Annotated in this window: 211 protein-coding genes, 3 tRNA genes, 1 pseudogene and 1 CRISPR repeat array (1 of these 216 only partly in view); of the genes and pseudogenes, 122 read left to right on the plus strand and 93 right to left on the minus strand. The window is 66.3% G+C overall.

Annotated elements, in window-relative coordinates:
* Positions 1-10 precede the first annotated feature (10 nt).
* A complete protein-coding gene (locus HARCEL1_RS01640; protein WP_108380875.1) occupies positions 11-571 on the minus strand; it encodes a TATA-box-binding protein in 561 nt (186 codons plus the stop codon).
* Between the two features lie 225 nt (positions 572-796).
* On the opposite strand from HARCEL1_RS01640, the gene HARCEL1_RS01645 reads away from it, so the two are divergent.
* Positions 797-1,756 (plus strand): THUMP domain-containing protein, encoded by a 960-nt coding sequence (locus HARCEL1_RS01645; protein ID WP_108380876.1) that lies wholly within the window; start codon positions 797-799, stop codon positions 1,754-1,756.
* A 30-nt stretch (positions 1,757-1,786) separates the two neighbouring features.
* Here HARCEL1_RS01645 and HARCEL1_RS01650 read toward each other — a convergent pair whose 3' ends face one another.
* Positions 1,787-2,137 carry an ArsR/SmtB family transcription factor gene (locus tag HARCEL1_RS01650; protein WP_108380877.1) on the minus strand — a complete coding sequence of 117 codons (351 nt, stop codon included), beginning with the start codon at positions 2,135-2,137 and terminating at the stop codon, positions 1,787-1,789.
* A 64-nt stretch (positions 2,138-2,201) separates the two neighbouring features.
* Positions 2,202-2,369 carry an HVO_0416 family zinc finger protein gene (locus HARCEL1_RS13585; protein ID WP_233357377.1) on the minus strand — a complete coding sequence of 56 codons (168 nt, stop codon included), beginning with the start codon at positions 2,367-2,369 and terminating at the stop codon, positions 2,202-2,204.
* 101 nt (positions 2,370-2,470) lie between these two features.
* Between HARCEL1_RS13585 and HARCEL1_RS01655 the strand changes: the two genes are divergently transcribed.
* Complete coding sequence (locus HARCEL1_RS01655) at positions 2,471-3,130, plus strand: metallophosphoesterase family protein (RefSeq protein WP_108384042.1); 660 nt, start codon at positions 2,471-2,473, stop codon at positions 3,128-3,130.
* A 123-nt stretch (positions 3,131-3,253) separates the two neighbouring features.
* Positions 3,254-4,933 carry a hypothetical protein gene (locus tag HARCEL1_RS01660; protein ID WP_108380878.1) on the plus strand — a complete coding sequence of 560 codons (1,680 nt, stop codon included), beginning with the start codon at positions 3,254-3,256 and terminating at the stop codon, positions 4,931-4,933.
* 46 nt (positions 4,934-4,979) lie between these two features.
* On the opposite strand, the gene HARCEL1_RS01665 is transcribed toward HARCEL1_RS01660, so the two are convergent.
* Positions 4,980-6,158 (minus strand): aspartate kinase, encoded by a 1,179-nt coding sequence (locus tag HARCEL1_RS01665; protein ID WP_108380879.1) that lies wholly within the window; start codon positions 6,156-6,158, stop codon positions 4,980-4,982.
* Positions 6,159-6,391: 233 nt separating this feature from the next.
* Here HARCEL1_RS01665 and HARCEL1_RS01670 point away from each other — a divergent pair, with 233 nt between their 5' ends.
* The 3 genes from HARCEL1_RS01670 (at position 6,392) to HARCEL1_RS13255 (ending at position 8,721) form a co-directional block, all read left to right on the plus strand.
* Positions 6,392-7,405: a mechanosensitive ion channel family protein gene (locus HARCEL1_RS01670; RefSeq protein WP_233357378.1), complete on the plus strand. Its 1,014-nt coding sequence runs from the start codon at positions 6,392-6,394 to the stop codon at positions 7,403-7,405.
* A gap of 236 nt (positions 7,406-7,641) precedes the next feature.
* Complete coding sequence (locus tag HARCEL1_RS01675; RefSeq protein ID WP_108380880.1) at positions 7,642-7,911, plus strand: hypothetical protein; 270 nt, start codon at positions 7,642-7,644, stop codon at positions 7,909-7,911.
* 243 nt (positions 7,912-8,154) lie between these two features.
* Positions 8,155-8,721, plus strand: a complete 567-nt coding sequence (locus HARCEL1_RS13255; RefSeq protein ID WP_159076971.1) for a hypothetical protein — start codon at positions 8,155-8,157, stop codon at positions 8,719-8,721.
* 15 nt (positions 8,722-8,736) lie between these two features.
* On the opposite strand, the gene HARCEL1_RS13260 is transcribed toward HARCEL1_RS13255, so the two are convergent.
* The 4 genes from HARCEL1_RS13260 to HARCEL1_RS01690 form a co-directional block, all read right to left on the minus strand.
* Positions 8,737-9,222 carry a hypothetical protein gene (locus HARCEL1_RS13260; RefSeq protein ID WP_159076972.1) on the minus strand — a complete coding sequence of 162 codons (486 nt, stop codon included), beginning with the start codon at positions 9,220-9,222 and terminating at the stop codon, positions 8,737-8,739.
* A 265-nt stretch (positions 9,223-9,487) separates the two neighbouring features.
* Positions 9,488-9,562, minus strand: a tRNA-Thr gene (locus tag HARCEL1_RS01680).
* Between the two features lie 160 nt (positions 9,563-9,722).
* Entirely contained in the window at positions 9,723-10,715 is a 993-nt protein-coding gene (locus HARCEL1_RS01685; RefSeq protein WP_108380881.1) for a class I SAM-dependent methyltransferase, read from the minus strand.
* A gap of 74 nt (positions 10,716-10,789) precedes the next feature.
* Positions 10,790-11,065 (minus strand): ribonuclease P protein component 4, encoded by a 276-nt coding sequence (locus tag HARCEL1_RS01690; RefSeq protein ID WP_108384044.1) that lies wholly within the window; start codon positions 11,063-11,065, stop codon positions 10,790-10,792.
* An 87-nt stretch (positions 11,066-11,152) separates the two neighbouring features.
* Here HARCEL1_RS01690 and HARCEL1_RS01695 point away from each other — a divergent pair, with 87 nt between their 5' ends.
* From HARCEL1_RS01695 to HARCEL1_RS01715, 5 genes are all read left to right on the plus strand, one after another.
* Positions 11,153-12,226, plus strand: a complete 1,074-nt coding sequence (locus HARCEL1_RS01695) for a glycosyltransferase family 4 protein (protein WP_108380882.1) — start codon at positions 11,153-11,155, stop codon at positions 12,224-12,226.
* Between the two features lie 49 nt (positions 12,227-12,275).
* Positions 12,276-13,391: a glycosyltransferase family 4 protein gene (locus HARCEL1_RS01700; protein ID WP_108380883.1), complete on the plus strand. Its 1,116-nt coding sequence runs from the start codon at positions 12,276-12,278 to the stop codon at positions 13,389-13,391.
* A 66-nt stretch (positions 13,392-13,457) separates the two neighbouring features.
* Complete coding sequence (locus HARCEL1_RS01705; protein WP_108380884.1) at positions 13,458-14,732, plus strand: dihydroorotase; 1,275 nt, start codon at positions 13,458-13,460, stop codon at positions 14,730-14,732.
* A gap of 292 nt (positions 14,733-15,024) precedes the next feature.
* Entirely contained in the window at positions 15,025-15,975 is a 951-nt protein-coding gene (locus HARCEL1_RS01710; protein ID WP_108380885.1) for a MarR family transcriptional regulator, read from the plus strand.
* Positions 15,972-16,811 carry a hypothetical protein gene (locus tag HARCEL1_RS01715; RefSeq protein ID WP_108380886.1) on the plus strand — a complete coding sequence of 280 codons (840 nt, stop codon included), beginning with the start codon at positions 15,972-15,974 and terminating at the stop codon, positions 16,809-16,811. Before HARCEL1_RS01710 ends, HARCEL1_RS01715 begins: the two co-directional genes overlap by 4 nt.
* Positions 16,812-17,030: 219 nt before the next feature.
* Here the strand turns inward: HARCEL1_RS01715 and HARCEL1_RS01720 are convergent, their stop codons facing one another.
* Positions 17,031-17,726 (minus strand): carbonic anhydrase, encoded by a 696-nt coding sequence (locus tag HARCEL1_RS01720; protein WP_108380887.1) that lies wholly within the window; start codon positions 17,724-17,726, stop codon positions 17,031-17,033.
* A gap of 120 nt (positions 17,727-17,846) precedes the next feature.
* On the opposite strand from HARCEL1_RS01720, the gene HARCEL1_RS01725 reads away from it, so the two are divergent.
* The 5 genes from HARCEL1_RS01725 (at position 17,847) to HARCEL1_RS01745 (ending at position 23,052) form a co-directional block, all read left to right on the plus strand.
* Positions 17,847-18,530 carry a TlpA family protein disulfide reductase gene (locus HARCEL1_RS01725; RefSeq protein WP_108380888.1) on the plus strand — a complete coding sequence of 228 codons (684 nt, stop codon included), beginning with the start codon at positions 17,847-17,849 and terminating at the stop codon, positions 18,528-18,530.
* A complete protein-coding gene (locus HARCEL1_RS01730) occupies positions 18,530-19,201 on the plus strand; it encodes a cytochrome c biogenesis protein CcdA (protein ID WP_108380889.1) in 672 nt (223 codons plus the stop codon). The genes HARCEL1_RS01725 and HARCEL1_RS01730 overlap by 1 nt, the downstream gene beginning before the upstream one ends.
* Before the next feature lie 84 nt (positions 19,202-19,285).
* Positions 19,286-19,999: a helix-turn-helix domain-containing protein gene (locus tag HARCEL1_RS01735; RefSeq protein WP_108380890.1), complete on the plus strand. Its 714-nt coding sequence runs from the start codon at positions 19,286-19,288 to the stop codon at positions 19,997-19,999.
* A gap of 52 nt (positions 20,000-20,051) precedes the next feature.
* Positions 20,052-22,433, plus strand: coding sequence for a heavy metal translocating P-type ATPase (locus tag HARCEL1_RS01740; RefSeq protein WP_108380891.1), 2,382 nt, complete (start codon positions 20,052-20,054; stop codon positions 22,431-22,433).
* On the plus strand, positions 22,414-23,052 hold the full coding sequence (locus HARCEL1_RS01745) for a class I SAM-dependent methyltransferase (protein ID WP_108380892.1): 639 nt from the start codon (positions 22,414-22,416) through the stop codon (positions 23,050-23,052). Before HARCEL1_RS01740 ends, HARCEL1_RS01745 begins: the two co-directional genes overlap by 20 nt.
* A 32-nt stretch (positions 23,053-23,084) precedes the next feature.
* Here HARCEL1_RS01745 and HARCEL1_RS01750 read toward each other — a convergent pair whose 3' ends face one another.
* Positions 23,085-24,335, minus strand: a complete 1,251-nt coding sequence (locus HARCEL1_RS01750; RefSeq protein WP_108380893.1) for a magnesium transporter — start codon at positions 24,333-24,335, stop codon at positions 23,085-23,087.
* Positions 24,336-24,417: 82 nt separating this feature from the next.
* Here HARCEL1_RS01750 and HARCEL1_RS01755 point away from each other — a divergent pair, with 82 nt between their 5' ends.
* Positions 24,418-24,645: a hypothetical protein gene (locus HARCEL1_RS01755; RefSeq protein ID WP_108380894.1), complete on the plus strand. Its 228-nt coding sequence runs from the start codon at positions 24,418-24,420 to the stop codon at positions 24,643-24,645.
* 52 nt (positions 24,646-24,697) lie between these two features.
* Here HARCEL1_RS01755 and HARCEL1_RS01760 read toward each other — a convergent pair whose 3' ends face one another.
* The 5 genes from HARCEL1_RS01760 to HARCEL1_RS01775 form a co-directional block, all read right to left on the minus strand.
* Entirely contained in the window at positions 24,698-26,887 is a 2,190-nt protein-coding gene (locus HARCEL1_RS01760) for a hypothetical protein (protein WP_159076973.1), read from the minus strand.
* Between the two features lie 95 nt (positions 26,888-26,982).
* Positions 26,983-27,201, minus strand: a complete 219-nt coding sequence (locus HARCEL1_RS01765; RefSeq protein ID WP_108380896.1) for a CDGSH iron-sulfur domain-containing protein — start codon at positions 27,199-27,201, stop codon at positions 26,983-26,985.
* A 69-nt stretch (positions 27,202-27,270) separates the two neighbouring features.
* Positions 27,271-27,444, minus strand: coding sequence for a hypothetical protein (locus HARCEL1_RS13265; protein WP_159076974.1), 174 nt, complete (start codon positions 27,442-27,444; stop codon positions 27,271-27,273).
* Positions 27,445-27,530: 86 nt separating this feature from the next.
* Positions 27,531-29,885, minus strand: a complete 2,355-nt coding sequence (locus HARCEL1_RS01770) for a GH36-type glycosyl hydrolase domain-containing protein (protein WP_108380897.1) — start codon at positions 29,883-29,885, stop codon at positions 27,531-27,533.
* Positions 29,886-29,945: 60 nt separating this feature from the next.
* Positions 29,946-31,631 (minus strand): hypothetical protein, encoded by a 1,686-nt coding sequence (locus HARCEL1_RS01775; RefSeq protein WP_108380898.1) that lies wholly within the window; start codon positions 31,629-31,631, stop codon positions 29,946-29,948.
* A gap of 586 nt (positions 31,632-32,217) precedes the next feature.
* Between HARCEL1_RS01775 and HARCEL1_RS01780 the strand changes: the two genes are divergently transcribed.
* Entirely contained in the window at positions 32,218-33,261 is a 1,044-nt protein-coding gene (locus HARCEL1_RS01780) for a hypothetical protein (RefSeq protein WP_159076975.1), read from the plus strand.
* Positions 33,262-33,349: 88 nt separating this feature from the next.
* Here the strand turns inward: HARCEL1_RS01780 and HARCEL1_RS01785 are convergent, their stop codons facing one another.
* A complete protein-coding gene (locus HARCEL1_RS01785; RefSeq protein ID WP_108380900.1) occupies positions 33,350-33,733 on the minus strand; it encodes a type II toxin-antitoxin system VapC family toxin in 384 nt (127 codons plus the stop codon).
* Positions 33,733-33,991 (minus strand): annotated as a pseudogene (locus HARCEL1_RS13925) (AbrB/MazE/SpoVT family DNA-binding domain-containing protein). Before HARCEL1_RS13925 ends, HARCEL1_RS01785 begins: the two are co-directional and overlap by 1 nt.
* Positions 33,992-34,551: 560 nt before the next feature.
* On the opposite strand from HARCEL1_RS13925, the gene HARCEL1_RS01795 reads away from it, so the two are divergent.
* From HARCEL1_RS01795 to HARCEL1_RS01815, 5 genes are all read left to right on the plus strand, one after another.
* Positions 34,552-36,054, plus strand: coding sequence for a type I restriction-modification system subunit M (locus HARCEL1_RS01795; RefSeq protein ID WP_108380901.1), 1,503 nt, complete (start codon positions 34,552-34,554; stop codon positions 36,052-36,054).
* Positions 36,047-37,357, plus strand: a complete 1,311-nt coding sequence (locus HARCEL1_RS01800; RefSeq protein ID WP_108380902.1) for a restriction endonuclease subunit S — start codon at positions 36,047-36,049, stop codon at positions 37,355-37,357. Before HARCEL1_RS01795 ends, HARCEL1_RS01800 begins: the two co-directional genes overlap by 8 nt.
* The gene (locus tag HARCEL1_RS01805) at positions 37,357-38,022 is read left to right on the plus strand and encodes a hypothetical protein (RefSeq protein WP_108380903.1); all 666 of its coding nucleotides are present in this window, start codon (positions 37,357-37,359) and stop codon (positions 38,020-38,022) included. The genes HARCEL1_RS01800 and HARCEL1_RS01805 overlap by 1 nt, the downstream gene beginning before the upstream one ends.
* 254 nt (positions 38,023-38,276) lie before the next feature.
* Positions 38,277-41,258 (plus strand): type I restriction endonuclease subunit R, encoded by a 2,982-nt coding sequence (locus tag HARCEL1_RS01810; protein WP_108380904.1) that lies wholly within the window; start codon positions 38,277-38,279, stop codon positions 41,256-41,258.
* Entirely contained in the window at positions 41,251-41,973 is a 723-nt protein-coding gene (locus HARCEL1_RS01815) for a M48 family metallopeptidase (protein WP_108380905.1), read from the plus strand. The genes HARCEL1_RS01810 and HARCEL1_RS01815 overlap by 8 nt, the downstream gene beginning before the upstream one ends.
* Before the next feature lie 95 nt (positions 41,974-42,068).
* Here HARCEL1_RS01815 and HARCEL1_RS01820 read toward each other — a convergent pair.
* From HARCEL1_RS01820 to HARCEL1_RS01830, 3 genes are all read right to left on the minus strand, one after another.
* A tRNA-Thr gene (locus HARCEL1_RS01820) sits at positions 42,069-42,140 on the minus strand.
* Between the two features lie 41 nt (positions 42,141-42,181).
* A complete protein-coding gene (locus tag HARCEL1_RS01825; protein WP_108380906.1) occupies positions 42,182-42,847 on the minus strand; it encodes a DUF7114 family protein in 666 nt (221 codons plus the stop codon).
* Positions 42,848-42,969: 122 nt separating this feature from the next.
* Positions 42,970-43,137: a DUF1931 family protein gene (locus tag HARCEL1_RS01830; RefSeq protein WP_108380907.1), complete on the minus strand. Its 168-nt coding sequence runs from the start codon at positions 43,135-43,137 to the stop codon at positions 42,970-42,972.
* A 181-nt stretch (positions 43,138-43,318) separates the two neighbouring features.
* On the opposite strand from HARCEL1_RS01830, the gene larB reads away from it, so the two are divergent.
* Entirely contained in the window at positions 43,319-44,086 is a 768-nt protein-coding gene (gene larB / locus HARCEL1_RS01835; RefSeq protein ID WP_108380908.1) for a nickel pincer cofactor biosynthesis protein LarB, read from the plus strand.
* 34 nt (positions 44,087-44,120) lie between these two features.
* Here larB and hypF read toward each other — a convergent pair whose 3' ends face one another.
* On the minus strand, positions 44,121-46,388 hold the full coding sequence (gene hypF / locus HARCEL1_RS01840) for a carbamoyltransferase HypF (protein ID WP_108380909.1): 2,268 nt from the start codon (positions 46,386-46,388) through the stop codon (positions 44,121-44,123).
* 127 nt (positions 46,389-46,515) lie between these two features.
* Here hypF and HARCEL1_RS01845 point away from each other — a divergent pair, with 127 nt between their 5' ends.
* Together HARCEL1_RS01845 and HARCEL1_RS01850 are read left to right on the plus strand one after the other, a co-directional pair.
* Positions 46,516-47,487 (plus strand): NOG1 family protein, encoded by a 972-nt coding sequence (locus HARCEL1_RS01845; RefSeq protein WP_108380910.1) that lies wholly within the window; start codon positions 46,516-46,518, stop codon positions 47,485-47,487.
* A 252-nt stretch (positions 47,488-47,739) separates the two neighbouring features.
* On the plus strand, positions 47,740-49,938 hold the full coding sequence (locus HARCEL1_RS01850) for a hypothetical protein (protein ID WP_108380911.1): 2,199 nt from the start codon (positions 47,740-47,742) through the stop codon (positions 49,936-49,938).
* A gap of 79 nt (positions 49,939-50,017) precedes the next feature.
* On the opposite strand, the gene HARCEL1_RS01855 is transcribed toward HARCEL1_RS01850, so the two are convergent.
* Positions 50,018-51,307 carry a TIGR00341 family protein gene (locus tag HARCEL1_RS01855; RefSeq protein WP_108384045.1) on the minus strand — a complete coding sequence of 430 codons (1,290 nt, stop codon included), beginning with the start codon at positions 51,305-51,307 and terminating at the stop codon, positions 50,018-50,020.
* Positions 51,308-51,438: 131 nt separating this feature from the next.
* On the opposite strand from HARCEL1_RS01855, the gene engB reads away from it, so the two are divergent.
* Positions 51,439-52,059, plus strand: coding sequence for a GTP-binding protein EngB (gene engB / locus HARCEL1_RS01860; RefSeq protein WP_108380912.1), 621 nt, complete (start codon positions 51,439-51,441; stop codon positions 52,057-52,059).
* 55 nt (positions 52,060-52,114) lie between these two features.
* Here the strand turns inward: engB and yciH are convergent, their stop codons facing one another.
* From yciH to HARCEL1_RS01880, 4 genes are read right to left on the minus strand one after another with little or no spacing between them, the layout of a single operon-like run.
* Positions 52,115-52,408 carry a stress response translation initiation inhibitor YciH gene (gene yciH, locus HARCEL1_RS01865; RefSeq protein ID WP_108380913.1) on the minus strand — a complete coding sequence of 98 codons (294 nt, stop codon included), beginning with the start codon at positions 52,406-52,408 and terminating at the stop codon, positions 52,115-52,117.
* A 27-nt stretch (positions 52,409-52,435) separates the two neighbouring features.
* Entirely contained in the window at positions 52,436-54,649 is a 2,214-nt protein-coding gene (locus tag HARCEL1_RS01870; RefSeq protein ID WP_108380914.1) for a transglutaminase family protein, read from the minus strand.
* Entirely contained in the window at positions 54,646-55,641 is a 996-nt protein-coding gene (locus HARCEL1_RS01875) for a DUF58 domain-containing protein (RefSeq protein WP_108380915.1), read from the minus strand. The genes HARCEL1_RS01870 and HARCEL1_RS01875 overlap by 4 nt, the downstream gene beginning before the upstream one ends.
* Complete coding sequence (locus tag HARCEL1_RS01880) at positions 55,638-56,582, minus strand: AAA family ATPase (RefSeq protein WP_108380916.1); 945 nt, start codon at positions 56,580-56,582, stop codon at positions 55,638-55,640. The genes HARCEL1_RS01875 and HARCEL1_RS01880 overlap by 4 nt, the downstream gene beginning before the upstream one ends.
* A gap of 244 nt (positions 56,583-56,826) precedes the next feature.
* Here HARCEL1_RS01880 and HARCEL1_RS01885 point away from each other — a divergent pair, with 244 nt between their 5' ends.
* The 7 genes from HARCEL1_RS01885 (at position 56,827) to nadC (ending at position 63,849) form a co-directional block, all read left to right on the plus strand.
* A complete protein-coding gene (locus HARCEL1_RS01885; protein ID WP_108380917.1) occupies positions 56,827-57,798 on the plus strand; it encodes a DUF7139 domain-containing protein in 972 nt (323 codons plus the stop codon).
* Positions 57,799-57,889: 91 nt separating this feature from the next.
* The gene (locus HARCEL1_RS01890) at positions 57,890-58,927 is read left to right on the plus strand and encodes a disk-shape morphogenesis protein volactin (protein ID WP_108380918.1); all 1,038 of its coding nucleotides are present in this window, start codon (positions 57,890-57,892) and stop codon (positions 58,925-58,927) included.
* Between the two features lie 43 nt (positions 58,928-58,970).
* Complete coding sequence (locus tag HARCEL1_RS01895; protein WP_108380919.1) at positions 58,971-59,606, plus strand: hypothetical protein; 636 nt, start codon at positions 58,971-58,973, stop codon at positions 59,604-59,606.
* Positions 59,607-59,633: 27 nt separating this feature from the next.
* On the plus strand, positions 59,634-60,230 hold the full coding sequence (locus HARCEL1_RS01900) for an IMPACT family protein (protein ID WP_108380920.1): 597 nt from the start codon (positions 59,634-59,636) through the stop codon (positions 60,228-60,230).
* A gap of 244 nt (positions 60,231-60,474) precedes the next feature.
* A complete protein-coding gene (gene nadA / locus HARCEL1_RS01905; protein ID WP_174182912.1) occupies positions 60,475-61,596 on the plus strand; it encodes a quinolinate synthase NadA in 1,122 nt (373 codons plus the stop codon).
* Positions 61,593-63,047 (plus strand): L-aspartate oxidase, encoded by a 1,455-nt coding sequence (locus tag HARCEL1_RS01910; RefSeq protein ID WP_108380922.1) that lies wholly within the window; start codon positions 61,593-61,595, stop codon positions 63,045-63,047. The genes nadA and HARCEL1_RS01910 overlap by 4 nt, the downstream gene beginning before the upstream one ends.
* A complete protein-coding gene (gene nadC, locus HARCEL1_RS01915; RefSeq protein WP_108380923.1) occupies positions 63,037-63,849 on the plus strand; it encodes a carboxylating nicotinate-nucleotide diphosphorylase in 813 nt (270 codons plus the stop codon). Before HARCEL1_RS01910 ends, nadC begins: the two co-directional genes overlap by 11 nt.
* A 27-nt stretch (positions 63,850-63,876) precedes the next feature.
* On the opposite strand, the gene HARCEL1_RS01920 is transcribed toward nadC, so the two are convergent.
* The gene (locus tag HARCEL1_RS01920; RefSeq protein WP_108380924.1) at positions 63,877-64,701 is read right to left on the minus strand and encodes a helix-turn-helix transcriptional regulator; all 825 of its coding nucleotides are present in this window, start codon (positions 64,699-64,701) and stop codon (positions 63,877-63,879) included.
* A 212-nt stretch (positions 64,702-64,913) separates the two neighbouring features.
* On the opposite strand from HARCEL1_RS01920, the gene HARCEL1_RS01925 reads away from it, so the two are divergent.
* The 4 genes from HARCEL1_RS01925 to gyrA all read left to right on the plus strand — a co-directional run bounded on the left by HARCEL1_RS01925 (position 64,914) and on the right by gyrA (position 71,462).
* Positions 64,914-65,990 (plus strand): pyridoxal phosphate-dependent aminotransferase, encoded by a 1,077-nt coding sequence (locus HARCEL1_RS01925; RefSeq protein ID WP_108380925.1) that lies wholly within the window; start codon positions 64,914-64,916, stop codon positions 65,988-65,990.
* A gap of 208 nt (positions 65,991-66,198) precedes the next feature.
* On the plus strand, positions 66,199-66,975 hold the full coding sequence (locus HARCEL1_RS01930) for a DUF5794 domain-containing protein (RefSeq protein ID WP_108380926.1): 777 nt from the start codon (positions 66,199-66,201) through the stop codon (positions 66,973-66,975).
* Positions 66,976-67,076: 101 nt separating this feature from the next.
* Positions 67,077-68,990: a DNA topoisomerase (ATP-hydrolyzing) subunit B gene (gene gyrB / locus HARCEL1_RS01935; protein WP_108380927.1), complete on the plus strand. Its 1,914-nt coding sequence runs from the start codon at positions 67,077-67,079 to the stop codon at positions 68,988-68,990.
* 18 nt (positions 68,991-69,008) lie between these two features.
* Positions 69,009-71,462, plus strand: coding sequence for a DNA gyrase subunit A (gene gyrA / locus HARCEL1_RS01940; protein ID WP_108380928.1), 2,454 nt, complete (start codon positions 69,009-69,011; stop codon positions 71,460-71,462).
* Between the two features lie 30 nt (positions 71,463-71,492).
* Here gyrA and HARCEL1_RS01945 read toward each other — a convergent pair whose 3' ends face one another.
* Positions 71,493-72,419 (minus strand): branched-chain amino acid transaminase, encoded by a 927-nt coding sequence (locus HARCEL1_RS01945; RefSeq protein WP_108380929.1) that lies wholly within the window; start codon positions 72,417-72,419, stop codon positions 71,493-71,495.
* A gap of 137 nt (positions 72,420-72,556) precedes the next feature.
* On the opposite strand from HARCEL1_RS01945, the gene HARCEL1_RS01950 reads away from it, so the two are divergent.
* From HARCEL1_RS01950 to HARCEL1_RS01965, 4 genes are all read left to right on the plus strand, one after another.
* A complete protein-coding gene (locus HARCEL1_RS01950) occupies positions 72,557-72,778 on the plus strand; it encodes a UPF0175 family protein (RefSeq protein WP_108380930.1) in 222 nt (73 codons plus the stop codon).
* On the plus strand, positions 72,779-73,063 hold the full coding sequence (locus HARCEL1_RS13590) for a hypothetical protein (RefSeq protein ID WP_108380931.1): 285 nt from the start codon (positions 72,779-72,781) through the stop codon (positions 73,061-73,063).
* A gap of 113 nt (positions 73,064-73,176) precedes the next feature.
* Positions 73,177-74,223, plus strand: a complete 1,047-nt coding sequence (locus HARCEL1_RS01960; protein WP_108380932.1) for an RNA-guided endonuclease TnpB family protein — start codon at positions 73,177-73,179, stop codon at positions 74,221-74,223.
* Positions 74,224-74,316: 93 nt separating this feature from the next.
* The gene (locus HARCEL1_RS01965) at positions 74,317-74,703 is read left to right on the plus strand and encodes a hypothetical protein (protein ID WP_108380933.1); all 387 of its coding nucleotides are present in this window, start codon (positions 74,317-74,319) and stop codon (positions 74,701-74,703) included.
* Between the two features lie 56 nt (positions 74,704-74,759).
* Here HARCEL1_RS01965 and HARCEL1_RS01970 read toward each other — a convergent pair whose 3' ends face one another.
* From HARCEL1_RS01970 to HARCEL1_RS02000, 7 genes are all read right to left on the minus strand, one after another.
* Positions 74,760-75,635, minus strand: coding sequence for an NAD-dependent epimerase/dehydratase family protein (locus HARCEL1_RS01970; protein ID WP_108380934.1), 876 nt, complete (start codon positions 75,633-75,635; stop codon positions 74,760-74,762).
* Positions 75,636-75,673: 38 nt separating this feature from the next.
* Complete coding sequence (ribB, locus tag HARCEL1_RS01975; protein ID WP_108380935.1) at positions 75,674-76,342, minus strand: 3,4-dihydroxy-2-butanone-4-phosphate synthase; 669 nt, start codon at positions 76,340-76,342, stop codon at positions 75,674-75,676.
* Entirely contained in the window at positions 76,326-77,027 is a 702-nt protein-coding gene (locus HARCEL1_RS01980) for a DUF120 domain-containing protein (RefSeq protein WP_108380936.1), read from the minus strand. The genes ribB and HARCEL1_RS01980 overlap by 17 nt, the downstream gene beginning before the upstream one ends.
* Before the next feature lie 64 nt (positions 77,028-77,091).
* Positions 77,092-77,625, minus strand: a complete 534-nt coding sequence (locus tag HARCEL1_RS01985; RefSeq protein WP_108384046.1) for a DJ-1/PfpI family protein — start codon at positions 77,623-77,625, stop codon at positions 77,092-77,094.
* 78 nt (positions 77,626-77,703) lie between these two features.
* Entirely contained in the window at positions 77,704-78,606 is a 903-nt protein-coding gene (locus tag HARCEL1_RS01990; protein WP_108380937.1) for an MBL fold metallo-hydrolase, read from the minus strand.
* Between the two features lie 86 nt (positions 78,607-78,692).
* On the minus strand, positions 78,693-79,517 hold the full coding sequence (locus HARCEL1_RS01995) for an ABC transporter permease subunit (RefSeq protein WP_108380938.1): 825 nt from the start codon (positions 79,515-79,517) through the stop codon (positions 78,693-78,695).
* Positions 79,514-80,503 carry an ABC transporter ATP-binding protein gene (locus HARCEL1_RS02000; RefSeq protein ID WP_108380939.1) on the minus strand — a complete coding sequence of 330 codons (990 nt, stop codon included), beginning with the start codon at positions 80,501-80,503 and terminating at the stop codon, positions 79,514-79,516. Before HARCEL1_RS02000 ends, HARCEL1_RS01995 begins: the two co-directional genes overlap by 4 nt.
* A gap of 193 nt (positions 80,504-80,696) precedes the next feature.
* On the opposite strand from HARCEL1_RS02000, the gene HARCEL1_RS02005 reads away from it, so the two are divergent.
* The 3 genes from HARCEL1_RS02005 (at position 80,697) to HARCEL1_RS02015 (ending at position 83,953) form a co-directional block, all read left to right on the plus strand.
* Positions 80,697-81,599, plus strand: coding sequence for a DUF3267 domain-containing protein (locus tag HARCEL1_RS02005; RefSeq protein ID WP_159076976.1), 903 nt, complete (start codon positions 80,697-80,699; stop codon positions 81,597-81,599).
* A 258-nt stretch (positions 81,600-81,857) separates the two neighbouring features.
* Positions 81,858-82,196, plus strand: a complete 339-nt coding sequence (locus HARCEL1_RS02010) for a hypothetical protein (protein WP_233357381.1) — start codon at positions 81,858-81,860, stop codon at positions 82,194-82,196.
* A gap of 236 nt (positions 82,197-82,432) precedes the next feature.
* The gene (locus tag HARCEL1_RS02015) at positions 82,433-83,953 is read left to right on the plus strand and encodes a glycoside hydrolase family 11 protein (protein ID WP_108380941.1); all 1,521 of its coding nucleotides are present in this window, start codon (positions 82,433-82,435) and stop codon (positions 83,951-83,953) included.
* 991 nt (positions 83,954-84,944) lie between these two features.
* Here the strand turns inward: HARCEL1_RS02015 and HARCEL1_RS02025 are convergent.
* From HARCEL1_RS02025 to HARCEL1_RS02035, 3 genes are all read right to left on the minus strand, one after another.
* A tRNA-Phe gene (locus HARCEL1_RS02025) sits at positions 84,945-85,018 on the minus strand.
* A gap of 42 nt (positions 85,019-85,060) precedes the next feature.
* Entirely contained in the window at positions 85,061-86,131 is a 1,071-nt protein-coding gene (locus HARCEL1_RS02030; protein WP_108380943.1) for a phosphotransacetylase family protein, read from the minus strand.
* 25 nt (positions 86,132-86,156) lie between these two features.
* Positions 86,157-88,256: an acetate--CoA ligase family protein gene (locus HARCEL1_RS02035; protein WP_108380944.1), complete on the minus strand. Its 2,100-nt coding sequence runs from the start codon at positions 88,254-88,256 to the stop codon at positions 86,157-86,159.
* 245 nt (positions 88,257-88,501) lie between these two features.
* Between HARCEL1_RS02035 and HARCEL1_RS02040 the strand changes: the two genes are divergently transcribed.
* Entirely contained in the window at positions 88,502-89,422 is a 921-nt protein-coding gene (locus tag HARCEL1_RS02040) for an alpha/beta fold hydrolase (protein WP_108380945.1), read from the plus strand.
* A gap of 27 nt (positions 89,423-89,449) precedes the next feature.
* The gene (gene trmB / locus HARCEL1_RS02045) at positions 89,450-90,493 is read left to right on the plus strand and encodes an HTH-type sugar sensing transcriptional regulator TrmB (RefSeq protein ID WP_108380946.1); all 1,044 of its coding nucleotides are present in this window, start codon (positions 89,450-89,452) and stop codon (positions 90,491-90,493) included.
* Here the strand turns inward: trmB and HARCEL1_RS02050 are convergent.
* On the minus strand, positions 90,490-91,578 hold the full coding sequence (locus HARCEL1_RS02050; protein ID WP_108380947.1) for an ABC transporter ATP-binding protein: 1,089 nt from the start codon (positions 91,576-91,578) through the stop codon (positions 90,490-90,492). The genes trmB and HARCEL1_RS02050 overlap by 4 nt on opposite strands.
* A gap of 109 nt (positions 91,579-91,687) precedes the next feature.
* Between HARCEL1_RS02050 and HARCEL1_RS13595 the strand changes: the two genes are divergently transcribed.
* On the plus strand, positions 91,688-91,846 hold the full coding sequence (locus HARCEL1_RS13595; RefSeq protein WP_174182913.1) for a hypothetical protein: 159 nt from the start codon (positions 91,688-91,690) through the stop codon (positions 91,844-91,846).
* Between the two features lie 20 nt (positions 91,847-91,866).
* Here HARCEL1_RS13595 and dpsA read toward each other — a convergent pair whose 3' ends face one another.
* The 5 genes from dpsA to HARCEL1_RS02075 all read right to left on the minus strand — a co-directional run bounded on the left by dpsA (position 91,867) and on the right by HARCEL1_RS02075 (position 96,592).
* A complete protein-coding gene (dpsA, locus tag HARCEL1_RS02055; protein WP_108380948.1) occupies positions 91,867-92,400 on the minus strand; it encodes a DNA starvation/stationary phase protection protein DpsA in 534 nt (177 codons plus the stop codon).
* A gap of 155 nt (positions 92,401-92,555) precedes the next feature.
* A complete protein-coding gene (locus tag HARCEL1_RS02060; protein WP_108380949.1) occupies positions 92,556-93,410 on the minus strand; it encodes a PhzF family phenazine biosynthesis protein in 855 nt (284 codons plus the stop codon).
* A gap of 185 nt (positions 93,411-93,595) precedes the next feature.
* Positions 93,596-93,853 carry a type II toxin-antitoxin system RelE family toxin gene (locus HARCEL1_RS02065; RefSeq protein ID WP_108380950.1) on the minus strand — a complete coding sequence of 86 codons (258 nt, stop codon included), beginning with the start codon at positions 93,851-93,853 and terminating at the stop codon, positions 93,596-93,598.
* On the minus strand, positions 93,854-94,072 hold the full coding sequence (locus tag HARCEL1_RS02070) for a ribbon-helix-helix domain-containing protein (RefSeq protein WP_108380951.1): 219 nt from the start codon (positions 94,070-94,072) through the stop codon (positions 93,854-93,856).
* Between the two features lie 72 nt (positions 94,073-94,144).
* On the minus strand, positions 94,145-96,592 hold the full coding sequence (locus HARCEL1_RS02075; RefSeq protein ID WP_108380952.1) for a GH36-type glycosyl hydrolase domain-containing protein: 2,448 nt from the start codon (positions 96,590-96,592) through the stop codon (positions 94,145-94,147).
* A 134-nt stretch (positions 96,593-96,726) separates the two neighbouring features.
* Here HARCEL1_RS02075 and HARCEL1_RS02080 point away from each other — a divergent pair, with 134 nt between their 5' ends.
* Complete coding sequence (locus tag HARCEL1_RS02080) at positions 96,727-97,908, plus strand: hypothetical protein (RefSeq protein WP_108380953.1); 1,182 nt, start codon at positions 96,727-96,729, stop codon at positions 97,906-97,908.
* A 26-nt stretch (positions 97,909-97,934) separates the two neighbouring features.
* Entirely contained in the window at positions 97,935-98,654 is a 720-nt protein-coding gene (locus HARCEL1_RS02085; protein WP_233357382.1) for a metallophosphoesterase family protein, read from the plus strand.
* 13 nt (positions 98,655-98,667) lie between these two features.
* Here the strand turns inward: HARCEL1_RS02085 and HARCEL1_RS02090 are convergent, their stop codons facing one another.
* Positions 98,668-100,005, minus strand: coding sequence for an outer membrane protein assembly factor BamB family protein (locus HARCEL1_RS02090; protein ID WP_159076977.1), 1,338 nt, complete (start codon positions 100,003-100,005; stop codon positions 98,668-98,670).
* 410 nt (positions 100,006-100,415) lie between these two features.
* On the opposite strand from HARCEL1_RS02090, the gene HARCEL1_RS02095 reads away from it, so the two are divergent.
* Positions 100,416-101,036, plus strand: a complete 621-nt coding sequence (locus HARCEL1_RS02095; RefSeq protein ID WP_108380955.1) for a reverse transcriptase-like protein — start codon at positions 100,416-100,418, stop codon at positions 101,034-101,036.
* Positions 101,037-101,069: 33 nt separating this feature from the next.
* On the opposite strand, the gene HARCEL1_RS02100 is transcribed toward HARCEL1_RS02095, so the two are convergent.
* Positions 101,070-101,792 (minus strand): diphthine--ammonia ligase, encoded by a 723-nt coding sequence (locus HARCEL1_RS02100; protein WP_108380956.1) that lies wholly within the window; start codon positions 101,790-101,792, stop codon positions 101,070-101,072.
* A gap of 212 nt (positions 101,793-102,004) precedes the next feature.
* On the opposite strand from HARCEL1_RS02100, the gene HARCEL1_RS02105 reads away from it, so the two are divergent.
* From HARCEL1_RS02105 to HARCEL1_RS02115, 3 genes are all read left to right on the plus strand, one after another.
* A complete protein-coding gene (locus HARCEL1_RS02105) occupies positions 102,005-103,855 on the plus strand; it encodes a glycoside hydrolase family 2 protein (RefSeq protein ID WP_159076978.1) in 1,851 nt (616 codons plus the stop codon).
* A 257-nt stretch (positions 103,856-104,112) separates the two neighbouring features.
* Entirely contained in the window at positions 104,113-105,003 is an 891-nt protein-coding gene (locus HARCEL1_RS02110; RefSeq protein WP_108384048.1) for a coiled-coil protein, read from the plus strand.
* Positions 105,004-105,103: 100 nt separating this feature from the next.
* On the plus strand, positions 105,104-106,240 hold the full coding sequence (locus HARCEL1_RS02115; RefSeq protein ID WP_108380958.1) for a DUF373 family protein: 1,137 nt from the start codon (positions 105,104-105,106) through the stop codon (positions 106,238-106,240).
* On the opposite strand, the gene HARCEL1_RS02120 is transcribed toward HARCEL1_RS02115, so the two are convergent.
* On the minus strand, positions 106,228-107,214 hold the full coding sequence (locus HARCEL1_RS02120; RefSeq protein ID WP_108380959.1) for a transcription initiation factor IIB: 987 nt from the start codon (positions 107,212-107,214) through the stop codon (positions 106,228-106,230). The genes HARCEL1_RS02115 and HARCEL1_RS02120 overlap by 13 nt on opposite strands.
* Before the next feature lie 276 nt (positions 107,215-107,490).
* The gene (locus tag HARCEL1_RS02125; protein ID WP_108380960.1) at positions 107,491-108,873 is read right to left on the minus strand and encodes a dihydrolipoyl dehydrogenase family protein; all 1,383 of its coding nucleotides are present in this window, start codon (positions 108,871-108,873) and stop codon (positions 107,491-107,493) included.
* A gap of 141 nt (positions 108,874-109,014) precedes the next feature.
* Between HARCEL1_RS02125 and HARCEL1_RS02130 the strand changes: the two genes are divergently transcribed.
* From HARCEL1_RS02130 to HARCEL1_RS02150, 5 genes are all read left to right on the plus strand, one after another.
* Entirely contained in the window at positions 109,015-109,656 is a 642-nt protein-coding gene (locus HARCEL1_RS02130; RefSeq protein ID WP_108380961.1) for an Era-like GTP-binding protein, read from the plus strand.
* On the plus strand, positions 109,653-110,039 hold the full coding sequence (locus tag HARCEL1_RS02135) for a DUF2073 domain-containing protein (RefSeq protein ID WP_108380962.1): 387 nt from the start codon (positions 109,653-109,655) through the stop codon (positions 110,037-110,039). The genes HARCEL1_RS02130 and HARCEL1_RS02135 overlap by 4 nt, the downstream gene beginning before the upstream one ends.
* Positions 110,039-110,611, plus strand: coding sequence for a Zn-ribbon domain-containing protein (locus HARCEL1_RS02140; RefSeq protein WP_108380963.1), 573 nt, complete (start codon positions 110,039-110,041; stop codon positions 110,609-110,611). The genes HARCEL1_RS02135 and HARCEL1_RS02140 overlap by 1 nt, the downstream gene beginning before the upstream one ends.
* 337 nt (positions 110,612-110,948) lie before the next feature.
* Positions 110,949-113,381, plus strand: coding sequence for a DUF7282 domain-containing protein (locus tag HARCEL1_RS02145; RefSeq protein WP_159076979.1), 2,433 nt, complete (start codon positions 110,949-110,951; stop codon positions 113,379-113,381).
* A 140-nt stretch (positions 113,382-113,521) separates the two neighbouring features.
* The gene (locus HARCEL1_RS02150) at positions 113,522-117,547 is read left to right on the plus strand and encodes a DNA-directed DNA polymerase II large subunit (protein ID WP_108380964.1); all 4,026 of its coding nucleotides are present in this window, start codon (positions 113,522-113,524) and stop codon (positions 117,545-117,547) included.
* A 41-nt stretch (positions 117,548-117,588) separates the two neighbouring features.
* On the opposite strand, the gene HARCEL1_RS02155 is transcribed toward HARCEL1_RS02150, so the two are convergent.
* The 4 genes from HARCEL1_RS02155 to infB form a co-directional block, all read right to left on the minus strand.
* Positions 117,589-117,984 (minus strand): DUF6276 family protein, encoded by a 396-nt coding sequence (locus tag HARCEL1_RS02155; RefSeq protein WP_108380965.1) that lies wholly within the window; start codon positions 117,982-117,984, stop codon positions 117,589-117,591.
* Positions 117,965-118,636, minus strand: coding sequence for a V-type ATP synthase subunit D (locus HARCEL1_RS02160; protein WP_108380966.1), 672 nt, complete (start codon positions 118,634-118,636; stop codon positions 117,965-117,967). Before HARCEL1_RS02160 ends, HARCEL1_RS02155 begins: the two co-directional genes overlap by 20 nt.
* Before the next feature lie 462 nt (positions 118,637-119,098).
* Positions 119,099-120,718, minus strand: a complete 1,620-nt coding sequence (locus HARCEL1_RS13270) for a hypothetical protein (protein WP_159076980.1) — start codon at positions 120,716-120,718, stop codon at positions 119,099-119,101.
* A gap of 200 nt (positions 120,719-120,918) precedes the next feature.
* Complete coding sequence (infB, locus tag HARCEL1_RS02170; RefSeq protein WP_108380968.1) at positions 120,919-122,718, minus strand: translation initiation factor IF-2; 1,800 nt, start codon at positions 122,716-122,718, stop codon at positions 120,919-120,921.
* 141 nt (positions 122,719-122,859) lie between these two features.
* On the opposite strand from infB, the gene HARCEL1_RS02175 reads away from it, so the two are divergent.
* Positions 122,860-123,099, plus strand: coding sequence for a PRC-barrel domain-containing protein (locus HARCEL1_RS02175; RefSeq protein ID WP_108380969.1), 240 nt, complete (start codon positions 122,860-122,862; stop codon positions 123,097-123,099).
* A complete protein-coding gene (locus tag HARCEL1_RS02180; protein WP_108380970.1) occupies positions 123,100-123,558 on the plus strand; it encodes an NOB1 family endonuclease in 459 nt (152 codons plus the stop codon).
* A 36-nt stretch (positions 123,559-123,594) separates the two neighbouring features.
* Here HARCEL1_RS02180 and HARCEL1_RS02185 read toward each other — a convergent pair whose 3' ends face one another.
* Together HARCEL1_RS02185 and HARCEL1_RS02190 are read right to left on the minus strand one after the other, a co-directional pair.
* Entirely contained in the window at positions 123,595-123,762 is a 168-nt protein-coding gene (locus HARCEL1_RS02185) for a CopG family transcriptional regulator (RefSeq protein ID WP_108380971.1), read from the minus strand.
* A 54-nt stretch (positions 123,763-123,816) separates the two neighbouring features.
* The gene (locus HARCEL1_RS02190) at positions 123,817-124,542 is read right to left on the minus strand and encodes a CPBP family intramembrane glutamic endopeptidase (protein ID WP_108380972.1); all 726 of its coding nucleotides are present in this window, start codon (positions 124,540-124,542) and stop codon (positions 123,817-123,819) included.
* Between the two features lie 132 nt (positions 124,543-124,674).
* On the opposite strand from HARCEL1_RS02190, the gene HARCEL1_RS02195 reads away from it, so the two are divergent.
* The 4 genes from HARCEL1_RS02195 to HARCEL1_RS13600 all read left to right on the plus strand — a co-directional run bounded on the left by HARCEL1_RS02195 (position 124,675) and on the right by HARCEL1_RS13600 (position 127,917).
* A complete protein-coding gene (locus HARCEL1_RS02195) occupies positions 124,675-125,136 on the plus strand; it encodes a DUF5812 family protein (protein ID WP_108380973.1) in 462 nt (153 codons plus the stop codon).
* 100 nt (positions 125,137-125,236) lie between these two features.
* The gene (gene secF, locus HARCEL1_RS02200; protein WP_108380974.1) at positions 125,237-126,106 is read left to right on the plus strand and encodes a protein translocase subunit SecF; all 870 of its coding nucleotides are present in this window, start codon (positions 125,237-125,239) and stop codon (positions 126,104-126,106) included.
* Positions 126,103-127,722, plus strand: a complete 1,620-nt coding sequence (locus HARCEL1_RS02205) for a preprotein translocase subunit SecD (protein ID WP_108380975.1) — start codon at positions 126,103-126,105, stop codon at positions 127,720-127,722. The genes secF and HARCEL1_RS02205 overlap by 4 nt, the downstream gene beginning before the upstream one ends.
* 42 nt (positions 127,723-127,764) lie before the next feature.
* Entirely contained in the window at positions 127,765-127,917 is a 153-nt protein-coding gene (locus HARCEL1_RS13600; RefSeq protein ID WP_174182914.1) for a hypothetical protein, read from the plus strand.
* 65 nt (positions 127,918-127,982) lie between these two features.
* On the opposite strand, the gene rnhB is transcribed toward HARCEL1_RS13600, so the two are convergent.
* The 3 genes from rnhB to HARCEL1_RS02220 form a co-directional block, all read right to left on the minus strand.
* Entirely contained in the window at positions 127,983-128,621 is a 639-nt protein-coding gene (rnhB, locus tag HARCEL1_RS02210) for a ribonuclease HII (protein ID WP_108380976.1), read from the minus strand.
* Between the two features lie 66 nt (positions 128,622-128,687).
* Positions 128,688-129,632, minus strand: coding sequence for a cation diffusion facilitator family transporter (locus HARCEL1_RS02215; protein ID WP_108380977.1), 945 nt, complete (start codon positions 129,630-129,632; stop codon positions 128,688-128,690).
* On the minus strand, positions 129,629-130,180 hold the full coding sequence (locus tag HARCEL1_RS02220; protein ID WP_108380978.1) for an HIT family protein: 552 nt from the start codon (positions 130,178-130,180) through the stop codon (positions 129,629-129,631). Before HARCEL1_RS02220 ends, HARCEL1_RS02215 begins: the two co-directional genes overlap by 4 nt.
* A 179-nt stretch (positions 130,181-130,359) precedes the next feature.
* On the opposite strand from HARCEL1_RS02220, the gene HARCEL1_RS13930 reads away from it, so the two are divergent.
* Positions 130,360-130,560, plus strand: coding sequence for a DUF7835 family putative zinc beta-ribbon protein (locus HARCEL1_RS13930; RefSeq protein ID WP_108380979.1), 201 nt, complete (start codon positions 130,360-130,362; stop codon positions 130,558-130,560).
* A 183-nt stretch (positions 130,561-130,743) separates the two neighbouring features.
* Here the strand turns inward: HARCEL1_RS13930 and map are convergent, their stop codons facing one another.
* From map to HARCEL1_RS02250, 6 genes are all read right to left on the minus strand, one after another.
* The gene (gene map / locus HARCEL1_RS02230; RefSeq protein ID WP_108380980.1) at positions 130,744-131,631 is read right to left on the minus strand and encodes a type II methionyl aminopeptidase; all 888 of its coding nucleotides are present in this window, start codon (positions 131,629-131,631) and stop codon (positions 130,744-130,746) included.
* A 72-nt stretch (positions 131,632-131,703) separates the two neighbouring features.
* Positions 131,704-132,474, minus strand: coding sequence for a helical backbone metal receptor (locus HARCEL1_RS13700; RefSeq protein WP_233357383.1), 771 nt, complete (start codon positions 132,472-132,474; stop codon positions 131,704-131,706).
* Positions 132,475-132,521: 47 nt separating this feature from the next.
* Positions 132,522-133,232, minus strand: a complete 711-nt coding sequence (locus HARCEL1_RS13705) for a bacteriorhodopsin (protein ID WP_233357384.1) — start codon at positions 133,230-133,232, stop codon at positions 132,522-132,524.
* Positions 133,232-135,475 (minus strand): methyl-accepting chemotaxis protein, encoded by a 2,244-nt coding sequence (locus HARCEL1_RS02240; RefSeq protein ID WP_108380981.1) that lies wholly within the window; start codon positions 135,473-135,475, stop codon positions 133,232-133,234. The genes HARCEL1_RS13705 and HARCEL1_RS02240 overlap by 1 nt, the downstream gene beginning before the upstream one ends.
* Positions 135,476-135,580: 105 nt before the next feature.
* A complete protein-coding gene (locus HARCEL1_RS02245) occupies positions 135,581-136,642 on the minus strand; it encodes an alpha/beta hydrolase (RefSeq protein ID WP_233357385.1) in 1,062 nt (353 codons plus the stop codon).
* A complete protein-coding gene (locus tag HARCEL1_RS02250) occupies positions 136,639-137,649 on the minus strand; it encodes an NAD-dependent epimerase/dehydratase family protein (RefSeq protein WP_108380982.1) in 1,011 nt (336 codons plus the stop codon). Before HARCEL1_RS02250 ends, HARCEL1_RS02245 begins: the two co-directional genes overlap by 4 nt.
* 84 nt (positions 137,650-137,733) lie before the next feature.
* On the opposite strand from HARCEL1_RS02250, the gene HARCEL1_RS02255 reads away from it, so the two are divergent.
* The 8 genes from HARCEL1_RS02255 to HARCEL1_RS02290 all read left to right on the plus strand — a co-directional run bounded on the left by HARCEL1_RS02255 (position 137,734) and on the right by HARCEL1_RS02290 (position 144,200).
* A complete protein-coding gene (locus HARCEL1_RS02255; RefSeq protein ID WP_108380983.1) occupies positions 137,734-138,282 on the plus strand; it encodes a CDP-2,3-bis-(O-geranylgeranyl)-sn-glycerol synthase in 549 nt (182 codons plus the stop codon).
* A gap of 64 nt (positions 138,283-138,346) precedes the next feature.
* Positions 138,347-139,429: a hydroxymethylbilane synthase gene (locus HARCEL1_RS02260; protein WP_108380984.1), complete on the plus strand. Its 1,083-nt coding sequence runs from the start codon at positions 138,347-138,349 to the stop codon at positions 139,427-139,429.
* A complete protein-coding gene (gene cobA, locus HARCEL1_RS02265) occupies positions 139,426-140,169 on the plus strand; it encodes a uroporphyrinogen-III C-methyltransferase (RefSeq protein WP_108380985.1) in 744 nt (247 codons plus the stop codon). The genes HARCEL1_RS02260 and cobA overlap by 4 nt, the downstream gene beginning before the upstream one ends.
* The gene (locus HARCEL1_RS02270; RefSeq protein WP_108380986.1) at positions 140,166-140,888 is read left to right on the plus strand and encodes a uroporphyrinogen-III synthase; all 723 of its coding nucleotides are present in this window, start codon (positions 140,166-140,168) and stop codon (positions 140,886-140,888) included. Before cobA ends, HARCEL1_RS02270 begins: the two co-directional genes overlap by 4 nt.
* Positions 140,889-140,945: 57 nt before the next feature.
* Positions 140,946-141,329 carry a winged helix-turn-helix transcriptional regulator gene (locus HARCEL1_RS02275; RefSeq protein ID WP_108380987.1) on the plus strand — a complete coding sequence of 128 codons (384 nt, stop codon included), beginning with the start codon at positions 140,946-140,948 and terminating at the stop codon, positions 141,327-141,329.
* A gap of 67 nt (positions 141,330-141,396) precedes the next feature.
* Positions 141,397-141,891 (plus strand): hypothetical protein, encoded by a 495-nt coding sequence (locus HARCEL1_RS02280; protein ID WP_108384052.1) that lies wholly within the window; start codon positions 141,397-141,399, stop codon positions 141,889-141,891.
* A gap of 135 nt (positions 141,892-142,026) precedes the next feature.
* Positions 142,027-142,770 (plus strand): prephenate dehydrogenase/arogenate dehydrogenase family protein, encoded by a 744-nt coding sequence (locus tag HARCEL1_RS02285; RefSeq protein WP_108380988.1) that lies wholly within the window; start codon positions 142,027-142,029, stop codon positions 142,768-142,770.
* Positions 142,767-144,200 carry a methyltransferase domain-containing protein gene (locus HARCEL1_RS02290; protein ID WP_108380989.1) on the plus strand — a complete coding sequence of 478 codons (1,434 nt, stop codon included), beginning with the start codon at positions 142,767-142,769 and terminating at the stop codon, positions 144,198-144,200. The genes HARCEL1_RS02285 and HARCEL1_RS02290 overlap by 4 nt, the downstream gene beginning before the upstream one ends.
* On the opposite strand, the gene HARCEL1_RS02295 is transcribed toward HARCEL1_RS02290, so the two are convergent.
* Positions 144,186-144,887 (minus strand): phosphatase PAP2 family protein, encoded by a 702-nt coding sequence (locus tag HARCEL1_RS02295; protein ID WP_108380990.1) that lies wholly within the window; start codon positions 144,885-144,887, stop codon positions 144,186-144,188. The two genes, HARCEL1_RS02290 and HARCEL1_RS02295, sit on opposite strands and share 15 nt — an antisense overlap.
* Before the next feature lie 73 nt (positions 144,888-144,960).
* Positions 144,961-145,665: an undecaprenyl diphosphate synthase family protein gene (locus tag HARCEL1_RS02300; RefSeq protein ID WP_108380991.1), complete on the minus strand. Its 705-nt coding sequence runs from the start codon at positions 145,663-145,665 to the stop codon at positions 144,961-144,963.
* A gap of 120 nt (positions 145,666-145,785) precedes the next feature.
* Between HARCEL1_RS02300 and HARCEL1_RS02305 the strand changes: the two genes are divergently transcribed.
* Positions 145,786-146,490 carry a DUF4013 domain-containing protein gene (locus tag HARCEL1_RS02305; RefSeq protein ID WP_108380992.1) on the plus strand — a complete coding sequence of 235 codons (705 nt, stop codon included), beginning with the start codon at positions 145,786-145,788 and terminating at the stop codon, positions 146,488-146,490.
* 108 nt (positions 146,491-146,598) lie between these two features.
* On the plus strand, positions 146,599-147,393 hold the full coding sequence (surE, locus tag HARCEL1_RS02310; RefSeq protein WP_108380993.1) for a 5'/3'-nucleotidase SurE: 795 nt from the start codon (positions 146,599-146,601) through the stop codon (positions 147,391-147,393).
* On the opposite strand, the gene HARCEL1_RS02315 is transcribed toward surE, so the two are convergent.
* Positions 147,375-147,992: a tRNA (cytidine(56)-2'-O)-methyltransferase gene (locus HARCEL1_RS02315; RefSeq protein WP_108380994.1), complete on the minus strand. Its 618-nt coding sequence runs from the start codon at positions 147,990-147,992 to the stop codon at positions 147,375-147,377. The two genes, surE and HARCEL1_RS02315, sit on opposite strands and share 19 nt — an antisense overlap.
* Position 147,993: 1 nt before the next feature.
* Positions 147,994-148,602: a DsbA family protein gene (locus tag HARCEL1_RS02320; RefSeq protein WP_108380995.1), complete on the minus strand. Its 609-nt coding sequence runs from the start codon at positions 148,600-148,602 to the stop codon at positions 147,994-147,996.
* A 78-nt stretch (positions 148,603-148,680) separates the two neighbouring features.
* Between HARCEL1_RS02320 and HARCEL1_RS02325 the strand changes: the two genes are divergently transcribed.
* The 4 genes from HARCEL1_RS02325 to HARCEL1_RS02340 all read left to right on the plus strand — a co-directional run bounded on the left by HARCEL1_RS02325 (position 148,681) and on the right by HARCEL1_RS02340 (position 152,544).
* A complete protein-coding gene (locus HARCEL1_RS02325) occupies positions 148,681-149,436 on the plus strand; it encodes a DUF2797 domain-containing protein (protein ID WP_108380996.1) in 756 nt (251 codons plus the stop codon).
* A 69-nt stretch (positions 149,437-149,505) separates the two neighbouring features.
* Positions 149,506-150,495 carry a DUF7490 domain-containing protein gene (locus HARCEL1_RS02330; RefSeq protein WP_108380997.1) on the plus strand — a complete coding sequence of 330 codons (990 nt, stop codon included), beginning with the start codon at positions 149,506-149,508 and terminating at the stop codon, positions 150,493-150,495.
* Positions 150,492-150,872, plus strand: a complete 381-nt coding sequence (locus HARCEL1_RS02335) for a hypothetical protein (protein WP_108380998.1) — start codon at positions 150,492-150,494, stop codon at positions 150,870-150,872. Before HARCEL1_RS02330 ends, HARCEL1_RS02335 begins: the two co-directional genes overlap by 4 nt.
* Before the next feature lie 94 nt (positions 150,873-150,966).
* Entirely contained in the window at positions 150,967-152,544 is a 1,578-nt protein-coding gene (locus tag HARCEL1_RS02340; RefSeq protein WP_159076981.1) for an NAD(P)-dependent oxidoreductase, read from the plus strand.
* A 131-nt stretch (positions 152,545-152,675) separates the two neighbouring features.
* Here the strand turns inward: HARCEL1_RS02340 and HARCEL1_RS02345 are convergent, their stop codons facing one another.
* Positions 152,676-153,020: a DUF5811 family protein gene (locus tag HARCEL1_RS02345; RefSeq protein WP_108381000.1), complete on the minus strand. Its 345-nt coding sequence runs from the start codon at positions 153,018-153,020 to the stop codon at positions 152,676-152,678.
* Positions 153,021-153,048: 28 nt separating this feature from the next.
* Entirely contained in the window at positions 153,049-153,558 is a 510-nt protein-coding gene (locus tag HARCEL1_RS02350; RefSeq protein WP_108381001.1) for a pyruvoyl-dependent arginine decarboxylase, read from the minus strand.
* A gap of 136 nt (positions 153,559-153,694) precedes the next feature.
* On the opposite strand from HARCEL1_RS02350, the gene glmS reads away from it, so the two are divergent.
* From glmS to HARCEL1_RS02365, 3 genes are all read left to right on the plus strand, one after another.
* Positions 153,695-155,500, plus strand: a complete 1,806-nt coding sequence (glmS, locus tag HARCEL1_RS02355; protein WP_108381002.1) for a glutamine--fructose-6-phosphate transaminase (isomerizing) — start codon at positions 153,695-153,697, stop codon at positions 155,498-155,500.
* Positions 155,501-155,576: 76 nt separating this feature from the next.
* Positions 155,577-156,794 carry a dihydropteroate synthase gene (gene folP, locus HARCEL1_RS02360; RefSeq protein WP_108381003.1) on the plus strand — a complete coding sequence of 406 codons (1,218 nt, stop codon included), beginning with the start codon at positions 155,577-155,579 and terminating at the stop codon, positions 156,792-156,794.
* Positions 156,794-157,489, plus strand: coding sequence for a 6-hydroxymethylpterin diphosphokinase MptE-like protein (locus HARCEL1_RS02365; protein WP_108381004.1), 696 nt, complete (start codon positions 156,794-156,796; stop codon positions 157,487-157,489). Before folP ends, HARCEL1_RS02365 begins: the two co-directional genes overlap by 1 nt.
* A 42-nt stretch (positions 157,490-157,531) precedes the next feature.
* On the opposite strand, the gene HARCEL1_RS02370 is transcribed toward HARCEL1_RS02365, so the two are convergent.
* Positions 157,532-158,158: a hypothetical protein gene (locus HARCEL1_RS02370; RefSeq protein ID WP_159076982.1), complete on the minus strand. Its 627-nt coding sequence runs from the start codon at positions 158,156-158,158 to the stop codon at positions 157,532-157,534.
* Between the two features lie 85 nt (positions 158,159-158,243).
* Here HARCEL1_RS02370 and HARCEL1_RS02375 point away from each other — a divergent pair, with 85 nt between their 5' ends.
* Both HARCEL1_RS02375 and HARCEL1_RS02380 read left to right on the plus strand, forming a co-directional pair.
* The gene (locus tag HARCEL1_RS02375; protein ID WP_108381006.1) at positions 158,244-159,239 is read left to right on the plus strand and encodes a class I SAM-dependent methyltransferase; all 996 of its coding nucleotides are present in this window, start codon (positions 158,244-158,246) and stop codon (positions 159,237-159,239) included.
* A gap of 208 nt (positions 159,240-159,447) precedes the next feature.
* Positions 159,448-161,322, plus strand: a complete 1,875-nt coding sequence (locus HARCEL1_RS02380; protein WP_159076983.1) for a fibronectin type III domain-containing protein — start codon at positions 159,448-159,450, stop codon at positions 161,320-161,322.
* Between the two features lie 100 nt (positions 161,323-161,422).
* Here HARCEL1_RS02380 and HARCEL1_RS02385 read toward each other — a convergent pair whose 3' ends face one another.
* Entirely contained in the window at positions 161,423-162,484 is a 1,062-nt protein-coding gene (locus HARCEL1_RS02385; RefSeq protein ID WP_108381008.1) for an NADH dehydrogenase subunit, read from the minus strand.
* A 108-nt stretch (positions 162,485-162,592) separates the two neighbouring features.
* On the opposite strand from HARCEL1_RS02385, the gene HARCEL1_RS02390 reads away from it, so the two are divergent.
* Positions 162,593-164,944, plus strand: coding sequence for an ATP-dependent DNA helicase (locus tag HARCEL1_RS02390; RefSeq protein ID WP_108381009.1), 2,352 nt, complete (start codon positions 162,593-162,595; stop codon positions 164,942-164,944).
* A 65-nt stretch (positions 164,945-165,009) separates the two neighbouring features.
* Here HARCEL1_RS02390 and HARCEL1_RS02395 read toward each other — a convergent pair whose 3' ends face one another.
* Positions 165,010-165,261, minus strand: coding sequence for an AbrB/MazE/SpoVT family DNA-binding domain-containing protein (locus tag HARCEL1_RS02395; RefSeq protein WP_108381010.1), 252 nt, complete (start codon positions 165,259-165,261; stop codon positions 165,010-165,012).
* 115 nt (positions 165,262-165,376) lie between these two features.
* Here HARCEL1_RS02395 and HARCEL1_RS02400 point away from each other — a divergent pair, with 115 nt between their 5' ends.
* A complete protein-coding gene (locus tag HARCEL1_RS02400) occupies positions 165,377-165,814 on the plus strand; it encodes an acyl-CoA thioesterase (RefSeq protein ID WP_108381011.1) in 438 nt (145 codons plus the stop codon).
* Between the two features lie 84 nt (positions 165,815-165,898).
* Positions 165,899-168,013, plus strand: coding sequence for a ribosome rescue protein RqcH (gene rqcH / locus HARCEL1_RS02405; protein ID WP_108381012.1), 2,115 nt, complete (start codon positions 165,899-165,901; stop codon positions 168,011-168,013).
* 27 nt (positions 168,014-168,040) lie between these two features.
* On the opposite strand, the gene HARCEL1_RS02410 is transcribed toward rqcH, so the two are convergent.
* Complete coding sequence (locus HARCEL1_RS02410) at positions 168,041-168,685, minus strand: hypothetical protein (protein WP_108381013.1); 645 nt, start codon at positions 168,683-168,685, stop codon at positions 168,041-168,043.
* A gap of 117 nt (positions 168,686-168,802) precedes the next feature.
* On the opposite strand from HARCEL1_RS02410, the gene HARCEL1_RS02415 reads away from it, so the two are divergent.
* Positions 168,803-169,876, plus strand: coding sequence for an mRNA surveillance protein pelota (locus tag HARCEL1_RS02415; RefSeq protein ID WP_108381014.1), 1,074 nt, complete (start codon positions 168,803-168,805; stop codon positions 169,874-169,876).
* Here the strand turns inward: HARCEL1_RS02415 and HARCEL1_RS02420 are convergent.
* The 3 genes from HARCEL1_RS02420 to HARCEL1_RS02430 are packed head-to-tail and all read right to left on the minus strand — an operon-like array spanning position 169,873 to position 172,079.
* Entirely contained in the window at positions 169,873-170,979 is a 1,107-nt protein-coding gene (locus HARCEL1_RS02420) for a pyridoxal phosphate-dependent aminotransferase (protein ID WP_108381015.1), read from the minus strand. The two genes, HARCEL1_RS02415 and HARCEL1_RS02420, sit on opposite strands and share 4 nt — an antisense overlap.
* A 1-nt stretch (position 170,980) precedes the next feature.
* On the minus strand, positions 170,981-171,526 hold the full coding sequence (locus HARCEL1_RS02425) for a hypothetical protein (protein WP_159076984.1): 546 nt from the start codon (positions 171,524-171,526) through the stop codon (positions 170,981-170,983).
* A 1-nt stretch (position 171,527) separates the two neighbouring features.
* Positions 171,528-172,079, minus strand: a complete 552-nt coding sequence (locus HARCEL1_RS02430; RefSeq protein ID WP_108381017.1) for a hypothetical protein — start codon at positions 172,077-172,079, stop codon at positions 171,528-171,530.
* A gap of 156 nt (positions 172,080-172,235) precedes the next feature.
* Between HARCEL1_RS02430 and fen the strand changes: the two genes are divergently transcribed.
* From fen to HARCEL1_RS02445, 3 genes are all read left to right on the plus strand, one after another.
* A complete protein-coding gene (gene fen, locus HARCEL1_RS02435; RefSeq protein ID WP_108381018.1) occupies positions 172,236-173,216 on the plus strand; it encodes a flap endonuclease-1 in 981 nt (326 codons plus the stop codon).
* A 147-nt stretch (positions 173,217-173,363) separates the two neighbouring features.
* Complete coding sequence (locus tag HARCEL1_RS02440; protein WP_108381019.1) at positions 173,364-173,606, plus strand: hypothetical protein; 243 nt, start codon at positions 173,364-173,366, stop codon at positions 173,604-173,606.
* On the plus strand, positions 173,599-173,949 hold the full coding sequence (locus HARCEL1_RS02445) for a type II toxin-antitoxin system PemK/MazF family toxin (RefSeq protein WP_108384053.1): 351 nt from the start codon (positions 173,599-173,601) through the stop codon (positions 173,947-173,949). Before HARCEL1_RS02440 ends, HARCEL1_RS02445 begins: the two co-directional genes overlap by 8 nt.
* Positions 173,950-173,965: 16 nt before the next feature.
* Here the strand turns inward: HARCEL1_RS02445 and HARCEL1_RS02450 are convergent, their stop codons facing one another.
* Together HARCEL1_RS02450 and HARCEL1_RS02455 are read right to left on the minus strand one after the other, a co-directional pair.
* Positions 173,966-174,259: a type II toxin-antitoxin system RelE family toxin gene (locus tag HARCEL1_RS02450; RefSeq protein WP_108381020.1), complete on the minus strand. Its 294-nt coding sequence runs from the start codon at positions 174,257-174,259 to the stop codon at positions 173,966-173,968.
* A complete protein-coding gene (locus HARCEL1_RS02455; RefSeq protein WP_108381021.1) occupies positions 174,252-174,530 on the minus strand; it encodes a ribbon-helix-helix domain-containing protein in 279 nt (92 codons plus the stop codon). The genes HARCEL1_RS02450 and HARCEL1_RS02455 overlap by 8 nt, the downstream gene beginning before the upstream one ends.
* A gap of 269 nt (positions 174,531-174,799) precedes the next feature.
* On the opposite strand from HARCEL1_RS02455, the gene HARCEL1_RS02460 reads away from it, so the two are divergent.
* Positions 174,800-175,072 (plus strand): ribbon-helix-helix domain-containing protein, encoded by a 273-nt coding sequence (locus HARCEL1_RS02460; RefSeq protein WP_108381022.1) that lies wholly within the window; start codon positions 174,800-174,802, stop codon positions 175,070-175,072.
* Between the two features lie 14 nt (positions 175,073-175,086).
* Here HARCEL1_RS02460 and HARCEL1_RS02465 read toward each other — a convergent pair whose 3' ends face one another.
* Genes HARCEL1_RS02465 through HARCEL1_RS02475 form a run of 3 tightly spaced genes read right to left on the minus strand, consistent with a single transcriptional unit; the run spans position 175,087 to position 178,006 of the window.
* Positions 175,087-175,353, minus strand: a complete 267-nt coding sequence (locus tag HARCEL1_RS02465; protein WP_108384054.1) for a chorismate mutase — start codon at positions 175,351-175,353, stop codon at positions 175,087-175,089.
* A gap of 20 nt (positions 175,354-175,373) precedes the next feature.
* A complete protein-coding gene (locus HARCEL1_RS02470; protein ID WP_108381023.1) occupies positions 175,374-176,222 on the minus strand; it encodes a shikimate kinase in 849 nt (282 codons plus the stop codon).
* Positions 176,223-176,260: 38 nt separating this feature from the next.
* A complete protein-coding gene (locus tag HARCEL1_RS02475; protein WP_108381024.1) occupies positions 176,261-178,006 on the minus strand; it encodes a PAS domain-containing protein in 1,746 nt (581 codons plus the stop codon).
* A 232-nt stretch (positions 178,007-178,238) separates the two neighbouring features.
* On the opposite strand from HARCEL1_RS02475, the gene HARCEL1_RS02480 reads away from it, so the two are divergent.
* From HARCEL1_RS02480 to HARCEL1_RS02495, 4 genes are all read left to right on the plus strand, one after another.
* Positions 178,239-179,465, plus strand: coding sequence for an HD domain-containing protein (locus HARCEL1_RS02480; RefSeq protein WP_108381025.1), 1,227 nt, complete (start codon positions 178,239-178,241; stop codon positions 179,463-179,465).
* Positions 179,466-179,532: 67 nt separating this feature from the next.
* Positions 179,533-180,552, plus strand: a complete 1,020-nt coding sequence (locus HARCEL1_RS02485; protein WP_108381026.1) for an amidohydrolase family protein — start codon at positions 179,533-179,535, stop codon at positions 180,550-180,552.
* 98 nt (positions 180,553-180,650) lie between these two features.
* Positions 180,651-181,106: a universal stress protein gene (locus HARCEL1_RS02490; protein WP_108381027.1), complete on the plus strand. Its 456-nt coding sequence runs from the start codon at positions 180,651-180,653 to the stop codon at positions 181,104-181,106.
* A 118-nt stretch (positions 181,107-181,224) separates the two neighbouring features.
* Positions 181,225-182,367 carry a DUF7504 family protein gene (locus HARCEL1_RS02495; protein WP_108381028.1) on the plus strand — a complete coding sequence of 381 codons (1,143 nt, stop codon included), beginning with the start codon at positions 181,225-181,227 and terminating at the stop codon, positions 182,365-182,367.
* Between the two features lies 1 nt (position 182,368).
* Here HARCEL1_RS02495 and HARCEL1_RS02500 read toward each other — a convergent pair whose 3' ends face one another.
* On the minus strand, positions 182,369-183,256 hold the full coding sequence (locus tag HARCEL1_RS02500) for a hypothetical protein (protein ID WP_108381029.1): 888 nt from the start codon (positions 183,254-183,256) through the stop codon (positions 182,369-182,371).
* Between the two features lie 121 nt (positions 183,257-183,377).
* Between HARCEL1_RS02500 and HARCEL1_RS02505 the strand changes: the two genes are divergently transcribed.
* Both HARCEL1_RS02505 and HARCEL1_RS02510 read left to right on the plus strand, forming a co-directional pair.
* Positions 183,378-184,352, plus strand: a complete 975-nt coding sequence (locus HARCEL1_RS02505) for a sugar phosphate nucleotidyltransferase (protein ID WP_108381030.1) — start codon at positions 183,378-183,380, stop codon at positions 184,350-184,352.
* A gap of 105 nt (positions 184,353-184,457) precedes the next feature.
* The gene (locus HARCEL1_RS02510; protein WP_108381031.1) at positions 184,458-184,859 is read left to right on the plus strand and encodes a hypothetical protein; all 402 of its coding nucleotides are present in this window, start codon (positions 184,458-184,460) and stop codon (positions 184,857-184,859) included.
* A 26-nt stretch (positions 184,860-184,885) separates the two neighbouring features.
* On the opposite strand, the gene HARCEL1_RS02515 is transcribed toward HARCEL1_RS02510, so the two are convergent.
* Positions 184,886-185,299, minus strand: a complete 414-nt coding sequence (locus HARCEL1_RS02515; protein WP_108381032.1) for a DUF371 domain-containing protein — start codon at positions 185,297-185,299, stop codon at positions 184,886-184,888.
* Positions 185,300-185,474: 175 nt separating this feature from the next.
* On the opposite strand from HARCEL1_RS02515, the gene HARCEL1_RS02520 reads away from it, so the two are divergent.
* The 11 genes from HARCEL1_RS02520 to HARCEL1_RS02570 all read left to right on the plus strand — a co-directional run bounded on the left by HARCEL1_RS02520 (position 185,475) and on the right by HARCEL1_RS02570 (position 203,701).
* On the plus strand, positions 185,475-187,055 hold the full coding sequence (locus HARCEL1_RS02520) for a glycoside hydrolase family 5 protein (protein ID WP_159076985.1): 1,581 nt from the start codon (positions 185,475-185,477) through the stop codon (positions 187,053-187,055).
* A gap of 175 nt (positions 187,056-187,230) precedes the next feature.
* Positions 187,231-189,447 (plus strand): cellulase family glycosylhydrolase, encoded by a 2,217-nt coding sequence (locus HARCEL1_RS02525; RefSeq protein ID WP_108381034.1) that lies wholly within the window; start codon positions 187,231-187,233, stop codon positions 189,445-189,447.
* A gap of 213 nt (positions 189,448-189,660) precedes the next feature.
* The gene (locus tag HARCEL1_RS02530) at positions 189,661-190,746 is read left to right on the plus strand and encodes a TrmB family transcriptional regulator (protein ID WP_108381035.1); all 1,086 of its coding nucleotides are present in this window, start codon (positions 189,661-189,663) and stop codon (positions 190,744-190,746) included.
* A gap of 161 nt (positions 190,747-190,907) precedes the next feature.
* Positions 190,908-191,252, plus strand: coding sequence for a hypothetical protein (locus HARCEL1_RS13275; RefSeq protein WP_159076986.1), 345 nt, complete (start codon positions 190,908-190,910; stop codon positions 191,250-191,252).
* A gap of 5 nt (positions 191,253-191,257) precedes the next feature.
* Positions 191,258-193,297, plus strand: a complete 2,040-nt coding sequence (locus HARCEL1_RS02540) for an RICIN domain-containing protein (protein WP_159076987.1) — start codon at positions 191,258-191,260, stop codon at positions 193,295-193,297.
* A 265-nt stretch (positions 193,298-193,562) separates the two neighbouring features.
* Positions 193,563-195,323, plus strand: coding sequence for a family 43 glycosylhydrolase (locus HARCEL1_RS02545; protein WP_108384055.1), 1,761 nt, complete (start codon positions 193,563-193,565; stop codon positions 195,321-195,323).
* Between the two features lie 201 nt (positions 195,324-195,524).
* Positions 195,525-197,183 (plus strand): endo-1,4-beta-xylanase, encoded by a 1,659-nt coding sequence (locus tag HARCEL1_RS02550; protein ID WP_108381038.1) that lies wholly within the window; start codon positions 195,525-195,527, stop codon positions 197,181-197,183.
* Between the two features lie 85 nt (positions 197,184-197,268).
* Complete coding sequence (locus HARCEL1_RS02555) at positions 197,269-198,993, plus strand: endo-1,4-beta-xylanase (protein WP_108381039.1); 1,725 nt, start codon at positions 197,269-197,271, stop codon at positions 198,991-198,993.
* Between the two features lie 158 nt (positions 198,994-199,151).
* Positions 199,152-200,912, plus strand: a complete 1,761-nt coding sequence (locus tag HARCEL1_RS02560; protein ID WP_108381040.1) for a cellulase family glycosylhydrolase — start codon at positions 199,152-199,154, stop codon at positions 200,910-200,912.
* 79 nt (positions 200,913-200,991) lie between these two features.
* Entirely contained in the window at positions 200,992-202,281 is a 1,290-nt protein-coding gene (locus tag HARCEL1_RS02565; protein WP_108381041.1) for an amidohydrolase, read from the plus strand.
* A 40-nt stretch (positions 202,282-202,321) separates the two neighbouring features.
* Entirely contained in the window at positions 202,322-203,701 is a 1,380-nt protein-coding gene (locus HARCEL1_RS02570) for an HPP family protein (RefSeq protein WP_108381042.1), read from the plus strand.
* On the opposite strand, the gene HARCEL1_RS02575 is transcribed toward HARCEL1_RS02570, so the two are convergent.
* From HARCEL1_RS02575 to HARCEL1_RS02600, 7 genes are all read right to left on the minus strand, one after another.
* Positions 203,689-204,123: an SRPBCC family protein gene (locus HARCEL1_RS02575; RefSeq protein WP_108381043.1), complete on the minus strand. Its 435-nt coding sequence runs from the start codon at positions 204,121-204,123 to the stop codon at positions 203,689-203,691. The genes HARCEL1_RS02570 and HARCEL1_RS02575 overlap by 13 nt on opposite strands.
* Positions 204,124-204,177: 54 nt before the next feature.
* Entirely contained in the window at positions 204,178-204,354 is a 177-nt protein-coding gene (locus HARCEL1_RS13605; protein ID WP_174182915.1) for a DUF7525 family protein, read from the minus strand.
* Between the two features lie 25 nt (positions 204,355-204,379).
* Positions 204,380-205,429 carry a phosphate signaling complex PhoU family protein gene (locus HARCEL1_RS02580; protein WP_108381044.1) on the minus strand — a complete coding sequence of 350 codons (1,050 nt, stop codon included), beginning with the start codon at positions 205,427-205,429 and terminating at the stop codon, positions 204,380-204,382.
* A 246-nt stretch (positions 205,430-205,675) separates the two neighbouring features.
* Complete coding sequence (locus HARCEL1_RS02585) at positions 205,676-206,203, minus strand: acyltransferase (protein ID WP_108381045.1); 528 nt, start codon at positions 206,201-206,203, stop codon at positions 205,676-205,678.
* Between the two features lie 57 nt (positions 206,204-206,260).
* On the minus strand, positions 206,261-207,547 hold the full coding sequence (gene purD / locus HARCEL1_RS02590) for a phosphoribosylamine--glycine ligase (RefSeq protein ID WP_108381046.1): 1,287 nt from the start codon (positions 207,545-207,547) through the stop codon (positions 206,261-206,263).
* Positions 207,548-207,637: 90 nt separating this feature from the next.
* Positions 207,638-208,744: a rod shape-determining protein gene (locus HARCEL1_RS02595; protein ID WP_108381047.1), complete on the minus strand. Its 1,107-nt coding sequence runs from the start codon at positions 208,742-208,744 to the stop codon at positions 207,638-207,640.
* 156 nt (positions 208,745-208,900) lie between these two features.
* Entirely contained in the window at positions 208,901-209,371 is a 471-nt protein-coding gene (locus HARCEL1_RS02600; protein WP_108381048.1) for a FlaD/FlaE family flagellar protein, read from the minus strand.
* A gap of 172 nt (positions 209,372-209,543) precedes the next feature.
* Here HARCEL1_RS02600 and HARCEL1_RS02605 point away from each other — a divergent pair, with 172 nt between their 5' ends.
* Positions 209,544-210,455 (plus strand): ParA family protein, encoded by a 912-nt coding sequence (locus tag HARCEL1_RS02605; protein WP_108381049.1) that lies wholly within the window; start codon positions 209,544-209,546, stop codon positions 210,453-210,455.
* Complete coding sequence (locus tag HARCEL1_RS02610) at positions 210,452-211,321, plus strand: chemotaxis protein CheW (RefSeq protein ID WP_108381050.1); 870 nt, start codon at positions 210,452-210,454, stop codon at positions 211,319-211,321. Before HARCEL1_RS02605 ends, HARCEL1_RS02610 begins: the two co-directional genes overlap by 4 nt.
* Positions 211,322-211,340: 19 nt before the next feature.
* Here the strand turns inward: HARCEL1_RS02610 and mvaD are convergent, their stop codons facing one another.
* A complete protein-coding gene (gene mvaD, locus HARCEL1_RS02615; protein WP_108381051.1) occupies positions 211,341-212,303 on the minus strand; it encodes a phosphomevalonate decarboxylase MvaD in 963 nt (320 codons plus the stop codon).
* Positions 212,304-212,841: 538 nt separating this feature from the next.
* On the opposite strand from mvaD, the gene HARCEL1_RS02620 reads away from it, so the two are divergent.
* The 8 genes from HARCEL1_RS02620 (at position 212,842) to HARCEL1_RS02655 (ending at position 224,856) form a co-directional block, all read left to right on the plus strand.
* Positions 212,842-217,020 carry a VWA domain-containing protein gene (locus HARCEL1_RS02620; protein ID WP_159076988.1) on the plus strand — a complete coding sequence of 1,393 codons (4,179 nt, stop codon included), beginning with the start codon at positions 212,842-212,844 and terminating at the stop codon, positions 217,018-217,020.
* A 515-nt stretch (positions 217,021-217,535) separates the two neighbouring features.
* Positions 217,536-217,982, plus strand: a complete 447-nt coding sequence (locus HARCEL1_RS02625; RefSeq protein WP_159076989.1) for a hypothetical protein — start codon at positions 217,536-217,538, stop codon at positions 217,980-217,982.
* A 1,247-nt stretch (positions 217,983-219,229) separates the two neighbouring features.
* The gene (locus tag HARCEL1_RS02630; RefSeq protein ID WP_108381054.1) at positions 219,230-220,537 is read left to right on the plus strand and encodes a UbiD family decarboxylase; all 1,308 of its coding nucleotides are present in this window, start codon (positions 219,230-219,232) and stop codon (positions 220,535-220,537) included.
* Positions 220,537-221,715: an aconitase X gene (locus HARCEL1_RS02635; protein ID WP_108381055.1), complete on the plus strand. Its 1,179-nt coding sequence runs from the start codon at positions 220,537-220,539 to the stop codon at positions 221,713-221,715. The genes HARCEL1_RS02630 and HARCEL1_RS02635 overlap by 1 nt, the downstream gene beginning before the upstream one ends.
* Positions 221,712-222,230, plus strand: coding sequence for an aconitase X swivel domain-containing protein (locus HARCEL1_RS02640; RefSeq protein WP_108381056.1), 519 nt, complete (start codon positions 221,712-221,714; stop codon positions 222,228-222,230). Before HARCEL1_RS02635 ends, HARCEL1_RS02640 begins: the two co-directional genes overlap by 4 nt.
* The gene (locus HARCEL1_RS02645; RefSeq protein WP_108381057.1) at positions 222,227-222,802 is read left to right on the plus strand and encodes a UbiX family flavin prenyltransferase; all 576 of its coding nucleotides are present in this window, start codon (positions 222,227-222,229) and stop codon (positions 222,800-222,802) included. The genes HARCEL1_RS02640 and HARCEL1_RS02645 overlap by 4 nt, the downstream gene beginning before the upstream one ends.
* A 103-nt stretch (positions 222,803-222,905) precedes the next feature.
* Positions 222,906-223,996: a CRISPR direct-repeat array (repeat unit 31 nt; unit sequence GTTTCAGACGGACCCCTTGTGGGGTTGAAGC).
* A gap of 57 nt (positions 223,997-224,053) precedes the next feature.
* Entirely contained in the window at positions 224,054-224,356 is a 303-nt protein-coding gene (locus HARCEL1_RS02650; protein WP_108381058.1) for a hypothetical protein, read from the plus strand.
* Complete coding sequence (locus HARCEL1_RS02655) at positions 224,353-224,856, plus strand: hypothetical protein (RefSeq protein WP_108381059.1); 504 nt, start codon at positions 224,353-224,355, stop codon at positions 224,854-224,856. Before HARCEL1_RS02650 ends, HARCEL1_RS02655 begins: the two co-directional genes overlap by 4 nt.
* Positions 224,857-224,909: 53 nt before the next feature.
* Here the strand turns inward: HARCEL1_RS02655 and HARCEL1_RS02660 are convergent, their stop codons facing one another.
* Positions 224,910-225,458, minus strand: a complete 549-nt coding sequence (locus HARCEL1_RS02660; protein ID WP_108381060.1) for a hypothetical protein — start codon at positions 225,456-225,458, stop codon at positions 224,910-224,912.
* Between the two features lie 3 nt (positions 225,459-225,461).
* The gene (locus tag HARCEL1_RS02665) at positions 225,462-225,821 is read right to left on the minus strand and encodes a hypothetical protein (RefSeq protein ID WP_108381061.1); all 360 of its coding nucleotides are present in this window, start codon (positions 225,819-225,821) and stop codon (positions 225,462-225,464) included.
* A gap of 458 nt (positions 225,822-226,279) precedes the next feature.
* On the opposite strand from HARCEL1_RS02665, the gene cas6 reads away from it, so the two are divergent.
* Entirely contained in the window at positions 226,280-227,044 is a 765-nt protein-coding gene (gene cas6, locus HARCEL1_RS02670) for a CRISPR-associated endoribonuclease Cas6 (RefSeq protein ID WP_108381062.1), read from the plus strand.
* Positions 227,044-228,247, plus strand: partial view of a TM1802 family CRISPR-associated protein gene (locus HARCEL1_RS02675; protein ID WP_159076990.1) — the 5' portion only. Its footprint extends 1,052 nt past the window's final position; 1,204 of the gene's 2,256 nt are visible here — the first part of the coding sequence; its start codon is at positions 227,044-227,046; its stop codon lies off the right edge, out of view. The genes cas6 and HARCEL1_RS02675 overlap by 1 nt, the downstream gene beginning before the upstream one ends.

A 228,247-nucleotide genomic window follows, 5' to 3' on the forward strand; every position in this document is an offset into this window, starting at 1 on the left:
GTCCGGCCGATCAGTCGAGCAGACCCAGCTCTTCGAGTCGGGAGACGATCTTGTCGACCGCCTTCTCGGCGTCGACTGGCTCTTTGCCGCCCGTGATCACGAGTTTCCCCGAGCCAAAGAGCAGCGCCACCACGTCGGGGTCCTCCAGTCGGTAGACCAGACCGGGGAACTGCTCGGGTTCGTACTCGATGTTTTCGAGCCCGAGGCCGATCGCGATCGCGTTCAGATTGAGATTCCGCCCCAGATCGGCGGAGGTCACGATGTTCTGGACCACGATTTCGGGGTCGTCCTCGACCTCGATTTCGAGTTCGCGGAGCTTCTCGAAGACGATGCGCAGACTCTGGTGGACGTCGTCGGTACTTTTCGCGCCGGTGCAGACGATCTTCCCCGATCGGAAGATCAGCGCCGCCGACTTGGGATCCTGTGTGCGGTAGACCAGCCCGGGGAACTGCTCGGGGTCGTAGTCCGCGCCGGTGAGGTCCATCGCCACGCTCTGCAGGTCGAGTTCCTGCCCGATACCCGTCGAGGCTACCACGTTTTCGATGTTGATCGTCTCTTTGGGGTCGGCCATGCCTTGTCCCGTGAATCGTATTTAAGGGATATAAAAGTTGGTATTTAAGGTTTAAATGGGGAGTGTCGGTGTGTACGACGCCCAACGCGGGCGTTTCGGGGTGAGTGGCTGTCCCAATCGACGGGTCCATCACCGGCGATCGGCCGATCGAGGACTGTCGGGGGCGATCGGGTCGGCCGGCCACGAATCGGCAAGCAAAACTCCCTCGCGGCGGTAGCCCCGGTCGTGTACCTGCTGGAACTGGTCGGGACCGACGACGCGCTCGCGGCCCAGGAGGCCGGGACGCGCGCGTCGGGCGTCGAGCGGATCGCGCCCGCGCTCGCGGTCGCCACCGGGATCGACGACCGGGTCGGTGATCTGGCCTTGACCCACCGCGTTGGCGACCTGCTCGCCCGGACCGACGCGTCGCTCGACGCCGTGCTCGCGGCCCTCACCGACGCCTCGATCGACCGCGAGGGGTCGGTCGCGGTGCGCGCTCGGACCGTTCGCGAGACCGCTATCGACACCCAGCGCGTCGAGCGCCGTCTGGGGGCGCTCCTCGTCGAGCGCGGCTTCACGGTCGATCTGGATTCACCCGATCACGAACTTCGGGCGGTCTTCTCGGGCGAGTGCGGCGCGCTCGCGTGGCTCACCCACGACCTCGATCGTTCGGTCGCGGATCGCGCTCCGACCGACCGGCCCTTCTTCCGCCCGGGCTGTATGGCCCCGACGCTCGCCCGCGCGCTCGTCAACCTCGCTGGCGCACGGCCCGGGCGGACGATTCTCGATCCGATGTGTGGCACCGGCGGCCACCTCGCCGAGGCACGACGGGTCGGTGCGCGAGCGATCGGTATCGACGTCGAGCGGGCGATGGCAGCGGGCGCAGCCCAGAATCTCGCGGCGGTCGACGACGACGGCTGGCTGGTCGCCCGCGGCGACGCGACCGCACTGCCGGTCGGGGCGGTCGAGGGTTGCGTCGTCGACGTGCCCTACGGTCGCCAGACGAAAGTGGCCTCTCGGGACGTCGAAACGCTCGTCGAGGCGGCCCTGGCGGAACTCCGTCGGGTCACCGGACGGGTCGTCCTGGTCGGTGATCGTCCGTACGTCGATCTGGCGCGAGCCACGGGCTGGACGGTCTCCGTTCACGTCGAGCGGCGCGTGCATCGATCGCTCGACCGGCACATTCACGTCCTCGATCGGGCCTGACCGACCGTCCTCGCGAGCGATCGACCGCTATTATTCGGCGTGGAGTTCGTCCCAGAGTTCGCTGAACCGATCCGAGAGGTTCCCCGTCCGGTAGATCCGGACGTGATACTCGTCGTCTTCGAGCGAGATGACGGTGCTCTCGAAGTTGGATTCGAACACCTTGTAGTGGTTCCCGTCGTCGGCAACGAGCGTCCGATCGGTCACGAGGTCGTGTTCTTCGAGGAGTTCCAGACGGCGATAGACCGTCGGCTTCGAGAGATCACACTCGTCGGCCAGTTCCTTGGCGGAGAGCGGTTCGCGACTGACCGCAGCGAGCACCTCGCGGGCGTGTTCGTCCCCGATGGTATCGAGGACGTCTTCGATCGGCCGATCGCCTGACACGCTCGTCGATACGGGGTGATCGGTAAAAAAGGCTGGTTCTTTTCGGGCGAACGGATCGAACGCGCTATTCGGCCGCCGGGGCCCACCCACACACCGAGCACCGACTCGCGGTGTCGCCGTGGAGGCCGCCACAGTCCGGACACTGCTTTTTGTTGTAGGAGGTCTCCCACGCCGTCGGATCTCGACTCGCCAGGAAATCGTCGATCGGATCACTCGCTTCGGGGGCCGACATACAGTGTGGCATAGACTCCCGTACCATATATGTTTATTGGTCACATGGGTCTCGGGCCTGGACGACACAGGTAAACCGATGAATCGACTATGATCGATCCGATGGAGATCGCCCTCGTCTCTGATATCCACGGCAACAGGGTGGCGCTCGACGCCGTCCGCGAGGACATGCCGGCGGTGGACGAGGTCGTCTGTGCGGGCGACGTGGTGGGGTACAATCCGTGGCCCGCCGCAGCGGTCGAGTGGGTCCGATCGGAATCGATTCCGACGGTGATGGGCAACCACGACCGGGCCGTGGCGACCGGCGACACACCCCGGTTCAACGACATGGCGCTCGCGGGCGTCGAGTACGCTCGCGAGGTGCTCGCTGACGACCAGATCGACTGGCTCGGATCGCTCCCGGCGGTCACGACCGCCGTCGACGGGCGCGTCCGGATCGTCCACGGCCACCCCGACGACCCCGACCGGTACGTCTACGCCGAGTCGGTGACCGCTTCGATACTCGACTCCGAGGACCTCCTCGTTCTGGGCCACACCCACGTCCCGTTCGTCCGGGAGTTCGAGGACGGCCTCGTCGTCAATCCAGGCAGCGTCGGCCAGCCACGCGACGGCGACCCGGGGGCAGCCTACGCCGTCGTCGACCTCGACGCCCGGACCGTCGAGCACCACCGCGTCTCGTACGACGTGGGCGCGGTGATCGACGCCGTCGAGGAGGCGGGCCTCCCGCGGCGCATCGCCACGCGACTGGCGTACGGCGAGTGAGTGGGCCTGGTCGTCCACGCCCGCGGCGGTCTCGACCCGACCGACCCCGCTGATGGCGAAATCTCGACGTCGACCTGGACGTATGCACGCCGTAACGAAGACCGATCGCGGTGACCGCCACGTATGGCACGGGAGCCAACAGATCGCGTGAGCGTTCGCCGTCGACGGCTGCTGTCGATCGGTGCCGGCGTCCTGACGGCCGGAATCGGCGGATTCGTTGGGACGGCGACGGCGTGGGATCGCTTCGACGTTCACTTCGAGAGCCCCACCGAGGTGTGGCTCCTCGTCGCAGACGACCTCGAGTACGACCCACCGGCGGTTGCCCACGTCGTCGTCGACACCGGCGATGGGGTGGCGTGTCGTCTCCTCGAAGTCACCCCGGCGGCCGCGACGACCACCACCGGTCGGATCGGCGACACTGCGGGCCGATACACGGTCGTCCCGTACAGCGACGACCAGGAGACTGTGCTCGGTGTCCTTCCGTACAACCGTCCGAACGGCGGCGGCCGCTTTCACCGCCCGCGGTGTGTCATCAGAAACGACCGCCTGGACTGGAACGGGACGACCGCCGCCATCGAGGAGGCCGCGTGCGTCCGGGCGGCGATGGCGGGCCACTGGGGTGGCGACCTGCGAGACTGCTGGTTCGATCCGGTCGATCGTCGTGACGACGGCGTCACGATCGCGTTCGTCAGTACCTATTCGGCCGGCGATCGCGCGAGCGCTCGGGCGCTCGTCGAGACCGAGGACGGCGGGTTCGCGATTGCCGGATGGACCGATCCGGGCCACGCTGGCACGGACGCGTTGCTGGTGAAAACCGATGCGTCGGGGACCGAACAGTTCAGACAGACCTACGGCGGGAGCGGGATCGATCAGGCGCTCGATCTCGTTCAGACTCCGGACGGCGGGTACGCACTCGCCGGTCTGACGAATTCCGCCGGCGCGGGCGGGTACGACGCCTGGCTGATCTCGACTGACGACCGGGGCATCGTGGACTCCGAGTGGACCTACGGCGGGACGTCGCGCGATCGCGCGAAATCGATCGCACAGACCGACACGGGGTTCGTCATCGCCGGCGATACGACGTCCGCCGGTGCCGGCGTCGCCGACTTCTGGCTGCTCGATGTCGACCGATCGGGGACCGTCCGCCGGGAGTGGACCTACGGCGGTCCCTTGAGCGAGACCTGCAACGCAGTCGCCCTGACTGACGATGGCGGGTACGCACTGGCCGGCACGATGCTCGCTGCGGGCAGCCTGGACAACGACTGCTGGCTGGTGAAAACCGATGCAGCCGGCACCCAGGAGTTCGACGCACAGTTCGGCGGAGACGGCCTCGAGGTCGCGACCGATCTCGTCGCGACCGGCGACGGCGGCCTCGCGCTGGCCGGGGTGACGACCTCGGCCGGACAGTCCGGAGACTGCTGGCTGGTCCGAACCGACGAGACGGGCCGCCAACTGTTCGCAACGACGTACGGCGGCACCGCCGGAGACGCCGCCGACGCGCTGGTCCGGGCCGCCGATGGTGGGTTCGCACTGGCGGGCTACTCCTCGTCGTTTGGTGACGACTCACGTGACGCTCTCCTCGTGAAAACACGTGCCGACGGCACCGAGGAGTACCTCCAGCCGATCGATCTCGGGGTCGGTACCGACGACCGGGCGCGGGCGATCGTGCGGACGAGCGACGGCGGCTACGCGCTCGCCGGCGAGACGGCCGGACGGGACAGTTCCGCTGCGGGCTCCGGCGGGCCAGGTGCCGATGGCCATCGCGGCGATCTCCTGCTGGTCAAAACCGGGCCCGAAAACTGACGGACGGGTCCAGACACCGGCGACGATGACGGTCCGCTCCGGCCGATCAGTGCGCGTCCTGAACGAGATTCAGCGCCTGTTCGCGGTCGTCCCAGGGGACCATAATCGAGATGGAGGTCGCGGAGGTGATCACGTCGATGAGGTTGATCCGTGCGTCCGCGATCGGATCGATCACGCGGTTGACTGCGCCCGGCTGGTCGGGCAACTCCCCGCCGGTGATCCGGATCACGGCGACCGAGTCCGTCACGGTGACCGAGGACAGCGTGTCGGTGTCGACCACACAGTCGTGCAACACCGTCTCGGCGGTCTCGACGTCCGCTTGTCGGACGTAGAACGTGATCGAGTCCATGCCGCTGGAGACCGCTTCGACGTTGATGCCCTCGTCGGACAGTGCCGTGGAGAGTTCCGAGAGAATCCCCGGCCGATTGCGCACCGCGCGCCCGGCGACGGTCAGACACGACAACCGATCTTCCTGAAGGTCGATCAGTCGCTGGAACTCGCCCTGGATGGTCGTCCCGCCAGTCAGCAGGTCGTCGTGCTGGTAGTGCAGGACGCGAACGCCCAGCCCCGAATCCTTGTAGGACAGCGCCGACGGCGCGACGACTTCCGCCCCGCGGAAGGAGAGGTTGCGCAACTCGTCGACGCTGATCTCACCGACGTTGCGCGCGCCCTCGACCACGGAGGGATCGCCGGTCATGACGCCCTCGACGTCGGTGACGATGACGACTTCGTCGGCGTCCATGTACTTGCCGAGCATGACCGCCGTGGTGTCCGACCCACCGCGACCCAGCGTCGTGACGTTGCCCGCGTGATCTTCCGCGAGAAAGCCCGTCACGATCGGGACTTCGTCGCGCATCGTGCCCGCGAGCGCGTGCGTGCGCCTGGTCGTCTCGTCGATGTCGACTTCACCGAACTCGTCGGTGATGATCGGCCAGTCCTCGTGGCCTGGTTCGTAGAACTCGGCGTCGACGTCGTGTGCCGACAGCGCGCCTTTGAACATCCGGACGGCGGTCCGCTCGCCCATGCTGACGATCTCCGCGCGATCCGATTCGTCGGCGTCGTAGACGATGTCGTCGAGCAGTTCGTCGGTCGTGTTGCCCATCGCGGAGGCGACGATGGCGACCTCGTGGCCCTGCTCGACCGCGCGGGCGACCGACGTCGCCGCTCGCTCGATGCGTTCGCCACTGCCGAGACTCGTCCCGCCGAACTTTACGACGATGCGCATGCGACCACCCTGTGAGTGTCTCGGATTGCCATGGAGGGCGTTTCTGCCGGGCGCGAATAACTGTGTTCATTCGTCCGGTTCTGGGCGCGGAGCCGTGTCGCCGTCTCTGACCGTGGGGGGTGATGGTTTCGGGTCGATTCGGCCACGGGTAGGCCCCCGATATCCACGACGTCGCTTCCCGACGTTGGCCTACTCCCTGCTTTGGCTCTGTCTAACAATGTGTGACTCTCTGCATGTCCTTCGTGACGATGATCACTCAGCAACTCGCGCCCGTCCCCCAGATCGGGCCAGCGATCGAACAGACGCTTTCGAACGTCATACAGTATCTCCCGACGCTGTTGTCCGCACTCCTCATCCTCCTCGTCGGGCTCGTCGTCGGCCGGATTCTCGGAGCGATCGTCCGGCGGATCGTCCGCCGACTCAGCATCGACCGGTACACCAAAGGCACGGCGATGGAAGATGCCGGCGGCGACGATGCCGTCGCGCACGCACTCGGCAAGATCGCGGCCTATTACGTCTACTTCATCGCGATCCTCGCGGCAGTGGACGTGCTCGGCATCCCACGACTGACCGACATCCTCTCCGAGGTGGCGTCGTTCCTGCCGGTCGTCCTCGGCGCGCTCGTCGTGCTCGTCGTCGGGTTCGTCGTCGCACGGATCATCGGCGACATCGTCGCGACGATCGTCGGCGACTTCGGCGTCGGCCAGTACCTCCGCGAGACGCCGTTCGAGAACCTCGGCGACAGAGACGGTGAGTTCGGCCGCCTCGTCGGCAAACTCGTCACCTACTACGTCTACCTGTTGACGCTGATCGCGGTCGCCGACATCCTCGAGATTACCGCGCTCTCCACGCTGTTGGACACCTTCGCGTCGTACCTGCCCGCGCTGGTTGCCGGCCTGCTCGTCCTGTTGGTCGGGGTCTGGGTCGCCGAACGCGTCGCCGACCTGGTCGCCAGTACCGACGACACGCGTCTGATCTACGGCGTCAGTCTCGGCGTGAAACTGTTGATCTACTATCTCACGATCACGGTCGCGCTGGCGACGGTCGGCATCGACGTGACGGCGATCACGACCCTGTTCACCGCCTTCGTCGCGGCCTTCTTCGGGGCGCTCGCGCTCGCGCTCGCGATCGGCATCGGCATCGCCGTCGGTTTCGGCGGGCAGGACTACGTCGCCGAGAACATCGACGACTGGGTCGATACCGCCGTCGGGGCCGCGACCGAGGAGGACACTCCGGAGTTCGACTGATCCCGTCGCGGTCCGAACGTCGGTCCCTCGTTTGTCGACACTCGCCGAACAAACACTGACAAGCGAGTCGCTTATTCTGGACTGACGCTGTTCCAGGCTGAGCACGTCTGTGAACAGTTCCTGCGGATTATTCTCTTACCATCAACTGGGTTACCTGTTCTGTAATTGTGCGGGTCGCATGAGGAAAGATAATCCAACCCCAACCTATTTTACAAATAATTGCCTATCTAATATTCATGACCAGTGGGATTGGGGATATTTTGGAGAGCTTTGAAGGTCCGCGCACCCTCTGGTATTTTTTAACACTGTTGGTATTTGTCGTCGGAGTGTTGGTTGTCGCCTCTATCTTGTCCAGCTTGTATGGGATTCACTTAGTCGAGGAGATCGGACTTTCTCTTGCGGAGAACCCGATGACGCTGTTGAGCTTGGCGGGTATCTTAGCACTCGTCGCGCTAGCACTTTCTATCATTTCATTATTGTTGAAGTATTCAGATCATCTATTTTGACGCCAATATCAGATAACTGCTCAAAATAGCGGCTCCGTTCAGAAAGCTATACCAGTTTCGGCCCTGCTACTCATTGCACGCTTTGAGCGCCATGCGCTTTATCGTGCTTCTTCGTCGGGGAGTCCGAAACTGGCTCGCCCTTTTGATCTGTATGGATTTGGCAAATTCGCGGGGTGATACTCGCATTTTGGATGGTGGCAATTCACCTGGTTATAAATATCGACACATGATATATTCTTGTAGATGCCACCGGAGTCACTCACATTGGCATTGGGTCTTTCCGCTGTTTTGGCGACGCTCTGCATAGGTATATGGCGACACCATTCAAAAATTGAAAAAAAGTATGGGGATGATTATTATGAATATGAGGACTATCAGTGGAGTGAGTTCAGTAGCGATCTAGGGGAACTGGTCGCAGAAATAAACCAACTTACCGATTTTAATCCTCAAAATGCTGAGGCGGATGTCCCACCACAAGGCGAAATAATAACAGTAATTCATAATAATATTGATCGAGAAGAGATGGAGAATATTGAATCCTCATTGAGAGAGTTTGATACCGCAATTGAATTAAAAAGCGAAGCAAAGGATTATTATATGTCTTCATATAGGTTTTTGGGTATTTCATGCATTATTGTCGTTCTTATCGCAATCGGTATTGTGGCGGTTGAATCCCAGAAGGATTGGGTTCCAATGTTGGTTTCGGCTGTATTTCCGGGATTTCTGGGGGTTTTGAAAGCTAGAAATGGCTACTCTTGCGAAATGGAACTCGATAATTTAATCGATGATTACCGCTCCCCAAGGAGGTGAATTCACCCCTCTCTTTTATACTCGGGAATATTCTGAGTTTTTAGCCATTTTCGGATATTGGTTGTAAACGAAGCTTAGGATTTGGGGAAGTGGTCGGTCAAGGTGCCTCTCCCGTACCCATGTGAGTAGACTCTGTTGGCTATCTTCAATTTCTTGAAAGTGGCTTTCTGCGACTTTTTCTCCTTCAGGGGTTAGTTTGTGGCAGTCTCCCTCAAATTCTGGCCTATTCTCTATAACAAGGAGTCCTTCTTTTTCTAACTCTTCTATTGTCTCGAAGACTCCTTGATCAAATGGGCCATATTTGTCGGGTTCAAAGTCGAAATCTGTGGCTATATCGAATTCTCCCTCTAACTTTTTCGCAATCAAAAACGCCCCCTTCATAAGCCGAGTTCGACCACAGATCTCCTTGGCAGTTTCATCGTGTTCTCGGGCATAGAACAGCCTCAGAAGCCACTCTCTTCGATCTCCAACTGCCGGGGTCATTTCTTCTCTCCAACTCATTTTGATACACCTGATTGTTGGGGCCCTTCGACCGGTGCGTTCGAATTAAAGAATGAGTTGCTTTCGTAAAAGAATACCCCTCTCTCAATCCAAAATTATCGTTTGGTCCATATCTTGGCCAAATCCTTCATTACAGTAGAAAATGGGATACTACTGAAGAATTTATGAAATTATTTGTGTACTTTTCAATCTTTGGTCAATCCTCAAGTGGGTTATCTTCTCTGAAGTTAGATCATAGACCGTTCAACTGCGAAACGAAAATCGAAGCCGGTGGGGGGATTTGAACCCCCGGCCTAATCCTTACGAAGGATTCGCTCTAGCCAGTCTGAGCTACACCGGCGCGCTTCGTTCCTCGCGCCCCGAGCCCTGCATCGCTGCGCTCTGCAGGACACCGGCAGACTCGCGGTGCTCGCCTGCCGAGCCTTGCCTCACTGCGTTCGGCAAGACACCGGCCTGTACTTCCAGTTAAATCGCAGTCCATGAATAAGCGTTGCGAATCCCTACGCCCGCAGGCGGACGTCGAGACAGACGTTGAGTTCGTGCGGGGCGTACGAGCGGACCTCTCGACGGTCCTCGACCGACACGTCGTAGCCCGCCGCCTCGGCCGCCTCGCGGATCGCGCGCTCGCCGGGGCCGAACGCATCGTCCTCGTGCTGAATGTCGTAGTAGTGGAGCACACACTCGTCGCCGGCCATTGTCATCGCCGCGTCCAGAAATTCGTCGGCGCTGTGTGGGAGGTTCATCACCAGCCGATCCGCCCGGTCGGCATACTCTGGTGCCACATCGCGCACGTCGCCCGCGATCGCCGTGATCCGATCGCTCACCCCGTTGCGCTCCGCATTCCCCTCCAGAAAGTCGATCGCGCGCTCGTTCAGATCGACCGCGATTACCTCGGCCCCGCGGGCGGCCATCGGGACGGCGTAGGGCCCGACGCCCGCGAACATGTCGATTACGCACTCGCCCGCTTCGACCTGCTCGACGACGCGGTGGCGCTCGGTCGCCAGCCGCGGCGTGAAAAACACCTCGTCGACGTCCAGCGCAAAGGAGTGTCCATGTTCGCGGTGGACCGTCGCGGTCGTCTCGCCGACGAGCACGTCCCACTCGCGGACCCGATCCGACCCCTGGATCTTCGAGGCGCGATTCAGCACGCTCTCGGCGGGCAGATCCGACCGATCGATGGCGTCGGCCAGTTCGCGCGCCCGTTCGGGGTCGTCCTCGTCGATGACGACCAGCTCGCCCAGGCGGCCATAGCTGGCGTCCTCGATCAGATCGGCGGGCATCGTCTGGGTCTCGCGCCCGTCGAGATCGGCGGTCGTCAACTCGAATGCGGGCAGCGCGTCCGCGGGCACCGCTTCCGTATCGGTGACGGGGATCGCGATCTGCCCGTCCTCGACGCTGATCTCGTGGTCGTGGTCCAGGCAGTCGTGCTCAGCCAGGACCTGACGCGTCCGCTCGCCGTCGGTTCGATCCACGCGGACGCAGGGGACGCCCATACGGCCGATCGACGGTCGAACGCGGTAAGCGTGACGGACCGCTCCGGGGGGAGCGTGCCAGCGGCTCGTCGTCGCTACTCGTACGGATACCGGGCCTGCCCGCCACAGTCACAGGTCACGACGACGTGGCCGTCCTGGGTGCGGACGCGCGCGTTCACCCCCGGGCGGAGGTAGACGTCACACCGATCGCAGGAGAACCGTTTCAACTGCCGGGGCAGGCCGATCCGGTTGCGCTCGGCGACCCGTCGCGCGAGGCGCACGCGCTCGCGAGCGCGGTCGTACTCGCCGGACTGGGCGGCCTCACGAGCCAGTACGGCGAGTCGTTCGATGCGCTCGCTGGCTATCGACATGTCTCGACCGAGCGGACCGACCCACATGGGCGTTCCGGGCGCGCCCGAACCGACAGCCGTTTTGATCCCGCTCGCCCAGTCGGGCGTGTGCGCGTCTGTCACTATCTGGAGTTCGCCGATCGCCTCGCGCGCAGCGGCATCGGCACGAGCGTCGATCACCAGCGCGCGGCACTCGCCGAGACGTCGATCGAGGTGACCCGCTCGCCCTGGCGCGGGGGTGGCCCCCGGGGCGGTCTCCGCGCGCCTGCCGGCGCCCGATCGCCGCTGGCCGACGCCGACGTCGTCCATCTCAATGTCATCGGCCCGGCCAGCCTCGCGGTCGCGCTCGCGGCCCGCGCCCGGTCGATCCCGCTGGTGCTGCACGCCCACGTCACCCGCGAGGACTTCCGGGACAGCTTTCGGGGTTCGAACGTCCTCGCCGGGCCGCTCGGGGCGTATCTCAAACGCTTCTACTCGCTGGCGGATCTCGTGCTCTGTCCCAGCGAATACACCCGCGAGACCCTCCGCTCGTACCCCATCGACGCGCCGATCCGACCGATCACCAACGGGATCGACATCGATTCCCTCGACGGCTATCGCGAGTTTCGTGCGTCGACGCGCGCGGAGTACGACCTCGACGGCCTGGTCGTGTTCGCGGTGGGCAACGTCTTCGAGCGCAAGGGCCTCTCGACGTTCGGTCGCCTCGCCCGCGAGACAGAGTACGAGTTCGCGTGGTTCGGCCCGTACGACTCGGGCCCCCAGGCGAGTGCGACCGTCCGAAAGTGGACGAGCGATCCACCCGCGAACCTCACGTTCACGGGGTGGGTCGACGACAAGCGCGCGGCCTTCGGCGCGGGCGACGTCTATCTATTCCCCACGAAGGTCGAAAACCAGGGCATCGCGGTGCTCGAAGCGATGGCGACCGGGAAACCCTGTGTCCTCCGCGATCTCCCGGTGTTTCGGGAGTACTTCGAGGACGGCGTGGACTGTCTGCTCTGTGAGACCCACGACGAGTTTCGAGACGCTCTCGATCGCCTCGCGGACGATCCCGACTTGCGCGAGCGACTGGGCGAGAACGCCCGCGAGACCGCCCGCGAGCACAGCCTCGACCGGGTTGCGGAGGGCCTCGACGCCGCCTATCGCGACGTGATCGCGGGTGATCCGAGCCCCGAACGGCACTGACGATCGGCGAACACAACGCATAATCGCGTGCTCGACGAAAGGGCCCACGATGGAGTTGCCCCACGTCGCGGCCTTTACCGACACCTACCTGCCGACGATCAACGGGGTGACCTACACCGTCCAGGCCTGGCGCGACGCCTATCGCGAGCGCGGTGGGCGCATGGACGTCGTCTATCCGAAGAGTCGCGAGTACGACCCCGAAGACGGCGAACACCCCGTCCGAAGCCTCCCCTTCCCGTTCTACGAGGGGTATCGCGTGGGGATGCCACGCGTCCCCGATGCGGTCTCCTCGGCGGACATCGTCCACGTGCACTCGCCGTTTGGCGTCGGGATGAGTGGGCTTCGGGTCGCCCGCAAGGCCGACCTACCGATCGTGGCGTCCTATCACACGCCGACCGGCGAGTACGCCGAGTACATCGCCTCGAACGGCCGCCTGGAGCGCACGCTCCGCTCGGCTGCGGACTCCTACGAGCGGTGGTTTTTCGACCGCGCGGACGTGGTGCTCACGCCGAGCGAGCGCACCCGCGACGACGTTCGCGAGGTCGGCGTCGAGACGCCCGTCGAGGTCGTCCCGAACGGCGTCGACACGACGACCTTCCGGCCCGTCGAGACCGATGCGTTCCGCGAGCGCCACGACCTGCCCGATGGCCCGCTCGTTGGCTACACCGGCCGCCACGGCTACGAGAAGTGTCTCGGTGACGCCATCGCCGCCGTCGAGGACCTCCCGGTGACGCTCGTGTTCGGTGGCGACGGCCCCGCACGCGACGATCTGGAGGCCCGCGCGGCGACCAGCGACGCCGACGTGCGCTTTCTGGGCTTTCTCGACCGCGAGGAGTTGCCCGCGTTCTACTCGATTCTCGATGCGTTCGTCTTCCCGAGTCCCGTCGAGACCCAGGGCCTGGTCGCCCTGGAGGCCAACGCCTGCGGGACGCCCGTCGTCGGCGTCGACTCGGGTGCCCTCCAGAACACGATCGACGACGGCGAGACGGGGTATACGTACCCCCCGGGCGATCTCGACGCGTTCGGCGGCACGATCGAACGCGTTCTCGACGAGCGCGATCGACTCGCCGAGAACTGTCTCGACCGACGCGAGGACATCAGCGTCGAGGCCTCGGTGGCGCGTCTCGCCGCGATCTATCGCGATCTCTGCCCGGCGATCGCCTGAGCGGGGCGGACTCTGCTGGCGGTCCCGACCGCGGACCTTAGGGGCGGGCCCGCCTCAGACGAGCGTATGCTCATCACCGACGCACGTCTCGCCGACGGTCGCCGGGTCGACGTTCGGGTTCGCGACGGATCGATCGCCGCTGTTGACGCCGACATCGCACCCGATGCCGACGAGCGTACGCTCGACGCCGCCGGGCGAACGCTGCTCCCGGGGGTGATCGACCCGCACGTCCACTTTCGGGAACCCGGGGCCGACCACAAAGAGACCTGGACGTCGGGGTCGCGCAGTGCGGCGGCGGGCGGCGTCACGACCGTGATCGACCAGCCCAACACCGACCCGCCGACGGTCGATGCGGACGCGTTCGACGCCAAAGCCGAGCGCGCGCAGGCCTCGCTGGTCGATTACGGCCTGGCGGGCGGCGTCACCGCCGAGTGGGAGCCCGACACGCTGTTCGACCGTCCGATCGCCGCGCTCGGGGAGGTCTTCCTCGCGGACTCGACCGGCGACATGGGGATCGACGAGGGTCTCTTCCGTGCGGCGCTCGACCGTGCGGCCCGCGAGGACGTGCTCGTGACCGTCCACGCCGAGGACGCGACGCTGTTCGACGAGCACGCTCGGGACCGCTCCGATGCCGACGCTTGGAGCGCATATCGGACGCCCGAGGCCGAGTCTCGGGCCGTCGAGCGCGCCGTGGAACTGGCCGCCGACGTGGGGGCCGATCTGCACGTCGCCCACACCTCCACGCCCGAGGCGATCGATATCGTCGCCGATTCGGCGGCGACCTGCGAAGTCTCGCCCCATCACTGCCTGCTCTCGCGGGCGGATCTGCCCGACCTGGGCACGCACGGCCGGATGAACCCGCCGCTACGCTCGGAATCTCGTCGCCAGGCCGTCTTCGAGCGGGTGCGGGACGGTCGGGTCGATTTGATCGCGACCGATCACGCGCCCCATACCCGCGCGGAGAAAGACGCCGGGATCTGGGCGGCGCCGTCGGGCGTCCCGGGCGTCGAGACCGCGTTGCCGCTCCTGCTTGGCCTCGTTGCGGAGGACGAGATCGCGCTGGAGCGCGTGGTGGACCTGACGGCGCGTCGCCCTGCCGACCGCTTCGGTCTCGCCGCGAAGGGTGCGATCGAGGTGGGTCGAGACGCCGATCTGACGCTGGTCGATCTGGACGCGACCGGCGAGATTCGGGCCGCGGACCTGCATACCGCCTGCGAGTGGACGCCGTTCGGGGGCTGGACCGGCGTCCGGCCCGAGTGGACGATGGTCCGGGGCGAAGTGGTGTACGAGCGCGAGGGCGATCGCTTCGGTGATCCGGTCGGCGAGAACGCCTGGGCGTGACGGGTCCACCTACGATCTCGGTCCTCCTCTACCCAGACGAGACTGCTGACCGACGCGTGCCGCCCTGGTCGATTTCTTGAGACCACCCACTCCCCTGGCCAAGCGGACTACTGGTTTATCGGGGGGCTGACCAATTACATTTCTTCAGGGGCATCGTCGAGACTGATCAGAACGACAGCGAATCATATGAAACGATGCATTGGGAAGTCACCGCTCATACTGGTTGTATATTGTATTGGTTGTCTCAAATTGCGAAAGGGACTTATGAATGCATTGCGTTGAGTGAGACAACATGATCGGTGAGAGCCAACTACGGCTCCTATCATATCTCGCAACTGAATCCAATTCGGAGGTACCGATTAGTACCCTCGCTGATCAACTTGGGTGGAGTACTGGGCACACATCGCGAATCGTCTCCGATCTAGAAGCACGAGGATGCATCCGAACCACTGAATCAGGACGTCACAAGTTGACTAAGCTCTCTGATATCGAACCGGTTGCACAGCTCCAGGCTCTCATGACCGAATACGGCCACGTAGACTTTCCTCAACTCGTGGCTGGTTCTGGACTGCGACTGCTCTACTATCTAGATCGTCGCCGGACCGCGACCGAACTCGCCGAAGTGAGCGACCTCAGCCGTGCGACGGTCTACCGTCGATTAAACGACTTACAGGCAGTCGGGATCATCGGTAAGTCAAAATCACACTACGAGCTTAACGACCCCTTCTCGAAGCTATCGTCGATCGCACGGGGATTGGCGCATCATGAGCACCGTCGAGAAGCTGAACGTCGTGCAGACAGGGTGAATATTCTCTGGGAGACCCACGAAGAATACCTCTTTGCGTCCGATAGTGAACTTGACCGTGACGGGTTCTTTCTAACCGGCCCCTCACTCTTCGCCGAGTTCGACATCCCCCTCCTCACACGAAATCGGCGACATTACTTCCATTCCGACCGGATTACCGGAGTTTCGTCGGCGGACTTGGTCTGTCATACGCTACTGATCGACGACGACTCTCGCTATCGAACCTACTGTCTTCTCCTCATCCAGCGAGAAACAATTGGATGGACGACGCTACGGGAGCGCGCGAAATATTACGAACAAGAAGCAGATATCGACTTACTGACGATCATTACCGACCTCGTTGCATATCTGGAGACTGGGGGGCGGATACCCTCTGACCGCCTTCCCTCATGGGAAGACTTCAAAAGTACCGCCGCAGACTACGAGATTAACGTATGACCTCCCGTGCTCGATTCGACCGTGACTATATTGAAATGGAACTACATCGAATCGCTGAACACCTCAAAATGGAGGTCGATGCATATCTCATTGGCGGGGGCGCAATGTCGTTTCGCGATCTCAAGGACACGACCAAAGACATCGACCTCGTTGTAGCAAACGAAGAGGCGTTTTGCCGTCTTATGGGGACGCTTCGAGATCTGGGCTACGAAGTGGTCTCCGATCTCGGTGAGGAGTACGAGAATCTGGGAGCCCGTCACTGCGTACGGAATGAGGAAGGCTGTCAACTCGATTTGTTTCACTGCCAGATCGCGAATAAACTGGTCTTCAGTGACGGAATGAAAGAACGGAGTGAAGAATTCTTATCGAGGCAGTCCCTCTCCATCGGACTCGTCTCTCTTGACGATATCTTTCTGTTCAAATCAGTCGCGGAGCGCCCGGATGATATCGGAGACATGGCGACACTCGTCCAGTCTGGTCTAGATTTTGATACAATCGAACGAGAGATCGCTACACAGGTCGATCTCATCGGCGGTGAGAGGTTCGTTACTGTCATTTCTGAATCGCTGGAAAAGCTAGACGAACAGGCAGGAATACAAACGCCTCTCGACGATACGATTCACGACTACTACGAACGGTACATGGAGGGGTACGAGCTTCGTATGAACCTAGATGTGGAGACACCAAAGACGGTTCCAGAGTTAGCGACCGAGTTGGGGGTCTCTGAGGAAGAAGTTAACCATCGATTTGAGTATCTTGAGAAATATGGCTTTGCAAAACGGACCAGCGATGGAATTCTCGACACAGGCGACCGAGACAAATTCAAACGCTCCTGAGTGGGGCTAGAACGACAACAAACGTAGGTACCCAGCATACTCATCTGCTGATGGCATTTTCACAATCGTCAAGTACCCATCCCTGACCAAAATCTGTCGAAAGTGGTTCTTGCGGAGACGAAATCAGCGGAAACATAGAACAGCACCGGGTGAACCTGCCAGACAATAGCGTTCCGTCAGATCTTGCCGTCTTGGATATATATTGTAGTGCTGGGGACCTTAAATCTCATCTAGCCGCCGGACGTGATCGCTGTGCTCCGCGCCGGTCTGGTCGCGAAGCGTCGCGGGGTCGGTCTCACCGTTCGCATTCACCAGATACAGCCGGCCGTTCGTGTCGCCGTACACCGACTGGAAGTCGTAGACCAGCCCGTAGACCGCGACTGCGTCGGGTACGTCCCCGCTCGCACGCAGGAACTCGACCTGGCGGTCGACGTTGTACTCGACGAGTTGGTCGACCAGCGATGCTTTCCGTTCGGAGTCGATTCGATCGTCGTTGAGGCCGTCCTCGACGATCGGGACGAGCGCCTCGACCCACTTCTCGATGCCCGCGGGCTGGTCGGATGCGCCCGACTGCACGGCCTCCAGCGCGGCGGTGACCGCGCCACACCCGGTGTGGCCGACCACGAGCGCGACCCGGGTCCCGGTGTGAGCGATCGGGTAGAGCACGCTGCCGTCGATCACCCACTCGCCGTCCACCAGATCGCGCACCTGATTGCCGATCGTACTCGGGGTGAACAGCCAGCCTGGGTCGACAGCGTCGACCATCCCGGTCTGTGAGACCCGCGAGTCCGAACAGCACATCGACACCGCCGCGGGGGCCTGGCCCGACTGGACGTCGTCGAACTGGTCGTCGGGCAGCGATTGGACGTGGCGGTCGTTGCGCGCGAGGATCTCGTCGAGTGTCGTCTCGACCATACCGGCGTTCGCCCCGGGCCGGCCTTCGGTGTTTGGGGTCCGGCGATCCCGACCGAAGTTTGGACGGACCCCGAACGGAGTTTGAAAAATATACTTTCGTTGATCGGTCGAACGACGGGTATGCACGACGAACGCGATCTGACGCGACGACGGACCCTGATCGGTGCCGGGGCGACGAGCGCGAGTCTCCTCGCTGGCTGTCTGGGGCGTGGTGAGGAGTCCACCGGCGAGGACCGGACGACCGACGGCACGGAGACGGCGACGACCGGGGACGGCACGAGTGCGACGACCGCCGCACCGACCACCGAGACGCCCCTGGAGTGTCGTGGGGATCCGACGCTGCCCGCCGACGCTGAGTCTGCCGAGAACGGCGCCGCCGATGGCTCCACGGACGCCGACTGGCAGGAGATGGAACTCACGAGCGTCCGGTGTGCGGACCCGTTCACGATCGGCAGTCTCGACCCGCCGGTCGTCGTCGAGACGTTCGCGGTCTGGTGTCCGACCTGTTCGGCCCAACAACAGAACATGCGTGACCTGGAGGGCGTCACGCGGGTGAGCCTCAACGTCGACCCGAACGAATCGCGCGATATCGTCCGCGAACACGCCGCCGGCAACGGGTTCGACTGGCGATACGCCATCGCGCCCGAACCGATGACCTCGGCGCTGATCGACGCTTTCGACGGGGCGATCGTCCACCCGCCGAGCACGCCGATCGTCGTGGTCTGTGCGGACGGATCGACGATCTACCGCTCGGGCAGTCTGAAGAGTGCCGACGAGATCGAATCGCTCGCGGCCGAGTGCTGATGGTCCTCGGATCGATCGTGACGGCGTTCGGGTTGGGGCTGGCGACGCCGCTGACGGCCGTGTGTGTTATCCCACTCTACCCGGGCTTTCTCGCCTTCCTGGCCGATCAGGGCGAAAATGCCCCCTCGGTCGCGACGCTCGGTGCGCTCGTCGCGACGGGCGTGATCGGCACCATGGCCGCCATCGGCGTCCTCTTCACGACCGTCCTGGAGACGTCACTGACCCGCGTCGTCGAGGTCCTCTCGCCGCCAGCGTTCGCCCTGCTGGGTCTGCTCGGAATCGCACTGATCGTGGGGTTCGACCCCCAGGCCCGCCTGCCGAGCGTCGAGCCACCCCAGTCCCGCCGGCCCGGCCTGTCGGCGCTGGCCTACGGCGCTTTCTTCGCGGCGATCGTGTTGCCCTGCAATCCGGCCTTTATCGCGGTGTTTTTCGCCCGTGCGACGCTGATCGCGGACCCCGTCCGGAGCCTCCTCAACTTCCTGTCCTTTGGCGTCGGCATGGCCGCGCCGCTGCTCGCGCTCGCGGTCGTCTCCGAGGCGGCCCGTGATCGCGTGCTCGGGACGCTCACGGCTCACCGGCGCGCGGTCGACGTGGGGTCGGGCCTGCTGCTCGTCGGCGTCGCGGCCTATTACCTGCTGGCGGTCTTCGAGGTCGCCGGCCCGCTGGGCTGATCGGGGGCCGATGCCCCCAAGCCCGTCGCGGTCGGCGATCGACACAAGCCAGAGGGTTTTGTCCGCGCCGGCCCAACGCCGATCGTGCGCGAACTCGCCTTCGCTCTGGAGTACGACCCCGGGTGTAACGCCGTCGCGGACGCGCTGGCGGCCCACCCCGACGCCCGGATCCGCTCGCTGTCGGTCCACGTCACCGACGACCGCCTCTGGCGGGTCGATCACGCCACCGGGGGGAGCGACGCCCTCGCCGCCATCGAATCGGCCTTTCGCGACGCCGACTACTACGCCGACTGTCTCGCGACCGACGACTGCGGAGCGACACAGACCACCGACGTGCTCGACCGCTCGGATGACACGCTCGTGCTCTTCTCGTACTGGGAGCGCTCGCCGGTCTGTGTCTCGGTGCCACACCTCGCACGCGATCACCTCGGGGACGGCCTCCTGTTCGATACGCGCCACGAGCAACGCCACTACACCTGGCGGATCATCCACTCGGGTGAGGGCGATGAGAGTGCCTTCTTCGGGGCGCTGGAGGACGCTCTGGGGGAGTGTGCCGCCATCGAGATGCTCCGCTCGGGCGCGACGGCGGCGACCGACGCCGAGATGCCGGCCGAACAACGGGCGGCGCTCCGGGCCGCCGTCGAACACGGCTACTACGAGACGCCCCGCGAGGTGGACGTGAGCGATCTGGCCGCCCATCTCGACGTGCCTCGATCGACGCTGAATTATCGATTGCGCCGCGCAGAGGCCCACCTCGCGACCCAGTTCGTCGACCGACAGCGGCCGACCCACGATTGAGTTGGAACGTTCCAACCAAGGCTTATCGATCTCTCGCTCCTGCGTTCTCGTAATGAGCGACGAGGACGCGGGAGCGAGGTCGAACGACGAGGACGCCCCAGGGACCTCGAGCGACGGGACCCCTTCCAGCGGGGCGGGCAGCGCCGAGTCGGCGCAGACGGTCACGGCCCGCCTCGTCGTCCCCGAGATGGACTGTCCGTCGTGTGCGAAGAAAGTCGACGGGAGTCTGGAACGGGTCACGGGAATCACGGCGGTCGAGCTCTCACCGACCCAGGGGACGGCGGCGGTCACGTACGACGCCGAGGCGACGACCCGGCGCGACGTGATCGCGGCCATCGAGAGTGCGGGCTACGAGGTGCTCGACGGTGGGGGTGGAGACGACGAGACGGACACCGGGGGGCCCGCGATCGCCCCGCCGACGGACGTCTGGACGAGTGCGCGCGCGATCAAGACCTGGATCGGGGCGGTCGTCCTGACGCTCGGACTGATCGTCGAGTTCGTCCTCACCGGCGGGAACGTCGGCGTGGCGACCGTTCTCGGCGCGTCGATCACCGTCGCGGACCTCCTCTTCCTCCTCGCGGTCGTCGTGAGCGGTGCACCGGTCGTCCGGAGTGGATTCCACTCGGCGCGCGCCCGGAGCCTGGACATCGACTTGCTGATGGGGACGGCGATCATCGCGGCGACGGCGATCGGCCTGTTCGTCGAGGCCGCGACGCTGGCCGTCCTGTTTTCGATCGCCGAACTGCTCGAAGACTACGCGATGGACCGGGCACGCGATTCGCTCCGGGAGTTGATGGAACTCTCGCCCGACGAGGCAACGGTCCGGCGCGACGGCGAGGCGGTGACCGTCCCCGCCGACGACGTCGCGATCGGCGACCGGGTGCTCGTCAAACCCGGCGAGAAGATCCCCCTCGACGGGACCGTCGTCGAGGGCGAGAGCGCGGTCGACGAGTCACCGATCACCGGCGAGAGCATGCCCGTCGAGAAGCGCGCGGGCGACGAGGTGTTCGCCGGATCGATCACCGCCGAGGGCTACCTGGAGATCGAGGTCACCTCTCGGGCGGGCGATTCGACGCTCGCGCGCATCATCGATCTCGTCCAGGGCGCTGAACGCAATCAGACCGACAGCGAGCAGTTCGTCGACCGCTTCGCGGGCTACTACACGCCGGTCGTGGTCGTTCTCGCCGTGCTGACGGCGACGATCCCGCCGCTCGTCATCGCGTCGGACGTGACGCTCGCCGTCGCGGGCGTCGACGTCGTCCTCCCGGCGGGGTGGCGCGCGTGGTTCGTCCGTGGGCTGACCTTGCTCGTGATCGCGTGTCCCTGCGCGTTCGTCATTTCGACGCCCGTCTCGGTCGTCTCGGGGATCACCAGCGCCGCCCGCTCGGGCGTGCTCATCAAGGGTGGGAACCACCTGGAGACGATGGGTACCGTCGAGGCGGTCGCCCTCGACAAGACCGGGACGCTCACGCGGGGCGACCTCTCGGTGACCGATATCGTCCCGTCGGGCGATCGCGACGCCGACGCGATTCTCCGGATCGCGGCGGCGCTCGAACGGCGCTCGGAACACCCGATCGCGGCGGCGATCCTCGACCGGGCCGACCGCGAGGGGATGGTGATCCCCGAACCGAGTGCCTTCGAGACCCGCCCCGGCGAGGGTGTGCACGCGACGATCGACGGCGAGACCTATTATGCAGGGACGCCCGCGCTGTTCGCGGACCTGGGGGCCGACGGCGCGGGGGCGGCAGTGGGGAGCGACGACGCCGACGACGCCGACGACGCCCGGGCGACCCTCGAAGCCGACGGGAAGACCGTCGTCGCGGTCGGGACGGCCGACGCGGTCCACGGCCTGATCGGCGTCGCCGACACCGTCCGTCCGGGCGCACGCGAGGCCGTCGAGCGCTTACTCGACCTCGGCGTCGCCCACGTCGTCATGCTCACCGGCGACAACGAGGGGACGGCGCGAGCGATCGCCGACCAGACCGGCGTCGACGCGTATCGCGCCGAACTCCTGCCCGAGGACAAAGTCGCTGCGGTCGAGGCCGTCCGCGAGGAGTACGGCACGGTCGCGATGGTCGGCGACGGCATCAACGACGCGCCCGCGCTGGCGACCGCCGACGTGGGGGTCGCGATGGGCGCGGCGGGCACCGACACTGCGATCGAGACTGCCGACATCGCGCTGTTGGGCGACGACGTCCGGAAGTTGCCCTACCTCTACGATCTCTCGCGGACCGCCAATCGCGTCATCCGCCAGAACATCTGGTCGAGTCTCGGCGTGAAGGCCTTGCTCGCGGTCGGCGTCCCGATCGGCCTGGTCAGCGTCGCCGTCGCGGTCGTCGTCGGTGACATGGGGATGAGTCTCGGCGTCACGGGCAACGCGATGCGTCTCGCGCGCGTTTCGCCCGAGACGACTGATGCCGACGGGAGCGAGTAGCGTGAGCCAGTCGAACCGCTGGAATCGGATGCGATACCGGGTCTACGCACCGATCTACGATCTCGCCGTCCGGCCGTTTCGGGCGGCCCGCGAGCGGGCGATCGACGGCCTCGAGTTCGAATCGGGCGATCGCGTCCTCGTCGTCGGCTGTGGCCCCGGCCCGGATCTCGACCATCTGCCCGCCGGCGTGGGCGTGATCGCGGTCGATTTGACGCCCGCGATGGTCCGTCGAGCGGCGACTCGATCGAGCACTCACGACGTGAGCGCGGCGATCGCGGACGCGGCCGCCCTGCCGATCGCCGACGACTCGGTCGACGCCGTCCTCGCCCATCTCGTGCTCTCGGTGGTGGCCGATCCGACGCGGGTCGTGGCCGAGATCGCCCGGGTCTGTCAGCCCGACGGGCAGATCTCGATTCTCGACAAGTTCGTCGCACCGGGCACCGACGGATCGCTGGTCAGGCGTGCGATCGATCCCGTCGCTCGACTCGCGTTTTCGACGCTCACGCTCGATCTCGATCGACTGATCGACGGGAGTGGGCTCAGAATCGACCACCGCGACCGCTCGATTGCCGGCCTGTACACGATCGCCCGTGCGCGACCGGAATCGACTGGCGGGTGATCGCGTGGCGGGGGATCGCGTCCGCGCCCGACTCACAGCAGGACGGTCTGGGCCAATCCGAGGAAGACCAGAAAGCCCAGGACGTCCGTCGCGGTCGTGATGAAGATCGTCGCCGACGTCGCGGGGTCCTGACCGACGCGATCGAGGACGAGCGGGATGAGCGCGCCGAAAAACCCCGCGATGAGGAGGTTCGCGACCATCGAGACGCCGACGACCGCACCGAGGAGGACGCCGAACTGCGCCGACGAGATCGCCGTCGCGATGACGGCGACGAGCGCCCCGATGATCGCGCCGTTGATCGCACCGGCGACCGCCTCGTTGCGGATCACGCGGGCGCCGGTCGCGAGCGAGACCTGGCCCAGACTGATCGCCCGGACCGTCACGGCCATCGCCTGCGTGCCGGCGTTGCCGCCCATCCCGGCCACGACGGGCATGTACGCCGCGAGCACGGCGATCTGGGCGATCGTCGTTTCGAACAGGCCGACGACCGCCGCGGCGAGGAAGGCGGTCCCGAGGTTGATAATTAGCCAGGTGTACCGACTCTTGACCTTCACGAGCGGGCCGTCCAGCGCATTTTCGGCCTCGGCGACGCCCGTGAACTCGAACAGCGTCTCGCCGGCGACGTCTTCGACGACGCCGAGGAGATCGCCGGCGTGGATCACACCGAGCACGGAGCCGTCGGCGTCGAGCACGGCGACCGCGCGGTCGCGATTCTCACGGAAGACTGCGAGGACGTCGCTGTCCTCGCGATCGTAGCGGACGCTCGGGACCGCTTCGACGTACGCGCGGGCCCGGTCGTCGGGGGCGGCCATCGCGAGCGTCCCGTTCGGAAGCGCGCCGAGAATGTCGCCGTCCTCGACCACGAAGATCGTCGGATACCGACCGGTGCGGGACTCGAATCGCCGGACGCGCTCGGTGATCGCGTCGATCGGCCGGTCGGCACTCACGGTCACGAAATCCAGATTCATCAGCCCGCCCGCGCTGTCGGCGTCGTAGCTGAGCAGGCGGTCGATCTTCTCGGCGCGCTCGGTGTCGAGGCGGTCGAGGACGGTCTCACGGGTGGTCTCGTCGGCGTCGGTGAGGACGCTCCGGGCCTCGTCGGGGTCCAGGTCGTGGACGAACGCCAGGAGGTCGTCTTCGCTCAGCGCGTCGAGGACGGTCTCGCGGATCGGCGGCGGGAGTCGCTCGAAGGCGGCCAGTCGGTCCTCCCGGGGGCACGCCATGAGCGCGGCCGCAGGGTCCGACGCGGCGCCGATCTCTTCGTGTGCGGTCGCGGCCTGCATGTCCGATCGGATCGGGGGCCGATTCCAAGAGTGTGGCGGGGTGGGACCCAACTGTTTTGCCTGCCCCGCCTGAGTGGCCTGCATGGGAGTGCTCGATTCGTTCGGTGCGCTCGCCGCGAGTCTGATCGCGGCGGTCGTCCTGCTCGTGTTTGCCGTGTTGAGTTTTTTCGTGACCGTGTTCATCGTCGACGTGGGGGCGAGTCTCGCCGGCCTCTCTCCGACGGCCGACTACGTCACGCTGTCGGCCGCACTCATCTCGACGGGCGCGATCGTCGCGGGCGCGTCGCCGCTGACGCGCGTCGGCGAGTAAGGCCCGTTCGGTCCTCACGTCCTGTCTTTCCGGGTCAGATCCGATCGAACGGTCAGACCAGCTCGAACAGCGCGAGGACGTCCTGGAGGTCGAGGTCACCCGTGCCGTCGAAGTCGTACGCCGCCGGGTGGTCGGTGACGCTCCGTTCGTCCATCGTTCGAAACAACGTGTTCACGTCCGCGAAGTCCAGTTTCCCGTTCGCGTTGAGGTCTTCGTAGAGTCCGTCCCCGTCTCGGTCCCGGGGAACGACCCCCCGAATCGGATCGAGGCGGTGCTCTGTGGTGGTCTGGGTCCCGTGTACTGGCCCGGTTTCGCGGACCGTCGCCGAACCGACCGACCGCGTCCCCGATGGGATGAGTCTGAGCTGGTATATCAGCGACTCACTCTCGGTGAAGCCTCTGAGGCGTGGGCGGTCGTAATGGGGCCACAGCTCTGGGCTGACCCCGGTCCGGACGCTCAGGTCCAGGTCGTACTGGCCGCCCGCGATACCGATCCGATCGAGGTCGACGAGTCGGGTGGTTCGCTCGACGGCGACGGCTCCATCGACGGTGATCTCCGAGGCTGCCGTCTGGATCGCCGGCCGTTCGTTGACCGCTTCGACGCGTCGGTCGACGAACGTCGTGTCGAGGTGGTAGTTCAGCACGCGCTCGCCGGTGGCCGTCGTGGTCGTCCCGTGGACATGCCAGAGTCCGGCCCGCCCCCACTCCGCGACCGTAATCTGATCGACGGTCGCCTCCGGATCGACCGTGGCCTCCAGGCGGTACCGCCTCGTGGCGACGTCCTCGGAGCAGACTCGCCCATAATTCGGTCGGCGCGCCCCCATCACTGCGAGTTTGAGGTGGCCATCGGCGTGTCTCGCTTCGGCCAGACGGATCTCGTTACACGAACTCGACCCGTACACCATCTGCCCCGTGACCGTGATCGTCTCCCCGTCGACGGAGACCGCGGGGTACTCCTCACTGCCCGTGGGATCTCCCTCCATCGTCACGTCGATGGCGTCGATGGCGTCCGGGCGGTCGACCGGCGGGTGCAGATATTCGACCGATCGACGGGGGTACTTTGCGTCGGACCACCCCTCCTTTCTGACGACGACCGTGTCGATCTGATCGGTTCCCACGACTTCGATCTCACAGCGGTGCCCGTCGCCGTCGCCCGGACAGGGGATCGCTGACGGGGGGTCGGGGATCGGTTCGATCGCGACCGAAAGGAGGCCCCGATCCTGGTGAATACTCGTCGGCGTGACCGCGAAACAGTCTGTGTCGGGGTCGACCGCCGGCACCACGATCTGGACGCGATCGCCATCGAACGACACGCGCGGTTCGGGTTCGGGTGGCTCCATCGGGGTGGTCCGCCAGTCCAGGCTGGCGTCTGCAATCCCACCCGTACTGATCGGCATCGGTGGGTTCGAGATCAACCGATGGGCGAGTGTCGTCCGGCGCGAGTCGGGCGTCCGCTCGACCACAGACAGCATCTCGGGAACGGAGTCGACGGTGAGCGTGACGGTGTAGCCCACGGCCTCGGTCTCGGGACAGTCTCGGTCGCCCGGTGGTCGGCGCGCGAGTTCGAGGACGAGGTGGTCCCCATAGTCGAGATGGAGGGCCGCGATCTGGGGCAATCCACAGGGTTCGGTGGCGGCCATCGCACCGCTCACCTGGATCTGGCCGGACCCGAGGGTGATCTCCGGGTCTCGTGGGCTGTCGGCAGGAGAGTGACTCACCTGGCGGTCGGTAATGCCGATCCGAAACGAGTTCCAGTCGTCGTAGGGGTAGTGACGCTCGCGCTCACCATCGCCCGGGGGGTCGACGACCACGACCGTGGGCGTCGTCTTCACGTGGATCTCGTACGCGTAGACGTAGGCGTCGTCCGCGGGGCAGTCCGGGGCCGGTTCGGTGGTGAGATCGACCGTCAACTGGCGTCGGTCGGTGTCGAACGTGGCTCCCGCTGGCGTGACGCGCCGACAGGACTCCTCGGGCGTGAATGCGCCACGGACGACGATCTGATCGTCGGACCCCTCGACCCGTGGTTCGGTGTCGATATCGTCACGCCCGAACCCCCCGCGAAACGACGTCAGGCGGATCTGATCGACGCGGAGATCCTGGGTCTCGGCGGTCACCGCCGTCGCCTGCGGCCCGAGGCCAGCGACCAGCCCGACACTCCCGAGTGCGGCGAGCACCTCCCGGCGTGTCGACTGCCTCTCCGCATTCGATTCCCCCCGGCCCGACGGTGGCGTCTCGACTGGCATGGGTGTACGTCCCCTCTCTTACAACGAATTTCGGGTTGAAATAACCACCCGATGTATCGAACGGTCGAGGAATTGACTTCACCGAAGAGACGGTGCTACTCGTCCGTGTAGACGATCTCGCTGATCTCGTGGCGCGGGTTCTCGTCGTCGTCACCCTCGTACTTGTAGACGGCGTCGCCCTCGTCGCCGGTCGCGGCGTGCGAGCCGTCACATAGCGGGACATCGTCGCTCAGCCCGCACATGCAGATCGCGGCCTGGCCGTCGGGGTCGATCATCTCGGGACCGGTCGCTTCGTGAGTCACTTCGCGTGCCATGGACTAGCGTGTGACGGGATGGCGCATAAAACTACGGTCGGGAAAGGGCGGTGGGGATCGGCGCCCGCGTCACTCCTCGTCGAGCGCCTCGCGATACCCCTCGCGGGCCTCGCCGAGGAGGGTCCGTGGGCCGAAATCGCCGTTGAACAGTCTGTACCAGAGCACTCCCTGGAGGACGAGAATGACGAGGCCCATGCCGATGACGGTGACCCGCATCACCCACTCGGCCAGTTCGAGTGTCACGTTCGTCGGTGAGACGCGGAGCTCGAAAACGGTGGCGGTGCCGTCGGCGTGTCGATATCACGTGCGGGCGCTCTGCTCGATCCCGCTCAGCCCATCACGACGCGCACGTCGTGGGTGTCGCCGTCCTCGAAGACCGGCACGACATCCCCGTCGATTTCCTCACCGTCGACCTCGATCTCGGCGACGCCCGATTCGACGCTATCGGGGTTCTCCACGGTAATCTCGTAGGTCGCGCCGCGGAACTCCCGGGTCACCTCGAATGCGTCCCAGTCGGCCGGAATCGTCGGGTCGACGACGAGGCCGTCGAAGGTGGGCCGGACGCCGATGAGGTACTGCGTCCCGGCGACGTACGCCCACGAAGCCGTCCCCGTCAGCCAGGAGTTCGACGCCTCACCGAAGTCGGGGTGGGTCGGGCCGAGGACGTTCTGACTGTAGACGTACGGCTCGGTCAGGCGCTGGTCCGCAATGTCCTCGTGTTCGAGCGGATTGAGTTGTCGGTAGTACTGGTGGGCGCGCTCGCCGTCACCGAGCATCGCGGCGGCGACGATCGACCAGGTGTGGGCGTGACAGAAGATTCCGCCGTTCTCTTTCGCACCCGGGGGATAGGTTGTCGTCCCACCGATCGAATCGAGCGTGCCCTCCACGTCGTAGGGTGGGTCGATCAGCGCGAAGCCGTACTCGGTGTTCAGCCGATCGTGAGCGGCCGAGAGCGCCTGTTCGCCGCGATCCTGGTCGGCGATGCCGCCGAGAATCGACCAGGTCTGGGCGTTGAGCGTGATCTGGTTGAACTCGCTCTCGCTCGCGCCGATCGGGGTCCCGTCGTCGTCGTACCCGCGCATGTAGTAGTCGCCGTCCCAGGCCACGTCGTCGATGAGTTCGGCCATCGCGTCGCGATCCGCGCGGTACTCGTTGGCGGTCGACTCCTTTCCCAGGTGCTCGAACAACCCAGCGGCCTCGTCGAGCGCCCGACAGTACAGCGCGCCGGTCATCATACTCGCGGCCTTGCCGCTGCCGTGGTCGGCGTTGAGCGTGTCGTTCCAGTCCGAATACCCGAGGCGTGGCAGGCCGTCTTTGCCGCGGTGCTCGTCGGTGAACGCGAGCGCGCGCTCGATGTGCTCGCGGACGGGCGCGGGATCGGTGTCCTCGAAGTCGATCTCCCGATCGAGAAAGTCCGTGTCGCCGGTCTCTTTGACGTACTGGACGGTCCCGAGGACGAGCCAGAGGTGGTCGTCGGAGAACCACTGCGGCTTTTCGGGCTCTTCGTTGGCGATGCCGACGTCGCCCTCGCCGCTGAGCGGGTAGACCTGGTGCCAGGTGTGGCCATCCTCGAACTGCAGGCCCCAGAGCATCTCCAGGGTCTCCCGAACCTGATCGGGGACGGCGTGGACGATCGAGAGGGTGTCCTGGCCCGAGTCACGCGTGCCCATGCCACGCCCGAGTCCGGCCTGGTACAGCGACGCCGACCGCGACCAGTAGAGCGTCGAGCGACACTGGATGGGGTTCCAGACGTTGAGCATTGCGTTCAGGTTCTCGTCGGGCGTGTCCACGGTCATCGTCGCGAGGTAGTCGTCCCAGTCGTCGCCGAGCGCCTCGAACGCCTCGTCGACCGCCGCGGGGTCGGTGTACTCCTCGATGACGTCGTCGTCGGCTTCGGGCGCGGTGAGATAGACGATTCGCTCGCTCTCGCCCGGTTCGAGGGTGATCTCGTGGGTGAACGATCCGATGACGTTGCCGTGGGTCGAAATCGAGTCGCGTGGCGTGCCCTTGGCGACGACCTCCGGCGATTCGAGTCCCTCGTAGATCCCGACGAATTCCTCGCGATCGGTGTCGAACCCGACGGGATGGCCCGACGTGGCGTGGACGTAGTCGATCTCCATCGCCGAGGAGACCATCGTGATCCGGTTCGGCGCGGCGTCGGCCTGCATGATCTGGCCCGTCCAGTCCAGATTCGTCTGGTCCATGTAGGCGTCGGGGAAGGAGAACTCGACGTAGCTGTAGGTCTCGATCGTTCGCTCACGATCGGAGTCGTTGGTCAGTTCGAGGTCCCAGACCTCGCAGGTCTCGCCCGGCGGGACGAAGTAGGTGATTGCGCCCGAAATGCCGTCGTTGGACCCTTCGATCGTGGTGTAGCCGGGCCCGTGGCGACACTCGTAGTCGTCCAGGTCCGCTTTGACGGGCTGATAGGTCGGTGACCAGAACTCTTCGGACTCGGCGTCACGAAAATAGACGTAGCGTCCGGGCTGATCCCGCGGGATCGCGTTGTATCGGTAGCGCGTGACGCGCTGGTTGCGCGGATCCTCGTGGAAACTGTAGCCGCCGCCGGTGTTGGTGACGATGCCGCCGTAGACACCTTCACCGAGGTAGTTCGTCCACGGTCTGGGGGTTTCGGGGTCGGTCACGACGTACTCGCGGGTCGACTCGTCGTAGTGGCCGTAGGACATACCGCCCGATTCGGGCCGAACGCGTCCTGAGTGTTTCGAAAGACGGTCGGGACCGACCGGTCACACCGTCTCGAACAGCGCGAGGACGTCCTGGAGGCCGGCCGCGCCGTCGCCGTCGATGTCGAAATACGTCACGAACGCGGTGATGACGCGGTCTTCGGTGTGCTGGAAGTAGGTGTTCACGTCGGGGAAGTTGATCGTGCCGTCCGCAGAGAGGTCCTCGAAGACGCCGTCGAAGTCGTCGTCCCGCGGGACCGTTCCGTCGATCGGTTCGACGGGGAGCGCGCGATCGGCAACGGCAGTCGGTGCGATCGGCGTGTCGGCGGGCGCGGCACTCTCGACCGGCCCGGAGACGTCCGCCGCGGTCGGGCCGCCGGCCTGCCCCCACCACGAGCCGGTGGTGTTGATCGCCGTCGTGCGCCCGCTCGCCTCGACGACCCGATCCGTCGTCGCGAACTCGCTGGCCTCGATGTCGATCGACGCCCCACTCGCGCTCCGGACCGTCGGCGCGCTCCCCGTCGAGAGCCACGAGCGACTGACCGAGACCGATCCACTCGCGGGCACGGCGAGCGCCGCCCGGGTGGCGGTCACGTCGCTGTGGTCGATCCCGACCTGGACGTGTCCCATCGCGTGGACGCCGCGCCAGGCCTCCAGGCTGAGGTCGCTGGCGTCGAGGGCCGCCCGGGAGGCGTTGACGGCTGTGCGATTCGCCCGGATGCCGGCTCTCGACGCCGAGAACACGCCGTTCGAGAGCGCCAGGCCGTCACGACCCGCCGTGACCGAGACCCGCTTCACGCTCGCGTTGGTCGACTCCGCGACGACGCCGTCGGTCCCGGCGTCGATCGCCGTGGCCTCGATCGATGCGTTGGCGCCGTTGAGGCCGACGCCGACGCTCTCGGCCGTCACGTCACTGCTCGTCAGACTCGCGCCGTTCGCCGTCCAGGCGGCGACGCCGTAGCCCCGGGTATCGACGGTCAGATCCGTCAGCGAGGCCGTTCCTGCGATCGTCGTGAGTCCGTCGGCGGGCGAGTAGACCCGAACGGTTTCGACGTTCAGCGAGTCGGCGCGGACGCCAACCGCCGACCCGTTCGCGACGACGGTACTGTTTCGGATGGAGACGGTCGCTGCCGTCGTGGCGGTGCTCGGTGCGCCCGCCGAGCGACCCGACGACATCGCCACGTCGATCCCCCGCCCCTCCGAGTCGATCGTCGTATTCTTGACGGCGAGGTGGCCAGCGGGATACGTCCGGGCGATCCCGTCATCGGTCGCCCGCAACTCGCTGTTCTCGACGACGACCGGGCCCGTGGCGTTCGTCCCCTCGACGGCGACGCGGGTGTCACCCGCCAGCAGGTCGTCGATTCTGACTGTGCCCGACGTGTCGACGACGACGGCGGCCTGGGTCGCGCCGATCGCCAGGCCCTCGATGGCGGTCGGGGCCTGTGCGACGACGCCAGCGCCGCCGTCGGTCGGCCCGCTGCCGGCGATGGTCGCGTTCGGTCCGACGATCCTGACTGGGTCCGTGACGGTGACGTTGCCGGCATAGAGTCCCGATTCGACGTAGACGGTCCCACCGCTCGGTGCCTGATTCACGCCCTCCTGAATCGTCGTGGCGTTCGCTGCCGAACTGTCTCCGACCACGATGTCGGCCTCTGACGGTGTCACGTCGGCGGCCGCCCCCGATCCCGCGACGAGTCCGACCCCCAGAACCGTCGCCACCCCGATGAAAAACAGTGTTCTCGCGTTCATCCTGGCTTCATTTTAGGGAGTCGTCGTCAATAAAAAGTTGCGACGATCCACACGAGTTTCGGACCGTTCAATACCCGCAGAGAAGACCGCTGTGTGGGTTTTCGACCGTCAGCTCGCTTCCGACGAGGTGTGCACTGGAACATAAATAGGGGGTGCCGACCCATCCGGACTCCGTCGGATCGAGGCCGCGTACCTCGACGGCGTGCCGTGCGCCGCAGAGCGACCGAGCGCACTGGCGGTGTGACACAGTCCCGGAGCACAGACCAGCCGCAGGGAGCGCATCGAGGCGAACTTCGGGGCGAGCGTCGAGTGGCCTGGCCTCGGGTGATATTCGAAACTCCGAATCAGAGACCGGTCGTTCCGCTCTCCGCCCGGTGTTCGGTCGGCATGCGATCGTCGGAACGCACCACGGCGGGCCCGACCGGACGAGGGTCGTCCGGGATGGCGTGCCGAGCCGTCACCGATCCCACGGTAAGCCGTGCTATCTCGTCGCTAAGCTGTCTATAGATAATGTCGTTCCCGAGCAGTCCCAGGTATGACGGATTCGAACTCGTCATCCGAAGGGATCGATGATACCGACCGTGGTGTGAACCGACGCACTGTGCTCACGGGAGTGGCCACCGGCGCGCTCGCCGGGCTCGGCCTCGTCGGCACTGCCAGTGGACACTGGGTCCGCGGCACGCCGGTCTTCTGTGGTTGTGACCAACTCTGTGTCTGTGTGGCGGGCAACGCAGACGTGTTGATGGCCCAGGAGACCGACGACGGCGGGTACGACGTCGGATTCGTCGTCGACGGGGGCCGTCTCGACCCCGCCCCGACGGGGACGCCACACTACAGCGGCGACTTCTGCGTCTCGACTGCCGACGACAACGTTCCCGATGGGAAAATCATCGGCCTCCAGGTGGCGGGCACACGATGGGTCAACCCCGACCAGTGTGCTCAGGACGCCCTCGACGCAGAACAGCGGCAGTTGGATTCGACCCATCTCCGACCGGCGGGGAACCTCGCCAGTGATTGCGAGACGCCGCCGTGTGTGGACAGCGAGATCGAGGCCACCTGGGAGGACTGCGAGACCGTCTCGCTGTCGGGGCCCGACGAAAACCTAGAGGAGATCGTGGTGTACCTGATGCGGTGTTTCGACGATCCCGGGTTGGGCTGTCCCGACGGCGCGCAGGCAACGATCGACGATCCCGAGTTGCCACTGACGCTCGGGCGAGATCGGTTGGCCGTCGGAGACGAACCGTACCACATCGATGCGGTCGAGTTCGTCGGCGGCGTGCACCCAGACCACATCACGCCACCGGACGACTTCGACTGTGGCTTCGACCAGGACGACACCGACGCGATCGAGGTTATCTGGACGGACTGTGAGACCGTCTCGCTGTCGGGTCCCGACGAAAACCTAGAGGAGATCGTGGTCTACCTGATGCGCTGTTTCGACGATCCCGGACTGGGCTGTCCCGACGTTGCGCAGGCAACGATCGACGATCCCGAACTCCCGCTGACGCTCGGGCGAGATCGGTTGGCCCTCGGTGACGAACCGTACCACATCGTCGCACTCGACTTTATCGGGACCGTCCAGCCGGACGACGCGACGCCACCGGACGACTTCGACTGTCACTTCGAGTAGACGCCGGGGACGGACCGTAGGCCTTCGGACGGCAGGGTGTCGGGCCCGGCAGTTTTCGCTTGCTGACTTCTCGACTCTCTTCTGGGCACTACTCGCGCTCGTTGCCTTCTTCGATCGGAATGCGGTCGTCGGTCACGTCGTCGAACGCCTGGTCCGAGGAGACGATGGGATCGTCACCCGCGAACGCGAGGTGATAGGCGTCGAACGCGGTGAGGCCGTACTCGTCCATGTAGTCCGCGGCCTGGAACAGGACTGACACGTCCGCGTCGACCGTCGCGATTTCGAGGGCGTAGCTCAGCGCTGCCATCCGATCGAACTCGAACCGATCCGAGACCATCAACAGTTCCAGCAGCGTCGCCCGAGAGGAATAGAGTTCTCCCTCATACTCGGCAGCGATCGCGGCGGCCCGCTCCCCCAGCCAGTCGTCGTCTTCCACCAGCGCGATGAAAAAGTCCGTGTCGGCGTCAATCATCACTCGTCGGACTCGGTGGCCTCGTCCAGGGCCTCTGATCTCGCCGCCTCACGGGCCTCGCCAGTGATTTCCGCGATCGATCTGTCGTCGAAGGCGTCACCGACGGCGTCGCGAAGCCCCCCGATCGGGTCGTCCGCGATGGGGATCAGTTCGACGCGATCGGCGAGTGTCGAGGACGTAGCGGTCGCCGTGGCGTTCTCGAATCCCGCTGGGGATGACGATCCGTCCCCGATCGTCGGTGGAGACGGTCTTGCTCATCATGTCCGAGCGTATGCGAGACGACACAAAATGATTCCCGTGATATGGTTGAGAGCCCCCTTTACTTCTCTCGGAGGATTTTATTTTGCGTAAGGGAGCGGTGGGCCAGTGAATGCCTGCATAGAATGGGCCTATGGGTCTTCACTGGAGGCCCTCGGAAATGTCTGCACCCTCTGATGATTGGGTTGGATTCTGGAGCAGCGTCGACAACAGGATACAGATATCTCTCGGAGATTTGGATGATAGAACCGTAATGGGGGACCGTGTTTGTTTTCGTAGGGTGGTCCCGGCCCCTTCTGCTCACTATTTCGAACTGACGTACACGAACGCAGCGATTGCGCCGAGGCCGAGCAGTAGTTCTCTGTCGGTAACCTTGCCATCTTTCACGATGGCGCTGATAGTTTGACCTATCATCATTCGATCGTACCACACCTATCGTTATAAATGTTACGTGATATTAATTTCGGGGACTTCGAGTTAGTATAATGGAGTGGGGGTCAGCATTTCAACCATCGCGCTCCATCGCAGAGCATAACCTCCCTCCATTGCACTCTCGTGGTATGCCCCTCTCTTTGCCCGACCTTGAAACGCACCTCTTCAAGTGCGCCGACATTATCCGCGATGCCGTCGATCCGACCGACTACAAGGAGTACATTCTCCCGCTCGTCTACTACAAATCGATCTCCGACGAGTTCGAGACTCAGTACGCGGCCAACGTCGAGGAGTACGGCGAGGAGTTCGCCCGGCGGAGCAACCTCTACGATATTCCCGTCATTCCCGAGGGCTATCTGTGGGACGACGTTCGCGCCGTCTCGGACAACGTCGATCAGGCGCTGAACGACGCGTTCGACGCGCTCACCGAGGAGAACCCCGAACTCACGGGGGTCTTCCGCGCAGACTACATCGACGCAGACGCGCTCGACGACGACCGGCTTGGAAAACTCGTCGAACACCTCACGACGTACGATCTCGACCGCGAGAGCGTGCCGCCGGACATGCTCGGGGAGGCGTACATGGATCTGGTGCGGCACTTCGCGGAGGAGGAAGGCAAATCGGGCGGGCAGTTCTTCACGCCGCCGCACATCGTCAACCTCTGCGTTCGCCTCGTGGACGAGTTCGAGGACGGCATGACGTTCCACGACCCGACCGTTGGCTCGGGCGGGATGCTCATCGAGGCCGCCCGCTACTACCGCGAACAGCAGGGCGGCGACCCGACGAAGCTGACGTTCACCGGGCAGGAAATCAACCCCGACATCGCCGCGATCGCGAAGATGAACCTCTCCATTCACGGCCTGGATGGCGAGATCGAGCGCGAGGACTCACTGTCGAGTCCGGCGTTCACCGACGAGGACACCAGCGACCTCACGCGCTTCGATCGCGTCCTCGCCAACTTCCCGTTCTCGGCGGACTGGGCGAAAAGCGACCTCCAGGACGACGCCTTTGGCCGGTTCGACTGGCACGAGAAACTCCCGCGTGCCGACCGGGGCGACTACGCCTTTATCATGCACATGGCGGAGCAACTCAAGCGGCCCGAGCGCGACGGGGTGGGCGGCAAGGCCGCGATCGTCATTCCCCACGGCGTCCTCTTCCGCAAACACGAGTCCCGGTATCGGGAGCCAATGCTCGAAAACGATCTGGTGGAGGCCATCGTCGGGTTGCCCGAGAACCTGTTCCAGAACAACTCGATTCCCTCCGCCGTCCTCGTGTTGAACGCGGACAAGCCCGCCGAGCGCGAGGGCGAGGTGCAGTTCATCCACGCCGCCGACGAGGACTTTTACGAGGAACTCTCGAACCAGAACGAACTCACCGACGACGGCCTCGACCACATCGTCGCAAATTTCCGCGAGTGGGCGACCGAGGAGCGCGTGAGTCGAACGGTGTCGATCGAGGAGATTCGGGAGAACGACTACAACCTCAACATCGCGCTGTACGTCGATACGACGGAGCCAGAGGAGGACATCGACGTGGTGGAAGAACTGGCGACGTTGCGCGAGTTGCAGGCCGAGCGGAGCGAGATCGAGGCGACGATGACCGAGCACATGGAGGCGTTGAACTATGAGTGAGGAGGCGACGCTGGGGGAGTTTGCTCAGGGGGATGAGAGCGATAACCAGGAACAGGAGTGGAGGAACGTCCAACTCCACGAGATAGCATATAAACGGTCTGATAACATTGACCCACAGGAGGTAGCGTTAGAGAAACACGTAGGGTTGGAGCATATTGACCCGAACAGGCCCGATCCTGATTGGGAGTCTCTTGATGACCTATCGAGTACTAAGCGCCGATTTGAGGCCGGAGATATTCTCTTTGCAAAACTCCGTCCAAATCTTGAGAAATCGGCACAACCTGATTTTGAGGGCGTCGCGTCTACCGATATTTTCCCTATTGTGGCGGAGTCCAATGTAAACTCAAAGTGGTTACTGTATCGCCTAAGTTCAAAGCCTGCGTATGACTACGCTCGGCGTACTTCAGCGGGGACGCGGATGCCGCGAACGTCGTGGAATCTGTTCTGTAACTTTGGTTTCGACCTTCCACCACTCCCCGAACAGCGCAAAATCGCCACCGTACTCTACACGGTTGACCGGGCGATTGAGAAGACTGAGGAAATCAAATCCCAGATAGAACGCATCCGCGATGGTGTCCGGCAAGACGCATTTTCTCGTGGTATTCAGGAGTCTGGGATAGAGCGATCAGATGACGGTTTGAAAGAAACATATCTCGGATCTGTGCCAAATGATTGGCAGTTGCGACGCGTTGACGAGGTCTGCTCTCACGTAGTCGATTGCCCCCATTCAACCCCGGACTATTCGGAGCACGGAACCCCGGTCGTTCGCACTTCCGAGATCGAAGATGGTCGTTATTATCCAGACGAATCTCCACGAGTGGATGAAGAAGGGTATCAGAAGCGAGTTTCTCGGCTGGAGCCGAAACCGGGGGATGTAGTTTTCACTCGTGAGGCACCTATTGGTGAAGCCTTCAAAATATCTGAAGGTATGAAACTATGTCTTGGTCAGCGGTTGATGCACCTCCGACCCGAAAATGGCGTTCTAGATGCTGATTTCCTCGTTGAACTGCTGTATTCTGATATGATGCAGAGTTGGTTTGAACGATCTGCACGAGGGAGTACAAGCACTCACGTCAATGTGGGAGATATTGAAAGTATGGAAATTCCAGTACCACCGATCGAGGAACAGCATCGTATCGTGGACATTCTCGGTGGTTTTCGTGAACAACTGGATTCAGAACGCAATCTCTTGAGTAGATACGAGCGCCTCAAACGCGGCCTTATGCAAGACCTGCTCTCCGGCGCGGTTAGAACCACGAACACCGACATCGAGGTGCCCGACGACATCGCCCAGCACGGCTAATGTACCGCCTTGCGATCAAAGAGTCGGCCCGCGAGGCGAACGACGCCGTCGCGGACCTCGTCGCTGACCGTGGCGATGTCCTCGACTGCGAGTCCGAAGGGGCGGCCCAGGCCCTCGCGGAGCGGGTCAGTGCCGCCGGGGAGCGCGTCCGTGTGCAGGCCGCCGCGCCGCAGGACTCGAGCGACGCGGACGGCTATCTCATCCGGCACCCGCGGCGGTACGTGTCCGACCCGAAGCCCTCGGACACGACCGGGCTGACCTTCGACGTGGGCGCGAACCAGTACGGCGCACTTGGGGAGGCGCTCGTCTGCGGTACGTCCGGGCTGGCTCGGGGCATCAAGCACGTCCTGCGCAACGAACTCGACGACGTGATCGACGAGCGCCACTACCTGTACGGGATTCCAGACCCCTACATCACGGACGACCTCGACGCGGACGTGTCCTGGTCGCCCGATCTGCTGGTGCTGGTCGGGTCAGAGTATCAGGATAATCCTGTAGCGATGTACTACTGCGAGATCAAGACCGGCGACGCGTCCTTTCAGCGCACTCAAGCGGACGATATGCAGGCCGTCGCTCGGGAGTACGGCGTGCTGAAGATCAGGGTCATCGTCGAGGCCCTGCCCGACGAGTACACGCTTGAAGTCTCCGAAGTTCAGGCCGATTGATCGAGACCGCACACGAGTTCTGCCATGCGGTCCTCTCCGACCGATTCGATCGCTGGGGTGACTGACTGCGCTTGAGTTACGCGCTCGAAATTCGCTCTAACTCAAACTGATCCTGGCTATATTTGAGTGAGAGGCGAAATCTCCGACACCGATTTATTGGAGCACATCACCGCCGCCAGCGCTAACTCAAATACGGCTGTCCGGTTCGGGCGATCCACCGATACAAACTTCCATCCCGCGAACAACTGTCAGCTATGGATGCCATCCCATCCGAGGGCGGCGTCGAACGTTCGCTTCTCTCGTGGCTCGACGGCGTCGGATGGGAGACACACGGACAGGACGGCGGACGCGGGGCGACCGTGCTCGACGAGGCCCACGAGCGCGACAGTCACGAGGTGATCTACTGGGATCTCCTTGCCGAGCAGGTCGTCGCGCTGAACGAGGGCGTGACCGAGGCCACCGTCGAGCAGTTCGTCTCCTCGCTCCGGCGTGATCTCGACGCCGAGAACCTGATGGACGGCAATCGCGCGTTCTACCAGGTGCTCACCAAGGGCAAGACGTTCAATGTCACGCGCGATGATGGCGCGACCGACACAATCTACGTTGACCTCCTCGACTACGAGAACCCCGAGAACAATCGCTTCCACGCGGTGAATCAGTTCTCCGTCTCTCGCGAGACGACCATCCGCCCGGACGTGACCCTGTTCGTCAACGGGATTCCGCTCGTGACGATGGAACTCAAGAGCCTCGCGCAGGACAACGACTGGCACGACGCCGTTCGCGATCTCAAGGCCTACGAGGAAAGCGTGCCCCGGTTGTTCGTCCCCGGACTGTTCAATATCGCCGCCGATACGATGGCACTGCGCTACGGCGCGGTCGGCGCGCCCACGGAGTTCTACGAGCCCTGGAACGACGCGCCGGCGGTGTACGAAGACGACAACGCAATGCGGCAGGCGGTGCGGGCGCTGTGCAATCCCGAGGCGATTCTCGACCTGCTCAAACACTTCGTGTTCTACGAGCGCCGAGCGGGTGGCGACGCGAAGATCGTCCCGCGATATATGCAGTACTACGCGGTGAATCGCATCCTCGATCGGGTTCGCGAGGGCGAGCACAGGCGCGGGCTGATCTGGCACACTCAGGGGTCGGGCAAGTCGTTCACGATGCTCTACGCCGCCGAGAATCTTCTCTCGCGCCCCGCCGTGGCGCGCAACCCGCAGGTGTTCGTCATCGTGGACACGGACAAACTCAACAGCCAGATGCGCGACCAACTGGCGAACCTCTCGCTGGAGCAGTGGACGGAGGCCGAGAGTATCGACCACCTCCAGCAACTCATCGAGGAGGGGCGCAGTCAACTCGTCCTCACGACGATTCAGAAGTTCGAAGATGTCGATCCCGACGTGCAGGGGAACGACGAGGTGATCGTGATGAGCGACGAGGCCCATCGCTTCATGGAGGGTGGCCTTGGCAGTCGTCTCGAAAACGCTCTCGATGGGGCCTACCACTTCGGATTTACTGGCACGCCGGTTCAGGAAGGGGAGCGGTATGCACCGGACGAAAGTGAGCAGGCCAAGCGCAATACGATGCGCGAGTTCTGCCCCGAGGGCGAAGACTATCTCCACCGCTACTCGGTCAAGCAGGGCATCGACGACGGGCTGATCTTGCCCGTCTACTTCACGCTCCGCCACGAGATGGCGTGGGAGATCGACGAGGCCGGACTCGACGAGGAGTTCGAGCAGACGTTCCGTGGGATGACGACCGACGAGAAACGCGATTTCATCCGAGAGACCGTGACGGCGACGACGCTTGCAGAGATCGAGCCCCGCGTCGAGACGGCCGTCGCAGAGATCGACGCCCACTACGACGACCACGTCGCTCCGAACGGGTGGAAAGGGATGGTCGTCACGCCGAGCCGACGCTCGGCGGCGATGTACGGTGAGCGACTCGTCGAACGGCGCGGTGACGAGGAGGTGGAGGTCCTCTACACGGCGACCAACGACGACCCCGATATTATCCAGCAGTTCCACACGGACGCCGAGGAGCGTGATAGCATCGTCAAAGCGTTCAAAGACGAGGCGAATCCGAAACTGCTGGTCGTCCACAATATGCTCCTGACGGGCTTCGACGCCCCGATTTTGAAGACGATGTATCTCGACCGGAATCTGAAAAACCACAACCTCATGCAGGCGATCGCCCGGACGAATCGACCCGCTGCGGGGAAGGAGAACGGCGAAATCGTGGACTTCCAGGGCGTCTTCGAGAACATCGACGAGGCTCTGGACTACGACGCAGAGACGAAACAATACGCCGCTCGCAACAAAGACGACCTCTTCGACGACCTCGTCGAACAGGTCGAGCGGGTGCTGGACATTTTCGACGGGATTTCTCAAGCGGACACGCAGGAGGCGACTTCCGAGGCCATCGAGCGCGTCAGCACACATCCGGAACGCCGCGAGTTCAAGCAGAACTTCCGGCGACTCCAGAACCTCTACGAGGCCGTCGCCCCGGATGGGCGACTTGTCAGTGAGGGCATCGAAGACGACTACAAGTGGCTGAGTCGGATTCACGTCGCGTTCAAGCGCACCACGGCGGGCGAGGACGACCCCGAGCGGGAGATGCGCGAGAAGACGCGCGAGATCATCGACGACCACGTCGATATTTCCGAAATCAAGCGTGACTTCCCGACGTACAAACTCGGTGAAGAGTATCTCGACGACGTCGAGGGCCTCGAAAATCCTGGTGTGAAGGCCAGCCAGATCGCCCACGCAACCCGTGAACACCTCCATCCACGAGAGAACCAGAATCCCCGATACAAGCGACTCAGTGAGCGAGTTACCGACATCGTCGAGCGATGGCAAGGGGGTGAGATGAGCGACCCCGAGGCCGTTGCCGCCCTGAAATCCGTCGAGGAAAAAGTGCTGAACGTCGATCGGGAGGCCGACGACGAGGAGATGGAGGCCGCCGAGTTCGCCATCTACACGCACTTGACCGAGGAGACGCCCGACGCGATCGAGTCCGACGAGCAGGCCGAACAGGTCGCGGCGGAGATCGTCTCACAGTTCCGCGATCGAGTCGATCGGCACTATCCCGGGTGGGAAACGAACCACCAGACCATTGCCGAAGTCGAGCGGATCCTGTTGGGCGTTCTCGTGAAAGAACGCGACCTCGGCCACCTCATACGTGACGAGGAGGGATTCGTCGACGACGTTCGAAACTACCTCATCCAGAACGATGGCTGAGACTCGATCGCACGAAGTGGAGTTGGTCGGCCACTCCGTCGAGTACGATCTCCGACGGAGTGCTGACGCGACCAAGCCTCGGATCGACGTGGACATTCACGGCGTCACGGTCGTGATTCCGGACGCGACCGACGTCGATCCCGAGGAGGTCCTTCAGGAGAATGCGGTATGGGTCGTCGAGAAGAAAGCGAAATACGACACGTATCGTGAGGAGATCCCAGAGCGATCGTACGAGGAGGGCGCGATGTTTCCGTATCTTGGCGACGAGCGAGAGGTCGTGGTAGAACGTCGGTCATCGTCAGTCGTGTCAGAGAACGCGCTCCGGCTGGCCCGTCATCACGTTGAGGAGACCTCGGTGAAGCGGGCTCTGGAAACGCTGTACCGACGCAAAGCGCGAGAGACATTCGAAGAGCGGGCGGAGCATTTCGCTGAGCAGATCGGCGTGACCCACGAGCAAATCGAAGTTCGGAATCAGCGAACGAAGTGGGGGTCCTGTTCGACCACCGGGACACTCGGACTGAACTGGCGACTGATGATGGCTCCGCCGGAGATCGTGGACTACATCGTGATTCACGAACTGGCTCACCTGCGAGAACCCAACCACACAGATGCGTTCTGGTCTCTCGTTGGCGAACATGACCCGGACTACGAAGCACACGCTCGGTGGCTTGAAGAGAACAGTACGCAGTTAGTCTTCTCGGACGACGATCTCTGAGGGCCGTTCTTCCAGCCCCGTCTCTGAGACTTGCCGATTGCAGTCCTCTTCAAGATCGCGTGAAACGTGGGTCGAAAACTCCTCAAAATCTGCCAAGCCTAGGCCGGGATTTGAACCCGGGCTCTCGTCCTTACCAAGGACGCGCTTTACCGCTAAGCTACCCAGGCGCGATTTCGCGTAACCGGGAATCGACTAAAGGCGTTTCGATTCAGTGGTCGGCCTGACTGCGCGCGCCCTCGCTGCCGGGCGGATCGCGCGCGGCCGCGACGAGGTCGTCGACGACCGTCTCGGGCACGCTCGGCGGGCCCTCGCCCACCAGATCGGCGGCGTAGTTCCGCAGGCGTGGCCCGGGTCGGCCGCCGACCGCCGAGACCCCGGCTTCGACGGCGAGTTCGAACGTGTCGCGTTCGAGGGCGTAATCCCCGCGGTCGACGTCGGTGGCGTGATCGTGCCCAAAGGATCGGATCGTCGCGACGGCGCGATCGGCGGCGGCGGTGCGTGCGAGACAGTGCATGCCACGGGCGACGAGCACGTCAGCGACGAGGACGGCCTCGTCGCCCTCGACCGTTCGCCCGTCGGTCCAGGGCGGGGCCTGGGCGAGCGATCTGGTGAGTTCGAGGCCACGATAGATGGCCTGCACGGCGACGGCACAGTCGAGCGGCGACCGATCACGGTCCCCGACGGTGACGGTCGGGTCGGGCGCGGGTTCACCCAGACGGCGGCGCTCGGCGGTGGCGGCGGCGAGTGTCACCTCGCCGGCCGCGACGGACCCGCCGGTCACGTGCTCGACGAGTCGGTCCCGGAACGCCGGCGGTTCGACGTCGTCGACGGCCTCGCGGGCGGCCCGGCGGACCCGGTCCCCAGGGGCGTCCATCGGGCCAGACTAGCCGAGCGACCGGCAAAGACCTTTGGACCCCGGACTCACTGACGAGACCGCTGTCTCGGGAATCGAGAGCCCGCCGGACCGCCCGGCGGTCGAAAAGGGGGACGTCCGGCTTAGAGGTCGCGCGGCTGGACCGTCTTTCGGTCGTTCTCCTCGGCACGTCGCGCGGCGGCTTCGAGCAGCTCCGCGACCTCGTCGTCGAGGGCATCGTAGAAGTCCGAGGCCACGTTCATGTCATCCAGCGCTTCCTTGACGGCGGCTTTGACGATCAGGTCTGCCATACAGGGATTTTGTTCCGGTGGATGGTTTATAAACGTTCCCCATTCTCCCGCGGTTCAGGCTCCCTCGGGCCCGGCTTGGCCCCCCGACTGGCCGATCGTGACGGTCGACAGACAGTATCGTGGCGGTCTGCCGACGCGTTCGTGGCGAAACGACCAATAGCGGGGCCCCGCTGGTGGGGCCATGCGCGAGTTGCTGGACGCGGTCGCCGCTGGTGAACTCTCGCCCGCGGACGCCGAAGCGCGCCTTCGAGGGTACGCGACGACGGGCGCGGGCCGGTTCGACGCCGCGCGTCGGGAGCGATCGGGGGTGCCCGAGGCGATCCTCGCGAGCGAGAAGACCGCCGCGGACGTGGCCGCCCTCGCGGCGACGGCGATCGAGACGACGGGGCGAGCGATCGTCACGCGCGCGGATCGAGACCAGGTCGCCGCCGTGCGTGACCGACTCGACGCGGTGGCCCCGGCGGCGACGCTCGCCCACCACCCGGCCGCTCGGACGCTCGTCGCCCACGCCCCCACCTTCGATCCACCGCGTCTCGACGCGACCGTCGCCATCGCGACCGGCGGGACGGCCGATCGGGGGCCCGCCACGGAGGCGAGCTTGATCGCCCGTGAGATGGGGGCACGCATCCGCCTGATCGAAGACGTCGGCGTCGCGAGCCTCGCACGCACCGTCGACGCCGCCGACCGCCTGCGGGACGCCGACGTGGTGATCGTCGCCGCCGGCCGCGAGGGCGCGCTCCCGACGGTGATCGCGGGCCTGATCGACTCGCCGGTGATCGGACTCCCGATCGCCGCGGGCTACGGTCGTGGGGGTGAGGGCGAGGCCGCGCTCGACGGCCTCCTCCAGTCCTGTACTGCCCTCTCGGTCGTCAACGTCGACGCGGGCTTCACCGCGGGCGTGCAGGCGGGGCTGATCGCCCGCTCGATCGACGCCGCACGGGGCGCGTAATCGGGGTCACTCCGCACGGGGCGCGTAATCGGGGTCACTCCGCACGGGCGGAGGCCACGACGGCCTGGCCGTACGCCAGTCCGGCGTCGCCGGGCGGCACCCGATCGTGAGCGAGAAAGGCGAGCCCCGCGTCCTCGATAACGTCGCGGACCCGGCGGTGGATCGCGGCGTTGACTGCGACGCCACCGGTCAGCCCGACGTGATCGTGTCCCCGCTCGCGGGCCGCATCGACGGCGATCCGGGCGAGTCCACGCGCGATCGCGTCCTGGACGGTCGCGGCGAGCGGGCCCGTGGCCGTCGCGTCCCGACGATCGGCCACCCACTGGAGCACGGCGTGCGCGTCGAGGACGGGCCGTCCGTCGCATCGCTCCAGTGGCGGGTCGTAATCCAGCGGCTCGTGACCCGCTGCGGCGGCTTCGAGCGTCATCGCGGGCTGGCCTTCGTAGCTACGCTCCTGGCAGACGTCGAGTAGCGCCGCGGCGGCGTCGAGTGTTCGACCGGCGCTCGTCGTCTGTGGCGCATTCACGCCCGAGGCGGCCTGCTGGCGGATCGCGGCGGCCGCCGACCGATCGAGGCCCGCCCTGGCGAGACATCGGTCGATCCGGTCCGGATCGTCGAGGAGGCTCGCGAGGATCCGTGCGGGCTGGCGGACGGCGGCTTCGCCACCCGGGAGGCGAAACGCGGTGATCGAGCCGACTCGTTCGTAGCGGTCCCGGTCGGCCGCGAGCACTTCGCCACCCCAGACCGTCCCGTCGGGGCCGTAGCCCGTGCCGTCGAGGGCGAGGATCGTCGCGCGATCGACGCCCGACTCACCGAGGAGGCCCGCGGCGTGGGCGTGGTGGTGCTGGACCGATTCGACGCGATCGATCGACCAGTCGGGGTCGTCCGCGTACGCGCGAGCGCGCTCGGACGTGAGAAACCTCGGGTGGGCGTCACGGGCGACCACGCGGGGCTCGACGTCGAACAGCGTACAGAGACGCTCGACGGCGTCGGCGTGGGCCGCGAGCGTTTCGGGGTCGTCCACGTCACCGACGTGCTGGGAGGGTCGCACCCAGTCGTCGGCTGCGACCGCGACCGTCGCGTCGAACTCCGCACCGACCGCGAGCACGGGTGGCCCCTCCGGCCGGGGCAACGCCTCGGGCACCCACCCACGGGAGCGGCGGACGAACTGGCGGTCGCCGTCGACGATCCGGACGACGCTGTCGTCACACCGGTTCGCGATCGTCCGGTCGTGGACCAGGCTCGCGTCGGTCAGTTCGAGCGCTCGAATCGCCGCCTGATCGATCGCCATCGGTGCGCCCGGCGGGTTCGCACTCGTCATCACCAGCGGTTCGTCGAGCGTCTCGAACAGTCGGTGATGGAGCGCGGCGTACGGCAGCATGACGCCGACGGTGTGCAAGCCGGGCGCGACCGGCGCGAGCCAGCCGTCGTCGCGCCGATCGAGCACGGCGATCGGACGGCGGATCGATTCGAGCGCCTCGCGCTCTCGCTCGGAGACGGTCGCGACCGCCCGGATGGCGTCGAGGTCGGGGGCCATGAGTGCGAACGGCTTCGCCGGCCGCCCCGAGCGCTCGCGCAGGCGGCGGACGACCGTGGGCCGACTCGCACAGACCAGATGCGTCCCGCCGACCCCTTTGATCGCGACGATGTCGCCCGCTGCAATCCGCTCGGCGGTCGCGTCGATCGCGGCCGGCCCGCGCTCGCGGACGGTCCAGTCGTCGTCCCGGAGGGTGAGCGTCGGCCCACACTCGGGACACGCGATCGTCTGGGCGTGGTATCGTCGATCCGTCGGCGTCTCGTACTCCGCGCGGCAGTCCGCACACATCGGAAACGCGGACATCGTCGTCCGCGGGCGATCGTAGGGCAGGGCTTCGATCACGGTATAGCGGGGCCCACAGTCGACACACGAGGTCGCCCAGTAGTCGGCGTACCGACTGTCCGGGTCGCGCACGTCGGCCAGACAGGCCTCACAGGTCGCGGTGTCGGGCGGGATCGCGCCCGAACCCCCGGACTCGCCGGTCGAGGCGACGATCTCGAACTCGGTCGCGCCCTCGGGGGCGACCCAGTCGACGGTCGCGTCGTCGATGCGTGCGAGTGGCGGCGGATCCGATCGGACGCGCTCGATCGCGCGCTCGACGGCCGACCGGGACCCTTCGAAGGCGATCGCGACGCGTCCGTCGCCGGTGTTGTGCACCCGGCCCGCCAGGTCGGCGTCGTCGGCGGTCCGGGCGACGAAGGGCCGAAAGCCGACGCCCTGGACGACGCCGGTGATCGAGAGAGTCGCGCGGGCGCGGTCGGTCATGGTGGCACCCGGGCGGCGATCGTGTTGAGACTGTCGGAGCCACGCAATAGGGTGGGTGTGTGAATGGGTCTCGACTCCTGCGGCACCGATCGAAGAGGGTATGGGGCGCCGTCGGATAGATCCGCCAATGGCGACCCCGTTCGAGGCGCTGCCGACCCAACCGCGCGCCCAGGAGTTGATCGACCAGGCGTTCTCGCGAGCGGGTCGAGCGGGCCACGCCAAAGACGGGATCGACGCACAGTTGAGCATGGTCCGGACGGCGGCGAACGCGATCGGTGACAACTGCGAACACGTCGTCACCACCTGGCCCGATTTCGACGCGATCGACCCCTTCTACCGCGATCTGGCCGACGCCGTCGCGGGCATCGACGAGTTGCGCCAGGCGCTCTCGACGGTCGACTGGGTGGCCGACAGGACGGGCGACATCCGATCGGAGTACGAGTCTCGGGTCGCCCGTGCGGGCGACACCGAGACCGCCCGGACCCACCGCAAACAGGCGTTCGCGCGGTTGGCCGACATCACCGAACAGGCCACCGACGCCCTCGAACGGCTCGCGGCGGCCCGCGAGGCACTGACCGACCTGCCCGAGATCGATCCGTCCGCGCCGACGATCGTCGTCGCCGGATCACCGAACGTCGGGAAGTCTTCGTTCGTGAACCACGTCACGCGCGCGGACAGCGAGGTCGCGACCTATCCGTTCACGACGACGCAGATCCACGTGGGACATCTCACTCGCGATCACGTCCGCTACCAGATCGTCGACACGCCGGGCCTGCTCGATCGCCCGGCCGCCGAGCGCAACGACGTCGAGCGCCAGGCCGCGAGCGCGCTGGGCCACGTCGCGGACTGCGTGCTGGTCGTCCTCGACGCCAGCGAGTCCTGTGGGTACACCCGCGAGACCCAACTCGCCTTGCTCGCGAGTCTGCGCGAGGAGTTCACGGACGCGCCCGTGCTCACGGTCTGTAACAAGTCCGACCTCTCGACGGACGTCGACGCCGAGTACGCGATGAGCGTCACCGAGGACGAGGGCGTCGCGGACGTCGTGGCGGCGGCGATAGAGGCGATCGATTACGAACCCGTGCTTCCGCACGAGGAGTGAGCGTCTGATTTCGAGTGTTCGGCCCTCACGGGAGAGCCGAGCCGAACCCCCGAGTGGGACGGTATTGGGCGTCTGAGGGATCGTTTCGGGTGCTCGCGGGAAATTACTTGTCGGCACTCCACGAAAGATTTAAACTGATACGGGCGCAATAACACAGTTGTACACACGACTCCCGGCAGCGGGTGGCGGTACTCGCCAGTCGGAGAGTGTGCAAGTCACACCCATGGGGGGAAGCGCGACGAGCGCAAACACATGACAGAGCATTCCGATTATCACACAGCAGACGAAGCGACCGAGGAATCGACTATTGACGACGCCTCTCGGCGGACCTTCCTGAAGGGGACCGTCGGGGCGGGACTGCTGGCGACGGGCGCCGGGGCGGGGCTTTTCGGCTCTGCGACGGCGGCCGAAACCCTCCTCGTCGACGACTTCGACGACTGGAGTCACGGCGGAAGCAACGCGATGGGGGGGTACACCGGTGCTGGTGGGTTCGCGACTGCCTCCGCCAGCGGTGGTGTCATGACACTCGAAACGGCCGCCGAAGAGACTGGCTGGTTCGCGACCACCATCAGTGGGGACGTGAGTTCCTACGATCGTCTCGAACTCGTTCTCGCGGGGTCGTCGGACAACGCCGGTGAGGCGTTCACGCTCGGTGGGACGCCCCTTGGCGACCTTGCCGATGGATCCGTCTCGGGGACGGTCCAGATTCCGACGAGTTCGCTCGACGTTTCCGACGGCGCTCAGATGCAGCTCAACGGTGCCTGGGCACCGGCCGGAACCCTCGAAATCGACGCGATCCGCTTCGCCAGCGGTGACTCCGAACCGACCGAACCGACCACCGAGGAAACGCCGACGCCGACCGACGGCGAGGAGACGACGGTCGATGAGATGTCGCTGTCGGCGGTGCCGTCGGTGAGCGGCGACTCGGGCACGGTGGACGTCGTGCTGAGCGAGGTGCCGTCGACGGGCCTGTCCGGCTTCGAGATCGATCTGTCGATCGCGGACACGGACGTGGCGGCGTTCGAGACGGGCCGCGGCGTGTCGGCGGAGTTCCCGGACGCGTTCTCGTCGATCAGTTCGTCGTCGCTGTCCGAGTCGACGGCGACGGTGAAAGCGAGCGACGGAGCGGACGAGTACACGGGCGGCGAGACGGACGTGCTGCTCGCGACGGTCCCGGTCGTGATCAACGGGGACGGCGCGACGACGGTGTCGCTGTCGATCACGAAGCTGCAGGACGACGACGGGACGGAACTCGACCCGACGCTGGTCTCGGGGTCGATCCCGCCGGGGACCGAGCCGACCACCGAGCCGGGCACCGACCCGACGGTGGAGGGAACGACGCTGTCGGCGGCACCGTCGGTGAGCGGCGACTCGGGCACGGTGGACGTCGTGCTGAGCGAGGTGCCGTCGACGGGGCTGTCCGGATTCGAGATCGACCTGTCGATCGCGGACACGAGCGTGGCGGCGTTCGAGACGGGCCGCGGCGTGTCGGCGGAGTTCCCGGAGGCGTTCTCGTCGATCAGTTCGTCGTCGCTGTCCGAGTCGACGGCGACGGTGAAAGCGAGCGACGGAGCGGACGCGATCACGGGCGGCGAGACGGACGTGCTGCTCGCGACGGTCCCGATCGTGATGAACGGGGACGGCGCGACGACGGTGTCGCTGTCGATCACGAAGCTGCAGGACGACGACGGGACGGAACTCGACCCGACGCTGGTCTCGGGGTCGATCCCGCCGGGGACCGAGCCGACGACGACCGACGGCGAGCAGACGCCGGGCGAGTTCAACCTGATCCCCCGCCTCGACGTGGAGAACATCAACCTCGACGGGACCGCCGACGTGAGCATCACGCTCGACGAGGTCCCCGAGGCGGGCCTGTCCGGGTTCGAACTCGACGTGACGATCGCGGACACGAGCGTGGCGGCGTTCGATACGGGCCGTGGCGCGTCGGCGGAGTTCCCGGAGGCGTTCTCGTCGATCAACTCGTCGTCGTTCACCGAGTCGACGGCGACGGTGAAAGCGAGCGACGGAGCGGACGCGATCACGGGTGGCGAGACGGACGTGCTGCTCGCGACGGTGCCGGTCGTGGCCGTGGGCGGCGGGTCGACCGACATCAGCGTCTCGATCACCAAGCTTCAGACCGACGGTGCCGGTGACCCCATCGACGCAGTGACGATGGTCACCACGCTGACGGTCGACGTTCCCACGACGACGACCACGACCCAGGACGGTCCCGGCACGGTCGAAGAGGGCCTGTCCCGTCCGTCGGACACCGACGGCGACGGGTTCTTCGGTGACCTCAACGGCAACGGCCGCATCGAGTACATGGACGTGATCCTGTTCATCGATCACCTCGATGACCAGGTCATCCAGGGCAACGTCGACGCCTTCGACGCGGACGGCGACGGCGACGTCGACCTCAACGACGTCGTCGCGCTGTTCGACATGATCTGATCGGCAGATCAGACGCGGTCGCATCGCACCCAATCTCGACGTGACGGCGCGATTCGTCGCGTTTCCCCCTTTTTGCCGCTTAGCGGTTCCGAACCGATCGCTGATACCGATAGCGGACGGTCACTTCGACGTCCGACAGCGACGGTGGGAGTTCCGCAGCGATCGCGTCGGCCAGCGGGGGTGGTGACTGCTCCCAGGGAATCGTGACGTCGACGACGATCGCTCGTGGCGGGCGGTCGAGGATGCCGTCAGCCCGCTCGATATCGACGCTCTCGATGGCGACGTCGGGATACCGATCGACGGTGTCGGTCGTGATCGCGCGCAGGTCGGCGTCCTGGCTGGCCTGGTGCTGTGCGGTGTAGGTGACGCCGACGAGGACGACCGAGAGGACGCCGATCGCGGCCGCCAGCGCGACGATGCGCTTGAGTGTCGCGACGCGGGCCTCTTCGAGGCGAAACCATCGCTGCGGGCGATAGCCGAGATACCGCAACACGACCAGCGCGGCGAGATTGATCGAGAGCAGATTGACGAGTGTCAGGACCCCTGCGGCGAGCGCCGCGGTCGGGTCACCCCACGCGAGCGCGATGCCGACGGTCGCGGCGGGCGGGATGAGCGCGACGGCGATCATGACGCCGACGATGGCGGTCGAGACGCCCGCTGCGAGGCTGATCACGCCCGCGACACCCGCTCCGACGGCGACGATCAGTGAGAGCACGCCCGGCGCGAGGCGCTCCTGGACGGCGGGGATCGCCGTCACGTCGGTGCCGGCGGGGACGACACCCGTGACCTTGATCAGCCAGGCGAACACCGCGGCACTCACGATCGAGAGACCGACACCGCCGATCTGGTAGACGACGCCGCGCTCGAACAACTCCTGATCGTCGACGACGGTCCCGACGCTCGCGGCCATCGCCGGCCCGATCAGCGGGGCGATCACCATCGATCCGACGATCACCGCCGGCGAATCGAGCAAGAGGCCGGCGGTCGCGATGATCGCGCTGATGAGTGACATGATCGCGAACGTCGACCGCGACGGGACGAGATCACGGGCCGCGGAGGTGAGTTCTTCGCGAGCGATGCGGTCTTCGTCGGTGTCCTCGGCGTACCGGTCTTCGAGGTCTTCGAATCGCCGCGAGATGACGGTGTTCGCTTCGAGGACGACCGTGTACGCGCGGTCGTCGATCCCCGCGGTTCGCAACCGTTCGAGAACCGGTTCGACCGCCGCCGTCGGCAGCGGGACGTGGACGACGGCCTCGTACTCGCGGCCGCTGGTCTCGTCTGCGACGACGTAATCGAGGTCCTCGTCGTCGAGCGCGTCGAGGACACCCTCGCGTTTGCCCGTCGGGATCGATACCTGCAGGAGACGCACGACCGACGCCTCGGCCGCCGCGCTCATCAATGGCCCGGCCGAGCGTGGCGCCCCCGTCGCCCGGTCGGGCGGGGACGAATCGGTCCGATCGAGCGGGACAGCCTTATCGCTCTGGACAGAAAATGCGCGGTATGTTCGAGTCCCGACCCGACCGTGAGTACGAAATCTTCCTGCTCGGCCGGTCGAACGTCGGGAAGTCGACGCTGATGGCCGAACTCACCGGCCACGCGGTCGAGACCGGCCAGCGACCCGGTGTGACCCAGGCGCCCAACCACTTCGACTGGACGCACCCGAGTATGGTCCTCACGGACCTGCCCGGGTTCGGGTTCATGGCGGGAGTCTCCGAGGCCGATCGCGAGCGCATCAAAACCGACGTGATCCAGTACGTCGAACGCTACGCCGATCACGGGCTCGTCGCCGTGCTCGTCGTCGACGGGAAGGCCGTCATCGACATCATCGATCGGCATACGGGCCCCGACGAGGTGGCCCACGTCGTCGAGTTGTTCGCCTTCCTCCAGGACGTCGGGATCCCGACGGTCGTCGCCGTCAACAAGATGGACAAGGTCGATGACCGTGACGAGCGTCTGAACGAACTCTGTGATCGTCTGGGCCTGCCGGGGCCCTGGCAGCAGTGGCAAGACACCATCGCACCGATCACCGCGAAACGCGGATCGATCGACGCGCTGGAGTCCGCCGTTCGAGAGCACCTCCACGAAGCGGGGCGTGACGACGTGATCGGCCTGCTGTTCTGAACGGCGTGACCGCTGATCGAGTCACTCTGAAGCGCCGACAGAACAGGCTGATCGGTCAGGCGACGTTGTATCCCTTCTCTCGAAGGAAGTCTTCGACGCGACCGGTGTGATTCCCCTGGAGTTCGATCTGGTCGTCCTCGACAGTCCCTCCACAGGCGAACTTGGACTTGAGGTCCGAGGAGAGGCTGTCCATGTCCACGTCGCTGGGGTCGAAGCCCGTGATGATCGTGACTTCTTTGCCGTAGCGACGCTCGTCGATGTGAATCGATATCTCCTGTGACTCCTTGGCGACATCCTCACAAACGCAGAGCTCTTCGGGCAACCCACACGTCGGGCAGACTTCCGCCATTACGCACCCTGTTTCGGAAGCGACCTATTAAACACTGTCGGGACTCCACGGCAGGAGGGCGATGACGGGCCACAACGCCGCCGTGACCAGCGTTCGGATCCCCACTGCACGTCGGACGCTCCCGGCCGCCGCGCGGGCCTCGTCGGCGCGGGCCCGCTCGACCTGGCCGCCGTAGTGGGAGCGTTCGCGAATCGCTGCGACGCGACGCGCGGCCTCGTCGGCCCCGACGCTGTCGAGGTAGTCCGCGACCGGTTCGGCGGGCCGTCGCGGGCGGTGGGCGGCGGCCAGCAGCGCCATCGTGCGCTCGAAGGCGCGTTCGACGTCGGCGGCGGGTTCGGATCGCGGTTGATGGACCAGCCAGACCAGGCGATAGCCCGCTCCCGCGAGGCCGGACTGGCGGACGCCGACGGCGAGACCGCCGAACCCGATCAGCCAGAGCCACCAGTCGCCGCCGTCGCCGTCGTTTCCGGCGGCGGGCGTCTCGGTCGTTGCCGTCAGCCCGCTTCCGGGCGTAATCGGTGCGTCGATGACGGCCTGGGGGGCTGGGGGAATCGTCGTCTGCGGAGCGTCGCTCGGGTCGGCGGTCGTCTCGGGCGCCGACGGCGTCCACTCGCCCTCGACAGAATCGTTCAGGTCGACGTTCGGGGCACCCTCCTCGCGGGCCGCTTCGAGTCGGTTTTCTGCCGTCGACGTTCGTGGCCCGGACGGCGTCGGATCGAATCGGACCCAGCCCACCCCCGAGAGGTAGACTTCGACCCAGGCGTGGGCGTTCTGTCCGCGCACCACCCACTCGTCGGGCCCGACGCGCTGGCCCGTTCCGTACCCGGTGACCATCCGCGCGGGGATGTCCTGGGTGCGGAGCATGACGGCCATCGTCGTCGCGAAGTACGTACAGTAGCCCGCGTCCATCTCGAACAGGAAGCTGTCCGCGACGTTCGTTCGGGGCCGAGAGACCGACAGCGAGTAGTCGTTCGACGATTCGAGATATCGCTCGATCGCGACCGCGGTCTCGTACGGCGTCTCGGCGTTGGCGGTCACTCGATCGGTCCGCTCTGCGACGCGGTCGGGCGTGCTGTCGGGCAACTGCTGATAGGTGCCGGCGATGTCCGCGGGCACCGGCCCGTCGGCGGCCTGGAGTTGTGCGTTGGTCGCCGCCGGGGCCGCACTCTGGAGCCTGTAGCTGTCACCCGCGTCGAGTGGTTCCCGGGGGACCAGGCCACCCTGGCCGTCGGTCAGGACGTACGTCTCGTTGTCGAGTGCGATGGGCCGCCAGACGGCGGGCATCGCGTTCATCCGGCGCTGAATCCGGTACTCCTGGATCACAGACTGGCTCGCCCCCTCTGGCGGGGTGAGATACCGTTCGGCGGCGTTCGATCGCCTGATCCACCCGCCGCCGGTGTAGGTGTCGTACGATCCCGTCCGCCAGTAACTCGCCCGGTCGCTCCGGACGCTGAACAGCACCTCCGGCGAGAGCGAGACCGACCCCTGGACGGCCAGGCGGTCGCCCCCCGGGTGGAGGCCGCCGTCGAGGCTGCCCGGATCGCTGTCCGTGCTCTCTTGAACGCCCGTCGTCGGGCTGACGACGTAGGCGCCGCTCGCGGGGACGATCGAGACCGACAGCGTCGCGATCACGACGATTCCGGCGATGGTCGCCACACTCGCGCCGTCACTCAACGACCCGTCGTGGTGGTCGATCGCCGCCGCGGCGAGGAGTGCGAGGCCACCGATCGTCGCGAGCAGTGTGATCGCGTGACCGGCGTCGCCGGTGAGCACGACCGTGCCGACCGCGATCGTGCCCACGACGGCACTCTCGACGTACCGGCCTCTGACGGTGAGATACCACCCCAGGAAGACAGGTGCGGGCGTCACGCCGAGGATCCAGGTCTCCAGACTCTGGATGTCGAGGACGGACTGGCCGGCGGCCATCGCGGCGACGTACCCGATCTGTTCGCCGGTGTCGATCGCACCCGCGTCGATCGTCTGGAGATACCACCACAGCCCGCCGGCGAACAGTGCCAGTCCGAGCGGGACGGCGATCCGGATCGAGACGACTCGCGCGAGGACGGTCCCGGCGACGATCGCTGCGGCGACGATCAGATAAAACCGGGTCGACCCACTGGTCAGTTCACCCGGGACGGCCACCACGTCGACGAAGTGCCCGAGCACGGCGACGAACGCCCCGAGCATGAGCGCCGCGCCGAGGTATCCGAGCCAGTCGACCCGCGTTGGGCGTTCGATCACGCCGATCCCTCCGCGGTGGGGGTGCGCTCGACGCTCCGATCTGCCCGGAGGCGGTCGAACGGAATCGTCGCGTCACCGACGGTCACGCGTGGCCCGTCGGTCCCGTCGGTGACCTGGACCGTCGCGTTCGCCCAGGCGTCGGGTGGTGTCCGCTCGCCGTCGTAGGCAGCGAGTGCGGTCAGGAGTTCGTACCGATGGTCGCGACCCCGGCCCGGTTCGATCACCTCGTCGCCGGCGACGAGGCCGACCGATCGGCCGGCGGTCAGCGCGGCGATGGCGACCGACGCGGTCGCCTCCGCGATGGCGTCGGCCTCGCGTCGTGGCCCACTCGCGGCGACGAGGACGTCCTCGTCCGGTCGTCGATCCGCGAATTCGACGACGTAGAGTTCGTCGGGCCGCTTGGCCGTACTCGCCCAGTGGACGTCGCTCAGTGGGTCCCCCGGGACGTACTCCCGAACGCGATCGAACTCCTGGCGTTCGATGCCCCCCGTCGGGTCGATCAGCGGCGCGAGCGGGCCCTCGGGGACGAGATCGAGCACGCGCGGAAACACCGTCGTCGTCACGCGCTCGTCGAGCGAGCGCGAGCGCCGCCAGAGCCCCATTCGATCGCGGACGACGGCTCGCCCCGGCCCGAGCGTGGCCGTCCCGCGATCGGTGAGCGTTACGCGACACGTCCGTCCGGTGGGGACGACACCCGCGATCGGCCCGTCGATTGTCACCCCGTCGGTATCCACCTGGGCGGTGGCGAGCAGGCCGCGGTGGCCGGTCAGCGTACAGTCTGCCGTCACCGTCGTGCCCTCGTGGTCGTCGCGCAGCCGTGGCAGGTCGAGGCGCAGGTCCGCAATCGCGATCTGGACGAACCCGACTGCGAGCGCGACGACAGCGGGCACCGCCACGGCGTTCAGTGTCCGCGGACCGAACGCCCACGCCTGGGCGATGGCGGCGATCGCCACGATCGCGACGGCCAGGCCCCGCCAGGTCGGTCGGATCATTCGATCGGGACGGTCTCGATGGCCTCCGTGACGAGCGCTTCGGCGGACCGATCGGTCGATCCGGTCCGGATCCGGTGGGGGAGGACGACCGGGGCCTCGCTGGTGACGTCGTCGGGAACGACGTACTCTCGGCCGTCGAGCAGTGCCCGTCCCTGGGCGGCCCGCACGAGCAAGATCGCCGCCCGCGGACTCGCACCCAGGACGGCGTGTTCGCGGGTGTAGGCCGTCAGCCGGGTGACGTACTCCCGGAGGGGCTGTTCGGTGCGGACGCCCGCGGCGGTCGCGCGCATCGCCTGGAACGCCGACAGATCGACGGCGGGATCGAGGTCGTCGATCGGATGGTCCGCGACGACTCGCTCCAGGATCTCGGCCTCCTCGCTTTGATCGGGATAGCCCAGCGAGACGCGTTTCATGAATCGGTCGAGTTCGGCCATCGGCAGATCGAACGTCCGATCGCGCTCGATGTCGTTCTGGGTCGCGATCACGGTGAAGGGGTCGGGCAACGAGTGGGTCTCGCCGTCGACGGTGACCTGACTCTCTTCCATCGCTTCGAGCAGCGCGCTCTGGGTCTTCGGCGGCGCACGATTGATCTCGTCGCCCAGCACGACGTTCGCGAACACCGGCCCCTCGCGGAACGCGAACGTCCCCGTGGCCTGATCGAACACGTTGACGCCCGTCACGTCCGAGGGCAGCAGGTCGGGTGTGAACTGGACCCGCGAGAACGAGCCGCCGATCGAGCGCGCGAACGCCCGCGAGAGCATCGTCTTGCCCGTGCCCGGCACGTCGTCGATCAGGACGTGCCCGCGACCGAGCAGGGCCGTCAGCACGTGCTCGATCGTCTCGCGGTGACCGACGATCACTCGTTCGACGTTCTCGACGACGCGCTGGGCGTCGGCCGCTGCCGTTTCGACATCGGTCGTCTGGGCCGATGACTCCGTCATGCGTGGTCCACTCTCGTGTTCGGTGCTGCTGTGACCGGCCGACGTGTCGTGTGCTGGGTCATCATGGTCGTTTGGTCCGTGGGTGATGTCGGCAGTCGTGCCAACGCCGATCGTGAGGGGCCATAACAGCGGGAGACTCCTAACTGTACTGCCTGCGGACATAGGACCGATCGGACCCGCCGGGTGGGCCCGTCGATCGTGCGAGTGGGGAACAATAATTACAGAGGAGGCCGTCATGACCAGTATGGCCACCGACGCCGAGGACCTCCCGGAGAACGCGTTGATCGAGTACTACCGACGGTTCTTCGGGGAACCGGACGAATACGTCGACGTGTACGCCGGGTTCGGCCTGTTTTTCGCCGGGATCGCCTTCGGCGCGATCGCACTGGTCGCCTTCCTGGTGAGCACGACGGCCCAACCCTACGAGGGCCTGTACTATCCGGCCCGGAGAGCCGGGTTTTCCGTGGGGCTCGTGGGCGTCCCCATGATTTTGCTCGGGGTGATCGTCTTGCTCCCGGTCGAGCGCAAGGCGATCGTCGGGGGCGCGGTCGGGACGGTGTTCACGCTGATCGCGACGGCCTGGTTCTACACGGCGTATCCGTACAACTTCAACGTCGCGGGGACCGGTCAGGCCGACTACAGCGGACAGATCGTCCTGATCTACGCCGTCGGGCTCGCGGTCTTGCTCGCGGCGACCGCGACGGCGCTGATCGCCTACCTCATCGCCCGCCAGAAACCCGGCCCGGCCGACATCCAGGCGCCCGACGAAGACGACGAGCAGGACGAAGAGTCCTACTCCGACGAACAGATCCGCGACGATATCGACACGGCGATGGAAGGCGTCGAGTTGACCTGGGGCGGCGTCGAGAAACACGAGGGCACCGCGCTGAAGTTGAACACCGACTTTGGCGACGCGGACCTCTCGGGGATGCAAGTCGAGGCGACCAAGACCACGAGCGATCGGGGCGTCGACGACCAGGTCGCCGGACTGAGTTCGATGAAAGCCGGCGAGGCCAAGACCGCCACGTCCGAATCGACCGTCGACGACCAGACCGCGGCGCTGAACGACCTTCGCGACCGCAAACGAGCGGGTGAGGCGGGCGAACCGAGTCAGACCGTCGGCCGACTCAGTGACGTGACCGATCGCGCCGAACGCATCGGTCCGATCGGGGCGATCGCTGACCGCGTACGCTCGCTGTTCGGCCGCGGGTCCTGACCGGCCACGAGTCGCGAACCGGGCCGTACGTTCGCTCGGAGGCGAAAATGCCGTAGTTTTATTACTCGCAGACCCAACTGTGGAAACGACCATGGCGAAAGGCCTCGACGTCGGCACGATGAACATTCTCTCGGCACAGCAAGAAGGAAACGAGACGGTTTTCGTCCAACAGCGAAATTCCTTCGTGGAGATCGAATACTCCGACATGGCCGAGGAGATGCTCAGCCGCTCGGACGTTCTCCACATCCGAAAAGACGACAAAGTGTACGTCGTCGGTGACGACGCACTCAACTTCGCGAACATCTTCAACAAGGAGACCCGTCGCCCGATGAAACACGGGATCCTCTCGGCCGACGAGAAATCGGCCATCCCGATGATGAAGCTCATCATCGAACAGGTCGTCGGTTCGCCGGAGTTCCCCAACGAGAAGTGCTATTTCTCGACACCGGCAGACCCGATCGACTCGGATCTCTCGACGCTGTATCACCAGAAGACGATCCAGTCGTTCCTCGACGAGATGGGCTACGACGCCGAGCCGATCAACGAGGGCATGTCCGTGATCTATAGCGATCTCGCGGACAACGACTTCACTGGGCTGGGGATTTCGTTCGGCGCGGGCATGACGAACGTCTGTCTGGCGTACTACGCCGTGCCGGTCATGAAGTTCTCGGTCGCCCGTGGTGGCGACTGGATCGACGAGCAGGCCGCGACAGCGACGGGCACGCCCGTCGACAAGGTCACCTCGATCAAAGAGGACGACTTCGAACTCGACTTCGAGACCGACGTCGGTGGCGTCGAGGGCGCGCTCTCGATTTACTACGAGAACCTGCTCGACTACGTCATCGAGAACATCGCGAAGGAAGTCGACGAGGAAGACGTCGAGGAAGGCCTCGACGTGCCCGTCGTCGTCACCGGCGGCACCTCGATGCCCGACGGCTTCACGAAACTGTTCGAGCGCCACCTCGAAGAGGCGGATATTCCGTTCTCGATCAGTGGCGTCCACGAGGTCGACGAAGCGATGTATTCGGTCGCCCGTGGTGGCCTCGTCGCCGCCCGATCGGACGAAGAAGACCGTGGCGGCAACGACACCGTCGACGAGGAAGAGGAAGCCGAAGCGGCGGCCGAGTAACGGCGGCCACCAGGCGTTTCTTGAGCGGGTGCGTTCGGCCGGTATGGACGATGTCTCCGGCCAGATGGCGACGGCCGTTCTCGACCGCGAGGCGACGGTGCGGGCGTTGCTGGCCGAGTTGGACCGTCGGCGGCTGACGGGTGACGCCGCGGCGGTCCGGGCCGACGTCCGTGGGCTCGCACGCACGGATCGCGAACTCTTTCTCGCGCTCACGCTCACGCTCTCGGGCTCACAGCAGTTTTTCGGTGACGTCGAGGCCACCCTGGACGTGAGTGCGGCCGACCGCCTCCGCGACCTCGAAGCGTCGTTCGGAGCCCTCTCCGACTCCTTCGCCGTCGTCAGGAGTGAAGTCCTCGACGGGCGGCACAACCCCGTGACGGCGATCGACACGACGATCACCTACGACGCCGACGCCGAGCGCCCGATCGTCGAGTACGGCCTGACGAGCGGGTCGGTCGAGCGGTTTCGCGCCCGTGAGTCGCCCGCCGAACTCCTCACCGTCGTCGAGGGCTTGCTCGGCGCGACGACCGACGCCCTGGAGGCCACCGGCGATCGCACGCTGTCGACCGAGGAACTCGGCGGACTGATCGACCGGCGTGAGGCCATCGAGTCCGAACTCGACCGCCTGCGCGATCGGATCGACGCGCTCCGCCAGCAACCGCCGGGCGATCAGAACTGACTCGGCGCTCGCCGCACAACTCGGGCCGTGAGCGAAACGTATCGGACGATCGAGGGTCGTGGCGAGGCCGCGTTTTCCGTGGCCGGCTCGGAGTTTTTCGGGATTGCCGAGCCAGTCGAGACGGTCGCTGACGCCGAGGCGCTGCACGCGTCGGTTCGCGAGGCCGACCCCGACGCGACCCACCACGTTCTCGCCTATCGCGTGCGGGCCGATCCCGTGCGGAGATACGCCGACGGCGACGGCGAACCCAGCGGGTCGGCCGGCAAGCCCGCGCTGGGCGTGCTGGACGGCGAGGACCTCCTCGACGTCGCGGTGGCGATCGTCCGGCATTTCGGTGGGACCGAACTCGGCGTCGGCGGCCTCGTCAAGGCTTACTCCCGGGCGACACGGGAGGCCATCGCGGACGCCGGCGTCGTCACCCGCCGGCCACACGACTGCCTTTCGATCACCTGTACCTACGACGACTCGGGTTCGGTTCGCGCCATCCTCGACAGCGAGGGCGTCGAATTCGACGCCGAGTACGCCGAACGCGTCACCTTCGACGTCCGGGTGCCCTCGGCGGACCGCGAGGCCCTCGAAGACCGCATCGCGAGCGCCACGAGCGGGCGGGCCAGCGTCGAGTGAGCCGAGGGACCGGTCGCCCGCTCGTCGCGACCATCCGGTAACAACTGCCGCTTTGTCAGACGATCGGTATTTGATCGTCTACATTGGGACCGATCGGTACTGGCGAGACCGGTCCGTTCGTTCGAACATCTTCGAACGTCGTTCGAGGGGCGGAGAAAACACCGATCGGGTGTATTGAAGAGAAATATTTTTCAAAGTCGGGCTGATAGCGACTGCTACTCACAGGAGTCCCAGAATGCCTGCCATGGACACCGCATCGTTCGACAGCGAACTGAGTCTGTTCAAATACGACGATCTGGATCCCGTCCCCGAGGCGTATCGGGATCTGGATCCAGCGCGTCGCCAGGAGCGCATCGCGGCGGTGCGGGCCGAACTGGGCGACGACGTCCTCGTCCTGGGCCACAACTACCAGCGCGAGGAGATCGTCGAACTGGCGGATTTCGTCGGTGATTCGTACGCACTCAGCACGCGCGCGGCGGAGGCCGACGCCGAGACGGTCGTGTTCGCCGGCGTCACCTTCATGGCCGAGTCCGCGGACATCATCACCGACGCCGATCAGTCGGTCGTCCTCCCGAGCGTCGAGGCCTCCTGTCCGATGGCGGGGATGGCCGAGGCGCTGCAGGTCGACGCGGCCTGGGCCGACCTGACCGAGGTGGCGAGTGCCGACTCGATCGTGCCGATCTGCTATATGAACTCGTACGCGGACCTGAAGGCGTTCTGTGGCGAACACGGCGGCCTGGTCTGTACGTCCTCGAACGCCGCCCGGGCGTTCGAGTGGGCGCTCGACCGGGGCGAGACGGTCCTCTTTCTCCCGGACAAACACCTCGGCGTCAACACGGCCCGCGATCTGGGGATCGACGACGCCACGGTGATCTACGACCCCTGGGACCCCGACGGCCTCGACCCCGCGACGGCACTCGACAACGACCTCGTCGTCTGGGACGGCTACTGTCAGGTCCACGATCGGTTCACGACCGACCACGTCGAGGCGGTCCGGGCCGAGGACCCCGAGGTCAGCGTCGTCGTCCACCCCGAGTGTCGCCCGTCGGTCGTCGAGAGTGCCGACGCGGTGGGCTCGACCGCCCAGATCCGCACGTTGATCGAAGACGCCGATCCGGGCGAGACCTGGGCGGTCGGGACCGAGATCCACATGGTGAACCACCTCGATCGGTGGGCCGACGCCGACGTCCGCGCGCTGTGCGGGGACGCCTGCTCGGACTGCAACGCGATGCGCCAGATCGACCCCGCGGCGGTGCTCTGGGTGCTCGAATCGATCGCTGACGGGTCGACGCCGAACGTCGTCTCGGTCGACCCCGAGACCGCCGAGTACGCGCGAACCGCGCTCGATCGCATGCTCGATCTATGAGCCGGGTGCTCGTCATCGGCAGCGGAATCGCGGGCTGTGCGGCGGCGCTCGGCGCGGCCCGCGCGGGAAGCGACGTCGACCTCGTGACGACCGCGACCGAGCCACGCGACACCGCGACCTGGTGGGCCCAGGGCGGCATCGCGGTGCCCCGGGAGGACGAACGGGCGTTCGTCGAGGACATCGTCACCGCCAGCGATGGGACGGCCGACCGCGCGACGGTCGAATCGCTCGTCGGCGACGCCCGCGCGGCCGTCGAAGACGTGCTCGTCGAGACGGCCGGCGTCGACTTCGACCGCGACGGCGAGGAGTACGACTTCAGCCACGAGGCCGGCCACGCTCGGCCGCGCGTGCTCCACGTCGACGCGGCCACCGGCCAGTCGATCGAACAGCGCCTCTTCGAGACCGTCGCCCGGCGCTCGGCGGTGACCGTCCGGACCGATACCGCCGCGCTCGACCTCCTCGTCGGGGCATCGGGCGTCGGCGGCGCGGTCCTGGAGGGCCGCGAGCCGATCCGGGCCGGCGGGACGGTCCTCGCGACCGGCGGGATCGGCGGCCTGTACCCCGAGACGACGAACCCACCGGGTGCGACCGGCGACGGCATCGCGATGGCTGCCCAGGCCGGGGCGGATCTGGCGGATCTCCCCTTCGTCCAGTTTCACCCGACGGTGTATCTGGACGGCGAAACCCTGCTCGTGAGCGAGGCGGTCCGTGGCGCCGGCGCGGTCTTGTGGAACGCCGACGGCGAGCGGTTCATGCCGTCGGTCCACCCCGACGCCGAACTCGCGCCACGGGACGTCGTCGCCCGTGCGGTGGCCCGCGAGCGCGACCGGACCGGCCGGGTCACGCTGGACGTCTCCGCGATACCGTTCCGCGCGGAGTTTCCCGGCCTGGCCGATCGGCTGGCGGATCGCGGCGTCGATCCCGATGCGGGCATTCCGGTCGGGCCGGCCCAGCACTTCCTCTGTGGCGGTATCGCGGTCGACGAGCGCGGGCGCACGTCGGTCCCCGGCCTGTTCGCCGCCGGCGAGTGCGCCCGGACGGGCGTCCACGGCGCGAACCGCCTGGCGAGTACGAGCCTCCTCGAAGGGCTGGTCTGGGGGCTGCGCGCCGGGCGGGCCGCGGCGGGGTCCGAGGCCCGACCGGCGCCCGACCCGTCGCTACCCACTCGCGATCCGGACCTGCCCGCGGCGTTCGCTGCCGAGAAGCGCCGTCGCCTCCAGCAGATCGTCGGTGAGCACCTCGGCATCGAGCGCTCGCCCGCGGGGCTGAAGCGAGCGGTGTCGGCACTCGGCCGCCTCCGCGGCGAACTCGACGCCTACACCCGGACGCGATCCAGTCGGTCGCTCAACCAGCTCTATTCCGCGACGATCACCGCCGAATCGATCGCCCGGGCCGCCCGAGCGACCGACAGCGTCGGCACCCACCGCCTGGAGGCCACGCGTGCTGACTGACGCTCAGATCGACCGCTGGCTCGACGAGGATCTGGGCCACCACGACGTGACCAACGACCTCCCCGGGACGGCGACCGGGCGGCTGGTCGCGACCGAGGCGGGCACGGTCGCCGGCGTCGACGCCGCGCGACGCGTGTTCGAGCGCCTGGACTGTGCGGTCGACACCCACGTCGATGCGGGCGATCGGGTCGACGCCGGGGCGACGCTGTGCGAGGCATCGGGGCCAACGAGAGCGGTCCTCCGGGCCGAACGCGTCGCGGTCAACCTCGCGGGCCACGCCTCGGGGATCGCGACGGCCACCGCCGCGATCTGCCGTGCGGTCGAGGCCGTCGACCCGTCGGTCACCGTCGCGGGCACGCGCAAGACTACGCCCGGCCTGCGCGGGATCGAAAAGCGGGCGATCGCCGCCGGCGGTGGCGACACCCACCGGCTCGGGAGTTCACACGCCGTGATGATCAAAGACAACCACGTCGCGGCGTTCGGCCTCGAAGACGCCATCGAGCGGTTTCGCGAGCGGGCGTCGTTTACGACGCCGATCGAAGTCGAGGTCGAGACCGTCGCGGACGCCGAACGAGCGGCCGCACTGGGCGTCGACATCGTGCTCCTCGACAACATGGATCCCGCGACCGTCGAGCGGGCGGTCGAGCGGATCGGGGGTGACGGCGCGCCGATCGTCGAAGCCAGCGGCGCGATTACCCGCGAGACCGCGCCCGACTACGCCGCAACGGGCGTCGACGTCTGCTCGGTCGGCGCGCTGACTCACTCCGCGCCCGCGCTGGATCTGTCCTTTCGGCTGGCGTAGGTCGGCGGTCGCCCGGGACCGGCCTGCTCACTCGCACGCCGCGAGCACGTCGTCGTTGCGATTCACTGCGCGCTCGCGATACGTTTCGTAGCGCCGCTCGCCCCAGGCGACCGCTTCCGGCCGATCGCTGACGAGGGTCCCGTTCGCGCTGTAGTAGTTCTCGTCGTAGGAGATGAGCGCGAGTTCCGACCCGCCATCGTAGTAGCCCGTCCCGAACCCGTACGGAAAGTCGTGCTCCTCGACGGTCATCGCGTCGAGGCCGTGCTCAGCGACCAGCATGGGCAGTCGGTCACCGAACCGCTCCATGAGCGTGTCGAGATACGCATCGGTGAGGATCATCTCCATGTCGAGGTCCTTCTCGACGATGCGGTCGGAGAGGTACGTCCAGTTGGCGTCGCGGGTCAGATTCGGCGCGACGACGCGAAACGTCTCGATCCGGTCGAAAAAGGCGAGGATCTGATCGAAGACGCTGTGTTTCGCGACGGTCGCGTCCGCGAGTTCGACCGATCCGCTCTGCACGACCCACCAGGGGAGCGACGCCGACGGTGGGATCGCCTCGTAGAGTGGCCGGTTGGCCAACCGGCCCAGCCCCTCGTCGTACCACTCCAGGAGTTGTGCGCCCAGATGGGTCAATACGTACGTGTGCTGGTTGCTCTCGACTCGACAGTCGACGAGTCCGGCGTCTTCGAACCGCCTGACTGTCCGGTTGACCGTCGATTTCGCGTGGTCGGTCGTGGCCGCGAGATCCGCGAGCGATCTGGGCTGGTCGGTATCGAGCGCCGCGAGGACGTACTGCTTGTCGATGACCGACTCCAACACCTCGCTGTCGAGGTGATCGCCCGATTCGTCCATCTACAGTGCGCATATCGCGTTTCAAATATAACTCTAATGGGTGACGGGCCGACCCGTCTCGCCGGGGCGTCTCGCCCGGAATACGTTGCACCCGTTGCAGTGCGTTGTGAGTTCTGAGATGGTATTGATTCTCGACATGGGAATCATTATGCCCCCTCCACCACAATCGGAGAGCGTATCTCTGGACCGTTCAGGGGTCAGAGTAAAATATCATGGAACCTGATGCTCTCGACGATCTGTGCTCGGCGGCCGAGGGTCGAGACGCCACGATGGAGTGGGACTGGCGCGATCGGACGCGCGTCGGCCACGGTGGGGAACGAGACTGCCACTGGGAGCGTGATTTCTCCCGGACGGCCAACCCGATGACCCCGGACGGCGTGAGTCGCGTCTTCGAGAGCAGTTATCCCACCAGTCGACAGCGGCCGGCCGACGATTACTGCTCGTTTCGTGCCGCTGCGGCCCAGTATCTCGGTGTCGAACCCAGTCAGGTCGTCCCGACGACGGGAGCCACGGGGGCGATCAGACTGGCCATCGACGCGACCGTCGAGGCCGGGGACAGCGTGGTCCTCGCCCGACCGTCGTTCGCGGAATACGAACGCGAGGTTCGCCTCCAGGGCGCGAAACCGTCGTTCGTGGCCGAGGACGCACTGTTGGAGGTCGACCCCGATCCGTACGCGCTCGTGATCGTCGCCGCACCCAACAATCCGACCGGGTGGCTGCCCGAGGACCGCCGACTGGCCCGTCTCGTCGAGCGCTGTCGTGACGCCGAGACGCCGATCGTGATCGACGAGACCCATCTGGCGTTCGCGGATCGCGTCTCGATGGCGGGCCACGCGGGAACGATCGTGGTGCGCTCGCCGTCGACGACGTTCGGCCTGCCCGGGCTTCGGGCCGGGTTCGCCGTCGCCACTGGTCGCCTGCGCGACCGTCTCGACGCCGGCCGCCTCCCCTGGGCGATCGGGCGGCCCGCCGAGGCGGCCATCGTGCACTGTATGGACCACCCCGAGTTCGTCAGCACCTCGCGGCGTGTCGTCGCCAGCGAACGCGATCGCATCCGCGAGTCGTTGCCCGACGGCGTCGACGCCCCGCCCTCTTCGGCCCCATTTGTCCTGCTCGACCTCGGTGATTCCGCCGCCGTCGACCGACTCCTCGACGTGGGTCGCGAACGCGGCGTCGCGGTCCGGGACGCCCGGAACTTCCGCGGCCTCGACACCCACGTTCGGGTCGCGATCCGCTCTCCGGCCGACAACGACGCACTCGTCGAGACGATCGCAGCGGCCCTCGAGTGAGTCGTCGGCGCGTGTGAACGGATCTCCCAGTATCCTTTTGCCTCCATGGACGAATATTATAGATATGGAGATAGCCACCGCGACCACGGCGCCGAACCGCGCCCGAGGACTCCCCACCGACTGCCGGGAGTCGTTCGGGACATCGGGCGTGGCCGATCGGTGGCACCGCATTTTCCGGACGATCCGACGCCCGAGGGGTCGCCCGTAGATGGGCATCGTCGATCGTCCGGCACTCCGGGGCCTCCAGGCGCGCCTCCAGGGGCCCACCGGAGTGCTCGCGACCGTGATGGGACTGCCGCTCGTCGACGGGGTGTTCCCGGCGCTCGTACTCTCGGGCGCGCTCGCGACCGTCGGTGGCGTCCTCGAAGTCGGACTGCTCGTCTTCGGCGGGAGTGCGACGGTCGTCGTCGTCCTCCTCGAACTGGAGGGGTCACCGACGCGCCGGGCCCGCACCGTCGCGCTCGTGGGCAGTGTCGTGATCGCGCTCGCCGCCGTCGAGGCTGCGTTCGCCCCGACGGTCGCGACCCTGCTCGACCAGGCGGTCGTCGAGCGGGTCGCCGCGGCGGCGATCGCGCTGATCGGCGCACGCACCGCGAGCGATCGGCTGGCCGCGTGGCTGCCCCACCCGGGGCTGGTCGTCGTGCTCGGATTGCTGGTGAGTCTCGACCCCTCGGGCTTTACCGTCGGGACCGTCGCGAGCGGCCCGTTCCTCGCGGGCGTCGCGGCGGCGACCATCGGTGTCGGGTTCGCGCTGGTCGTCGCGCTCGCGGGCCCCTGGATTCGCCGGCACGTCGATCTCGTGAAGTTCCGACTGGGGAGTGCCGTCGCGCTGGGCCTGCTCGCGCTGTCGGTCGCGGGCCTCGTCCAGCCGGGCCTCTCGCTGATCGCGTTCGGCGCGACGATCGCCTTTTCGATCGCGCCGGGCGATCGCGACCGGCCGACCGAGACGGCCGTCGCGCGCACGGAGCGCCTCCCCGGTGACTGAGCGGGTAGGCATCTACTGCTGTCGGTCGGTCTCCGCCACGCGCACGCCCGCGCGCACGGAAGGTTGAAGGGTCCGGCCACGGTAGGCTACTTCACGTTTTCATGAACGAGGACAGCGACTACGGAGCCGGCCAGATCCAGGTCCTGGAGGGCCTGGAGGCCGTCCGAAAGCGACCGGCCATGTACGTCGGGTCGGTCGACGATCGGGGGCTCCACCATCTCGTCTACGAAGTCGTCGACAACTCCATCGACGAGGCGCTCGCGGGGCACTGTGAGACCATCGGCGTCACCATCCACGACGATGGGTCGGTCTCGGTCTCCGACGACGGCCGGGGGATCCCGGTCGACACCCACGAAGAGTACGACAAACCCGCCGTCGAGGTCATCATGACCGTACTCCACGCCGGCGGGAAGTTCGACAACAAGTCCTATCAGGTCTCGGGGGGCCTCCACGGCGTCGGCGTCTCGGTCGTCAACGCGCTCTCCGAACGGCTGACGGTCACCGTCAAACGCGACGGTGCGGTCTGGACCCAGACGTTCGAGGCGGGCGAACCCGCCGGGCCACTCGATCGCGTGCGCGAGACCGACGACGAGGAGTCGACCGGCACCGAGATCCGCTTCTGGCCCGACAGGTCGATCTTCGAGGCGACCGAGATCGAGTTCTCGACGCTGGAGAGTCGTCTGCGCGAGTTGGCCTTTCTCAATTCGGGAGTCGAGATCCGACTCGTCGACGAGCGCGACGACAGCGAGGAGACCTTCCGGTACGACGGCGGGATCCGCGAGTTCGTCGCGTACCTCAACGAGACCAAAGACCCGCTGCACAGCGAGGTCATCTCCTTTACCGACGAGAGCGAGGGCGTCCAGGTCGAGATCGCGATGCAGGCGACCGACGACTTCCAGGGCTCGATTCACGCCTTCGCGAACAACATCAACACCCGTGAGGGCGGGACGCATCTCACGGGGTTCAAGACCGCGTTGACACGTGTCGTCAACGACTACGCCACCGGTCACGGACTGCTCGGCGACATCGAGGGCACGCTCACCGGCGAGGACATCCGCGAGGGGCTGACGGCCGTGCTCTCGGTCAAACACCCCGACCCGCAGTTCGAGGGCCAGACCAAGACCAAACTCGGCAACAGCGAGGTCCGCGGTGTCGTCGAGTCCGCGATGCACGCCCGTCTCGACACCCACTTCGAGGAACACCCCGACACCGCCGAGGCGATCGTCGCGAAGGCCGTCGAAGCCGCGAAAGCCCGCCAGGCCGCCAAGAAAGCGAAGGAACTCACGCGCCGGAAGAGCGCGCTCGAATCGACCGCACTCCCCGGAAAACTCTCGGACTGTCAGACCCGCGACCCGAGCGAGGCCGAATTATTTGTCGTCGAAGGTGACAGTGCGGGCGGAAGTGCAAAGCAAGCGAGAAATCCCGAGTTCCAGGCGGTGATGCCGATCAAAGGCAAGATCCTCAACGTGGAGAAACACCGCCTCGATCGCATCCTCGAAAACGACGAGATCCGCAATCTCATCACCGCGCTCGGGACGGGCATCGGCGACGAGTTCGACATCGACGACCTGCGGTACGACCACATCAACGTCCTCACCGACGCCGACGTCGACGGCGCGCACATCCGGACGCTCCTGCTTACTTTCTTCTATCGGCACATGCGCCCCCTGCTCGAACAGGGCCACGTGTTCGCCTCCCGGCCGCCGCTGTATCGCGTGCGCTGTGGTGGGGAGACTCACGATGCGATGACCGAGGCCGACCGCGAGCGGATCGTCGACGAGCACTGCGGCGGGTCGCCCGACCAGATCCAGCGGTTCAAGGGCCTCGGCGAGATGAACCCCCAGCAGTTGTGGGACACGACGATGGACCCCGACCAGCGGTATCTCAAGCAGATCACCATCGAGGACGCCGCGACCGCCGACAAGATGTTCTCGGTGCTGATGGGTGACGCCGTCGAACCGCGCCGCGAGTTCATCAAAGACCACGCGCCCGAGGCCGACTGGGTGGACATCTAACATGCGACGTGCACACCAATGAGTTCAGATCTCCCCGATACACCGGCGAACGTCGACGCGGACCGCCTCGAACGCGTCCGCGTCGAAGACGAGATGGAGCAAAGCTACATCGACTACGCGATGAGCGTCATCGCGGGCCGGGCCCTGCCCGACGTCCGCGACGGCCTCAAACCCGTCCACCGGCGCATCCTCTACGCGATGGACGAGATGGGCGTCACCAGCGCGTCGGGTCACCGCAAGTCCTCGTCGATCGTCGGCGAGACGATGGGGAACTACCACCCCCACGGCGACAGCGCGATCTACGACACGCTCGTCCGGATGGCCCAGGACTTCTCGATGCGGTACCCCCTGGTCGACGGCCAGGGCAACTTCGGGTCGATGGACGGCGATCCGCCCGCCGCGATGCGGTACACCGAGGCGCGGATGGCCCCGATCGCCGAGGAACTCTTAGAGGACATCGACAAGGACACCGTCGACTTCTCGGCGAACTACGACGACCGTCTCGAAGAGCCAGACGTCCTCCCCGCGGCGATCCCGAACCTGCTCGTCAACGGTTCCTCGGGCATCGCGGTCGGGATGAGCACGAACATCCCGCCGCACAACCTCGGCGAGGTGATCGATGCGACCGTCCACCTGATCGAGAACCCCGAGGCGAGCGTCGTCGATCTGATGGAGTTCGTCGAGGGCCCAGACTTCCCGACCGGGGGGCAGATCGTCGGTCGCGATCCGATCTACGAGGCCTATCAGACCGGGCGTGGCCGCCTCACCGTTCGCTCGACGTTCGACGTCGAGGAGTCAGATCGCGGTGGCGACCGGATCGTCGTCACCGAACTCCCCTACCAGGAGAACAAGGCTCGCGTGGTCGAGCGCATCGCCGAGGACGTCCAGGAGGGCACCATCGAGGGCGTCTCGGATTTGCGCGACGAGTCGGATCGCACGGGGGTTCGGATCGTCGTCGAGTGCAAGCGCGGCGCGAACACCGACGTCGTCAAAAATCAGCTCTTAGAGCACCACCTCGAGTCCACCTTCGGCGTCATCAACCTCGCTTTGGTCGACGGCCAGCCACGCGTCTTGAGCCTGAAAGAGACCCTCCAGCACTACGTCGATCACCGCCGCGAGGTCGTCCGCCGGCGTTCCGAACACGACCTCGAGGCCGCCGAAGACCGCGCACACGTCCTCGACGGCCGCCTCGTCGCCGTCGAGAACGCCGACGACGTCGTCGAACTCATCCGGAACTCCGAGAACCGTACCGCAGCCAAAGAGGCGCTCCGCGAGGCCTACGAGTTTAGCGAGCGCCAGGCCGACCACGTCGTCCGGATGCAACTTGGATCGTTGACCTCCGAGGAGGTCGGCGACATCGAAGACGAGTACGAGGACGTGCAACGCGAAATCGAGCGCCTGGAGGCCATCCTCGACTCTGACGAGCGCCTGGATGGGGTCGTCGTCGACGAACTCGAAGCGATGAAAGCCGAGTACGACGACGAGCGCCGCACCGCGATCATCGAGGACGTCGGGACGGTCACCCGCGAGGATCTCATTCCCGAAGAGGACGTCCTCGTCGTGATGACCGCCGACGACTACATCAAGCGCATGCCCGTCGAGACGTTCGATCCCCAGCGCCGCGGCGGCAAGGGGATCATCGGCGCCGACCCCAAAGAGGGCGATCGCGTCACGACGATCTTCCGGGCGAACAGCCACGACTACCTGCTCTGTTTCACCACCCAGGGCCAGGTCTACCGGCTGAAAACCTACGAGGTGCCCGAGATGGGCCGCACCGCCCGGGGCAAGTCCGCGATCAACCTGCTGGATCTCGACGACGGCGAGGAGATCACCGCGGTCGTCGCGGCGGATGCCTTCGACGACGAGAACTGTTTCACGATGGTCACTCGCCAGGGCTACGTCAAGCGCACCTGTGCGGCCGCCTTCGAGAACATCAACTCATCGGGTATCATCGCCGCGACACTCGGGGACGGTGACGCACTCGTCGATGTCGCGGTCACCGACGGGTCGCGTGACATCGTCATCGCGACCGAGGGCGGGATGACGATCCGGTTCGCGGAGAGCGAGGTCCGCGAGATGGGTCGAACGGCCCGGGGCGTCCGCGGGATCGATCTCGAAGGGGACGATCACGTCGCGGGCCTCGTCGCGACGGCGGACGGCGAGCGCGACCTGCTGACGATCACGCAGAACGGCTACGGCAAGCGCACGCCGCTCGCGGAGTATCGCCGTCAGTCCCGCTACGGCAAGGGCCTGATCGATATCGACACCGGCGAGCGCAACGGGCCCGTCGCGAGCGTCCACGCGGTCGACACCGACGATCACTTCGTCGTCGTGAGCGAGTCCGGGCAGATCGTCCGGACGCCAGCGCGCGAGGTGAGCGAGGTCGGCCGGAACACGATGGGCGTGATCGTGATGGACCTCGCTGCGGGCGATCGGGTGGCCTGTGCGGACCTGATTCCCGGCGCAGAGTGACCGGCGTCGGTAGCACGAAGCGCCTGCTTCTCACTCCAGATACGTGAACCACTCGGCGGGTTCGCCGGTCTCGACGATCTCGAAGAAGCGCTGTTGGATCTCGTCGGTGATGGGGCCTTTCGAGCCAGACCCGATCGGCGTGTCGTCGACGGTCGCGATCGGCGTGACCTCGGCGGCGGTCCCCGAGAAGAACAGTTCGTCGGCGGTGTAGAGCTCCCCACGCGAGACCGTCGCGTCGTCGTGAACGGTATAGCCCAGATTCTCGGCGACCTCGATGACGCTCCGGCGGGTGATGCCGTCGAGGTTCGACTCCGCGAGACCGGGCGTGTGGATCTCGCCGTCGCGGACGAGAAACAGGTTCTCGCCGGGGCCTTCGGCGACCTGGCCGTCGGCGTTCAGCAGCAGGGCCTCGTCGTAGCCGTCCCGGGTCGCCTCCAGGTTCGCGAGCACGCTGTTGACGTACGGGCCCGTCGTTTTCGCGTTCGTGGGAATCTGGTCGGATTTGTACTTCCGCCACGAGGAGATCGAGACGTCGACACCGACTTCCAGGGCCTCCTCACCGAGATACGCACCCCAGGGCCAGGCCGCGATCGCGGTCGTCACGGGGCAATCGCCGGGGTTCAAGCCGAGCATGTCGTACCCGTAGAAGGCGATCGGGCGGATGTACGCCGAGTCGAGGTCCTCGCGATCGAGCAGTTCGAGCGTCGCGTCGGTCAGTTCCTCGCGCTCGTAGGGAATCTCGATCTCGTAGGGCGCCCCCGAGGCGTAGAGTCGATCGAGATGATCTCCCCACCGGAAGATCGCGGGCCCCCGATCGGTGTCGTAACACCGGACGCCCTCGAAGACGCCCGTGCCGTAGTGCAGGCCATGCGAGAGCACGTGCACCTGGGCGTCGGCCCAGTCGACGAACTCGCCGTCCAGCCAGATCGTCCCCACGTCCATGTCATCGAAGCTCATGATCGATCGCTTAGGCCCGGGGATTAAGAGTGTTCACGGTTCGAGGGCGCGGTCGCCCGTCGCTCGGAGGTCGAGTCGACACGACAGATCGGCGGCAACACTAGATTCATGGGTCTCCGTGCCCGACGTATACGACGATGGCGTCGACCAGTCGCGGACCGACCGACGAGTTGGCGACCGCAGTCGGCCGGTACGTTCTGGGCGATCTCTCGCTCGGGCGAGCCGCCGAAGAGGCGGGGCTCTCCCGATGGGAATTCGAGGAACTACTCAGCGACGCTGGTTTCAGTGCGCTCTATGGCCCACGAACGGACGAACAGTTAGACGGGGAGATCGATGTCGCACGAGACCTCGACCAGTAAATGACGGGTCAAGCGCGACCGATTTATCTCGACGCGACCGTTCTCAGCAACTTCGCTAGCACGGACGCGATCGAGTTCCTCGGTTCCGTTCTGGACGATCCAGTCGTCGTGCCTGCTGTACGGGACGAGATCGAACGCGGTCACAGTCTCGGCCACGACTATCTTGCCAATGCGATCACGGCGTTCGATGACGACCTTCCGATTGGTACCACTCCGATAGACTCTGAGACGCCACGGGTACGCGAGCGCCTCGACGCGGGTGAGGCCGAAGCGTTACAGCGGTAGCGAGGCGAAAGCCCACGGCTTTAGCCGTGGGATGAAGCCGACAACCACGTGTATCGCCCCGACCGATATTCCCACGTTTTAATAACCTCCAGACACACGTTACATTTGTAACCGTGGTCACGACGACCGTCACCACGACGTTCCACAACCCATCCCGCGACCGGCGCAGGGAGTGGCAACGCGCCACTCACCTGTACCGCGACACCAAGCAGTTCTGCATCGACGGGTGGGAAACCGACGAGTTCGGGATGGGCGTGACCACGGCCAGCATCGACAACCCACTCTACTCGGCCATCCAGAACCAGGCCATCCGCGAAGCCAAATCCGACTACAAGAAAGACGGCATCGTGGAGTACCACGCCAGCCAGCCGTTCGCGGTCAACAACCAGAACTGGGAGATCAACCGCACCGAGAACGGGTCGGTCGTCGTCGGCTTCCCCTGTATCTCGGGGTGGTGGTACACGCCCATCGACGTGTACGAGGACATAGCCGACGACGTTGCCCGGCTCGTGGATGGCGAGGCTGACAAGTCCCGGTTGCAGATGTACCGCCGTGGCGAGGACTGGTTCTGTACGTTCACCGTCGAGTACGACGCCGAGACAGGCGAGGAGACTGCAATCGGCGTGGACATCGGCCACAACCACCTGCTCGCCGCCGACGCCGAAACGGGCGAGTCGATGCTGGTGTCCGGTCGTGAGGCGAAATACGTCCGCCGCAAATATCGTTCCCTACGCGAGTCGCTTCAACAGGCGGGTGCGCTTCGCGCACGAAACCGCGTGGGTAACAAAGAGGAGCGTCGGATTCGTGACCTGAACCACAAAGCCTCCCGTCGCCTCATCGACTGGGCACAGCAGTTCGAGAATCCCGTGCTGAAAATCGAGGACTTGGAAGGCATTAGAGATGGAAGCGACTGGCGTGGTGTCCACTCGTGGCATTTCCACCAGTTGCAGGAGTTCATTGTCTACAAGGCCGAGCAGGCTGGGATTCGCGTCGAGGAAGTTGACCCGTTTGAAACGAGTCAACGCTGTTCGGCCTGCGGTACCGAAGGCTCGCGTGACGGCGACTACTTCTCGTGTTCCGAGTGTGGCCGTGGCCGCCACGCCGACCTGAACGCCGCCGAAAACATCCGACAACGGGAGGGCGAACCATGCACGGCCTAACAGTTCGGCTGAGGCGAACCGTGCGGCCTCGTGGACTGAACACTCCACCGTCTGCTTCGCAGACGCTCGGCGTGACCGGGGAGGAAGGCCGCTTTGACCCGGCTGTACGCGCTGGAAAGCACATCCGGGGTCGTAACCGGATGGCGACCGCTGACGCGGGACGCGAAAGCGTACCTCACCGCCGAGGAAACGCGCAACCTGAATATCCCCTTCGGGGAATCCCACCCCTTTAGGGGTGGGAGGAGGTCAATCGCTGCACTCGAAGACGACGGGACACTCGCGACCGATGACCTCGCTGCCCGCCGGTTCGCGGACGATCTGTCCGTTCCAGTCACCGGATCGATCGGAATTCTTCTGGTGGGTATCGAGTCCGGTGCGATCGATCGTGAACAGGCCGACGATTGGCTCGAAACGTGGCGCGAGACACGTGGGTACTACGCCCCTGTGAACAGTGTGAGCGAAATTCTAGACGAAACTTGATCGACGCTGACCGATTGGCAGTTTGAGTGCAGATCTTTCGGCTCGTCGGCCGCCGATCACACCCGATCGCGCCAGGAGACACGGGGCTCCCACCCCAGGAGCGCCGCCGCCCGCGAGATGTCGAACAGCGTTTCGGTGCCGTCGAAGGATTTCGTCCGCTCGGCGTCGGGGTAGACCTCACGAGCGACGCGATCGGTCGGGGTCTCCAGTGACGTATCGGCGGCGACCGTCCAGACCGCCGCGTGCCCGTCGATCGCGGCGTCGAGGGCCGCCCGGATCACGCTCACAGCGTCCTCGATGTGGAGATACGCGAACAGCGTGTTGCGGTCGTCGTGGAAGCGATCGCTCTCGCGAACCGCCGACAATGTCCGATCGCCCCCGAAATGGTCGCGAACGTCCGCGTCGGAGACGACCATGGGGAAGCGCAGCGAGACGGCGTCGGGCGCGCCAGCGTGCCGACCGATGCCGGCGGCGACGACCTCGGCGGCCTGCTTGCCCAGGCCGTAGGGGTTCGTCGGGGTCAGGCGATGCGACTCGTCGACGGGGAGGGTGTCGACCCGGACGGGATCGGGTTCGAACGCGCCACCGATCGCGCTGACGCTGGAGGCGAGGACGACCCGGTCGATATCGAGCGCCGCCGCGGCCTCCAGGACGTGATACGCGCCGACGGCGTTGCTCTCGAAGACGCGATGAGGGGGGTCTTCCAGCGGATGGGCGAGTGTGCCCAGATGGACGATCGCGTCGGGATCGATCGCCGCCAGCGCGCCGAAACAGTCGCCCGCGTCGGTGCAGTCCGCCCGGTAGCAGGCCGCAGCGGCGTCCATCTCGCCCCCCGAGCGCGTGATCGAGACGACGCGGTGGTCGTCGGCCAGCGTTTCGACGGTCGGGCGGCCGATCGATCCGGTCCCGCCGGTGACGGCGACGGTGTCCATACGTCGGGGTCGGCGGGCGGGCCCAAAGCGGTTCGGGCCTACAGGTGATCGACGATCGTCCCGCCCTCGACGTAGACCAGGCCCTCCCGATCGGCGTACGCCTGCGCGTCGGCGGGCGTTCTCGCCAGCCCCGTCGCGGCGTCGAGCATCTCACAGACGACGACTGCGGGCGGCAAGTCGGCGGCGTCGGCGAGTGCGAGCGCGAGTTCGGTGTGGCCCGTCCGTTCGGTGACGCCGTCGGCGGCCCCGCGCAGGAGGTGGACGTGGCCCGGCGAGCGGAAGGTACCGGCGAAGTCCGTCCCCGCGGGATCGGCGGCAGCGTCGCTGAGCGCGGTGATCGTCCGGGCGCGATCCCGATCGGTGATGCCCGTCTCGGTCTCGCGGTGGTTGACCGTGAGCGAGAACGACGATCGGTCGTCATAGCTCAACACGTGGTTCTCGGTGGCGGGGTGCTCGACGGCGTCCGCGAGGAAGGGCAGATCGAACGCCCTGGCGACGCGATCGGAGAGCGCGACACAGATCAGTCCGCCCGCATCGGTCCGCAACCGGGCGACGTCGCTGGGAGCGACCGTCCCCGCGGGGTAGACCAGATCGACCTCGCCCTCGCGGTCGGCGGCGTCGTGGATCAGGACCGGGTCGCCGTTCGCGAACGCCTCGATCGCGGCGTCGAGACGGTCGGCGTCGGTGCGGTCACTCGGTCGTGACATGGATCTGGAGTCGATCGCCGTCTTCGAGATCGAGGCTGTCTCGAAGCCGCGTCGGCGCGAGCAGTTCGAGTTCGGTCTCGTCGTGGTGCGTGCGTTCGGGACTGATGACGTGGACCGGCGATGCGCGCTCACCCGAGGGCGCTTCGATCGTCGCGGGGTAACAGTACGCCGGGCCGTAGGTGCGCTCGTCGCCGTCCCAGCCCTCGATGACGATGGGGTCGAGAGCGTTCATCCGCGTCCGCGCCCGGACGCTCTCCTCGTCGAGCCGGCAGTTCAGCGTCCCGGGAAACGGATCGTAGCCCAGGCGCCGTTCGAACTGCTCGGCGTACCCCGGCAGGGAGACGTAGTGACTCCCCTCGCCCATCCCGCGTGTCAACTGCCCACTGAGCGTCACGCCGACGCTGTTCTCGAAGATGCGCTGGTACTCGGCGTAGGTCTCCTGGAGGTGTTGCTCGCCGGATGCGGTGATCTCGACCCACTGCCCGTCGCTGACCTTCTCGCGGGTGATCGCGCCCGACTCTTCGAGGCGCTGGAGGCGTCGAGACGCGGTCTGGTCCGAGACGTCGAGCCGTCGGGCCAGACTCGCACACGACACTTTCGCGGCCCCGTCGAGGGCGCCCGCGAGCGCGAGATGCTTGAGGGTGGCCCGCTCGGCGTGGCCGACCGCCCCCGTCGTGGCTGCCATTGGATAGGAATAGCCGTCGAGACGAATAAGAATAGCGTTCGCGTTACGCGTCTCACTCCTGGAATCAGTCAAGCAGGTCGAGGAACGCCGCGATCCACTCTGGGTGGTCGGGCCAGGCCTGGGCGGTCACGAGATTCCCGTCCCGCACGGTCTCCTCGACCCACGAACAGCCGGCGGCCTCGACTTCCGGGCGCACGGCGGGGTAGGCGGTCATCTCGTAGCCCTCCAGGACGCCCGCGGCGGCGAGGATCTGCGGGCCGTGACAGATCGAGGCGACGGGCTTGTCGGCCGCGAAGAAGTGCTGGACGGTCTCGATGACCGACTCGTACCCACGAAGGTACTCTGGCGCTCGGCCGCCGGGGACGACGAGCGCGTCGTACTCGCTGGGATCGATCTCACTCATCGTCGCCGTCAGTTCGAAGTCGTGACCGCGCTCTTCGAGGTAGGTCTGATCCCCACGGAAGTCGTGAATCGCCGTCTTGATCGTCTCGCCCGCCGATTTCTCGGGACAGACCGCGTCGACCTCGTGGCCGACCGCTTGCAGCGCCTGGAACGGCACCATGATCTCGTAGTCCTCGCCGAAGTCGCCGACGATCATCAGGATCGTTGCCATACAGGCGGGCGTTCTCCCGGTCGCGACAAAACGATTGGTGTTCGGCCGGCGATACGACCGCGGTCACGCCCGCTGGTCGAGGAAGTGGAGGACACCCCGAGCGTTCATCGCGACCTCACCGCGGGCCTTGTGTGCCGGCCAGACATCGGGCCGGTCGCGCGTCTCGATGGCCCGCTCGACGACCTGCTCGTCGCCCATCTCCGCGCGCCACGTGGTGATCTGGTCGACCCACCGATCGACTGCCTCGCGGTACGTTGCCAGCCGATCGGCCCGCTTCGCGGGCCCGAAGTGGGCGTAACAGATCCACTCCCGGCCCAGATCCTCGATCGTGTGCGTGTCCGCGAGCACCTGCTCGTGATCGAAATCCGGCGGCGGACTCGTCGGGTAGACCGCGTCCGTCGAGGGTGCGTACACCCCGGCGGCGTCGCCGGTGAACACGGCGTCCATCGTCGGGGCCTCGTAGACGACCTGGTGGGGCGCGTGCCCGGGCGCGTGGTGGGCGACGAGGCGGTGTGCACCGAGATCGATCGTCTCGCCGTCGGTGATCTCGACGATCCGATCGGGGTCGACCGCCTGCGGCGTTCGATAGAATGCGATCTGGTCGCCCACCGCGCGTTTGGTCCCCTCCCAGAGCCGCTCGGGGTCCTCGACGTGGGGTGCACCGATCTCGTGGACGTACACCTTCGCGTCGGGACAGCGCTCGATCAGGTGGCCGGCCCCGCCCGCGTGATCGAGGTGGACGTGCGTGAGTGCGATCACCGCGAGGTCTGCGGGCGCGATGCCGACCGTCTCGCAGGCGTCGAGGATGCGATCCACGCCCGTGCCGATGCCCGTGTCGACGATCGCCGGGCGGTCGTCGTCGATCAGGTAGATCGACCCGTACTCCGGACAGTCGAACATGCCCGAATCGACGAACGCGAGGTCGGGATCGACGCGGTCGGCGTGCGTGAGCTCTCCGATGGCCATGCTCGATGGCGGGCCTGCACTGGCCTAAGTGTTGATGTGTCCGGGTGCGGTCTGACCGTCCGGTGCGGCGATCGGTCCCGATCCACTCAGCTCAGATCCGCTCGCTCGAACTGGTGAGCGCCGATCGCCAGCGGAAGGACCGTCCAGCAGACGAGGATCGCGACGAACACGCCCGGGTGGAGATACGCCGGCACGGCCACGTCGATCCGGGCCTCCACGGCGACTTCACTGCCCAGGAGGAGCGTCTGGGTCAGTGCGTTGTACGCGCCCGTCGGACTCAGTCCCTCGATCAACAGGAGCCAGGGGGGAACGACCTGGCCGGGCATCGTGCCTCTCACGGCCAGATGGATCAGGACCGGGACGAGATCCCAGAGCAGCGTCAGTCCCAGGTAGGCGGCCACGGCGAGGGTCATCGCTCGCGAGCGCGTGGTCGCGATCGCCGAGACGCCGATCGCGATGCCGACGAAGGCAATGCCGAGCACGACGGTCAGCGCGACGGTCCCGAGGAAGGCTCCGATCGGCAGGCCACCGTGGAGTGCGGCGGTGACGACCCCCGAGACCGCGAAGCCCAGGGCGATTCCGATCGCGACGACGCCGCTTCGCCCGAGAAACGTGCCGAGCAGGACCTGGCCCCGCGACGGCGGGAGGCCGAGCAGGACTTTCAGACTGCCCGCCTCGCGCTGCCCTGCGATCGCGAGCGCGGCCCCGATCAGCGCCATGATCGGGACCAGCAGGCCCGCGAACTGCGAGGCCCCGCCCAGTGCCATCGCGGGGTCGCTCTCGACGTCTGGCACGAGCACGGAGACGCCCGCCGCGAGCGATGTCATCACCGCGATGATCGCGACGATCGCCCAGAGCATCCGCGAGCGCACGGCGTCCGCGAACTCCTTGCGAGCGATGGTCCCGATCATCGTCGCTCCTCGCGTTCTGTGGCACCCGTCGGCGGCGCGGAGCCCGTGTACGCACTGAACAGATCTTCCAGCGAGGACTGCTCGACCGAGAGGTCGACGATTGCGCCCGCCCCGTCCTCGCGGACCCGGTCGAGGACAGCGACTTTCGCCTCCGGACGATCGACGGTTGCGCGGATCGTTCGCCCGTCGACGGTCACCGACTGGACGCCCGGAACCTGATCGATCGTGAGATTCGCGGGCACGCTATCGACGGTCATCGTCACGGTCGCGCCGGTGCCGAGCGCGTCGCGAAGCCCGTCGACGCTGTCGACGGCGACCAGCCGACCGCGATTCAAGATCGCCACCCGGTCACAGACCGCCTCGACCTGGGGGAGGATGTGCGAGGAGAAAAACACGGTCTTGTCGCGCTCGGCCCGTTCGAGAACGATCTCACGCACCAGACGGACGCCGTTGGGATCGAGCCCCGAGGACGGCTCGTCGAGGATCAACAGGTCGGGATCGCCGACGAGCGCGATCGCCAGCGCGAGCCGCTGAGTCATGCCTTTCGAGTAGCCCCCGACGGGTCGGTCGGCCGCCGCCCGATCGAGGCCGACGCGATCGAGCAACGCGTCGATTGCGTCGTTCGCTCCCTTCAGGTCGATCGCGTATTCGAGGTGGGTCCGCCCGGTGAGTCGATCCCACAGGCCGTAGCCGTCGGGCAAGATGCCCACCCGCTCGTGGACCGCGCGGGTCTCGCGCTGGGCGTCGAATCCCAGCACCGTCGCCTCTCCCGCGGTCGGGCGGACGTAGTCCATGAGCACGTCGATCGTCGTCGACTTGCCCGCGCCGTTCGGGCCGAGAAAGCCGAAGATCTCACCGCGCTCGACCGACAGCGAGAGGTCATCGACTGCGAGCACGTCCGCTCCGTACCGTTTCGTCAGCCCGTCGATCCGGATCGCGTGGTCGCCGGTCGCCCGCTGGCGATCCCCAGGAGCAGCGCCGTTCATGGACGGGTATCGACAGGAGGGGTCATAATCTCTGGGTGGAGTTTCTCGGGCGGTGGGGTCCTGGGCCGTTCGATCGCCACCTGGCGATCCTCACGCCCGTAGCACTCCCGGCGATGACGCACTCATCGGCGGCGTCGTGGACGGTGAGGCCACGGACCGTAGCATTATGAGCCTGCCCGCCGGCCGTTTTCACATGGGTGAACGGGGAATGGACGATCGGGCCGTCGACGATCACGAACCCCTGATCGCGGCGTACGGCGTCTCGCGGCCACTCGTCGTTCAGTGGACGGTCGTCAGCGTCCTCGGCGTGGTCGTCTCGCTGTTCGGATTTGGGCTCCTCTATCACGCGGTGAACGGGTCGGCCGGGCCGATCGCGTTCGTGGCGACGCCCGAGACCGGGTGGTGGAATGTTGGCCTCACCGTTCTCGCCCTCGCGACGGTCGTGGTCGCCGTCGTCGTCCCGCACGAACTCTGTCACGGCCTCGCGATCCGGGCGTTCGGCGGTCGTCCGCGATACGGTCTCGGCGTCGCGTACGCCGTCGTCCCGTACGCGTTCGCGACGACCGAGACACGCTTTTCGCGGAATCAGTTCGTCGTGATCGCGCTCGCGCCGCTGGTCGTGCTCTCGGCGCTCGGTGTCCCGGCCATGCTGGCGTTCGAGTGGCCGTGGCTCGCCGTGCCGCTGGCGATGAACGCTGGCGGCGCGGTCGGTGATGTCTGGATGGCGCTGACGATTCTGGGCTATCCCGACACGGTGACCGTCCGCGATACCACGACGGGGCTGGAGGTGTACGGTCCGGGCGACTGCGAGCGGATCGAGACGGCCCCCACGGCGGTGCTCTGGGATCTCCTCGTCGGGATCGCCGGCGCGACGGTGACGCTGGCGCTCGCTGGTGGGGTCGTCGTCCCCATCGTGTTGACGGCGATCGGTGTCGAGGCGTTCGCGCTGGGCGTCCCTGAGACACCACTCCTGATCGTGGAGTTCGTCCGCACACCCGACGGCGGTGTCGAGTTCGCGATGGGGTCGGGCGTCTTCGCCCTCGGAATCGTCGTCGGCCTGTGCTATGCGTACGTTCGGTCGCGACTTCGATCGTGAGGATCGCCGTGATCTCCGTCGGCCCGCTCCGCTCGACGATCACGGCCCCCGGCGGCGCGATCCGTTCGCGTCCGAAGAGCCAGTGATCCGGTTGCTCCGACTCCTCGGTCGCGGGGCCTGGACGAGCCAGGCGATGTCCTCTATCGGTGTGTTCCGATCGGAGCGAGTTCGCGTCCCGGCGAGACGCGCGTCGTCGAGGCGTGCTCACCGCCGCATTTCGTCGGTACGCTTACCGTCTCAGACTGAGAACAGCGGCCCATGAGCGCCCCACCGTTCGTCGACCCGGAGTCACAGGAACTGGATCTCGGCCAGATCGCTCGCGAGGCCGTCCCGCTCGCGGCGCTCGTCGTGCTGTTCGGTGGGGCCGCGCTTCTTTTCGCACTCTTCGGGATGGCCGTCTTTTCCGCGTCGATTCTTCGGGTGGTCTTGTTCGTCGCCGCGCAGTTCGTCCTCGTCGTCGGAACGGGGATCGTTTTGATCTACGTTGTCGCCCGTGGAATCCAGCTTGCCGACCCATCGAGTCGGCCTGTGTCCGGCGATTCCGAGAATCGGGATACCGGTAATTGGGACGCCGAGAGTCCCGATCCCCGGAGCTGAACCGGCCGATCGGGCCGCCAGGATCTCCACAGATTTGGCCGCGTCCGACATCACATGTCGTAATATATGTCCGATAAATTATTCAGTATGGGTCGCCATTAATTTTACAGACGACGGTCGCAGGTGTCGTCCGAGGTCGGGGCGTGTCAGCGCACACGGCGGCGGTCGGGCCCACGGTGGCCGCTGTGACGCCCACGAGGGGGACGTCTCGGACGACCGCGGCCACAGTCGAAATCATGACTCACGACTCGTCCGAACCCACGGCAGAGGCGCACCGACAGCCAGCAATCGACGACGCGGCGATGGACCGTCGTACCTATCTGAAAGCCGTCACGGGCGCGGCGGCGGCTGGGGTCGGCCTCGGCGCGCTGGCTTCGCCTGCGGCGGCGATCACCGAAAACCAGACCGGGACCGACGACGGCTACTTCTATTCGTTCTGGACCAACGACCAGGGGTCGATCACGATGACCCTCGAAGACGGGGGGTCCTACAGTACCGAATGGTCGAACACGGGCAACTTCGTCTGTGGGAAAGGCTGGGAGACCGGCGGCCGGAAGGACGTCGAGTACACCGCGGAGTTCAACCCGCAGGGCAACTCGTATCTCTGCCTCTATGGCTGGACGACCGACCCGCTCGTCGAGTACTACATCATCGAGGACTACGGTAACTACAAACCGGGCGACGCCCGCCAGGGATCGTTCGAGACCGACGGGGGCACCTACGAAATCTACACCTCCGAGCGCGTCGAGAAGCCTTCGATCGTCGGGACGGCGACGTTCACGCAGTACTGGTCCGTCCGGCAGAACTCTCGGACGAACGGGACGATCACGACGGGGAATCACTTCGACGCCTGGGAGGACCACGGCATGCCGATCGGTGACCACGACTACATGATCATGGCCACCGAGGGCTACCAGTCCAGCGGCAGTTCGTCGGTGACCGTCGGCGCCACCGGTGGGACCGACCCGACCACGACGACGCCGGTCGACACCCAGACCCCCGGCGAGCAACGCCCCTTCGACGGGAGTCCGATCACGATTCCCGGGCGGATCCCCGCCGAGGCGTTCGACGAGGGTGGGCCAGGCGTTGCCTACAGCGACGCCACCACCGAGAACGAGGGTGGCGACTACCGCACCGACACGGCAGTCGACGTGCGCGGGAGTTCCGATGGGACGGGCTACGCGGTCGGCACCATCGAATCCGGCGAGTGGCTCGAATACACGGTCGACGTCCAGGAGGCCGGGACCTACGCGCTGGAGGCGCTCGTCGCCTCTGATTCGGGCGGTGGGGCCTTCCACCTCGACGTCGACGGTCAGGACGTCTCGGGCACCGTCGACGTGCCCGCGACCGGCGGGTGGTCGACCTGGGAGACCGTCTCCGGCGAGGTGACGCTCTCGGCCGGCGAGCAGGTCATCCGGATCGCCATGGACGAGTCGTGGTGGGACCTCGATTACGTCGATCTCACACTCGACAGCGCGACACCGACCACCACGGAGCCGACACCGACCACCACGGAGCCGACGCCCACGACCACGCCCGAGACCAGTCCCGACTGGCCGGCGGGCGCGACCGACCCCGACGGCGACGGCCTGTACGAAGACCTCTCGGGCGACGGGGAACTGAACTTCCCGGACGTGAACCGTCTGTTCCAGAACACCGACTCGACGGCGGCACGGAACAACGCCCAGTTCTACGACTTCGATGGCGACGGCAGCGTCGGCATGCAGGACGTCCTCGCGCTGTTCGAACTCGTCTGATCGCGACTCCTGGCCACCGACGAAGCTCTTACCTGACGGTCGGGTGAGTGGACGCCGCCGCACCCGGCGAGTCGCTTTGCGACACTCGATGTCGATTATGACTCCCTTTTTCGCCGCCGAATGCCGGTGAGAGTGGTCACTCACATACACTTCGAAAACTGTTCGACATCACATGTCGTATAATAAATCCGATAATTTTATGCGAGCGATGTACGTGATTCCGTCTTGTCGATGGTCGCAGCCGGCGGTCACGGCGACTGCCCGACGGCGAGGCACCACCACCGATCAAGGGGGCCACACGGGAGGGGGCTGGACACCGCCGGAGGGCTGTACGACGAGGGGGGGGGTGGTTCGACTGGTCACCACCCGACTCAACCGTCGAACGCGACCATCGGACCACATTCGTCTGATTGAGACACCATTCGAGACGACACGACGTGTCGCATCGACAGTCGATGCGGAGGCGATTGCCGCCGTACGGACCTGCAAACGGCCGCCGCTCGGCGCTGGCGGTCCGGACGAGTGCACTTTTCTGGAGTCGTCGCCCTCCGTCGACGACGGTCAGTTCGGCCGCATCACTCTCGAATTTCTATCCGATCAGGTCGCGCTCGTCCACGCGACGATCGCTCAGCGCTTTCGAATCGGGGCCGTCCCGGGACCGTCACTGGACCTCGGCGTCCAGTTGACGTTGCGCCCGACGGCGCCCGTCGAACTGCGGGTCAGGGAACGGTAGCGTCGACGGCCACATCGGTCGACGGACTTCGCGCAGTCCACAGCGAGCCTGGCTTGCGAGGAGTCCCGAGCAGGAAAACGGTGGTCTATCGCCTTCCGGATTTGAACCCTGGCAGGCGCGCGCAGCGAACGGAGTGAGCGAGCACGTCTGCCTCCGGTTCAAATCCGGTCGGCGTCGTTTCTTCGACGGACCGCTCGCTCTGTGAAGTCGTTCACCCCGTTCACGACTCGCATCGCTCGCGGTTGCGGTCTCAGAAAGTGCCGCCTCCCGGATTTGAACCGGGGACAGCTCGATCTTCAGTCGAGTGCTCTCCCAGTCTGAGCTAAGGCGGCGCAAACGAATCAACGGCAAGCGCCGGGTTAAGAATTACGAAGCTATTCCGGCGCGGCGTCGATCAGCGAGTCGACCTCGGCGTGATCGGTGATCAACTCGCGGACCCGATCCACGGTCTCGGCGCTGCGGGTCGGGCCCGTCCGGAGGATGTCCTCGGCGCGGTCGATCGTCATCCGGGTGTCGGACTGTAACAACAGGACGGGGACGCCGCGCTCCTCGGCCTTCCCGAGCACGGCACTCGTCGGGCGGAATCCGCCCGAGAGGATGATGCACTTGATGCCCGAGGCTTCCAGCCCGGCGGTGATGATCTCCGAGCGATCGCCACTGGTGATCATCGCCGCGTTCTGCGTGCGGCGGAACTGCTGGAGCGCGGATTCGGCGCTCATCGCGCCGACCGTAAAGCGCTCGATGAACAGGTCGGTCGCGACGTCACTGGTGAGCACCTGTGCGCCGAGCCGATCGGCCAGATCACCGACGGTCATGCCCGCGAGCTCCTGAATGCGCGGCAGGACGCCCAGAACGGGCACGTCGCGACTCTCCAGGAACGGGACGACGTCGGTGGTCAACTGGTCGAACTGGGCGTCGGGGACGGCGTTGAACAGGACGCCCGCGAGGTTGTCACCGATCTGGTCGACGGCGGCGAGGATCTCGTCGATGTCTTCGGGTTCGTCGTACCGGCTCAGGAGGACGACGTTCGCGTCGACGGCGTCGGCAATCTCGGGGTCGGTCAGGTCGACGATCCCACCCGTCTCCAGGCGGTCGGTGCCTTCGAGCACCATCAGATCGGACTCGGCGGCCTGGCTGTCGTAGTGTTCGAGCAGGCGCTCGCGGAGGTCGGCGGGGTTCTCCCGCCCGCGGATGGCCTCCTCGACGAACGTCGGCGTGTAGACGATCGGTTCGAGTTCGTGCATCTCGCGGTCGAGACCGAGGAGGTCACGCGCGAGCATCGGGTCTTCGTCGCGGGTCTTGCCCGTCGCGGACTGCAGGCGTGTGCCCTTGGGTTTCATGTAGCCGACGTCGTGGCCCTGGTCCTGGGCGATGGTGGCCAGTGCGAGCGCGACGGCAGTCTTTCCGGTCGCTTCTTCGGTCGAGGTGACGAGTATTGGGTCCATAGGTGTATTCTCCAGTGGGAGTCGCTTAAAGCTCCTCCTGATCGACTGTCAGGCGGATGTCGACGGCCGAGACGCCCTCGGGCGTCGCGACGAGCGGGTTGATGTCCAGTTCCATGATCGCGGGGAAGTCGGTGACGAGCTGTGAGATGCGCTGGATGGTCTCGATCACGTCGCCCTCGTCGACGGGATCGCGGCCACGCGCGCCACGCAACAAGGGTGCGGAGTCGATTTCGTCGAGCATCGACGTGGCCTCGCTCTCGCTGACGGGCGCGACCCGGAAGGTCGCGTCTTCGAGCACTTCCACGAAGATGCCGCCCAGCCCGAACATCACGAGCGGGCCGAACTGCGGGTCGCGGTTCATCCCGACGATGGTCTCGGTCCCGGCGTCCAGATCGGCCATCTCCTGGACCTGGACGCCGATGATGTGCGCGTCGGGGTGGTAGTTGCGCGCCCGACTGATGAGGTCGCCGTAGGTGTCTGCGACCTCGTCGTTCGGGACGCCGACTTCGACGCCACCGATGTCGGACTTGTGCAGGATGTCGGGACTGACGATCTTCATCACGACGTCGCCGTCGATCGATTCGGCGGCCTCGACGGCCTCGCCGGGCGAATCGACGATCGCGCCCTCGGGGATCGGGATGCCATACGCTTCCAGCAGATCCATCGCCTCGACGCCGAGACTGTTGTTCTCGCGCTCGCGCGTGCGTTCGAGGATCGACCGCGCGCGCTCGCGGTCCACGTCGAACTCCGTGGGGGGTTCGTAGCCACGCTCCTGGAGTTGGGCGAACTCGTAGAGGGCGTCCAGCCCGTTGATCCCTCGCGCGGGATCGAAATAGGAGGGAATGCCGACCTCTCCGAGGATTTTCTCGGCGGCGTCGGCGGAGTGCCCGCCCATCAGGCTCGCGGCGATCGGCACGTCCGTGGTCTCGCTGGCCGCGACGATCGCGTCGGCAAGCCGTTCGAAATCCAGCACGGCGGTCGGACAGGCGACGACGATGACCGACCCGACGTTGGGGTCGTCCAGCACGATCTCCAGGGCGTCCTCGAACCGGTCGGTCGGCGCGTCACCGAGCACGTCGACGGGGTTGTAGATGTTCGCCCCGTCCGGCATCGTGTCTTCGAGTCGCTCGACGGTGTCGTCGTTCAGATCGGCCATCTCCAACTGCGAATCACCGATCGCGTCGGTGGACATCACGCCCGGGCCACCGGCGTTCGTGACGATCGCGACCTCGTTGGTGTCGGGGGTCGGCTGGCCCTCCAGGATCGTCGCGTAGTCGAACAGTTCCTGGACGCCCGTCGCGCGGATCACGCCGGCCTGCTGGAGGCCCGCCTCGTAGGCGCGTTCGCTGCCCGCGATCGCACCGGTGTGGGAGGCTGCGGCCGACGCACCGGCCTCCGTCCGACCCGATTTCACGGCGACGATCGGTGTCCCCTCGCTGGTGACCTTCTGGGCGGTCTCGATGAACTCCTGGCCGCGTTCGATGTCTTCGAGATAGCCCAGGACGACGTCGGTGTCGGGGTCCTCGCCCCAGTACTCGACGAAGTCGCGCTCGTCCATGACGGCCTTGTTGCCCAGCGAGACCACGTCTTTGAACCCCAGGTCCTGGTCGCTGGCCCAGTCGAGGACGGCCGTGATAAACGCTCCCGACTGGGACATGAAGGATATCTGGCCCTCGATCGGGAACTTCGGGCTGAACGTGGCGTTCATGCCCGTCGGCGTGTTGATCACGCCGATACAGTTCGGCCCGACCAGGTTCAGATCGTACTCGGCGGCGATCGCTTTCATCTGGCTTTCGAGCTGGGCCCCCTCACTGCCGGCCTCACCGAACCCGGCCGTGATGACTGCGACGTCCTGGATGCCCGACTCGCCACACTCCTCGAGGACGGTGTTGACGATCGTGGGCGGGACGACGACGACCGCGAGTTCGACGCCCTCGGCATCGGTGACGCTGTCGACGGCGGGCACGTCGAAGACGGTGTCGGCGTTCGGATTCACCGGGACGACGATCCCGTCGTACCCGTCGAGGAGGTTCTCCATCACGGCTCGACCGACCGAGCCTTCCGATTCGGTCGCGCCGACGACCGCGACGCCGTCCGGCGCGAAGAGTGTATCGAGCGTTCCCATCGTATCTTCGAGAGGCTTACCGATGCCCGGAGAAATATTTACCTGTATCGGGACGCCGTGCCAACGCTCCACGTGAAATTTCGGCCGTCTGGATGGGTTCAGCGATACCAATCGGGCGATACCTTCGTGAGTAATAATAGTTAAGAGGAAATGTTAATAATTCGTATTGTTTCCCACGTGTATCGTAACACGCTCGAACAGCCGTCGCCCATAGTTATTAGGCGGTCTAGCGGGACGATTCGGGCATGTCTCTGAAACGCCTCCTCGCGACAGGCGCCGGTGCGATCGGCGTGGCGGCAGTCGGTAATCACCTTCTCACCCGTCGTGCGGGTCCGCTGGGGCCGCCGCTCGACGGGACGACCGACGAGACCGACTGGCGCGGGTTCTCGGTCGCGACGACGGAACTGGGCGACCCCGAAGATCCGGATCTCCTCGCGATTCATGGCATCAGTGCGGCGGCGAGCAGCCACGAGTTCGCAGACGTGGCCAGCGAACTCGCTGACGACTATCACGTGATCGCGCCCGATCTCCTCGGATTTGGCCGGTCGGACCGCCCGCGCATCGGGTACGACCCGGCGGTGTACACGGGCGTGATCGAGGCGGTCCTCGCTGAGTGTGACGAGCCGACGGTGCTCGCCTCGTCGCTGTCGGGGGCGTACACCGCGGCCGCGGTGGCCGATCACGACATCGCGGAACTGATCGCAGTCTGTCCGACCGACCGGACGATGGCCGTCGAGATGGGCGGCCCACTTCTCCGCGCGCCGATCGTCGGCCGATCGGTGTACAACGCGCTCGTCTCTCGGCCGTCGCTGCGGCACTTCTACGCCGATCACGGCGTGAGCGATCCCGACGCGATCGACGCGTTTCGACTCGATTACGACTGGCAGGCCGCCCACCAGCGGGGGGCCCGCTGGGCCCCCGCGGCGTTTCTGGAGGGCGCACTTCAGCCCGACCGCTCGCTCGAAGCCCTGTTCGATCCGATCGACGCGCCCGTGCGCCTGCTCTGGGGTGCAGACGCCGACCTCCCGCCGGTCGACCGCGGGCGCACCCTCGCGGACGCCATCGACGCCGAACTCGTGATATTCGAGGAGAGCGCCCTGCTCCCCCACGTCGAACGTCCCGAGCGGGTCGTCGAGGTCGTCACTGGGACCGAGCCACAGGACTGATTTACTCGCTGGAGAAACAATGAATCGATGACCGACGATCTCCTCGACAGCCTCGAAACACTCTCCGATCGGCTGGATTTCGGTGAGTACGAGGCGGCGGCGTACCTCACGATTCTCGAACACGGTGAACTCACCGCCTCTGAGATCGCTGACCAGACCGACATCCCCCAGCCCCGGGTGTACGACACCGTCCGGGATTTGAGCGACCGTGGGCTGGTGGAGGTCAACGAATCGCGGCCGATGAAGGTGCTCGCGATCGATCCCGCCGACGCCTTCGACGAGTATCGCGTCTCCTTTTCGACGGTCGTCGAGGGCCTGACCGAGCGATACACTCAACCCGCCCGCGAGTCCGAGGGGATCTCGCTGGTCCGGTCGCGACCGACGATCCTGCGGTATATCGAGGACATCCTCGACGCCGCGGAGTACGAACTCCTGCTCTCGCTCACGCCGGACCTGCTCGATCGGTACGAGGACCTGCTGGCCGCGAAGATCGACGACTCCGTCGGCGTCGAGATCATGATCTCGCCGTCGGTCGAGGTCCCCGACGCCGACGCCTACGACTACCGCGAAGTCGCGACCGCGGTCCGGGCGCGTCGGGGCGTCACCTCGCCAGTGATCGCGATCGCTGACGGGCAGTACGCCATCTACGCGACACGCGAGGGCGTTCGCGGCGCTGAGGATCGGTACGGAGTCATCTTCGATCGGTCCGAACTCGGATTTCTCCTGTCGAGTTTTCTCAACACGGTGCTCTGGTCGACCGCCGAGACGGTGCTCTCCTACGGTGAGATCCCCACCTTTCCCCGGCGGTACGCGACGATCCGTCGGTGTGTCTCGGAACTCCAGTCCGTCGAGGGCCCACTGTATGCCCGCATCGAGGGGCGCGACATCGTGACGGGGAATCCCCGCGTCCTCACGGGCAAAGTCAGCGAGACGGCGATCGACTCCAATCGGGTCACGGCCTCACTCCAGGTCGAGACGGCGACCGAGACGGTCGAGGTCGGTGGCCAACTCGCGGCGCTCGAAGACATCGAAGCCCACGAGATCACGATCGATCGCGACCCACTCGACTAGGCGGGAAACCAGGCGAGATCGTGATCGGCGGCGATCGTCACCGAGACGCGCGTCTCCGCGTCGATCACGTCGGCGTGGTTGTGTCGACACCGAACTGTCGGGCCGTCGTCGATCGCGACCCGGTGGATCGCCGCCGGGCCGACGTACCGGCACTCCTCGACGACGGCCGTGCCTGCCGGATCTGGCTGTGCGAGGAGGTCGTCCGGCCGGACGAGCAGGTCGATCCGATCGCCCGTCGGCGGGTCGCCAGCGAGTCGGTCGACCGGGACCGGGCCGACCGGCGTCTCGACGCATCCGTCGCGGATCCGTCCGGGGACAAAGGCCGTCCGGCCCAGAAAGCGCGCGACGAACCGGGTCGCGGGGTGTTGAAAGACTCGCTCGGGCCGGTCGATCTGGGCGATCTGGCCGTCGTCGAGCACGGCGACCCGGTCGCTCATCGCGAGCGCCTCGCGCTGGTCGTGCGTGACGGCGATCGTCGTCACGTCTGCGGCGTCCAGAATACCGAGCACGTCGTCGCGCACCTGTTCGCGCAGGCCGACGTCGAGATTCGAGAACGGTTCGTCCAGCAAGAGGACGTCTGGGTCGGGCGCGAGCGATCGCGCGAGTGCGACCCGCTGCCGTTGCCCGCCCGAAAGGGCCTCCGGGTCGCGATCACCGAGGCCGGCGAGATCCACGAGTTCGAGGGCGCGCTCGACCCGGTCGGGATCGTCGACGGCGTAGCCAACGTTCTCGGCAACCGTGAGGTGTGGGAACAGCGCGTACTCCTGGAAGACCAGGCCGACGTCGCGGGCTTCGGGCGGGACGTTCGCCGTCGGACTCGCGACGCAGTCCCCGTCGATTTCGATCCGGCCGGCCGTCGGGGATTCGAGACCGGCGATCATCCGCAAGAGCGTGGTCTTCCCACACCCCGAGGGCCCCAGGATCGTCACCACCTCGCCCGATCGGACCGACAGCGAACAGTCCTCGATGACGGGCTGGCCGCCGAAGGATTTCGTTACGCCGTCGAACGAAAGCACCGTCTCGTCGTCCGTCGCCTCGGACGCTGTCGACGACGTGATCCGGTCGTCGAGGGCGGACCGACTCATCGACTCTCCCTATTTAGGCAAGCCTAAAGAGCGTGCCGGTTTCGACACCCGCTCCTGGGGGGCGACAATCGGCACAACTCTTTTGTTTTTAGGCGCGCCTAAGACGACTATGGCCGACGACATCGCTGGCGAGCGCCGTGCGCCATCGAACGCCGACGACCCGACGATCGCCACGCACTGCTGTTCGGCGGATCGAACGGTGTTCGTCGAGAAAGGGCGAGACGACGCCTGGATCGCGACCGATCGAACCGTCTCGATCGACCCCTGAGTCAGCGCCGGTGTGCCGGTTCAGCGTTCGACGAGCGTGTCGTCTTCGAGGTAGTGTTCGATGTGGTGAGCGTCTTCTTCGACCTCGACGAGGATCTCCCGGAGGATCTGTGCGGTCGCGTGATCACCGAGGTTGGTCGCGAGGTCGACGTGGTCGCGCAGCGACTCGATGATGTCGCCGTAGATCGCGAGGTCGTTGCCGAGTGAGGTTCGGATGTCGTAGACATCTTCGCCTTCCATCGAGACGGGCGCACGGTCGGCCAGCGCGGTCGGGCCGGCGACCGGAGCGCCGCCGAGTGCCTGCGCGCGTTCGGCGAGTTCGTCCGCCGCGTCCTCGGCGCGGCCCGCCGCGTCGCCCAAAAAGAGGTGCAGGTCGCGGAACTCCGCGCCCTCGACGTTCCAGTGGTGTTTCTTGAGCTGGTGATAGAGCACGTACGTCGCGGCCAGATCGGTGTTGAGCGCCTCGACGATCTGCTCGGATTTCTCCGTACTCAGTCGGAGTTCGTTCGATTCGATCTCGTCGGCGTGCTTCCGGACGGCGTCGGTGTTGGCCATTACGATTGGATCGTTGGCCGCTTCCCACTTCAACGTTGGTGTACCAGGAAATATTCTTCGTACCTATGGGCCATCGACTCACGAATTACCTATGGGAAACTCTCTCTGAACGAATTTCCGCCCACCGAGGCCGGGGGAAACGTTCGAGACGTGGCTCAGAGTTCGATCAGATCGTCGGATTCGTCGCGTGGAACCCCGATCTCGCCGGTCACCGCCGTCACAGCGCGACCTCCGACGGCGACGTCGTCGGTTTTGACGACCACGCGCCCGGGTCGGTCGAGATAGTCGCCCTGTTCACAGCGGACGGTCGCGGCGTCGATCTCACCGAATCGACGGAGTCCCACCCCGACCGCGCCGGCGACCAGCCCCGAGGCGTGTTCCTCGCGAAACTCGCCCGCTCGGGGGTCGAACGACCGGCAGTGCACCGTCGAGTCGGGGTCGAGCGTGTCGAACGTATAGACCGCGAGCGCGTCCGCGCTGGCTTCCTCACAGAGCGCCCGGACGGCCGTCGGATCGGGCGCGAGTCCGCCGGCCTGTTCGAAGTAGTTCACCGGGACGGCGAGCGTGGGTCGGCCGATCGACGCGCGAGTGATCGGAAGGTCTCGCCCGACGCCCGCGAGCGCGGCGGTCTCGATCCCGAGCGCGCCGGCGACGCGGTCGTACTCGGCCTCGACCCGGTCGACCGACGCGTCGAACCCCTCGATCCAGGTTCGGTCGTCCTGACTGACGGTGAGCGAGCCGTCGGGCGTCTCGATCGGTCCGTCCGCGATCGGTTCGACGGCGAGCGCACCGATCGCCGTCCGGGCGCTCACACAGTCGCCGTCGGGCCCGACCGAGCGGAGCCGATCCCCGTCGATCCCCCCGACGACGCGAGTCCCGAGTTCGGTGCCGATCGCTCGCAACTGCGCGGTCGAGAAGTCGCTCGCGTCGTGGACGATCCCGGTCGGGGTGCCCGCGAAGGTATCGTTCGTGAACACGTCGACGACCGTTATCGTGCGGGTGTCGGTCATACCCCGATTCGCGGGGCCAGCGGGTTAAAAGGCGAGCACTGTGGGATCGAGAATGGACGGGGCTGGAATCACTCGAACCGCTCGCAGAAATCTGCCTTCCGGTCACCCGTCGAACGCCGGTCGTCGAGGCACTCGCTAGAATCTCCCTCTTGGGACGTCATACAGGTTTTGGATAGAGGGCTGGGTCACAGCTCTCGGTCGTAAAAATTCCGTCGGTGGCCCACTGATTTGACGTAGAGGACATCTCCGTCACGGTCCCATTCGATGAGTGCCCGGTAGTCCCCGATTCTGACGGAATAATCGTCTCGCCCGGAGAGCGGTTTCAGGTAGTGATCTGGCCAGTCGCTGATGTCGCGGAGTTTCTTCTTGATCCGTGATTGGACATCTGATTCGAGGTCTTCGAGAGCGTCTTTCGCTCGCTCGGTAACGTAAACCTCGGCCATCTATAGGTCTTCAAGAGACGTTACGTTGCCATTCTCGATCTGCTGGCGAGAAATACGGTCGTCTTCGAGCGTCCGCTCGGAGAGTTTCGGCTGTTCGATCAGATGTCGGACTGCGTCCCTCACGAGTTCACTCTTGTTGAGGTAGTGCGGTCGGTCGTCGAGAAATGCCTCGATGTCCTCGTCCATCTCGTCGGGAACCTTGACGTTGAGTGTGCTCATGACTGTACCAGAGTATTACTCTCGATGGACGAAAAGTATTGCGCCGACGATCGAAACCGCGATCGTCCCGCGTCAGCCCATCACGACGCGCACGTCGTGGGTCTCGCCGTCCTCGAACGCGGGGACCGTCTGGCCGTCGATTTCCTCACCGTCGACTTCGACGCTCGCCACGCCAGATTCCACGCCGTCGGGGTTCTCGACCGAAATCTCGTAGGTCGCGTCGCGGAACTCCCGTTCCATCTCGAAGCCGTCCCAGTCGGCCGGAATCGACGGATCGACCACGAGGCCGTCGTGGTCGGGCCGCACGCCGAGGATGTACTGCGTGATCGCGACGTAGTTCCAGGCCGCGGTGCCCGTCAGCCAGGAGTTTTTGGCCTCGCCGGTGGTCGGGGCGTCCGGCCCGGCGATGGTCTGGGCGTAGACGTACGGTTCGGTGGTGTGGGTCTCGCTGATCTCCTCGCGGGCCGCCGGACAGATCCGCTTGTAGTAATCGAAGGCGCGCTCGCCGTTGCCCAACTTGGCTTCCGTGATCATGATCCACGGGTTGGTGTGACAGAACACCGATCCGTTTTCCTTGTAGCCCGGCGGGTAGGAGGTGATCTCACCGTAGCGCTCGTCGTACTCGGTGTAGGCGGGCTGGTGGAGCACGATGCCGTGCTCGGTCGCGAGTCGCTCGCGCACCGAGTCCATGGCGTCCTGGGCCTTGCCGTCGTTGAACCCGATTTCGGCCATCCCGCACATGCCGTTGGACTCGACGAAGATCTGGCCCTCGTCGTTCTCGCTCGACCCGATCGGGTCGCTGAAGTGGTCGTACGCCCGTCGGAACCAGGATCCGTCCCAGCCCGCGTCCTGCACTGCGGCGGTCATCTCGTCGGCGTACTGCTGGTACTCGTCGCTGGACTCGGGGAGGACGTCGGTCTGCTCTGCGAGTGCGGCGAGTTCTTCGAGCGCGTAGACGAACTGCCCGGCGATAAAGACCGACTCCGCGCGCTCCTCGTCGATGTCGTGTTCGGCGGTCTGGAACGACTCGTCGGGATTGTCCGAGAAGCAGTTCAGGTTGAGGCAGTCGTTCCAGTCGGCGTGGCCGATCAGCGGCAGGTCGTGGGGCCCGCGGCGCTCCCAGACGTACTCGACGGCGCGCTGGAGGTGCTCGGCCAGCGGCGCTTCCGTGCCTTCCTCGTTCTCGAAGACGGCCTCTTCGTCGAGGATCGAGGTGTCGCCGGTCTCTTTGACGTACGCGGCGGTCGACATCACCAGCCACATCGGGTCGTCGTTGAACCCGCCACCGATCTCGGCGTTGCCCTCGCCCGTCAGCGGGGTGTACTGGTGGTAGGCCCCACCGTCTTTCAGCTGGATCTTCGCGAGGTTGAGGATGCGCTGGCGTGCGCGGTCGGGGAACTGATGGAGGACGGCGAGCTGGTCTTGCAGGGAGTCACGGAAGCCGATGCCCCGCGTGAGCCCGGTCTCGTACATCGAGGCCGACCGCGCGAGGTTCATCGTGACGGTGTTCTGGTAGGCGTTCCAGGTGTTGACCATCCGGTCGGTCTCGGGGTCGGGCGTCTCGACCTGCAGTGCCGACAGCTGATCCGTCCAGAACTCGTCGAGTTCGTCGAACGCCGCATCGAGCGATTCGGGGTCGCAGTACTCCTCGATCGTCGGCTCGACGTACTCTTTGTTGACGACGCCCGGTTCGGCCCACTTCTCGTCTTCGGGGTTCTCGTGGAAGCCCAGCAGGAAGACGATCTCTTCGCTTTCCCCGGGTTCGAGGTCGAGATCGATCTGGTGGGAACCGATCGGGGCCCAGCCGTGGGCGACCGAGTCGGTCGCCGCGCCGTCTTCGAGCACCTGGGGCTGGTCGAACCCCTCGTAGTTGCCGAGGAAGGCGTCGCGCTGGGTGTCGAACCCGTCGATGTCCGCCGAGCACGCGAAATAGGCGAAGTGCTCGCGGCGCTCGCGGTATTCGGTCTTCTGATAGATCGTCGAGCCCTCGATCTCGACTTCGCCCGTGTTGTAGTTGCGCTGGTAGTTCGAGATGTCGTCCATGGCGTCCCACAGACAGAACTCGACGAGCGAGAACAACTGGAGACTGCGCGCCTCGCTCCCCTCGTTGGTGACGGTCACGCGCCAGGCTTCGAGGTCTTCGCCGGGCGGGACGAAGTAGGTCACGTCGGTCGCGACGCTATTTTTCGTGCCGCTGATCGTCGTGTAGCCGAGTCCGTGGCGACACTCGTAGTCGTCCAGATCGACTCTGGCGGGTTGCCAGGTCGGCGACCAGTACTCGCCGGACTCGGCGTCGCGGACGTACAGGCCACGGCCCCCGACGTTGCGGGGCGCGTTGTTGTACCGATACCGGATGAGTCGTCGATACCGGGGGTCCTGATAGAACGAATAGCCGCCGCCGGTGTTCGAAATCATCCCGACGTAGTCCTTGCGGCCGATGTAGTTGATCCACGGCCGGGGGGTTTCCGGGTCCGTGATGACGTATTCGCGGGCGTCGTCGTCGAAGTGGCCGTAACTCATGAGTCACGTGAAAATCGCCGATTCGGGCCTTCAAGGTTACGATGGCGGGTCACGGATCGTGGCTCGGTGGCAGTCTGTCGGCGGCTGGTCACTCGAAACACATTTCAGTTTCGTCGGTACGATGTTCGGATACAATGGAGCGACGTCAGTTCGTCGCGGCGCTCGGAACGATGGCCACCGGCAGTCTCGTTGGCTGTTCGATGCCGTTTCAGTCCGCCGAACTCACCGATCCACGCCTCGTTACGAACGACACCAGCTACGGCTCGGAGCCCGCTGTCGATGTCGTCGTTCAGAACACGGGTGGGCAGGAGGGGACGTTCAACGGCACCGTCCGGGTGACCAACGACACTGTCGAGTTCTCCCAGGAGGTCTCGGTCACCGTCCCGCCGGGCGAGAACGCGACCGTTCGGACCGACCCGGTCGACGTTCCGGCGGCAGGGGCCTACGAGTTCGCTCTCGTCGGCCGCCCACCGTCCGCCACCCAACCGGAGGAGGGGACGGTCCGACCGCAGGTCCTCCATCGATCGAATCTGGTCGTCTCGCCCGACACGCTCCAGGCCGGTGAGAGCGTGACCGTCGCGGATCGCTTGCGGGTGGCCGTCGACTCCTGCAGCGTTCAGGACACCGTCTTCGTCGCGACCGGCGGGGAACCGTCCGGCGTCTTTCGGGCGCCGACGGGGGCCGCGCTCGGCCTGTATCGCATCACCATCGAGAACGTCTCGACCGAATCCCTCCAGTGGGATCCCCAGCAGGCACTCCAGGTCCCGGGGGGCGACATCTATTCGAACGGGGCCGTCGGGCAGGTGGCCGACGCCGGGCCGGCGCTCTCTCGTCCGCGCACGCTCGATCCGAGCGCCACGGTGTCCGGACACGTCGTCGCGAAGCTCCCGAAAGCCGTCGCGACCGACACGCCGGCGCTCGCGATCGATGCGAACCCACAGACCGAGACGCCGGAGTACCGCTGGCAGTTCCCGAACGCGTCCGCCGACGGCCTCGCCGAGGTCACACTCGACGACGTGAGCGCTCCCGACAGCGCCACGGCCGGGGAGGGCTATCCCATCACGCTGACGTTCAGTAACTCCGGCGACGGAACCGGGACCGGCCGAGCGGTCCTCCAGTACAAGACGGCCGGCGGATGGCAGACCGTCGGCGAGTGGACGCTGCTCGAATCGGCGGAGTCGCCGCTAGTCGAGACCGAGGTGCCGCCTGGCGAGACCGTGACGACGACCGTCACCAACACGCCGGCCGAGGGTGTCAGTCGAACCGTCTCCTATCGAGCGCTCCCGACCGGGACGACCTGGAAAACGTCGTTCTGACGGCCCTGCCCGATTCGCAACACACAATGGCCGGTAGCGGGTACGGTGGCGTGATCGCTGTGGCGACACGGTTCGTGGATCGTGGCCTCCTGCTCGACGAGACGCTCGTCGTCGCCGACCTCCATCTCGGGCGATCGGCGGCGTCGAACGTCCAGGCGTCACTGGGCGGTGATCGGGCGACGCTCGATCACGTCATCGCGCTGGTCGACCGTCACGACCCCGAGCGGGTGGTGATCGCGGGCGACGTCCTCGAATCCTTTTCGTCGGTGCCCGACGGGGTGACCGACCATCTCGAAGACTTCGAGCAGTCGATCGCGGATCGGGACATCGCGCTGGACGTGATCGCCGGCAACCACGACCCGATGCTCACGGAGGTCTGGGACTATCCCCTCGCTGATCGCGTTCGGATCGACGAGACGCTCGTCGTCCACGGCGACACCGACCCGGACCTGCCGAGCGGGGTCGATCGGATCGTCATGGGCCACGAACACCCGGCGATCGAAATCGAGGGTCACAAACGCTTCTGTTTTCTCGTCGGTGAGGCGCTGTACCGCGGCCGGGACGTGATCGTCGTCCCCGCGATCAATCGCCTCTTGCGCGGGACGACCGTCAACGAGATGCGCGGTCGGGATTTCCACAGCCCGATTCTCACCGCGGCGGACCCGCTCCGTCCGGTGGTGTACGATGTCGAGTCCGAGGAGACGCTGCGGTTTCCGACGCTCGGGCAGTTTCGCGAGATGCTGTAATCGAATGGTGCGGTCAGACCAGCTCGAACAGCACGAGCACGTCCTGGGGGTCGACCCGTCCGTCGCCGGTGAAGTCGTAGGCAGTAGCGTGATCCTGGACCACCGCTTCGTCAGTGTGCTGGAAGAATGCATTCACGTCGGGGAAATCGACCTGACCGTTGGCGTTGATGTCTTCGTGGAGGCCGTCACCGTCGAGATCCTGTGGAACCGCCCCGTCGATCGGTTCGATCGGATCTGACGACTGATTCGCTCGGTCGCCCACGTGCCCGAGTGTGCCGAGTCTGACGCGAGAGCCACTGGAATCGTTCGAGTGGCTGGTTTCGAACGCGTACAGATTGCCATCCTCAGACCCGACGTACACCACCCCGTTCGACACCGTCGGCGAGGAGTCCACATCATTCCCCGTCGATGCGGTCCAGCGTTCGCTCCCGTTCTCGGCGTCGAACGCGTACAGGTTGTAGTCGTCAGACCCGACGTACACCACCCCGTTCGACACCGTCGGCGAAGAGTCCACCCAATGCCCCGTCGATGCGGTCCAGCGTTCGCTCCCGTTTTCGGCGTCGAACGCGTACAGACTGCCGGCGCCAGACCCGACGTACACCACCCCGTTCGACACCGTCGGCGAGGAGTCCACAACAAACCCCGCCGATGCGGTCCAGCGTTCACTCCCGTTCTCGGCGTCGAACGCGTACAGGGTGTCGTCCTTCGACCCAACGTACACCACCCCGTTCGACACCGTCGGCGAGGAGCCCACCCAAAGCCCCGTCGACGCGGTCCAGCGTTCGCTCCCGTTCTCGGCGTCGAACGCGTACAGGGTGTCGTCGTTCGACCCGACGTACACCACCCCGTTCGACACCGTCGGCGAGGAGGACACCCGATCCCCCGTCGACGTGTTCCAGCGTTCGCTTCCGTTCTCGGCGTCGAAGGCGGTCAGATTGCCGGCCGAAGACCCGACGTACACCACCCCGTTCGACACCGTCGGCGAGGAGTACACCCGATCCCCCGTCGACGCGGTCCAGCGTTCGCTTCCGTTCTCGGCGTCGAAGGCGGTCAGATTGTGGTCCCAAGACCCGACGTACACCACCCCGTTCGACACCGTCGGCGAGGAGTACACCCGATCCCCCGTCGACGCGGTCCAGCGTTCGCTCCCGTTCTCGGCGTCGAAGGCGTACAGATTGTCGTCCCAGGACCCGACGTACACCACCCCGTTCGACACCGTCGGCGAGGAGTACACCCCATCCCCCGTCGACGCGTTCCAGATCTCCTCGCCGGGTTCCTCGGGCGCGTCACTCGCGGCCGCCGCGCCGACGGGGTCAAGCGCCCCGAGCGGGCCCACTGCCACCACCGGCACGCACAGCACTCCGATCAGCACCGCGAGCCACACGACGCGACGGCGACCGACGCGCGTCACGTGTGCACCCCTGCAATCGGTGATACTCGGCTTCCCTCGTCTCGATTCGAGTGACGACCGAGCGAACCACTTCGACCCCGTCCGCGTGCACGGCAAATCATCTGATGACTGTCAATCCACTCTCTCGTTCTTAGTGTTTGCTATGTCAGACTTGATTTAACGTGCCCTCGGTGCTGTTCGAGTGCAGGCCCGGTCGATGGACGTGCTCTTTTTGTCGCCCGTCACGCCACTCTGTCCGGTCACTTGGAGCGACAGCGAGAGCCGAGCGAGTGTCGCGGGTAATCGACTGCCGCCGATCACACCCCCACCCGCCGCAACACCTTTCATTAACGAAGGACCAATCAATAAATATGGCCGCCTACGGCCGGCCGTCGTTGCGGGACCTGTTCGACGAGGCACCGACTCCCTTCATCGCGCACCCACCATCGACCCACCACCGGGATTACTACATCGCCACCGACGGCTCCTTCCGGGAGTCCGGCGGCGGTCTCGGCGTGGTGATCGAGACCCGAGACGGCGAGCGCGTGACGCGGGTGTCGCTGCCGGACGACTGCCCCGACAACAACGTCGCGGAGTATCGCGCCCTCCATCTCGGCCTCGACGTGCTCGCCGAGCGCGCGCCACCCTCGGCGTCGGTGGGCCTGCTCGTCGATCACGACGACCTCGCGGGCAACGTCAACCTCGCCATCCTGGCCGCACGCGGGCCGACCGGCGAGCCACCCCGCCCAGTCAGTCGCCCCCGTGCGACCGATCACCACTGGCGAGGCATTCGCGCTCGCCTCCACGGGTTCGGGCGCGTCCGCGCGGCCCGCCTCGATAGCGATCGAAACCCCGCCCACCCACTGGCGAACAGTCCCGACGAGTACGCCCACGTCGACGGCCGGCCGCGTCAGTGTGTGATGCCGGCCGCCCCGACGTCGCGCGACCCGATCCCGCCGCCGTCGCGGGCCGACCGACCGAGCAGCGACTGATCGGTCGGCTGTGCGACGGCCGTTCTCCCCCGATCAGTCCGCGAGCCAGGCGTCGTCGATTCGCAGGTGACCCCGATCGCCCTCCCAGACCGGTTCGGCGTCGATCCGGATCGCCCGCTCCATGTGCGGGCCGTCGGTGACGAGCGTCTCGTAGCCACCGCCTTCGCCCATCGGGTGGATACCGTGGCTGTCAGCGATCGCGGTGAGGTCGTCGATCGCGTCGCTGTCGATCTCTCTGCCGAGCCAGTCGGGACCGAGTCCGTCGGCGGCGACCTGGACGATCCGGACGGCGAAGCCCGCCGCGACCATCGCTTCGAGCGCCGCGCGTGGGTCGACTCCCCACAGCGGGGCATAGAGATCACAGCCGAGTCGGTCACACAGCGCCTCGATCCGATCGCCCTGGTAGGTCGAGGCGACCGCGCCGACGGTGACGCCACCGAGGCCATCGGGCGCGTCGGCGTCGATCGCCCGGAGTTCGCGTTCGAGCGCGGCGAGTTCGGCGTCACCGCGCGCGCTCGGATCCGTCGTGTCGAGGCCCGCGGCGTCGCTGGCGTCGACCGAGCGCGCGTCGAGTCCGGCACTCTCGGCGGCGAGCGCGACGAGATCGGTCGCGGGGACGTGATACAGAAACGAGTCCTCGGGCGGGTGGACCGTCACGAGCGTCTCGACGGGCAGGCCCCGGTCGAGCGCGCGGTGACAGGCCCACGCCGAGTCCTTCCCGCCGGAGTACAGCGACACCCAGGGCCGATCGAGCATACCTGGGGTCGCGGGCGCGCGCCAAAACGGGTTTCGGACGCCGATACGTGGGCTGTCGAACGCCGCTGGCCCGGGGCGCACGGGCCCGGAATCGGTGCCTGCCCATCGGAACGCTCGTGAGCCGACCCGGAATCGGTCGCCCGTTCGAATCCGTCGAGCGCATTGCGAACGATCCACAATATCTAATGCCCTGGAACACCCCGAGTAGGGATATGGATCTCGAGTGGAGCGCGGGGGTCGTCGACAGGGGCGGCGATCCCTCGCCCGACGAGTGGACGCCGGTGACGGTGCCCGGTCGCCCCGCGCAGTTTGCCGACGCCGATGCGGTGGCCTATCGGTGTTCCTTTGGGGACCCCCGAGACGATCCCGCCGAACACGTGCTCGTGGAACTCGACGGTGCGTTCGCTGAGACGAGCGTCTGGCTCAACGGCGAGCACATCGTCGATCACGACGTCTACTTCGAACCACTCCGGATCGCACTCCACGACGAACTCGACCCCGAGAACGAACTCGTCGTTCGGTGTGCGCGCCCCTCTGATGCCTTCGGGGGTAATTATTCGTCGTCGCGGACGCCACCCTCCGCGGCCGTGCCAGCGATCCGGTGGGGGGCAACCGTCGAGCGGCGGCCGGCGACGTTCGTCGATCGGGTGGGGGTCGTGCCACACGTCGTGGGCGACCACGCGGAACTGACGGTCACGGCGGCGATCGTCTCCAGTGCGGACCGCTCCGATCGCGTCACGGTCTCGGTCCGCCCGGAGACCGCCAGCGGGCGGGCGACCATGGAGCGGGCTGCGGTGGACCTCTCCGAGACCCGCCGATCGGTCGTCAGCCACGAGGTCCGCATCGACGACCCCATTCGGTGGTGGCCGTGGGAACTCGGTGATCCACACCGGTATCGCGTCGGTGTTTCGATCGCCGACTCCGAGGCGTCGGTTCACACCGGGATCGCGACGGTCGGTCGCGACGACGGCCGACTCGTGGTCAACGACCGGACCGTCCGGGGGCGCGGCCTCGTGCTCGACGACGCCACGCCCGAGGCCGTCAGCACCGCTCGTGACCTGGGCGCGACGGTCGTCCGCCCGCGTGCTCACGTCCCGCCGCGATCGGTCCAGACGGCCTGCGACGAACGCGGGATGCTCTGCTGGCAGGACCTCCCGCTGACGGGCCCAGTCGACCCAGACGTCGACCGCGGGCGGACGATCGCGCGGCGCCTGTTCAAGGCCCGCCGGCGACACCCCTCGCTCGCGATCGCGACCGTCCACGACGAGCCCACCGATCTGACGCCCGATGGGCCGCTCTCCGGTGGACTTCTCGGGCGGCTTCGGACGCGCTGGCGGGTCTGGCGCGCAGATTTCGACGCCGAGACGGCGACGGCGATCGAACGGGCGTTTCCCGACGCGATCGCGTCCGCGCCGGTCGTGGGCGCGCTGGGCACCGATCCCGACGCGACGGCGGCGTTCCCGGGCTGGTCGATCGGGGACGCCGACGCGATCGATTGGCTGCTCGACCGGTATCCGGAGGCGTTCGAGACCGTCGGGGCCGTCGGCGTCGGATCGATCTCCGATCCTGGGGCCAGCTTTCCCGACCCGGTCGACGACGCCCACCACGCGGCCCACGCGGGCGACGACGTCGCGGCCTCACAGGCCTACCAGCGCCGGACGCTCAAACACGTCGTCGAACGACTCCGCCGGGAGGGCTGTCCGCTGTTTGCGGTCGCGAGCCTCACGGACGTCGACGGCGCGGGCATGGGCGTCTACGACGGTGAGGGTGAGCCCAAACCGGCACGTGACGCGCTCGCGAACGCGTTCCAGCCGGTCGTGCCGGTGCTGGCCGATCCCTCGCCGGGGGAGAGCGACGTGATCGTGCTCAACGACGCCGACCAGCCCTGGTCCGGCGATCTGCGGTGGACTGCCGGGTCGGCGTCCGGGTCGGCGGACGTCACGGTCGGGACCCACGGCCGGTCGGTCCCGGCCACGATCGAGGTCCCCGAGGACTGCTCGCGGGTCGAACTCGTCCTCGCGCTCCCCGACGGCACGATCACGAACGACTATCGGGTCGCCTGAGGCGGAGTGCTGACGTCTCCAGGCGGTGCCGATCGGGCCGGTGTGTGGGAGTCTCTGTGTCACGACGAGCGTAACATTCTTAAGCCGCCGTCCGATACCTTCATTCACCTGAACGCTCCTGGCGTTCGGCAGCATCGCACGACGACCAGCATGAACGGGCAATCTTATCGCGTAGCGTCAGTCCGTCGCCAGTGGCTGGACCGATCACGTTGGCCGTCGCACACCCGTCAGGGCGGAAAGGCATCGAGGAATCAATCATGGCAGAATCGATAGACGAATCCAAGAACGTAACGCTGACAGACGACGACCTGGAGAACAACTCGAAGGGCGAACTCATCAAACTCGCCGGCAAGCTTCGTGACCGGCGAAACGAACTCAATCAACTCGCCAGCGAGCGCGCCAGCGATCGCGACGACCTCAACGCGAAGACCCGCGAGAAGGTCGACGAAGCCCAGGAGCACCGCGAGAAACGCGACGAACTCAACGAGCAAGTCCAGGAGCACAAAGAGAAACGGAACACGCTCAACGCCGAGGCCAACGAGCTGTTCGACGAGGTCGATCAGAAAAAAGAGGATCTCGAACTTCAGGAGGGCAAGTCCGTCGACGAGCTCGAAGACGAGATCGAGGACCTCGAATTCAAACAGCAGACCGAAGTCCTGAGCACCGAGGACGAGCGCGAACTCATCGAGAAGATCGAAGGCAAGCGTGAGCAACTCGCCGAGCGCAAGGACAAACTCGACAACACCGAGGACGTCGAGTCGATCAAAGAGGAGGCCGAAGAGATTCGCTCGGAAGCGTCCCACCACCACCAGAAGGTGACCGAACTCGCGGACGAGGCCCAGAAACACCACAACGACATGATCGAGGCCTACCGCGAGGCCGACGACATCCGCGACGAGGCCGACGAGATGCACGAGAAGTTCGTGGAGGCCCAGGAAGCGGCCGACCAGCACCACGAGGACTTCGTGCGCGTTCAGAAGCGCCTCCGCGAACTCGACAAGAAAGAGGAAAAACAGGAGCAGTCCCAGCGCGAGGCCAAACAGGAGGCCGCTCGCGAGGAGGCCGAAGAGATCTACCAGCAGTTCAAAGACGGCGAAACCCTCGACACCGAGGACCTGATGAAACTGCAGAAGACCGGCCTGCTGTAAGGCCGACTGCGACACCGTTCGGGACTCCCCGGGAGTGCGACCGCACTCCGACGGACACGAGTGGAAGAGGATTTTTATCGTCGCCGCACTGACTGAACCTGTGAGCACGCTGGTCGTCTGTATCGATCGAACGGGGGCGCTGACGACCAGTCGCGACTCGCCGGTCATCGGTCGGTCGGCGGTCGAGTCACTGCTGCTCGAAGCGGGCCTTCTCGACCCCGAGGACAGCCGTGTCAACTGCCTGCTGGAAGCGTTGCGCGTGGCCGACGAGACCGCCGCCGACGGGGGCAACCCGCTGGTCGCCGTCCTCTCTGGCGCGGACGATCAGGTCGGCACCGACCGCGCGGTCGCCCGGCAGATGGACGCGCTCGTCGAGGCGTACGACCCCGAGTCGGCGATCGTCGTGGTCGACAGCGCCCAGGACGAACGACTGGTGCCCATCGTCGAGAGCCGCCTCCCGATCGACGCCGTCGACCGGGTGGTCGTTCGCCAGGCCCGAGACATCGAGTCGACCTATTACCTGCTCAAACAGTTTCTCGCAGACGAAGAGCTTCGACGGACCGTTCTCGTGCCGATCGGGGCTGCGATGGTCGTGTTCCCGGTGTTGATGGTGTTGTTCGAGGACATGACCACCGCGCTCGGGGCGATCGCAGGCGTGGTTGGGGCCTTCCTGCTGTACAAGGGCCTGAACCTCGAAGATCAGGTGACACGCGCGTCGACGGCGTTCCGCGAGGCGCTGTACGCCGGTCAGGTCGCGCTGGTCACGTACGTCGTCGCCGGCGGGTTGGCACTGATCGCGGTGTTCGTCGGCCTCCTGGAGGTCTCGGTCACGCCGACCGATCGCGCGGTCATCCTCGCGATGCAGTTCGTCTACCGGGCCGTCCCCTGGGCCGGGGCCGCCGTGCTCGTCGCGGCGGTGGGTCGACTCTCCGACGAGGCGATCCAGGGCGACGGCGTCGGCGCTGCGCTGGTCAATCTCCCTTTCGTCGCGGTCGCGGTGGGCGTCGTCCTCCGTGGGGTCGCGGCGTACTTCCTCGAACGCGCGGGAATTTTGGGCTCACTCGACGTGCCCTGGATCGTCGTCGGCGGCGTCGGTGCGGAGACGCTCACGCTGGTCCCGCGGATCCGGCTGGCACTGTTTCTCATCGCAGGAATCGTCGTGAGTCTGATCGGCGTGCGCGTCGGCAGTTACGTCACCGGAGAAATAGAGCCCGCCAGTTCGGATCAGACGAGCTGATTCAGATCGTCAGCTTCGAGCAGTTCCTTGTACCGATTCCGAATCGTGACCTCCGAGACGTTCGCGACCTCGGAGACCTCGGTCTGGGTGACCCGCTCGTTGGTGAGCAGGGCGGCGGCGTAGATCGCAGCGGCGGCCAACCCGACCGGGGACTTCCCGGAGTGGAGGCCGTCCTCGCGGGCGGCGTTCAGCAACTCACGGGCCTTCCGCTCGGAGGCCTCGGTGAGGTTCAACTCCGAGGTGAATCGAGGCACGTAGCTCTCGGGGTCGGCGGGCTGGACTTCGAGTTCGAGTTCCCGGACGATATACCGGTAGGTTCGGGTAAGCTCCATCTTCTCGACCCGGGAGACGTTCGAGATCTCGTCGAGACTGCGGGGGACGCCGGCCTGGCGCGCGGCGGCATAGAGCGCCGAGGTCGCGACGCCCTCGATCGAGCGTCCCGGGAGGAGGTCCTCTTCGAGACTCCGCCGGTAGATCACGCTCGCGGTCTCGCGGACGTTGTCGGGGAGGCCGAGTGCCGACGCCATCCGGTCGATCTCACCGAGGGCCTGTTTGAGATTGCGCTCCTTACTGTCGCGGGTGCGAAAGCGCTCGTTCCAGGTCCGCAACCGCTGCATCTTCTCGCGCTGATTCGAACTCAACTGCCGGCCGTAGGCGTCTTTGTCCTGCCAGCCGATATTCGTCGAGAGCCCCTTGTCGTGCATCATCTTCGTCGTGGGCGCGCCCACGCGGGACTTCTCGTCTTTCTCTTTGGCGTCGAACGCACGCCACTCCGGGCCGTGGTCGATCTCGTCGCTTTCGACGACCAGGCCACAGTCCTCACAGACGGTCTCGCCGCGCTCGGAGACGGAAGCGAGACGGCCGTCACACTCGGGGCACTGCTGTTCGGTCGTCTCCGAGTGTTCGGCCGTTTCTCGACGTTCGCTCGTCGTTTCGGTCTCGTTGTCGTTGACGCGTGTTCGTGTATCGGACATGGTGGAGGGAGGGGGTGGAGGCGGGGGGTCGGATCGCCGGGAAGACCACTGTTAAAGACGTTACGTGCGAAAGGTACTTGAGTGCTGGCACCTCATTTCGGAAATTGATTTTGAGAACACCGTGGCGAAAGTCGCGGTTACCAGTTGACTTCTTCGTGACGTTTCCGTTACGATCTCTCTAACGGGAGTTTAACCGCCGATTACGGCGTCCTCTCGCCAACCCGCCCGTGGTCGTCGGACACTCTGGAACTATGGCTATCGAAAACTAGAATTCGATCAGTCGATGCGGTCGACGGCGTCGCTGATCAGGCCGTCGAGCAGTTCCGGCGTCGTGGGATGGTACGCCCGATCGGGAATCTCACGGACGTCGAGGCCGGTCTCGACGACGATCTGCATGGTCTTGGCCATCACGTCGGCGTGGTAGTGTAGGCCCTGCCAGCCAAGGACGGTGCCGTCGGTCGCGGCGACGAGGCGGGCCCGACCGTCCGGGACGGCTTTGGCCTTGAACACACCGTCGTCGGAGGCCTCGCGGTCGACGACGACGAACTCGTGGCCCGCTTCGTTCGCGGAGGCCGCCGTGTGGCCGACCCGGGCGTACGGCATGACGCCGAGTCCGGAGAACATGACCTCGTGAGTGATCGAGTCGTGCTCGCGCAGCGGCCGCCCCGCAGTGTGGCGGCGAACGTTCTCGGCAACGACCGCGGCCTCTTCTTTGGCGACGTGGAGCAAGGGCCGCCGGCCGTCGGCGTCGCCAGCGACGAAGACGCGCTCGTCGGCGGCGGTCTGCATCGTCGATGCGACCCAGCCCTCGCCGGGATCGATCGCCGTCGCGTCGAGATTCAGTCGGTCGACCGCGGGGCGACGCCCGGTGAACAGGTAGAGGTCGTCGGCGTCCAGTGTCGATCCGTCCGCGAGATTGGCGATGACACCGTCGCCGTCGGGGGCGACCGACTCGACGGTCGCGTCCATGTGGATGTCGATGTCGTACGCCGACCGGTAGTAGTCGTGGAGGTCCGTCCCGAACGGGTCGTCGGCCCGCGGGAGGAGGTCGGGGAGCATCTCGACGGCCGTGACGTCGACGCCCGCCTCGTGGAGGTAGGGGACGAGTTCCAGGCCGATGTACCCCAGACCAAGTGCGAGCACCGAATCCGGGAGGTCGGTCGCGTCGAGGACGTCGGCGCTGGTCTTCGGGTCGATACGATCGATGCCGTCGATCGGTGGGACGTTGACCACCGATCCCGTCGCGATCACGACGTAGTCGGGGTCGATTTGCCGGTCGCCCACTTCGAGGATGCGATCGTCGACGAACCGGGCGGACTCGCGCAGGAGGGTCACGTTCTCCCGGTCGGCCAGCGCGTCGACCGCGTCGCGACGGTGGCCCGCCCACGAGAGGGTGTGCTCGTCTTTGCGCTCGACGACACGCTCCAGGTCGATCTCGGGGACTGGCCCGCCGAGACGGTCGTCGTGACGCGCCGCGAATCGGTGTTCGGCCGCCGAGATCACTTCTTTCGAGGGCATACACCCGCGGAGAATGCACAAGCCACCGCCGGGGTCGCCGTCGTCGATCAGTGTCAACTCGACGTCTTCGTCGGCCAGTTCGCTCGCGACATCGGAGCCAGCGCTGCCGTACGCGCCGATCACGGCGACGTGGTCGGTCATATTCGCTCACCGATGGCCACGGGCATAACGGTTGTGCGGATCCGGATCGTGACGTCACACGCGCGACGCGTGTCTGACGGGGAGTTAAGTGCCTTCGTGGTCGTTTTCCGAGGAGAGACCCGTACGCGCGGGCAGATACCCATGGGACTGCTCACAGAACTGCGCGACAGCATATCGAGGGCGGCCTCGACGCTGTTCGCGGCCGACGACCCCAAACGTATCGGCATCTATGGCCCGCCAAACGCCGGGAAGACGACGCTGGCCAACCGGATCGCCCGGGACTGGACGGGCGAAGCGGTCGGGCCGGAGAGTCACATTCCTCACGAGACCCGCCGGGCCCACCGCAAGGAGAACGTCGAGATCGAACGCGACGGCGGGACCGTCGAGATCGACATCGTCGACACGCCAGGCGTGACGACAAAGGTGGATTACACCGACTTCCTCGAACACGATATGGAAGAAGACGCCGCGGTCGAGCGCTCCCGGGAGGCCACCGAGGGCGTCGCCGAGGCGATGCACTGGCTGCGCGAGGACGTCGACGGCGTGATCTACGTGCTCGACGCCACGGAGGACCCCTTTACGCAGGTGAACACGATGCTCGTCGGCATCATCGAGAGCCAGGACCTGCCCGTGTTGATCTTCGCGAACAAGATCGACCTCGAACACGCCAACGTCGGGCGGATTCGCAACGCCTTCCCCCAGCACGAGACCGTCCCGTTGTCGGCGCTGGAGGGCGACAACATGGACGAAGTGTACGATCAGATCGCGGAGTACTTCGGATGACCCCGGAAGCCACCGAACGATCCGACGGCGTCCGTATCGACCTGGTGAGTGCCGACCGCATGGCCGGGCTGACCACGATGGAGAAGATCCGGACGATCCTCGACGGGGTCCGTGACGGCAAGATCGTCATCCTCGAATCGGGACTGAGCCCCGAGGAGGAGTCCCGTCTGATCGAGGTGACGATGACCGAGATCACCCCCGACGAGTTCACAGGTCTCGAAATCGAGACGTACCCGCGCTCGGAGACCCGCGATCGGAGCTTCCTCGATCGCCTGATGGGCCGGGAATCGACCTCGAAGCTCACCGTGATCGGGCCCGCCAACCAGATCGAGACGCTCCACAAAGACGAGACGCTCATCAGCGCCCTGGTCTCCCGGAAATAATGCCACACCTCTGTACCGCCTGTGGGCGCTCGTTTGCCGACGGGTCCAGCGAGATGCTCACCGGCTGTCCCGACTGTGGGGGCTCGACGTTTCAGTACGACCCCGAGGGCACGGACGGCCCGGTCGCGACCGCGGGCATCGAGTCGTCCGACGAGGCCCCAACGGGCGACGCGGGCGGGGACGGGACTGACGAGCAAGCGACTGCGTCGACAGGCGCGACTGCGTCACCCTCACAGCCAGCCTCGACATCTTCCGCGGGCGCGGGAGCCCGCGAGCCCGAGCCCACGCCCGAACACGAGGAGTCCGCGACCGAACGCGAGAACGCTGCCCAGGCCCAGGCGCGCGCCGAACTCGCAGATCCGCCCGCTTACGAGTCGAGCGACGAACCGACCGCGAGTCCGGACCGCGAGACCGTCCGCGAGGCGCTGACCGACCAGTTCGAGTCCATTCGCGTGATCGATCGCGGGCAGTACGAACTCAACCTCGTGGAGCTGTTCAACCGTGACGAGTACATCGTCAGACTCGGTGAGGAAGGCCGGTATCACATCCAGATGCCGGAATCCCGCCGGTGAGCCTGCGACGCGGACGTGCAGTCGGCACACGGGCTTTTTGTACTGAACGACACCCGCTCGATTCGGCCGTGGGTATATGTTTTCTGGTACCTGCAGCCTTCCAATAGCGTCAGACGTTTCCTCCGCTCTTGGAGAGCCCGAACACAGTGATTGAGTCATCGAGGAAAGCTCTCTGAAACTTGTGACAACCTGCGCCCAAACCCACAAAACATATACCACAGGGGGAAGGACATCAGGGTGTACCGCCGGTACCCCTCGGCCCGCAGTGGGCCGGGGCCAACGCCGGCGCGAATCACAAACCATGACATCAAAACGCGAAAAATTCAACGGTGTGTTCATGGCGGCACTGATGGTGCTTTCAGTGTTCGCGATGGGCATGGCTCTCACGGGCTCGGCCGCAGGGGCCTCTGTGGGAACGGCAACGCAAGACAAGATCGACGACGCTGACAAGAACGTCACGTCGAACGCACGGCACTGGGTCGGACAACAGCTCTATATCGACGCTAATGACACCACGTACGCGGATGCGTCGTGGGGTCTGTACGTATCTGAGGGAACAGACGGTCTCGGTACGTTCGTGACTGAGGTTCCGCTTGACGCGAACGGGACGGGACTGATTGACTCGACGACACTCGCCGACTACGACGGTGACAAGTTCGTCATCACGACGTCGACTGATGACGCTGTCACGTTCGGCAACGGTGCCGTCACGAACGTCGCTAGTGGGTCGGCTGACGTCACGGCCGAAGAGTTCCGCGTCGTCACCCAGACTTTCTCGGCGTCCGCGGACGACACGACCGTCGAGAAAGGCGACAGCACCACGATCAGCTACACGACCAACCGCGACGGCTTCGATGTCGAGATCTCCTCGGACAACGCAACGTCGGGGGAACTCGCTGACATCTTCGCGGGCAACGGTAACAACGTCGTCGAGAACGACGACACCGTGACCGTCGAAGGTCTGGGCCAGAGCGACGACATCAACGCTGACTTCACCGATATCGATGTCGGTGACTACACGTTCACGGTCGAAGTGACTGACACGTCCGCGTCCGGTGAGGCCTCGATCACCGTCGAGGAATCCTCTGACGTGAGTGTCGACCTGCCGGAAACGTCCGACGTCGACCGCGGTGACGTCGCGTCGATCCCGGTCGAACTCGAATCGACCGACACCGCGTACGTCGCGATCGGTACGATGGACGGCGCTGGCTTCCGCACGATCGTGGAAGTCAACGACGGGAGTGACGACGGTGAGGTCACCCTCGAAGCCAACACGTACAACATGCTCGACCACGACGCGAGCATGGACGACAAGTTCTGGACGGCTGACGACGACGACTCCGTCGAGAACGTCTGGTACAACAGCACGGACATCGACACCCCCGTTCGAGTCGGTGGCGGCGCGAAGAGCCACGACGTTCGTGCGGGCAGCAGCTTCGACACGAACAACTACGAGATCGGCGGTGACACGGCCCGAACCGTCATGCGTGTCTACGAGCGCAGCACGGGCAACATGTCCATGTGGACCGCTCCCGCTGACGCCGAAATCACTGAGCTCGAGGACGTCACGGACGCCGTCTCCGACGACAGCCTCACCCAGAGCCAGTACATCGCTGAGGGCGACTACGCGGTCGCCGAACTCGAAGCCACCGGTATCTTCGGTGCGCTCGAAGCTCAGCCCGGCAGCAACAACGTCGAGAAACTCGTTTCGCTCGACGAGAACGTTAGCAGCCTGAACTTCACCGTCGAAGTGCCTGGCGGTAACGCGTACGAGGAAGACTCCAGTGTCGACCTGTCGGCCAACGCTGGGGCGATGACTGTCATCACGAACCAGGAGGACGGACAGCTGTTCGTTCTGATGGACACCGACAACTTCGACGGTGTCGCAGACGGTGACCAGCGCCTCCCGACGTTCACCGTCAACGCTGGTGACACCGGCACGACCCTCGCGACGTCCGACGAGGACGACGCGACCGTCGACAAAGTCTTCGAAATGGAGTCCGTGGACGTCGAGTTCGACCAGAACGACGTCTCGCCGGAAACCAACCAGACCATCTCCGGTGAAACCAACCTCGCGCCCGGGACGGAACTGACGCTCTCGATCGAGTCCGACCTCGAATCCGACTCTGCGTCGGCGTTCCTGACCGAGTTCACCGCGACCGTCGCGGCCGACGGAACCTGGTCCGGTCAGGCCGACTTCTCCGAAGGTAACGACGGGCAGGGCTACACGGTCTCGGTCTCCGAGCCTGCTGGCATCGACGCCGACTACGACGCCACGATCGGCAAGCCGACCGCGTCGCTCTCGATCGGTGACGCGACCACGAGTACCGTCACCGTCGACAGCGTCTCGCTGTCGGAGGGTGGCTTCGTGGTCGTCCACTCTGGTAGCGCCACCGGCTCGTTCGCTGGCGTCTCCGAGTACCTCGAACCCGGTGAGAGCACCGACGTCGAGATCGGCGTCTCCGGTGTCAGTGACGGCGACGAAGTCTACGCCGTCGCGCACCTGGACGCTAACGGTAACGAACAGTACGACGGCGACGCCTCCTACAAGAACGCTGACGGCTCCGCCGTGAGCGCATCCGCTTCGGTCAGCGCCGCAGAGGAAGAGCCGACCGAGACGCAGACTGAAGAAGAGACGACCGAGATGGACGAGGAGACGACCGAGATGGCCGAGGAGACCACCACCGAGGAAGGACCTGGCTTCACCGCCGTCCTCGCACTCGTCGCGCTGGTCGCCTCCGCGCTCGTCGCTGTTCGTCGCTGGGACTAATCGCACCGCTCGCTAACTACTTTCTTTCCGTTTTTCACCCGGCCAGCCGTGGCTGGGTGGCAATCCTTATACTCGGTGTGGCCCTGGGATGGCCAATGAGTAATCGCCAGTCGAATCGCGCCGCCGTCCGACGCGCATAGATGGACGAGGCGTACTTCGAACGGCTCGAATCCGAACTCGACGACGCTAGAGCCGTCGCGGAACGCGCCCGCGAGCGCGGCGCGGACCCGAAACCCGAGGTGGAGATTCCGACCGCGCGCGACATGGCCGACCGCGTCGAGAGTATTCTCGGTATCGAGGGCGTCGCGGAACGCGTCCGCGACCTCGAAGACGACTACTCCCGCGAAGAGGCCGCACTGGAACTGGTGGGCGATTTCGTCGACGGCACGGTCGGATCGTTCGACTCGCGGACGGCGAAAATCGAGGGTGCGGTCCGCACCGCGGTCGCGCTGTTGACCGAGGGCGTCGTCGCCGCGCCGATCGAGGGGATCGATCGCGTCGAGATCCAGACGAACGACGACGGGACGGAGTTCGTCAGCGTCGCGTACGCCGGCCCGATCCGCTCGGCGGGCGGCACTGCCCAGGCTCTCTCCGTGCTGGTCGCGGACTACGCCCGGACGCTGCTCGATATCGACCGGTACAAGCCCCGTGACGACGAGGTGCAGCGCTACGTCGAGGAGGTGGGCCTGTACGACGACGAGACGGGCCTGCAGTACAGTCCGAAAGACGCCGAGAGCGAGTTCATTGCCGAGCACCTCCCGATCATGCTCACCGGCGAGGCCACCGGCGACGAGGAAGTCTCGGGGTATCGCGACCTCGAACGCGTGGACACCAACGCCTCTCGCGGGGGGATGTGTCTGGTCTTCGCGGAGGGGATCGCGCTGAAAGCGCCGAAGATCCAGCGGTACACCCGTGAGCTCGACGAGGTCGACTGGCCGTGGCTCCAGGATCTGATCGACGGGAGCTTTCACGACGGGAGCGACGACGGCGAGGAAAGCGACGGCGAATCGAACGCGGACGATGGCGACGTCGACACGGGGCCACCGCGGCCCGAGCCCTCGAAGAAGTACCTTCGCGATCTGATCGCCGGGCGACCGGTGTTCGGCCACCCCTCCAGTCCTGGCGGCTTTCGCCTGCGCTACGGGCGCGCCCGGAATCACGGCTTCGCGACGGCGGCGGTCCACCCCGCGACGATGGTGCTCGTCGAGGACTTCCTCGCGGCGGGCACGCAGATCAAGACCGAACGCCCGGGCAAGGCCGCCGGCGTCGTTCCGGTCGATACGATCGAGGGCCCGACCGTCCGCCTGGCGAACGGGTCGGTCCGGCGGATCGACGACGCCGACCGGGCCCGCGAGGTGCGCAACGGCGTCGAGGCCATCCTGGATCTGGGCGAGTATCTGGTCAACTACGGCGAGTTCGTCGAGAACAACCACCCGCTCGCGCCCGCGGGCTACACCGTCGAGTGGTGGCGCGAGGAGTTCGCCGCCGGCGGTGGCGACCCCGATGCCGTGGCGGACGATCCGTCGGTCGACCTCGCTGATCCCGCGCCCGAGACGGCCATCGAGTGGGCCGAGTCGACCGGCACGCCGTTGCATCCTCAGTACACCTACTGCTATCACGACCTCGGGGTCGACAGACTCGAACGACTGGCCAGGGCGATCGAGGCGGGCGATATCGACGAGGAGGGCCGTCTCGTCCTCGATCGCGACGCTGCCGAGATTTTGGAGGTCTTGCTGATCGAGCACGACCAGCACGACGATCGGGTGACCGTCGACACGTGGCGACCCTTCGTCCGCACGCTCGGATTCGACGATGCGCTGACTCGCGACTGGACGGTCGCGGAGCTTCCGGACGCGGCCCGGACCTACGACGACGGCGAGAACGCGATCCGCGCGGTCGAGGCCGTCGCGCCGTTCCCCGTCCGCGAGCGCGCGCCGACACGCATCGGCGCACGGATGGGCCGCCCCGAGAAATCCGAAGAGCGCGAACTCTCGCCGGCGGTCCACACGCTGTTTCCGATCGGTGAGGCCGGCGGGAACCAGCGGAACGTGACCGACGCCGCCGGTGCGGACCGGCCGGAGGGCCAGGGTCGAGTCTCGCTGGAACTCGCCCGGCGCGTCTGTGGATCGTGTGGCACCGAGACGACCAGGGCGCGTTGCCCCGACTGTGGTGATCGAACGACGGTCGACTATCGCTGTCCGGACTGCGAGCGGTCGATCGAGCCAGACGAGGCCGGGCGGGCGACGTGCGATCGCTGCGAGATGGAGGCCGAACCGACCCAACTGACGACGCTGTCGGTCCACGACCGGTATCACGAGGCGCTCGACCGTGTCGGAGAGCGCGAGACGGCGTTCGACATTCTGAAGGGCGTCAAGGGGCTGTCCTCTGCGACGAAGACGCCCGAACCCTTAGAGAAGGGCATTCTCCGGGCCAAACACGACGTCAGCGCGTTCAAAGACGGGACGATCCGCTACGACATGACCGACCTGCCGGTGACGGCCGTCCGGCCCTCGGAACTCGACGTCGACGTCCAGCAGGTTCGCGCGCTGGGCTACGAGACCGACATTCACGGCGACCCGCTGCGTCACGACGACCAGTTGATCGAACTGCGCACCCAGGACATCGTCCTCTCGGACGGGGCGGCCGACCACCTCCTCCAGACCGCGGCGTTCGTCGACGACCTCTTAGAGCAGTACTACGAGATGGACCCGTACTACGAGTTTTCCGAGCGGGCGGATCTCGTCGGGGAGTTGGTCTTCGGGATGGCCCCGCACACCTCCGCGGCGGTCGTCGGGCGGGTGATCGGCTTCACCTCGGCGGCGGTCGGGTACGCGCATCCGTACTTTCACGCCGCGAAACGGCGGAACTGCTTCCACCCGGAGACGACGGTCACGATCTGTGAGGGCGGCGAGACGGTGCACCGATCGATCAGTCGCGTCGTCGAATCGCGACTCGATGATCCCAGGACGGACGACTTCGGTGCGAAAGTAACAGATCTCGACGGCGACCTGTCTGTTCCGAGTCTCGCGGACGACGGAACGCCGACGACGCGACCGGTGACGGCCGTGGCGAAACATCCCGCACCGGACCATCTCGTGACCGTCGAGACGGCCGCGGGCCGATCGCTGACGGTCACGCCCGACCACGCGATGGTTCGCGTGGCGGACGGCGATTTCGACCGCGTCGCTGCCCACGAACTCCGGGCCGGCGATCGCGTGCCGCTCGCGGTCGGTCCCGACGTCGCGGTGGCCGACTCCGTGTCAGCGGCCGAGGACAGGCCGGTCCCCGACGGTGGTTCGGTTCCGACCACCCGTGTGACCGAAACGTCCATCGTCGCGAGCGACGTCGAGGCGACCTACTCACTGACCGTCGCGGACACCCACCGAATGGTTGCCAATGGCCTTCACGTCGGACAGTGCGACGGCGACGAGGACTGTGTCATGCTGCTGATGGACGGCCTCTTGAACTTCAGTCGACAGTTCTTGCCGGACCAGCGGGGCGGCAGGATGGACGCGCCCCTGGTGATGTCCTCGCGGATCGATCCGACCGAGATCGACGACGAGGCCCACAACGTCGACGTGATGGATCGCTACCCCCTGGAGTTCTACGAGGCCACCCGCGAGATGGCCGATCCCGCCGACGTCGAGGACATCATGACGATCGCGGAGGACCGCCTGGGCACCGATCGCGCGGCGGACTTCGAATTCACGCACGACACCCGCGACATCGCTGCCGGGCCCGATCTCTCCGCGTACAAGACGCTCGGGTCGATGGAAGACAAGATGGACGCCCAACTGGAACTGGGGCGGCGGTTGCGCGCGGTCGAGGAGTCCGACGTCGCAGAGCGGATCATCGAGTCACACTTCCTGCCGGACCTCCACGGCAATCTCCGGGCGTTCTCGCGCCAGGACGTCCGGTGTCTCGACTGCGGCCGGAAGTATCGGCGCGTGCCGCTGACGGGCGTCTGTCGGGAGTGTGGTGGTGACGTCAACCTCACCGTCCACGAGGGGTCGGTCTCGAAGTACATCGACACCTCGATCCGCGTCGCCGAGGAGTACGGCGCTCGCGAGTACACCAAACAGCGACTGCGCGTGCTGGAGTGGTCGATCGAGAGTGTCTTCGAGAACGATCACAACAAACAGTCGGGCATCGCGGATTTCATGTAGCGCGGTGTTGCGTGTCGATCCCGAGGGTTCGACCCGCAGCCTCAGCCCAACAGCTGGTCGAGTTGTCGGTGGCGCGCGCCCAGATCGACCGCCGGTTCCAACTCGCGATCGTCCGCGAGGCGTTCGAGTGCGAGCATCGGATCGGACCCTGCCTCCGCGACGGCCTCGAACAGTCGTTCGATCGAGCGGCGGTGGTGGGCCAGCGAGTCGAGCAACCCGACCGCGAGCGCCATCGGGATCGCCGCCTCGGGGTCGGCGGGGAAGGCCTCGCTGACGCTCTGGAGGTCGCCGTCGGTGGCGGGCCGCTCCGGTTGGGGCGTCACCGTCAGACAGCGCCGACAGACCGCGACGCCCGATTCGCCCTCCGGGAGGTGGTCGGCGTACGCGTCGGGAATCCCGACGACGACCGTCTCGGCGTCACACTGCGGGCACGTCATCGCTGGCCTCCCGTTCGGCTTTCTCCTCGCGGTCTTTCTTGTCTTTGATCTTCTTCATGCGGAAGATCTCCTCGCGTTCCTGCTCTTCGAGTTTCTGCTCGATGTACGCTTTGTTGTCTTCGAGTTCGGGCAGGAGTTTGAACTCCAGGGCGTTCACCCGGCGCTTGGTGGTCTCGATCTCTTCGAGGAGTTTCTTCATCGCGGTCTCGACCTCCGCGGCGAGGATGATCTGCTCTAACAGTTCCTCGTAGGCCTCGGCGGTCTCGTCGATGCGCGCGCTCGTCCCGAGCAGGCCGTACCCTCGGTCTTCGAGGGTCTTGCGGACCTTCGTGGACTCGATCTGGGGGACGACGACGCCCATGATGTTTTTCGACTGCGTGGAGATCTCGGGGTGCTCTTTGAGTGCGGCGGCCGCGCCGCGCACGGCGATGTCGCCGTCCATCGCGCGCGCCTCGTTGATGCGGTGCTGGGCGCGGTCGTAGGTGTCCTCCAGATCGGCCCGGACGTCCTGGGCCTGATCGAGGATGTCCATGAACTCCATGATGAGGCCGTCGCGTTTCTTCTCCAGCGTGTCGTGGCCACGCTCGGAGAGTTCGATGCGATCCTCGATCGCCATGAGATTTTTGCGCGTGGGCTTGACGTCCTCGGCCATTGCGGGCGGCTACGGACGGTGGGTAATTAACCTCCGTGGGTTTGGGACGGATTGGGCTCCGTCAGAGTATACCAGATCCCATCGTCATTGAGTGGGTAGGTTTCCGAACGCCCCCGTCGCGCTCGGCGGCTGCGAACTGCTCACGGGTCGCTCCGCTCGCGGTTTCACCGCTCGCAATCGAGACACTCACTCTGTTCACGGGTCGCTTTGCTCCCCGTTCACACCGAGACGCTCACTACGTTCGCGTCTCGCACCGTTCACGTCTCGCCCCGCTCCCCGTTCGCTTCCGTGGCCTCGCTCCGCTCGGCCACGCTCCCCCTGCGCGCGCCTTCGGCGTGCTGAGGGTTCTCGCTCGCCGACCGCTCGGGTCCGTTCGAAGTCCGGCCTAACACAAGTTGGAGGATTATAAATATTTGATATATTTATTGGGGTCTCGGCGAGCGTGTATTCTCCTCTAATATATTATGGGGCGGCCATGTCAAGGTCAAAAGACTGGTCTCCGCGAACTGAGTACACGAATAATAGGCAATCACCGTCGGCCATCTGCAACGATGATAGTTGAATAGAATCGTGATGGCCATTCAAGCCGCGCACGTTATCTCGTATCCGCATATTCCTCTCTGAATCCCACTTACTCCGGCTCAATGGTCGAATCCTTTGCTCATCTTCTTCAACTCCCACCAATACCAGCTTTGAGTCCGACTGGATTTCCTCAGATATTTTTTCGGCAGCCTCTTGATCATCTTCTATATTTGCCAGCCAATCGCGGGATTTCAATTCCATTAGGCCATCCTCATCACGCAATACCATTCCATCAGATGAGAGTTCGTCCTCAAATAAATATGTTATTTGTTCGAAAAAATGTGAAATGGGGCTCTCACACCATTCGGAAAGAGTGTGGAAAATTACACAGTAAATGATGTTGGAGAGGTGCTCGCCGGTACAAGCCTCTTGAGTGATTTCGTAGAGTTGATTGATTTTTTCATCGTCAATGTCAAGTGGATTGTGGATTTTAAGTGGTCCAACTTGCACAGGTTCCTCAACGAAATCGTTCCCCAGGTGATGGAGGCGCACAGTCTCGCCCGAGCGTAGATTCTTTGAGAGTTGAAGTCGCCACTTTACCGATAGGTCTATATTCTTATCTGCAAACACTACCTTAAAATCCGAATCACTACCCTTAACTAGTTTTGTTGGGCCATTTGGCCCACCAGTTGTCACTTTATCCTCATGGTCCACTACGGTGGTCGTAAGTGGGGTCATAGACCCAGCTAGTGTTGAATATTGATTCTTGAGCGTATTGAGGTCATAATAGAGGGCATAGAATTGTTGAAGGAACTCGTCAACTGTTTCGTAGCGTCTACGCCCCATTTTAATATGGTTCACTGGATATTGGTCATTCGGTGTTTTGAGAATCCCCGTGGAGAGTTCATAATCATCTCCTGCCATGAATTTTTGTTCGAACTCGCTTTGCTCAAATTCGAACCGTGCTGTTGATCCGTCAATCTGTGTGAATATTTTTATGTCGCCAGCCTCCTCGTAAGCGATTTCTTTCGGATCTAGCCCAAGGAATTCGGAGAAAGATTTGGACAAACTTCGCTCAAACTGCAGTACTTCAATACCATTCCCGGTTATGTGGAACCGTGAGTATTTGTCAACATTGTCGGTGTCTAGCAGTCGCTCAAGCACCTCGGCGTCTTTTGTTATCGTCATTTCTTCTGAGTCTGTGTGGCAGAGAATTAGGGAATCGTCGTAGAGGATGAGGACTGCATACTTTCCTGGTTCACGAGCACGGGTTTTCATACTGTCTCCGAAGTCATTTATCAGTGACGTACAGAAGGCTTCATCGTGATCAGGATAGGAGCTTAAAAGTTTGTCAACAAACATTTGTGGGTTGTCATCAATATCCAATTCGTCAAGAGGATGAGCAGAGGTCTGTCGGTCGAGACCTTCGATAACTTCATATATATTACGAATTCGGTCAGGACTTTCGAGTATCCAGCTTTTTAGATTATCCGATTGAATCTCTTTGTAGTAGAAATGAACTGGATTGAATTCTTCTTCAGAGATGTGTTCTTGCTTCATGCTCGCAGTCTTCTTACCAATTAAACAATCCACCATCAAAAATGTCTGGGGCCGTCCTCAGTTGTGTGTAGAAATGTATCAAGCGGAGACCTAGTTCCCGCACGTCACTCCGTCGATTCCCGGTGGATCGAAAAAGCGGGAGGCTTTCATCGTGGACCTACGGTGAGAAATCCCCCTGAATACTTGCAGACACAACCCGCCTATTTCCCCCAGAACGGATCGCGCGACCGGTGCTCGTCGAGATACATCGAGAGGGTCTCGCGCTCGTCGGCGGGCAACTCCTCGCGTAACTCGCCGTCCAGCACTTTCGCGTGCTTTTCGGGAATCTCGACCCACAGCGTGTCGCCCTCCTCGATCTGTCGCCCGACGGTCGGGCCGTCGATCGACACCGCCGCCCGCTCGCCCGTGCGCAACTCGTCGACGTCCTCGCCCTCGTCCTGGATCGACTTCAGGTGCCCCACCCGCGTGGGCTCGGAGCCGTCCCAGCGGACGATCGACTCGCCGCGGCGGAGCGTTCCACCGCGCACCTCGACGCCGACGACGGCGGGGTCGGACTGGCGGAACGTGTGATCGTCGAGGATCTGGAACCGCGCCGGACGCGTGATGTTCTCCATGATCTGTTCTTGCTGGGCCTCCTGAATGCTCTCGACGTACTCCTCGTACTCTTCGATCAGCCGGTAGATCACGTCGTGTTCGAACAGATCGATGTTGCGATCGGCGGCCATCTGGCGCGAATCGTCGAGGACGTCGACCCCGAAGGCCAGGATCGAGCGATGCTCGGCCTCGTCGGCGGTGTCGGCGACGTGGACGTCACGCGGCGCGACGTCGCCGACTTCGGCGTGGACGATCGGAATCTCCGCTTCTTCGAGACTGCCCGCGAGCGCTTCGAGCGAGCCCAGCGTGTCGGCTTTGATGACGACGCCGTGATCGGCCGTCTCGACGGCGACGCTCTGGAGTTCTTCGCGCACCTCGGCGGTCACCGCCTCGACGGAGCGATCGCCGACGACGCGGATCGGCGCGCCCGCCATCGCGTCGTCCAGCTCCGGCGCGGCGATCTTCACGCCGTCGGCGGCGACGACGCGATCGACCGTCTCGAAGGCGTCGTCGCTTCTGATCTCCGCGAGCGGGCGGGGCTTCAACAGCGCGCGCACCTCGGTGACGATCGGGGCGTTCGCGGCCCCGACGACGATCCGATCGCCCGCGTCGATCCGGCCGTCGTAGATCACGGCGTCGAGTGTCGTGCCAAAGCCCTGCTGGTCGGTCACTTCCAGCACGGTCCCCGCGGCGGGGCCCGTCGTATCGACGGCCATCGCCTCCCGAAGATATCGCTGTGAGAGGCCCATGAGCACGGCCAACAGGTCGGGCATGCCCTCGCCGGTCTCCGCGCTGCAGGGCACGACCCCGACGTTGGCTTTGAAATCCGAGACGCGCCAGTAGAAGTCGGCGGTGAACCCAGCGTCGGAGAGGTCACCGATGATCTCGTACAGCCCTTCCTCGACGTCCGAGCGCACGCGATCGGTCTGGGCGTCCAGACGACCCTGGATCGGCGCGTTGGGCTCGGAGCGCCACCCACCGACGGCGTCGACTTTGTTCGCGGCGACGACGAAGGGGGTCTCCGTGCGCGCGAGGATGTCGATCGCCTCCTCGGTCTGTGGCTGGAACCCGTCGGTGACGTCGACGACGAGAATGGCGATGTCGGCTAGCGCGCCCCCGCGCGAGCGCAGCGTCGAAAAGGAGTGATGGCCCGGCGTGTCGATGAAGAGGAGGCCCGGCAGATCGAAGTCCGTCGGATCGACGAGCCCACCCGCCATCTCTGAGATGACGTCGAGGGGCACGTGGGTCGCCCCGATGTGCTGGGTGATCGCGCCGGCCTCGTCGGCGGTCACCGCCGACCCGCGGACGTGATCGAGCAGTGTGGTCTTGCCGTGATCGACGTGCCCGAGGACGGCCACGATCGGCGTTCGAAGGTCCGTCCCGTCGGCTGGAGTAGAGTCGGCCATTGAATCACCCGAGTGGTAGCCGATCGGTTCCGCCCCAGCCCCGTAAGTCCGTCGTCTGGGCGTGGGTGGTGTCCGGGGCCCCGTCGCTGGACCCCCCGTCTGCCCGTGGCGTTTATACCCCAGGCCCACGACCCCGCAAGCATGCCCGACATCCTCGCGGAGAACCTGTCCGGCAAGACGGTCATGGGTAGCGACGGCGTCGAACTCGGGACGCTGTACAACATCACGATGGATCTGGAGAGCGGCGAACTCCACGATCTCCTCATCGATCCCGCCCCCGAGACCGGCGATCTGGGGATGGCTCGCGACGAGGAGGGCCACTTCCGGGTGCCGATCGGCCTCGTCCAGTCGGTCAGCGACCACATGATCATCGAGCGATAGATGTACCTCCTCGACGCCTCGGCGTTCATCGAGGGCGTCGATCCGGGCGACCCGAAGGCGTCGATTCCCGCGGTCCGTGACGAGTGCACCGATTCGAGTCGGTACCGGTACGAAGCACTCGAAGGCGCGGGCATGCGCGTCCACGTGCCCGACAGCGACACGCTCGATCGGATCCACCGCGTCGCCCGCGAGACCGGCGATCGCGACGCGCTCTCCGAAACTGACCGGCGCGTGCTCGCCGCCGCCCTCGAACTCGACGCGGTCGTCGTCACCGACGACTACGCGATCCAGAACGTCGCCACCGCGCTGGGACTCGGGATCGAGAGCGTCGCCCGCGACGACATCGACGAGGCGCGCGAGTGGATCTACCAGTGCCAGGGCTGTGGCCGCGAGTTCGACGACCACCACGAGCGCTGCCCGATCTGTGGCACCGATCTCGAACGCAAAAATCCGGGGTGACGCGATTCTGGGCGACTCGCTCGTCGCGAGGACTGCCTACCGCTCGATCGCTGACTGACTCTCGGCGGCGTTCTCGACGGCCTCCAGGCCGAGATCGAGCAACTGTCTGAGGACGCCCTCTTCGGTCAGGTCGTGCCGGCGGGCCAGCGTCGCGATCGTCTCCGCGCGCTCGTCCTCACAGACGATAGTGAACCGCGTCGGCATAGCATAACGTCGGGCCCACGACGGCATAAACACCCGTCAGACGATCGTCGGACGTTACGCGAGCAGCACCCAGGCGCCCAGGATCTGGATCGCGTTGAACAGGCCGTGGACCGCCGCGGGGACGATCAACGCCTCCGAGGACTCGTAGATGGCCCCGAGGATCACGGCCAGCGCGAACACGGTCGCCAGCGAGACGGCCGTCGCGAGCGCACTCCCGGCGCCGTACTGGCCGACGTGGAGGCCCGCGAAAAACAGGCTCGCGAGGCCGATCGCTCGCGGCGCGCTGAACGCCTCACGGAGTCGCTTCTGGACGATATTTCGAAAGAGGAGCTCCTCGACCGGCCCGACGACCAGCACCGAGAGCGCGGCGAGGCCGACGACCGCGACCGGGTCGGGGGTCGCTTCGAGGGCCATCTGCACGCGACTCACCGAGGCCTCCAGGCCGAGGACGGACCGGACGGCGGTCACGACTCCATAGAGGCCGAAGATCGCGACCAGGCCGACGCCGATCGTCGCGAGATCACGCCGCGTCGGCCAGCCCAGATCGACGAACGCCAGGCCACGATCGCTGGCCCACAGAGAGAGCCCGACGGTCGCGGTTGCGCCGACGCCGAACCCGGTGACGAACACCCACTGTTCGTACAGCGCCCCCACGGGCCCGACCGTCGCGGTCACGAGTTCGCTCACGAGGCTGACCCCGACGGCCCCACCGAGAAACCCGAGCAGGCCGACTCCGACGGCGGCGAGGGTTGCCCGTGGACGGCTCGGATCGTCGCTCATGCCTGCGGTAAGACTCGATCCGGAAAACGGCTGTCGATCCCGGGTCTCGATCGACGGCCGAACTGCGGGGTCGCCCACGACCGCTCGATCCGACCCGAAACGCCCAGGCCCGTGGCCGGTCTCTCACCGGGTATGACCGCAGGGCGATTCGTCGTGACACACGTCGACGACGCGACGGCACAGCTTCGAGACGTCCAGTCGGGGCAGGTCCATCCGGTCGTCGACCCGCCGGATCTGGCCGCGGGCGACGCGCTCGCGGCGACGCTCTCGCCGGCGGACGGCATCGAGGCGACCTGGTCGATCGACCGGATCGAGCGCCGCTGGACGGTCGCCGTCGCGGCCAGCGATCGGCCGCCGAGCGAACGGGCCCAGGCGGCGGCCGATGCCCTGTCGGTCGGTGAGATTGCCCGCCTCGACGTCGACGACGGCGAACTGCACGTCATCTGCGTGCCCGAAAGCGACACCGACGCGGCGGTCGGGGACGTGACCGGCGACGACGCGACCCGCGACCGCGCGATCCGACTGGGCGTCGAGCGGGTCGCCGTCCGTCACGCGCCGGGCGTGATCGCCGTGCGATACGGCGGGCCTGCCTGAACCGGATCGGGTGTCGTGAGTCGACGGTCATCGGCGCTCGACGGCGCGCCGAGAGACGGCATTAGGAAGGCTTATTCGGCGCGCTTCCACACGAATGGCCATGTTCCAGTTCGAAATACCGGAGATCGATTATACCCGGTATTCGAACCGGCAACTCGCTGCGGTGCCGCTCGCCGTGCTCGCGGCGGCACTGCTGGTGATCGCCGGTTGGTGGGTACTGACGGGGGCGCCAGCGAACCTCGGGATCGTCTTCACGGGCGGGACCGAGGCGCACCTCGCGACGTCGGGTGACGTGACTGCCGGCGCGGTCGCTGAAACGGTCGGCGGCGACGCGACCGTCCGTGGCGTCCAGTCGACGGGCGACGGTCGGGAGTACATCGTCACGAGCAAACTCGAAGAGACCGGCGATTTACGGGATCGCCTGGACGACGCGGGCTACGAGATCCTCTCCTTGCAGAGTCGATCGGCCAGTTTCGGCGGGTCGAGTCAGTTCACGGCGCTGTTGGGTGTGATCGCTGCGTTCGTGGGCATGAGCGTGCTCGTGTTCGCCCTGTTCCGGACGTTCGTCCCGTCGCTGGCGGTCGTGATCTCCGCGTTCTCCGATATGGTCATCCCCATCGCGGTGATGAACCTCCTCGGTGTCGACCTCTCCCTGGGGACGGTCGCCGCGCTCTTGATGTTGATCGGGTACAGCGTCGACTCCGACATCCTCCTCAACAACCACATCCTCCGGCGGCGCGGTGGCTTCTACGAGAGCACGTATCGTGCGATGCAGACCGGTGTGACGATGACGCTCACCTCGCTGGCGGCGATGGCGGTGATGGCCGTGACGGCCTGGCTGTTCGCGATCCCGCTGCTCCCCCAGATCGGCCTCGTCCTCGTGGTCGGCCTGTCGGTCGACCTGATGAACACCTACATGCTGAATCTGAGCCTGCTGCGCTGGTACACGCACAAAGGGGTGGCCCGATGAACCGGACCATTCCCGAACTCGTCCGCGAGGAGTGGCGGATCATCCTGCTGGTCGCTGCCTTGCTCGTCGGCACGCTCGTCCTGTTCGGTCCGGGCGCGGGATCGGCCGGTGGATCGGGCAACGTCACGGCGGCGTCGGGCGATCCGACCAACCTCAAATACGGCCTCGATCTGGACGGCGGGACGCGCATCCGTGCGCCACTGGTCGGGTACACCGTCTCGGGGATCAACGTCACCGACCGCAACGAGACCGAAGCGATCGCGACGTCGATCGCTGATCGGACGGGGCTGGACCCACTCGACGTGAACGTCCGCCTCCGCCCCGGCCACCCCGAGGGTGACGCGGTCGAACTCTACGTCGAAGAGGTCGATCGCGAGGCCGTCCGGGCGGCCCTGTCCGAAGAGGGCTACGACGTTCCGGACGACGCCATCAGCGAGGGTGTCACCGAACAGACGTACGATCAGGCCGTCCAGGTCCTCGAAACGAAGATCTCTCAGGGTGGGGTCTCCGGTGGGCGCGTGACGACGGTGACCAACCCCGCGACCGGTGATCGATTCGTCATGGTCGAGGTGCCCGGCGCGGGCCTCTCGGAGACGCTCGACCTCATCGAGTCGCGGGGTCGGGTCACCCTGGTCGCGCATTACCCGACCTTCGACGGTGGCGAGTACGCCGGCCACGAGAACCGCACGGTGTTGCGCCGCGGGACGAGCGTCAACGACATCCGCCGTGTCGGACCACCCAGCCAGCAAGAGAACGGGGCGTGGGGCGTGCCGATCACGGTCGCAGACGGGGCCGCCGACGCATTTGCCGACGCGATGCGCGAGACCGGATTCACCGAGCAGCGATCGTGTTCGTTCGACGAGGGGTCCGAATCGCCGGGCAGCCGGTGTCTGCTGACCGTCTCGGACGGCGAGGTGGTGTACGCCGCGGGGATGAACGGCGACCTGGCCGTCCAGTTCGCCGATCGGACCTGGACGGACGACCCCCGATTCATCATCATGACCGGGGACAACCGGACGACCGCCCAGCAGTTGAGCGTCAACCTCCGGGCCGGCGCGCTCCCGACCGACCTCGACGTCCAGGGCGGCCAGACGTTCACGATCGAACCGAGTCTCGGGGCGCGGTTCAAGGCGTTCGGCCTGCTGACCGGACTGGTCGCGTTGCTCGCGGTCGCGGGCGTCGTCTTCCTGCGATACAACCGCACGCGGGTGGCCGGCCCGATGGTCGCGACCGCCGCCGCAGAGGTGTATCTCCTCCTGGCGTTCGCGGCGGGGATCGGACTCTCATTAGACCTCTCACACATCGCGGGGCTGATCGCCGTCGTCGGGACGGGGGCGGACGACCTGATCATCATCGCTGACGAGATCCTCCAGCGCGAGGGGGAGATCGCGACGGGGCGGGTGTTCAAGAATCGCCTCTGGAAGGCGTTCTGGGTGATCGGGGCCGCCGCCGCGACGACGATCGTCGCGATGAGTCCGCTCGCCATCCTCGAACTCGGAGACCTCCGTGGCTTTGCGATCGTCACCATCGCGGGTGTCCTCATCGGCGTGATCGTCACGCGCCCGGCGTACGGTGACATCCTCCGCCATCTCGTCCTCGATCGCGAGACGGAGTGACCGACCCGGCGGCTTCTTTTCGCTGCGTGCCGAACGCTACGTGTGCTCGACTGCGAGAACTGCGGGACGACCGTCGATCGCGCGGACGCGATTCGGACCGAGACGATGGGTGATCTGGATCGTGACCGCTGGCAAACGCTGTGCTGTCCCGACTGTGGCGCGCGACTCGAAACGGTGTTCGTGGGCGACGAGTAGCGCGATCGGGCCGTTCGGATCGACCACCAGCCCGTTCCGATCGCTCCGCTGTCCTCCCGGCCGTTCTAAAACTGCCCGAGGTCGACCTGTTCGATCGCCGCGAGGACGTCTCGGCTGGTCTGCCAGGACGCTCGCGCACACGCGGGCAGTTCCTCGTTGGTCTCGACGTACGATTCGAGAAAGGCGCGCGTCGTCGGGTCCGAGGGGTAGCCACTCCCGCAGTCGCCGTACTCCTCGTGCAATCGCTCGACGTGGGCCTCGCGGCGGACCTTCGCGAGGATACTCGCCGCGGCGACCAGCGGATCGTCGGCGTCGGCCCCGTGGTGGGCGCGCACCTCACAGTCGGTCGCCAGGCGATCGGCCACGCGGCGTTCGAACCGGACGGCGTTCGTGTCGGCGGCGTCGTGGACGACCCGATCGTCCGCCGACGCGACGCTCGCGACGGCGTCGGCGTGGGCGTCGACAGTGAGTGTGTTCATGTCGGTGTCCCCGTCGATTTTCGCGACGGGCACCTCGACGACGGCGACCCGACTCGCCCGCTCGCGGATCGCCGGCGCGAGTTCGAGGCGGCGCTGGTGATCGAGCGCTTTCGAGTCGTCGACGCCCGCGGGCATTCCGTCGGGCGTGCCACGCACGGCGGCGGCGAACATCGACCCCAGCACTGGCCCCTTGCCCGCCTCGTCCACCCCGACCCGTGCGCTCATCGGCCACGGAATCGGCACGCCGTGGCTTAAAAGGCCCGGTCGAACGGCGCGACCGGCCGTGTCGGCTCAGGCGTCGCCGTCGCTCGGTGGGTCGCCGTCGCCACCCTTGATCAACCGTTCGACCTCGGGGTCGGGCTTCCACTCGTCGAGATTCTGTGGGTCGACGTGGACGAACGCCTCGTCGACCTCGGGGAGCGCTTCGATCGCGCGGACGACCCTCGTCTCGATGTGGTGGGCCTCCGCGAGCGTGTGCTCGCCTTCGATCTCGACGTGGAGGCTCACGTCGACCTCGGGGCCGACGTAGTGGGCGACGACGTCGTGTGCGCCGTGGACGTCGGGGTGGGCGATCGCGCGGTCGACGATCGCCTGGCGCAACTCCTCGGGCGGGGCCGCGCCGACGACGTAATCGACGTTGTCCGAGACGATGTCGACGCCGGTGTAGGCGATGCCGACCGCGACCAATAGCGCGGCGAGCGGGTCGAGGACGGGCGCGCCGAGACTCGTGCCGATCACGCCCGCGAGCGCTGCCGTCGCGGTGAGCACGTCGATGCGCGCGTCTTTGGCGGTCGCGACCAGCGCGGGCGAGTTGGTGTCGTCGGCGACCTGGCGACACCACCGCCCGAACCCGAACTTCGCGCCGATCGAGATCAGGAGGACGACCATCGCGACGGGGCCGTGCTGGATGCCCGCGGTGCCCGCCTGGACGGTCCGGATCGCCCCGAACGCGGTCACGCCGGCGGCGACGAACGCCCCGGCGGCGATCAACAGCGAGACGAACGGCTCGATGCGCTCGTGACCGTGTGGATGCTCGAAATCGGGCGGCTGGGTCGTCAAATAGAGGCCGGCGACGGTGACGACGCTGTAGGCGGCGTCGGCGAGGCTGTTGGCGGCCTCGGAGCCGACCGCGAGGCTGTCGGTCCAGGCGAACGCGCCCGCCTTGAGTGCGAGGAGCGCCAGATTCACCACGAGCAAGACCAGGCCCGCCCGGCGGACCGCACTCCGGCGACTCATCGATCAGAGAGATCGATCTCGACGGCGGCGTCCGGGCCCGGGACCGTCGCGCCGGGCCGCTGGGCGAACGCGTCGTGGAGGCGCTCGTAGGTCTCCGAGAGCGCCTCGACGATGACACTCGTGTCTCCGATCACCGCCATGAAGTTCGAATCGCCCTGCCAGCGCGGGACGATGTGGGTGTGAACGTGGTCGTCGATCGACCCGCCGGCGGCGTCGCCCCCGAGATTCATCCCGACGTTACAGCCGTCGGGGTCCATCCCCTCGTCCAGCGCGGCGATCGTCTCCTGTTTCAGCTGGGCGTGATCGACGAGCACCGACCGGTCGAGGCCCTCGAATCGGCCGGTGTGCTGGCGCGGGATCACCATCACGTGCCCCGGGTTGTACGGGTAGTTGTTCAACATGACGACCGCGTGGTCGCTGCGTGCCACCACGAGATGCTCGCGGGCGTCGTCCCGATCCGGATACTCACAGAACACACAGTCGACGTCCGGATTCCGATCGTCGCGCTCGACCCACTCGATGCGCCACGGGGCGAACAACTGGTCCATACCGGGCGTCCGGCGCGACTCGCAAAGACGTTTGCCCTCCGCGACTTCTCGAAATTATCAAAATTGATTTCCATTTTCGACTGTTTCAGCCTCTCTCGGCGTCGAATTCGGCAAAATTGCCGGAACGAAAGCGGGTCGGGGGTGCATTTTATTACCCATGACCCGGAATTAAGACTCGTATGGCCACCTCCGATCGTCGTGGCACGTCCCTCACGGAGCATTGCCCCTCGTGTGCCGACCGCACCTCTCACGTCGTTAGCGTGGAAATCGTTACTGAAAATGACGAATCGTCGAACGCCGCGTTCTCTCGGGAGCCCTACCGAGTGACCCAGTGTGAGCGCTGTGGCACGCAAACGAAGACCAGAATGAACGATGCCTGAACGGCACTCGAACGACGCCTGAGATGGACTGACCGGTGGGTGGGGGCCCACGAACGACGGAGGGTGGCACGGCGACGTCGACCGCCGATCGATCGCCGGGGTCGATTCGATCGCGCCGGGGCGATCTGGCGCGCGGACCGTTTCGACGGACTCCTCGGGTGCGAAGCGGCCAGAAAGCGCCGCTTACGCGCGCGTCGTAACTTCACAACCGTCCTCGGTGACGATGACGGTGTGTTCTTTCTGACTCACGAGGTAGCCTTCGTCTTCGGAGAGCACGGGGTAGCCGTGGATCACGTCCTGGCGTTCGAGGCGCTTGAGCGACATCTCGGGGCGCGAGGACTCCAGCCAGCGCGTCGCGAAGGGGAGCGTGCGGAACCGCTCGGTGATCTCTTCGAGCGCCTGTCGAGCGCGGCGATCCCGGACCGATTGCTCGCGGTCGAGCGCGTAGATCTCGGTGCGCGACCCTTCCGAGACTTTCCCCGACCCGTCGGTCGCGAACGGCTCGATCGCGACGACGTCGCCCGCTTCCAGCGTCGCACTCTGGCCGACCGCACGATTTGGAATCGTCGGGTCGGTGTGTTGTTCGTACTCACCCAGGCCGTGACCGGTGAGGTTCACGACTGGGTTGAGGTCGTACCCCTCGATGGTCTCCTCGACGGCGGCGCCGATCTCGCCGGCCTCGACGCCGGGTTCGACCAGTTCGAGCGCGCGATCGAGGGCGTCGTCGACCGCCTCGACGTGGTCGGGGTTGCCCGAGAGGTCGACCGTGATTGCCGAGTCAGCGATCCAGCCGTCGACGTGGACGCCGACGTCGAGGTTGATCAACTCCTCTCCGAACGTCGCCGCGTCGTCGATGCCGGGCGTGCCGTGGGCGGCCTCCTCGTCGACGCTGATGTTGACGGGGAAGGCGGGCTCACCGCCGAGTTCGCGGATGCGGTCCTCGACGGTCTCGACGAGTTCGAGGTGGCTCGCGCCCACATCGACCATCTCGACGGCCTCGGCACGCACGTCTGCGAGAATCGACCCGGCCTCGCGGTGCTTGTCGTAGCGTTCGTCGGTCAGATCGGGCATGACGCCGCTGTTCGCCCAGCGCGTTCAAGTCGGTTGCGGGTCGTCTGCGCCGTCGATCCCGCCGCGCCTCGATCAGGAGGTGGGGGCCTGGTCGGCCGAAGGCGTCCACGCCGGGATCGCCGTCTCGGGGTGAAGCCGTTTTGCGAGGGCCGTGACGCCGGCCATCAGGCTGGGGCCCGGCCGATTCAAGAGCGTGTCGTCGACGGCGTGGACGGTCGCGTCGAGGTCCCAGCCCCGCCGGTCGTAGCGCTCCCGGCCGCCGTCGGCACTCCCGCAGTGGTGGACGACGACGTGATCGGGGTCGACCTCCCGCACCCGATCGACCGCGACTGCCCGGGAGCGTTCGCCCGCCTCGACGAACGGGGACTGCCCGCCCGCCGCCCGGACGACGTCGGGCACCCAGTTGCCCGCCGCCATCGGCGGGTCGGGCCACTCCTCGCAGTAGACCACCGGGCGGTCGGCGTCGGCGGGGATCGCCGCGCGCACGCGGTCGACGTGTTCGCGTGCGGACGCCGCCAGCGCCCGGCCCGCGCGGGGCCGACCGATCGCGGCACCGATCGCCGCGAGGCTGTCGATCGCCGCCCCGAGCGTGCGCGGGCAGACGTGTTCGACGCGGTGGCCCCGCTCGCGCAGCGTCGCGACGACGTCGTCCTGGAGCGGATCGCTCGCCACAATCACGTCGGGGTCGAGCACGGCGACGACCTCCAGATCGGGGTCGAGCCACCCGCCGACGGTCCGAGCGGAGTGGTCACCGTGGGCGGTCACCCCGACCAACTGGTCGCCCCCTCCCAGTGCACACACCGTGTCGGTCGCTGACGGCGCGAGCGAGACGATCCGTTTCACAGGTCGGGGTCTCGGCCCACCTATCTGAATGGTGGGGTTGCGGCAGCCTACGCGCCCACCTGGTCGGTGCCGGCCTGCTCGGCGCTGGCGACCTGGGTGAGCACGCGCTGGCCTTCGATCGCGATCGCGCCGAACCCGACTTTCGCGACGACGTCGATGTACGTGATCACGAGCGACGCCGTCTCGGTGTCCATCGCCCCGATGCCCGTCGGCGCGAGGATCCAGATCACCGGATAGACCGCCCAGAGGACGATCACGAAGTTCAACAGCTTGCGGTACAGCCCCGCGGTCTCGACACCGCGCTTCTCGGCACTCGCCCGCCCGGTCGTCCGGAGCCGATAGATCAACACGACGTAGACGATCGAGCCAGCGCCGAAGAAGGCGATCTTCGGGAGGCCAGCGAGCACGCCACCCAGAAAGCCCAGCACGATCACTGCGCCCTGGAGGCCGGCCAGGCCCCACCGCTCGCGGCGATCGAGGCCCGCGATCAGGCCGATGTACGCGACGTGCAGTGGCGTCGTCAACAGCCAGTCGAAATACCGGGGCACGTAGATCAGGTCGCTCGACAGCGTCTGAATCCCGCCGACGTCGAGGGCCATCAGCGCGTACGCGACGGCGGCGATCGCCGGCACGCCCGCGATGTGGAGCATCTGGGTCCGCCGGTCGCGCTCCAGGGTCGAGACACCGATCGCGAGGGCGGCGGTGCCGACCACCATGCCGATCGTCCCGAGCACGAACCACCACGTGATCGCCGCCATCAGGCATCACCCGTCTCGAAGCGGTCGAGCATGCGCGCCAGGTCCTCGGCGCGATCACCCAGCTCGCGGGCCGACGCGGACACCTCACTGATCGCGTCGGTCTGCTGGTCGGCGGCACTCGCGACGGAATCGGCCTCTTCGGCGGTCTGTTGGCTGATCGCCGAGAGATCGTCGATGGTCGCGAGCACCTCCTGGGCGGTCGTCGCCTGCTCGGCGGTCGCGTCGTCGATCTCCTGGATGCCTCGATCGGCCTCTTCGGTCTGTTCGACGATGCGTTCGAGCGACTCGACGGTCTCGGTGACCGTCCCGACGCCTTCCGTGATGCGCTCGCTGGTGGATTCCATGGTCGATACGGTCTCGTCGGCCTGTGACTGGACCGAATCGATGCGGTCCTCGATGTCGGTCGCCGCCGCTTTGGTCTCCTCGGCAAGCGATTTGACCTCGCTGGCGACGACGGCGAACCCGTCGCCGGCCTCGCCCGCGCGAGCGGCCTCGATCGAGGCGTTCAGCGCGAGCATATTGGTCTGCTCGACGATGTCGGTGATCAGGTTCACGATGTCGGTGATCTCACCGAGTTCGTCGTCCAGCCGGCGGATCTCCTGACGCGTCCCCTCGGTCTCCGATTCGATCTCGTTCATCTCATCGATCGCGGTCTCGGCGGCGGCCTGGCCGCGCTCGCCCGCCTCGGCCGCCGATTGCGAGACCTCAGCGACTTCCTGGGCCGAGGCGGCGACCTCTTCGGAGGTGGCCGAGAGGTTCTCCATCTCGCCGGCGGCGTCCTGCAGGCGCTCGCTCTGTTCGCGCGCGCCGTCGAAGATCTCCCCGACCGACGTCGAGACCCGTTCGCTTGCGGATTCGACGTCGCCGGCGTTCTCCTGGACGATATCGCTGGAGCGTTCGACCTCGCGCGCGAACGATTCGAGGTCCGCGATCGTCGCCGCGAGTTCGTCGAGCGCGTCGTTGAGCGCCACGCCGACCGTGTACATTGCATCGCTCTCCTCGTCGGGATCCACGCGCCGGGTGAGATCGCCGTCGGCAATCGCTTCCAGGGTCTCGCCGTAGGCGGTGGCGGTCGCTTCGAGCCGTTCGGTCCGGCTTTCAGACTCCTCGCGCTCCCGTTCGGCGTCCTTCCGGGCGGTCTCGGCCTCTTCGCGCGCGCTTTCGGCGTCTTCGCGGGCCTGTTCGGCCTCCGCGATCGTCGATTTGAGCGAGTCACGCATCGTCGCGAGGGACTGCGCGAGCCCACCGATCTCGTCGGATCGCGTCGTGGGCACCGACACGTCGAGATCGCCCCCCGCCATCGCCTCGGCGCGATCGCGCAGGCGACCGACAGCGATCGCGGTGTTCGACCCGATCGTCACGCCGATGAGTGCGAGATTGATCACGGCGAGCAAGATCAGTCCAAGCAGGTCGGCGTTGATCTGGTCGGCCAGCGCGTACGCCGAGTCGCGATCTTCGCTCACCTGGACGGTCCAGTCGACCGTCGAGAGCCGTGTCGTCGCGACGATGTCGTCGCCCTGGCGGTCGACCCGCACGTCGTCGGTCGCTGTCGGGACGCTCTCGGCGGCCGTTCCGATCGTCGCTGCGTCGGGGTGGACGGCGTATCGGCCCTGATCGTCGACGATCGTCGTGCGCCCCGCTTCGCCGCCGGCGATCCGCTCGGCTTGCCGGCGAAGGTCGGTCATGTAGACGACGGCGCGATCCTCGCGGTCGGGGACGGGGCTCACGACCGCGACGATCGGGTGGTCGACGATCGGCACCTCGAACGGCCGGGAGACGAAGACCGCGTCGTCGTCCAGCGACTGCGCTGGCTCGACGAACGGAGCGCCCTGGGCGGTGGGGTCGACGCCGACCATCGAATCGGCCGTCGAGGTCACGAACTCCGACTCGGCGGTGTCGAGGACGTGGACGGCGACGACGTCACGGGGGTAGGCGTCGCTATCGAGTGATTCCTGGAGGGTGGCCTGCATCGCGTCGGGATCCGATCCGGCGACCACGGGGTGGCGACTCGTCGCTCGCGTCGATCGGCTGACGGCGTCGAGCCAGGCGTCGAACTGGTCGGCCTCGGTCGTGGCTTGCGCGCCGAGGCGATCCTCGACGTCGGCCGAGAGTTGTCCGGACGCCTGGACGCTGATGACCGCACCAAAGGCGACAACGACGACGACGGCGAAAGCGAGTGCCACGCCCAGTCGCGCCACGTAGCGCTCCCTGACGAAGTCGGGGACGGGCGAGGGAAGGTCCATCGTCTGTAATTCAAGACTATCCACCCAGTTATACGATCGCCCTGGATTTTCAGGGCTGATACTCGATTGCGCACTCGAACGCCTCGTTGGCCGGCGAAGCGCCGTTCAGGCCTCGCGGGTCGCCCGAATCTCGCTTGCGAGTCGGTCGAGGACGGGGGCGGTCCGATCGATATCGGGCAGGGTGAGAAAGCCGTGGATCTGATCGGGTTCGTGCAGTCGCGAGAGGTCCACGCCGTCGGCGCGCAGGCGATCGCCGTACGCCAGGCCGCCGTCACGCAACGGATCGAACCCCGCGGTGAGGACGGTTGCGGGTGCGACCCCAGAGAGATCGCACGCGGCCATCGGGTCGGCGTAGGGGTTCTGGAGGACGATGTCGCTGCCGTAGTAGGCCTCACCGAACCACTCCAGGGCCGCCTCGGTCAACATCAAGCCGGTGTGATCGCGACGCGAGGGGTGGTCGGTGGCGTGATCGACGCCCGGGTAGAGCAGGACCTGACGGTCGATGTCGGGCCCGTTGGCGGTGGCCGCCCAGTACGCCACGACGGCGGCGAGATTGCCGCCGGCGCTGTCGCCCGCGACCACCAGCGGCCCCTCGGCCCGATCGGCGGCCCACTGGGTCGCGTCGATGGCGTCCTCGACGGCCGCGGGGAACGGGTTCTCGGGTGCACGCCGGTAGCCCACCGAGTGGACCGTCCACCCCGTCGCGCGGCACACCTGGCGGCAGAGCCGATCGTAGGTCGTGATCGATCCGAGGACGAACCCGCCGCCGTGAAAGAACACGACGGTGCCGGGCGGGTCGTCCGCCGCGGACGCGTTCGTCCGGTCGCCGTCCGCGGGGTCGTCGGCCTCGCCACCATCGTCCGCGCCGCGCTCGCTGGACCCGGCCAGCGCTATCGGAGCCCCAGCGGGCGGCCGATAGCTCCGGACCGCAATCGCGCCGTCCCGCCCCGCAATCGTCCGGTCGGTGACGCCACCGACCGCCGGCCCGTCCCGCGATCGCGCTCCGAGCCACTCGGCCGCGCGGATGAGTCGCGGGCGCTGCCAGGCGAGCAGTCGGCCCCGGACCGCGGCGGTCTCTCTGAGGGTTTCCATCGTCTGGTCGTCGACCGACGCGGCTTCGAGCGGATCGGGCCAGTCGTCGGGCGGGGCGTCGCGGGCCCCACTCATTCGTTCATCGCGGCGACGACGTCGTCGGTCGCCGACCGCCAGGCGGTGAGGAGTCGGTCCTCGAAGCCGTCCTCCTCGGTCGGCGCGTCGGGCACCGCCCCGTCGTCGTCCAGCGCCGCGACCGTCCGGCGGACGCCCTCTTCGAAGCCGATGGTGTACCGAAAGCCCAGGTCGCGTCGCGCCTTCGAATCGTCGAAAACGGTGCTGTACTGGAAGTGATCGCGGAGCATCTCGGTCCGATCGGGCGCGACCTCTCGAAGCACGTCCGTCGGTACGTGGACCAGGTCTGGATCGGGCGCGTCGAGTGCCGTCGCGACGCGCTGGTGGTACTGGTTCCAGGTGATCGTCTCCGCGCTCGTGACGTGATACGTCTCGCCGTAGGCGATCCGATTGCCGACCGCGCCGACGTACGCCCGCGCGACGTCGTCGCGATGGCAGGGGCCCCAGAGGCTGGTGCCGTCGCCGTGGACGACGATCGGATCGCCCCGCCGGATCCGCCCGACGTAGTACGGGTCGGTGCCGAACGTGTGGAGGACGGGCCCGCCCTCGCCGTAGGTCGACCAGGGGCGGATCACCGTCGCCGCGAACGCGTCGCCGTGGGCGTCCATGATCGCGTCCTCGGCGGCGATCTTGCCCGCCGCGTAGTCGGTGACAGGCGCCCGCGTCGCGGACTCGTCGATCGGGTTCCGCTCGGGCGGGCGCTCGTAGACGTCGACCGTGCTCGTGAGGATGTACTGCTCGATGCCCTCGAAGGCGTCGATCGCCGTCTCGGCGTGCTCGCGATCGAAACACAGCATGTCGATCGCCACGTCGACAGAGATGTCGTCGACCGCCTCGGTGAACGCGTCCGGATCGTACCGGTCGGCGGTGACCCGATTCACCGTCGAGGGGAGCGCGACGCTTGTCTCGCCGCGATTCAGGATCGTGACGTTGTGTCCGGCGGCGACGAGTTGGCGTGTGATGCCCGTCGAGATGACGCCGGTCCCGCCGATGACGAGGACGTCCATGGGAAGTCGGCGTGGCGGATCGGCAAAACGGTTGTCCCTGCCGAGTTTCGACGCCCCTAAGCCGCGAGCCCCCTGGGATCCGGTATGCTCGTGGAGACGCTCGTCGTGGCGTTCTGGGCGCTCCTGCCGGCGTACGTGCCCAACAACGCCGCATCGCTGTTCGGCGGCGGGCCACCGATCGACGGCGAGCGCACGCTCGGCGGCCGGCGCGTGCTGGGCGACGGCAAGACCTGGCGTGGCCTCGCGGCCGGTCTCCTCGCCGGCGTCGCGCTCGCGATCGTGCTCTCGGAACTCGCGCCGATGCTCGCGCCCGCCGTCCCCGTCGTCGATGCGCTGCCGCGATTCTCGCGTGGTGCGGCGTTCGGGTTGGCGGGCGGTGCGATGGCCGGCGACATGGCGGCGTCGTTCGTGAAACGCCGGCTGGATCGGGACCGCGGCCAGGCGACGCCCGGCCTCGATCAACTCGATTTCGTCGTCGGGGCGCTCGTCCTCGCGGCCGTCCTCGACCCCGCCTGGGTCGGGGAGTGGATCACGCTGCCGGTGCTCGCGGTCGCGCTCGTGGTGACGCCCGTGCTCCACGTCGGGGTGAACGCCGCGGGCTACGCCGCCGGCCTGACCAAAGAGCCCTACTGATCGCGGTCGAATCGGCCCCGCCCCGACCGCGCGCTTTTTGAGGGTTCGTCCGCGAGCATCGCCAATGCAAACACGCGGGCAGGAACTCCACCTTCTCACGCGACCCTCGGCGCTGGCCCGGACGCAGGCCGCGAGCGTCCGATCGGCGCTGGAGGCCGCCGGGCATTCGGTCACCGTCGAGACGGTCGAAAGCGACGGCGATCGGGTCGACGAACTGATCGACGAGTTCGGACAGACGGGCGCGTTCGTCCGCGAACTCGACGAGCGCGTCATCGCGGGCGAGGCCGACGCCGCCGTCCACTCGCTGAAAGACGTGCCCACCGACGTGCCCGAGGAGTTGGTGATCGCGGGCGTCCCCGAGCGCGGGCCCGCGGGCGACGTGCTCGTCACGACGGCCATCGAGGGGGTGGACGGCGCGGCGGGGCTCGAAGACCTCCCCGAGCACGCGACCGTCGGGACCGGGAGTCGCCGCCGGCGCGCGCAGGTGCTCGCCGCGCGCGAGGACTGTGCGATCGCGCCGATCCGGGGCAACGTCGACACGCGGGTCGAGAAGCTGATCGCCGGGCCGCTCCAGGACCGCCGGGCCGAGATCCGCGCGGCTGCCGGCGACGATGGCGACGAGACTTCGGGCGAGGACCTCGACGCGTGGCTGGAATCCCGATCGCCGTTGGAACGCGACGCGCTCGACCGCGACCTGGACCGGCGCTACGGCGCGCTCGTTCTCGCCCGCGCGGGCCTCGATCGATTGACGCTCGCGGCCCCGATCACCGTCACCGACCTCCCGACGGAGTCGTTCGTCCCTGCACCCTGTCAGGGTGCGCTCGGGGTGAGTGCGCGCGAGGACGGCCCCGTCGCGGCGATCAACGACGCCGTCGATCACGCGCCCACCCGCGTCGCGACGACCGTCGAGCGGACGGTGCTCGCGGCACTCGGCGGTGGCTGTATCACGCCGATCGGCGTCCACGCGACGCTGCGTGGCGAAGTCGTCCAGGCACGCGTCCGGGTCATCGGCCCCGACGGTGAGGAGGTCGCGGCCGCGCGTGACCTGCCGGTCGCGTCGCACGCCGACGCGGCCCGATCGTTCGCGTCGGACCTCGTCGAGCGCGGGGCCAGCGACCTCGTCGAGGCGTCGGAGGGAGCGTCGTGACCGCCGACCGATCCGGCGTCGGCACGGTCCACCTCGTGGGCAGCGGGCCGGGCGATCCCGAACTGCTCACGCTGAAGGCTCGTCGACTGATCGATTCGGCGGACGTGGTGATGCACGACGCCTTGCCCGGCCCGGAGATCATCGCGACGATCCCCGAGGAGGCAGCCGAAGACGTCGGCAAGCGCGCGAACGGCGAGCGGACGCCCCAGTCCGAGATCGACGACCGCATCGTCGCCCACGCCGAGGCGGGCCGCGAGGTCGTCCGCCTCAAGGGCGGCGATCCGACGGTGTTCGGGCGCGCCGGTGCCGAGTTGTCGACCTGCATCGCGGCGAAGATTCCCGTCGAGGTCGTCCCCGGCGTCACCTCCGCGATCGCTGGCCCCGCGCTCGCGGGGATTCCCGTCACGCATCGCGATCACGCCTCCTCGGTGACGGTCGTCACGGGCCACGAAGCGCCCGACGCGGATGCGCCGCCGATCGACTGGGAAGCGCTCGCCCAGTCGGGCGGCACCATCGTCGTGCTCATGGGCGTCGGGTCGCTCGACGAGTACACCGCCGCCCTCGCCGACGGTGGCCTTGACCCCTCGACGCCGGTCGCGCTGATCGAGCGGGCGTCCTGGCCGGACCAGCGCGCCGTCACGGGCACGCTCGAGACGATCGTCGGCGTGCGCGATCGCGAGGGCGTCGAACCGCCGGCCGTGACTGTGATCGGTGACGTCGTCGAGGCGATCGAGTCATGAGGCCTCGCGTCGCGATCTTCCGCCCCGACGACGGCCGTCTCGAAGCCACGGCCGATCGGATTCGCGCCCACGACTGCGAGCCAGTCTGCGATCCGATGCTCGCCGTCGAGCCGACGGGCGCGACTCCGCCCGCCGCCGATCTCGTGGTCGTCACGAGCGTGACTGGCGCGCGATTGCTCGACGAGGCGGACTGGCCAGCGGACGCACCGATCGCCGCGATCGGCCCCGCGACCGCCGACGCGCTCCGCGCGCACGGCTATCGGGTCGATGTCGTCCCCGGGACGTACTCCTCGGCGGGTCTCGTGACGGCGCTGGCCGACCGCGTCGCGGGCGACCGGGTCGTGCTCGCCCGTAGCGACCGGGGGAGCGGGGTCCTGCCCGAGGGGCTTCGCGACGCCGGCGCGACGGTCGAGGAGACGGTGCTGTACGAGTTGGTCCGGCCGGCGGAGGCGGGCGAATCGGTCGCGATGGCCGCCGATGGCGCACTCGATGGCGCACTCTTTACCGCGTCGATGACCGTCCAGAATTTCGTCGCGATCGCGCGCGACCGTGACGTGCTTGATGCGGTCCGCGAGGGCCTCGCGGACGCGGTCGTCGGGGCGATCGGAGAGCCGACCGCGCGGGCGGCCCGCGAGGCCGGCCTGAGCGTCGACGTCGTTCCGAGCGAGGCGGATGCTGACGCGCTCGCGGATGCGGTGTGTGACCGACTCCGCGAGTGAGTCGGTAACGCCGGCCGCGACCCAAACACCCGTCCGATCGGCCTGCGATCCGAGCGTATGGGAGACGACCGCCTCGCGGTCTGGTGTGCGGGCGAGGAGTGGTGTCCAGTCACCGCGACCGCGACCGTCATCGGCAAGAAGTGGCATCCGGCGATCGTCCACCGCCTGCTCGCGGCCGAACCGCTCGGGTTCAACGCGCTCCAGGCGGAAGTCGGCGGCATCTCCGGGAAGGTGCTCTCGGAGGCCCTCGAAGATCTCGAAGAGAAACGCATCGTCGAGCGCCGCGTCGTCGAGCAGAAACCCGTCCGCGTCGAGTACTCGCTGACCGATCTGGGTCGGTCGCTCGAACCGGTCGTCGCCGCGATGGGCGAGTGGGGGACCCGTCACCTCGAAGACGCCGCCGACCCGGAGAACGCCGTCGAAGCGGTGACCGACCGGTAACCGAGTTACCAGTCAGTTAGCGTATACTTTTGTGGCCGCCGGTCGACGCTCCCACGAGGTCATCACGATGGCGACCGAACAGGCGACCGGACGAGAGGTACAGAACGCGAACCTTCGCGCGTGGCTCGCGGGCGCTGCCGGCGGCGTCGTTGGCAGTCTCGGCTTCGGCGCGATCATGTACGCGATCATGGCACCACCGTTGCTCACGATGGCGATCCCGGCGATGTACGGCATCGCGGGCCCGGCCCCCGCGATCGGGTGGGTCATCCACGTCTTTCATGGCGTGACGCTCGCGATCGCGTACGTCGCGATCGTCAGTTTCAGCCCGCTCGACGCGCTCGCCCGGCGACTCGACGGCGCGATCGGCCTCGGAATCGCCTACGGCGTACTGACGACGATCGGTCTCGCCGTCGTCGTGATGCCGCTGTGGCTCTCGGCGGTCGGCTTCGCCGGGGCCCCGGCGTTCCCGAACGTCTCGGTTCCGGGAACACTCTATTCGACGCTCGGCCACGTCGTCTACGCGATCCCGGTCGCGGTCGCGTACGCGCTGGTCACCGAGTAGGGTCGGTCTGGCCGGCCGTCGGCCGACGGAAGTCGTCGACTGTCTCCAGGCGTGTATCTGGCTGACTGGTGCGATCCTCGGACGGTAACGCGTCGATCCGACGACTTTAGTGGCACCGCCGCGCAAGCCGCGCGTATGCAGGTACTCGTCGTGGGAGCGGGGGCGATGGGCCGGTGGTTCGGCCACTGTCTCCGCGCCCACGACTCCTCGTTCGACATCCGGGTCTTCGACGCCGATCCAGCGGCGGCCCAGGCCGCCGCCGAGGCCCTCTCGGCCGGCGTCGACGACGGCGGGCCGGTCGATCTGGTCTGTGTCGCCGTGCCGATCCCCGTCACGGCGGAGGCGATCGCCGCGCACGCCGACCGCGCTCGCGACGCGGTGATCGACCTCGCGGGCGTGATGGCCGACCCGCTCGATGCGATGGCCGACGCCGCGCCGGACCTGGAGCGCGCGAGCTTTCACCCACTCTTTGCGCCGGCGAACGCCCCGGGGACGGTCGCCGCGTGCGTGGCTCACCCGGGCCCGACGATCGATCGCGTTCGCGCGGCGATGGCCGATCGTGGGAACACGGTCTTCGAGACCGACGCCGCGACCCACGACGACGCGATGGCGACGGTGCAGGCCAGTGCCCACGCCGCCGTCCTCGCCTTCGGCCTCGCCGCCGAGTCGGTCGATTCGCGGTTCCACACGCCTGTCTCGCGGAGCCTCTTCGACGCGCTGGAGGCCGTCACCGGCGGGGAAGCCCGCGTGTACGCCGACATCCAGGCGACCTTTCCGGGGGCGGATCGCGTTGCCGACGCCGCCGCGCGGATCGCTGACGCCGATCGCGACGCTTTCGACGAGTGCTATCGCGAGGCGAGCGAGGCGCTCGACCGATGAACGCCGACCGGCGCGCACAGGTGCGCGACGCCGCGAAGTATCTTCGTGCGGTCCGCCCGCTCGATCCCGCAGAACTCGCGACCTACGTCGAGGGCCAGCCCCATCCCGCGGCGGTCCGACAGGTGCTTCGCGAGTCCGCGGTCGCACTGGGGGTTCGCGAGCGCGAGGACGGCACGTTCGTCCCCGTCGACGACGAACCGATCGCCCCGCCCGATCGGCCAATTACGGTCCCCGAGGACCGCCTGCGCGCGATCGAAGACTGCCTCGTCGAGACCTTCGGCCCGGACTGGCACCGCGGGGAATCGGGCGTTCGGCTTCGGGAGCGCATTCACGACCTCAAGGCGGCCTATCTCGCCGGCGATTCGGTCACGTACGACCGGACGACGGCGCTCGCGTACGCGATCTACCACTTCCCGGCGAGTTACGCGAGTACCGCTCATTTGATCGATCAGGTGCTGACCGAGCAGTTGCTCGACGCCCCACTCAGGATCTGTGAGATCGGTGCGGGCGTCGGTGGGCCGCTCTGTGCTGTGCTCGACCGACTCGGCCCCGCCGTGCCCGTCCGGTACGACGCCGTCGAGCCCTCTGCGGCGGCCGAGGTCTGTGCGGATCTGGTCGGTGACGGCCCACGCAACGCCCAGATCGAGATCCACCGAGAGCGTGCCGAGACGTTCGATCCCGGCGAGTACGACCTGGTGCTCGCCGCGCGCGTCGCGAACGAACTCGCGGACCCCGCGACGACGCTCGAACGGTACGCCGACGCGCTCGCCGCCGACGGGACGTTCGCACTCGTCGCGCCCGCCGACCGCGAGACGGCGATCGGACTCCGTCGTGTCGAGCGCGCCCTTGCCGACCGACTGACGGTGTACGCCCCGACGGTCCGCCTCTGGCCAGACCACCACCCGTCGAGTCGGTGCTGGTCGTTCGACCGTAAGCCACCGATCGATCTGCCGGCGATCCAGCGCAAACTCGCCGCCGCGGCCGACGATCCCGAGACGATCCACAACACCCGTGTGCAGTACGCCCCGTCGATCCTCCGGGCCGACGACCGCCGACGATACGACGTTTCGCTCGACCCCGACCGGACGCCGCCGCTCGCGACGACCGCCGAGCGGGTCACCGATCGGATCGACGCGGTGGCAATCAAGCTGAGCTGTGACCTGGGAGCGGACGACGCTGAGGCCAACCCGCAGTTCCTGATCGGTGACGGCAGCGAACGCCGCGATCACGTCGCCGTGCTCGTCCGGGAGACGACGCTCAACGACGCGCTCGACCGGGCGGTGTACGGCGATTGTCTCCACTTCGAGAACGCGCTCGTCCTCGAGAACAGGGATCAGGACGCGTACAATCTCGTGATCGACGACGCGGCCATCGTCGACCGAATCGCTCGGGTGCCGACCCCGCCGGCTGTCGACTCAGCGGTCGAGTGACCGATCGAGGCGGGCGGCGAGCGCCCACCCGCCGACCGGGAGCATCGCCGCGGCGGCCAGGCGGGGATCGAGGGTGAGGACGGCGGCGAGTCCCGCGAGCGCCGTGGCCGCCCCGACGATCACGCGCGGGCCGGGCCGAAATCGCTCGATGACCGCCAGGAGGGCCACAGCGATGGCGATCCCCGCGAGCACGTCCACCAGGTAGTGGACGCCGAGCACGAGTCGCGTCGTCGCGATCAGGCCCACGAGGCCCGCCGCGACGACCGCGCGCTGGCGGGCCGTCCCCAGCGTCACGCGCCGCGCGAGCGCGCCGTAGACGAGTGTCGCGCCGATGGCGTGTCCGCTCGGGAACCCGAAGCCGTCGGCGTGAGCCATCGTGTCGATGGCTCCCCGACCGACCGGGCCGAGCCACTCTGGGCCGGTGGGCGATCCGATCGGCGGTCGAGGGAGGCCGAACGCGGCCTTCAACAGCGTCGTCAGCGCGTAGCCCCCGATCACGAGCGCGAGAACGGCGATGGGGTCCGATCGCTCGCGAACGATCGGCCGGCGGCGATCGACGATCCAGACGGCGACCGTCAGCGCGATCAGCCACCAGACGTCACCCAACTGGGTGAGCAGTGCTGCGCCGACGCGGATTGGGTCGGGAAGCCCCGCGAGCAGGTCGACGAGACCGACGCGTCGGGTCACGTCGGTCGTTCGATGACGATCCTCAAAAAACCGTCCGCCAGCGACCGATCACGCGCAGTCGGTCGTGGCGCGGTCACCGGCCCTCGTTGCGCCGGAGCGAGGTGACGTGGTCCAAAGCGGCCTGCATGTCCGCGACGGTGAGTGCGGGGAAGTTCTTCTCGTAGTGATAGTATTCGGCGTACGAGGCGTTCCAGATCGGGAACCCGGAGAGGCACTCGCGGCGCGGATTGTCGCCGGTCCGGACGACGTAGTCGATGTCGGTCGAGAGGTCGAGCGCCGCGGCGAACTCGTCGGCCGAGACGGGCGGGTCGACCGGCGCCGAGCCGTCAGCGATGGCGTTCGCGGCGTTCACGATGTCGGCTGTGCCCGTATACGAGAGCAAGACGTTGATCGTGACCTCCTCGCCGGTGAAGTGGTCGGCCACCCGGTCCATCGCCGCGCGGGTCGAGGCGGGCATCGTCTCCGGGGCCGTCGAGAGCCATCGAACGTCGAAGCGCGTCCCGGGGAACTCGTCGATGACCTCGTCGGCGTACGCTTCGAGCATGTCGTAGAGAATGACGAGTTCCTCCTCGTCGCGACGGAGGTTCTCCTCGGAGAGTGCGTACACCGTCAGTTCGTCGATCATCTCGACCTCGTCGCTGCACCGATCGGTCAGACTGTCCAGATCGCGGATAATCTCGTCGAGCAGGTTCTTCGCCTGGAGATAGGCTCGACGATCCGAAATCCCCCGTTCGTCGGCGTAGCGCCGGTGGCCGTCCGGAATCAGCCCGAGATGCATACCTGTCTTACGCGCTGGATCGGGTGAAAAGCGTTCTGAATCGTCGAACTGGGCCTGTGAGCCACATCGAATCGCCCACTCGAATGGGCCATCGGTCGCCCGACCGGACCCACTGGATATATGATGGTCGACACAGGACTGTTCGATATGTTCAGCGAAGCACTGGAATACCCTCTCGAAGGTGACGACTACACGCCACTGTTGATCGGATCGGTCCTGGCTTTCTTTTCGTGGCTGGTGATCCCCGCGATCATTCTCAACGGATACTACCTGTCGGTCATCAGAACCTCCTACGACGGGCAGCGGTCGCCACCGCAGTTCGAGGAGTGGGGTGACCTGTTCCTGACGGGGCTCGTCGGGGCGATCATCTCGATCGTGTACGTGTTCGTTCCGACCGTCGTCTTCGTCGCCATATTCGTCCTCACCGGTGGGACGGGCGTCCTGCTCGGTGGTGACGCCGGCCTGGCGTCGTTCCTCGGCGGTGTCCTGATCGCCCTGCTCGTTTCGGGTGTCCTCTATCTCGTGGTGTGGTACGTCCTGCCGGCGGCACTGGCGAACTACGCCCGCACGGACTCCATCGTCGCGGCGTTCAGCCCCGGTCAACTGAAGACGATCCTGCTGAACGGCGACTACGCGAAAGCGTGGGTGATCGCACTCGTGATCGGCCTCCTGGGCGGCTTCGTGATGGGATTCGTCAACGGCCTGTTCGGAATCGTCCCCATCCTCGGCAACATCGTCGCGCTCGTCATCACGATTCCGATAAGCGTCTTCATCGGCATGGCGATCAATCACCTCTACGGCATCGCCGTGGCGAAGGCGATCTGATCGGGACGCGGTGGAGTCCGGTCGGTCGGCCCGCTGTGAGCGTGTCACGGCTGTGACCCGCTCGTCGAGTGGCGCTGGACCTTTGTACGATTCACCCGTTGAGACGGCATGACTGACGGCCCACAGATCTTGCTCACGAACGACGACGGCATCGACGCGACGGGGCTCCAGGTGCTTCGCGATGCGCTCACCGACGTCGGATCGGTCACCGTCGTCGCTCCGGCCGACGATCGCAGTGCCGTCGGGCGGTCGATGTCCGACACCGTCCGGATTCACGAGCGCGAGCACGGCTACGCCGTCGACGGCACGCCCGCGGACTGCGTGGTCGCGGGCCTGGCCTCACTCGCGCCGGAGACCGACCTCGTCGTCTCGGGGGTCAACGGCGGCGCGAACCTCGGGGCGTACACGCTCGGGCGGTCGGGAACCGTCGGTGCGGCGGTCGAGGCGGCCTTCTGGAACCGGCCGGCGATCGCCGCCTCGATGTACATCCCCGTCGGTGAGGACCTCTCGGCGGCCGCAGTCACGACCGATCCCGCGGCGTATCGCGAGGCCGTCCGGGCGACACGATTTCTCGTCGAGAACGCCGTCGAGGCGGGCGTGTTCGACCGGGCGGGCTACCTCAACGTCAACGCCCCGATGGCCGACGGCGACCCCGCGGGAATGCGGGTGACGCGCCCCTCGACGGTCTACGACATGGACGCGGTGCGGGACGGGTCAGACCTCTCTTTGAAAGATCGCATCTGGGAGCGCATGGCCGACGACGACGTGCCCGACCCCGAAGACACCGATCGGCGGGCGATCATGGACGGGGCGGTGAGCGTCTCGCCGCTGACCGCGCCGCACACGACCGAACACCACGACGCACTCGACGCGCTGGCCACCGATTACGACTCTTCGGCCTGATTGCCGTTGCCGTCGGCGTCGGTCTCGGCCGATCGTGGCGACCCGCCGTCAGTGGCGTCGACGACGCGCTTGCCCGCCTCCTGGGGGATCACCCGGCGATCGGCGTCTGCGAAGCGCCGGTCGAGTTCGCGGCCCTCGAACAACCGATCGAGAAAGACCGCGAGCGCGGCGATTTCGGAGTGGGGCTGGCTGGTCACCGCGACGTTGTGGTCGGCGTGGTCGTACACCTGGCGCGGCACTTTCCCGCCGCCGACGACGACCAGGAGGGGTCGCTCGCGCTGGCCCGACCGGATATCGGGGACCACGTCTGCGACGGGTTCGCCGTACATCGTGAGGTGGACGACCCGACCGTCGAACCGCCCGATTCGCCGGATCGGGTCGTCGGGGACCGAGACCTCGAACGGGCCACCGAACCGGTCGGTGATGTCCTCGACGGTCGCTCGTCGGCCCGCGGCGGCGGGTTCGAGCCACAGCGCGTCCGCGCCGAGCGCCCGCGCGGTCAGGCCGACGTGGGTGGTGGTGCGCTCGTCACGCCCGGGCCGGTGACCGATCCGGCAGACGACGACCCGCTCGCCCGGTAGCGACCCCCCATCGGACATGCTACAGGGCGTCCTCGATCGCTGCAGTCACTCGTTTCGCCCCGTAGCCGGACAACGCCTCACCGTCGACGAAGATGGTCGGCGTCTGGGTGACGCCGCGGTCCTGGCCGCTCGATTTGTCGGCGTCGATCGTCGCCGCGTAGCGGCCCTCGCTGGCGGCCGCTTTGATCGTCTCGGGATCGGCTCCGACCTCTTCTGCGAGGCTGCCGTACAGCGACGGCCCGAGATCGCTATACCCTTCGAACAGCCCCTCTGCGACCGTCCAGAACGCCGCGTCTCCGAGTTCGTACTGGACGGCCCGGGCGGCGTTGGCCGCCGGCCGAGACTGATCGGAGACGGGGATGGGGAAGTCGTGGTGTTCGTATCGGATCCGTTCGTTCTCGACGAACTGGCTGACGCCGTTCGGATACGACTGCATGGCGTAGCGCGCACAGTGTGGACACCGAAAGTCGGAGTAGACCGCGACCGTGACGTCGGCCTCGGGGTCACCGCGGACCGGGGTCGACAGTTCCGCCTCGCTGGTGCTGTCGCCACACCCGGCGAGGGCCGCAGCGCCCGCGGCGGCGACGCCCCCGACGAACCGGCGTCGTGTCGGATTCGTATTTCGCATACAGACTGGTGGTACCCGGCCGACATAAACGACGCCATCGAAGGCCAGGGTTTTGGGCTGGCCGCCGGTAGTCGACGCGTGCAGATCGTCGGGTATCGCGCGCGGACGGACGAACCGGCGGCGCTCGCTCTCGCGAGTGAGGGGGCGGTCGATCGCGTTCCACTCGCTCCGGGGGCCGACCTGGCGTACACGCTCGGCCCCCGCCGGTGTGCCGGTCGAGTCGAGGGCGACCGCCACGAGTCCTGTGACCGCTCGGCGGCCCCGTACTGCGATCGCCACACCGACCGCTGGCCCTGCGCCCGGTGTACGGGTGACTGTGCGCTCCCGCTCGAATCCTGTCGGGAACCACATGCGATCTACCTGGCGGCGTTCGCGCCCGACGAATTCAAGGTGGGCGTCACCCGCGACTGGCGACTGGAGACACGCCTGCGCGAGCAGGGGGCCGATCGGGCCGCTCACCTTCGGACGGTCGCGGACGGCCGACGGGCCCGACAGATCGAGGCCCAGATCGCAGAGCGGATCGGAGACAGCGTCCGCGTCGCGACGAAAATCGATGGCCTCCACCGATCGGTCGACCCCGACGCCTGGGAGACCCTCCTCGCGGCGTTCGACCACGAGGCGACGTACGCGTTCGAGTACGGTGTCGATCTGGACCACCGCCCGATCCGCGAGACCGTCGCGACCGGGACCGTCCGGGCGACCAAAGGCCGGGTCGCGCTTCTCGCAGCGGGCCCGACGACCGTCGCGGTCGACCTGCGTGATCTGGTCGGCCACGAGGTGACCGCGGAACGATCGGATCGTCGCCGCCAGGCCGCCCTCGGCGCCTTCGAGTGACGCCGTCGGCGGTCCGACCGCGAACATCGAGGGAGAAAACACTTACCGGATCACCGAGCATCATCACTCGTGAAACGTGAACGATATCTCGCGGCCGGCGTGGCTGGCCTCTGCGTGCTGGCGCTGGTGGCGCTGTTGGTCGTCCCGGGGGCGATCGCTGAGGAGACCGAACCGTCGAGTTACCTCTCGATCACGGAGGTGGGCGTCGATCCGGTCGAGGCGTCGGGCAACGCCGCGACGTTCTCGTTTCCCGTCGCGGTGAGCCACGGCGGTGGCCCCGCCGAGAACGTGACCGCGCGGGTGCGGGCGATCGACGACGCGAGCGGCCTGATCGCGGCCGAGACGACCATCGCGATCGACAACGTGACCGGTGATCGCGAACGCACGGCACGGCCGACGCTGACCGTCGAGCGATCGGGTGATTACACCGTGACGGTCGTGCTCTACGAGAACGGCCAGCGGGTCGGCCGCGAGTCCACACAGTTGCGCAACGTCGAGGGGCTCTCACCCTCTCCGATCGCGTTCAAACGATTCGACTCCGGCGTCCAGACCATCGAGACGTCGATCGGATCGACCGGTGGCGACCGGACGTCGTTCGACGTGGGCGTGCGCCTCTGGAACACGGGCACTGAATCGGCGGGCGACGTCTCGGTCGAACTCGTCGCTCGACAGTCGGATTCGAACGTCGTCGCTGACCGGACGACCGTGACGGTCGATACGATCGACTCCGGTGTGGCCGTTCGCCCGACCGGACGGCTGGAGGTCCCGTCCGGCTACGCCTATCGGATCGACGCGATCATCTCCCACGAGGGCGTCGTCGTGAGTTCAGCGACCTCCGTGGTGGATCTCGATCCCGAACGCGAACTGTCGAACGACACGACCTTCGAGGACGTCGAGTTCGAGGCCGAGGAGTTCGTCCGGGACGGCGGGACCGACGGCTCCGACGAGATGATCGAGGAGACGAGCACCGAGGAGGGCCCCGGATTCGGGGTCCTGGCGGCCCTGGCGGCACTCCTCGCGACAGCGGTTGCGATGCGACTTCGAGGTGATAATAGATGACAGATCACGACGCCGAGACCACGACCGACGCACCGTCCGCGAGCACTGCTGGGGCCGATTCGAGCGCCGCGAGCGCTGAGGCCGACACGACCGCCGCGAGCGCCACGACCGAACCGACCCCCGCGACCGCCGGGACGGATGCTGACGGGCTGTCGGGCGAGCGAGTCGTTCGTGCCATGGAGTACACCGCGCTCGCCGGCCTCTCCCTGCTCGCGGTGATCGCCGTCATCGGGGCGTACGTCAGTGCCAACGGCGCGATCAACGTCTGGGTCGGTGGCCGATTCCAACCGATCTTCCACACCGTCTTCAATCTGGTCGTGCTCGGAGTCGCCGGGATCGGCATCTCGCTGATCGTCCGCCGACGATTCGACGTGTAAGCGCCCGCCGAACGCGTCCGGACCGGGTCCGATCGCGCCGTCGCGTCGTCGGCAGAAAACAACTGTTATGCGGGCCGCAACTGACCACTCTCGTATGACGGTCATCGTAACGGACGCACTCGATTCGTCCGGCCAAGACCGCCTGCGTGACGCAGGCCACTCGATCGAGGTCGTGCCGGCCGGGGATCGCGCGGCGCTGATCGACGCGCTGCCCGGCGCGTCGGGACTCGTCGTCGGTGCCGACCAGACGGTCGACGCCGACGTGATCGACGCGTCCGACGCGCTCGCCGTGATCGGCGTGCTCGGCGTCGACGTGACGAACGTGGACGTCGAGGCCGCCACCGATCGGGGCGTGCTCGTCACGACCGCGCCACGAGCGTCGGTCCGGGCGGTCGCGGAGTTCGCCGTCGGGATGACGTTCGCGACGGCCCGAAAGATCCCCCAGGGCCACCGTCGTCTGCGGGGTGGCGAGTGGGCCAAAGGCCCGATCATCGGCCACGAACTCGACGGCAAGACGCTCGGCGTCCTCGGTCTCGACGAGGTCGGCCAGGAGATCGCGAGTCGCCTCGCCGGTCTCGACATGGACGTGATCGCCTTCGATCCGGGCGCGGACGACGACCAGGCCCGCCGGATCGGCGCGACACTCGTCGACGACCTGGCGACGGTGCTGGAGACGGCGGACATCCTCTCCGTCCACGAGGGTCGCGGCGAGATTCCGGCACTCGACGCCGACGACTTCGACGCGCTCGCGGGTGGCTATCTCGTCGACGTGACCGGCGGGGCGGCGATCGACGAACCCGCACTCGCTGATGCCGTCGACGACGGCGTGCTCGAAGGCGCGGCGCTCGACGCCTTCGAGACGACACCGCTGCCCGCGGACAGCCCGCTGCGTGAGGTCGAAAACGTCATCACGACGCCCGAACTCGCGACCGAGGCGCGCCCCGCGCCGACGGGCGCGGCCCGGCGTATCGCGGAGACGGTCGTCGACGCGCTCGCCGGCGAGCGCGTCCCGCAGGCGCTCAACACGCCATCGATCCCCGAAGACCGGTATCCGACCGTCGAACCGTACGCCGATCTGGCCGAGACGGCCGGCCGGATCGCCGTCCAGTTGCTCGCGGAGTCGGCCGACGGGATCACCATCTCCTTTGCGGGGCCCGTGGCCGACGAAGAGATCGACATCGCCGCCGTGGCTGGCCTGACGGGCGCACTCGACGCGCTGGGGTACGACGCGACCGACGCCAACGCCCACGCGGTGGCCGCCGACGCGGGCGTCGACGTCTCTGTCGAGACCGCGAGCGAGGCCCAGGACTTCCGGAATCTCGTGACCGTCACCGCGACGGCGGACGACGAGTCCGCGAGCGTCAGCGGGACGCAGTTTGCCGACGGCGAGAGCCGGATCGTCAGAATCGCGGACTATCGCGTCGAGATCGTGCCCTACGGCACGATGATGCTCGTCCACAACGACGACGCGCCGGGCGTGATCGGCACGATCGGGACGATCCTCGGTGAGCACGAGGTCAACATCGCGGGCATGTTCAACAGCCGCGAGACCGTCGGCGGCGACTCGCTGACGGTGTACAACCTCGACGAACGCCCCTCCGACGACCTGGTCAGTGAGATCCTCGCGGACGACCGCGTCGAGGACCTCGATCTGGTCTCGCTGGATCTCTGAGGGGGCTGTTAACTCCCCGGCGGACGCCGATTCGCCACGCTCGCCGCTCGAAAACACTGGATCGCTTTAGCGACGGAATCGGTCGTTCGAGGTCCCCCCCGGACCCCTGGTGTGGACTCGCTCGTCGCGATTTACTGGGCGGGCGGCGCGGTGACCTCACCCATCGACCGCTTGACCTGCAGGGCCGCACTCGCGGCCAGGCCGCGCGCGAACTCCTGGCGTTTCTCGGCGTCGATCTCGATACCGTCCTCCGGGTTGTACCCACCGCTGATGGGAGCGCCGACCGGTGGCTGGACGGCGACGGTCGCGAGCGGACCGTCAGAGCCGTCGGTCAACTCCGAGCCGACCACGAACTCGCCGGGCAAGAGGTCGCGAGTCGCGGCGGCGACGGATTCGATCTCGCGCCGAAGCCGATCCCGCTCGGCGGGCGAGAGCGTGACGTCGTCATCGTCTTCGAACGACACGTTTCCATACATCGGTTCTTCAAACGTACGCGAGAACCGCTTATAAGTCTCCCGCCCTGGGCGAACGACCGAGCAGGGAGTGGGCCCGCCCGACTGCCGCGAGCACGACCGCCGCGCCGACCGCCGATCCGGGGTCGGCCCGCGAAGTGACGACCGTCGGGTCGCCGTCCCAGTCGCGATCCGGCCGGATCGCCCGGGCGTGGGCGATGCCCTCGCGGACGCGTCGTTCGACCGCCGCGGGGTCCGGACCCTCCTCCTCGTAGAACACGCCCGCTCCCGAGGCGGTGCGGTCCCATCCGACCGCCGCGCCTACGGGCCGATCGGCGTCGGGCGCGACCGTGGCCGACGCGCGGACGACGCACAATCCGCCGCCGATCGGGCCGAGATCCGGGAGGCGCTCACAGCGCTCGATGGTCGCGTCGGGCGGCACGACAGACGAGAGGTCGATCAGATTGTAGTCGTGGGCGTCGACCGCCGCGAGCGCGTCGTCGAACGCGGCGGTGTGGGTCGGACCGCGCCCCGTCGCGGCGACCACCCTGATCGATGCCATACAGAGGGTGGGCGATCGGGCCCGGAAGCCGTTTCGGTTCGCCCCGGCAGGCCTAAGCCGCGAGCGGCCCTGGCCGGCCCATGCACGACTCGATGGACGCGCGGGGGCCGTCGTCCACGCCGCCGGAGGGCCCGTGATGTGCGGGATCGTCGCTGTCGTCGGCGCGGGCGATCGCACCCGCGAGATCGTCCTCGACGGCCTCGATCGCCTCGAATACCGGGGCTACGACTCGGCGGGCCTCGCGATCGGCGACGACACACTCCACGTCCGCCGTCGGGCGGGCCCGGTCGCCGACCCCCGCGCGGTCGCGGACGCGGTCCCCGCCGCTGGCTCCGTGGGGATCGGCCACACCCGCTGGAGCACGCACGGCCCGCCGACCGAGGCGAACGCCCACCCACAGGTGGACTGCACGGATCGGGTCGCGGTCGTCCACAACGGCGTGATCGAGAACGCCCCGACGCTCCGGCAAACGCTCGACGCCGCGGGCCATAGCATCGAGGGCGAGACCGACACGGCGGTCGTCCCACACCTGATCGAGGACGCTCTGGCCGAGGGCCACGACCCCACGGCGGCGGTCCGGGCCGCGACGGACCGCCTCGACGGGCAGTTCGCGTTCGTCGTCGCGATCGCCGGGTTCGAGGGCGTCGTCGGCGTGCGCCGTGGGTCGCCGCTGGTCGTCGGGATCGACGCCCCGCTCACGCTCGCGAGTGACGTGCCCGCGATCAGGCCCTTTACCGATCGGGTCTGTCATCTCGCGGACGGCGACGTGGTGTGTGTCCGGCCCGACGGCTACGCGATCACCGCGATCGACGGCACGCCGCGCGAGCGCCCGGTCGAGACCGTCGACTGGGAGTCGGGCGCGACCGGACTGGGCGCGTACGACTCGTATATGCGCAAGGAGATCGACGAGCAGCCACGCGTCCTCGGCCAGGCGCTCGCGGGTCGGATCGACGGCGACCGGGTCGACTCCGCGATCGACGGTGATCGCGTCACGCTCGACTCCGCGATCGACGACCCGAGCGAGGTGCTGCTCGTCGCGGCGGGGTCGAGCCACCGCGCCGCGAGTGTCGCCGCCCGACGATTCCGCGCGGCGAGCGTGCCCGCCCAGGCGGCGATCGCCAGCGAGGTCGCGACCGATCCGCCGCCGATCGACGACGCCCTCGTCGTCGCGGTCACCCAGAGCGGCGAGACCGCCGACACGCTCGCGGCGCTCGCGGCGGTCACGGACCGCGCTGCGACGACCGTCGCGGTGACGAACGCCCCGCATGCGTCGATTTCCCGGGCCGTCGATTTCACCCTGCCCGTGCGAGCGGGCCCGGAGGTCAGCGTCGCGGCGACCAAAAGCGTCACCGCGTCGCTGGTCACGCTCGAACTGCTCGTCCAGGCGGTGACCGGTCCCGAGCAGAGCGTCCTCGACGCGCTCCGCGCGCTCCCCGACCAGGTCCAGCACGTCCTCGCGGAGAGTGCGGCCGCGAGCGTCGCGCGCTCGCTCACCGACGGCGATTCGTACGTCTTCCTCGGGCGGGGCCTGCAGGTCCCGATCGCCAAAGAGGGCGCGCTCAAGACGACCGAACTCACGTACGCGCCCGCGCAGGGCTTTCCCGCCGGCGAGTTCAAACACGGCCCGCTCGCGCTCGTCAGCGAGTCGACGCCCGTGATCGCGCTCGTCACCGGCGACGGCGTTCACGCCGAAAAATGCGTGACGAACGTCCGTGAGATCGCGTCGCGTGGCGCACCGATCGTCGCGATCACCGACGGGCGCACCGACGCGGGCGACCCGAGCGTCGTTGATCACACCCTCTCGATCCCGGCGGCCCCACAGCCCGCGGCGGCGATCCTCGCGACCGTCCAGACCCAACTGCTGGCCTATCACCTCGCACGCGAACTGGACCGCCCGATCGACCGCCCCCGGCATCTCGCGAAAAGCGTCACCGTCGAGTGACTGCCGCCGGCCGGCGTCACCGTCGAGCGACTGCCGCCGGGCGAACGTCTTTGGGCGTGCCCGCCGATCCCTCCCTATGACCACCGTGACGGCCGGCGACCTCCCGATCGGGCCCGGCCACCCGCCCCGGATCGTCGGCGTGTTGAACGTGAGCGAACGCTCACCCTACGATCCCAGCGTCCACACCGATCCCGCGAGCGCGGCCGATCACGCCGCCGATCTCGCCGCGGCCGGTGCCGACGTGATCGATATCGGCCTCGAATCCGCGAATCGGCGGTACGAGACGCTCTCGGCCGCCGAAGAGTGTGAGCGCCTAGAGGTCGCGCTGGGCGTCGTCGACCGTGTCGACGCCGACGTCGCCTTCTCGATCGAGACCCGCTACGCCGAGGTCGCCGCTGCCGCCCTCGACGGGGGGTTCGACATGGTGAACGATATCTGTGGGTTTGCCGACCCGGAGATGGCCCCCGTCTGCAGAGAGCGCGACGCGCCCGTCGTGACGATGGCCGGCCCGGACGACCTCGACCGCCCTGGCGTCGTCGAGGCCATCGACTGGGCGAGCGAGCGCTCGCCCGCGTGGGCCGAGCAGGCAGATCACGTCGATCGGACCGTCGCCGCGCTCGAACGCGACCCGCTGACCGAGCAGACGATCGTCGATCCCGCCTTCGGGCGCTGGTCGGACGCCCAGACGCTCGATCAGGACCGCGCGCTGCTCGCCCGCCTCGGCGAACTCCGCGCGCTCGATCGCCCCATTCTGGTCTCGTTGCACCGCAAATCGTTCCTCCGGGAGTTGTGTGACCGCTCGACCGAGGACGCACTCCCCGTGAGTCTGGCGGCGACCGCACTCGCGGTCGCCCGCGGTGCGGACATGATCCGAACCCACGACGTGCAGGCGACCGCCGACGCCGCGACCGTCGGCGCGGCGTTTGCGGCCGCGCCGGCCCAGGCCCCCGGCCGCGACGTTCGCGAGCGTCTCGTCCGGTCAGTCGACGCGGCCGAACGCGAGTGTCGCCGCGTCGGGGCCGACCCCGTGAGTGCACCCGAAATGGTCGCCCGGACGATCGAACTCGACGTGGACGCGTCGGCACGCGAGCGCCTCGCCGCGGCCGCCCCGTCGGCGGGCGTGACCGTCGCCGCTGGCTCCGACGGGACACTCCTCAGCGGGTCGCCCGCGGCGTTCCAGCGTCTGGCCGATCGGGTCGACGCGCCTGCGGGCCTCGCGAGCGACCTCGCGTGGATCGCTGACACGCTCGCGACACCGACCGACCGCCCGGAGTCGGTCGTCTCGATCGAGTGATGGAGTTCGACACCTGGGCCCCCGTCTACGAGGCGATCCGGGCCGACTTCGGGTTCGACCGTGACGCCGACCGGGCCGCTCGTGACCGTCTCGGCGCGCTGGCCGACGGGGCCGACCCCCGGGCCGCGCTGCCCACTCTCGACGCGGTGGTCGCTATCGTCGGGCCAGCGGGCGATCCGGTCGCGGAGTGTCGCGCTCTGGACCCCGATCACGTCGTCGCCGTCTCCACGGCGACGAGCGCGCTCCGCGAGGCCGACGTTCCGATCGATCTGGTCGTGACCGACCTCGACGGGACGCCCCACGCGGTGCTCGCGGCCGCGACCGACGGCGTTCCGGTCGCCGTTCACGCCCACGGCGACAACCGCGCGGCGATCGACCGCTGGGTCCCCCAGTTCCCGATCGACCGACTGGTTCCGACCACGCAGGTCCGCCCGCGCCCCCCGGTCGTGAATCTCGGTGGGTTCACCGACGGCGATCGCGCCGCGTTCGCCGCCGATCACTGCGGGGCCGAACGCCTTCGATTTCCGGGGTGGGACCTCGACCACCCGGTCGACGCCGCCACGGACTCGGTGAAGGCGCGCAAACTCGACTGGGCGGCCCGCCTGCTCGCCTGGCTCGAACGGCGTCGTGGCGAGCAGTTTTCCGTTCTCGACGGGCGACGCGAGGCGCTCGATCTGCCCGATTCGATCGCCTGACTCCGAGGATCGATCGCTGCTTTGCGCTCGCGGTCTGATCAGTTACTCGCTCGACTCGCGAGGCTCCCCGTCGGTATCGACCCGAACGGTGAGATAGCGCGCGAACTGGAGGATGGCCGCCGCGAGCAGGCCGAACCCCAGCGGGTACGCCAACCCGTACAGGGCGGCCTGAACGGTGTCGACCGAGACGGCGGTCCCGCCGGTCGTCGTCGAGGTGACGAGCAGACTCCCGAACGTCGAGACGGTGGCGTAGCCAGCGGCGACCGAGAGCGCCGCGAACAGCGCGTCTTCGGGCGCGCCGTCGCGCCGCCCCGATCGGAGCGTCGCGACACCGCCCGCGCACAGGCTGACGACCATCGGAATCGCGCTGTAGGCGGCGAACTTCGCCGTCGAGATGCTCGCCTGATCGAGCGCCATGATCGAGACGCTCTCACCGACGGCGGGGACGTGGTGGGCGCTGTAGGTCAGAAAGCCGACGTAGGTCAACAGCGGCCCGGCGCCGAGATCGATCGCGTCGGCGGTGAGCACGACCAGGAGGAGTGTCAGGACGTACGTCGCGATCATCGCGCCCGCCCCGATCGCCACCGATTCCCCGACGTCGAACGTTCGGGCCCGCTCGCGGAGGGCCTCGACCGACCCCGATCGCGGGTCCCGTTCGGAGGTTGCCATGGGGACACCAACCACGAACGCGCGCAAAAGCGTTCTGGCGGGTGCGATCGCAACGGTTTCGGCCTCACCGATCGAACCCGCGGCGATGAGCGAGCTCGCGGTCGTCGTCGCGAAGCCCCGTGCCGAGTCGGTCATCGAGGCGTGCCGCGAGGCGGGCGTCTACGACGCGGATCGAGCGGTCCGCGAACACGGCCCCGACGCCGTTGCGATTCCAGTCACCGAGGTTCCGGACGTTCCCCATCGCGAGGTCGTCCAGCAGGCCGGGCCGGCCCGCGAGCGCACGCTCGACGACCGGTTGCGGGCGCGGGGCTGGACCGACGACGAGATCGAGCGCGCGCCCGGGTCGTGGGCCGTCCTCGGGTCGGTCATCCTCGTCGAGATGGGCGACGCTCCTCGTCCCGCAGAATGCGGCGCAGCACTCCTGGATCTGCACCACGAGGCCGACACCGTCGTCGATCGCGATTCGATCGACGGGCCACATCGCGAACCGTCGGTCGAGGTGATCGCGGGCACGGGTGACACCGCTGTCGTCCACCGCGAACACGGGATCGCGTACGCGTTCGACGTTCGCGATGTCATGTTCTCGCCGGGGAACAAAGCCGAACGGGCGCGCATGGGCGAAGTGGTCGAACCGGGCGAGGAAGTACTCGACATGTTCGCCGGCATCGGCTACTTTTCGCTGCCGATGGCCGCCGGCGGCGCGGGCGTCACCGCCGTCGAGCGCAATCCCGACGCCTTCCGCTACCTCCTGGAGAACACCCGGTTGAACGACCTCGACGACCGGATCGCGCCCTATCGCGCGGACTGTCGCGATGTCGCGCCGCGTGTGGCCGCCGACCGTGTGGTGATGGGCCACTACGACGCCCACGAGTACCTCGACGTGGCGCTCGACGCGCTCGTGCCCGGTGGCGTCGTCCACTACCACGAGACGACACCCGTCGCAGTCGGCCTCACGCGCCCGATCGAGCGTCTCGAATCGGCCGCCGCACGAGACCGGACGATCGAGGTGCTCGATCACCACCGGGTGAAATCGTACAGCGAAGGCGTCGATCACCTCGTCGTCGACGCCCGGATCGACTGAGTTCGGGGCCACGCCACGACCGATGCGATCGACTGCGTCGATCTGTCACGGCTCTCCGAGATCTACCTGTTCCGCGACGGTCACGATCCACTCCCGGAAGTACTTAATTTTATATATAGTCATATTGTAGCTGAACAATACTATGGTGGGCCGACCGAGCGGTGATCGGAGACAGTCACGACGTCGATTTCTCGGGACTGCGGCGGGGGTGATCGGGGCCACGACGGGCCTCGCGGTCGGAGCGGCCAGCGCGGCACTGCCACCCTTCGAACTCCAGGTTCGCGAACAGGATCCGACGAGCGTCACCATCGCGTGGGGCGACGAGGATTACGACTCGGGGGCCGAATCACTCGTCGAGGTGACCTGGGGCGAGACCACCTACGAGCAGACGACGACGGGGACGTCGATCACGCTCGATCGACTGCCGATCGCGCCCGAAACGGAGTACAGCGTCCGGGTCTGCAAGGGCATGGCCGTCTGGTCGCTCCCGAAGACGGTCACGACCGGCGAAGCCTCGACACTCGCCCCGGCGTCGGTCGACGTCGATACGCGCACTCGGACGAGTCTGACGCTGTCCTGGCCGGCGGTCGAGGCGGCGACGGGCTACGGGGTCGCGCTCGCGCCGATCCGCGAGGGGGTCGTTCGCCCCGCCGTCGTCCGGCGCGAATGCGCGGACACCACGACCACGCTGTCGGAGCTGACGCCGGGCCGGTCGTATCTCGCCCACGTCTGGTCGGAGTCTGCGGGTGGACCGGGCGGGACGGCGGCGGCCGTCGTCCAGACCGCGGGCGACGCACGCGCGCCCCGGGCCCCGACGGTCTGGGTGACCGATCGGACGCCGGACTCGATCACGCTGGCCTGGCCGCCCGCGTTCGACCCCGGCACGGCCGGCGTCGATCGATATCGGGTCGAGTGGCAGCCACTGTATCCACCACCTGGAACGCTCGTCCAGCCACGACGCGAGACCGTCCCGGCCGACCAGCGATCGGTCACGATCGGTGTCCGACCGCGTGACGCCGCCGACATGGACCAGGGCCGAGCGTACAGCGTCAGCGTGTCCGCTATCGACGCCAACGGTAACGTCTCCGAATCCACCACCCAGCAGGTGTACGCCGCGCGGGACCGTCCCGGCGACGTCTCGTGCGCGCTCGGGCGGGCACCACCGCCCGACATCCAGGCGATCGCCATCCGAGAGGGCCCCGACGGTGGGGTCGTCCACGTCCGCGGTCGCGCGGCGATCCCCGCCGCCCGAGACCTGTTCGTCGACGCGATGTCGATCGAGACCGGTCCGGTCGGCGCCACCCTCGACACGCGGCCCGCCTCACACGATCTGCCCGCCGCCGAGGGCTACTGGCTGTCCGCGCAGTTCGGGTCGGTCCCGGACGCGATCGAGGTCACCGCGCCCAACGGGGACGACGCCACGGCGTCGGTCAGTGTCGAACCGGAGGTGGAGACGGGCGTCCCCGTCCGCGTGGAGCCGTCGGCCGACTTCGTCCTCGCCGGAGAGCCGATACGCGCGACCGTTCGAGCCGTCGGCCTCCCGGCCAGCCCCGTCGAACTGACCGGGACGGTCGATCTGTCGGGTTCGGGGGCCGCCCGGATCGAGGCCGTCGAGAGCGGCGCGGACGCCGACGAACTGGAGGTCAGCATCGAGGCCGACGGCCAGCGCGCCTCGGTCGAACTCACGGTCGCGGACGCCCCAAACCCCGCCGACCTGCTCGCGATCGATCTCACGGGGAGCGATCCCGGGTCCGTCACCGTCGACTGCAGCGTGTCGACGCTCACCCGGACCGACGACGGGACGGCGATCGGCCCGGACAGCCAACCGGCGGTCACCCGGCCCGCGACGGTTCGCGTCGCCCCGGTGACCACACTGACTGGCGATGCCCGCCCACAGGACCTCGACGGCGACGGCCGCTTCGAGGATATCACCGGCAACGGCCGCGTGGACTTCCCGGACGTCAATGCGCTGTTCGGCGGGTCCGATCGACCGCTGGTCTCCGAACAGACCCACGCGTTCGATTTCAACGACGACGGGTCGGTCGGGATCCAGGACGTCCTGGCACTGTTCGAGTCAGTCTGAGACACCGATCGCGGACCGCGCATCTGGGCTGGCGGCCCCGAACGTTGCCGGTGACGCCGTGAAACATCGCACTGCCCGACGATCGCCGCTCGGACTCCGCTTATCGTTCGATAGTGACGTGTGACTCGGTGACGGCCGTCACGCGCCCGTCGATCGAGGCGTGATGCGGGAGGCCGATATCGCCACCGGGGTCGGCGATTCGGTCACCGACCTGGACCTCGTCGCCGGGCCTGACGATCGGGTCGCCCCGATTGACCAGCCCTTCGTAAGCGGTGTTCGAGAGCAGCGGCACTCGCACTTCGTCGGGATCGATCCCCGCTGGATCGCGTTCGAGTTGGCGGGCGCGCCACTCGCGTGGCCCGAGCACGTTGATCCGACCCTGGCCGATGGTGTGTTCGTCGGCGAGTCCGCGATCCAGCACGAGGAGGGCGTTGGTGCGTTTGGTGACGCCGAACGCGTCGGGATCGCTGATCTCGAAACTCCAGCCCGGACCGCCGTCTGCGAGCAGTTCGGTCGAGCCGATGCCGCTGGGCCGACCCGCTGCGCCGAGGAGGTCACGCACGGGGGTCCCGACGGGCACGCGCAGAAAGCGGTGGCGTGGCGTGTCGCCGTCGACGTGGACGTACTTGTGGGTGACCGGCCGGCCCTCCGCGAGCGCACGCCCGACGTTCACCATCGTCTCGGTGTTCTGGACGATCCAGCCGTGATCCATCGGGAGGTCCCGCCCGATGACCGTCCCGCTGATCTCCCGGAGGAGGACACTCTCCATGCCGAACTCGTAGCGGTCGGGCGTCGTCGCGATCACGACGCCTTCGGGGTCGTCCAAGGGCAGGTCCTCGGGCGCGTGGACGGGTGCGCCCGTGGCCTTGCGGAGTGGATCGATCCACTCGTCGCCGTATTTGGCTTTCGTCCCGATCACGATCGTATCGAGTGGGTCAAGGAGTGCCTCGAACAGCGCGGCGAGACGGTCGGCGTGTTCGACGCCGAGCCAGCGATCCTTGATGAAGTCGGGTTCGCTCTCCTGGTGGTTGACCAGCAAGGCCTCGACCTCGTCGAGACGCTCCCACTTCGCGTAGGACGGAAAGCCTGCACCGCCGGCCCCGGCGATGCCGGCGTTTCGGATGCGGTCGACGACGTTCGCGAGATCGAATCGATCGGGCATGCGGCCCCGTCGCCCGCTCGGGACAAGAAAGTCGGGGCCGTCGACGCTCTCGCGGGCCGGCGGGTGGCGACCCGCGCGCTTTTGAGCGGGCGGACCCGAATCCCGCCGATGACCGACGCGGCCTGGGAGGAGTATTTCGGCTTCGACGAGCCGTATCAGAGCCAGGCCGACGCCGTCGAGACCGCCATCGCGACCGCTCGCGACGGCGGGTATCTTGCGCTCGAAGGCCCCTGCGGGACGGGCAAGACGATGGCCGCGCTGACCGCCGCGGCGACACTCGTCCGAGAGGACCGTTTCGAGCGCGTCCTCGCGGTCACCCCCGTCAAACAGCAGTTAGCGCAGTTCGTCGACGACCTCCGGACGCTGAATCGCGGGCTGGAGGAGCCACTCGCGGGTGTCTCCCTCGTGGGAAAAAGAGATCTCTGCCCGCTCGCGCTGGGTGAGATCTTTCCACCGAAGACCGGTGTGCAATCGCGGTGTGAGGAGCTTCGCGAGCAGACTGCCGACCTGGTCGAGGGCGACGGGCAACGCGACCCCGCCGGGGAGGTGGCACTCGGCGGCGACGTCGACGACGCGTGGTGGGATCCCGGGCGAGGCCGTGACCTGGCCGCCCACGCCCGGCCGGATTCGGGCGGCCAGCAGGCTCTCGGTGGGCGGTCGTTCAGGGTCGCCGGCGTCGACGCTCCCTACCGGCCCGAACAGCCACGCGCGCCCGAGGCGATGGCCGACAGCGATGACCCGCCGCTCTACTGTGCGTTCGAGGCCGACTGGTACGCCCGGAATCGTGGCTCGCCCGTCGGCTTCGACGCCGGAGAGGGCCACGTCGTCGCGCCCGAGGACTACTTGCCCGCCGCGACCGAGGCGGGGATCTGCCCGCATCGGGCGATGACGGTCGCGATCGATCACGCCGACGTGATCGTCGGCAACTACAACCACCTGTTCGGTGGGGGCGGACGCGCGCTGCTCGAAGCGATCCTCGACGACCGCACGTTCGTGATCGTCGACGAGGCCCATCGCCTCGAAGAACGCGTCCGGGACCTGCTCTCCGATCGGGTCGGCCGCCAGACGCTCGTGCAGGCGCGCAACGACTGCCACCGGATCGTCACGTACGCCAAGAGCGATCCCGAGCAGAAACGCGCCGTACGGCGGCACTGTGACCCCTACGACGTACCCCTCGACGCGATCGAACGTGCGCGGGACTTTTACGACGATCTGATCGGGTGGATCGACGACCGCGCCAATGCCCACCTGGATCGCGAAGTCGACGGGTGGCCCGAGGATCCACCCGAGGAGTCGATCGAGATTCCCCTGCGCGACCCCGAGACGGCCGAGCGCGACGATATTACCGGGCGAGCGGCCGCCGAGGGCTACGATGGATCGGACTGGCGCACCCTCGACACCGTCGGCGCGGCCGTCGAGGACACCCTGCGCGAACTCTCACTTGCTCGCTCGCCGGTCGTCGCCGCGGTCGGGACGATCTGTCGGCGGTATTACGAACGCGACCAGATCGACGTGCTCCGCGAGATCGAACTGGAGTACAGCCCCCGCAGCGACGACCGCGTCGAGGGGTATCGCGCTCACTACACCGCCGGGCTGGTCGCCTACGAAACGTTGCCTGCCGAATCGCTGGCCCGAACGTTCGACGAACTCGGTGGGGGCATCCTGATGAGCGCGACGCTGTCGCCACTCGACGTGTTCGCCGAGGTCGCGGGGCTGGACGCCCTCGATCGTCCAATCGCGACGCGATCCTATCCGCTGCGCTTTCCCGAGGCCAATCGCGCGTCGTGGATCGTCGACGCGCCCGCCTACACCGCCCACAATCGCGGCGACCCGGTCGCCGACGAGGCTGCCTGGTCGAGCACACGCGACGCCTACGCCCAGATCCTCCGGGCGGTGGGCCGGAGTCCGGGCAACGCGCTGATCGCGATGCCGAACTACCGGGAGGCGCGGTGGGCCGGCGAGTACCTTCAGGGCGTCCTCGACCGCGCAGTCCTGATCGATCAGTCTTCCTCGGCCCGGGCGACCGACGAGCTGAAATCGGAGTTTTTCAGCGGGCCGGGGAAAGTGATGGTCACGAGCACGCGCGGGACGCTCACCGAGGGCGTCGATTACGACGGGTCGAAACTCGCGACCGCGGCGGTCGTCGGGATCCCGCTGCCGAACGTCGGCTCACCGCGCGTCCGGGCGGTCAAACACGCCTACGGCGAGCGCTTCGGGGCGGATCGGGCCTTCGAGTACGCGCTGACGGTGCCCGCGGTCCGGCGTGCGCGCCAGGCCATCGGCCGGGTGATTCGGGGGCCCGAGGAGGTCGGCGTGCGCATTCTGGCCGGGCGGCGCTACGTCGAGGGCGCACGGCACTCCGTGCACGCGTATCTCTCGCCCGGGGAGCGCGAGGAGTTCGTCCGGATGACGCCCGACTTTCTCGCGGATCAGATCGCGGGGTTCTGGGACGGGCGGTGACACGGTGACAACACGCTCTCGATAGCGGTTCGAGATGTCCTTTCGACGGATCGGCGCGGAATCTGCTACGTGTCGTCGCAGCCCCAGGTATCGTGGTCGCTCGTCGCGTCCGTCGGTTCCGTCCGGTCGTATCCATCGAACTTGGCGAACGTGCCACCCGGCTGCGTGACGACCTCGACCCGGATGCGGTCGTCAGATTCCAGGTGCCACCGGAGTCGATCGCCTGCCTCGATGTCGAGTTCGCGCCGAACGCGGGTCGGGATGACCGTCCGGGTGCCCTGGACAGTGCTTACGGCGTCGACATCGTCGCCGCTCATATCGGCGCAACGCGATCGAGGACGAAAAGCGTCGCGACGACACGTCCACAATCGGTTCGGAGACCACAGTCCCCGTCCGCCGAACCGTTTTCACCCCACCGGACGACCCCCGCGTATGGCGAGCGTCAGCGACACCTACATCGAGAATCGCGAGCGCATCCAGCCCGACGACGTGAACAACTACGGGACTGCCCACGGGGGCAACATCGTCAAGTGGATGGACGAGATCGGCGCGATGTCCGCGATGCGCCACGCCGAGACGACCTGCGTGACCGCGCGGATCAACGAACTCCACTTCGAGCGCCCGGTCCCCGAGGGTGAGATCTGTGTGATCGAGTCGTACGTCTTCCGTGCCGGCCGGTCGAGTATCGACGTGCGCCTGCGGGCCTATCGCGAGGAACCGCGGACGGCCGAGCGCGAGCAGACCACCGACTCGTATTTCGTCTTCGTCGCCGTCGACGAGGAGATGCAACCCACCGCAGTCCCGGAGTTGACCGTCGAGAGCGATCGGTGTGAGCGTCTGCAACGCGACGCGCTCGACGGCCTGGAGTGACTGGTCCGCCGACGATCGCCAGCGCCGCTGGTCACACGCGCCGTGCTCCGACACCACTTTGCCGCGGGGCCGGTACGGGCCGGTATGGACCCGAAACGCGAACTCACGAGCGTCGACTGCCGGGCGCTCGTCGCCGAACTCCGGGCGATCCGGGGCGCGGCCCTCGAAAAAGCCTATCTCTACCCCGAGCGCGATCTCCTCCGCCTGAAATGTCGCGAGTACGACCACGGGCGGATCGAACTCCTCTGTGAACTCGACGACCCCAAGCGCGTCCACCTCGCGGATCCCGATCGGGTGCCCGACGCGCCCGAACGGCCGCCCGACTTCGCGATGATGCTCCGGAACCGACTCAAGGGCGCGGAACTCGCCGCCGTCGAGCAGTTCGCGTTCGATCGCGTCATCGAACTGCGCTTCGAGCGATCGGACGACGCGACGACGATCGTCGCGGAACTGTTCGGTGACGGCAACCTCGCCGTGCTCGACAGCGAGGGCGTCGTCATCGACTGTCTGCGAACGGTCCGCCTGCGGTCGCGAACGGTCGCGCCGGGTGAGCCCTACGAGACGCCCGAAGCGCCGTTCGAGCCGTTCGAGGCCACCCCGGACGCGATCCGCGAGCAGTTTCACCAATCCGATTCGGACGTCGTCCGGACGCTCGCGACCCAACTCGAATTCGGTGGGCTCTACGGCGAGGAACTCTGCTCGCGAGCGGGCGTCCCCTACAACCTCGACGTGAGCGAAGTCACCGACGACCAACTCGACGCCATCGTCGACGCGATCGACGCGCTGGGTGACCAGCTCGAATCCGGCGATCTCGACCCCCAGATCTATCGCGAGGACGACTCGCCCGTCGACGCGACGCCCGTCGCACTCCAGGAGTACGAGGACCTCGACGCGGAGTCCGTCGACTCGTTCAACGACGCACTCGATCGGTACTTCCACGAGCGCGCGCAGGTCCAGAGCGCCACGAGCGAGAGCGCGGTCGATTCTGGACCGGACTTCGACCAGGAGATCGAGACCAAACAGCGGATCATCGACCAGCAGGAGGGCGCGATCGAGGAGTTCGACCGCGAGGCCGCACAGTTGCGCGAGCAGGCCGAAGCGCTCTATGCCCACTACGATCTCGTCGCGGAGGTCCTCGAGACGATCCGCGAGGCCCGCGAGGCCGATACGGCGTGGACGGATATCGAGGCGACACTCGACGAAGCCGCCGAGCGCGGGATTCCGGCGGGCGAAGCCGTCGAGGGCATCGATCCCGAGTCCGGCACGGTCGATCTGACGATCGACGGCGATCGAGTCACGCTCGATCCGCGAAACGGCGTCGAGAAGAACGCCGATCGCATCTATCGCGATGCGAAGTCCGTCGAGGGCAAAAAAGAGGGTGCGAAACAGGCGCTCGAACAGACCCGCTCGGAACTGGAAGCGATCCGCGAGCGCCAGGCCCGCGCCGCAGAAGCGGACTCCGGCGCGGACGCGGACGACGAGGAGTCCGCAGACGACATCCCGACCGACTGGCTCGCGCGTGACTCGATCCCGATCCGCAGCGAGGAGGACTGGTACGAGCAGTTCCGCTGGTTCCGGACTTCGGACGGCCTGCTCGTCATCGGTGGGCGCAACGCCGAGGACAACGAACAGATCGTCAAGAAGTACCTCGGGCCCGGCGATCGGTTCTTCCACACCCAGGCCGAGGGCGGGCCCGTGACGGTGCTGAAGGCGACGGGGCCCAGCGAGTCGGTGCCCGACGATCTGACGATTCCCGACCGGTCGCGCGAGGAGGCCGCGCAGTTCGCGGTCTCCTATTCCTCGGTCTGGAAAGACGGGCGGTACGCCGCGGACGTCTACGAGGTCGGGCCCGACCAGGTCTCGAAGACGCCCGAGAGCGGGGAGTACCTCGAGACCGGCGGGTTCGCGATCCGCGGCGATCGCACCTATCACGAGGACACCCCCGTCGGTGTCGCCGTCGGGATCGCCTGCGAGCCAGAGACCCGCGTGATCGGTGGGCCGCCGGCGGCCATCGAGAGGCAGGCGGCGACGGCGATCGAACTCGAACCCGGAAGATACGCCCAGAACGACATCGCGAAACGCCTCTACAGGGAGTTCAAAGACCGATTCACCGACGAATCCTTCGTGCGAAAGATCGCGAGTCCCGACCTGATTCAGGAGTTCTGTCCGCCCGGTGGGAGTCGGATGGTCGAGGAGTAGCGGGTCCCGGTCGCCGGGAGGTCGGGCTCAATCGTCCTGGATCGGTGTCTCGCCGCGTTCGTACCCGGGAGCGCACTCGCTGTCTCTCCCGGTCGGTGTTTCGGGAGTGGACACCGGCCCAGGCTTCGGAGTCCCGACGAGCACCCCCAGGAGAAAGTAGTACAGAAACGGCGTGAGGACGACGAGCGCCAGTATCCAGGGGTTCTCCGGCAGGTTGCCGTTCACCGTGATGCTCATGTAAGTCACGAAGCAGGCGATCGCACCGGAGTGTTGGATCGAGGGGAGCGCTTCGAGTTCTGTCGTGGCACGATCGGGAGCGAAAACGATCGGCACGTGATGGTCGGTCCCGAGGTCCGCCCCGAGTACGAACACGTATCCCAGGGGAACGAGGGTGAGCGTGGCCTGTACCGTCCGATTCGACGGGAGGAGATCGAACAGCGCGACGCTCGTTGCGACCAGCACACAGCATGCCACGCCGTAGCGATGGACGCGCGGTATCGCATCGGGGTCCCACGACCAGCGCTCTGATGCGAGGATGGCGGCGTCGGCAGTCAGCGCGAGCACGATCGCGAAGACGAATCGGGTGCCATCCCCGAACTGGACCTGCCCGGTGAGGAGGACGAACCCGACGACCACGAACAGCGCCACCGGCAGTCGCTCCCGCTCGTCCATGTCGATCGGTCAGGACGCGATCGGTCATATGGATTGTCATCGCTGGCGACGTTTCGGGCTCGTCGGGACCCCACCGCAGACCGACAGACACGTGCCCACGCCGCCCGACCCGCCGGTATGCGCGTCGATTCGCGCCAGCCAGTCGAGGGCGGTCGCGAGCGCTGGACGCTCGTCCCCGAGTCCCTCGACGATCTCTGGCACCTATCCTTTGTCCTCGAACCCGAGGATCTCGTCGCGGGCGACACCACCCGGCGGATCCAGCGCAACGAGGAGAACCTCCGGGACACCGGCGGCGAACGCGAACACCTCTGGCTCGAACTCGCGGTCGAGTCGACCGAGTTCGCGAAGTTCGCCGACCGCCTCCGCGTCGGCGGCGAGATCGTGGACTGCTCCCGGGAGGACCAGCTCGGGATGCACCACACGATCAACGTCGAGGTCCACGACGAACTCGAAATCGAGAAGACGTGGAAGCCCGACCAGCGCGATCGCATTTCGGATGCCGTCGCGGCGACCGACGCGCCGAGCGTCGCGATCGCGACCGTCGAGGAGGGCCAGGCCTATCTGCACACTGTCGCCCAGTACGGCACCGAAGAGCGCGCTTCGATCAGCGGGCCCACAGGGAAAGGCGAGTACGCCCGCGATCGCGAGGAGTTGTTCGAGGACCTCTATGCCGTCCTCCAGCGGACCGACGCCGACGCCCTCGTGCTCGCGGGCCCGGGCTTTACCAAACAGGACGCACTCGACTACATCGCGGATCGAGACGCCGATCTCGCGGGGTCGATCCGCACGGTCGATACGAGCGCGGTCGGCGATCGCGGCGTCCACGAAGTGCTCAAACGCGGCGTCGTCGACGAGATTCAAGACGAGACCCGCATCGCCGCGGAGGCCGCGTCGATCGACGAGGTCATGGAGCGCATCGGCGCGGACGGCGCGGTCGCGTACGGGCCCGAGTCGGTCGAAACGGCCGCCGAATACGGCGCGATCGAGGAGTTACTCGTCCTCGATCGGCGCCTCCAGCGCGCCCGCCGCGGCGAGGCCTGGGAGGCGATCGACGCCGAGGCGATCATCGAACGGACCGAACAGCAGGGCGGCGACGTGACGGTCTTCTCCGCGGAGTTCGACCCCGGTCAGCAACTCGCGAACCTCGGCGGGATCGCCGCACTCCTGCGCTATCGGATCGACGAGACCTAATTTTCGACCGTGGCCACGTACTCGGTGAGTCGATCGACGGCGGTCTCGATCCGCGGGGTGAGCATCGAGAAGCGCAACCACTCAGACCGGGCGTCACCGAACGCCGCGCCGGGCATCGCGGCGACGCCGCCCGACTCGATCATCTCGAAGACGGCGTCGAAACTTCCGCCGACGCCGGGCAGGCGCGCGAACACGTAGAACCCGCCGTCGGGCTGGTAGTACTCCGCACCGATCGCGTCGAGCCCGGCGGTAAAGGTCGCGATCCGATCCTGGACCCGACGGCGATTCGTAGCGTACCAGTCTGGCCGGGTGGTTTCGAGCGCCCGCGCGACGGCGCGCTGGCCCGGCCGCGTCGTCGCGACGTTCGTGAGCAAATGCCGGGATTCGATGTCGTCGATCAGATCGGCGGGCGCGACGAGATACCCCACCCGGAGGCCCGGGACGGCGAGCGTCTTCGAGAAGGAGTTCGTCACGACCGCGGGCGCGTCCGCGTCGAGTGCGCTCTGGTGGCGACCAGCAAAGACGAAGTGGTCGTACACCTCGTCGCTGATCAGGATCGCGTCGAAGTGGGCCGCGATCGCCGCCAGTTCGTCGATCGCGTCGGCCGAGAGCGTCTGCCCCGTCGGATTGTTCGGTGTCGTGATCACGACCGCGGCGGTGTCGGTGCTCGCGGCTGCGCGGACGGCGTCGGGATCGAGTCGCCCCTCGTCGTCGACCGGGACGAGTCGTGCCCGGTTGCCGAGGAGACTCGCCCGACCGGCGTAGTAGGGATAGACGGGGTCGGCGGCGACGATCTCTGACCCCCGCTCGGCGAGTGCGGTCGCCATCGCGACGTGATTGGCCGCGCCGGCGCCGTTGGTCACGAGCACGCGCTCCGGGTCGACACCCCGTCGATCGGCGATCGCCCGCCGCAGACGGTCGAGACCGGCCGCTGGCGGGTACTCGTAGGCGTTCGGATCGGCGGCGGCCATCGATCGAAGCCCGTCGCGCACCCCCTCGGGTGGCCCCCAGTCGGGACTGCCCCGGGCGCAATCGACCACGTCGCGGTCGGCGCTCCTGGCGGCGGCCATCACCCGATAGAACTGCGGGCGTCGATACTCCATCTCACTCGGAGGCTTCGATCGGCCCCGATTCGTACAGTCGCGCACCGCAGTTTCGACAGACGAGTGCGGCGACGTCGTACGTTCCACAACACGACTCGACGGTCTTCGAATCGAAGGTGACGGCCTCGTCACACGCCGGGCAGACGTCGAGGAACAACCGGACGCCAGAGACGATCTCGCCGCGCCGCCGTGTCTCGAACTCCTCCCACCCGTCGACCCAGTCGAGCAGGACCGCCGCGATCGCCACGTCAGCGAGGATTGCGGCCTCGCTGGGGTAGGCTCCGATGTTCCGCTCTTTGAAATACAGTGTGACGGCATCGCCGTCGCGTTCGAACCTGATCAGATCGGGATCGACGCCGAGCCACGGCCGTGCCCGGTCGAGTGCGTCGTCGAGGTCGTCGATCGCGTCGAGTTCTCCCCGGACGGCCGCGTCGGCGCGATCGGTGAGTTCGAAGTCCGTGCCGTCGGGCGTCTCCTGGAGCACCCCCTGGTCGAGCAGGACTTCTTCGACGCTCTCGACCTCCTCGTTGGATGCGTCGCTCGCCATCTCACTCGTCCAGCGGCGGCGATTCGTACAGCCGATCGCCACAGTTGTTACACGAGATCGCAGCGGTCTGATAGTGGCCACAGCAGGACTCGACCTCTTCGGTCTTGAACGTCACCTCTTCGCCACAGGCCGGACAGATCTCCAGGAAGACTCTGATCCCGCTGAGGATCTCGCCTTTCTCGGTGATCTCGAAGCTATCCCACTCGTCGATGTACTCCTCGACGATCGCCGCCGCCGAGACGTCGGCGTACAGCGCGGCCTCCGAGGGGTAGACCCCCGCGGGGATGCCGTCGACGAGCACGCGAAAGGCGTGTGGGAACTGGTCGAACTTCACCTCGGCGTCCGGGTCGGCCTGCTCTTTGAGCAGGTCGAGCAACCGCTCGCGGGCGACCTCACGATCGTTGACGGCGTCGAGTTCGGCGCGCATCTGCTCGTCGAACGCGTCCGTGAAGATCAGGTCCGTGCCGTCGTCGTTCAGTTCGAGAATACCGTTCTCGATCAACAGCGACTCCAGGTCCAGTTCGTCGGTTTCCGTGGCTGACTCCTCTGACATGGGTAGTGTGTGGGTGCCGCCTGGCCGACCCCCGATTCGACCGGCGGCTATTCCCGTCCCAAACTGTCGGGCCGCTGGCGTTGAAAACGTTGCGTTCAGGCCCCGCGCTCACCGCTCGTCGGGACGCTTTTGGCCGCGACGCTCGTCGCTCCGACGATGGGAAACGCCGATCTCCGCGATCTCGCCGTCCTCGAACCGATCGATCCCTCCGCGATGGCCGGCGCGACGATCGCGATCGACGCGCACAACTGGCTGTATCGGTATCTCACGACGACCGTCCGGTGGACCAACGCGGCGGCCTACACCACCAGCGACGGTCGGGAAGTCGCGCACCTCCTGGGCACGCTCAAGGGCCTGCCGACGCTGTTCGAGGCGGATCTGACACCGATCTTCGTCTTCGACGGCGCGACCGTCGATATGAAAGACGACGAAGTCGCTGACCGGCGCGCTGCCCGCGAGCGCACCGAAGACGCCCTCGAAGACGCCCGCGAAGCGGGCGATCCCGTCGAGATCGCGCGTCTCGATTCCCAGCGTCAGAGCCTCTCGCCCGAGATGATCGAGACCACGATCGAACTGCTCGATCACCTCGGCGTTCCGGTCGTGAAGGCCCCCGCGGAGGGCGAGGCCCAGGCCGCCCACATGGCCGCGACCGAGGCCGTCGACTACGTCGGCACCGAGGACTACGATGCGCTCCTCTTCGGCGCACCCCAGACGCTCCGCCGACTCACGTCGAGTGACGACACCGAACTGATGGACCTCAAGGCGACGCTCGACGAACACGCGATCTCCCGCGAACAGTTGATCGACGTGGCGATCCTCTGTGGCACCGACTTCAACGACGGCGTCTCCGGTTACGGCCCCGTGACGGCCGTCGACGCGGTCCGCGAGCACGGCACTCTCGCGGGCGTGTTCGAGGCCGAGGACGTGTTCGTCGAACACGCCGACCGGATTCGCGACCTGTTTCTCGACCCGCCGGTCACCGACGACTACTCGTTCGATACCTCGATCGATCCGGACCTCGAGGCGGCCCGCGCGTTCTGTGAGACCGAGTGGGAGATCGCGAGCGACGAACTCGATCGGCCGTTCGAGCGCATCGAGGACACGCTCGTCCAGACCGGCCTGGATCAGTGGGGGTGAGGAGATAGATCTGGGGCGTAACCGTGACCGAACCGATGGGCAATCGCGATTCGGGCCCCGGCGGATTCGGACGGTCGGCGCTGACTCGGTGCGTGTTGTGGGTAATGGTGGGCAAGACATATCCTGCACCAGCCCCGACAGTGGAGTATGACGACCGTCGAGGCCAGTGACCTCCAGACGAACGAGACCGACGAGAGGGGCCGGGTCTACCTCGGGACGGAGTACGCGAACAAGCGCGTCACCGTCGCCGTCGTCGAGGTCGAACCCACGAGCCCGGACGAAGAGGAGTTAGCCGCCGCATATCGAGACACCTCCGAGCGGGCCACGGAACTGGCTGCCGAGTGGGACGCGGCCTCCGACGAGGCGTGGGATGCCCTCGACGATGCCTGAACAGGGACCCATTCGGCGGGGCGATGTCGTCATCGTTCGACTCGATCCAGCCGAGGGCCACGAGATGACGAAAACCCGACCGGCGGTCGTGGTCCAGAACGACGTCGGCAACGAGCATTCGGGGACGACCATCGTCGCCCCCGCGACGGGAACCCACCGTGGCTATCCGTTCGAGGTGGCGGTCGACGCGGCGGACTCGCCGTTCGAGACGGACTCGTCGATTCGGTGTGATCAGCTTCGCGTCGTCTCGATCGACGAGCGGATTCAAGGGGTCGTCGGGCGCCTCGACGACGAGACGATGGCGGCCGTCGACGACGCGCTTCGGGTGAGTCTGGGGCTGTAGGAGGCAGATTCCGAACTCATTCCGACCGATCGTCGACGCGCTCGCGTCCACGTTCGTTGATCTTCGCGGGGATATCTGCGACGTCACTCTCGGTGAGGTCGCTCTCGGCGGTGAGTTCGTCCATCACCACGCGAACCTTTCTCCGCAGACTGTTCTGTAACGGTTCGCCGTACTCCGGCGGATTTCGCCACGGAGAATCGACGATCTCGTCGAGTTTGACGAGGATACGGTCCTGCTCGGACGGGGAGAGTGTGCTCAGATCGTCCTCCGCTCCCGGTGCGAGTTCCCAGGTCCACCCCTCCTCACTCATTTGTACCAAATTTCTCGCGCGCCTCGTCGGCCCTCGTCGTCCGCTCTTCGCGGACGGCCTCTTCGGCTTTCAGGAGCGCAACCAACTCGTCCCGATCGAAGGTCGGGTTCTCGGTGGCGTCCCGGAGCGCGTACCGGATGTACTCGCTCCGGCTGTTGAATCCGCGGCCCTGCCAGGTCTCGTCGATCTCGTCCAGAAACGACTGCGTGAGCTTGAAGTTGACAGTGACGACCTTGTCGCCACCGCCAGGACCCGTGGTTGCTCCGGACATATAAGCGTATTACGATAGTGGTACCAGTAAGCGTTGTGGAGGAGGGCCCTCACAAACGAATCGCTATCCACTTTGTCGTCTGAGCGGCTGAATATGGCCTGAAGTGGACGATTTGTCGGGTCAATCACCGACATTCACTCTGTTCGAACGTGTCAACCATCAGGATGTGGGTGTAGATCCTGGTCGGAGGGCGTATTTTGTCGTCGTCGAGCGACCCAGTCGCCCCCGAGAGCCGAACACTCTTGTGTAGTACGAACGTACTACAGTATATGGCTCAGTCCGACACCACCCCTGACGGGAACGACGAGAAGGTCAATCTCCGACTACCGAAAGACTTCCTCGCTGACCTCGACGAGCAGTGGCAAGAACAGGGATACAACTCGCGTTCGGAGTTCATGCGCGAGGCGCTCCGCGATGCGGTCCACGGCACACGGCTCTCGACGCAGACTCTCGAAGACCTGTTGGTGAGTCACCGGCAGTTCGAGGACGGTCAAACGGTGAGCGCCCAGGAAGCGCGGGAACGGTTCGGTACGGATGAGTGATTGTCGGTGTCCGCTCACCGACTCTCGCGCTGTTCGACCTTGTTCAACTCGATCAGGAGCCGAAAGATCGCCTTCACGAGGTTGGCGTCCACGTCGAACTGCTCGGCGTTTTCGCCAGCGCGATCCATGACGCGGGTTTCCTGGTCTTCGTCGGTCGTCGGGAGGTCCTGCTCGGCTTTGACCTCCGCGATGGTGTCGGCGACGTAGGTGCGTCGTGCGATCAACTCGACGAGTTCGCGATCGATGGATTCGATCTCCTCGCGGAGCTCTGCCAGACTCATGTCGTCGGGGACCGTCGGGCTCACAGTACCCTCGCCCCCCGTGTGCGTGTCGTCGTGAACCACGTTCGTCCCTCGCGGTGATCCCACCTATCGGCCACAGCCTCTAAGTGCTCCCGATTGCCGACCGCGACGACGCTCGGCCCGGTGCCCGACAGCGAGACGCCGCGCGCGTCGGCCATCGCCTCGACCATCGGATCGGGATCGAAGCCGAGCGCGGCGGCGTACGCCAGGCCGTTGACGGTCATCGCCGTGCCGTACTCGCCCGACAGCGCCAGGTCTGCGACGTGATCGGCCATCGGCGCGATCTGTCGGCAGCGCTCGACGTCGGCGTCGGCGGAGTGAGCGGTGGCGGGTGGCGTCCAGACGAGGACGTCCCAGTGGACCCGATCGCGGACGAGCAAGTCGTCTTCGTCGTTGTCGGTGACGACGAGGCCGCCGAGCATGCTCGCGGCGGCGTCGTCGAACGCGCCCGTGACGGTCACGCCCGCGTCACGGGCGGCTTCGACGCCGATCCGGGTCGCCGCGGTCCGACTGCACGCGTCACCGGCGTCGAGGGCGTCGAGTGTCGCGAGGACGGTCGCGTTCGCGGCGGCACTCGACGATTTCAGGCCCGCGGCGGTCGGCACCGAACTTTCAGTCTCGACGTGGCCGCCCTGGCCGTCACCGAAACGGTCGACGACGCGTTCGACACACCGCTCGATCAGCGCGGTGTCGCCGTCGCCGTCGGTGATCGCGCCGGTGATCGACCCCGAATCGTCGAGCGTGACTCGCGCGGTCGTCTCGACGTCGATGGCGAACGCCGACCCGGTCCCCGTCGCGAGTGCGTTCAACACCGTCCCCGCTGCCGGTGCGGCGGCTGCTCCCTGCATGGTCGGCTTCCTGCGGCCGTGTACTTACCGGTGGCGACTCAGAGCCGCTGCAGTTCGATTTCGACGACAGTCCCGTTCTCGTCGGTGCGTGTCTCGACGCTGCCGCCCGACCGGTCGATCGCGTGGTGGGCCAGCCAGAGGCCGAGTCCGCGCCCGTGGAACAGGGGGTCGACCTCGGCCGCCCCTTCGAGAATCGACTGCGCGGTCGGCGGCAGGCCCGGCCCCTCGTCGACGATCCGGATGCGGACGGTGTCGGTCCCCCCGACCGAAATCGTCACCGTCGGTGCGTCCTGGTCGGCGTGATCCAGGCCGTTCTCGACGAGTTGGTACAGCCCACTCTCCAGTCGCGGGATCGCCAGCACCGTCAGATCGTCCGGGCAGGTCACTCTGAGTTGTGACTCGGGGAACGCACGACGAGCGCGCCGGGTGACCCGATCGATCATCGCGGAGAGATCGACCGGTTCGACGGTCGGCCGGTCGGTGAGGAGTTCGACGATTTCACGCTCCATGTCGGCCAGATCGACCAGATCGTCGGCGGTTCCGACGATGATCTGTGCGAGGTCCGCGACGTCCGCGGTGGGGTCGTTCGCGATCAGTTCGGCGTACCCGCGGATCACCGTCATGCGATTCCGGATGGTGTGGCGCAAAATTCGGTCGAGGACGCGCAGGTGACGCTCGCGTTCGCGACGGTCACTGATGTCACGGAAGATGTACAGCGAGGCGGGCTGGCCGTCGAGGTGGATCGCTGCGGCGTGTAACTCGACGGGAACGATACTCCCGTTCGGGCGGTGGAAGTCGACTTCGATCGCCGGTCGGCCCTCCAGACAGTCGTCCGCGTGCTCACAGTCGGGCAGTCGGTCGGGCTGAGCGGTCAGGGCGGCGATGGGTCTGCCTTCCAGTGTCGATCGGTCCCGAGCGAGGATGTCGGTCGCGCGGTCGTTGACGAACTCGATCCGGCCGTCGCGGACGATGGCGATGCCGTCGGGGCTCTGCCTGACGAGCGTGGAGTATCGCTCGCGCTCCTCGGCAAGTTCCTGACGGTGACGCCGCCGTTCGGAGACGTCGAGGACGAACCCCGAGATGACACCCGTCCCGTCCGGGAGTTGCCCGGTGAGACTCGCGTTCATCGACAGCCAGATCGACGCGCCGTCGGCCCGCCTGGCCTCGTACTCGAAGTCGGTGACCGATCCGGTCTCGTGAAGCTGATCGAGAAACTCCTGGCGTGTCGAGGGATCGACGTACAGGTCGGTCGTGAGGTCCTGGTAGGTTTCCAGGACGTCCTCGACGCTGTCACACCCGAGCATCGCCGCCAGTTCGGGGTTGATCCGGAGGACGTCACCGTCGACGGTGGTCTGAAAGATGCCGACGGGGGCGAGATCGAACAGCCGATACCTGAGGACGTGACTCGTCGTCGCGTCGAGACGGGCGCTCAGATCCGGAAACTGACAGTGTGTCCGCACGAATGCGCCAGTCTCGTCGTACTCGGGAATCGCGGCGACGTGGACGCGCTCGATACTTTCGTCCGCGAGTTCGAGATCGAACGTGCCGCCGGACACCGACCCGCCCATCGGGAGACAGGATTCGAGTATCGCGACCCCGTCTCGGCCGGCGAAAAACTCCTCGATCGGATGGCCCATGACGGCGTCGTACTCGTAGCCGGTCCGATCGAGCCAGTTGTCACTCGCGAATTCGATCGTGCCGGTGGATTCGACCACGACCGTCGGGACGCCTCTCGGGTCGGCGCTCTCCCGCCCGGTCGTCGACTGGTCTGTTCCGGTCGGCATGCGTTTACCCCGGTCCAGGTTCCCGACACGTTCGAACCATCATAAATTATCGATATGAACAATGAACGTGTATCCCCAAAACTGTGTTGGCCACCGACACGGCCGAAGTGGCCCGGGGGGTGTCGCGGGCCCCCCGACGGCGTCTGTCGCAGACCGGACCCCTCGTTTCGGATCGACGCTGTGGCGGGCCGCGGGCCAACGACTCATGGCGCTGGCCGACAGACGGGGACCTATGAAGACGATCAAAGACAGCGTCCACGACCACATCGACGTCGGCGGTGTGGCCCTGGACCTGCTCGACACCCCGCCCGTCCAGCGGTTGCGTCACGTCTCCCAACTCGGGACGGCGACGCTCGTCTACCCCTCCGCGAACCACACCCGCTTCGAGCACAGCCTCGGTGTCTACCACCTCGCGGATCTCGCGCTCGATCACCTCGGCGTCGAGGGTCGACAGGCCGATCGGGTTCGCGCGGCGGCACTGATCCACGACGTCGGTCACGGACCGTTCAGCCACAACCTCGAAGGCCTCGTCGCCCGCGAGACGGGCCGCGAACACGACGAAATCGGACCGCTCGTCGAGGAGAGCGCGATCGGACGCGTGCTCGCAGACCACGGCCTCGACCCCGACGCCGTCGTCGATCTGGTCGCCGGTGAGGGCCGGTTGAGCCAGATCATCGCGGGCGATCTCGACGTCGACCGGATGGACTATCTCGCCCGCGACGCCCACCACACCGGCGTCCCGTACGGCACCGTCGATCACGGCCGACTCGTCCGCTCGCTGGGCTTTTTCGACGGCGATCTCGTGCTCGGTGCGGACAGCGTCCAGACCGCCGAGAGTCTGCTGATCGCGCGGGCGCTGATGAACCCGACGGTGTACAACCACCACGTCGCCCGGATCGGGCGGGCGATGCTCGAACGCGGGGCGCGCGCCCTCCTCGATACGACGGCACCGACCGCCAGCGAGTTGCGCCGGATGGACGACCACGAACTCCTCGTTCGCCTGCGCGAAACGCCCGCGAGCGCGCCGATCGGGCGGCGGATCACCGAACGCGATCTGTACAAGCGTGCGGTCTGGGCCGAGCGGTCGGCGGTGCCCGCGGAGGTGATCGACGCCGACTACGAGGGGATTCGTTCCGTCGAGGGTGAGATTGCGGCGGCCGCCGAGATCGACCCCGAGCGGGTGATCGTCGACGTGCCCTCGCGCGCGCCGATGGTCGAGGGGTCGGCCCGCATCCTCGTCGACGGTCGGACTCGCCGGTTGGCCGAGCACTCGACGCTGGTCGGCGCGCTCGAATCCGCTCGCGACGAACAGTGGCGCCTCGGGGTGTACGCGCCTGCCGACGCGACCGACCGGGTGGGCGAGGCCGCGGTGCGCGTGCTCGGCCTCGACGGCGCACGCGTCAGCGAGACACCGCACGGCCTGAACGCCACGCTCGAACAGTTTCGGGGCGAAGAGTGATTCGCGCCGTGGACCGGGACGTTCGTGCGGAGGAAAGCGTGATACACGCGGCGCCGTGAGCACTGCCATGCACCTCTCCGGGACGCTCCTCGTCGGGCCCGAGTTCGAGCCTTGCGAGGGCCGCCTCCACGTCGCGGACGGCACGATCGAATCGATCGAACGCACCACGGTAAACAGCGACGCGATCGTGATGCCCGCGTTCGTCAACGCTCACACCCACCTCGGGGATTCGATCGCCAAGGAGGCCGGCGAAGGCCTCTCGCTCGACGAACTCGTCGCACCGCCCGACGGGCTGAAACACCGCCTCTTGGGGCAGGCCGACGACGAGACGCTCGTCGCGGCGATGGCCCGATCGATCCAGTTCATGGAACGCGCGGGCACGGCGGCGACCCTGGAGTTCCGCGAGGGCGGTCGCGACGGCGTCGCCCTCCTCGATCGCGCCCTGGCGGGGCAAGCCCTCCGGGCGGTCACGTTCGGACGTGGCGATCCATCGGTCCTCGACGTCGCGGACGGCTACGGCGCGAGCGGGGCCGCCGATCGGGATTTCACCGCCGAACGTGCGGCGGCCGCCGACGCCGACGCGCCGTTCGCGATCCACGCCGGGGAGGTCGACGCCCGCGATATCGACCCCGCGCTGGATCTCGATCCCGATCTGCTCGTCCACATGGTCCACGCCACCGAGGCCCACCTCGACCGCGTCGAACGCGAATCGATCCCCGTGGCGGTCTGTCCCCGGTCGAATCTGGCGACCGGGGTGGGTCGCCCGCCGATCGCCGCACTCCACGACCGGACGACCGTCGCGCTCGGGACGGACAACGTCATGCTGTCGAGTCCGTCGATGTTCCGGGAGATGGCCTATGCCGCCGATCTCTCGGGGGTGCCTGCCGCGGAGATCCTCGCGATGGCGACCCACAACGGCGCGCAGATCGCTGGCCTCGACGGCGGGACGATCACCGAGGGCGCGCCCGCGCGATTGATCGTCCTCGACGGCGATTCGGACAACCTCGCGGGCGTCCAGGACGTGCGCCGCGCGGTCGTCCGCCGCGCGAGTGTGGCCGACGTGACCGACGTTCTCTTGCCCGAGTGACGGTCTCTCGGGACCCGGCCGGATAGACGACCACGAACACGCTCCCCACGTGTGACGCGGCGAGAACGCTTATCATGCGCCCCGTGGTATCGCCACACATGTACGACCGGATTCTGGTCCCGACCGACGGCTCCGCAGAGATGGAGACGGTGATCGATCACGCGGTGAATCTGGCCCAGGACCACGGTGCGACACTGCACGCCGTCTACATCGTCGACACGGCGACGATGGGGCGGATGCCGGTCGACTCCTCGTGGGACTCCCTGGCCGAGATGCTCCGCGAGGACGGTGAACGCGCGCTGGCGACCGTCGAAGACCGCGCGGGCGACGTGCCCGTCGAGCGCGAGTTGCGCGAGGGCGCGCCGAGTCGAGCGATCGTCGAATACGCGGAGGCGTGCGACGCGGACGTGATCGTCATGGGGACGCACGGACGCGGTGGGATCGATCGGCTCCTCCTGGGATCGGTGGCCGAACGGGTCGTCCGGACCGCGACGGTGCCGGTGCTGGTCGTCCCGGTCCGGACCGCGGTCGACGAGACGACCGAGCGTGACTGAGTCGACCAGCGGTCGGTCTCGCCGCGTTGCGTTCCAATCTACTGCTCCCGATCGAACGGTCCGGTCGCCCCGTTCCCACACTCGAAGTTATGCTGGTTGGCGTCCTAGCTCATGTACCATGTCATCAGCAACCAAGAAATCGTCGCCCCACCGGCCGATCCTCTACGCAGATCCACCAGGACAGGCCGATGACGAGTCGACGGCATCGGATGCGGTCGGCTGTCCACATTTCGCCCGGAGTGGGCCGTTCGATCACGTCCTCTTCGTGGTCCCCGTCCACGCGTTCGATCGGGCCCGTCAGACCTGGCAGTGGCTTCGAGACGCGGACGACGCCCCCGAATCGGGGGCTGCAGTCGTGCTCTCCCCGAGTCACGCGACGAGTCCGGACGAGGTGGCTGGACTCGATCAGATCTGCATCGATCCGCACGATCTCACGGGCATCTCGATCGTTCTCTCGAAGTTTCTCGACGAGTACGCCGATTCGTCCGACCGTCTCGCGATGGCGTTTCTCGGCCTCGAACACGCCCTGAGCTATCACGATCCCGATCTCGTCTATCGATTTCTCGATTCGATCATCGCGACGGCGACCCAGCGCGGTGCCGACGTCCACGCCCACATGGATCCGGACGCCCTCGACGACCGACCCCGGAAACTGCTGTCGTCGCTGTTCGTGCCCGCGGGGCGATCCGGGTCGGCGTCGAGCGGTCCGGAGACCGCGAGTAGATCGACCGGGGCAGCGTCGTCAACCCCGACCGACGATCGGACCGCGGCGCCCCTCGAAACCGGGAACATTCCGTTCGATCCGGAGACACTCCAGCACACGGTCAGCATGAGTGCCGAGGAGATCGACGCGTTCCTCGACAGTCAGGGCCACGGTGTCATCAGCTTCGATGGGACGCCGCCGTATGCGATTCCGATGTCGTTCGGGTACGATACCGAAGACCGGGTCGCGTATCTCCACCTCTCCGAGTGGGACGGCAGCGAGAAGGCTCGCCGATTCGAGGACTCCGATCGCGTGTCGCTGGTGGTATCGAGCTTCGAGACGCCGAGCGAGTGGGCCAGCGTCATCGTCGACGGCACGCTCACGATGGCGGACGACGCGATCGATTTCGATCAGTTGCTCCGCGTGTACAACAAAGCCGACGTCGCGACGATCGACGTGTTCGATCGCCCGATCGACGAGATTGACATTCGGTGGTTCGTCCTCGAACCGATCGAGATGGTCGGGCGCCAGAGCACGAACCGGACCGAATCGGAGTGACTCACTCGGGGGCGAGCGCTCGCGCGCTGGCCGCATCGTCGGGTGTCGCGACGCCAGTCTCGATCGACCAGGTCTCGGTGTGAGAGACGGTCTCGCCGGGATCGACGGTCGCGAGCGGGCCGAGCGTCTCCAGTTCGAGCAGGTCGTCGGCGACGTACACCTCGAAGACCGACCCGGCGTCGGGATAGGTCGCCGTGGGGTCGGGATCGATCGATTTGACGAATGCGGTGCCGTCCCGGACGTACGCGCCCCAGCCGTCGGTACCGGTGACGCCGACCTTGCAGTCCTCGCCGGGGGCCTGATCGACCAGCAGGTGGTCGTCGACCCGGGTGAAGCGGTCGTCGCTGGCGTCGGTGTACGGCCAGTAGACCACCGATCGGTCGGGCAGGTCGTCCTCGGGGTCGCCACCGGCCATCGGCAGGACGGCTCGCCCGCCGGCGGCACAGACCGTCACCGCCCACGGCGCGAACTCGATCGGCCAGAGGCCGTCGTTGGTCAATCGGTGCGTCAGTTCGACGACCGGGCGGTCGGGCGCCATCGAAATGTCGATCGCCTTGCGCACGCCGGTCGTCTCCTCGGTCGGCGCGGTCAGCGTCATGCCCCGATGCTCGCGCTCGACCGCCAGGGGGTCGTTGTCGGGTTCGTACGTCCGGGGGACGGACTCGGGGGCGTGCCAGAGGCGGTGCCCGCCGTACATCGTCCACTCGTCGCGGTCGGTCGCGCCGAGGTGCTCGCCCTCGTAGAGGAGGTTCGCGCCGTCGATCGGGCCACAGTGGACCACGCGGGGGCCCACGGCCGTCGGCGCGACGAGTTCGATCTGGCCGTTCGAGACGCGCACGCAGTCGGTCCAGCCCGCGTAGTCGGTGGTAGTGACCTCAACAGGAGCCATGAGTCGGTTGTCGATCGGTCGCACGGCGTGACCTTAATCTTCCCGACGGGACCCACGCTCTGGGGTGATTGGTGGCGACTGGTAACAAAAGAACTATTTACTGGCTGTCGAATGCCGGGGTATGCACGCCGTCGTCCTCGCGGGCGGGTACGCCACACGACTCTGGCCAGTCACGCGCAACCGCCCCAAGATGGTGCTCCCGGTCGGCAATTCGGCCATCATCGATCGGGTGCTCGCCGCGCTCGACGCCGACGATCGTATCGAGTCGGTCTTCGTCAGCACGAACGAGCGGTTCGCGAGCGACTTCCGAGCGCACCTCGCGGAGGCCCCCTTCGAGAAGCCTCGGCTCTCGGTCGAGGAGACGACCGACGAAACGGAGAAACTCGGCGTCGTCGGCGCGCTCGCTCAACTCGTCGAGCGCGAAGACATCGCGGACGAGGATCTGATCGTCGTCGCCGGCGACAACCTCGTCGACTTCGATCTGAGTGCCTTCCTCGACCGGTTCGAGGCGACCGGCGATCCGACGCTCGCGGCCTACGACATCGGATCGCGCGAAGACGCCTCGGCGTACGGCATCCTGGAGGTCGAGGACGGCCGTGTCGTCGACTTCGCGGAGAAACCCGATCGCCCGTCGAGCACGCTCGTCTCGCTCGCCTGCTATGCCTTTCCCGCCGACGGGCCGACCTTTGGCGAGTATCTCGCGGGCGACAACAACCCCGACGAACCGGGCTGGTTCATCCAGTGGCTCGTCGATCGGACGACCGTCCGTGCGGTCACCGTCGACGGCGCGTGGTACGACGTCGGCACGCCCGAGAGCTATCTCGACGCGGTCGCGTGGGCGCTCGACGGCGACTGCCTGATCGACGACGCTGCGACCGTCGAGGACAGTACGATCGGCCCGAACGTCCACCTCATGCCCGGAGCGGAGGTGATCGACTCGACGGTGTCGAACGCGGTCGTCTTCGAGGACGCGACGATCGAGGCCTGTGACGTCCGCGAGTCGATCGTCGACCGCGAGACACACGTCGCGAATCTCGACCTCGCGGGCGCGCTCATCGGTGCGCACACCGAGATCAAAAACGGCCACTCACCGTAGTTCGGCGCGCGGAGCGCGGTCTCTGCGCTGGGGGATGCGATCGGTGCTCGTCTCGAACGGCAGTCGGTATACACAGTTATCCCATTTCCCACGATCGTTCGCGATATGGCCGAGAAGAATCTGCTCGGGGATGGCATGCTGTTCGGTATGGCTCTCGTCGTGGTCGCCAGTCTCGGAATCTTCGGAGCAATGGTGTACGGTCTCGTCGCCGGTGTGGATCCCGGCCCGTACGGATCGATCCCCGCGGCGACGGTGCTGGCGGGACTCGGTGTCGCTGGATCCACCGTCGGGTATCTCTCGACCAGTGGGCGACTTGCTACCGCCGACGCCACCCTCGCCAGGGATGGCGGAATGGCCTGTCTGTTTGCGGGCTTCATGTTGGCCATCCCGCTGACCGGGACCCCACTGCCAATTGGTTTCCTGCGGCTTCTCGGTGGGGTCCTGTGTGGGGCCGGCGGGATCGTCCTGTTGGGTCTCTCCCTCTGGCCTGATGCGATTCCAGACTGATCCAGAAGGGCTCAGGTGATCGCCGTTCAGTCCTCGACCGCGAATTCGACGTCGAGGTCCGCGCCGTCGGCGAGCGCGTCGATCAGGTCCCGATCCAGATCCGCCGCGGCGGCGTCGGCCTCCACGGCCACCGTTCGATCGTCGACGTAGTCGCTGGTCCGGACGACCAGGCTCCGATCGTTCTCGAAGGTCAGGTCCGGGTCGCCCCGGGCGGTGACGCGGTCGGTGTGGCCGTCGGCCTGCAGTTCGATCGTGATCGTCGCGTCGGCGGACTGGCAGGCGGCAACGAAGTCGGGCGGGAACTCGCTGGGCACCGCATCGCTTTCGATGCCGACGATGCAGTCGCCCGCCGGCGTCAGAAAGTCGTCGCTGGTGACCTCGAAGGTGCTCTCGTGGGCGGCGCTGACGTGCTCGTGACCGTGGGCCTGCAACTCGACCATGGCGGCCGTCGCGGCCCGATGCGGGAAGGCCCGTCGAAACGCGGCGAGCGCCGGACGCTCGCGACCGGTCCACGGTCGTGTGGGTGCGTCGCAACGTTTAATCCACTCTCGCGCGTACGAAACGATATACCGCCGTACTGGGGCGTGGGGTGACCCCGGGCGGCGACGACCACCCATGACACACGAATCACGCGATACGGGCCGAACAGGAACTTCTCGCCGCCGATTCCTGAAAGCTGCGGCGGGGTCGGGGGCACTCATCGCGACGGCCGGGGCGGGGGCCCTGGGCGGGGTGAACGCCGCCGATCACGGCATTCCGACGCCACAGCTGTCGGTGAGTGGCAACACGATCGTCGATCCCTCGGGCAACACCGTCAAACTCCGTGGGGTCAACATGGCCGACTCCAAGCGGCTCGACGTCACCGCGCCCGCACGGGGGATGACCGCGACACAGGTCGTCGAGATGCTGACCGACGAATCGCGGGACTTCTACCCGCGGGTGATCCGGATTCCGGTCCAGCCGGTCGATATCGGTGAACACACGCCCGGATCGATCGACGGCGCACCCGAACCCGTCGCGTTCGACGAGGAGCAACTGCGGGACTACATCGACACGCACCTCCGGCCGGTCGTCGACACCGTCGCCGCGAACAACGTCTACTGCATCCTGGACTATCACCGCCACTGGAAGCCCCTGGAGTGGGCCGAGGGCCAGACCGGCCCGATCAATCAGGACCTCCACGAGGAGGGACTCCTGTTCTGGGACGTCGTTGCCGAGGAGTTCGGTGACGAGGACCACGTCCTCTTCGAGGTGTACAACGAACCGACCGAACCCGCGCTGTACGGCGGCCAGCCCAGCGACACGTGGGTCTGTGACCTCTGGAGCCTGTTCAAAGAGCAAGTCCAACCGTGGGTCGATACGATCCGCGAGCACTCGGGCAATCACGTCATCGTCGGGTCGCCCGGGTGGAGCCAGCACATCCAGGGCGTGCTCTGTGAGGAGTTCGACGGTGGGAACCTCTCCTATACCTACCACATCTACGCGGGCCACGCCGTCAGTCAGAATCAGGGCTGGGCGCTCGGCGAAGAGTCCGCGAAGGGCGGCGGGACCTACGGCGTCTACGAGCAGGTGCCGATGTTCGTCACCGAGTTCGGCTGGCAGAGTGATCTGACGATCCAAGACCACGGCTACGGGGCCGCGACCTACCTCAAGGGGACGACCGAGGAGTTCGGCAAGCCGTTCATGGAGTTTCTGGAGTCCAGCCCGGCGATCAACTGGACGGCGTGGTGTGCCGACCCGGTCTGGCTGCCCGCGATGTTCGACCTGGGCGACTGGGCCGGCGACGGCTACGTCGACTCGGTGGGCAACCCCTACGAGGACGAGATTCCGACCGAGTGCGAGGAGTTGCCCTGCGAGTGGGATCTCAAACCCGATCAGGCCGACATGGGCCAGTTCATCATGAGCACGCTCGCGGACAAGCGCGACGACATGATCCCCTCGGGCGAGATACCCGACACGACGACCACCACCCCGGGCGGCGAGACGCCCGACTGGCCCGCGGGCGCGACCGACCCCGACGGCGACGGCCTGTACGAAGACCTCTCGGGTGACGGCGACCTGAACTTCCCGGACGTGAACCATCTCTTCCAGAACTCCGATTCGAGTGCGGCACAGGCCAACACGCAGTTCTACGACTTCGATGGCGACGGCGACCTCGACTCCCAGGACGTGCTCGCGCTGTTCGAGTTGGTCTGATCACACTGCGGGTCGAGTCACACCGGGAATGGGTCGCAATATCGCTTGCCTCGGGCGGTAGGAGTGTAGGACGGGCGCGCTCCGTCCGAGACGGTATGCAGATAATTTATGATGCCGAAGAACATAAATTAGCTGTACGCAGCACTGGCGAGGGGACCGTGCGTGTACGTCACACATGACAGTCCGAGATCACACTACGTCCGACCGAGCAGAGCGGAACCGAACGACGCGACGAACCTTCTTGCGGGCGGCGGGTGCGACAGCGCTGGCGGCCGGCATCGGGACGGCCTCGCTGTCTGGCACTGCCGCGGCAGCACCGAACGACTCGTTCGTCGAGACCGACGGCGCACAGTTCGTCATCGACGGCGAGCCGGTCTATCTCAACGGGTCGAACAACTTCTGGCTGATGGACACGTACTACGGGACGCCGTCGTTGCACGACACGGTGTTCTCGCTGTACGATCGCCTGGGGCTGAACTTCGTGCGGACCTGGGGGTTCAACGACGGCGAGAGCGAACACGGGCCCACCCTCCAGCCCTCACCGGGCGAATACAACGAGGAGGCCTTCGAGCGGTTCGACTCACTGGTCGCGAAAGCCGGCGAGTACGGCATCAAACTCGTGCTCCCGCTGGTCAACAACTGGGAGGAGTACGGCGGGAAAGGCCAGTACGTCAGTTGGGTTGACGGTGCGTCCAGCGGTGACGACTTCTACACCAACGAGGAGTGCAAACAGCTCTACAAGGACTACGTCGAGTACGTCCTCACGCGGGAGAACACGATCACTGGCGTCGAGTACCGCAATGACCCGGCCATCGCCGTCTGGGAACTCGCGAACGAACCGCGGGCGTCGTCGCTCTCGGTCGAGGAGCTGACGGGCTGGGTCGAGGAGATGTCCGCCCACATCAAATCGATCGACTCCAATCACCTCGTCTCGACGGGCAGCGAGGGCTTTTACACCGGCGGCGAGCACGGCAGTTCGTATCCGTACCGCGCGAACGAGGGCGTCGACTACGTCGCCCAACACCAGGTCGACACCATCGACTGCTGTTCGTACCACATGTACCCCATCGCGTGGAATCTTGGGGCGGACAACGGCAGTGACTGGATCGCTCAACACCACGTCGACGCTCAGGAGACCATCGGCAAGCCCGCTTACGCCGGCGAGTTCGGACTCTCGACGAGCGACGTCTCGATGAGCGAGCGGAACAGCTACTACCAGGACTGGTACGACACGCTCGACACCGAAGACGCCGCGGGCGCGATGGTCTGGCAGGTCGTCGACGGCTCTCGTGAGAGTCCGCCGCGACTCGACAGTCCGACCCATGGGATCTACGAGGACGACACCGAGACGCTCTCGATCGTCCAGGACTACGGCGCTCGGGCGCGTGCGAAATCGGGTACCGCCCTCGAACCCGACGCCCCGTCGGCCCCGACCGGCGTCGGCCTCTCCGGGCGGACCGACACCTCGATCGACGTGGTCTGGAACGCGACCGTCGGGTGGGGCGCGGGGGCGGACCACTACGCGGTCACCCTCGACGGTGAGGAGGCGACGACCCTCCCCGCGGGGACGACGTCGACGACCGTGACGGGCCTCGATCCGTCGACCGAGTACACCCTCGCAGTCCGTGCGGTCGACGTGAACGGGACGCGTTCGGCCTCGAGCGAGACGGTGACGCTCGCGACGCTGCCGAGCGAGGTCTCGACGGTGGTCGACCCCTGTGCGGACACGAGTATGCTGGCAGAGGCGTCCGATCTGGACGCGCTCACGACCGACACGACCAACCCCGAGTACTTCGTCCGGCCGGACGGTGAGGCCGACGACGCCCGCATCAACCGGAGCGCCGCCGAGGACGTCGCGATGGTGTATCGCGTCGACGGGGACCTCCTCGATCTGGCCGTCGAGTTCCACGAGAACGCCTCCGAGGGCGGCGATATCGAGTACTACGAGTCGACCGACGGTGGGGCGAGTTGGCAGGCCGTCGAGGTCCGCCGGACCGAGTACAGCCCGCCGAGCAGCGGTGGCTGGTCGAGTCAGTTGCACTCGAAGACCGGGTTCTCCGAGGGTGTCGACCGCGTAAAACTCGTCCTCACTGGCGGGAGTGCCGCCTGGGCCGTCCAGGTCGGGACCGTCGAACTCACCGTCGGTGACGGCTCCGACGAGCCGGCGGCCCCGCCGGCCGTCGGCGGGAGTGCGAACGCGCCGACCGATCCGGACGGCGACACGCTCTTCGAGGACGTCGACGGCGACGGTGAGCTGAACTTCCCGGACGTGAACACGCTGTTCCAGAACACCGAGTCGGCATCGGTCCAGGACAACGCCGGATTCTACGACTTCTCCGGCGACGGTGTCGTCGACATGCAGGACGTGCTCGCGCTGTTCGAGTTGGTCTGATCGACCCGATCGATTCGACGCTCGCGTCTGCGCTCTGGAGCATCTGAATCCGGGTGCTGGCCGCCCTATCCACGTCGAAATAATTTAATATTATCCTGGTTGAATACTTTAAATATATATTTAAATTATAAAAAATACATTTGGCTCTCGACCCCGTATCGACTGTGGACTGTGACAGAACCGTCCTGCGGCGTCACAGGGGACATTCGAGAGATGACACGATCGCTCACAGAGGCGCTGACGCGCTGGGGATTCTCCGACACAGAGGTCGACGTCTACCTCGCCGCGCTGGAGGCGGGCCAGGCACCGGCCTCGGAGATCGCAGACACAGCAGACGTTTCGCGGCGTCACGTCTACCGCGTCAGTGAGCGACTGGCGGAGGTCGGCCTGGTCGACGTTCGAGACCAGTATCAGCCGACACTCATCCGGGCGACGCCGTCGGAGGAGGTCGCCGAGATCATGCAGCGCCGCCAGAAGACGATCGTCACCGAGATCGACCAGCACCGCGGCGGGCCGGACGAGCCGATCGGTGGCGTCGAGGTCATCAAACACACGGCCACCGTGCTCGACCGCACCCGATCACTGATCGCCGCGGCCGACGAGCTGGTGTTCGTGACCGCGCCAGCGGATCTCGTCGAACGGCTGGCCGAGGACCTGCAGGCGGCCCGCGAACGGGGAGTGATCGTCCTGGTGTTCACCGAAGACGTCGCCGGGCTGTCGCAGCCGTTCGAGCAGATCGCGAGCGTCGTTCGGGTGCGCGAGGACTTCGACCTGTTCCACCAGTTCGCCCTGGCTGTCGACTCTTTCCGGGCGCTCGTCGGCACGCCCGAGGCTATGGACCATCACGCCGACGAGCGGTTCGGTCCGGCACTGGCAGTCGAGGGCGAGTACGTCACGCCCCGGATCTGTGCGTCGTTTCTCGAATACGAGTGGAAGCTCGGCGTCGAGCGCGCCGTGCCCGAGCCAGTGTCGCTGCCCGCCACGTTCGAGGGGTTCACTCCGGCGGTCGTTCACGCTGCACTCCACCGTAGCGCAGGGACCGACCTCCACGCGACCGTCGTGACGCGCCCCATCGAGCGGGACCGCTCTGATCGCGACACCAGGACCACGATCGAGGGCGCTGTCTCCGCGGTCCGACAGGGGATCGTGGAACCGTATCGGAAATCGTTCCTCTTCGAACAGTCGATGACGATCGATACCGACACGGGTGAGGTGACCGTCGCCGGTCCGGGTGCGATGTTCGAAGACTTCGTCGCGACCAGGGTGACACTTCAGCGGGGCAGCGATGTGGACTCTTGAGTCCCGATCGTCGCTCACCACGCCTGGCGACGGTCGATTCCCGTGGAGGGACGCGACGGTCGGGCCGTCGGGAGGCGGCGGCCGTGGGGGCGCGCACCTGAAACGGTCTTGGGGCCGTATCGATCCGGACGCGCCGCCGTCTCGACGGTGATCGGTCGGCCGTGTCGGTCACCTCCGGGCGGACTGACCCGAATCCCCGATTCGGACAGCACGGACCGAACTGTGACGAACTACGTCGTCGGGAATCGCCGCGGCGTTTTTGTAACTCCCTGCCGGTCTACAATCACCGCCATGAACAGAGAAAGAAACGGCCGCGCGCGAGCCACGGGGACAGCGTCGACGCCCCCAGCGGCGACGGGGACAGCGTCGACGCCCCCAGCGGCGACGGGGACAGCGTCGACGGCCCCGGCGGCGACGGGGACAGCGTCGAGGCCCTCGACGGCGACGGGGACAGCACCGACGCCTTCGACGGCGGCGGAGACGGCGTCCTCGCGCTGGTCGGGTGATACTCGTGTCTGACGAACCTGGCTTCGATCCGATAGAGCGCCGTGGGCTGTTGAGACGGCTCGGCGCTGGGAGTCTCTGCATGGCGGGGCTCACCGGCACCGGACTCTCGGGGACCGCCGCCGGGCAGTCGGCCCAACCGACCGTGGACCTCGCGACACCCGTCCACCCGGCCCGACACGAGGCGTCTGGACTGCTCTATGGGCTGAGCGCGGACGGCTCGGAGCCGTCGAGCGCGTGGCTCGAACCGATCGATCACGGCCTCCAGGTCGGCGGCGGCGCCCGAATCGCCAGTGGTGGCTGGGGAACGGCCGGAGAGAGCGGGTACGCGGCCCGCTGGGACTCGATCGTCCAGCAGTACGAGCGGGTCACGAGCGGTGGATCCGACGCCGAGTACTGCATCCGGATGAGCGACCTGTGGGGGGCGGACGCCACGCAGGCCGACACCGACCCACACCCGGGTGACGACGGGGACTGGAGCAGCTATTACGACTTCCTCGACCGGATCATGGACGACGTCGAGGCCGCCGGGATGGCGCGCGACGAGATCCAGTACGAGATCTGGAACGAACCGAACATCGATATTTTCTGGCCCCGATCCAGATCGCAGTACCACGAGATGTGGCAACACGGTGTCGAGCATATCCGGTCTCGACAGCCGGACGCCCGCATCGTCGGGCCGGGCCACACTCACTTCAGTCGGAATCTGATGGGCCAGTTTCTCGATATGACGGTCGAGACGGGGTCCGTGCCGGACATTCTCAACTGGCACGTCCTCCAGGCCAACAACGACGCAGTCGAGACGGCATCGGCGGTGCGGGACCTGTTGGCCGAGCGCGGTCTCGAACACCTCGACCTCGAAGTCAACGAGTACGTGCCCTCGGACCGGCAGAGTCCGGGCTACACGGCGTGGGATCTGGCTCGCGTCGAGAAGTCCGACATCGAGTACGCCGCACTGGGGAACTGGTCGTACTGTTGTGCGACGTCGGCGCTGTGTGCGACGCTCACCGAGGACGGGGCGGCACCGACCGGGCGGTGGTGGCTGTACGCCCGGTACGGACAGACCAGGGGTGAGGTCGTCCGCACCGAGGCGACCGACAGCATCGACTCGGCGGCGAACTGTAATCCGGAGGAGACCCAGTCGCGGATCGTCGTGGGAAATCACGGCGTCTCGGGCCAGGTCGACCTGCGGATTCAGAACCCTGACCGCATCAGCGACAGTCGCGTGCGGGTCAAAGTCGAGCGCCTACCCGACCAGGACGGCGGCGCGCTGCCAGCCCCGCTGGTCGCTCAGGACTACGTCACCGACGCCGGCAGCAATCATATGGTCGGCATCGACTGGTCGACACCGACCGACGCGTACGTCGTGACGGTCACGCCGGCGACGCCGGCGGTGCCGGAGGGCATCTATCGCATCGAGGCGGCCCACAGCGGTCACGTCCTCGGTGTCGCGGACGGGGCGACCGACGACGGCGCGGCCGTCACCCAGCAGGCCGATGCGGATGCTCGCCACCAGCGCTGGTCGCTCGACCACCTCGGAGACGGCGTCTACCGAATCGAGAACGTTGCTACCGGGAAGGTCCTGGACGTGGCGGACAGCGGTACCGAGAACGGGGCGACCGTCCACCAGTGGACCGACCTCGGCGCGGACAACCAGCGCTGGCACGTCGAACAGACCCGAAGCGACGTCTACAGGATCGAGGCGGTCCACAGCGGGAAGGTCCTCGATGTCGACGGGGGGTCCTCGGAGGCCGGCGCGACAGTCCACCAGTGGGTGGATCGGAGTGGCGACAATCAGCGCTGGCGCTTCGTCGCGGTCGAGAACGACCAGCCACCGACGCTGGGCGAGCGGGTGCCGACCGACCCGGACGGCGACGGCCTGTACGAAGACGTCAGTGGGAACGGTCGGGTCGATTTCCCGGACGTGAACCTGCTCTTCCAGAACACCGACACCGCGGCCGTCCAGGACAACACGGCGTTCTACGACTTCTCCGACGACGGCACGGTCGATCCGCAGGACGTCCTCGCACTGTTCGAGATGGTCTGATCGGTCGGTGTGCCTGATCGGCGGATCACACCGACGACCGCCGACGGGACGAAAACATCGAACTTAACAATTTAAAATTATATTAATGTAGTTAAAAGATAAAAACACATTTCCGGGATGGAGTCGTACGTAAGTATCAGTCCGTGACGTCTCGTCATGGTGTCACAGGGGAATCCGAAACATGACACGAGACACAGAATCCGAGCCGATAGCGGAATCGGCACCGACCGGCGAGGGTGAATCGACTTCGAAATCGACTGTCGCGATGGCTCGCCGGGAGTATCTCCAGTCTGTCGGGGCCGTCGGCGCATTCGGCGTCGCCGCGTCGTGTGGTAGCGCGGCGGCCCAGAGCGCCGAGGAGACCACCTACGAGAATCCACTCCATGGCCCGGATTTCGCGGATCCGACGATCCATCGGGCCGAGGACGGCACCTGGTGGGCCTACGCCTCGAACATGAGCTACAGCGATCCGGCCAACGAGACGCTGGTGCCGATCCTCTCCTCGCCGGATCTGGTGAACTGGACCGAGGAGGGCGAGGCGTTCGCGTCCGAACCGGGGTGGACCGAGGGGTCGATCTGGGCCCCCGACGTCCACTATCACGACGGCCAGTGGGTCCTCTTTTACTCGAAGTGGCCGGCCGACCGGGACGCCAACGCGGACCAGACGGGCATCGGCGTCGCGACGGCCGACACCCCCGGCGGCCCGTTCACCGACCACGGAGCGCTGTTCACGAATCCCGACCACCCTTATCCCGGCAACACCATCGACCCCTATTTCGTCGCCCACGAGGGCACCCCTTACCTCTTCTGGGGCAACTTCGCGGGTATCTATCACGTCGAACTCACCGCCGACCTGCGCGACTACCGATCGGGAACCTTCGGACAGATCGTCGGGGGTGCCTACGAGGGCTCGACCATCTTCGAGCGCGACGGTACCTGGTACTATTTCGGCTCGACCGGGGACTGCTGTGACGGGTTCGACAGTACCTACGAGATCGAAGTCGGGCGCTCGGAGGACGGTCTGTTCGGGCCGTACTACGATCGCGAGGGGACGCCCATGATGGAGCGCGACGAGTGGAACGCCGGTCCGACCCACCTCGGGGACAACGACCGCTTCGTCGCACCGGGCCACGGCGACGTGACCGTCGACGACGCGGGCAACCACTGGTTCGTCTATCACGCCTACGACACCGAGGGCCCGGAGATCGCCGGCCAGTACGGCTGGCCACCCGCACGGCAGTTGTTCCTCGACCGTGTGTACTGGACCGACGACGGCTGGCCGGTCGTCGGCGGCGACGGCACGCCGAGTCTGACCGCGCCGGTCCCGAACCTGGGGCAGCGACCCGCGCCGATCGAGGACGGCACCTATCGGATCCGAAACGCCCGGAGCGGGCACGCACTGGCCGTCGAGAGCACCGACGCGGGCGCGAGTGCGATCGTGACGACCGACGACGCCGGTGCGCACGACGAGTGGATCGTCACCCGACTATCGGGCGGCGCGTACGTCGTCGAGAACGCGGAGTCCGGCCTCGCACTGGAGGTCGCGGACGCCGCCACCAGCGACGGGGCCGACGTTCAGCAGTGGCACCCGAACGGCCACCCGACCCAGCGGTGGACGCTCCTCGACGACGGCGACGGGTCCCGACTGTGGAACGCCTGCGGGAATGCGGTCGGTGGGCGACAGGTAGCCGAGGTGGCGAACGCCTCGGAGTCGGCGGGCGCGACCGTCCAGCAGTGGACCGACAACGGCGGGAACCACCAGCGCTGGGAGTTCGTGCCGGTCGACGACCCCACGACGCCCGGTGACGGACCCCCGGCGCTGGGCGAGCAGGTGCCGACCGATCCGGACGGCGACGGCCTGTACGAGGACGTCTCGGGGGACGGCGACCTGAACTTCCCGGACGTGAACACGCTGTTCCAGCACACCGAGTCGGCGGCGGTCCAGGACGACGCCGCGTTCTACGACTTCTCCGGCGACGGTGTCGTCGACATGCAAGACGTGCTCGCGCTGTTCGAGATGGTCTGATCGGTCGACTCCGCGACGGCGCCATCCGAACGGTCGCGTGTGATCGCGAGCGTGTCTGGGTGAGCGTTTCGATGATTCCACTCCGAATTTTTCGCGGTGTCTGATTTCGAGGAAAAATCCTTTGGCGCCAGCTGTCGTATCGATGAACGAGTCCGTACAGAACCGGGTGGCGGGGGGAACGGACGTGAGACGACTCTGCACATGACACGAGATATCGAATCACCGGATGGGGAGGAATCGACGACGGACGAGGACGGATCGACCGGGCGGGTCGACCGGCGGGACTACCTGCGCGCGATCGGGGGCCTCGGCATCGGGGGGCTGGGGACGGCGGGCGTCGGTGCGCTGACCGGGACGGCCACGGCCCAGACGGCCTTCGACGAAAGCGCTGCCGACGAGCGCATTCGGGAGACTCAGACGGGCCCGCTCACCGTCGAGGTCGTCGACGAGAACGGCGACCCCGTGTCGGGCGCGTCGGTCGACGTCGAGATGACCGAACACGATTTCGACTGGGGCACGATGGTCAACGCCGGGACGCTGCTCGATCGATTCGGGGAGGGCAGCGACTACCGCCAGTACCTCCAGGAACTGTTCAACACGGCCGTTCTGGAGAACATCCACAAGTGGGCCATCTGGGAGGGCAACATCCAACAGGCCGACGACGCCGTCGACTGGCTCGACGAGCACGGCTTTCGGATCCGCGGGCACACCTGTGTCTACGGCGTCGACTACGCGATTCCGAACGACGTCCTCACGGCGGCTCAGAACGGTGACGGCCAGACCGTCCGCGACCGGACGATGGCCCACCTCCGGGAGATCATCACTCACTACGGCGATCAGATCCAGGAGTGGGACGTCGTCAACGAGGCCGTCCACCGCGGGAAACTCCAGCAAGGCGAGTATTCGGGCGTCGATCCCGAGAACCCGATGTCCAGCCAGACCAAGCCCTGGACGACCGATCTGCTGGCCGACTGGTATCGCGAGGCCGAGTCGGTGATCGAGGCAAACGGCCTCGACGTCGAGACCGCGACGAACGACTTCAACACGATGACGTGGGACCAGGACGAGTACTACGAACAGGTCCAGTTCCTCCTCGATCAGGGCATCGATCTGGACGCGATCGGCCACCAGACCCACCTCGGATCGTCGACGAACCCATCGGGCCAGTCCTGGAGCTACGCGACGATCGACGCGGTCTTCGAGCGGTTCGCCGCGCTCGACGCCAACCAGCGGATCACCGAGTTCGACATGGCCGGTGACGGCTGGAGCGGGCAACAACAGCGCGCCGAGGCGTTCCGGGCCTTCCTCAAGACCGCCTACGGCCACCCCGATGTCGACCAGTTCGTGATGTGGGGGATGTGGGACGAGACGCACTGGCGCGACGAAGCGCCCTTCTTCGACGAGGACTGGTCCGAGAAACCTGCCCTCGACGTCTGGCGCACCCTCGTCCTCGACGAGTGGTGGACCGACGCCTCCGAGACGACCGCTGACGACGGGACCGCGACGGTCGACGCGTTCCTCGGTGAGCACGACGTACGCGTCGAGACGAGCGACGGCACCACGGTCACGGAGACGGTCGCGGTCACCGACTCGTCCGCGGGCGCACGGATGACGGTCACCGTCGACGTGCCGACCACCGAGGGCCCGAACTGGGTGTCGGAGCCAGCGCCGACCGATCCGGACGGCGACGGCCTGTACGAGGACGTCTCGGGCGACGGTGACCTGAACTTCCCGGACGTGAATCGGCTGTTCCAGACCACCGAGTCGACAGAGGTTCAGGACAACGCCGAGTATCTCGATTTCGACGGCGACGGCGACGTCGACATGCAGGACGTCCTCGCGCTGTTCGAGCGGGTCTGACCGACCCGAATCCGTCCCGACGGCACTCGATCGGACCGAATCGTGGTCTCGGAGGGGGGACCGACCGGCCACACGCGACTCACAGATGACTCGAAACCACACCACGACAGATCCGGACGCACAGGTGACCACAGACGACGCCGACCGCGCAGCGACTGACGAATCACGCACCGACCCCGGGGGTGGCCGCGTCGACCGCCGGGACTACCTCCGCCTGATCGGCGGTGTCGGGATGGCCGGGGCCGCCGGGTCGATCGCTGGCCAGGCGACGGCCCAGAGCGACGACTGGGAGGCCGCCGCCGACGAGCGCATTCGCGAGCACAGGCAGGGCCTGCTGACCGTCGCAGTCGTCGACGAGAACGGCCAGCCAGTGCCCGACGCGACCGTCGAGGTGGCGATGCAGTCTCACGACTACTGGTTCGGGTACGCGATGTCGGCGGACTTACTCGACCAGACCGACCCGGGCCACCCCTATCGCGAGGCGCTGAAAGAGGACTTCAACGTCGTCTGGTTCGGGAACAACCACAAGTGGCGTTTCTTCGAGGAGAATCAGGAGCGTGCCGACCGCGCCACGGCGTGGGCGAAAGACAACGGCCTCGACATTCGGGGGCACGTCTGTCTGTGGGCCAACGTCAACGCCTGGCCGATTCCCGGCGACGTCGTCGACGCGATGGGCCTCGACCACCAGTCCGGCGAGAGCGGCCCCGACTTCGACGCCCAACACGTCGAGGACCGGAGCTTCGAGCACGTCCAGACGATCATCGACCACTACGCCGACTTCGAGTACGACGGCACGTCGTATGGCTCCGTGATCGACGAGTGGGAGGTCATGAACGAGGTAGTCCACGAACCCGGATTCATCAAGGCCGTCAACGGGGTGCCGGCCCCCGACGACGCGCCCGACATCGACCCCGTCACCGATCCCGTGCTCGCGGACTACTACCAGCACGCCCGCGACGTCGCGCCCGACGACGTGGGGCTGGCGGTCAACGACTACAACACGATGGAAGGGTCCTACGAGTACGCCCGCAGCGACTACGAGCGTCAGATCGAGTTTCTCGCCGCGAACGGCCACCTCGATTACGTCGGGATCCAGAGTCACTTCACCGAGCAGAGTACGACGGTCTCGCCCCAGGAGGCCCTGGAGGTCCTCGATCGGTACGCCCAGCACGGCGTGCGCCTGCGCGTGACCGAGTACGACGCGACCGGCGACGACTGGTCCGACGACGAGAAGGCCGACTTCTTCGGTGACTATCTCAAAGCCGTGTTCAGTCACGAGGCGACCGACGCCTTCCTCACGGCGGGCGGGAGCGACGAACACCACTGGCGCGACGACGGGCCCTTCTTCTATGCGGGCTGGGACCCCAAGCCCGCCTACGAGGTGTATCAGAATCTGGTCTTCGACGAGTGGTGGACCGACACCGCCGAGACGACCGGTGAGGACGGGACCGCGACGGTCGACGCGTTCCTCGGCACCCACGAGGTGCGCGTCGAGACGACCGACGGCACCACGGTGACCGAGACTGTCTCGATCACCGACTCGGACGCCGGTCGACAGATCACGGTCACCGTCGACGGATCGACCGCGGACGGTCCGAACTGGGTGTCGGAGCCAGCACCGACAGACCCGGACGGCGACGGCCTGTACGAGGACGTCTCGGGCGACGGTGACCTGAACTTCCCGGACGTGAATCGGCTGTTCCAGACCACCGAGTCGACAGAGGTCCAAGACAACGCCGAGTATCTCGATTTCGACGGCGACGGCGACGCCGACCTCCAGGACGTGCTCGCGCTGTTCGAGATGGTCTGACGGGTCGGGCCGGGACGGACTGAGTCTGCGGGACGGATCGGCACAGTGGGGATCGTTCGATTCCGTCGGGAAAGATTTAATCACGCGTGAGGCTAACATGTAATGAACCAGGTCTGCGAGTCGGGGGGACGGGCGCGCAGACTGTGTGAAATTACACCATGAACGACGACACCACACCACGATCGACCACGGGTGCATCGACCCAGGCGACCACCAGACGACGACTGCTGAAGGCCGCGGGCGCGGCCGCTGCGGGCAGTCTGGTCGGGGTCGGCCTGACGAACTCCGTCAGCGCCTCGTCGGTCGCGTCGGCCCCGCCGCGTCTGGAGCGGAAGAGCAGTTCGAGCAACCTGATCGTCGACCCGCAGGGCAACCGGGTGACGCTCCGTGGCGTCAACATCGTCGATCCGTGGCGGGCGGGCCGGGACGCCCCCTACTACAAGTTCAGGGGCGAGCGGTCGGTCCAGTTGGCGACCAACCACGACAACGGCTGGCACGCGAACATCATCCGCGTGCCGATGCAGCCCAACGACATCGCCCGGCAGGGCGCGGGATCGATCGAACCCGGTGCGTACACCCAGGAGCAACTCGACAGCTACATCGAGAAGTACGTCGATCCGATCGTCGAGGAGTGTGCCTACCAGGGTGTGTACTGCATTCTGGATTACCATCGGCACTGGCCGGACGGCCCGGACTGGGACCAGGCCGACCTCCACGAGGAGATCACCGACTTCTGGGACACCGTCGCGGCGCGGTACGCCGAACAGGATCACGTCATCTTCGAGGTGTACAACGAGCCGACGACCCCGTACAACGGCGCCGGCTGTATCCAGGACTGCCCGGACGTCACCGACGATGGCTCCGAGCAGACCTGGCTCAACTGGCGCGAGACGGCTCAGCCGTGGGTCGATACGATCCGCCAGCACGCCTCGAACCTGACGATCATCGGGTCGCCCCGCTGGAGTCAGTGGACGCTCTGGGCGCCCGAACACGAGTTCGCGGGCGAGAACCTGGGCTACGTCGGGCACTTCTACACCCAGGAGGGCCTGCGCCCGCTGTCGACGTACTTCGGTGAGGCCTCCGAGCAGGTGCCCGTGTTCATCACGGAGTTCGGGTTCGGTGGCTCGGGCAGCCACATGAACGGCACGCGCGAGGAGCACGGCCCCGAGTTCGCGGAGTTTTTCGACACCTACGACGCGGCCCACCCGATCGGCTGGTGTTTCGACTTCGACTGGGGCCCGCCGATGCTCGATCGGAGCTACGAGGTCGCCACCGAGTGGGGCGACTGGATGCAGTCGTTCCTCGCGGACAACTACGGGACGTACGCGCCCGCCGATCCGCATCCGAACGTCTCGGCGCCCGCCGCGCCCGGCGAGGTCGCACTCCTCCAGAAAGCCGACACCACCGTCGAGGTGGAGTGGCCCACCGTCGACGGGGCCGACGGCTACAACGTCTACGCGAATCAGGAGTTGCTCGGTCAGGTGAACGGGCCACCGATCGTCATCGGCGGCCTCGAACCCAGTTCGCAGGCCTGGATCGGCGTCACCGCGTACAACGACGGTGGCTCCTCGGCGTACGTCGAGATTCCCGAGATCAACCTGCTCGGTGAGGGCGAGGGCCCCGACCTGACGCCCGACATCGGCGGTGACGCCGACCCCGAACCGCCGACCGACGAGACGCCGACCACGACCACGCCGACCGACGACGAGCCGACCTGGCCCGACGCACCGACCGATCCCGACGGCGACGGCCTGTACGAGGACCTCTCGGGCGACGGAACGGTGAACTTCCCGGACGTGAACACACTGTTCCAGAACTCCGATTCGGCTGCCGCCCAGGACAACGCGCAGTACTACGACTTCGACGGCGACGGCACGCTCACGATGCAGGACGTCCTCGCGCTGTTCGAGACGGTCTGAGCGTCGACTGCGTCGACGTCGGGGACGTGGCCCACCTCGGAACGGCAGATTGAGGGGCCCGCCGGGCGCGAGTCGGCACATGGGAACACTCGTCGTCAAGGACGGACGCGTCCTCCGCCCGGACGGATCGATCGATCGAGCGGACGTGCGCATCGACCGCACGGCTGGCCGAATCGACGCGATCGGTGCGGACCTGTTCGGTGACGATCACCTCGACGCGTCGGGCGGCCTCGTCGTGCCGGGACTGGTCAACGCTCACACGCACGTCGCGATGACGCTTCTCCGCGGTGTCGCGGACGACAAACCGCTCCAGGCCTGGCTGGAAGAGGACATCTGGCCGCTGGAGGCCCACCTCACGCCGTCGGCGGTCCGGGCGGGCACCGAACTCGGCCTCGTCGAGATGATTCGCTCGGGCACGACCGCGTTCGCGGACATGTACTTCCACATGCCCGAGGTCGTCGCCGCCGTCGAGAAATCGGGCCTGCGGGCCCGACTGGGCTACGGGTCGATCACGGTCGGGAAAGACGCCGACGCCGCCCGCCAGGAGTGTCGTGACGGCCTCGCTTTCGCCCGTGAGTACGACGGGGCGGCCGACGGGCGCATTCGAACGGCGTTCATGCCCCACTCGCTGACGACCGTCGGCGAACAGTTCCTCCGGGAGTTCGTCCCCGAGGCCCGCGCGGCGGACCTGCCCGTGCATCTGCACGCCAACGAGAATCGCGAGGAGGTCGCCCCGATCGTCGAGGAGCACGGCCAGCGCCCACTGGCGTACGCTGCGGACTGTGGCCTGCTCGACGCGGACGACTTCCTCGCCCACGCCGTCCACCTCGCGGACGGGGAGATCGATCTGCTCGCGGAGCGCGGAACGGGCGTGGTGCACTGCCCGGCGTCGAACATGAAACTCGCGAGCGGGATGGCCCCCGTCCAGCGCCTCCTCGACGCGGGCGTGCCGGTCGCACTCGGCACCGACGGCGCGGCCTCGAACAACGATCTCGACGTGTTCGGAGAGATGCGCGACGCGGCGCTGGTGGGCAAACTCGCCGCCGACGACGCGAGCGCGGTCGACGCCCAGAGCGCGGTCGAAATGGCGACCGCGGGCGGGGCGGACGTCCTCGGCTTCGAGTCCGGGCGGATCGAGGCGGGCGCGAACGCCGATCTGGCCGTCCTCGATCTGGACGCGCCGCATCTGACGCCACAGCACGACCTGGTGAGCCACCTGGTCTACGCCGCCCGCGGGAGTGACGTCCGGCACACGGTCTGTGACGGCCAGGTGCTCATGGCCGATCGGGAGGTCCAGACGCTGGACGCCGACGCGGTCCGCGAGCGCGCGATCTCGGAGGCGACCGCTCTCCTCGATCGGGCGGCCTGACTCGAAACCATCAATTGGCCGCCGGACGGATCGCCGTTCGATGACGGATCGCGGCGATCGATCACGATTCGACCCACGCGGCTTCTATCGGGCGATCGCCGTGCGCTGGCACCGCTGGATCGAGCGGACCGACAACCTGCTCACGCTGTCGGTGCTGGTCGTCCTCCCCGTTCTCATCGGCGGCGTCACCCTCCTCGCCAACCACGAACCCGCGCTGCCCTTTCTGCTCTTCCCGCCGCTGGCCTCGGGTGGCTACTCGCTGTTTGCCGATCCGGGCGCGTGGCGACGAGACGTCCGGCGGTTCGTCGGTGGCCTGTCGGTCGGGGCGGCGAGCGGGTGGCTCGCGCTCGAAGCCGCGACGGCCGTGTGGTATCAGGTGCCGGCGACGAACGTCCACGCCGGCGCGGTCGCGCTGGGCGTGTTGGTGACGGCACTGGTCACGCTCGCCCTCGACCTCCAGGCTCCGGCGGCGTTCTCGACGGCGCTGCTCGTCCACGTCTCCGGCCCCGGTGGGGTCGACCCCGTGGGCTACGTCACGAGCGTGATCGCCGGGAGCCTGATCGTCGCCGGCGCGTACGTCGTCTGGCGGCGCGGCCTGTACGACCGCCGGGCGGGCCTGCTCTACGAGTCGATCGAGGCCGACGATCAGGTGCTCGTGCCCGTCTACGGCGAGACCGCGACGGCGACCGCGACGCTCGGGGCCCGCATCGCCGGTGCGCACGACGCCGGGCGGGTCGTCTTGTGTGGCCTCCTCGACGGGACGGACCCGCCCGCACATCCGGCCAGCGACGCCGATTCGGTCGACGCGGTCGCGGAGGACCTCGAACGGATCGCCGCGGCGGTCACCGATCGGGTCGGCACGCCGGTCGACGTCGTCGTCGCGCGCGGGCGGGCCGACCGGATCCTCCGTGTCGCTCACGACACCGACTGCGATCTGATCGTCGCGCCGGCGGTGTACGCCGACGAGGGCCTCGCGCCGTTCGTCCGGGCGCTGTTCCAGAGCGACCTCGACGTGCTCGTTCACGACTCCCGGGCGGGCCGGACCGAGTGGAATCGCGTGCTCGTCCCGGTCCGGCGCGCGAGCGACGTCGCCCACAGCATGATCGACTTCGCGGACCGACTGGTGGGGTCGGGCGCGGTCAGCGTCTGTCGGTGTGTCGACGCTGCCGACGAGCGCCCGACCGCCGAACGCGCGATCGAGCGGCTGATCACGGCGTTCGATCGCCCGATCGAGACGCGCGTCGCGGTCTCGCCCCTGGAGACGTTTCTCGACGCCTACGCCAGCCAGTACGATCTCGTCGTGATCGGTGCGAGTCGCGACCGCTCGCTGCCCTCGCGGATCCTCTCGCCGCCGACCTATCGGCGTCTCGCGGGCATCGACACCGACCTCGCGATCGTCGATCGCAACTACCGGTCCTGAGTGTCGAACGACTCGAAGGCGGCTTCGAGGTTGTCGAGTTCGGCACCGAACTGTCGCTCGAAAAACGTCTCGACGCCGGGCGCGTGGCCGTCGACGACGAAGCGATTCGAGAGGCTCGTGCCCGTCTCCGTCTCCGTCAGGCGGTGCTCGCCCTGGATGTCCATCACCGATGAGCGACCCACGAACCGGACGAATGCGGGGGGATCGCGCTCGACGTCGCGGGTGTCGACGCTGACGCGTTTGTCGAGCAGCGGGATCGGCAGCGATATCTCCCAGGTCGCGCGATCCACGTGCTCGGGATCGGCATCGACCGCCTCGACGACGCTGATGGCGCGCGCCCGCTCGATCGGGTCGGCAATGAACGCCCAGACGGCGTCCCGGGGGGCGTCGATCTCGATCGTGCGTTCGAGTTCGACGGTCATGGCCGCACTGGGGTGTCCGTCACAATAGGTGGCGTGGTCTCGGCCGTCCACCCGTTAGGCTAGCGTCTGGACCGCGACGATCGCGGCGACGCCCGCGGCGACCGCGAGCGCGAACCCACCCCCGGCGATCAGGTTGTCTGCCGCGGCGACGGCCATCACGCCCGCACCGAGTGCGGCGACGGCGAGCCCCGCGAGTGCGATGCCGACCGGTCGATCGGTCTGTGTCTCCATGCAGGCTCAACGGAGAGCGCCCACTTCACTCGTTCGCCGCGTCGTCGATCTGCACCGGGCCGGCGTCGCGATCCAGCGCGAGGTTCGTCGCGATCTCGGCGTTTCGAACGCCGAAGTCCGCGGTCTGCTGGAGGGCGACCAGCACCTCACGGACCTGCAGGAGGTCGTCGTTGGGCAACTCTTCGAGACCGTCGAAGATGTCCTGGACCTGGTCGTCGATCGCCTGGAACCGCTCGCGGACGTCGGTCGTCACCCCGTGATCGCGCTCGACGGCGGCCTGGATCGCCTGTTCTGAGATCTTGTCGACGTGATCGTTGAACGCACGGATCTGTTTCATCGTCGAATCCGAGACCGCCAGGGTGTGGCCGTCGGCGTCGCGAGCGATCGTCGCGATGTCTTCGGCGCTGTCGGCGGTGAGTTCGAGGTTCTTCGCGAGCGAGCGATACGCGATCAGCGGAAAGCTCTCGGTGAGGCCGACCGCGCGCGCGAGCGTCGGATCGCGATGCGCCGAGAAGATCAACCGGAGGAGGAGGACGAAGATCTTGTTCGCCTGGCGCTCGCGGTTCAGCGCCCGATCCGCGAGTTCGCGATTCCCCTGGCTGAGCGCGTCGATCGCCTCCGAGCGCATCGTCCGGCCGGTCGACTCCAGGCGTTCGAGCAGGTTCGTCAGCGAGAAGTCCGCGGGATCGACCGAACACCGGATCGAGATCCTGTCGGGCGTCTCTTCGATGACACCCAGGCCCATGAGTTGGGCCTCTGCGTTGTACACCGCGGAGATGTGCTCGCCGTCGAGCGTGGCCCGATCTCCCGATTCGACGGCGATCACACGCCGTCCGAGGACGTACTGGGCGACGATCGCTCGTTCGAGCGTGTCGGCGTCCAGGTCCGACGCGTCGATGGTCGCCGTCGACTCGCCGGAATCGATCGATCCCGGCAGGACGGTGATCGACCCCTGATCACCGATGCGCAGGCTCACCTCGTCACCTTTCTCCACGTCGTACGTACGGGCCCACTCCGCGGGCAGCGTCATCGCGAGCGTCGATGGGCCCAGTTGCTGGACCTTGCGGGTCTCCATATCTCGTCCAGGGTCCCTACGGCCTTGTATCTGCCCCGTTCGGTAGAAGGGTGTATAAGGGCATACTATCGCTCCGCGCAGTCACCGGTATTTATGGTGGTCGGCCTGCTATCTCGATACGCCGGGAACGACGCTTTTCTCGTCTGACCGGCACAAAACCGGCGTCGGCACCTCGCACTCCTCGGCGGGTTCGCGCCCCGGGCGACCCCGGTCGTCCCCTTTCGTCTGATCGACTCCCGAGACCGATCAGGGCGAGAGGTGATCGTCGACGGGTTCGGCGGGCACGCCCGCGACGGTCGTCCCCCGGGGCACGTCGCTCGCGACCAGCGAGTTCGCCGCGACCGTCGCGTCCGCGCCGATCCGTACGCCCGGGAGCACCGTCGCGCCCGTCCCGATCGTCGCGCGATCACCGATCCAGACGTCTCCGACGCGATACTCGTCCTGGAGGAACTCGTGACAGAGAATCGTCGCATCGTAGCCGACGATCACGTCCTCACCGAAGGTGATGCGATCGGGCCACATGAAATCGGGCGTCGCGCCGATGGCCAGTGCGGTCCGTGCCCCGACCTCCGCACCGACGGTCCGGAGGACGACGTTTTTCAGCCGGACGCTGGGGACGTACTTCAGTATCCAGATCACCACGGGCATGAACAGCATCCAGATCGGGTTGCGCGCGCGGATCCAGTGGCTGTACACGGAGTTCGGCCCCGGCGTCGCCGTGCGGTCGAGACGGTCCTGTCGTCGCTCGTCGTCCCCGCAAGCCTCGTCGCTCATCGTCGCCTCTCGGTGCCGGGCGTCGCTCGGTCGGTCGAGACCGGGTCCCTCACGGTTTCACTCGCGCAGACTTGCGAGATGTTCGTCGCGCTTGGCGAGCAGGGCCTCGGTCCCGATGTCGTGACGCACGCGGACGCCCTCCTCACCGATCGCCGCGAGGCCGTCTTCGGCGATCGATTCGGCCTCGGCGATGGTGTCGGCGACGCCGACGACCGCGAACGCTCGCGAGGTCGTGGTGTAGATGCCGTCCTCGCGGGCGTCGACGCTGGCATAAAACAGGAGTGCGTCGGTCTCATCGACGGCGTCGGCGTCGATTTTCGTCCCCGCGGCGGGATCGGTCGGATAGCCCTCGGGGACGGCGTACTTACAGACCGTCGCCTGGGAGGCGAAACTCAGGCGTGGGAGTTGATCGCCCTCGCGCGCGGCGACGAGCACGTCGAGCAATGGGGTCGTCATCACGGGCAGTGTGTTCATCGCCTCGGGGTCGCCGAAGCGGGCGTTGAACTCGACGACGCGGACGCCGTCGGCGGTCAGCATGAACTGGCCATAGAGGACGCCCGTGTAGTCGTCGAGCGCCGCGACGGTCTGCTCGATGATATCGACGGCGTCCATGTACTCGGACTCGTCCATGAAGGGCAGTTCGAGACTGGCCGCGCTGTACGACCCCATCCCGCCGGTGTTGGGCCCTTCGTCGCCTTCGTAGGCACGTTTGTGGTCCTGGACGGCGGGGGTGACCCGGACCGATCCGTTCGCGACGAGCGCCTGGACGGTGAACTCCTCGCCGACCAATCGTTCTTCGAGGACGATCCGGTCGTGTTCGGAGTCGCGAATGTAGTCTTTGGCCTCCTCGACCGTCACCTGATCGCCGATGACGCGGACGCCTTTCCCGCCAGTGAGGCCGGCGGGCTTGACGGCCAGGTCTCCGTCGAACTCGTCGATGTACTCGCAGGCGGCCTCGCTGTCCTCGAAGACCGCGTACTCCGGACAGCCCGGAATGTCGTTCCGGTCCATGAACCGCCGTTGGAACTCCTTGTCGGTCTCGATCCGGGCGGCGTCGGCCGACGGGCCGAAGGTTGCGACGCCCTCGGCCTCCAGGGCGTCGGTCACGCCCGCCTGGAGGGCCGCTTCGGGGCCGATGATCGCGAGCGTCGCGCCGATGTCCTCGGCGTACGCGGTCACCGCGTCCGGATCGGTCGTCTCCAGGGTCTCGACGCCGTCCGCGAGGCCGGCGATGCCGGGATTGCGATTCGTCGCACACGCGTACAAGGTACAGTCGTCGGCCAGCGCCCGCGCGATGGCGTGTTCGCGGCCGCCGCCACCCACCAGCAAAACAGTCTCGCTCATGCCCGAAACGGTGGCGCACGCGAACCTAAAGCTTCCTTTTCGGTGGGTTGAGCACCGGCCGGTCGGTCACCGCGACGGGATCGAAACCCCTCACTCCGCGAGGCGTGCGGCGATGCGCTGGGCGCCGTAGGTTGCCGACCGGTCGGGTTCGTCGGGGGCGATCACCTGCACGTCGCGATCCAACTCCTCGCTCAGACGCTGTTCGAACTCGTCGACGAGCCCCGGAATGCAGACCATGCCGCCGGTGAGTGCGATCGGCTGGTTCAACGCGATGTTGTACAGTTTCATGTAGTCGTTGGCCAACTCGGGGAGGAACGTGTTCGCCACCTCCTCGACGACCTCGTCGAGGTACTCGTCGCAGGCGTTCATCACGGACTTCTCGATGGTGAACTCGTGAGAGCCGCCGCCGGGCTGTTGAATCACGTCGGTAAACGGCTCGAAGTTCTCGAAGTCGGCGTGTTCTTCTTTGTACTCGCGGGCGGTCTGAACGTCGATGTTCACCCGGCCCTGGGTCTCCTCTTCCACGTAGTTGGCGATCCGCCGGTCGACCTCGTTGCCGGTGACGGCACCGGTCGTGAACGGTGAGAGCTGTTCGCCACGACGGTAGGCGGAGGCTTCGAGGTTCGTCGAGCCCATGTTGATCGCGATGAAGATCTCACCGACCGCTTCGAGCCCCTCACCAAAGGCTGGGATCGCCCCACACAGCGATTCGGGGTAGCTCTCGACGAGGGCTTTGCCGACGGGGCTGTTCTCGATGACGTCCTGGAGATTTTCGAGGCCGGACTCGTTGTCGATCGTCGGGATGGCGTAGACGACGACGCTGTCCTCGGGCACGTCGTTCGATTCGAGCACCTCCCGGAAGAATCGGGCCGTCAGGTCCGCGCGATCCTCGTCTTCGGGCAACCCGCTGCGCAGCATGAACTGCACGCGATCGGGGTACTCGCGGGCGGCCTGTTCGCCGTACAGCGCCTGTTCCTCGCCACTGATCGGGTCGTCGTAGGTCGCCAGACAGGTCAGCGTCCGGATCGTCCGGAGTTTCCCGCCGTCGGGGTAGGCGATCACCGTCCGGGTGCTCCCGAGTTTGACGCCGATGGGGACGGGCCCGTCCGCCGTGTCGGGGGCACTCTCCTCGGGGGCGTCGGCCTCGTCCGCCGCGGCCTCCGTCTCTTCGTCGGCCTCGGTATCGTCCTCGCTCATACCAGTAGTGATACCATCGCACAGGGTAAATAGCTGTTCGCCGTTCGTCTTCGTTCGGAGCACTCAGGGCCTGAAGACAACTCTCAGCCAACTTCCGCTACATCACAGTCTTCGGGTCGATTTCCCCGTTCTCCGCGTTGAATCTGGGTCGACCGATCAGCTCATCGCGTCGAGTTTGACGACGTAGACCAGGCTCAACAGGTGGTCGTCGACGTCGAGGCCCTCGCCGTCGTGGGCCGGGTGGTCGATGCCCATGAGGTACTCGCCCAACTCCGAGCGAACCGATCCGGTGATCCACTCGACGTCTTCGTAGTAGGCTAGTGCTTCCATCGCGCCGCGATACCCGCCGTGCAAGAGCAGGTACTCCAGCCACTCGAAGATCAGAAACTCGGCGGACTGGACCTCGGGCATCCCCGACAGATAAGGTTTCGTCGTGTCGTCCCGACTGATCGGCATCAGTTCGCGATACAGCGAGGCGCGAAACGACTCGCTCTCGGGGGCGTTCGGTATCGCGTCGAGGGGGTCGGGCTGTCCGTGACGGTCGGCCCCGTCCGGTCGATCACCGTCGGGCCCGTCGGCCATCTCCCGGAGGTGTGTCAGATCGTAGTCCCGGGGGTTGATCGGCATATCGTACACATTCGTGATACTGGGGCATAAAACTTCCACCTCGTCAGACGGGCGAATGACGACGTTGTATCCATTTTCCACCACACTCTCCGTCGGCGCCACTCTGATTTTCTATCGTGATATCCCGAGACGTGATTTTAAGACGGCGGAACGCGGATGTTGGATGAACTGCATGGCCTCACGGGATCGGCCGGTGCGACTCTGTGTCACGAACGCCAAGGGCGGGACTGGCAAGACAACGATCGCGATCAACGTCGCGGGCGCGCTCAACGAGCGCGGGTACGACGTGTTGTTCGTCGACCTCGACCCGCAGGGCAACGCGACCGAAGGGCTCGGCCTCGTCGAGGCCTACGATCGCGGCCCGCCGACGCTGTTCGACGCGTTGACCGATCCCGATGGGGCCTCGATGGCCCCGGGTCTGCTCGTCGACCACCCCGAGATGACGGTCCTCCCGAGCAATATCGATCTGCTCCAGGCCGAGCGCGAACTCACGATCGCCGGGCTGATGGCCCGCGCGAAAGCCGAGGACATGGGCATTCGGGCGGCGGATCTGGAACCGCTGGCGCTGAATATCGACCCCGCGATGATCTCGCCCGGGAACGCCCTGGATCTACTCGATCCCGTCCTCGACGCCGTCGAGGTCGGCTTCGATTACGTCATCGTGGACTCGCCGCCCTTTTACGGGCAGTTGACCGACACCGCGATCTACGCGACGCGGAACGTGATCGTCCCGGCACTGACCGAGGCGACCTCCGAGCGGGCGATCGAGTTGCTCATCGACCAACTCGCGGCACTCGAAGCCCAGGCCGACATCCGGGTCGACACCGTCGGCGTCGTCGCCAATCGCGTCGAACAGACCAACGAGGACGCCGCGATGATCCAGTGGCTCGAAACCGTCTTCTCGGAGTTCCCCGTCTGGCAAGTCCGCAAGCGCGTGGCGCTGCAGCGGGCGTTCTCGGCGGGCCACTCGATTTTCGCTGACGAGGACGCGATCGACATGGAACGCGTCTTCCTCCAGATCGCTGACGAACTGAGCCGCCGATTCGAGCAGCCTACCCCCACCAACCAGGAGACTCAAGCATGACAGACGACGACCGTATGGACCGCGCCGAGCGCATCAAGCGGATGCGCGAAGGCCGCCGCGACGACGCATCGTCCGACGACAGTACCCCCGAGGAGACCGCCGGTGACGAGTCGAGCGACGACTCGCCCACCGGTCAGGATCCCACGGCGTCCGAGCGATCGCCAGGGCCAGACCCAGCGTCGGGCGCATCGGACGAAGATCGGCCCGATGCCGCCAGCGACTCGCCGGCGGACGAGGGGATCGATTCCGACGCGATGGCGGCCGCCAAACGCGTCGCTGAGTCGGTCTCCGGTGTCGACGCCGACACCCTCGCCGCGACGAACGACGCGGTCGAGAGCGGGGCCGTCGACCCCACCGAATCGGACCCCGAGACCGTCGTCCCGACCGAGACCGACGCCGGGGCGGCCGAGTCGAGCGCCGAGACGGTCGCCCCGACCGAGACCGTCGAGACGCGCGTCCTCGAATTCCAACTCGGTGACGAGCGCTACTGTATCGACATCGCGTACGTCGAGGAGATCGTCAAAGACGAGGCGATCACGCGCGTCCCGAACACACCGGCGCTCGTCGAGGGGGTCGTCGACCTGCGCGGCCAGATCACGACGATCCTCGATCCCAAAGAGGTCATCGACGTCGACGATTCCGAGACCGGATCGCTGATCGTCGTCTTCGACGCCGAGGCCGTCGAAGACCAGGGCGCGATCGGGTGGCTCGTCGACGAGGTCCACCAGGTCGGGCCCGTTTCCAAGTCAGATCTGCGGGACTCGCCGGTCGAGGAGGCGTACATCAACGGCGTCATCGATCGGGACGACCAGTTCGTGCTCTGGATCGAACCCGATCTCGCCCTCGACGCGATCGACGAGGAGTGATTCCACCGATCGGTACGTCTCAGAACAGCGCGTCGTCGACGATGCTGGCGGGGCCACCGACCGACCAGACGTGCGTGTCGGTCCCGATGCCCGCGAGACGGTCCTGCACACGATCGACGGCGTCGGCGGTCGTGTTCACGTAGACGCTCGCGCCGGTGTCCGTCGAGAAGTAGGCGGGGATGTCCTCTTCGGAGCGGAGCTCTCGGACCGCCTCGAACACCTCGATGCTGCGGCCGTCCCAGTACACCCACCCCGAGGGGCCGGTCATCGTCGTCGCCGCGAGCGCGAGCGTGTCGCGCTCGGCCGTGTCCGCGACGCGGTCGAACGTGCCCGCGCGCAACGCGTCTTTCATCTCCGCGATCTGATCTCCGACCTGGGCGCGGCGGGCCTCGAACATCGGACTCGCGGCGGCCTCCTCGTGGGCGTCGTCGGTCTCCTTGTAGACGGGAATCTCGACGCCGACGACCCGCCAGTCCTCGACGGCCGATTCGAGGCGATGCGATCGGCAGTCCTGGTCGTTCAGGCCCGCTTCGAGCAAGGAGACGCCACCGGTGACCGCACGCGCCGCCGAGGCCGACCCGCGCCGGGCGATAGCCGAAATCCCGGGCCGCGAGAGGTCGAGGTCGGCGGCCGCGACGAGCGCCGTCGCGAGCGCCGCAAAGCCCGACGCCGAGGAGCCAAAGCCCACGTTCGAGGGAAAGGAGTTCTCGCTTTCCATTCGAACCCGCCGATCGATGCCCGCGCGCTCGCGGACCGCGTCGACGACCGTCCGGATGCGCTCGGCCCCGCGCCCCTCGACGGGGTCGCCGCCGATCGCGTAGCGGTCGGCGTCGCGGTCCTCGAAGGCGACCGTCGTCGTGGTCGCCGCCGGCGCGGTACAGACGCTGATGCTGTCGTGATACGGGTAGCGGCCCGGCTTTTCGCGGAGGCCGTGGTACTTGACGAGCCCCTGGATCGGGTGGGCTCGCGCTGTCGCCTTCATGGTCGCTCCTGGGCGGGCGGGCACTTTGGCCTTCCTTCGCCGGCGAACGAGGCAGTGATGTCGATGGCGGAGAAACATCGATGGTATTATTATTATTATTATTATTATTATTAGATTTTACCCTCTCTTCATGGGACTATCCGCATCTGAAATCAGTATACGGAGGTATTTCGTATTGTTCCTCGTGGCTTGCCTCGTGATACCGGCTGCCACGATACCGACCGTCGGTTCCACGACTGCAGACGACGGTGATGTACTGACCGATGGGACCGCGAACACACCGCTCGAAGGGAAGTCGGTGGCTCGATCGACCGTTCGTGACTTGCCGGCCGAGAACGAACGTCTCCGGGACGGTCGGGACCGGGCCAGCCGTCGTATCAATCGGTCAATTCAGACGTTTCGGGACCCGGTTCGGGTTCAGAATCAGTCTGCTTTCGAACACGATGCGAACGCCATCGAAGCGCTCTCGCCGTATCTGGAGACGAATCGATCTGACGCCGTCGGTCAGGTCGAATCGTCTCTCGTACGGGCCGACCATGTGAGTGCGAACCAGTCAGTCACGGATGCTCGTCGCGCTTTCAGGCTCTCGAAGGACGACCTCCCGCCGACTTCGTACTGGAGTGCCCGTTCGCACGTCTCGGAAGCCGAACGGCTGTTCGAAGAGGCGGAGGACCTTCGAGAACGTGCGAACGAGACGACGGGTGATCGGCGCGTCGAGCTCACGACTCGGGCCATCAGGACCTACGGGACTGCCGTTCAGCAGGCCAACGAAGCGTTGCGACTGATCGACGCCGATATCGGTCCGTCGGTCACAGTCGCCAGTCGATCGGATCCGATCGTCAACGACTCCGTTCGCGATCACTATAGCTTTCGAGGAACGATCGTGAATCCTCCCGGGTGGACGAACGTGACACTCACCGTCACAACGAACCGGACGCGAACGACGGTCAACCCACGGTGGAAGAACTACACGCACGCTCGCTTCTGGGCGGACCTCAATCGGACTGACCGGGTGACGGAGATCAGTATCGTGCCTACCCAGGGTGGCGAACCGATTCCTGGGGCGACCAACGCGACGATCCGTCTCGACGGTGACGGCCTGACCGATCGAACCGAGATCAACCTGACGGGGACCGATCCACTGGATCCAGACAGCGATTCGCCACTGACGACGGCCAACGAAAGCAGCAACGGGATCGTCGACGGTCGAGAGGATTTCGACGGTGACGGCCTTCTGACGAGCGAGGAGCAGTCGATCGGGACGCACCCACTCGATAACGACACCGACGGAGACGGTCTCAGAGACGCCTTCGAGATCAGCCGAACTCGAACGGATCCGACTCGACCGGATACAGACGGCGACGGCGTGCCTGACGGTGCGGAAGATCTGGACGGCGACGGACTGACGAATTTGGACGAACAGGCGGCCGGGACGCCACCACGATTTGCCGACATCGACGGTGACACGCTCACGGATCCAGCCGAACTCGCCAACGGAACTGATCCGCTCGATGCCGATACCGATGGGGACGGTCTCGACGACGACGCCGAACCCGCACTCGAAACTGATCCGCTCGACCCCGATACTGACGACGACGGGATACAGGACGGAAACGAGACGTTCACGACGACCGCCAGCAATCGGTCGCTCGGGGCGACCGTCACGCTGACGGGCGCGGGCAACGTTGCCGGTGGGGTCACCATCGACCGACAGGACGCACGATTCGCAACGTCGGATCGCATACAAAATCGCAGTGTATCGACGGTGGCCGATATTCGATCCGAACGGTCTTTCGAAACGGCAAACGTGACGCTCTCGATCGATCGTCCTGCCGAATTCGAAAACGAGAGCGACCTCGCGATGTTCAGATACGATCCCGAACGGCAGATCTACATGCCACTGAATTCGTCGGTCGATCTGGACGATGGCACGGTGACGGCTCAGACCTCACACTTCTCGACGTTCGTCGTCTTCCCGGTGGCGAACTGGGCGTCAGACCTCTCGGCTGAGGACTCCTCGAACGAGAGCGACGAACTCAAGCCCGTCGACGTGGTCTTCGTCATCGATTCTTCGGGATCGATGGGCGGGAACGATCCCCATGAGTTCCGGAAAGAGGCGGCGAAACGATTCGTCGGGTCCCTCCTCGAACGCGATCGAGCCGGCGTCGTCGATTTCGATAACGACGGGGAACTCACGCAGTCGCTGACCTCAGAGCACGACGCGGTCAACGTGACGATCGAAAACCTGGACGCATACGGCGGGACCGACATTGGGGCTGGGCTCAGGGTCGCGAACGACCATTTCGCCGCTGCGAGTAACGACAGCCGGAGTCAAGTGACCGTGTTGCTCACAGACGGAAACGGAGAAGGGGGTATCGACGAAGCGCAAACGGCTGCCAGTCGGAACACGACGATCCACACGATCGGCTTTGGCAGTGCCGATCGGACCAAACTCGATTCGATCGCCTCGATCACGAACGGCTCGTTCCACTACGTGGGAAGTGCCTCGGAGCTGCCCGAGGTCTTCTCGCGCGTGTCAGAAGACGTCAAACCGCCAGACACCGACGGGGACGGCCTGCCGGACCCACTCGAACGCCAGGGCATCCCGGTCGGATCGACTGGACTCGGAACGTCGACGATCCAGACCAACCCGAACGCGAGTGACACCGACGGCGACGGCCTCTCGGACGGCGTCGAGGTCGGTGACCGCCACGAAGAGCAAGTGACGTTTTACGTCGATGGCCATCGCATCTCACACACGGTCACCTATTACGAACTCGTGAGTGATCCGACCAGCGTCGATGGTGACAGCGACGGCCTCGACGACGACGTGGAGTTCGAGGGCTGGGAGATTCCCGTCGAAAACGTCTCCGGAATGGATCGGCCCCTCCGCTTCGACACTGATTGCCAGTACGTTGAGTACGGCGGTGGGATCTTCTGGAGTGGCTGTACCGTCGACGATTCGATCAACGTGAGTTCGGATCCGTTACTGGTCGACAGCGATCGTGACGGCTTGAACGATAGCATCGAAAAGCGTCGGACGCACACCGATCCCGAAGCAGTGGTCACCTACGGTCTGACGAAGCGGCAGGCTGGCGTCATGCGAACGCTGCGTGATCCCGGAACGATCGCGACGGGGACTATTGTTCGTCCCCAGAGCCTGGGAGTCCCGTCCGAGACTGTCGGTCGGGAGGTTTCGGTCGGTCGAGACGGATTCAACGACGCGACCTCGGATTTCGACTTCGTGACGACGAACGAGTGGCCTCGCGATGCCAACGACGCTGGGGTGATCGAGGAGACGCTATCCTTCGAAGCGATAGACGGCGTCGAACGGACCGACACCTGGCAGTCGAACCGAGACGAGACGACAGTCGAAGCCAGTTCCCGGCTCGATCCGTGGAATCCCGATACGGACGGTGACGGTCTGACCGATGGCTGGGAGCGGACTGGGATCCACGAAGTCCGGCAAACGTTCGCCACCATGACTGTCGTGGATGCGAACGTCCTCGACGAGCGGACGAATGCGACGCGTCCCGATACCGACGGCGACGGCGTCTGGGACGGATGGATCGGCGTGTACGACACGGATCGATCCACGAGTCGGAACGTCGTCCTGTACCGGGAACACCTCCACGACGACGATGGGTCGGGAGCCCCCAGCGGGATCGCCGGTGACGAAATCGTCAACGAACAGGTGGGTGTCCACGAGGTGACCGACGATCCCATGACGTCGGCCGCTCGATCGGCCGAACTCCCTGGCCGATCCGGTGAGTATCACTCGAACGTTCACGTGGGCGAACTACACTGGGGAACGGATCCGACGGACGCAGATCAGCTACCGGACCGATCACTGACTATCGAAGTGGATTACATCGAGGGACGGAATCCTCGCAATCTCACGCTCTCGAACGGCAACGACGTGCTCGAACAGACCAGGATGAACTATGCGCTGTACGGCATCGATCTCACGTTCGAAGCCGACGACTCACTGTCGCAGTCCGACCTCGAAAACACCTGCCGGGCAGTCAATCTGTTCGAACCCGATCGGCAACCGGGCTTCAAAGCGTTCGGGCCGGTCCTCGACGACGGAACTGGTCTGATTACGAAGACTCGCTCTGGTGGCATCGGCGAGGTTCACTCCCGGATCGAATGCATCGAACCGGACGCATTCAACGTCTGGGAGACTGATCTGGTGGAGGACGCCTACCACGACGATCCATCGACGCTGCACCTGTTCTGGTCCTCCTCGCATGGGTCTGATATTCCCAAATACGTGCCCCACGACCTCTCACCGATTCCGGAAGGCGTCAACGGAATGGAGGGGCACACTGGTTCGCCGACACAGACCGCGTTCATCGAGAATATCTGGGGAACGCCCCACGGAACCGTTATGTTCGACGACGCCATGACGTCCCCAGAAGGGAAGCATCGAGTTCTCATGGAAGAGATCGGTCACGGACTGAGTGCCGGATGGCTCGACGATAAACTTCTGAAGATCGGCGAATGCTATAGTGGTGACTTTTGCTATGGGATCGGTCCCGGCGGCCGCGTGACTGGCGGGGGCGATGACTTGACTGTCGAAGCGATTGAAGGGTCGAAAAATGGAGATTGGCCAGTTATGGGAAGAGCCGATTATTTCGGATCCGAGAGAACTGCATTCAGTATCGAGGAGTTAGTGACTATTGATTTTAAGGGGATACCAACGAAAGATGAGTGATCGAATATCGCGGCGAAAACTGATAGCGTCCGTACCGGCTGTCGGATCGTTGAGCGGTTGTCTATTCGTTGCGGGCGGTCCGACATCGCGTAACCTCGACTTGGAGGGTGTGAGTGTCCGGGAGCAGCCTGATGGTACTCATGAGGTTACAGTCACGACTGACTTTTATGTCCGGAACCGGAACGAATCCGAAGCGTTTCGTGACGTATCCATTATTGGAATTACTGATTCGAGCATTCACTGTCGAAACAGGATTGACGCTAATTCGGAGAGTCTCGCGTATGAAAACATAGTGGTGACGTTGCGATGTCGCCAATTGCCCAAGTATATTACAACGACACTCACTGGATCGTGTACGAAAACCCATTTTCCAGTGTACCGACTGACTCTGTCGGATGGAAATGCGTCCCTCAGTTACGTCGGAGACCGCTATTGTGACGACAATTTGACCGCAATTCCCGAACGATAGTATCGGGTCCCGAGCGGACCAGTACTGCTCTGATGTTTAAATGTACGTGCCCCACGACCTCTCACCGATTCCGGAAGACGTCAACGGAATGGAGGGGCATACTGGCTCGCCCACGCAGACCGCGTTCATCGAGAATATCTGGGGAACACCCCACGGAACCGTTATGTTCGACGACGCCATGACGTCCCCAGAAGGGAAGCATCGAGTTCTCATGGAAGAGATCGGTCACGGACTCAGTGCCGGATGGCTCGACGATAAAGGGCTCAAGATCGGCGAATGTTACAGTGGCGGCTACTGTTATGGGATCGATCCCGGCGGTCGGGTGACTGGCGGCGGCAATGATTTAACGATTGAATCTACACAACGCTATTCTGATGGCCTGTGGCCGATTATGGGCGATGCGAATCCGATCGACAAAACACAACGAACGGCCTTCAGTATCGAAGAGATTCTAACGATTAATTTCGTTAACATTCCCAGCAAAGATGAGTAAAAGAATCTCGAGGAGATGTGTCCTCCTCAGCGTGCCAACTTTTGCAAGTGTGAGCGGTTGCATCAGCCCTGGTGGCCCTCGGAGTAGGACACTTGCACTCAGAGATATCGAGTTCGAAAGTCAATCAGAATCTTACAAGATTGATGCAGTGGCATACTTCAGCGTGAGGAATCAGGACTTAAGAGAGGAGGTCCACGATGTGAAGTTAATTGGGTTTAGATCCAATCAAATCGTTTGCAATCGGCCAATCTCTCCGACCTTTTCCAGTAGTCTATCTCATGAAGAGCCAATTTCGGTAACTTGTCCCAAAGAGGTGAGTTATCTGACGATGACGGTTGAGGAACAGCGATGCCAGAATTCACTATTTGGGGTATACAAGATTAACGAGGCAAGTTCTGAGAGCCGGTCTGAATTTATTGGGTACCGCGAATGTAATGAGTCGTTGACGACTATCCCGACACGATAGCTTAGTATCTTATTTATATTATTCCGAATGTAGAATAGTCGGCAGTGATTGGGATATCTGATGGTAATAGAGGGAATGGATTTGATTTTGGAGGAATTGCCAACAGTCGTCTTAAAAAATATTCCATCGAAAGATGAGTGATCGAATATCGCGGCGAAAACTGATTGCGGCTGTACCGGCCGTCGCATCGCTTAGCGGCTGCTTGTTCGTTCCAGGCGGGCCGAAAGCACGTGATCTCGATCTCGACAATGTGACTGTGCGGGACCAGCCCAATGGTTCGTACGAAATTACAGTTCAAACTGACTTCTACGCTCGGAATTGGGACGAATCCGAAGCGTTTCGTGACGTATCGATTATTGGATTTACCGATTCGAGCGTTCAGTGTCGAGATCAGATCACCGCCGACTCGGAGAGTCTCGCGTATGAAAAGATAGCGGTGACGCTCCGGTGCCAACATTTGCCAGAGTATATCACGACTGCATTCTCTGGATCCTGCACGAACACTCACTTTGGAGTGTACCGATTGAACCGGTCGGATGGCGATGCATCCATCGAATACGTCGGCGAACGTTCCTGTGGCGACGATGTAACTGCAATTCCCGAACGATAGTATCGGGTTTCTGGGTGGCCCAACAGGGGCCCTTTCATATCCTATCCGATCTGGCCGTTGACGTTCGTCAGGGCCCGCTCTAAGGAGTGCTCACTCTCGACAGCCCCCGCCCGTTCCCGGCAGATGGCGGCAAACCTGAACGGTTTTACCCGTCATCGGCGTGGCCCGTGTATGGGACTCAGGAGCGTCCTCGACGCCCACCCGGATCCGACGCGACTCACACAGTCGGTCGATCCGGACGCCGAACTCCCGGCGCTCGCGGTCCAGGACGCCGCGACGCCGACGATTTTCGAGTCGGTGGCGGGCTACCCCGACTGTCGAGTCGCCACGAACTGCATCGGGACGCGAACAGCCATCCGCCGGGCGATCGACACCGACGAGTCGCTCGTTGCAGCGATGTCGGCCGCGATGGCCGACCCCGCACCGCTCGAACGGACGGTACCGGTCGCCGCTCGCGAGGTCGCGACCGATCCGGACGTCCGCGAGCACATTCCGATCCCGGACTACTACGAGGCCCACGATCGTCGCTATCTCGCCTCCAGCGTCGTGATCGCCGAGGACCCCGACACCGGGACGCACAACCTCTCTTTCCACCGGATGCAGTATCTCGGCGACAACGAGTTCGCCATTCGGCTGGTCGAACGCCACCTCCACGACATCCATTCGCGTACCGAGGGCCCGACACCGATCGCCGTCGCGATGGGCGTCCACCCCGCGGTCGAACTCGCCGCCGCGACGTCGATCGCCCCCGGTGAGAGCGAACTCGAACTCGCGAACCGCCTCCACGGCGGCCAGTTGGCGACCGATTCTCTCGACGGCTTGACCGTCCCGAGCGAGAGCGAGGTGCTCATGCTCGGCGAGATCACGTCGGAGACGGCCGAGGAGGGCCCGTTCGTCGACCTCTCTCGGACCTGGGATCGCACGCGCGAGCAACCCGTGGTCCGCGTGAACACGCTCATGACGCGGCCAAATCCCCTCGTGCGCATCATCGTCCCCGGGCGGGCCGAACACGCGAACCTCATGGGTGTGCCCCAGGAGCCCCGGATCTATCGGATCGTCGAGAACGCGGTCCCGACCGTCGCAAACGTCGTGCTCACCCACGGCGGGTGCTCGTGGCTCCACGTCGTCGTCGCGATCGACGTCCGGACCCAGGGCGACGCGAAAAACGCCGGTCTCGCCGCACTCGCGGCCCATCCGTCGCTCAAGCGCGTCACGATCGTCGATGCCGATATCGACCCGAGCGACCCCGAGGCCGTCGAGTGGGCGGTCGCGACCCGAACGCAGCCAGATCGCGACGTGGAGGTGATCGAGGGCGCGGACGGGTCTTCGCTCGACCCCTCCCAGGACTTCGCAACGGGCACGACCGCGAAGTGGATCGTGGACGCGACGCGGCCGCGCGGGCCCGATCGTGAGGCCAGCGAGTTCCGCGAAGCGAGGATTCCCGGGGAGGACGACATCGACCTGGAGGAGTTCGAATAATGCACCTGACTACCGAAGAAGAGGCGCTGCTCGATTCGTCGAACCCCGCCGAGCGCAAGGCGATGAACCTCCTCGTCGAACTCGGTGACATCTACGGGGCCGACCGCCTCGTCGAGATCGGGTCCGCCCAGGCCTCGGGGATCTCGTATAAGTCGATCGGCGACCCGGGCGTGCAGTTTCTGGAGTCGTTCGCCGAGGAGGGCGCGAAAGCGTCGGTGCCAACCTTTACGAACCCGGCGGGGATGGACTTCGAGCAGTACGAGGCCGTCGGCGTCGACGAATCGTTCGCCCAGAATCAGCGCCGGATTCGCGACGCGCTCGACGCGATGGGGATCACCCTCTCCTTTACGTGCACACCCTACCTGGCGGGCAATCTCCCTCGCGCGGGCGAACACGTCGCGTGGGCGGAGTCCTCGGCAGTCTCCTTTGCGAACTCGGTGATCGGCGCGAAGACGAATCGTGAGGGCGGACCGTCTGCGATCGCCGCCGCGATCACCGGGCGAACGCCCGAACACGGCCTCCATCTCGATCACAACCGTCGGCCGACCCACCGGGTGCGCGTGGATGCCGATCTGGACTCGACCGCCGATATCGCCGCGCTGGGTTCGTGGGTCGGCCGCCGCGTCGAGGACGGGATCCCCTACTTCTCGGGGATCGAGGCCGCCGACACCGACGATCTGAAAGCGCTCGGCGCGGCGATGGCCGCCTCCGGCGCGGTCGCACTCTATTACGTCGAGGACCTGACGACGGATCGCGACCCGCCGACTGGCGTCGAGAGCCTCTCGGTCGGTGACGCGGAACTCGACAACGAGTACGACCGCCTGCGCACCGATGCCGACCCCGATCTCGTCGTGATCGGCTGTCCGCACGCCTCGCCCGCCGAAATCGCGGAGATCGCTGCCCGTGTCGACGGGGAGTCTCTCGACGCGGACCTCTGGGTGTGTACGAGCGCCGCAGTCCGGGCCCAGGCCGAGCGTAACGGCCACGTCGCGACGATCGAGGCCGCCGGCGGATCGGTGCTGGCCGACACCTGCAACGTCGTCGCGCCGATCGAGGCGATGGACTACGCAGTCACGGCGACCGACTCCGCGAAGGCCGCGAACTACCTGCCCGGATTCTGCGAGCAGACCGTCGTGTTCGACGATCGTGCCAGCCTCATCGAGGGGGTGCTCGCGTGAGCGATTCCGACGGGGCGACGGACGCCACCGATGCCGAGAGCGCCGACGAGAGGGACCCCGCGGACTGGTCGGTCGCGGACGGCACCGCGATCACCGAGGGGACCGCGACGGGTGAGGTCCTCCGCTCGGACGAACCGATCAGCTTCTACGGCGCGGTCGATCTCGATACGGGCGAATTCATCGAGGAGGGCCACGACCTCGAAGGGTCGTGTATCGACGACAAGGTCCTCGTCTTCCCACGTGGGAAAGGATCGACGGTCGGATCGTACGTCCTGTATGGCGTCGCCCAGAACGGCGTCGGCCCGGCGGCGATCGTCCTCGAGGAGACCGAGACGATCGTCGCGACGGGGGCGATCCTCGGGGAGATCCCCTGCGTGGACGGGCTCGAAATCCCGCTGGACTCGCTCGCCGATGGCGAGCGAGTCACCGTCGACGCCGACGCGGGCGAACTGCGTCGCGTGGACGCCGCGGCGGACGCTGATTCAGTTGCGGACAGCGACGCGAGCGATCGATGACACGGATCGTGCTCGGAATTTCCGGGGCGTCGGGGATCCCGCTGGCGGTCCGCACGGCCGAGTCGATCGCCGCCCACGCCGAGTTGATCGTCGTCGTCACCGACGCCGCCGAGTCGGTGATGGCCCACGAGGGCCCGGGCCGGGAGGAAACGATGGCCCACCTCGACCAACTCGCGACCGCGGTGTATCACGACGACGAGATCACTGCGTCGGTCGCCTCCGGGTCGGTCGACGCGCGCGGCATGGCGATCGTGCCCGCGTCGATGCACACCGTCGCGGCGGTCGCCGACGGGCACGCCGACGGCCTGCTGACCCGCGCCGCCGACGTCTGCCTGAAAGAGGACCGCCCGCTCGTGGTCGTGCCCCGCGAGACGCCGATGAGCGAGATTCACCTGGGGAACTTGGAGCGTCTGGCCGGGGTCGGGGCCAGTGTCGTCCCGCCCGTGCTCGGATTTTACTACGAACCCGATGGGATCGACGACGTGCTCGATCATCTGGCGGGCAAGGTTCTCGATCGGTTCGACATCGAGCATTCGCTCGGTGAGACGTGGTCTGGCGACGGGCGACTGTAGGGTGACCATCGACCCCCGGGGGTTTGCGGACTATTGCGGGTCGATGGAAATCTTGATGTGAAATCCGCGTGTAATCGGGGGTGAGGCCGGTGAAACGGCCATGGTTTCAGACGGACCCCTTGTGGGGTTGAAGCAGGTCCCGCGATGGCTGAAGCTGGCGGCGATCGCGTTTCAGACGGACCCCTTGTGGGGTTGAAGCGACGCCGACGAACGCGAGAAAATCGCAGAGGCCGCGTTTCAGACGGACCCCTTGTGGGGTTGAAGCAACTGCCTCAATGACCTAGGGACCGACGGCGTGAGGGGTTTCAGACGGACCCCTTGTGGGGTTGAAGCGCTATCCATCGATTCAAGGTCTTTAGTCATAACCATAGTTTCAGACGGACTCCTTGTGGGGTTGAAGCGGCTTTACGTCCGACGAAATCGAACCGCCGAACGAGTTTCAGACGGACCCCTTGTGGGGTTGAAGCGGGGTCGGTGCCGCCGCCTGGCGTGGCAACGCTCGTTTCAGACGGACCCCTTGTGGGGTTGAAGCCGTCTCGGGATCGGGGTTGCGGCCGGTGACCTGGTTTCAGACGGACCCCTTGTGGGGTTGAAGCACCGCCTGAGATTCCTGCCCGCTCAGGTCGTCGTGATGTTTCAGACGGACCCCTTGTGGGGTTGAAGCGAGGTCGGGGAGACCTACTCCGCGAGCAATCTGACGGGTTTCAGACGGACCCCTTGTGGGGTTGAAGCACCGAGTCTCGGCCGGTCGAGACGATGACCGTGCGGTTTCAGACGGACCCCTTGTGGGGTTGAAGCGTCACGGGTGACCAGTGATGTCGTGGACTGTTGTCGTTTCAGACGGACCCCTTGTGGGGTTGAAGCCCTCTTTGGGATCTTTTTCCGTAAAAGACCCATAAGTTTCAGACGGACCCCTTGTGGGGTTGAAGCCGAATCAGGTCGAGCAGGCTGTGGTACAGTTCGCGGTTTCAGACGGACCCCTTGTGGGGTTGAAGCATAACTGAACACCCGTAGGAAAACCTACGGTAAAAGTTTCAGACGGACCCCTTGTGGGGTTGAAGCGCAGGAGACGATCGCCGCAGCCTACCACGCACTGCGTTTCAGACGGACCCCTTGTGGGGTTGAAGCGGCCCCTGGAACTCGATCGCCATGCGAGTGTCCTGGTTTCAGACGGACCCCTTGTGGGGTTGAAGCTGTCTCGCTCACGTCCCGGCGTCGGGTTGAAGTACCGTGGCTCACAATGTACACACGATGAGCACCGACAAACGGCGCGTTCAGTTCCGCGCTCCCGAGCGATTGATCGAACGGACTGACGCGCTCGCGGCCGTCCTGGGCGAGGATCGGACTGACCTTCTGGTGACGGCGCTTCGGGAGTACCTCCAGGACGCCGCTCACGACGACGTGCTGACCCAGGAGATCGCCGCCGCGTACTACGACGACGAGATCAGTTCGGACCAGCTCGAATCACTCCTCGGCGCGGAAGAAGCGGCGAACGTCCGCGTGCTGGATCGGCAACTCGACGAGGCGTTCGTCGAGGACGTGGCCGACACGTGACCGACCTCGTCGCCGACACCTCGGCACTCGTGAGCCTCGGCGTGACGGCGGATAGCGATCCTGACGTGCTGAGCGTCGTCCTCGATCGCTACGATCTCGTCGTGCCCGAGACCGTCGTGGACGAACTGCGGGACGTCGCCGCCTACGAGGACGCCCACGCGAGCGGTGCGCAAGCAGTCCTCGACCGATCGGCCTATCGGGTCGCGTCGGTGTCGCTCGATCCCGAGTTTCCACTCGACGCCGGAGAGAACGCCGCCGTCACGCTCGCCAGCGAGCGCGGCGCAGCGTTGATGCTCTGTGACGAGTTCAGCCAGATCGGGCTGATCCACGCGTCGCTGGCCGAGACGCGACTCGTCACGACGCCGACGCTACTCGCGGCGCTGGTCGAAGACGGTCGATTGACTGGCGACGAGGCCGAGCGCGCGCTCGACCGGATCGCATCGGTCCGGGACTGGGCGGCGAACGCGTACGTCCAGCGGGCGCGGACGCTGTTCGAGTGATCGCTAGATTCCTCTTCGACAATCGGTGCACCGAGGATTTGAACACGCTCTCGCTATCCATCCAGCGTCGCCCCCACGGCCTGCACGTAGCTGTTCGCGTCCCAGCTCCGAGACGGTCCGATCACGTCCAGGAGGTCACGCGCCTGGTCGACCGTGAGGTGGCCGTTCCGGGCGTAGTCTCGGATCAATCGCGGCGTCGGCACGAGCGTCGCTCCCTCGACGAGTGCGTGAATGCGCGCGAGGTGAGTGAACTCGTCGGTCAGCAGTGCGTCGACTGCGTTGGTATTCGCGAGGACGATCGCAGCGGTTTCGCCCGTATCGAGGCCGTAGGTCGGGAGTTCGTCCGGTCCGCCGTCCTCGGCCAGCGGATCGACGACGCGGAAGTGCTCGCTCGCGGCGAGGACGTTCGTCGCCGCGGCGGCGTGAACGTCGTCGTAGCCAGCCATCTCCCGGAGTTCGTTTTCGACCTGTGTCGGGACGCTCACCCGAGTGCTCGTGAGCAGGTACTGCAACGGGTCGGGGTTGCTCGCGGTGTCGCTCGCGTCGGCTCTGGGGATCGCCAGGCTCACCAGCGAGCAGGTGTCGGCGACGACGGTCTCCATCGATCAGTCCTCGGGGTCGACCGTCGCCGTCTCCCCGTCGTAGATATCGACGCCATCCTCCGGCGCGGAGAGATCGAGCGGCTCGGAGTCGAGGTCCCGTTTGAGCAGCTTCGCGGTGCGGGCTCGTTCGGTCCCGACCAGCGCTTCGAGGCGGTCGTACCCGATCTGGCCGTCGTAGTACGCCTCGGTGATGTCGTGGCGGAATCGCTCGTCGTCGGTCGCGTCGGCGATGTACTCGCGGAGCGCCTCGATGATGACGTCCGTTCGGTCGGTCCCTTCGATTTCGGCCAGGGCGTCGGCCTGTCCGACGAGGTCCGCTGGCGACCGGAAGTGGACGCGCTTGTGTTCGGAGTCTGCGACCATGTGCACAGTATGTGTTCCGGGGACTAAAATCGTGTGCATGGCGTGTGTCTGGAATTCGTGTTTGGTTCCGCGGTTTCTGTAAGCTGGGAATTCTCTTTCGGTATTTTCCGAACGCCCCCTCGCGCTCGACGGCTACGAACTGCTCACGGGTCGCTTCGCTCCCCGTTCGCATCTCGTGGCCTCACTCCGTTCGGCCACGCTACCGCTGCGCGCGCCTTCGGCGTGCTTGCGGGTTCTCGCTCGCCGACCGCTCGGCCCCGTTCGATTTCCCACCTCTGCCGGCTGGGGCGGCGCAATTCGATTAACCGAATACCGCACTCGACCGTCGGTCACACCGAGGCACTGTTCCAGACGGCCCTTCGTGGGCTCACACTTTCACCGTGGTTGCAGGAAATTTATGACGAAAGCAATCGATCACCGACGCGTCATGCCAACAGCAATGGGAGTGCGATAATCGAATGCGGGTTCTCGTCCGTTTGCGCGCCAGACGGGACGCCGCATACGACAATGCGTATCATCACAAACTCAGGGGCCGACTCTGGGGGGCACTGGAGGGGACGGAGTTCGACGCGGTTCACGACGAGAACCGTCCGAAGCCGTTCACGTACTCCAACCCGTTCCCGCCGGGCCAAATGGAAGCTGGCGACGAGCGGACGCTGCTCGTCGCCTCGCCAGAGGAGGAGTTGCTCGCGCACATCGCGGCCGACCTGCAGGAGGATCCAGAGCTAAACATCGGTGAGATGCCCTTTACCGTCGAGGACTTCTCGCCGCTCGCGCCCGACGTGGGCGAACCCGGGACGCGGGGGACGCTCTCGACCGGAACGGGTGTACTCGTTCGGATCCCGCCGTGGCGGTTCGACGAGTACGGAATCGACAGCGATCACGACGAAGCGGAGTTCTGGCGCCCGGAGCACAGTATGGAGCCGTTCCGCAACCAGATCGAGGCGAATCTGGACCAGAAACACAATCTGTTCTGTCCGGAGTATCTGCCCGGTCCGTCGGAGACCGAGGGCGAGTTGTTCGACGGCTACGAGTTGCTCAAGACGTTCGCGATTCCAGTCACGCCGACGACCGGTGTGACCGAGACGTGGGTGTTGAGCAAATGGAAGTTCGATTACACTGTTCGGGACGACGACCATCGACGGCATCTCAATCTGTTGTTGGATGTCGGGATTGGTGAGCGTAACTCGCTCGGATTTGGGTTCGTGAATGTCCAACAATGATGGCGAGAAACGTTTTCGAGACTGAAACACATCAAGACCGGCTTGAGGAAATCCTACTGGATCGATCGTACTCCTCAATATATGATATCACGGACCTGTACGGTCGACTTCACAGCACGTATCTCTCCCTGAAATACGAAGGCGTCGGTGTCGACCAGAAATATATTGAGCAACGATTGACGCCTGAAGCCAGACCCGATTACTTTGAGCAGGGGATCGGGATGGTCAGTGTTCCAGTCAACATTTCGGAGAACACTGTCAGCTTTGGTACCGCTGGTGACGTAGTGGCAGCCGAAGCCGATTATGACATGGATAGTATCGATCCCACTGCGCCGCTCTACGCCGAGCCCGTTGATCGGAAGAAACTCTTGCGTGTCGGGTACAGTCGTCAGGATAGTCGGGCAAGCGGGCACAATATGTCTCTCGCACATGATATCACGGACAAATCGCCAGCGAAGTGTGCAGGGTACATTAGGGATCTATTCACTCAGTGGTTGCAGTCAGACATGGCGAGTGAGGTAGCAGAAGAACATCCAGACGGTGACCTCATCAACCGCCTTGCATCGTTGGAGTCAGAAGATCTCTCGAAGTTAGAAGAATCTGTCAAAGCAGAGTTCGAGAATCGGTTCCCCAGCGGGTTTACCGGTGTTCTTTCACTTCGAATTTTAACCGAGAACGGAGATCGGTTCAAGTATCCGGGCGAGTTTGAAGTCTTGAACGAGGTCACAAAACGTCGCTGGGTTGCCAATCAGATGCGGAGCTACTCTGAAGCAAAAGACAGCTCAGGAACAGCGACGGACTTTGTTACGGGAGAACAGGGCGAAGTGTTCGGTGTCAGTGACTCCCCGCTTGAGCGACACCAGGGGAAGATGGCTGAGTCCTTTCCCGACCTTTCACCGGACGAAAGTTGGCGAAACAGACCGCTAAGCAGTGAGACTGCCTTTGCCATCATCAGTGGATCGTCCGTCGTCAAAGAGTTCGTCCATCTCCTCCGAGACGATACACGTCTCTATGTCATCCCGTACCTATCGAACCCGAATCCTGGGGAAGCAGTCGCACTGTACGACCTGGCTCGCAAGGCAATGGACGACGATGGCCAGATCGTCTCGGTGATCAGTGACGAATTGACTGACCGAAGTAGTCGGTTGTACGATTCCGGCGTTCAATTGTACTACTCGGTCGTCTATGAACCTGGTCGGAAAT

Source organism: Halococcoides cellulosivorans (assembly GCF_003058365.1).
GTDB lineage: Archaea > Halobacteriota > Halobacteria > Halobacteriales > Haloarculaceae > Halococcoides > Halococcoides cellulosivorans.

Excerpts from the sequence above, each read along its gene's own strand:
- HARCEL1_RS01640 (WP_108380875.1), bottom strand. The coding sequence starts at position 571 with ATGGCCGACCCCAAAGAGACGATCAACATCGAAAACGTGGTAGCCTCG.
- HARCEL1_RS13585 (WP_233357377.1), bottom strand. The coding sequence starts at position 2,369 with ATGTCGGCCCCCGAAGCGAGTGATCCGATCGACGATTTCCTGGCGAGT.
- HARCEL1_RS01655 (WP_108384042.1), top strand. The coding sequence starts at position 2,471 with ATGGAGATCGCCCTCGTCTCTGATATCCACGGCAACAGGGTGGCGCTC.
- HARCEL1_RS01660 (WP_108380878.1), top strand. The coding sequence starts at position 3,254 with ATGGCACGGGAGCCAACAGATCGCGTGAGCGTTCGCCGTCGACGGCTG.
- HARCEL1_RS01665 (WP_108380879.1), bottom strand. The coding sequence starts at position 6,158 with ATGCGCATCGTCGTAAAGTTCGGCGGGACGAGTCTCGGCAGTGGCGAA.
- HARCEL1_RS01670 (WP_233357378.1), top strand. The coding sequence starts at position 6,392 with ATGTCCTTCGTGACGATGATCACTCAGCAACTCGCGCCCGTCCCCCAG.
- HARCEL1_RS01675 (WP_108380880.1), top strand. The coding sequence starts at position 7,642 with ATGACCAGTGGGATTGGGGATATTTTGGAGAGCTTTGAAGGTCCGCGC.
- HARCEL1_RS13255 (WP_159076971.1), top strand. The coding sequence starts at position 8,155 with ATGCCACCGGAGTCACTCACATTGGCATTGGGTCTTTCCGCTGTTTTG.
- HARCEL1_RS13260 (WP_159076972.1), bottom strand. The coding sequence starts at position 9,222 with ATGAGTTGGAGAGAAGAAATGACCCCGGCAGTTGGAGATCGAAGAGAG.
- HARCEL1_RS01685 (WP_108380881.1), bottom strand. The coding sequence starts at position 10,715 with ATGGGCGTCCCCTGCGTCCGCGTGGATCGAACCGACGGCGAGCGGACG.
- HARCEL1_RS01690 (WP_108384044.1), bottom strand. The coding sequence starts at position 11,065 with ATGTCGATAGCCAGCGAGCGCATCGAACGACTCGCCGTACTGGCTCGT.
- HARCEL1_RS01700 (WP_108380883.1), top strand. The coding sequence starts at position 12,276 with ATGGAGTTGCCCCACGTCGCGGCCTTTACCGACACCTACCTGCCGACG.
- HARCEL1_RS01705 (WP_108380884.1), top strand. The coding sequence starts at position 13,458 with ATGCTCATCACCGACGCACGTCTCGCCGACGGTCGCCGGGTCGACGTT.
- HARCEL1_RS01710 (WP_108380885.1), top strand. The coding sequence starts at position 15,025 with ATGATCGGTGAGAGCCAACTACGGCTCCTATCATATCTCGCAACTGAA.
- HARCEL1_RS01715 (WP_108380886.1), top strand. The coding sequence starts at position 15,972 with ATGACCTCCCGTGCTCGATTCGACCGTGACTATATTGAAATGGAACTA.
- HARCEL1_RS01720 (WP_108380887.1), bottom strand. The coding sequence starts at position 17,726 with ATGGTCGAGACGACACTCGACGAGATCCTCGCGCGCAACGACCGCCAC.
- HARCEL1_RS01725 (WP_108380888.1), top strand. The coding sequence starts at position 17,847 with ATGCACGACGAACGCGATCTGACGCGACGACGGACCCTGATCGGTGCC.
- HARCEL1_RS01730 (WP_108380889.1), top strand. The coding sequence starts at position 18,530 with ATGGTCCTCGGATCGATCGTGACGGCGTTCGGGTTGGGGCTGGCGACG.
- HARCEL1_RS01740 (WP_108380891.1), top strand. The coding sequence starts at position 20,052 with ATGAGCGACGAGGACGCGGGAGCGAGGTCGAACGACGAGGACGCCCCA.
- HARCEL1_RS01745 (WP_108380892.1), top strand. The coding sequence starts at position 22,414 with ATGCCGACGGGAGCGAGTAGCGTGAGCCAGTCGAACCGCTGGAATCGG.
- HARCEL1_RS01750 (WP_108380893.1), bottom strand. The coding sequence starts at position 24,335 with ATGCAGGCCGCGACCGCACACGAAGAGATCGGCGCCGCGTCGGACCCT.
- HARCEL1_RS01755 (WP_108380894.1), top strand. The coding sequence starts at position 24,418 with ATGGGAGTGCTCGATTCGTTCGGTGCGCTCGCCGCGAGTCTGATCGCG.
- HARCEL1_RS01760 (WP_159076973.1), bottom strand. The coding sequence starts at position 26,887 with ATGCCAGTCGAGACGCCACCGTCGGGCCGGGGGGAATCGAATGCGGAG.
- HARCEL1_RS01765 (WP_108380896.1), bottom strand. The coding sequence starts at position 27,201 with ATGGCACGCGAAGTGACTCACGAAGCGACCGGTCCCGAGATGATCGAC.
- HARCEL1_RS01770 (WP_108380897.1), bottom strand. The coding sequence starts at position 29,885 with ATGTCCTACGGCCACTACGACGAGTCGACCCGCGAGTACGTCGTGACC.
- HARCEL1_RS01775 (WP_108380898.1), bottom strand. The coding sequence starts at position 31,631 with ATGAACGCGAGAACACTGTTTTTCATCGGGGTGGCGACGGTTCTGGGG.
- HARCEL1_RS01785 (WP_108380900.1), bottom strand. The coding sequence starts at position 33,733 with ATGATTGACGCCGACACGGACTTTTTCATCGCGCTGGTGGAAGACGAC.
- HARCEL1_RS01795 (WP_108380901.1), top strand. The coding sequence starts at position 34,552 with ATGCCCCTCTCTTTGCCCGACCTTGAAACGCACCTCTTCAAGTGCGCC.
- HARCEL1_RS01800 (WP_108380902.1), top strand. The coding sequence starts at position 36,047 with ATGAGTGAGGAGGCGACGCTGGGGGAGTTTGCTCAGGGGGATGAGAGC.
- HARCEL1_RS01805 (WP_108380903.1), top strand. The coding sequence starts at position 37,357 with ATGTACCGCCTTGCGATCAAAGAGTCGGCCCGCGAGGCGAACGACGCC.
- HARCEL1_RS01810 (WP_108380904.1), top strand. The coding sequence starts at position 38,277 with ATGGATGCCATCCCATCCGAGGGCGGCGTCGAACGTTCGCTTCTCTCG.
- HARCEL1_RS01815 (WP_108380905.1), top strand. The coding sequence starts at position 41,251 with ATGGCTGAGACTCGATCGCACGAAGTGGAGTTGGTCGGCCACTCCGTC.
- HARCEL1_RS01825 (WP_108380906.1), bottom strand. The coding sequence starts at position 42,847 with ATGGACGCCCCTGGGGACCGGGTCCGCCGGGCCGCCCGCGAGGCCGTC.
- HARCEL1_RS01830 (WP_108380907.1), bottom strand. The coding sequence starts at position 43,137 with ATGGCAGACCTGATCGTCAAAGCCGCCGTCAAGGAAGCGCTGGATGAC.
- larB (WP_108380908.1), top strand. The coding sequence starts at position 43,319 with ATGCGCGAGTTGCTGGACGCGGTCGCCGCTGGTGAACTCTCGCCCGCG.
- hypF (WP_108380909.1), bottom strand. The coding sequence starts at position 46,388 with ATGACCGACCGCGCCCGCGCGACTCTCTCGATCACCGGCGTCGTCCAG.
- HARCEL1_RS01845 (WP_108380910.1), top strand. The coding sequence starts at position 46,516 with ATGGCGACCCCGTTCGAGGCGCTGCCGACCCAACCGCGCGCCCAGGAG.
- HARCEL1_RS01850 (WP_108380911.1), top strand. The coding sequence starts at position 47,740 with ATGACAGAGCATTCCGATTATCACACAGCAGACGAAGCGACCGAGGAA.
- engB (WP_108380912.1), top strand. The coding sequence starts at position 51,439 with ATGTTCGAGTCCCGACCCGACCGTGAGTACGAAATCTTCCTGCTCGGC.
- yciH (WP_108380913.1), bottom strand. The coding sequence starts at position 52,408 with ATGGCGGAAGTCTGCCCGACGTGTGGGTTGCCCGAAGAGCTCTGCGTT.
- HARCEL1_RS01875 (WP_108380915.1), bottom strand. The coding sequence starts at position 55,641 with ATGATCCGACCGACCTGGCGGGGCCTGGCCGTCGCGATCGTGGCGATC.
- HARCEL1_RS01880 (WP_108380916.1), bottom strand. The coding sequence starts at position 56,582 with ATGACGGAGTCATCGGCCCAGACGACCGATGTCGAAACGGCAGCGGCC.
- HARCEL1_RS01885 (WP_108380917.1), top strand. The coding sequence starts at position 56,827 with ATGGCCACCGACGCCGAGGACCTCCCGGAGAACGCGTTGATCGAGTAC.
- HARCEL1_RS01890 (WP_108380918.1), top strand. The coding sequence starts at position 57,890 with ATGGCGAAAGGCCTCGACGTCGGCACGATGAACATTCTCTCGGCACAG.
- HARCEL1_RS01895 (WP_108380919.1), top strand. The coding sequence starts at position 58,971 with ATGGACGATGTCTCCGGCCAGATGGCGACGGCCGTTCTCGACCGCGAG.
- nadA (WP_174182912.1), top strand. The coding sequence starts at position 60,475 with ATGGACACCGCATCGTTCGACAGCGAACTGAGTCTGTTCAAATACGAC.
- HARCEL1_RS01910 (WP_108380922.1), top strand. The coding sequence starts at position 61,593 with ATGAGCCGGGTGCTCGTCATCGGCAGCGGAATCGCGGGCTGTGCGGCG.
- HARCEL1_RS01920 (WP_108380924.1), bottom strand. The coding sequence starts at position 64,701 with ATGGACGAATCGGGCGATCACCTCGACAGCGAGGTGTTGGAGTCGGTC.
- HARCEL1_RS01925 (WP_108380925.1), top strand. The coding sequence starts at position 64,914 with ATGGAACCTGATGCTCTCGACGATCTGTGCTCGGCGGCCGAGGGTCGA.
- HARCEL1_RS01930 (WP_108380926.1), top strand. The coding sequence starts at position 66,199 with ATGGGCATCGTCGATCGTCCGGCACTCCGGGGCCTCCAGGCGCGCCTC.
- gyrB (WP_108380927.1), top strand. The coding sequence starts at position 67,077 with ATGAACGAGGACAGCGACTACGGAGCCGGCCAGATCCAGGTCCTGGAG.
- gyrA (WP_108380928.1), top strand. The coding sequence starts at position 69,009 with ATGAGTTCAGATCTCCCCGATACACCGGCGAACGTCGACGCGGACCGC.
- HARCEL1_RS01945 (WP_108380929.1), bottom strand. The coding sequence starts at position 72,419 with ATGAGCTTCGATGACATGGACGTGGGGACGATCTGGCTGGACGGCGAG.
- HARCEL1_RS01950 (WP_108380930.1), top strand. The coding sequence starts at position 72,557 with ATGGCGTCGACCAGTCGCGGACCGACCGACGAGTTGGCGACCGCAGTC.
- HARCEL1_RS13590 (WP_108380931.1), top strand. The coding sequence starts at position 72,779 with ATGACGGGTCAAGCGCGACCGATTTATCTCGACGCGACCGTTCTCAGC.
- HARCEL1_RS01970 (WP_108380934.1), bottom strand. The coding sequence starts at position 75,635 with ATGGACACCGTCGCCGTCACCGGCGGGACCGGATCGATCGGCCGCCCG.
- ribB (WP_108380935.1), bottom strand. The coding sequence starts at position 76,342 with ATGTCACGACCGAGTGACCGCACCGACGCCGACCGTCTCGACGCCGCG.
- HARCEL1_RS01980 (WP_108380936.1), bottom strand. The coding sequence starts at position 77,027 with ATGGCAGCCACGACGGGGGCGGTCGGCCACGCCGAGCGGGCCACCCTC.
- HARCEL1_RS01985 (WP_108384046.1), bottom strand. The coding sequence starts at position 77,625 with ATGATCGTCGGCGACTTCGGCGAGGACTACGAGATCATGGTGCCGTTC.
- HARCEL1_RS01990 (WP_108380937.1), bottom strand. The coding sequence starts at position 78,606 with ATGGCCATCGGAGAGCTCACGCACGCCGACCGCGTCGATCCCGACCTC.
- HARCEL1_RS01995 (WP_108380938.1), bottom strand. The coding sequence starts at position 79,517 with ATGATCGGGACCATCGCTCGCAAGGAGTTCGCGGACGCCGTGCGCTCG.
- HARCEL1_RS02000 (WP_108380939.1), bottom strand. The coding sequence starts at position 80,503 with ATGAACGGCGCTGCTCCTGGGGATCGCCAGCGGGCGACCGGCGACCAC.
- HARCEL1_RS02005 (WP_159076976.1), top strand. The coding sequence starts at position 80,697 with ATGGGTGAACGGGGAATGGACGATCGGGCCGTCGACGATCACGAACCC.
- HARCEL1_RS02010 (WP_233357381.1), top strand. The coding sequence starts at position 81,858 with ATGAGCGCCCCACCGTTCGTCGACCCGGAGTCACAGGAACTGGATCTC.
- HARCEL1_RS02015 (WP_108380941.1), top strand. The coding sequence starts at position 82,433 with ATGACTCACGACTCGTCCGAACCCACGGCAGAGGCGCACCGACAGCCA.
- HARCEL1_RS02030 (WP_108380943.1), bottom strand. The coding sequence starts at position 86,131 with ATGGACCCAATACTCGTCACCTCGACCGAAGAAGCGACCGGAAAGACT.
- HARCEL1_RS02035 (WP_108380944.1), bottom strand. The coding sequence starts at position 88,256 with ATGGGAACGCTCGATACACTCTTCGCGCCGGACGGCGTCGCGGTCGTC.
- HARCEL1_RS02040 (WP_108380945.1), top strand. The coding sequence starts at position 88,502 with ATGTCTCTGAAACGCCTCCTCGCGACAGGCGCCGGTGCGATCGGCGTG.
- trmB (WP_108380946.1), top strand. The coding sequence starts at position 89,450 with ATGACCGACGATCTCCTCGACAGCCTCGAAACACTCTCCGATCGGCTG.
- HARCEL1_RS02050 (WP_108380947.1), bottom strand. The coding sequence starts at position 91,578 with ATGAGTCGGTCCGCCCTCGACGACCGGATCACGTCGTCGACAGCGTCC.
- HARCEL1_RS13595 (WP_174182913.1), top strand. The coding sequence starts at position 91,688 with ATGGCCGACGACATCGCTGGCGAGCGCCGTGCGCCATCGAACGCCGAC.
- dpsA (WP_108380948.1), bottom strand. The coding sequence starts at position 92,400 with ATGGCCAACACCGACGCCGTCCGGAAGCACGCCGACGAGATCGAATCG.
- HARCEL1_RS02060 (WP_108380949.1), bottom strand. The coding sequence starts at position 93,410 with ATGACCGACACCCGCACGATAACGGTCGTCGACGTGTTCACGAACGAT.
- HARCEL1_RS02065 (WP_108380950.1), bottom strand. The coding sequence starts at position 93,853 with ATGGCCGAGGTTTACGTTACCGAGCGAGCGAAAGACGCTCTCGAAGAC.
- HARCEL1_RS02070 (WP_108380951.1), bottom strand. The coding sequence starts at position 94,072 with ATGAGCACACTCAACGTCAAGGTTCCCGACGAGATGGACGAGGACATC.
- HARCEL1_RS02075 (WP_108380952.1), bottom strand. The coding sequence starts at position 96,592 with ATGAGTTACGGCCACTTCGACGACGACGCCCGCGAATACGTCATCACG.
- HARCEL1_RS02080 (WP_108380953.1), top strand. The coding sequence starts at position 96,727 with ATGGAGCGACGTCAGTTCGTCGCGGCGCTCGGAACGATGGCCACCGGC.
- HARCEL1_RS02085 (WP_233357382.1), top strand. The coding sequence starts at position 97,935 with ATGGCCGGTAGCGGGTACGGTGGCGTGATCGCTGTGGCGACACGGTTC.
- HARCEL1_RS02095 (WP_108380955.1), top strand. The coding sequence starts at position 100,416 with ATGGCCGCCTACGGCCGGCCGTCGTTGCGGGACCTGTTCGACGAGGCA.
- HARCEL1_RS02100 (WP_108380956.1), bottom strand. The coding sequence starts at position 101,792 with ATGCTCGATCGGCCCTGGGTGTCGCTGTACTCCGGCGGGAAGGACTCG.
- HARCEL1_RS02105 (WP_159076978.1), top strand. The coding sequence starts at position 102,005 with ATGGATCTCGAGTGGAGCGCGGGGGTCGTCGACAGGGGCGGCGATCCC.
- HARCEL1_RS02110 (WP_108384048.1), top strand. The coding sequence starts at position 104,113 with ATGGCAGAATCGATAGACGAATCCAAGAACGTAACGCTGACAGACGAC.
- HARCEL1_RS02120 (WP_108380959.1), bottom strand. The coding sequence starts at position 107,214 with ATGTCCGATACACGAACACGCGTCAACGACAACGAGACCGAAACGACG.
- HARCEL1_RS02125 (WP_108380960.1), bottom strand. The coding sequence starts at position 108,873 with ATGACCGACCACGTCGCCGTGATCGGCGCGTACGGCAGCGCTGGCTCC.
- HARCEL1_RS02130 (WP_108380961.1), top strand. The coding sequence starts at position 109,015 with ATGGGACTGCTCACAGAACTGCGCGACAGCATATCGAGGGCGGCCTCG.
- HARCEL1_RS02135 (WP_108380962.1), top strand. The coding sequence starts at position 109,653 with ATGACCCCGGAAGCCACCGAACGATCCGACGGCGTCCGTATCGACCTG.
- HARCEL1_RS02140 (WP_108380963.1), top strand. The coding sequence starts at position 110,039 with ATGCCACACCTCTGTACCGCCTGTGGGCGCTCGTTTGCCGACGGGTCC.
- HARCEL1_RS02145 (WP_159076979.1), top strand. The coding sequence starts at position 110,949 with ATGGCGGCACTGATGGTGCTTTCAGTGTTCGCGATGGGCATGGCTCTC.
- HARCEL1_RS02150 (WP_108380964.1), top strand. The coding sequence starts at position 113,522 with ATGGACGAGGCGTACTTCGAACGGCTCGAATCCGAACTCGACGACGCT.
- HARCEL1_RS02155 (WP_108380965.1), bottom strand. The coding sequence starts at position 117,984 with ATGACGTGCCCGCAGTGTGACGCCGAGACGGTCGTCGTCGGGATTCCC.
- HARCEL1_RS02160 (WP_108380966.1), bottom strand. The coding sequence starts at position 118,636 with ATGGCCGAGGACGTCAAGCCCACGCGCAAAAATCTCATGGCGATCGAG.
- HARCEL1_RS13270 (WP_159076980.1), bottom strand. The coding sequence starts at position 120,718 with ATGAAGCAAGAACACATCTCTGAAGAAGAATTCAATCCAGTTCATTTC.
- infB (WP_108380968.1), bottom strand. The coding sequence starts at position 122,718 with ATGGCCGACTCTACTCCAGCCGACGGGACGGACCTTCGAACGCCGATC.
- HARCEL1_RS02175 (WP_108380969.1), top strand. The coding sequence starts at position 122,860 with ATGCCCGACATCCTCGCGGAGAACCTGTCCGGCAAGACGGTCATGGGT.
- HARCEL1_RS02180 (WP_108380970.1), top strand. The coding sequence starts at position 123,100 with ATGTACCTCCTCGACGCCTCGGCGTTCATCGAGGGCGTCGATCCGGGC.
- HARCEL1_RS02185 (WP_108380971.1), bottom strand. The coding sequence starts at position 123,762 with ATGCCGACGCGGTTCACTATCGTCTGTGAGGACGAGCGCGCGGAGACG.
- HARCEL1_RS02190 (WP_108380972.1), bottom strand. The coding sequence starts at position 124,542 with ATGAGCGACGATCCGAGCCGTCCACGGGCAACCCTCGCCGCCGTCGGA.
- HARCEL1_RS02195 (WP_108380973.1), top strand. The coding sequence starts at position 124,675 with ATGACCGCAGGGCGATTCGTCGTGACACACGTCGACGACGCGACGGCA.
- secF (WP_108380974.1), top strand. The coding sequence starts at position 125,237 with ATGTTCCAGTTCGAAATACCGGAGATCGATTATACCCGGTATTCGAAC.
- HARCEL1_RS02205 (WP_108380975.1), top strand. The coding sequence starts at position 126,103 with ATGAACCGGACCATTCCCGAACTCGTCCGCGAGGAGTGGCGGATCATC.
- rnhB (WP_108380976.1), bottom strand. The coding sequence starts at position 128,621 with ATGAGCGCACGGGTCGGGGTGGACGAGGCGGGCAAGGGGCCAGTGCTG.
- HARCEL1_RS02215 (WP_108380977.1), bottom strand. The coding sequence starts at position 129,632 with ATGAGTCGCCGGAGTGCGGTCCGCCGGGCGGGCCTGGTCTTGCTCGTG.
- HARCEL1_RS02220 (WP_108380978.1), bottom strand. The coding sequence starts at position 130,180 with ATGGACCAGTTGTTCGCCCCGTGGCGCATCGAGTGGGTCGAGCGCGAC.
- HARCEL1_RS13930 (WP_108380979.1), top strand. The coding sequence starts at position 130,360 with ATGGCCACCTCCGATCGTCGTGGCACGTCCCTCACGGAGCATTGCCCC.
- map (WP_108380980.1), bottom strand. The coding sequence starts at position 131,631 with ATGCCCGATCTGACCGACGAACGCTACGACAAGCACCGCGAGGCCGGG.
- HARCEL1_RS13705 (WP_233357384.1), bottom strand. The coding sequence starts at position 133,232 with ATGGCGGCGATCACGTGGTGGTTCGTGCTCGGGACGATCGGCATGGTG.
- HARCEL1_RS02240 (WP_108380981.1), bottom strand. The coding sequence starts at position 135,475 with ATGGACCTTCCCTCGCCCGTCCCCGACTTCGTCAGGGAGCGCTACGTG.
- HARCEL1_RS02245 (WP_233357385.1), bottom strand. The coding sequence starts at position 136,642 with ATGAGTGGGGCCCGCGACGCCCCGCCCGACGACTGGCCCGATCCGCTC.
- HARCEL1_RS02250 (WP_108380982.1), bottom strand. The coding sequence starts at position 137,649 with ATGGACGTCCTCGTCATCGGCGGGACCGGCGTCATCTCGACGGGCATC.
- HARCEL1_RS02255 (WP_108380983.1), top strand. The coding sequence starts at position 137,734 with ATGCTCGTGGAGACGCTCGTCGTGGCGTTCTGGGCGCTCCTGCCGGCG.
- HARCEL1_RS02260 (WP_108380984.1), top strand. The coding sequence starts at position 138,347 with ATGCAAACACGCGGGCAGGAACTCCACCTTCTCACGCGACCCTCGGCG.
- HARCEL1_RS02270 (WP_108380986.1), top strand. The coding sequence starts at position 140,166 with ATGAGGCCTCGCGTCGCGATCTTCCGCCCCGACGACGGCCGTCTCGAA.
- HARCEL1_RS02275 (WP_108380987.1), top strand. The coding sequence starts at position 140,946 with ATGGGAGACGACCGCCTCGCGGTCTGGTGTGCGGGCGAGGAGTGGTGT.
- HARCEL1_RS02280 (WP_108384052.1), top strand. The coding sequence starts at position 141,397 with ATGGCGACCGAACAGGCGACCGGACGAGAGGTACAGAACGCGAACCTT.
- HARCEL1_RS02285 (WP_108380988.1), top strand. The coding sequence starts at position 142,027 with ATGCAGGTACTCGTCGTGGGAGCGGGGGCGATGGGCCGGTGGTTCGGC.
- HARCEL1_RS02290 (WP_108380989.1), top strand. The coding sequence starts at position 142,767 with ATGAACGCCGACCGGCGCGCACAGGTGCGCGACGCCGCGAAGTATCTT.
- HARCEL1_RS02300 (WP_108380991.1), bottom strand. The coding sequence starts at position 145,665 with ATGCATCTCGGGCTGATTCCGGACGGCCACCGGCGCTACGCCGACGAA.
- HARCEL1_RS02305 (WP_108380992.1), top strand. The coding sequence starts at position 145,786 with ATGATGGTCGACACAGGACTGTTCGATATGTTCAGCGAAGCACTGGAA.
- surE (WP_108380993.1), top strand. The coding sequence starts at position 146,599 with ATGACTGACGGCCCACAGATCTTGCTCACGAACGACGACGGCATCGAC.
- HARCEL1_RS02315 (WP_108380994.1), bottom strand. The coding sequence starts at position 147,992 with ATGTCCGATGGGGGGTCGCTACCGGGCGAGCGGGTCGTCGTCTGCCGG.
- HARCEL1_RS02320 (WP_108380995.1), bottom strand. The coding sequence starts at position 148,602 with ATGCGAAATACGAATCCGACACGACGCCGGTTCGTCGGGGGCGTCGCC.
- HARCEL1_RS02335 (WP_108380998.1), top strand. The coding sequence starts at position 150,492 with ATGACAGATCACGACGCCGAGACCACGACCGACGCACCGTCCGCGAGC.
- HARCEL1_RS02340 (WP_159076981.1), top strand. The coding sequence starts at position 150,967 with ATGACGGTCATCGTAACGGACGCACTCGATTCGTCCGGCCAAGACCGC.
- HARCEL1_RS02345 (WP_108381000.1), bottom strand. The coding sequence starts at position 153,020 with ATGTATGGAAACGTGTCGTTCGAAGACGATGACGACGTCACGCTCTCG.
- HARCEL1_RS02350 (WP_108381001.1), bottom strand. The coding sequence starts at position 153,558 with ATGGCATCGATCAGGGTGGTCGCCGCGACGGGGCGCGGTCCGACCCAC.
- glmS (WP_108381002.1), top strand. The coding sequence starts at position 153,695 with ATGTGCGGGATCGTCGCTGTCGTCGGCGCGGGCGATCGCACCCGCGAG.
- folP (WP_108381003.1), top strand. The coding sequence starts at position 155,577 with ATGACCACCGTGACGGCCGGCGACCTCCCGATCGGGCCCGGCCACCCG.
- HARCEL1_RS02365 (WP_108381004.1), top strand. The coding sequence starts at position 156,794 with ATGGAGTTCGACACCTGGGCCCCCGTCTACGAGGCGATCCGGGCCGAC.
- HARCEL1_RS02370 (WP_159076982.1), bottom strand. The coding sequence starts at position 158,158 with ATGGCAACCTCCGAACGGGACCCGCGATCGGGGTCGGTCGAGGCCCTC.
- HARCEL1_RS02375 (WP_108381006.1), top strand. The coding sequence starts at position 158,244 with ATGAGCGAGCTCGCGGTCGTCGTCGCGAAGCCCCGTGCCGAGTCGGTC.
- HARCEL1_RS02385 (WP_108381008.1), bottom strand. The coding sequence starts at position 162,484 with ATGCCCGATCGATTCGATCTCGCGAACGTCGTCGACCGCATCCGAAAC.
- HARCEL1_RS02390 (WP_108381009.1), top strand. The coding sequence starts at position 162,593 with ATGACCGACGCGGCCTGGGAGGAGTATTTCGGCTTCGACGAGCCGTAT.
- HARCEL1_RS02395 (WP_108381010.1), bottom strand. The coding sequence starts at position 165,261 with ATGAGCGGCGACGATGTCGACGCCGTAAGCACTGTCCAGGGCACCCGG.
- HARCEL1_RS02400 (WP_108381011.1), top strand. The coding sequence starts at position 165,377 with ATGGCGAGCGTCAGCGACACCTACATCGAGAATCGCGAGCGCATCCAG.
- rqcH (WP_108381012.1), top strand. The coding sequence starts at position 165,899 with ATGGACCCGAAACGCGAACTCACGAGCGTCGACTGCCGGGCGCTCGTC.
- HARCEL1_RS02410 (WP_108381013.1), bottom strand. The coding sequence starts at position 168,685 with ATGGACGAGCGGGAGCGACTGCCGGTGGCGCTGTTCGTGGTCGTCGGG.
- HARCEL1_RS02415 (WP_108381014.1), top strand. The coding sequence starts at position 168,803 with ATGCGCGTCGATTCGCGCCAGCCAGTCGAGGGCGGTCGCGAGCGCTGG.
- HARCEL1_RS02420 (WP_108381015.1), bottom strand. The coding sequence starts at position 170,979 with ATGGAGTATCGACGCCCGCAGTTCTATCGGGTGATGGCCGCCGCCAGG.
- HARCEL1_RS02425 (WP_159076984.1), bottom strand. The coding sequence starts at position 171,526 with ATGGCGAGCGACGCATCCAACGAGGAGGTCGAGAGCGTCGAAGAAGTC.
- HARCEL1_RS02430 (WP_108381017.1), bottom strand. The coding sequence starts at position 172,079 with ATGTCAGAGGAGTCAGCCACGGAAACCGACGAACTGGACCTGGAGTCG.
- fen (WP_108381018.1), top strand. The coding sequence starts at position 172,236 with ATGGGAAACGCCGATCTCCGCGATCTCGCCGTCCTCGAACCGATCGAT.
- HARCEL1_RS02440 (WP_108381019.1), top strand. The coding sequence starts at position 173,364 with ATGACGACCGTCGAGGCCAGTGACCTCCAGACGAACGAGACCGACGAG.
- HARCEL1_RS02445 (WP_108384053.1), top strand. The coding sequence starts at position 173,599 with ATGCCTGAACAGGGACCCATTCGGCGGGGCGATGTCGTCATCGTTCGA.
- HARCEL1_RS02450 (WP_108381020.1), bottom strand. The coding sequence starts at position 174,259 with ATGAGTGAGGAGGGGTGGACCTGGGAACTCGCACCGGGAGCGGAGGAC.
- HARCEL1_RS02455 (WP_108381021.1), bottom strand. The coding sequence starts at position 174,530 with ATGTCCGGAGCAACCACGGGTCCTGGCGGTGGCGACAAGGTCGTCACT.
- HARCEL1_RS02460 (WP_108381022.1), top strand. The coding sequence starts at position 174,800 with ATGGCTCAGTCCGACACCACCCCTGACGGGAACGACGAGAAGGTCAAT.
- HARCEL1_RS02465 (WP_108384054.1), bottom strand. The coding sequence starts at position 175,353 with ATGAGTCTGGCAGAGCTCCGCGAGGAGATCGAATCCATCGATCGCGAA.
- HARCEL1_RS02470 (WP_108381023.1), bottom strand. The coding sequence starts at position 176,222 with ATGCAGGGAGCAGCCGCCGCACCGGCAGCGGGGACGGTGTTGAACGCA.
- HARCEL1_RS02475 (WP_108381024.1), bottom strand. The coding sequence starts at position 178,006 with ATGCCGACCGGAACAGACCAGTCGACGACCGGGCGGGAGAGCGCCGAC.
- HARCEL1_RS02480 (WP_108381025.1), top strand. The coding sequence starts at position 178,239 with ATGAAGACGATCAAAGACAGCGTCCACGACCACATCGACGTCGGCGGT.
- HARCEL1_RS02485 (WP_108381026.1), top strand. The coding sequence starts at position 179,533 with ATGCACCTCTCCGGGACGCTCCTCGTCGGGCCCGAGTTCGAGCCTTGC.
- HARCEL1_RS02490 (WP_108381027.1), top strand. The coding sequence starts at position 180,651 with ATGTACGACCGGATTCTGGTCCCGACCGACGGCTCCGCAGAGATGGAG.
- HARCEL1_RS02495 (WP_108381028.1), top strand. The coding sequence starts at position 181,225 with ATGTCATCAGCAACCAAGAAATCGTCGCCCCACCGGCCGATCCTCTAC.
- HARCEL1_RS02500 (WP_108381029.1), bottom strand. The coding sequence starts at position 183,256 with ATGGCTCCTGTTGAGGTCACTACCACCGACTACGCGGGCTGGACCGAC.
- HARCEL1_RS02505 (WP_108381030.1), top strand. The coding sequence starts at position 183,378 with ATGCACGCCGTCGTCCTCGCGGGCGGGTACGCCACACGACTCTGGCCA.
- HARCEL1_RS02510 (WP_108381031.1), top strand. The coding sequence starts at position 184,458 with ATGGCCGAGAAGAATCTGCTCGGGGATGGCATGCTGTTCGGTATGGCT.
- HARCEL1_RS02515 (WP_108381032.1), bottom strand. The coding sequence starts at position 185,299 with ATGGTCGAGTTGCAGGCCCACGGTCACGAGCACGTCAGCGCCGCCCAC.
- HARCEL1_RS02520 (WP_159076985.1), top strand. The coding sequence starts at position 185,475 with ATGACACACGAATCACGCGATACGGGCCGAACAGGAACTTCTCGCCGC.
- HARCEL1_RS02525 (WP_108381034.1), top strand. The coding sequence starts at position 187,231 with ATGACAGTCCGAGATCACACTACGTCCGACCGAGCAGAGCGGAACCGA.
- HARCEL1_RS02530 (WP_108381035.1), top strand. The coding sequence starts at position 189,661 with ATGACACGATCGCTCACAGAGGCGCTGACGCGCTGGGGATTCTCCGAC.
- HARCEL1_RS02545 (WP_108384055.1), top strand. The coding sequence starts at position 193,563 with ATGGCTCGCCGGGAGTATCTCCAGTCTGTCGGGGCCGTCGGCGCATTC.
- HARCEL1_RS02550 (WP_108381038.1), top strand. The coding sequence starts at position 195,525 with ATGACACGAGATATCGAATCACCGGATGGGGAGGAATCGACGACGGAC.
- HARCEL1_RS02555 (WP_108381039.1), top strand. The coding sequence starts at position 197,269 with ATGACTCGAAACCACACCACGACAGATCCGGACGCACAGGTGACCACA.
- HARCEL1_RS02560 (WP_108381040.1), top strand. The coding sequence starts at position 199,152 with ATGAACGACGACACCACACCACGATCGACCACGGGTGCATCGACCCAG.
- HARCEL1_RS02565 (WP_108381041.1), top strand. The coding sequence starts at position 200,992 with ATGGGAACACTCGTCGTCAAGGACGGACGCGTCCTCCGCCCGGACGGA.
- HARCEL1_RS02570 (WP_108381042.1), top strand. The coding sequence starts at position 202,322 with ATGACGGATCGCGGCGATCGATCACGATTCGACCCACGCGGCTTCTAT.
- HARCEL1_RS02575 (WP_108381043.1), bottom strand. The coding sequence starts at position 204,123 with ATGACCGTCGAACTCGAACGCACGATCGAGATCGACGCCCCCCGGGAC.
- HARCEL1_RS13605 (WP_174182915.1), bottom strand. The coding sequence starts at position 204,354 with ATGGAGACACAGACCGATCGACCGGTCGGCATCGCACTCGCGGGGCTC.
- HARCEL1_RS02580 (WP_108381044.1), bottom strand. The coding sequence starts at position 205,429 with ATGGAGACCCGCAAGGTCCAGCAACTGGGCCCATCGACGCTCGCGATG.
- HARCEL1_RS02585 (WP_108381045.1), bottom strand. The coding sequence starts at position 206,203 with ATGAGCGACGAGGCTTGCGGGGACGACGAGCGACGACAGGACCGTCTC.
- purD (WP_108381046.1), bottom strand. The coding sequence starts at position 207,547 with ATGAGCGAGACTGTTTTGCTGGTGGGTGGCGGCGGCCGCGAACACGCC.
- HARCEL1_RS02595 (WP_108381047.1), bottom strand. The coding sequence starts at position 208,744 with ATGAGCGAGGACGATACCGAGGCCGACGAAGAGACGGAGGCCGCGGCG.
- HARCEL1_RS02600 (WP_108381048.1), bottom strand. The coding sequence starts at position 209,371 with ATGCCGATCAACCCCCGGGACTACGATCTGACACACCTCCGGGAGATG.
- HARCEL1_RS02605 (WP_108381049.1), top strand. The coding sequence starts at position 209,544 with ATGGCCTCACGGGATCGGCCGGTGCGACTCTGTGTCACGAACGCCAAG.
- HARCEL1_RS02610 (WP_108381050.1), top strand. The coding sequence starts at position 210,452 with ATGACAGACGACGACCGTATGGACCGCGCCGAGCGCATCAAGCGGATG.
- mvaD (WP_108381051.1), bottom strand. The coding sequence starts at position 212,303 with ATGAAGGCGACAGCGCGAGCCCACCCGATCCAGGGGCTCGTCAAGTAC.
- HARCEL1_RS02630 (WP_108381054.1), top strand. The coding sequence starts at position 219,230 with ATGGGACTCAGGAGCGTCCTCGACGCCCACCCGGATCCGACGCGACTC.
- HARCEL1_RS02635 (WP_108381055.1), top strand. The coding sequence starts at position 220,537 with ATGCACCTGACTACCGAAGAAGAGGCGCTGCTCGATTCGTCGAACCCC.
- HARCEL1_RS02645 (WP_108381057.1), top strand. The coding sequence starts at position 222,227 with ATGACACGGATCGTGCTCGGAATTTCCGGGGCGTCGGGGATCCCGCTG.
- HARCEL1_RS02650 (WP_108381058.1), top strand. The coding sequence starts at position 224,054 with ATGAGCACCGACAAACGGCGCGTTCAGTTCCGCGCTCCCGAGCGATTG.
- HARCEL1_RS02660 (WP_108381060.1), bottom strand. The coding sequence starts at position 225,458 with ATGGAGACCGTCGTCGCCGACACCTGCTCGCTGGTGAGCCTGGCGATC.
- HARCEL1_RS02665 (WP_108381061.1), bottom strand. The coding sequence starts at position 225,821 with ATGGTCGCAGACTCCGAACACAAGCGCGTCCACTTCCGGTCGCCAGCG.
- cas6 (WP_108381062.1), top strand. The coding sequence starts at position 226,280 with ATGCGGGTTCTCGTCCGTTTGCGCGCCAGACGGGACGCCGCATACGAC.